Source organism: Mesorhizobium sp. M0854 (genome assembly GCF_040319815.1).
Classification (GTDB): domain Bacteria; phylum Pseudomonadota; class Alphaproteobacteria; order Rhizobiales; family Rhizobiaceae; genus Mesorhizobium.
The window spans coordinates 1-221,180 of record NZ_JAMYOL010000010.1 but is presented as its reverse complement, the minus strand read 5'-3'; the positions used below and the strand labels follow the sequence as shown (position 1 = coordinate 221,180).

Genomic DNA, 221,180 nt, shown 5'->3' with positions numbered 1-221,180 from the left:
CCCCCCCCCCCCCCCCCACCCCTCACCCCCCCCGCCGGCCGGGGCGGGGTGGGGGTGCCCCCCCGGCCCCCCCCCCCCCGCCTCCCCCCCCCCCCCCTCCCGCCCGGCCCTCGACAGCGGCGATACCACCAGCGCCATGCCGAGCCCCATCAATGCCATCAGCGGGAATACCCCGATCCAGAAATTGTGGATGCCCCAATAGGCCAGCAAGGCAAGTCCGGCAAAGGCAAGAGCCACAACCAGACTGCCGCTGGAGATCGGAAAGCGAGGCCCGATGCGGTCGGACCACTGGCCGACCGGTCCGGACAACACTGCGATCAATGCCGAAAGCGGCAAGAAGATGAAACCGACCTCGGCCGCGCTCAGCCCCCATCCGGCGATCATGAGCATCGGCAGATAGAACAGATTGGCCGACAGCGCAAAATAAAGGAAGAAGGTAGCCACATTGGCGCCCGCGAACGCGCCGATCCGAAACAACGACAGATCGATCATCGGCTCGCGCCGCCGGCGCTCGAAGACGATGAACACGACGAGCAAAACCGCACCGGCGGCAATACTCGGGCCGGACATCAGCCCCTCCCCGTCGCCACTGATCGAGGTCAGACCGTAAGCGAGAGCTCCGAACGCCAATATGGCGAGTGCAGCGCCGCCGAGATCGAGGCTGCGCTTTTCCACCGGCGCGTCGGCAGGGACCTTGGCCAGCAGAAGATAGACCGAGATAAGGCCGAGCGGCAGATTGATGGCGAAGATCGCCCGCCAGATGCCGTCGCCGAACGCCGACAGCACGAAGCCGCCCAGCACCGGGCCGAGCGCCGTCGTCAGTGCTGATGCTGCGGCCCAGATGCCGATCGCCCGGCCGCGTTCCTTTTTCGGATAGGCTTTGGCGATAATGGCCAGGCTGCCCGGCACCATGATGGCCGCTCCGACACCCTGGATAGCCCGAAACGCAATAAGCACCGCCGGGTTAGGCGCCAGCGCGCAGGCAAGCGAGGCGGCAATGAACAGGACGATGCCGGCGACGAAGGAGTGGCGCAGGCCGAAGCGATCGCCGGCGGCGCCGCCGACGAGAATGAGGGCTGAGAGTGTCAATGCGTAGGCATTGGAAATCCATTGTGCCTCGGCGAGGCTGGCGCCGAGGTCGACGCGGATCGCCGGCGTCGCAATGGCCAGGACCGACCCGTCGATGAAGCCGAGCGCAGAAGCCAGGATCGCGGCGATCAGCACGAACCGCCGCTGCGCCTGCGGACAGAACGTATCGGCGGGAAGTGAGCCGGTCAGGGGAACGGCGCCGGTACCGACTTTGGTTGGCGTGTGCATGCCGCCTTACCTAGATCGCCGGCGCGCCGGCGACAACCGGCCAGCAGACTGTTCTCGTTGAAACCAGGTCCAACCTGGCCACACAGGCAGGATCACGCCGCTCAGGGTGCAAACGGCAAGTGCCGTGCTAAGCTTCTCGCAGCGCTACAGACAAGGGGGAAATACCGTATGAAACGGCCGCTCGAACCCTCGGCGGAAGGACGCGGGCGCGTCGTCGGCATCACCGACGGCGTGTTCGCCATCGCGCTCACCCTGATCGTCCTCGAGATCAGGGTGCCGGCGCATGAAACGGTGCATTCCGAACGCGAGTTGATCACAGCGATCACAGCACTGGCGCCGCGCTTCCTGACCTATGCGCTCAGCTTCCTGACGCTGACCATCTTCTGGTTCGGCCAGCAGGCGCAACACGGGCTGATTGCAAAATCCGACCGGCGGCTTGCCACGCTGAACCTCTGCTTCCTCGGCTTCATCGCCTTGCTGCCGTTCTCGACCGACCTTCTCGCCGACTTCCTCGAATTCAGGACTGCGGTGCTCGCCTACTGGTTCAATCTTTTGATGCTCGGACTGACGCTGCTCGCCAGTTGGCGCTACGCGGACAAAAACGGATTTCTGGCCGAAGGTGTCGACGCGGAGACCACCCGAACGGTCTATCTGCGCATCATCAAGGCACAGATCCTGTGGGCCGTCGGCGCTGCACTTTGCCTGATCAGCCCGTTGCTCAGCGTCGGCTTCATCCTGGTGGTGCAGCTGATCTATGCCGCAGCGCCGCGCGCGCCACTGCTGCGCAAGGTCATCGGGTGAATGGAGCGACGCCTGTCCGCTTTAGGTGTGTTGAGATTCAGGTCAGGCCGAGCCGAAAATGGTGGCTTCCGAGAACCGGAGCGGAGCGTACTTTTGGGTACGTGAGCACCGGAAGCGGAGGAAGCCGCCGTTTGCAGGCCGGCATCACCTGAATATCAACATGCCCTACTCGACGAACTCCACCGTAACGCCGGGCGTCACGATCTTGGCAAGCTCGCGCGCGTCCCAATTGGTCAGCCGCACGCAGCCATGGCTTTCGGTCTTGCCGATCTTGGACGGATCCGGCGTGCCGTGGATGCCGTAGGTCGGCTTGTCCAGCGCAATCCAGACCGAGCCGACCGGGCCGTTCGGCCCCGGCGGGATGGTCAGGATCCTGTCGTTTTCACCCTGCTTGAAATTGATGTTCGGGTTGTAGGTGTAGTTCGGGTCCAATGCGACACGCGACACCGCATGCGTGCCGGACGGCGACGGCGTGTCGGACGAGCCGATAGTCGCCGGATAGGCTGCGACCAGCTTGCCCGCCGCATCATAGGCGCGGACCTGTTTATTGAACTTGTCGGCGATGATGCGCGCCACCGGCGTCGCCACCAGCCTGCCGAAATTGGCGACCTTGATGATGGTGCCCGGACGATTGAAATTGGCGTCCGGATTGAGCTTGTTCAGATAGGTTTCATCCATATGGAAGCGCTCGGCCAGCGCTTCGGGTACCGACGTGTAGCCCATCCGATCGAGCTGGGCCTTTTGGCTGTAGTCCTCCGGTATCGAGGCGACATAGGGACCGGCCGCATCCTCGGGCGTGATCGTGTAGGAGGCGAAGGCATCGCCACCGGATTGCGCCAGGGCGGCCTGGATACCGACCGCGTCGGTGGATTTCAGATTGCTGCCGGTGATTTCGTTATAGGCGGCAAGTGCCTTGTCGACATTCGAGCCGAAGCGTCCGTCGATGACGCCGGGCGAAGAACCGGCACGGTCGAGCAGCACCTGCAGTGCCGCCACGTCCTCGCGGGCGCCGAGCGCAAGCGACGGGTCGACCGCCGTCTTGCCGCCAGTGCTTGGCGGCGGGGCTGTGTCTGGCGGTAAGGCGACCTGCTCGTTCGGCACCGTCGGCTCGATCGGCTCGATCGAGGCCTCGTTGAGCGGCTGGCGCTCGATGGTGCGCGGCTTTACCGGCTGCGCTGCCTCCGGATAACCGTTGCCGTAGCCGTCATCCCGTGGCGCTTCGGGAAAGGCTTCCACCGAATTGTCGCCATAGGGGTCGTACTCGTCAGCCGGCGGTATGATGACCCTGCCCTCGTCTTCCATCTGCCTGCGGCGGAACCGCGCCGTGTCCTCAGGGTCGTCGAGATAATAGGGGTCGTCCTCGACCGGTCCGAGGTTGCGCAAGCGCTCGCGGCGCAAGGCACGGCGGTCGAGCCTGGTCTGCGGCGGCTGGATGGCGATAACCTTGCCGGTCTCCGCATCGACGATGACGCGGTTTCCCCTGGCGTCGTAATAGATGTCGAGATTGCCGTTCTGGGCAATCAGAACGCCGCCGCCATTGGCGGCACGAACCACCCGTGGCGCGGTATCCACTATTGGCGAGGCCATCGCATTCGACGCCAGCAGCCCGGCAGCAAGCGCTGAAAGGGTGAAGATGGTGCGCAACATGATGGCCAAATTCTCCGGTCCGTAATTGCCGCCGCCGGCATTGTCTCTTCAAAGCGCCGCACGTCTTTTTCGACGCGCAAAGGACGCTCTAACGCTTTAAATCTCCGCATCGTGCTTTGCGAAAATCAAAACTCGATTTCGGGCCGATGTGGTAGGCGAACCCCTTCGCCAGCAAATCAGTTGCCAACGATAAGGTTCCAATATGAACCGGGCATGAAGATGGCGGATTTCTGACCGATTAACCGGCAGCGAGTCCCAATTCCTTGCGCGCCTGCCTCGTCAGCTTCAGCACGACAAGACGGTGGCTTTCGCGCAGGTAATCCTTCAGCGCGCCATCATCCATGCTTTCGCCGGTCTGGCGCTGGATCCATTTCATGCCGCGTGAGGCAAGATAGGGCGCCGGCCGAAGGCCCGGCTGCTCCCTCAGCACGTCATAGGCGATGTCGGAGCATTTGAAGGTAACGAACGGCTCCTTGCCCTCACTCCAGCCGCCGATCGCGAAGACCTTGCCGCCGACCTTCCAGACATGGGCGCCGCCCCACTGCACGACGTGGGTCGTCGAAGGCAGCGAGGCGCAGAAGCTGTTGTAGTCGTCCAATGTCATCTGCGCCCCACCAAGTGTTAGACAATGAACCGAAGGCCGGCGTAACAAAAGGGTATGCCGGTTTTTCGGAAAGGATCATGGTCGAGATTGAAGATAGGAATTCCATCCCGATTCGATCGGGATGGAACAGGCTCTTGGCTTGAGCTCAGGCGGCTGCCTCGGTTGCCACGACCGCGGGCTTCGAGCGGAAGTTCAAGCGGTCGGAGCCGGCGGTGACCTTGACGGTTGAGCCGTCGAGGATCTCGCCGAGCAGGATCTTTTCCGCCAGGGGGTCCTGCAATTCCTTCTGCATCACCCGCTTCAGCGGTCGCGCGCCATAGGCCGGGTCGTAACCCTTGGCCGCCAGCCAGTCGATCGCCTCCTGATCGAGCGAAAGCGATATCTTGCGGTCAACAAGCAGGTTTTCCAGCCGCTTGAGCTGGATTTGGACGATCTGGCCCATATCCTGCCGGCGCAGCCGGTGGAACAGGATCACCTCGTCGATGCGGTTGAGGAATTCCGGCCGGAACGAAGCCCTGACGACATTCATCACCTCGTCGCGCACGACGTCGACATCTTGGTCCTCGCCGAGATTGACCAGATATTCGCCGCCGAGGTTCGACGTCATGATGATCAGCGTATTGCGGAAATCGACCGTGCGGCCCTGCCCGTCGGTCAGCCGGCCGTCGTCCAGCACCTGCAGCAGCACGTTGAAGACATCAGGATGCGCCTTCTCGATCTCGTCGAACAGCACGACCTGATAGGGCCGGCGCCGCACCGCTTCGGTCAGCGCGCCGCCTTCCTCATAGCCGACATAGCCGGGAGGCGCGCCGATCAGCCGGGCGACCGAGTGCTTCTCCATGAACTCCGACATGTCGATACGCACCATGGCGCTCTCGTCGTCGAACAGGAAGCTGGCCAGCGCCTTGGTCAATTCGGTCTTGCCGACGCCCGTCGGTCCGAGGAACATGAACGAGCCGAGCGGCCGGTTCGGGTCCTGCAGGCCGGCGCGCGCACGGCGCACGGCTTTCGACACTGCCTGCACCGCCTCGCCCTGGCCGACGACGCGCCTGCCGATCTCGTCTTCCATGCGCAACAGCTTGTCGCGCTCGCCTTCCAGCATCTTGTCGACCGGGATGCCCGTCCAGCGCGAGACGATATGGGCGACGTGATCGGGGCCAACCACTTCTTCGACCATGCCGGCCTTGCCATCCCTGGCTTCGGCCTGCTTCAGCTGCTTTTCGAGTTCCGGGATCTTGCCGTAAGCAAGTTCGCCGGCGCGCTGGAATTCACCCTGGCGCTGGGCGATGGCAAGTTCGTTGCGCGCCTCGTCGAGCTGTTTCTTGAGGTCGGCGGCAAGCCCGAGCTTCTGCTTCTCGGCCTGCCATTTCGAGGTCAGCTCGGTCGATTCCTCCTCGAGGTTCGAGAGTTCCTTCTCGAGCCGCGCGAGCCGGTCCTTCGAGGCATCGTCCTTCTCGACCTTCAGCGCCTCGCGCTCGATCTTGAGCTGCATGATGCGGCGGTCGATCTCGTCCAGCGCCTCGGGCTTCGAATCGACCTGCATGCGGAGCCGCGACGCGGCCTCGTCGACCAGGTCGATCGCCTTGTCCGGCAGGAAGCGGTCAGCGATGTAGCGGTTGGACAGGGTTGCGGCCGCGACCAGTGCCGAATCCGAGATGCGCACCTTGTGGTGCTGCTCGTATTTCTCTTTCAGGCCGCGCAGGATCGAGACAGTGTCTTCGACCGTCGGCTCATTGACGAAGACCGGCTGGAAGCGGCGGGCAAGGGCCGCATCCTTCTCGACATGCTTGCGGTATTCGTCGAGCGTGGTTGCGCCGACACAATGCAGTTCGCCGCGGGCGAGCGCCGGCTTCAGCAGATTCGACGCGTCCATGGCGCCATCCGCCTTGCCGGCACCGACAAGCGTGTGCATCTCGTCGATGAACAGAATGATGCCGCCGGCGGCAGACGTGACTTCGGAAAGCACCGCCTTCAGCCGCTCCTCGAACTCGCCGCGGTATTTGGCGCCGGCGATCAGCGACCCCATGTCGAGGGCCATCAGCTGCTTGTCCTTGAGCGATTCCGGCACATCGCCATTGACGATGCGCAGCGCCAGCCCTTCGGCGATCGCCGTCTTGCCGACGCCGGGTTCGCCGATCAGCACTGGGTTGTTCTTGGTGCGGCGCGACAGCACCTGGATGGTGCGGCGGATTTCGTCGTCGCGGCCGATGACCGGATCGAGCTTGCCCGCGCGGGCGTCCGCCGTCAGGTCGCGCGCGTATTTCTTCAGCGCGTCGTAGCCCTGCTCGGCGCTCGCCGAATCGGCAGTGCGACCTTTGCGTACGTCGTTGATGACCTGGTTCAGCGCCTGCGGCGTGACACCCGCCTTGGACAGGATGTCGGCGGTCTTGGCCGATTTTTCCATGGCCAGCGCCTGCAATAGCCGTTCGACGGTAACGAAGCTGTCACTGGCCTTCTTGGCCAGTTCCTCGGCGGTCGAAAACACCTTTGCCAGCGGCTGCGCCAGATAGAGCTGGCCATTGCCGCCCTCGACCTTGGGCATTGCCTCCAGTGCCGTTTCGACGCCGAGCTTGACGTCACGGACATTGCCGCCGGCGCGCTCGATCAGCGACGCAGCCAGGCCCTCGTCGTCATCGACAAGGACCTTGAGGATATGCTCGGGGGTGAATTGCTGGTGATTGCGGGAAAGCGCCATGGTTTGTGCGGACTGGATAAAGCCGCGCACGCGCTCGGAATATTTTTCAAGATTCATGCCTGTCTCCTTCCGTCACCGGCCCGCTTCGCGGCACCGGATCAGATTGCGGTGACGGACCCGCCCGTTCGAGCCGGATCCTGTTCACGCAAGATATGGGACGCAAACCACGGACCCTCAAGACGCCTCGACACTGGCGAATGCATAATATTCCGAGCGCGCAAAGCAAAAACGGCGGAGATTTCTCTCCGCCGCCTGGGGTAAAGGATGCGCTAAGATCGACTGAACGTTTTTCCGATCAATTCTCGACGTCTGCGATCACAGCTTGACCGCCGGGGCCTTCAGCCGGCGCTGCATCGACATTGCCAGCGTCGGTATTGCCAGTCTCGGCATTGCTTGTCTCGGCACTGCTTGTCTCGGCACTGCCAGTCTCGGCACTGTCAGGGCCGGCGTTGTCGTTGCCGCCATTTGCCTGTTCGACATCGAGGCGCGGGCGACGCGGACGCCTGGGGCGGCGGGCCGGGCTGTTTTCGGCCGCGGCTTCGTTGAGCTCGGCCTGGGCGGCGAGACCCGCCGGCGAAAGGTTGTCGAATTGCGGTGCGGGCTCGCTCACAAAGACCGGCCCAGCGGCCGGCACGGGCTCCGCCTGCGCCGGCGTCTCGTCGCGCCGTGGCTGTTCGGCGCGCTGGCCACCCTGCTCGCCGCGCGCGCCATACTCGCCGCGCTGGCCGTTCTGGCCGTAACCGCCATTGGGGCGACGGTCGCGGTGGCGTCCGCCATTGTTGTCGCGGCCGTCACGGTTGTCGCGGCCGCCCCGATTGTCGCGGCTGTTTTCCTGGTTCAGAGCCAGCTCGGCCGGCGTGCCATCGATGACCGGCTGCGGGCCGGCACCGTGATTGGCCGCCGAACCCGACGTCTCGTTGGCATTGTTGTTGCCGGCATTGTCGAACTCGTCGCGATCCTCGTCGCCGTCATCGTCGAAATCATCGCGATTCTGCTGCGCGTTCTGGATCGGCATCTGCGCCTGAGCGGCTGCGATGATGCGGTTATAGTGCTCTGCATGCTGGAGATAGTTTTCCGCCATCACCCGGTCGCCGGAGCTTTGCGCGTCACGGGCAAGGGTTGCGTACTTCTCGGCAATCTGCTGAGCCGATCCGCGGATCTTCACGTCCGGGCCGTTGCTCTCGTAGTTGCGCGTCAGGGGATTAGGCCCCTTACGGTTGTTGTTGTTATTGTTGTTGCCGCCGCCGCCATTGTTGTTGCGACCGCGCATGCGCCTGTTTTGCTGTTGTGGCCTCATTAGACTCTCTTCACTTTGAAATTTTCGAAAAACTCTTCACGAACGGAGGCGCTCATGCGGCCAGCCGTTTCGTTCCTTCACCGGCGTTCGCCCGCATCAATTGCGTTGGCGCCACGTGCCATCCTGTTCCGGTTACTTCACTTGCCGGACGATTCCCGCACGAAGCTTGGGCGTCGTTTGCGCAAGAAGGCAGCTATTTCCAAGGAAAACCGAATCGCTAAGAGCACTGCCTGCTTCGTCTCATCCGGTTAAGGCGACCCTAGCCGCATTCCCCGGTATTGCCAAGCGCTTTTTTCGCACTGCATCACGGCTTTCACCGTTCGAACACAAGAACTCTGTCGTTTCCGCCGAGATCACGAAACACCCCGACCGAACGGTACCCGGCCGCGGAGAATATCTCCGTAACCTGTTGGTGCTGCGTATGGCCGATCTCGACCGCAATCCTGCCTTGGACTTCCAAATACGCTGCCGCTCCCGCGGCGATCTTCCTGTAGGGGCTCAGACCGTCCACACCGCCATCGAGGGCCTGGCGTGGATCGAAACCGCGGACCTCGTCCTGCAGATTTCCAATGTCGTCTGAGGGTATATAGGGAGGGTTTGCGACAATTACATGGTACCGGCCAGAAACTTTTTCAAACCAGTCGGATTTGAGCGGCGTGAACCGGCCGGCGAGCCCCAATTCCCCGGCATTACGCATGGCTGTGGCCAGCGCCTCCTGCGAAATGTCAACGCCGGTGGCGGTCGCGGCCGGAACGGCGCTGAGCAGCGCCAGCGCGATGGCACCGGTACCGGTCCCTAGATCGAGGATGCGGCAGCAGCCCTCGCGTGCCGCCACTGCCTTGACGAAGGGCAGTATAGCCTCGACCAGCGTTTCGGTATCCGGCCGCGGCTCCAGCGTTTGCGGCGAAAGCGAAAGGCGCAAGCCGTAGAATTCGCGGTAGCCAAGGATTCGGTGTACCGGCTCGCCGGCGATGCGCCGCCGCAAGGCGGCTTCGATTACCGCCGTCACGTCCGTATCGACAGCGCGCCCGGGATCGGCGATGGCCTGCGTGCGACTGGTGCCGGAAAAATGCTCGACGATCAGCCTGGCATCGAGCGCCGGATCCGCGATCCCGGCTGCGGTGAGCCGGTTTCGCGCTTCCCGCAGCAGCGGCGCCAGCGTGGCGGGCAGGCTGTCAGCCATCGATGCCGATATCGGCGAGCAGCTTCGACTGGTGATCGGCGATCAGCGCGTCGATGATCTCGTCGAGTTCGCCCATCATCACCCGGTCGAGCTTATAGAGCGTCAGGTTGATACGATGATCGGTGACGCGACCCTGCGGAAAATTATAGGTGCGGATGCGTTCCGAGCGGTCGCCCGAGCCGACCTGCGACTTGCGCGATTCGGAACGTTCCTCGTCCGCCTTGCTGCGCTCGAGGTCGTAGAGCCTGGCGCGTAGGATCTGCATGGCCTTCGCCCGGTTCTGGTGCTGCGACTTTTCCGCCTGCACCACCATGATGCCGGTCGGCAGATGGGTGATGCGCACGGCCGAATCGGTGGTGTTGACGTGCTGGCCGCCGGAACCCGAGGCGCGCATCGTGTCGATACGGATGTCTTCGGCCCTGATGTCGATGTCGACCTCTTCGGCTTCCGGCAGCACCGCGACCGTCGCCGCCGAGGTATGAATGCGTCCGCCCGCCTCGGTCGTCGGCACGCGCTGCACCCTGTGCACGCCGGATTCGAACTTCAGATGGGCAAAGACGCCCTTGCCCGAAACGGTGGCGATGATTTCCTTGTAGCCGCCGACCTCACCCTCGCTGGCCGACACCGTCTCGAAACGCCAGCCATGCGCCGCGGCATAGCGCTCGTACATGCGAAACAGGTCGCCGGCGAAAAGCGCCGCCTCGTCGCCGCCGGTGCCGGCGCGGATCTCGAGGATGGCGTTCTTGTCGTCGGCGGCATCCTTGGGCAACAGCAGTATCTGGATGTCCTTCTGCAGCGCCTCGATGTGATGCTTGACCCCTGGCAGGTCGGCCTCGGCCAAGGCCCGCATCTCGGCGTCGGTGCCCTTGTCGGCGAGCATCGCCTCCAGATCGCCCTGTTCGCGCTCGGCGGCGCGCAGCGCCCTGATCTTTGCCACCATCTCCTGGATGTCGGCATATTCGGAGGCCATCCTGACATAGGCGTCCGGCGCTGGCCCGGCCGACATCTGCGCTTCGAGCATGTCGAAACGCTTGACGACTTGATCCATACGGTCGCGGGGCAGGTTGATCATGGCGAAGTCTATAGCGGTATAGAGCGGTCGTCGGCAAAGGCTTGCAGCAGCGCCCGCATCGGCAGGCCATGCGCCGGCGCCATCAGATTATCGTCGAAGAACGCTTCCAGTTCGCTGAGCGGCAGTTCCGTCAGCATCGCCTTGACCGGGCCGATCGATGCCGGAGACATCGAGATCGAGCGATAGCCAAGGCCGATCAGCGCCATCGCCGAGATCGGCTTGCCGGCAAGTTCGCCGCACAAGGTCACCGGCGTCTGGTTGCGCGCCCCGGCGTCGGCAATCTGCTTCAGGACGCGCAGGAACGGCGTCGAGAGCGGGTCGAAGCGGTCGGACAATTGGGTGTTGCCGCGATCCACCGCCATGACGAACTGGAACAGGTCGTTCGAGCCGACCGAGACGAAATCGACCGCCTTCATCAGTTCGTCGAGCTGGAACAGCAACGACGGCACCTCCAGCATCGCCCCAAGCTTCAGGCTGGTCGGCAAATGATGGGCAAAGCGCGACAGATGCCGCACCTCGCGATCGATGATCTCGCGCGCCTGCGCGATCTCGCCGAGTTCCGTCACCATTGGCAGCATCAGCTTCAGTTCGCGCCCGCCGCACGCCTTGAGCAGCGCGCGGATCTGGGTGCGCAGCAATCCAGGCCGGTCGAGCGTCAGGCGGATGGCCCGCCAGCCGAGCGCCGGATTTTCCTCCTGGATCGAGCCCTTGAAATAGGGCAGCACCTTGTCGCCGCCGATATCGATGGTGCGGAACGTCACCGGCTTGTCGCGCGCCGCCTCGAGCACGTCACGATAGAGCCGCTCCTGGGCTTCGGCGCGCGGAAAGGTCGAAGCGACCATGAATTGCAGCTCTGTGCGGAACAGGCCGATGCCGGCCGCACCCGCTTCGGCCAGTTGCGGCAGATCGACCGCCAGCCCGGCATTCATCAGAAGATCGACCTGGACACCGTCCTTGGTCACCGACGGCTTCTTGCGCAGTTCGCGGTAGACCTCCTGCCGCCGCGCCCTGAAGCGCACTTTCTCGGCATAGGCCGCCTCGAGGTCGGGCTGGGGGCGCAGATGGATAGCGCCTTCCTCGCCGTCGACGATGATGGCATCGCCGTTTTCCGCCATGGAAACGGCGCCCTTCATCTGGCCGGCGACCGGTATGCCCATGGCCCGCGCCACGATGACAACATGGCTGGTCGCGGCGCCGTCCTCCAGCACCAGCCCGCGCAGCTTGTCCCTGGGATAATCGAGCAGCTCCGCAGCACCCATCGAGCGGGCGACGATGATGGCGTCCTTGGGCAGCGAGGCCGCGACGTCCTCCGGTCCGCGCCCCATCAGCTGCCGCAGCAGCCGATTGGCGAGATCGTCGAAATCGCTCATCCGTTCGCGCAGATATGGATCGGTCATGTGCAGCATGCGGGCACGCATGTCGCTCTGCACCTTTTCGACCGCCGCTTCGGCGGTCAGGCCGTTGCGGATCGCCTCCTCGAGCCGGCGCACCCAGCCGCGGTCGTTGGCGAACATGCGATAGGCTTCGAGCACCTGGCGATGCTCGCCCTCGAAGGCGACGTCGCGGCGCTCCAGCATGTCGTCGATGGAGAGCCTGAGCGAGCCGAGCGACGCGTCGAGCCGCCTGACCTCTTCCTCGCTGTCCTCGTTGAAAAGATTGGTGACGACGATGCGCGGCTCGTGCAGCACCACATGGCCGAGACCGACGCCTTCGTTGAAGGATAGGCCGGTAAAGCTTACCGGGCGGCGCAGATCGAGCTCGAGGCCGGGCCTTGTCAGCCGCTCCAGATCACCGGTGGCGATCATCTCGGCGATCACCATCGCCGTTGTTTCCAGCGCCTCGACCTCGTCGTCGCGATAATGGCGCATGGTCTTGTTCTGCACGACTAGGACGCCGAGTGTCCGCCCTGCCCGCAGCACGGGCACGCCGAGGAAGGAATTGTATATCTCTTCCCCTGTCTCCGGCAGGTAGGCGAAGGCAGGATGCTCCTGCGCGTTGGAGAGGTTGAGCGGCCGCGCCGAGGCCGCGATCGTGCCGACCAGGCCTTGGCCCAGCCTGAGCTGCGCCAGGTGGACGGCGTTCGGGTTCAGGCCTTCGGTGGCGTAGAGTTCGAGCACCGAATCGGCGCGCAGCACATAGAGCGAGCAGACCTCGGCAACCATGTTGGAGGCGATATCGCGCACGATTCGGTCAAGCCGCTCCTGCGGCTCCAGCGGCTCTTGCATGAGCTCGCGGAGCCGTTTCAGCAAAACGCGCGGGCCACTGGCCGAATCACGCATCGCGGCTTCTTCCTCCAATAGCATTTCAACCGGTGCAGGTTGCCCTGCACAGCGGCACAAACGCAACAACTCAATTAGAGCGCCGTGCGTCCAATTGGACGCATAAAGGCCGCTCCAAGGCTTTCGATCCGGCCTTCCGAAAATTGCCGCCGATTTTCGGGCCGATGCAGCCTGCTACTGCTTATCCAGACCGTACACGGAATGCAAAGTGCGAACTGCTAGTTCCGTATAGGGACCGTCGATCAGGATCGAAATCTTGATTTCGGACGTCGTGATGGCGCGGATGTTAATCGCGCGGTCGGCAAGCGCCTTGAAGGCGGTAGCGGCGACGCCGGCATGGCTGCGCATGCCGATGCCGATGACCGAGACCTTCGACATGCCGGCTTCCGACTGCACCACGTCGTAGCCGATCGTCGCCTTCAGCCGCTCGAGCACGGCGAGCGCCTTGTCGACGTCGCCGGATGGCACGGTGAAGGTCATGTCAGTGAACTTGCCGTCCTCAGAGATATTCTGGACGATCATGTCGACATTGATGTTGGCCTCGGCCAGCGGCCCGAAAATGCCGGCGGCGACGCCCGGCCGATCGCCGACGCGGCGCAACGAAATCTGCGCCTCGTCCTTGGCGTAGGCAATTCCGGTGACGACCTGCTGTTCCACGATCTCTTCCTCGTCGCAAATAAGCGTTCCCGGCGGATTAAGCAAATCCCCCATTCCTGGTGCGTCGGGATCGTCGAAGGACGACCGCACGAAAGTACGCACCCTGTGCACCATGGCAAGCTCGACCGAGCGCACCTGCAGGACCTTGGCGCCGAGCGAGGCCATTTCGAGCATTTCCTCGAACGAAATCTTGGCCAGCCGCCGCGCCTTCGGCTCGATGCGCGGATCGGTCGTGTAGACCCCGTCGACATCGGTGTAGATATCGCAGCGGTCGGCCTTGACCGCTGCCGCGATGGCGACAGCGCTGGTATCGGAACCGCCGCGGCCGAGCGTTGCGATCCGGTTGTCCGGCCCGATGCCTTGGAAACCGGCGACCACCGCCACCTGGCCTTCGCCGAAGCGCTTGATCAGGAATCCGCCGTCGATATCGAGAATGCGCGCCGCGCCATGCGCGTTGTCGGTCTTGATCGGGATCTGCCAGCCTTGCCAGGAGCGGGCATGCACGCCGATATTCTGCAGCGCGATCGCCAGCAAGCCGGCAGTGACCTGCTCGCCGGACGCGACCACGGCGTCATATTCACGCGCATCGTGCATCGGCGAGGCCTCGCGCGTCCATTGCACGAGCTCGTTGGTCTTGCCGGACATCGCCGAGACCACGACGGCGACCTCATGGCCGGCGTCGACCTCGCGTTTGACATGACGCGCCACATTGCGGATGCGGGCGATGTCGGCGACGGAGGTTCCGCCGAATTTCATCACGATGCGCGCCATAGAAGCGAAATGCCTTTGACTGGATGCCGGACCGGAGGCCGAAAAGCGGAAAAATGCGCCAAGCTGTGGCCGGGCGCTCAATGCGCGGCCTCCTTAGCCAAATGATAGCGGTTTCGCAAGGCGGTGAGGATTCCGTCGCCTTGCCCCGTCCATCAACCAGATTTCAAGCCACGCTCTTGGTGAGTTTTGGCTTTTGCTGCTCGACACGGGCGAGACCCGCTCCGGCGATGACGCGGTCACGGCCCTCAGCCTTTGCCTGATACAAAGCGCGATCCGCGGCATTGACGATCTCCGCCCATGAGGCGCCGAGCTCCGGGAAGGCGGCGACCCCGAACGACGCGGTGATGGTGCCGAGCGTGCGGCCGCGGTGCGTGACGTGCAGCTGCTTGATCGCCTTTCGCAGAGCTTCGGCGCGATCGGCGCCATCGGCCAGTGACGTTCCAGGCATCATCAAGGCAAATTCCTCGCCGCCGTAGCGCGAAACCACGTCGCTTTCCCTGACATGGTCGACCAGCGTGGCGGCCACCTGCTTGAGGACGAGATCCCCCGCTTCGTGGCCGAACGTATCGTTGAACTGCTTGAAATGATCGACGTCGAGCATGATCAACGTCAGCGGCTGCTCGGCACGTTCCAGGCGCCTGAGCTCGCGGCTGCTGGTCTCCTCGAGGTAGCGGCGATTGTAGAGCCCGGTGTTGGGATCCCGGATCGACTGCTGCCGCAACGTCTCGCGCAGACGCAGATTGGCAAGCGCCAACGCCAGCGTATCGACGACGCCACGCAGTATCTGCTGCCGTTCGGCAAGCCACTCCGGCTTGTCAACGGCATTCGGCTCGCACAGATGCAGGATGCCAAGTGTCTCTCCCTGCGCTGCTAGAGGCATACAGACATAACCGCGGCCGCCATTTTCGGTGATGTGGTTGCAGCGCGGCGTCAGCATGCCTGGACCGGCGACGTGCTCCTGGCCGCGCCGCAGCGCCCAACAATCTTCCGGTCCGAACTGGCCGACGCTCGACCGGATGGTGCCCCAATGCGCCATCTCCTCCACCAGGTTGCGCGACGCACTGGTCAGATGAACGGTTCCGCTCAATCCGCCGAAGAAATCAGGCATGGCGGAGCCGACGACGGAAAATGCCTCGTGAAAAGTGACGCAGGCCTGAAGCAGTTCGCCGAGCTTGACCAGGCGGGTCGTGGCCTCCGATGTCTCTTTCAGTTCACGATTGAGCCTCGCCAGTTCTTCGGCACGATCGTGCACCGCCCGCTCGGCACTGCGCAGGTCGCTGATGTCGCTGAGCGTCAGCACGATGCCGCCATCGGCGCGGTTGAGCGGATTGCAGCTGACGACCACGGGCAAGGAGGTCCCATCCGGTTTTGCCAGCCTCACCTCATTCTGGTGGCGGCGGCCGGTGGTCATGGCCAGTTCGACCGGAGATGTTCCCGACGCGGGCTTGTCTCCCGACGGCCCCCGGATATCCAGGGCCGACTGCCAGTCCTGCCCCACGACCTTGTCGCTGCGCCGCCCGATGATCTCGGCTGCCGCCGGATTGACGGACACGACCTGACCCTTGCCGTCGATGACGGCGATGCCTTCGGCAACGGTCTGGACGATGTCTTCGATGTAGGCCTTCTGATCGACAAGTTGAGCGCGCGAGGCTTCGATTTCGGAGGCCATAGTGTCGAACCCTTGCGCCAACTGTCCGAACTCGTCATCGGAGGTGCGGCCGATACGGGCCCCGGCGTCGCCGCGCGCCAGCGATTCGATGCCGCGGTTGAGACCCGCAAGGCCTTTACTGAAGCCTCGCAACAACAGGAAGGCGGAGGCCGCCGCGATCAGCACGGCTGCCGCGGTACACAGGCCCACAAGCCACAGCATAGCGTTCGTGCGCTGCTGTGCGGCACGCAGCAGCGGCGTATACTCGAACAGGACGGCGCCGACGATCTTGCCGGGTGCATCCTCGATCGGCACCGCAACCAGGTCAATCGGATCGGCCACGTCGGCACTGGCCTCGACGAAGTTGCGCGGCACGCCGTCGTCAATCGTCCGGGCGATTTCATTGCCGGGATCGTAGTCGAACGTCGTGCCGATATTTTGCTCTTCTCCCGGAACGTCGGCGAAAATAACCTTGTTTTTGTCTACGATGACGATATCGCGTTTCGAGCGGCCGTGCTGCAAAGTCACGAATTCGCGGAGCGCATCGGGTCTCTCGAATAATGAACGCGGCGCGTCCGATGCCCTGAAGGCAATAGTTTCGGCCAACTGCCGTGCGACGCTTGTCGCCTCGGCCAGCGCCACGGATTTGGTCAGCGATATCTGCGAGACGATCGCAACGCCGCCGACCAGGCCGATCAAGGCCACGGCGCTGAACAATGTCGCGACTATCTGGGTTCTTATGCGCACCGGGCTGCCCCTACTCGGACAGCAATCTAAATGCCAAACACTGACCCAACGTTAAGAAACCGCCAATATCGTAAATTTGCCGTTAAGCCACACCGGCCAGCTGCACTCCCAACGCGGGCGGTTCAGCCCGTCCGCACGATGGCCTGCCACAGGCGCGGATAGTCGAGGACGAAACCGAGCGGCGAGACCTCCAGTGTCTCGTGGTAGCCGAACATCGGGGCGGCATAGGCGTAATGTGCAGCATCGACGCGCTGATAGGTTTGCTCGAGGCGAACGAGCCTGAGTTCGGGAAATGTCAGATAGGCTGCCGGCGCGGGCGTCGCCATACCGACATCGAGGGCAAAGCGGCGAAGCGCCAAAAGGTTTGTGGCGGGCGTGAAGCCGAGATCGACATCGATGAGACCGTCGACTTCCGCTTGATGCTCGCCGTTCAGCGTCCATTGGCGCTCGGTCAGCCGGTCGATCTTGTAATGCAGCTGTTGCGTGCCGAGAAGGCCGTCGGCGCGCGCCGATCGTGTATGCCAATCGGCGTCGCAGTCCGCCTCGTAGGCGATGCTGCACGGCTCGCCGTCCTGGACGAAAAGCGCGTGTCCCCTGAGGTTCCACCCGGAACTCGCTTCCGACAGAAGGCAAGCGTCGTGGCCTTCCTGGTCAAGCCGGCGCCAAAGAATGGAAGCAACCGCTCGCATCATTGCGCACTCCTCCGAACCCGATGTCTCTGCTTCGTCCGTCAAGCCTAGGCGTTTCCTTCCGGCACACCATCAACTGACACGTGCTGACACAAATGCACCGGCAAAAGGCGGCGCCGGAAGGCATCGCGCGCATCGCACCGCCGGCGGTGAATTTCGCGCCTTGACATTCGCAGCCTCGCGCCCGACTTCCTAGCGTCCGAGGAGACCACGCCATGCCAGAGCCCCGACGATCGACGATCGATGCCGGAGAGGTGGAACGCTTTTCCGCCCTTGCCGCCGAATGGTGGAACCCGAACGGCAAGTTCCGCCCGTTGCACAAGTTCAACCCGATCCGGCTTGCCTATATCCGCGACCAGGTGGCGGCCCGCTTCGGCCGCGATCCGCGTGCGGCACGGCCGTTCGAAGGCCTGCGCTTCCTTGACATCGGCTGCGGCGGCGGGCTTTTGTGCGAGCCGATGGCGCGGCTTGGCGCCGAAGTGGTCGGCGCCGATGCCTCCGCCACCAACATCGAAGTGGCCAAGCTGCATGCGGCGGAAGTCGGCGTGAGCGTGGATTATCGCGCCACGACCGCGGAAGACCTGGCCGATGCCGGCGAAAAATTCGACGTCATCCTCAACATGGAAGTGGTCGAGCATGTCGCCAATGTCGATCTGTTCCTGGCCAAATGCGGCGAGATGGTCAAGCCCGGCGGCATCATGTTCGTCGCCACCATCAACCGCACGCTGAAGGCCCTGGGCCTGGCCATCATCGGCGCCGAATATGTGCTGCGTTGGCTGCCACGCGGCACCCACCAGTTCGGCAAGCTGGTGCGCCCCGAGGAACTGGAAAAGGCGCTTGCCGGCGCCGGCCTGACCGTCATCGACCGCACCGGCGTCACCTACAACCCGCTCGCCGACCGCTGGCAGCGCTCGAAGGACATGGACGTCAACTACATGGTGCTGGCGGAGAAGGCATCCGTCTGAAGCTTACGCCTTCTGGCCCCTATGGCCTCTGGCTTTGCGCCTTGGTGGTGATGAACACGCCGGCGGTGATGATGACGGCACCGGCCCAGGTCAGCAGTTGATAGCGCTCGCCGAGGAAGAGGGTCCCGGCAAACAGCCCGACCGCCGCCGCGACATAGCCGATCTGGCTGAGATAGACCGGGCCGCCGACCGCTTGCAGGCGGAAGAAGAAGGCGAACATCGCCGAGGCTGATGCCACCTGTGCCGCTGCGACCAGCGGCACGCCGCCGAGCGAGCCGAATGCATTGCCGCCAAGCAGGACCAGAATGCCGGCAAACAGCATCAAGGCTGCTGCCAGGTGGCTGCCGACGGCGAGCTCGATCGGGCCGGTGCCTTCGGGCCAGTCGACGGTGCGGTAAATGTTGCCGGCGGCGAGGCTGACCGGGATCAGCAGGCCCATCGCAACCCAGAAAAATTCGGCCGGCTGGCCCGCTTCGCCGCGCGTCACCGCCACCATGACTGCGCCGACGAAACCGACGACTATGCCGACGATGCCCAGCATGGTCGGGCGCCTGACGCCGAGCAGCATCGAGAACACCAGCGTGACGACCGGCGACAGCGTGAACATGATGCCGCTGTAGCCGGCGCCCAGATGCGGAATCGCTGAGAACATCAGCAGATTGGGGATTGCATATGAGACGGCCGCGGTGACGAAGAAATAGCGCAGCCTGTGCGGCGTAAGCCGCATGCGCTTCCCGTTGAGCAGCAATGCGCACAAAAGCACGCCGCCGGCACCAAGCGAGATGACGAAGGCCCAGACCATGGCGGCCACGCCGGCCGCCGTCGCGATCTTGCCGAACGGCAGCGTCAGGCCGAGCAGTCCACCGGTGACAACCAGAAGGCCAAGCGCCGAGTCCCAGAGAAATTTCATCGCACCGTCCCGTCGCCCGTTCGCGGCACTTGGCCAATATCGCAAGCTGAGGTAAGATAAGGTAAAGATTCTTCACGTCAAGATACATAACGGTGAGAGACATGGATCGCGCAGCAAAAGCGATCGGGCAATGGAAGAAGGAACGGCCGGATCTCGATGTCTCGCCGATGGCCGTGCTCGGACGGTTGAACGAGGCCGCCTCGCTGATCGCACGAGAGCGGCTGGCGCCGCTGTTTGCAAGTTACGGGCTGCAATCCGGAGAATTCGATGTGCTGGCGACGCTGCGTCGTTCCGGGCCGCCATACGCGCTGACGCCGACGGCTCTCTACGAGGCGACGATGGTAACGTCGGGCGCGATGACCAATCGCCTCGATCGGCTCGAGAAATCCGGTCTGATCAAGCGCGGGCCGCACCCCGACGATCGCCGCGGCATTGTCGTGCAGCTGACCAAAAAGGGTCTGGCGTTGATTGACGAGGCGGTTACCGCTCACGTCGCCAACGAGCACCAGATACTTTCTGGGTTAGCACGCCCGGAGCAGATCATGCTCGCACGCCTGCTCGAAAAACTGATAGCGAGCCTAGGCTAACCCAGGGCGGCCAAGAGGGCCGGCCGAGAGGGTGGAAAGCTTAAATCCTGGTCGCCGAGCCTCGTTTGGGCCGGCGAACAGCTCTGATCTTGCCGCTGTTTCCGCCGCCACAGAAAAACTGGTCGCCGCCATCGGATTCGAGCCCCGACACGCCTGTTCCCGGCGGCATATCGAGCTTCTCAAGGACCTTTCCCGTTTCAGGATCGATCCGTCTGACATCGCTCTCCTCACCCTCCCAGGTGCCATGCCACAGCTCGCCGTCGACCCAGCTGACGCCGGTGACGACGCGGTTGGAAACGATGGTGCGAAGGATTGCCCCTGTCTCGGGATCGACCTGATGAATCTTTCGGCCCCGATGCTGCCCGACCCAGAGTGTTCCTTCGGCCCAGGCGAGCCCGGAATCACCGCCATTGCCGGGCGCCGGGATCGTCGCCAGCACCTGGCCATTCTTCGGATCGATCTTCTGGATGCGATCCTCGGCGATCTGATAGAGGTGCTGGCCGTCGAAGGCCGTTCCGGCGTGTGCCGCGACGTCGATCGAGCGCACCACTTTGCCGCTCGCCGGATCGAAGGCGTTCAATCTGTCGCCTGAGGCAAACCAGACATGCTCACCGTCGAAGGTAACGCCGTCCACGTGGTCGACACCCGGAAAGGGTCCATATTCTCGAAGGATTTCGGCTGCGGATCGTTCCATGATTCCATCCTAGTAGCCCGGCAGTGGGCCGGGGAGTAACAAGATTGTCGGGAAACCCGTCAGCGGCGGGGTCATCCAGCGACGCGCCCGTCCGCGGCCGAACGACTGCACCTTGCCGGCCTGGGCGAGCTGCTCGAGCGCTCGCTGCACGGTACGCGAACTGGCTCCAAGCGCAATCGCCAGGGCCGAACTCGACCAAGACTCGCCGTCGGCGAGGAAGGCGAGCACGGCGGCATGTTCTTCTTCGACGGGTGGCGCCAGCACGACGACCTCACCTGCGCGGCGCGGGGCCAGCCCAAAGCCCCGCTTCGTCGCGCTCACATCCGCCAAGCTCCGAAGCTCCGCGCGAAGCCGCCCGACTTCGACGCGCAATCGTGCGCGATGTGATTCGTCCGCGTCCTTTCCGCGGAAAGCGCGCGCAATGAGCGTCGCTCTTGCCACGTCCCTCGGCCAGGCTTCGGCCAGCGCGCGGGCCAGCGCGAACAGCACCGGGCGGGTCGCCAGCGAGACGACGGTGTCTGCGACCCGCACGACATTGCGGCATGCATCCACCACGAGCGCCCCCGACGCCAGGAGCGCTTCGACTTCATCGAGCAGGAGGGGCCGTTCCCCGCCACGCGCGACAAGGCGCGCGGCCGGCGTGTCCAGCACCAGCGATGCGCTCTCCACCTCCGCGATCAGCGCGGGGATGCCCGCCGCGCGCGCCGCCCGCGCCGCCAGCCCGAGCGCGGCGCGCGCAGGACCGGTCCGCAAGCGGCGGATGGCGATGCCGGCGACAGCCAGCTCGTGGGCGGCCCGCGATGCCGGCGGCAGCGGCGACGGATCGAAGCCGTCCAGCCTGCGCTCGGCTTCGTCGAGATGGCCGATCAGCAGCAGGCGCCGAACGTCGAGGTTGCGCGCATGCGCGGCGTTGACGCGGTCGCCATGCTTTTCGAGCGTCGCCCGTGCGGCGTCGAGTGCCTTGGCCGGCCAGGTAAGGTCGCGCGAGACGAGCGCGATCTCGGCCTCGGCGACGATACACCGCGCGCGGGCCACGGCCTCCCTTGGGCTGAATGCGCGCGCCGCCCTCTTGAGAAGAACCTTCGCCCGAACCAGGTCGCCAAGCTGCGCCATCGCGATACCGCGCAACGCCAGCGCCGGCGCATCGTCGCGCAGCGCAACCCGCTTCAAGGCGCCGAGCGGATCGCCCGTCGCAAGCGCATGCGCCGCGGCCGTGATCAGCGAGTCCATCGGAATCCCGTCACACTTGTCACTCCCATGGCTTCGATGCCCGGCGCTAAGTCCATCTCACCAACCAGTCGTATCGACAACGGCGACTGTAGCCAACCTGAGTTGCGGCGCGCCAACGCTCGAACACAACGATAAGCATTAGGAGAGACGCAATGAAGATCGAAGGTACAACCATCCTGGTGACTGGCGCCAATCGGGGCATCGGTCGGGCACTGGTCGAGGAAGCCCTGAGCAAAGGCGTAAAGCGCGTCTATGCCGCAACCCGCCAACCGATGGCTCATCCGGACCGGCGTGTGACGTCCCTGACCATGGATGTGACCAACGCTGCGCAGATCCGGGAGGCCGTCGAGAAGATCGATGCTCTCGATATCCTCATCAACAACGCCGGCGTATCGCCCATCGATGACCTCAGCGACCGTCGTGTGCTCGAACAACAGCTCGCCGTAAACCTCTTCGGCTCGTACGACGTTACCCAGGCTCTGCTGCCGTTGCTCGCCCGGTCGCGGGGAGCCATCGTCAACATTCTGTCGCTGGCCTCGATTGCCGCCGTGCCGTTCAGTCCGGCTTACTCCATCTCGAAGGCGGCCTCGTTCTCGCTGTCGCAGTCGTTGCGCACCCTTTTGGCCGGACGGGGTGTCAGCGTCCACAGGGTCCTTCCCGGCCCGGTGGACACGGACATGACCCGGGGCCTGGACATCGCGAAAGCCTCTCCGGAGTCTGTCGCGCGGGCGATCCTGGACGGAGTGGAGAACGGCGAAGAGGAAATCTTCCCCGATCCCATGTCGGAATCCCTGGCGGAGGGCTGGCGCAGCAGTGCAGTCAAGGCGCTTGAACGCCAGTTTGCAGCCTATGCGGAAGCAAGTCCGTCAAGTGAAGCAAGCCCGTCAGGCAGTGGGCATGAAAGAAGCAGCGAAACGATTGCCCGCGAGCCCCATCCTTGCTGCTCGGCCTGAAATTGCGGACGCTTGTGCAGGGGGCGGCGGCATGGTTCCTCGACGCAGCCGGTTGCCTGTCACCGACGACGGCGCCGACCTTCAGATCATGGCTCTGCCTGGCGGAGAGATGCCTCGCTATGTCTGGAGCGAGTTGACGGATCAGTTGCGGTCGTCGGGGAAGCTTGGAATAGGCATGAACTCGACGCCGTCTTCGGCGAGGCTCTTGGCCTCGTCCAGCGTCGCCTCGCCATAGATGCCGCGCGGATCGCTTTCGCCGAAATGGATCTTGCGCGCTTCCTCGGCAAATTTGTCGCCGACATAGTCGGCATTCTCGCGCACCTTGTCGGCCAGCGCCTTGAGCTGCGCCAGCGCCTGCTTCTGCGCCTCGCCCATGGCCAGCGCGATGCTTTCGCGCTTGCGCCCGGTGGAGACGGCAGGCGCCATCAGCGCCTTGTCGACGTTGTGCGAGCCGCAGGCCGGGCAATCGACGAAACCGTGCCTCTTCTGGGTGTCGAAATCGTCGTTGCTGCGGAACCAGGCCTCGAATTCGTGCTCGTGCTCGCAGATCAGGGAAAAGCGGATCAAGAGGCGGCACCCCTGAGCGGCATTGCCTCCGCCGAACCGGCGTTTACGGCAAAATCGCGTGCGTTTTTGAGATTCGGTATCTTCTTGCGCGCAGCGACTGACTGCGCCGGGTCGATCTCGGCGACGATCACCGCCGGCTCGTCATGCGCAGCTTCGGCGACGATGCGGCCCCAGGGATCGACGATCAGCGAATGGCCATAGGTTTCGCGGCCGTCCTCGTGCACGCCGCCTTGCGCGGCGGCAACCACATAGGCGCCGTTCTCGATGGCGCGCGCCCTGAGCAGCACATGCCAATGCGCTTCGCCGGTCTGGCGGGTGAAGGCGGCGGGCACCGAAAGCAGATCGGCGCCGGCCAGCGCCTCGGCACGGAACAGCTGCGGAAAGCGCAGATCGTAGCAGACGGCAAAGCCGAGCTTCGCGCCATTGACTTCGGCGACGACGGCCTCGGTGCCAGGCTCATAGGCGGCGGATTCGCGCCAGCTCTCGCCATTGTCGAGATCGACGTCGAACATGTGGATCTTGTCGTAGGTGGCAATCGTGGCGCCGTCCGGCCCGAACAGAAGGGCGCGGTTGGCAAGCTTGCCGTCGGCGCGCAGAATGGCGGTCGAGCCGATATGCAGGAAAATGCCGAGCTCCTTGGCCAGCCGCCGCGACGTCGAGACGACGATGTCCTTGTCCTCGGAGGTGAAGGAAGCGGCCCGTGCCTGGCTGTCGCGGATCAGCGCGCCGGTCATTTCCGGCGTCTGGATATAGGTCGCGCCAAGGCCTGCCGCCTCGCGCACCAGCCGTTCCAGATCGACCGCATTGCGCTCCGGGCTGGTTCCCGAACGCATCTGGATCGCCGCCGCCTTGAAACCACCCATCGTCATGTCCTTATCTGGCCGAGCCGTTGGCGAGCAATTTGTCCAGCCGTCCTTCCGCCTCCAATTCGTGGAGATCGTCAGAGCCGCCGACATGCGTGTCGCCGATGAATATCTGCGGAAAGGTGGAACGGCCGTGAGCGCGGGAAATCATCTCCTGGCGCAGCTCCGGCGAGAAGGAGGCGTCGTGCTCGGTGTAGGTCACACCCTTCCTGTCGAGCAGCCGCTTGGCCGCGGTGCAATAGCCGCACATCATCCTCGTGTAGATCGTCACATCGACCATCGGTCAGCAATCCTGCCTCGTTCCTAGGCTATATAGGCGCCGATTCGTCGGCCCGAAAGTCCCCCGGCAGCACACGCGCGAAGGTCAGAACGTCGACCGCGCCGGCACCGCCCTTCTTCAACGCCTTGGCGACCGCGCGGACGGTGGCGCCGGTGGTGTAGACATCGTCGATCAGCAGCACCCGGCGGCCGGCGATTTCGATCTCCGCCTCATCAGGCACTTTGAATGCGGCGCGAACATTTTCCTCGCGTTCCCGCCGCTCAAGCCCGACCTGCTGGCGCGTGAGTTTGACGCGCCTGATGGCTGATGGCGCGAAAGGCCGCTCTCCGAGTTGCGCCACCGCCCGCGCCAGTTCCGCCGACTGGTTGAACTGCCGCCTGAAGAAACGCCGCCAGTGCAGCGGCACCGGCACGACCACGTCGGCCTCGGCGATGAGCTCGGCACCGGCGCGAAGCATCCAGCGCGCCATCCACGGCGCCAGATCGGTGCGGTCCTGGTATTTCAGCCCTTGCACCATCTGGCGGGCAACGCCGGAATAGGCGACCGCCGCCCGCGCGCGCTCGAACGGCGGCGGGTCGGCTATCGCCTCCGCCGAAAGGAACCCTTCACCCATACTGTGGGTGAACGGCGTGCCCATCACCGGGCACCATGGCCGTTCCAGCAACCTGAGTTTCGGCCAGCAGGCGCCGCACAACACGCCGGGCTGCGAGACATGGCGGCGGCAGCCGGCACAGACCGGCGGGAACAAGAGGCGCGCTGGCCAGCCCACTGCCTTGCGGGCAATGCTCTTGATCGCAATACGCTTGATCTCTGGCATGGGATCGGCCACGTGGTTGGTCCTCCGCATCACTATATCAGAGAGCGAAGCACAAGGACCTGCCCATTGCAGCCTGTAATTGACACCTCGCTCTGGCTGGCGCGCAAGCGCCGGGCACTGACCCGTCCCATCGCCGGCGCGGATTTCCTCATGCGGCGGGCGGCCGAGGATCTTGCCGACCGGCTCGGCGCCGTCGAACGCAGGTTCGGCAAGGCGGCCTCATTGTTTTGCCAGACGCCGGCTGCAGCAGAGGTGCTCGCCGAAAGCGGCAAGGTGACGGAAAACGTGCGCGTCGAGGCCGACGCCGCTTTCCTGGGTGGCCAGCCAGGACTGTTGGCGCCGTTGGAAACCGTGCCATTCGAGCCGGAAAGCCTCGACCTCGCAGTCTCGCTGCTGTCGCTGCAGGCGATGAACGACATTCCCGGCATGCTGGTGCAGGTCCGCCGGGCGCTGAAGCCGGACGGGCTTTTCCTCGGCGCCTTCGCCGGCACAGGCACGCTCTCCGAACTGCGCGAAAGCCTGCTTGCCGCCGAGACCGAACTCTATGGCGGCGCCAGCCCGCGTGTGATCCCGTTCACCGACGTCCGCGACGCCGGCGCGCTGCTGCAGCGCGCCGGCCTGGCACTGCCGGTTGCCGACGTCGAGACGATCACGGTGCGCTACGATTCGCTATTTGGCCTGGTCGCCGACCTGCGCGCCATGGGCGAGACCAGCGCGCTTGTCGACCGCAGCAGGCGGCCGGGCACGCGAGCGCTGTTCGCGCGCGCCGCCGAAATCTATGCGGAGCGGTTTTCGGATGCCGATGGCCGCGTCAGGGCGAGTTTCTCGGTGGTCTGGATGTCAGGCTGGGCGCCCGATGCCTCTCAGCAAAAGCCGCTGAAGCCGGGCTCCGCAAAAATATCGCTGAAGACAATCCTGGAAAACCCCGGCGGCCCCTGAGCGCATCCTTGCGCAAAAGCTAAGCGTATCCCACGCAAAAGCTAAGCAGGTCACTGTGCAAAAGCGTTGGCAAGCTTGCTGCTGTTATCGCTGAACAACCACTGGATGGCGCCGGCAGCCTGGCCAATACCAGCGACAATGGCAAGCGACAGAACGGCGACGATCAAACCATATTCGATAGCCGTCGCACCCCTCTCGTCTTCTAAAAATCGTTGCAGCAACATTTTCATGGGCGCCTATCCCTCTTGCCCGAACCTAGCGCCGACCCGTTAAGAAAGGTTAATGCGACAGGCTTAACGCGCGGTGAACCAGCTGCATTCTAGGAAACAGCCGAATCCTGGAGATCTGTTGAGGGGTCAGCAGTCGCCGCTGCTTCTGCCATCGGCCCGTATAACGCAGACCGAACTGGGCAGCGGCTGCAGCACGCTCTTGCGTAGCGTATAGCTGTCGCGCTGGCCGATCGAGCCGGTGCTCATCGTATCAAGCCCGTCGCGGGCAAACTGCGAGCGGGTCCGGCTGTCGAGGTAGGGCGTCGCGATCAAGGCCAGAGCCACCGCGGCCGAGCCGAACAAGAGGGCGATGCGCAATATTCCCATGCCGGCATTGGCGGCGCCAGGAAGGCGGTCCGGCCAAGGCGAGTCCCAGTCCTTTTCAAGGCTCATGCAAATCGCTCCCCAGCGGTAGAATCGGCGTGACCGCCTAGCGTCAATTTTTCACGGTCAGATAAATCTTTCATTAACGCTGCTGCCGGCGCGTTGCGGCGCTGCCCGATTTACGGCAGGTCGGCCGCTACAGCAGATCGATGAGGAACTGGATCAGCGGGGCATCGGCCGACGGCATTGGAAAATCGCGCATCTGGCGCGGCCGCACCCATTTCAGCACCTGGCCTTCCTTCGGCTGGGCAATGCCGCGGAACCGACGGCAGACGAACAGCGGCATCAGCAGGTGAAAATCATCGTAGGAATGGCTGGCGAAGGTGAGTGGCGCCAGGCAAGGGATGTCGGTTTCGATGCCGATCTCCTCGTACAATTCGCGGATCAGGCATTGTTCCGGCGTCTCACCGGGCTCGACCTTGCCGCCCGGAAACTCCCACAGGCCGGCGAGTTGCTTGCCTTCGGGCCGCTGCGCCAAAAGCACGCGCCCGTCGGCATCGACCAGCGCGCAGGCCGCGACCAGGAGCAGGCGTTTGCCGATCGTATTCAAGCCGCTCATGCGCCGGGTGGCCGGCGATAGCGATAGCGATAGACTTCGTCGAATCCGAGCGAACGGTAGAGCGCCAGCGCCGGCGCGTTGTCCGCCTCGACCTGCAGCCAGGCTTCCCGCGCCCCGCGCAGCCGCGCCCATTTCAGCGCCGACCGGATGAGATGGCGGCCATGGCCCTGGTTGCGCACCGACCTGTCGGTGGCGATCTCGAACAGGCCGGCAAGGTCGCCGTCATGCACGCAGATCAACGTTGCCAGCGGTTCGCTGCCGGCCTCCAGCGCAAACAGCCCGGCCTCCGGCTGGATGGCGCCGATGATCTCCGACAGGCCCGGACGCAGCGACACATCCGAGCCGCTCACCTTGAGCGCCGCGCCGATGAAACGGCTGATGTCCTTCAACGGAATCTGGTCCATGGCATCGTCGAGCGCGGCGTCCGCCAGCGGCAGCCGCATGACCAGCGACTCCGCGAACGTACTCCAGCCTTCGCTGTCGAGGTACTTCGAAAGATCAGGCCCCGACAGCGGTGAGATGCGAAAGGTCAGCGGCCTGCCATAGGCGTCGAAGCGGCGGCTGGCGCGACCGATGCGCTCGGCAATGTGCTGGATGTCGCCCGGATCGAGCGGATTGACCGAGTTCAGCCGCTTGGCCGGGTGGCCGGCCGTCAGCCGCACCACCCAGGTGCCGTCATAATGGACGGCGGCCGCCGGCCAGGCGCGAAAGCCGGCCGCCTCATAGCGGCGCACGATCGCCAACACGCTTGCCGGATGTCTGGAATCCAACGCCATCAGCTCCGATAATCGCCGTTTATTGCGACATATTCCTTGGTGAGATCGCAGGTCCACACCGTCGCCTTGCCGCGGCCGATGCCGATATCGGCGCGGATGCGGATCTCGTCGCGCTTCATATACGCCGAAGTCGCCTCCTCGGAATAGGCGGCGTCGCGCTCGCCCTGATAGGCCAGGCGGTTGTCGCCGAACCAGATCGACAGAAGGTCGCGGTCGGCCGGTTCGCCGGCCTTGCCGACAGCCATGACGACGCGGCCCCAATTGGCGTCCTCGCCGGCGACTGCCGTCTTGACCAGCGGCGAATTGGCGATCGACAGCGCGATGCGCTTGGCCGAGCGGGCCGATTTGGCTCCGGTGACGGTGACCTCGACCTGCTTGCGGGCGCCCTCGCCGTCGCGCACCACCTGTAGTGCCAGCGATTTCAGCACCTTGCCGAGGGCACGGCGGAACGCGCCGAGGCGCGCATCCTTGGGGTCGGAAATTGCCGGCGCGCCGCGCCTGGCGGCAGCACCCGTGGCGAACATCAGCAGCGTGTCGCTGGTCGAGGTGTCGCTGTCGACGGTAACCGCGTTGAAGGTCTTGGCCGTGCCGCGCGACAGGAGGTCCTGCAGCACCGGTGCTGCGATCGGCGCATCGGTGGCGATGAAGGAAAGCATCGTCGCCATGTCGGGCGCGATCATCCCGGCGCCCTTGGCGATACCGTTGATGGTGACGTCGGCATCGCCGAGCTTGACCGTCGCGGTCGCCAGTTTGGGATAGGTGTCGGTAGTCATGATCGCCTTGGCGGCTTCGGTCCACAATTCCGGCTTGCCGTCCTTGACCAGCCCGGCCAGCAGATGGCTGAACTTGCCGGCGTCGAGCGGTTCGCCGATCACGCCGGTCGAGGCCAGGAACACCTCGCCCGCTGTGCAGCCGGCCGCCTTCGCCGCCACCTCGCCCGTGAGTGCCGTCGAGGCGCGGCCCTTCTGGCCGGTAAAGGCATTGGCATTGCCGGAATTGACCACCAGCACGCGTGCCTTGCCAGCCACGAGGTTCTGCCGGCAGAAATCGACCGGCGCCGAAGGGCATTTCGACCTGGTGAACACGCCGGCGACGGTGGTGCCGGCGTCGAACACCATGGCCAGCAAGTCGGTGCGGTTCTTGTATTTTATGCCGGCCTCGGCGGTGGCGATGCGCACGCCCTCGATCACCGGCATCTTGGGATATTTCTTCGGCGCGAGCGGCGAAACCTGTGTGGACATGGAAGACCCGGGCGGGAAAAATCGCGAAAGGAACGCCGGTTTGCCCGATAGCACGCGCTGGCGCAAGGCGTTTCACAGCCGTTACGGGTGCCGGAAGCCTGACACCGCCTCATGCAGCAAGCAGGCTGTTGCAAATTTGTTGGCGTCGCTGCGACCGATAGCGCTATGATCCTGCCCCATGGGCAGGCTTGTGGTCTTGGCACTGGCGTTTCTGGGCTTTCTGCTGCTGCGCGCCGATGCGCAGACGGCGCGGCGCGTGGCGCTTGTGGTCGGCAACGGCAGCTACGCCGAAGCCGGCACGCTGGCCAATCCCGTCAACGATGCGCTCGACATCGCCGACAAGCTGCGCGCCATCGGTTTCGAGGTGATCGAAGGCAACGATCTCGGCAAGCGCGAGCTCGAACGCAAGATCGGCGAATTCTCCGATGCGCTGCAGGGTGCCGGTGCCGGGCTGTTCTACTATGCCGGCCACGGCCTGCAGGTCGACGGGCGCAACTTCATCGTGCCGGTCGACGCCCGGCTGGACATGCCGGTCAAGCTGCAGCTCGAGGCGGTGCCGATCGACGAGGTTCTCGACATCATGGAGCAGCAGACCAAGGTCAGCCTGGTCTTCCTCGATGCCTGCCGCAACAACCCGTTTGCCCGAAGTCTCAGCCGCAGCGCCACGACGCGCTCGGCGACGGCTCTCGCCGGTCTTGCCCAGTTCGAGTCGACACGCGGCTCATTCATCGCCTTCTCGACTGCGCCCGGCGCCGTCGCAATGGACGGGACGGGACGCAACTCGCCGTTTGCGGCGGCACTTTTGCGGCATATGGCGGAACCCGGACAGAGCATCAACGACATGATGATTGCGGTGCGCCGCGACGTCGTTTCGGCAACGCGCGAGGCGCAGCGTCCCTGGGAGCAGGGGTCGCTGCTCGAGCGTTTCGAATTCGTTCCGGGCGGAGACACTGCCCAGCAACCGAAACCGGCCGTCAGCCCGGCTCCCGCGTCGCAGGTGGCTGCGCTCGAACGCTCCGTCGGCGACGAGGGTGCCATCGAAAAATTCTTGCGCGAAAACTATCTGGCGCCTGATGCCAGGAGAATGCGCGAAACCGTCAAGCGGCTCTACGGTTCGTCGGCCATCATCTACGGCACGCGCTACGACAGCGAGGCGATCGTCAAGGTCAAGACCGACTGGTTCGCGCAATGGGCATCGTGGTCGTTCGGTCTCGAGCCCGGCAGCCTTGAGGTGACGCCGCACGGCCAGGACCGTGCCGACGTAGTTTTCGCGATGCGCTACGACTACGTGCCGAAGGACAAATCGGTGCAGCGCCTGACCGGCAAGGCGCGGGTGACGCTGGAACTCGTGCTGGCCGATGGCGCGTGGCGCGTTGCGTCGGAAACGTCGCAAGCGCTGGAATGAACATCAGCGGACCGCTGGGTTGATGAACCCGCGAAACGCCCGCTGCACGCCCGGAATCAGTCCCCAGATCATGATCGAGACCATCAGCGGCGCGATGACCAGCGTACGCTGCCAGATTTGCCATTCCTGCGTCAGCGGAAAAACCACGTACAAAATGGCAGTGATCAGTGGATACACGCCGAGCAGCACCAGCAGGGCGAAGCGCAGGCGCGAAAAGCGGGTCACGGCGGTCGAGTTCATCAAACTCTCCTTATCGTTACGGAACGTTCCGTTACATATAAAACGGATCGTTCCGTTTCGTCAAGAGTTGTATATGATGGCTGGCGAAATCGCGGGTAAGGAAGAAGAGATGGGCGAAATCACCGATCCCGGGCGCAAGTCGGCTGGCGCACGGCGCAGCCCGGAAAGCGCCGATGCGATTCTCGATGCCGCCGAGGCGGTACTGGTCGAAGCTGGCTATTCCGGCTTCTCGATCGAGGCGGTGGCGCGCCGCGCACGCGCCGGAAAACCGACGATCTATCGCTGGTGGCCAAGCAAGGCCGCCTTGCTGCTCGACGTTTATCAACGGCAAAAGCCCGTCGACAATCCCGATACCGGGAACCTTGCGGAGGATCTCGTCGGCTTCCTGAAGAGCTTGTTCGCGCACTGGCGCGATACATCGTCGGGCAGCGTGTTCCGATCGCTGATTGCCGAGGCGCAGTCGGACGAAAAAGCCGCAGCCGCCCTCGCCGAATACGCAAGAGGGCGTCGCATCCATACCGGCCAGATGGTCGAACGCGCCAAGGCAAGGGGAGAGATAGCTGCTGGCGTCGATGCCACTGTCGTCGCCGACCTGATTGCCTCGTTCGCCTGGACGCATCTTCTGACGAACCGCCTGGGCGAGGACGAAGCGACGCTGCGCAGGGCGGTCGGCTATGTCTTGAAAGGTATAGTCGCTGTCGATGCCGACGACGCCACGCCGGTCCGGCGGCGGCGTTAACGCATCATCGCTCGCCCTACCAAATAGAAGCGACAGGGCGGCAGCGCGCCCTGTCGTAGCCCAATCTGGCCTATTTGGCGCTTTCCAGCGCGTCGACCGTCTTCTTCAGGTTCGCATCGGGGATGTCGACCTTGGCGTTGGCGCGCAGCGACTTGACCAGCGCGAAATACTTGTCGCGGATGACCGCCTGGCGCGCCTGGTCCTTGACCTGGTCGAAGGCCGGCGGCTGCTTGGTGCGCTTGTCCTCAACCTTGATGACATGCCAGCCGAACTGCGACTGCACCGGCTGGTCGGTATATTTGCCGACCGCCAGCGCAAACACCGCCTTGTCGAATTCCGGCACCATCTGGCCAGGTCCGAACCAGCCGAGATCGCCGCCGCTGGTCTTGCCGCTCGGATCGCTGGTGTGCTCGTTGGCAAGCTTCTGGAAGTCGGCGCCGCCGTCGAGCTGCTTGATGATGGCGTCTGCCTCTTCCTTCGTCTTCACGAGGATGTGACGGGCGTGCACCTCGTTGGTGGGCGGCGTGTTGGCGATTTCCTGGTCGTAGCGGGCGCGGACCTCGGCATCGGTAACCTTGTCGACGACGCCCTTCTCGACCATTTCGCCATGCAGCGCGCGCTGCTGCAGGAAGGCCATGCGGCGCTGGAAGTCGGGATCCTTGTCGAGGCCGGTGGTCACCGCCTGGGCCGCCATCACGCGGATTTCGATCGCCGCCGACAGCGCCGCGGCGCGGCGCTGCTCGGGCGGAAGCTGCGCGAACTGCTGTGACAGCTCGCCCTCGGCAAGCCCAAGGTCTGCCTCGGTCAGCGTCTGGCCGTTGATGGTGGCGACCACGGCGTTCGGATCGACCGGCTTGGCCGCCGGAGCGGGTGCTGCCGGCTGGGCAGGGGCGGCTTCCTGCGCCATCAGCGGCGACAGCGAGAGGGCCGACAGCCCGAATGCCAGACCAAGGCTGGCGAGCGACGCGCGGCGGAACAATACTGACATTACGATTATCTCCAAAGCGGGGTAGCTAGAGCGGAATGGCTTCCAGACCAGCAAGATTGTGGCGGAATTTGGCGCGGTCGACAGGGCGAGCGCGGCGTTGACATCGAATGAGCCCCCTCTTATCTGTCCAACGACTTTGCGTCCAGAACCGTTTTCCGGGCGCTTTTTGCGTTTGTCCGCGTTCACGCGGAGTTGATGGGGCCAGCCGGCGCCCGTCGCAATGACTTGGAATGCTATCGAAAGGGCCATTGGATGGTCAGTCTCGGCGGTCTCGCCCGTAAGGTTTTCGGCTCCTCCAACGATCGTCGGGTCAAATCGACCCGGCCGCGCGTCGAGGCGATCAATGCCATGGAAAACGAGATGCAGGCGCTTTCCGACGCCGAGCTTCAGGCCCGCACGGACAAGTTCCGCCAGGACATCGCCAACGGCGCCAGTCTCGACGACCTCCTGGTGCCGGCCTTCGCCACCGTGCGTGAGGCCGCCCGCCGCGTGCTCGGCATGCGGCCGTTCGACGTGCAGCTGATCGGCGGCATGGTGCTGCACAATGGCGGCATTGCCGAGATGCGCACCGGCGAAGGCAAGACGCTGGTGGCGACGCTGCCGGTCTACCTCAACGCGCTCGCCGGCAATGGCGTCCATGTCGTCACCGTCAACGACTATCTGGCCACGCGCGACTCCGAATGGATGGGCCGCGTCTACAAATTCCTCGGCCTTAAGGTCGGCGTCATCGTCCACGGCCTGTCCGACGAGGAGCGCCGCGTCGCCTACGCCGCCGATGTCACCTACGCCACCAACAACGAGCTCGGCTTCGACTATCTGCGCGACAACATGAAATACGAGCGCGCCCAGATGGTGCAGCGCGGTCACAGCTACGCCATCGTCGACGAGGTCGATTCCATCCTGGTCGACGAAGCGCGCACGCCGCTGATCATTTCCGGTCCGCTCGAGGACCGTTCGGAAATGTACAACACCATCGACACCTTCATCATCCAGCTGCAGCCGCAGGACTACGAGATCGACGAGAAGCAGAAGACCTCGATCTTCACCGAGGAAGGCACCGAGAAGCTGGAGAACATGCTGCGCGATGCGGGTCTGCTCAAGGGCGAGTCGCTCTACGACGTCGAGAACGTCGCCATCGTCCACCACGTCAACAACGCGCTGAAGGCGCACCGGCTGTTCCAGCGGGACAAGGACTATATCGTGCGTAACGGCGAGATCGTCATCATCGACGAGTTCACCGGCCGCATGATGCCCGGCCGCCGTTATTCGGAGGGCCTCCACCAGGCGCTCGAAGCCAAGGAGCATGTGGCGATCCAGCCGGAAAACCAGACGCTCGCCTCGGTCACCTTCCAGAACTATTTCCGCCTCTACAAGAAGCTCGCCGGCATGACCGGCACGGCGCTGACCGAGGCCGAGGAATTCGCCAACATCTACAATCTCGACGTCACCGAGATCCCGACCAACCTGCCGGTCATCCGCATTGACGAAGACGACGAGGTCTACCGGACGGTCGAGGAGAAATACAAGGCGATCGTCAAGGAGATCAAGGAAGCCCGCGCCAAGGGCCAGCCGACGCTGGTCGGCACGACTTCCATCGAGAAGTCCGAGCAGCTGGCCGAACGCCTGCGCAAGGAAGGTTTCAAGGATTTCGAGGTGCTGAACGCCCGCCACCACGAGCGCGAGGCGGCGATCGTCGCCCAGGCCGGCAAGCCCGGCGCCATCACCATCGCCACCAACATGGCCGGCCGCGGCACCGACATCCAGCTCGGCGGCAATGCCGACATGCGCATCGCCGAGGAGCTTGGCGACATGCCGGCCGGCCCCGAGCGCGAAGCCAGGGAAAAGGAAATCCGCGACGACATCGCCCGGCTGAAGGAAAAGGCGCTCGCCGCCGGCGGCCTCTATGTGCTGGCCACCGAACGCCATGAATCGCGCCGCATCGACAACCAGTTGCGCGGCCGCTCGGGCCGCCAGGGCGATCCCGGCCGGTCGAAATTCTTCCTGTCGCTGCAGGACGATTTGATGCGCATCTTCGGTTCCGAGCGCATGGACGGCATGCTGCAGAAGCTCGGCCTCAAGGAAGACGAGGCGATCATCCATCCGTGGATCAACAAGGCGCTGGAAAAGGCGCAGAAGAAGGTCGAGGCGCGCAACTTCGACATCCGCAAGAACCTCTTGAAATACGATGACGTCTCGAACGACCAGCGCAAGGTGGTGTTCGAGCAGCGCATCGAGCTGATGGACGGCGAGGGCCTGTCCGAGACCATCACAGAGATGCGCGAAGGCGTCATCGAGGAGATCGTCGCCAAGAACATTCCCGAAAACGCCTATGCCGAGCAGTGGAACGTCGCCGGCCTCAAGGCCGAGATCGCCGAATTCCTCAATCTCGATCTGCCGGTCGAGGACTGGGTCAAGGAAGAAGGCATCGCCGAGGACGACATCCGCGAGCGCGTCAGCCAGGCAGCCGAGGCCGCCGCCAAGGAACGCGCCGAGCGCTTCGGTCCCGACGTGATGACCTATGTCGAACGCTCCGTGGTGCTGCAGACGCTCGATCATCTGTGGCGCGAGCACATCGTCAATCTCGACCATCTGCGCTCGGTCGTCGGCTTCCGCGGCTATGCGCAGCGCGATCCGCTGCAGGAGTACAAGGGCGAAGCGTTCGAGCTGTTCCAGGCGATGCTGGGCAATCTGCGCCAGGCCGTCACCGCGCAATTGATGCGCGTCGAGCTGGTCCGCCAGGCGGCGGAAGCGCCGCCACCCGAAGCGCCCGACATGTTCGGCAGCCACATCGACGGCTTCACCGGCGAAGACGATTTCGAAGGCGGCGAGACGGCCGTCCTGGTCCGCCAGGAGACCAACGCCATCGTCGCCCCCGAAGACCGCGACCCGAAGAACCCGGCCACCTGGGGCAAGGTCGGCCGCAACGAGGCTTGCCCGTGCGGGTCAGGGAAAAAATACAAGCATTGTCATGGGGCGTTTGCGTAAGGCACTGCTTTCCTTCGCCCCGTTCACGGGGAGTAGGTGCCCGAAGGGCGGAGCCAGCGTTTGCGATTAGCCAATCTCCCCACCTGAGGGGGAGATGGCCGGCAGGCCAGAGGGGGGCGCGAAGGATCGCGACCCGAAGAAGACAGGCTCAAATCAACCCCGAATCGCGCGCCGCGGCCGTCGCCTCACCCCGCGAAACCGCGTCCAGCTTGCCCAGAACCGCCGAGACGTGGTGATCGACCGTCTTCGGCGAGATGGTCAGCTGCTCGGCGATCCGCTTGTTGGAGAAGCCGCGCTCGATCAGTTGCAGCACCTCCATCTGGCGCTGGGTCAGGCCGGCGCGATTGGCGCGCGTGGTTCGGCGCGGCCCCCTTGCAATGCCGTTGACGCCGTTGCGGCGCATGATATCGCGCAGGTGAACGGCGACCGCCCTGGCGCCGAGGCTTTCGAAAATCTCCAGCGCCAGGCGCTGCGCGGTCTCGTCGCCCTCTGCCAACGCCAGCCCGCGTTCGTAGGGCGCGTTCATCTCGGCCCATAGTTCTGCCGCCGCCTGCCAGTCGCCGGCGAGCAGCGGCCGGTAGGGCGCGGCCATGCCGATGGTGTCGCCTGGATCCATGTCCGGCGCCAGCTTCTGCCGCCACGTCGCCAGCTCGCCGAAACCCGCCCGCGTTGTCGACAAGCTCTCAGCCAGTGCGATCAGGCCGAGCGCCTCATCCTTGTCAGCCTGGCCGAGCCACGCCCGTTCGGCCATCAGCGCCGCATAGGGCGCCAGCCGCTGCAATTCCAATCCCTTGTCCAGGAACTGCGTCATTTCGGCAAAAAGCGGCTCGGCGGACGGGTCGCCGCGCCGTATCCGCAGCTTTGCCAGGGCCACCACGGCGGGATAGCGGACCAGCATCGTCGCCTGATCGTTGGCGATCACCTCGAGCGCCTCGCCGGCAGCCTCTTCCCATTGCCCCTGGCGCAGCAGCAACTGGGCCAGCACACCGCGCATATAGTCGCGCCAGGTGACGAGGTCGTTTTCGACGCAATAGTTGATGCCGCGATCGAGGAACGACCGCGCCCCAGCGAAGCCGAGCTGGTTCATCTCGCTGCAGGCGCTGTTGGTGAAGGCGCGCGCCGCATGTTCCTGAAAATTCTGCTCCAGCGCGATCTCCAGGCTGCGAGCAAGGTGCAGCCGTCCGTTTGCCAGATCCAGCCACTGCTCGGCGCTGCCGACATTGTTGAGCGCGTGGCAGACGATGTCGGGCCGGTTCAGTTGTTCGGCGAGCGCAATCGCCTTGTTGCTGAGCCGCAGCGTGTCGTCGAGCCTTTCGGCCAGCATCGCCAGTTGCGAGAGGTTGGAATAGGCCATGGCGAGCTCCGGCCCGGCCGGCGCGGTCTCCAGCAGCTGAACCGCCTGCTCGCCAAGGGCATCGGCAGCCATGCGGTCGCCAAGCAGGTAAGCAAAGCGCGACAGCCACCTGAGGCAATCCCCTTCCTTCGCTGTATTCCCCTGGGCCTGATGCAGCCGGCGCGCCTGGTCCTGCGCGGCGATGGCCTCGTCGATCTTGCCGATGAGGTGGCACTCGAAGGCATATTTCTCATGGAGCGCCGTGCGCTCCTCCACCGGCAGGCTGTCGGCCTGCCGCAACACGGCTTCATAGAAGCCGGCCGCATCGCGATGGGCGCCGACGCGGGAGGCCTCGCGCGCCGCAACCGGGGCCAGCTCGCGCACTGCCTGCAGATTGTGCGCCTCCACCGCGTGATGCACCAGGCGGCCGGTGGAAACCTCACTGTTTTCGAGCAGGGCGGCCAGGGCGCGCTGGTTGAACTGCCGCCGGTGGCTCGTCGTCAGCATCGCCTCGATGGCGCGGCGGGCGATCTCGTGCCGGAACGCATAGCCATCGCCCAGATCCTCCAGCAAGCCGTTGGCGACGCATTCGGCAAGCTGGCCGGCGCTGGCGACGCCGCACAGGCCCTGCAAGGCCCAGGCATCGGCCCGCCGTGGAAACACCGACACCGCGTCGAGCATCGCGCGGGCGCCGGCCGACAGGCGCTCGGCGCGCGCCAGAACCGCGTCGCGCACGCTTGCCGGCAGCGCCGTTTTTTCCTCGCATCCGCTGCACAACAGTTCGGTGACGAAAAAGGCGTTGCCCGCCGTCGCCCGGTAGATGGCGTCGCCATCACGCCCCGCCGCCTCGGCCAGCGACAGCACCGCCGACTCGCTGAGCAGCGGCACGTCGATGCGCGCGACGCTGCCTGCCGGTATCTCGCCGAGCGCGCGGCGCACCCGCATCTGTCCCTCGCTGCGATCGGTGCGCGCCGTCAGCAGCAGCAAGAGATGCCTGTTGGCGATGCGCCGGCCGAGAAAGCGGACGAAATCGAGCGTCGCATCATCGGCCCAGTGCAAGTCCTCGATCACCAGCAGGGTCGGCTGCGCCTTTGTCTCGAAGATGTCGAGTGCATCCGAAAACAGCGGCAGCCTCTGTCCTTGCCGATGATCGATCGCCTGCGGCAGCGCCCATTGCGCGTCCCGCGCCAGATCGTAAAGCGGCCCGAGCGGATCGGGTATCGACAGATCCTCGCAGGCGCTGCGGAATATGCGCGTGGCTTGCGCAGTCCGGTCGATGAAGGCCTCGACAAGCGCGGTCTTGCCGGCCCCGGCCTCGCCAGCAAGCACCGCGACGCAGCCACGGCCGCGCCCGGCATCGGCCAGCAGCCCGTCGAGTCGCTCCAGCTGTTTCTGCCGTTCCAGAAGCATCATTCGCTCACGCAGATCGAGTTCGCCGAAAAGGCGGACCCGCGATGTGACCCGCCAACATATCCCCCGCTCATAACGCTGCCAACATAGGGAATCGTCCCGCCAAAAATGGGGAAAGGCTCCGATGTGCGCTCTTGCCGGGCGTGATCAATGTCGAGCCGCGCTCAGACCGGGCGTGACCCACTGGAGAAAGGAAGGCTTCCATGCCTCGCTATCTGATTGAACGCACATTCCCGGACGGCCTCAATGTGCCGATGAACGAAGCCGGCGCCGACGCGCTGGGCGGTGTCGTCATGCGCAATGCCGAAAAGGGCGTCACCTGGCTGCAGTCCTACGTGTCGCCGGACAAGAAGCGCAGCTTCTGCATCTACGACGCGCCCTCGCCCGAGGCGATCCGCAGCACCGCCCAGAAGAATTCGCTGCCTGTCGACAAGATCACGGAGGTGCGGGTTCTTGACCCCTACTTTTACCGTTGATGGCAGGCAAACCCCAAGTGGCGGACAAAAGGATGAGTATCAAACTGCCATTCGCGGCAATTGCGACATGCCTGATGGCATGCCGGTCGGCGAACCGGCGCCTGTCGTGGGAAACCCCGGCGGTTCCCTGCCTGGCCGTCTATGGCGGATCGCGGCGGCGCTGCCTTCGCGTCTGCTGGGCAGGCGGCGCCGGCTGCCCCCGCAAGACGATTATCTGAGGCAGGACATCGGACTGCCCGAACGCGAGCAGCGGCGCGAATACTGGGAATATTATTGGTGGGACCATTAGGCCGCCGCGCCGTTTGGACGGGCTGAAACAAGCCGTGCAACCGGCCGCGTCATTGCGGCCGACATGAAAACAGGACGAGCGACCTGTTTCGCAAAATTCCAATGGACGCCGCAGCGTTGAGCAGACCCGATCGGTGCGCGTCCTCAAACAACCGGAGAGAACATGAACATCAATCTTTGCACCGGGCGTCTTGCCGCCCTGGCCATCCTGTCGATCGCCGCCACCGCGGCCCAGGCAAAGGACGGCAACCCGCTGGCCGACATGGTACGCGCCGCCAACAGCCGCTTCGAGAATGTGGCGGCGGCGGCCGCCGAAGGCTACGCGCCCATCCCCTGCGCCAGCGGCATCACCGGCGGCGCCATGGGCATCCATTACGTCAATCCCGGCTACCTCAAGGACGATGCTGTCGATGTCGCCAAGCCGGAAGCGGTGATGTACGAGCCGATGGCCGACGGCACGCTAAAACTGATCGCCGTCGAATACATCACCTCGAAAGGCCCGGCCTCGCTCGATGGACATCTGTTCAACTTCAACAGCGCCCCCAACCGCTATGGCCTCGGCCCGTTCTACGAGCTGCATGTCTGGGCCTGGAAGGGCAACCCGACCGGCGCGTTCGCGGACATGAACCGGAATGTTTCATGTGATGCGATGAAGGGGATGTAAGCGGGGCTCTTCCTTCTCCCCGTTCTACGGGGAGAAGGTGCCCGACGGGCGGATGAGGGGCAGCGCGGACGTCCGCGGTTGGCCAATCTCCCCACCTGAGGGGGAGATGGCCGGCAGGCCAGAGGGGGGCGCTGTCCCGCTGGCGTCTAAAGGATAGGTATCCCGATTGTGGTTGTCCTGAACTTTACCCGAAGTTCGCCGTCAGCCACGCTCACCAAAAACACCGACTTTGGTTCCTTGTAAGCGCCAAGCTTCTTGCATCTCTCGCATACATTGAGCAGCTTGCGCGCATCAGCCGATACTTCGACGCGCCACGGCGGTGACGAATGCACCAAAGAGCCCATGATCGGTGTTTCCACCATGATGCCGCCGGCAGCAGGCGAGAGGATCGTATCCTTCGGAATACTGCCCATTGCGCCAGCCGGAGCGCGGCGCATTTGCGGCAACTTCGCAACCGCCTGATAGAAGTCGAGGGCGCTGACTTCGACCGGTGGATGTGCAAGCGTTGGAGACTTGCTCATCGTCCCGCCTCCTTCATGGCCTCGGTGATTGCCACCGTGTCGACGCTCACGCGCGTCACCCGCATCAGCAGATCGATTACCCTCTCCTTGTAATCGGCGAAACGATAGGTATTGAACTTTTCGCGGATCGTCGGGTCCTTGGGTGTCTTTTCCTTGTACTGATCGAGTATCCAGTCGAGGCCTGAGCGATTGCCAAGCCGATAGTCCCACGCTTCCTTCGGAACGCCGGAGAGCTGTGTTTCGGTATCGAGCCTGATGATGCCGTTGTCGCGGTCGGCCCTAAGCATCGCCTTCGGCGCAACGCCCGTCGCCCGCACCTTCTCGTCCGGAGTATCCAGTCGTTCCAGCGGCCAAGGCTCGACGCTCTCATAGCCGATATGCAATTCCATCAGGCGCCTGCCCCATTCTGCCCATTTCCAAAAGTCGGGATAAAACGGAATGCGCGGGAACTCGCGCTTCAGATTTAACGCATATTTTTCGCGGTAGACAGGGTCGTGCAGCACGCCGTAGACGTAGTGAAAAATGTTTTCCTTGGTCAGGGCCAGAGCCGCTTTCCGCGAGCGGCCAATCTCCTCTCCGGGGGGAGAGATCGTACCGGATACATCCCGCCCTTCCTTATTACCATACGCCTTCTGGAACTCCTTCACCGCCCAGTCGGTAATGTTGTCAATTCGCTCGCCCGCGCCGGTGTAGCGGAATCTAGGTAAAAACTGGGCCGCATTCGGAAGAAAAAGATCTTTATTCGGAACTGTATTGCTTGCAAACACGCCGAAGTCGGCGCGATCTTCGAGGCTAACAGAGAAGCCGACGTTTTCTGACGCTTGGGTTGGGAAGAACTCAAAATTCTGGTACGGTCTGTGTGTGAAAACCGGAGCGAAATAGGTGCATTTGCGGACAAATGGACGGTAGGTTGATTGATAGATATTCCTCTTATCAAATATGAGGCGTGTGCCACGAGTTAGATGGTGTTCAAGCTCGGAGGTCCATTTTATCTCTCGTGAAACTAGGTCAGATGTCTTGCCTTTTCGATCAGAGGCTCGCCACGTTGCCACTTCGCGCTCGAACACCGTGATAAAATGGGTGGCCTTTTTGGTTAGCGCCACTTCATTGTTCGAGTATGCCCATTCGTCTCGATTGGTAACAATTCCGAGAGAATAAAGTCGAAAAATTGCTTTCTCCTGAGCCTTTGTCTTCGCCGCTTTAGACTTCTTGTCCGCGACCGGCATGAGAGAATCCCAGTCGTTCTCAGTCAGATTGATCCAGTTGGCGTTCTTGTCGGGCTCGATGCGTTGGTACGAAATCGCCGATGCCTTGCTGTTCGCAAGAAAGGTCAGCTTGTCCTCGGCTGTGTCGAACTCCGGGCGCCGCGTATAGAAAATCTTGCAGCCCTTCTGCTTGTGTCGCTTGATGAAGAACGAGATCGCCACGCCTGTCTGGATGCCGAAGACATTGTGCTTGGTCCCGGAAAGCTTCGGATTAGTGCGCACGTCGCCACCGAGATCGACCACATAAATCTCGTTGAACTCTTGCGCCACCGCCTTGCGGAATCCGTCGAACGTCCGGCTTTCGATGAAGCTTCGATTGGTGATGAAGGCCAATACACCGTCATCGGCCATGCGGTCCGACGCCCAGCGGAAGAACCGGGCATACATGTCATAGACCTTGGTCTTTTGCGCCGTCGAAAGCCTGATGTAACTCGACTTGATGAGCTGGTCGATCCGGGGATAGTCACGGTTCTTGTTGTTGTCGTTCTCATTGGCTTGGTTGGCATTGTACGGCGGATTGCCGATGATAACGGAAATCTTGCGCTTGTTCTGCCGCCTGACGCGCGCGACGTTTTCATCCGAAAGGCCGGCAAACATGTCGTGCTGATAGCCGGCCTTGATGCCGAGCCCACCCACATTGTCCAGTGTGTCAACGAAGCAGAGGTTTGGAAACTCGGCGAACTGTCCCGAGATCGCGGCATAGGTCGCCTCGATGTTCAAATTCGCCACGTAGTAAGGCAGGATCGCCACTTCGTTGGCGTGCAATTCGTTCTTGTACTTGTGCGCCAGCTTTCGCGGCTGGCCACGAAAATGCTCCAGGAGCTCACAGATGAAGGTGCCAGTGCCTGTCGCCGGGTCGAGAATCTCGACATGCTCATCAATGAGTTGCCTGCCGAAATGTTTCTGCGTCAGCCAGTCAGCGCCCTCGATCATGAATTTCACGATCTCGTTCGGCGTGTAGACGACACCCAGCCGGTCCGCCTTCTTCTTGTCGTAGACCTTGTAGAAATTCTCATAGATCAGCTTCAGGAACTGCTGCTTTTCCTGGTGGCTGGAGATCAGCGCCGCATTGGCGCGGATCGTCGCATAATAGGTCTCCAGACCCTTCAACGTCTCGCGCTTGATCTGGCCGGTGAAGAATTTCGCCTCCAGCGCATAAAGCTCTTTCGCGATGTTATTCTCGCGATGGAAGTCGCTGTTGTCGAAGACGTGGGCGAAGATCTCCTCGGTCAGGATATGCTGGATCAGCATTTCCCGTATGTCCGCCTCTCCGACAGACGGGTTGATCGTGTCCTTGGCGTGCTGCAGGAATTTGTCGGCAGCCGCGCGAAAATCCGGATTTTTCTCGTAGGCGGTGTCGATGCGTTCACGAAGTGCGGTCAACACCGCCGGAATGTCGTGCTTGAACTGTTCGACCGCCTTGCGGAAATCGCGGATTTCCTCGCGCTCATATTTGAAGAAAAGCGAGACGAGCTTGAGCAGGTTTTCGGTGTCCGTCATCGAGCAGCGAAAAACTTCCTGCCGATTCTGGATCAGGACCGCCGTGCCTGAATTCTCGAAAATGATGTTGTCCTGCGGATAGCCCTTGGCCAGTTTCTTGCGGATTTCCTCGTCGAGGTCGTCTGCCGTGTCCTTGGCTTCCCAATAGCCGAGCGGTACGCGCAAATCGTGTAAGATCGTTCCATCGGGACGGATGCGGTTCTTCTGCGGGGATAGAAATTCGTACTGACTGATGAAATGCAGGTTGTGCTGGCGAGCCCACGCCTGGAGCAAATCCTTGAAGGCTTCCGAGATGACCCCCTCGGTGATCGACCCGGAGAACTTCCGCAATCTGTCGATTTCGTTGAGATATTGCTGGATAAGCAGTTGCGACATGTTTCCCCCGGAGCGTCCGCATTAGAGCGGGTTTTGCGCTTGTGTGAAAGTGCATGAACGCCCACGTTGCCCCGTCATCTCAAGAACAGCGCAAATTTTCGAAAGCCTGCGCCGCCCCTCATCCGCCTGCCGGCACCTTCTCTCCGTATAGAGACGGGGCGAAGGAAAGCCCACCCAACCGTTTCTTAATGTGTCTCCGCTACACCCAACCCCTGTAAATTGGCGGAAAACGGAGAGTATTGGGTGCGCTTTTCCGCGGCGACGACAGCCGGGCGGTTCCTGCCGCAGCGCCTTGCGCTGCGCATCAGGCCGCTGCTTGGCCTGATCGATGCCGTGCTGTTCAGCGCCGGCGCGCGCGGCGAGGCCGGCCGCATGTCGCTGATCGCCTTTTCGGTCCGCATCGTCAGCGCCGTCATCGCCTTCGTCAGCCAGGTTTTGATGGCGCGCTGGATGGGGTCGTTCGAATACGGCATTTTCGTGCTCGTGTGGGTGACGATGGTCATCGTCGGCAATCTCGCCTGCCTCGGCTTCCACACCTCGATCATCCGCTTCATTCCCGAATATCGCGAGCGCGGCATGCTGGCCGAACTGCGCGGCATCGTGCGGGCCAGCCGGCTGTTCGTGCTGGTTGCCTCGACGCTGATCGCCGGCCTCGGCGCGCTCGGCGTCTGGCTGCTGTCGGCCTTTATCGAAGACTACTATGTCGTGCCGTTCATCCTCGGCATCATCTGCCTGCCGATGATTGCCATGTCCGACCTGCTGCAAGGGCTGGCGCGGGCCAATTCCTGGGCGCTGTTTGCGCTGTCGCCGACCTTTCTGGTGCGGCCGCTGCTGATCCTGGCGTTCATGGCGCTGATGCTGCTGGCGGGCTATGCGCCCGACGCCAAGACGGCGATCTTCGCCGCCATCGCCGCCACCTATGCCACCACGCTCGGCCAGCTTATCGGCGTGACGTCGCGCATCGACAAAAGAATCCCGGCCGGGCCGATGAAGCTGCATTTCGGCCAATGGTTCATCGTCTCGCTGCCGATCTTCCTGGTCGAGAGCTTCTTCTTCCTGCTCACCAATGCCGACGTGCTGATGGTCGGCGCCTATCTCGATCCCAACGACGTCGCCGTCTATTTCGCCACCGTCAAGACGCTGGCGCTGGTGCATTTCGTCTATTTCGCGGTCAAGGCCGGCGTCGCCCAGCGCTATGCGCAGTTCACCCATGGCGAGCCGCAAAAGCTCGCCGCCTTCGCCCGCGAAACCGTGTCGTGGACCTTCTGGCCGTCGCTGGCGATGGCGCTGCTGGTGCTGGCCCTGGGCGAGCCGATGCTGACCCTGTTCGGCCCGGAATTTTCCGCCGGCTATCCGCTGCTGTTCCTGCTGGTGCTCGGCGTCGTCGCGCGGGCCGCCGTCGGCCCTTGCGAAAGCCTGCTCACCATGAGCGGCAACCAGAATATCTGCGCCGCCGTCTACGCCATGACGCTGGCCTTCAACATCGCGCTTAGCGTCGTGCTGATCCCGCTCTTCGGTCTGTGGGGCGCGGCGATGGCCACCGTCTTCGCCATGATCTTCGAGGCCGGCGCGCTGTCCTTCACGGTCTGGCGCAAGCTCGGCATCGTCATGGTCATTTTCGTGCCCGCCAAAGGAGCCGCCTGATGGCTGCCGTCCCCTTGCTCGAGGAAACCAGCGGCGGCCCGGCTGGCGCCATGGTGTCCGGCCTTGCCGGGCTTGCCCGCGAAGCCGACCCCGCCCATGTCGAGATCCTCGCCAACAACCGGCCCGAGCGCAGGCTTGCCATCTATCCGGCCTCCGCCGGCTTCGACCTGGTCGAGGAGCTCGACTATCTCTGTACCCGCACGATCGAGTCCAACATCTTCTTCAATCCGCGCTTCCTGGCGCCGGCCATGCCGAGGCTCGAGGATCGCGAGGTGCGGCTGGCGGTCATCCGGGACGGCGACCAGTATCGCAACCGGCTGCGCCTGCTGGTGCCGTTCTCGGTCGAGCGGCCGATGGTGCCGCTCGGGGTTCCAGTCATGCGCACCTGGTCGAGCCCGTTCGGCCCGATCGGCACGCCCCTGGTCGACCGCGACGATCCGATCGGCGTCATCGAGGATTTCTTCGCGATGCTGTCGAGGCCTCATCTCAAGCTGCCGAAGGTCTTCGTCCTGCCCGACATAAGGCTGGATGGCCCGGTGGCGAGCCTGCTCGCCAGCGTCGCCGAAACGCGCGGCCTGACGCTGGTCACCACCGGCAAGGCCGAGCGCCCGGTGCTCGAAAGCGAGCTCGACGGCGAGGAATATCTGAAAGCTTCGCTGCGCGCCCACCATTATCGCGAGTTCCGCCGCCTGAAGCGCCGCCTCGCCGACCTCGGCCGGCTGGAGCATGTCGTGGCGCGCGGGCCGGACGAGATCCGCCCTGCCATCGAAAATTTCCTGACGCTGGAGGCTGCCGGCTGGAAAGGCCGCGAGCGCACCGCCATGGCCATCGACCGCTACCGCGCCGCCTTCGCCCGCGAAGCGGTGCACCGGCTGGCCGAGCAGGATCTCTGCCGCATCCATTCGCTGACGCTCGACGGCCGCACCATCGCCTGCCTGGTCGTCTTCGTCGAGGCCGGCGTCGCCTACACCTGGAAGACCGCCTATGACGAGACGCTCGCTGCCTATTCGCCGGGCACGCTGCTGATGATCGAGGTGACCAGGCAGCATCTCGACGATCCCAACATCATGATGACCGATTCCTGCGCGGTGCCCGACCATCCGGTGATGAGCCGGCTGTGGAGCGAACGCAAGCCGATGGGCACGCTGGTGATCGGGCTGACGCCGGATGCCGACCGCCCCGCCCGCCAGGCGGCATCGCAGCTTCACCTCTATCGCGAGACCCGCAACATGGCGCGCCTGCTGCGCAACCGGATGAGGAGCCTGTTGCGCCGGCGCTAGTGCATGGGGTCCAAAGTGGGACCCGGCCCGGCCGTCCGTCTCCGCACCGTCGGCTCTCTCGGGCCTAGGTCGTCAGGGTTAATTCTCCCGATCAGCGGAAAGGATTAGCATCGACGCAGTCCCAACCGGGATGAGGCGATCAATTACGGCCGCGCGTCCAGCATCACTGCCGCCTCGGTCCTGCACGGCCAGAAGAAAAAAATCCGGGAGGAATGCATGACGAAAACAACTCACCTCAGGCGTCTAGGGATCCTCACATTGGCAGGTCTCGTTGGTGCGTGTCTGAACGCCGCCACTCCTCGGGCGGCCGAACCCGACAAAGCCGAGATCGATGCCCTGCGTAAATCGCTGTCCAGGTATGAAGACTACAAGGTTGCCATTCGCGAGCTTTATCTATCGACGGTTGGATGCGTCTTCTACAGCGGCGAAAAGGTAGAGGGAGCGATGGACTACCCGAAGGGCGCGATGGGCATCCATTTCGTCAACGTCACGACTGTCGGCCCGACCGCGGATCCGACGCGCCCCAATGTGCTGATCTATGAGCCGGTCGGCGGCGAATTGCGCCTGGTCGGCGTGGAATGGCTCGTGCCCTTGACGCCGGACACCAAGGAGCCGCCGAAGCTTTTCGGCCAGACATTCATGGGGCCCATGGAGGGGCATTATCCGCTCATCCCGAAGGAGTTCCACCACTACGACCTTCACGCCTGGCTGTTCAAGGACAACCCGCTCGGAATGTTCAGCCCGACGAACCCGGACGTGAAATGCGACAACTATGCGTTCCCGATGCCGGAGCAGCCGACCAAGATGGTGCCGGGGCCGATGTGAGCGACCTCGTTACCGCCTGAGGCCGTCGGAGGGGCCGGCCGCGGCCTCAATAGCAGTTATCCCAGGAGGGCTCCTGGGATAACGCCAGCCGAGCTCGCTTGAGCGGCCGGATAATGGCCTATCCTAACTTTATCCGGCGGTTAGCCAGGACGCTCGTTGCTCTCGGTCGATTCCCGAAAGCCGTGTCATTGGACCTGGCCGCAGCCTCGCTCCGATCGCCGTCGCGAAGCCACATGACATCGCTCTGGCCGACGCTGTCGGCAGGACGTCACGAAGCGGACGCGGTGACTTTGGGGCGTCCGAACTCGACGTCCCAGCTGCGCTCCTGGGGTGCGGTTTCGCCACTCAGGCCGAGTTTGGGGAAAAGCAATTCAGCGACGTTGAACGCCTCTTCCAGATGCGGATAGCCGGACGCGATGATGGTTTCGATGCCGATCTCCTGATATTCGCGAATGCGCGCGGCAACATTGTCGGGATTGCCGACCAGGGCCGTCCCCGCACCTCCGCGCACCAGCCCCGGTCCCGCCCATAGATTCGGGCCGACGACCAGCCGGTCGCGGCGGCCCTGATGGAGCGCCGACATGCGCTTTTGGCCGACGGATTCCGAAATGTGGACAAATCCCTTCTGGGCTTCGGCGATCAGGTCGTCGGTGACGTGGCTGATCAGCCGGTCGGCCGCCGCCCACGCCTCATCCTCCGTTTCGCGTACGATAAGGTGAATGCGCAGGCCGAAGCGCATCGTGCGGCCTTTCGCTGCCGCGGCTTCCCTGACGCGGGCGATCTTTTCGGCAAGCTGGTCCACCGGTTCACCCCAGCTCAGATAGGTATCCACGTGCTTGGCGGCGATCGCGATGCCGGCATCCGAAGAGCCTCCGAACCAGAGTGGCGGATGCGGCCGCTGAACCGGCGGGAAGGAAATGTCGGTGCCGTGGGCGGAAAGATATTTGCCGTCGAAATCCGCCGGCTCACCCGAAAGGATTCGCCGCCAGATCGTCAGGAACTCGTCGGTCTGTGCATAGCGCTCGTCATGACTGAGCTTGTTGCCGTCGCCGGCGAGATCGGCCGGGTCGGCTCCAGTGACGACATTGAGCAGGACACGACCGCCGGAAATGCGGTCCAGAGTGGCTGCATGACGCGCAAACAGCGCCGGTGTACCGCTGCCCGGCCGAAGTGCCACGAGGAACTTCAGCCGTTCGGTGAGCGGGATCAGCCCGGCCGCCACGATCCAGGCGTCTTCACAACGCGTTCCTGTCGGCAGGAGCACGCCCTTGAAGCCAAGCCGGTCCGCAGCCTGGGCGATCTCCCTGAGATAGCCGAAGGTTGCCGGGCGGTGCCGCTCGTCCGTGCCGAGATACGGTCCATCGCCATGGGTCGGCAGATACCAGTAGAGGTCGAGCGGACGGGTGTTGCTGGACATCGGATTGTTTCCTTCAGCGATTGCGGAATGTCTACGCAAGCGTCAGATCTTGCCCTTCCAGGGGATGAGGCGATGCTCCAGCCAGCGCATGCCGCTGGTAAAGGCGAAGGCAAGGATGGCGATGACGATGAGGCCGACGAAGACGACGTCGGTGGCGAGAAAATTGGCCGCCGACATGATCATGTAGCCGAGGCCCGACTGGGCCGCGATCAGCTCGGCCGCTACCAGCGTGGACAATCCGGCGCCGATGGCAATCTTCAGGCCGGTCATGATTTCCGGCAACGCGGACGGCAGGATGATGCTGGTGAAAAGTTGCAGCCGGCTCGCACCGAGCGACAGCGCGGCATTGATGCGTTCGGCCGGCACCGACCGGACGCCGGCCTGTGCGGCAAAACAGATCGGGGCGAAGGTCGACAGCGACAGGAGCACGATCTTGGACGTTTCGCCGATGCCCAGCCAGATGATCAGCAGCGGCAGGTAGGCCAGAGGCGGCAGACCCCAGTAGAGATCGATCGGAACGCTGAAGATGCCCTTGACCCAGCGATTGAGTCCCATCAGCAGGCCGAGCGGAATGCCCAGGAAAATGCCGACACCGAGCGCCGCGGCGATGCGGCCGAGGCTGGCGAGTGTGTGCTCGAGGAGCGTACCGTTGGCATAGCCATCGGCCCAGACGGCGCTGAACTGGGTCAGTACCTCGGCGGGCGACGGCAGGAACAGCGGCGACGCCCAGCCGAAGCGCGTGGCCAAAAACCACAAGGCGATGAGCGACGCCAGGGTGACCAGGCTGATGCCGAGCGTGCTTGTCGAAGCGGACCGGCGCGTCTTGGGAGACGGCGCGCGTTGAGCTATCGAAGACGAAAAAGAGGTTCCGGAATTGGCGGCGAGCGTCATTGCAAGGTTCCTGTGCGGGCGCCTTCCGGCTGGTGGATGAGCGAGCGGATTTCCTGCCGCAGTTCGATGGAAACGCGGGTGGGACTGGATCGGCCCGATGTCGCCGCTCTCAGCGAAGTCGCGAACGAAGTCGGCGTCGAACCGGGCAACGATGCGGCCTGGTCGAGGCGACATCACAACGATGGTGGTGCCGAGCGTGAGGGCTTCCTCGATCGAATGGGTAATGAACAGGATCTGCTTGCCGGTCTTGGCCCAGACCGAGGCCAGAAGCTGCTGCATCGTCTCGCGCGTCAGGCTGTCGAGGGCGCCGAACGGCTCGTCCATCAGCAGGATCTTCGGATCGGTGGCCAGCGCCCGCGCGATGCCGACTCGCTGGCGCATGCCGCCGGACAGTTCATAGGGCGGCTTTTCGGCGAAATCGGCGAGCCCGACCAGTTCCAGCAGACGCCTCGATCGCTCATGGCGTTCACCGCGCCGCACGCCCCGGTATTTCAGGCCGAGAGCGACATTGTCCAGCACATTGGCCCAGGGCAGCAAGGTATCTTTCTGGAAGACGACGCCACGATCGCCGCCGGGCGCGACAATTTCTTTTCCGTCCAGTGTGATCGTGCCTTCGGTGAGCGGCAGGAAGCCGGCGATCGCGTTGAGCAATGTCGACTTGCCGCATCCGGAAGCACCAACCGCGACAACGATGGAATCTGGAGCGATATCGAGCGAGACGTGATCAAGCGCGTGTACGTCCTGGCCATCCGAGGCCGGAAAAGTCACGCTGGCATCGCGGATTCGAAGCATGGTGGGCCTCCAAGCAGTCTGGCTGGCGAGAATTCCGCCAGCCAGAACCTGAATGTCGTCAGGTGATTTCTAGTTGGAGGCCTTGGCAGCGTCTGCGTATTCCGGATCGGCGAACGCGGCGTAGCTGTCCTTGATGGCGGTGATCTTGTGCTGGTCCTTCAGGAAGCCCGCAGTGTCCTTGAGGATTTTCGCAACGGCGCTCTTCTCACCACCGCCCAGCCATTTGTCGGACACCTGCTCGTCGAGCGGCGGAACCACTGTTGTCTTCAACTGCTCCGAATTCTCGGCCGCCGTGCCGCCCTGCAATTTGGCGATCAGCTTGGCGCTCTCGGAGTCCGGTCCCCATGCGGCCGGGTTGCTCAGGTAGGCGGTGTTGTAGCCGTCGATCAGCCGGACATACTGGCCGAGGAAGTCGGGATTGGCCTTGGCGAAATCGCCGGTCACGACCAGCGCGCTGAAGGTCGGCGCTCCACGGTCGGCGACCTGGCCGGCTGTGAGCAGAACCTTGCCGTCCTTTTTGAGTTCAGAGAGTGCCGGATCCCAGACGAAGGCCCCGTCAATGTCGCCGCGCTTCCAGGCAGCGACGATTTCGGGCTGCGGAATGGCGATGACCTGGGTTTCCTTCTCCGAAATGCCTTCCTGCTTGAGGACGGCGAGAAGCTGGTAATGATCCGTCGATACCGGCGCGGCCGCGAGCTTCTTGCCCCGCAGGTCGGGTGGCGACTTGATATCGGGCCGCACCACCAGGGCTTCTCCGTCACGGGAGACCGAGGAGATGTAGAAGGCCTTCACGTCGATGCCCCTGCTGACGGCTGCGGCGAACGGACTCGATCCGACATCGCCGATCTGGACGTCGCCGGATGCGATGGCAGCAAAGATGTCAGCACCGGAATTGAAGCGGCGGTATTCGATGTTCCAGCCGGTTTTCTTGGCAAGATCGCCATTGGCAATGCCGAGATTGTAGGGATTGGCACCGGTCTGGTAGGCGATGACGACTTTCTTGTCGTCGGCATGCGCTGCAGCGGATGCGGCCGCTACGGCAAGCCCGACAAGGGCGGCGGAAATAAGTTTTCGCATGGAGCCTTAATCCTTTTGAACAGAGGGCAAACCCCTCGACTGCCCGCTCTATTCAAAGAGCGTTGGATTAAAGTCCACTGATATTATAGACTTAGATAGCAATGGAATTCTTAAAATCAGCTCGCGCTTAAAAAAGAATTCGGATTTAGACGGCACGCTGTCGCCCGCGGGATTATTCAGGCGCAAAATGCGGAGTGCTTACGGGCCGCGCCTTGGCAATATATCGCCCATCAGGCACTTGCCTTGGCACTTTATCCGTCAGCCCGAAGCCGCCCGGACCGGTTGGCTCTTCGGCTGGCGCGCTGAAAGCAGGGCAACGAATTGATCCACGGCCTGCCCGGCCCGCGCCAGAACCAGCGAATCTACGAGCTTGCCGTCGGCAAAGTCGCTGTCACTGCCATAGACGGCGCTCGGCACCGTCAGGGCGGAGTAAAAGCCAAACAGCGGGCGAAGCTGATGTTCGACTACCAGCGCGTGGCGCTGGCCACCACCCGTCGCGCCGATCAGGACCGGCCGGTCGACGAGCGCCAGTGGATCGATGAGGTCGAACAGATGCTTGAACAGGCCAGCATAGGAGCCGTTGTAGACCGGCGTCGTGACGATCAGCGCGTCGGCCTGTTCGACCGCGTTTACCACATTCAGCGCCTCCGGCGTCAATTCCCTTCGCGTAAACGCAGCACCCAGACCACGGCCGGCATCGACAAGATCGAGGAAATTTACTGTGACAGACAATCTTTCGCGCAGCGCCTCGCCGAGATGATGCGCCAGCGTCCGCGACTTCGACGGCCTGTGGGTGTTGCCCGAAAGCACGACGATGTTCTGGCGCAGCCGTTCGACGTGGAAATTCATGGGCTCTCTCATCTGTCCAAAGCAATTGGAAACGCGGGCGGGGCCGCCGGCCCCGCCATTTCGTCGGCGACCGTCAGGCGGCGCGCAGAGGCCGTGTCAGCGGGATCGGCGCGGCCGGCTCCGAACGCGGCACGCGGCCTTCGACCGGATGGCTCGGATCATTGAACCCATGCGTTGAGGCATGACCGGCAGTGACGAGGCGGTCGACAAAGGCCTCGTCCTCGGCGCTCAGCCTGAAGTCCAATGCCTTCGCATAGCTGTCCCACTGTTCCTCGGTACGCGGGCCGGCGATCGCCGCCGTGATCAGCCGGTTGTTCAACACCCAGGCCAGCGCGAAATCGGCGGCCGAGACGCCGCGTGACTTTGCGTGCGCCGCGATCTGCCTGGCGATCTCGATCGATTCCGGGCGCCACTCGGTCTCGGCGATGCGCTTGTCGCCACGGCCGGCCCGCGTGTCGGCGGCAGGCGCCTGGTTCGGCTCGTATTTGCCGGTCAGCACGCCGCGCGCCAGCGGGCTGTAGGAGACGACGCCAAGACCGTAATAGGCAGCCGCCGGCAGCTGTTCGGCCTCGGCGGTGCGGTTGACGATGTTATAGAGCGGCTGGCTGGCCACCGGCCGGTCGATGCCGAGTTCATCGGCCAGATGCGCGACTTCGGCGATGCGCCAGCCACGAAAGTTGGAGACGCCGAAATAGCGCAGCTTGCCCTGGCGGATCAGGTCGGCGATCGCCCGCACCGGCTCTTCCAGCGGCGCATCGAAGACGGCGCGGTGGAAGTAGAACAGGTCGATATAGTCTGTTCCCAGGCGCCGCAGGCTGTTCTCGACCGTCTGGATCACCCATTTGCGCGAATGGCCGCCGAGATTAGGCCCCTTGTCATGCGAGTTGACGAACTTGGTCGCCACGACCCAATGATCGCGCGTCGCCTTGATGCCGCGACCGACGACTTCCTCGGACTTGCCGTTGTGGTAGACGTCGGCGGTGTCGATGAAGTTGATGCCTTGCTCGCGCGCCTTGTCGATGATGCGATGCGCGACCGTCTCCTCGGTCGGCCCGCCGAACATCATCGTGCCCAGGCTGAGCGGCGAAACCTTCAGGGCGCTGCGGCCAAGATAGCGGTAGTCGGACATTTTTCTGCTCCGTTGAATTTCAGTTGATGGTTGGTTCGGCGTAGTGGCAGGCGACATGGTGTCCCGGCGCGATCGCCCGGAACGCCGGTTCCTGCGAACGGCACAGATCGGTCGCCAGCGGACAGCGGGTATGGAAACGGCAGCCGCTGGGGATGTTCTGCGGGCTTGGCAGATCGCCATGGATCGGCGCGGCCTGACGTCGGCGCGCCGGGTCCGGCACGGCATCCATCAGCGCGCGCGTGTAGGGATGCTTTGGCGAGGTCCACAGCGCCGCATTGTCGGCGCTTTCGACAATGCGTCCGAGATACATAACCAGCACCCGGTCGGCGAAATAGCGAACGACTGATAGATCGTGCGAAATGAAGAGATAGGACAGGCCGAGCTGACGTTTCATGTCGACCAGCAGGTTCAGAATCTGCGCCTGGATCGAAAGGTCGAGCGCCGACACCGGCTCGTCGCACACAACCAGTTCCGGATTGAGGATCAGCGCCCGGGCGATGCCGATGCGCTGGCGTTGCCCGCCGGAAAATTCATGCGGGTAGCGGCCAAGCGAATCCCTCGGCAGACCGACACGCTCGATGATGTCCTCGACGATGGTGCGCCGCTCGGCCGTGTTGCCGATGCCATGGACCTTCAGTGGTGCTGTCAGGATGTCGCCGATCGTGTGGCGCGGATTGAGCGATGCGAACGGATCCTGGAAGATCATCTGGATATTACGGCGCGCCGCCTTCAGCCGGCGCGTGTCGAGAACGGTGATGTCGGTGCCGTTGAACTCGATCCTGCCGCTAGTCGGGTCGACCAGCCGCATGATGGTCTTGCCTAGCGTCGATTTTCCGCAACCGCTTTCGCCGACGAGACCAACCGTCTCGCCGCGTCCGACTTCGAGGGATACGCCATCGACGGCGCGCAGCGTGCCGCCCTGGGCGTGGAAATGGGTGGAAAGGTCAGAGACCGAGAGCAGCGCCATGCGCAACCTCCGGAATGAAGCTGTAGGGGCAGGCGACTAGACGATCCTCGCTCACCTCGACGAGGTCGGGTACGAAATGGGCGCAGCTGTCGCGCGCCACCGCGCAGCGCGGGCGGAACGGGCAGCCCTTTTCGCCGGCGGCCGAGACGATACTGCCGGGAATCTCCGTCAGCCTGGCGTCGCGGTAGTGGAGATTGGTCTTCAGCCGCGGCGACGCCGCCAGCAGGCCGCGCGTATAGGGGTGAAGGGGTGTTCTGAACAGTGCGCCCGGCAGCGCCTGTTCAACCTTGCGGCCGGCATACATGACGACGACCTTGTCGGCCCATTGTGCGACGACGCCAAGATCGTGGGTGATGAGCATGACAGCCATCGACAGTTCGCGGCGCAGCGTATCGAGCAGGTCGAGCACCTGCGCCTGGATGGTCACGTCGAGCGCCGTCGTCGGTTCGTCGGCAATCAGCAGGCGCGGCCGGCAGGCGACGGCGATGGCAATCATGATGCGCTGGCGCATGCCGCCGGAAAGCTGGTGCGGATAGTCATCGATGCGCCGCTGCGGATCGGGAATGCGAACCAGATTGAGAAGCTCGATGGCACGGTTCCGCGCTGCCTTGCCGCGTATGCCTTCGTGCAGCGTCAGCACCTCGGTGATCTGCCGGCCGATGGTCAGCACCGGATTGAGCGACGTCATCGGCTCCTGGAAGATCATGGCGATCTCGCGTCCGCGCAGGCTCCGCATAGCCTTCTGGTCGAGACCGAGCAGATCCTTGCCGGCGAATTCGATCCTGCCATTGGGTATTTTCGCCGAGCGCGGCAGAAGCTGCATCAGGGCGAGCGCGGTCAGCGACTTGCCGGAGCCTGATTCACCAACGATCGCCAGCGTCTCGCCCTCACCGACCTCGAAGCTCAGCCGGCTGACCGGCTCGGTGGTCGGGAAGCGAACCGTCAGATTGTCGATCCTGAGCAAAGGAGCCGCCATCTCTATCGCTCCTGTGAGAAGCGCGGGTTGAGCGCGTCGTTGAGGCCGTCACCGATCAGGTTCAGCGCCAGCACGGTAAAGACGATCGCCAGTCCCGGAAGCGCTGTCAGATACCAAGCGGTGCGGATCAATTCCCTGCCCGCTCCGATCATCGAGCCCCAGCTGACGACGTTGGGATCGCCGAGGCCCATGAAGGACAGCGCCGATTCCATCAGGATCGCGGTCGCCACCATCACCGACGAGGTCACGATCAACGGCGGCAGCGCATTGGGCAGGATCTCGCGGAAGATAATGCGGGCATGGCCGTAGCCGAGGCTGCGGGCGGCCATGACGAAATCCTTCTCGCGGATGGCCCGGAATTCGGCGCGGGTCAACCGCGCCACCGTCGGCCAGGTGATGACGGCGATCGCCACTGTCACGACAGGCGCGGTCGGCTGCGCGATCGCCACCATGACGACCAGCAGCACGAAGCTCGGTATGGTCTGAAAGATCTCGATCAGGCGCACCAGCAGGTCGTCGATCCAGCCGCCGAAGTAGCCGGCGGCGGCGCCGACCAGGATGCCGAAGCTGAGGCCGAGCGCGGTCGCCACCAGGCCGACGAACAGCGAAATCCGTGCGCCATGCAGAATGCCCGAAAGCACATCGCGGCCCATGGAGTCCGTGCCCAGTGGGAAGGCTGGGTTCTGGCCCGGCCACAGGAAGGGCCGCGCCACCATCGATAGCGGATCGGCCGGATAGAGGACTGGTGCCAGCAGTGCGGCCAGCACGACCAGTGACAGGAACACAACGCCGAACATGGCGTTGGGATTGCGCAGGAAAACCTTCAGCGCACGCCCGCCAGCGGCTATCGGCACCGACGCTGCCGAAGCGGAGCGTGCGTCGGGCGCGTGGAGATTGCTCCAACTCTTTGCCTCGGGTTCAGGCGGTGCCGCGGGCCCGCGGGCATCGGCATGGAGACGGCGGGAACGGGCATCGCCCGCGGCGAAATCGGTGGAAGCCATCAGCGTACTCCGATGCGGGGATCGAGCCAGGCGTGCAGAAGATCGACGGTCGCGTTGGCGATGATCACCAGCAGCGACGACAACAGAAGGATGCCGAGCAGCACGGTGAAATCGCGGCCCATGACCGCTTCGAAGGCGAGACGCCCGAGGCCGGGCCAGGAATAGACAGTCTCGACAACCACGGCGCCGCCGAGCATGCCGCCGACATGCATGCCGGCCATGGTGGTAATGGGGATCAGCGCGTTGCGCAGGACATGGCGAATGGTGATGAAGGCCGGCGGCAGGCCCTTGGCTGCGGCGGTGCGCACGTAGTCCTGCGACTGGACCTCCAGCATCGCCGCTCGTGTCAGCCGCGCATAGATCGCCACGTAGAACAGCGCCAGCGACAGTGCCGGCAGGATCATGTAGCGCGCCCTGTCCCAGAGCCCGGCAAGGCCGGTCAGGTTGCTGCCGATGGTTCCCGAGCCGCCGCTCGGCAGCCAGCCGAGCTTGACCGAAAACAGCACGATCAGCATCAAGCCGATCCAGAAACCCGGGATTGAATAGAACAGCAGCGAAATAACGGAGAGCACACGATCCGGCAGGCGCCCGGCAAACACCGCCATCACCGATCCAAGGGCGAGGCCGAGCACAATGGCGACGGCCAGAGCCACCGCCATCAGCACCAGCGTGCCGGGCAGCCGCTGGCCGATCAGGTCGGCGACCGGCATGCCGTAGCGCGGCGAAAAGCCGAGGCTGAAATGCGCCAGATTGTAGAGATAGTTGAACAGCTGGACGAGAAGCGGATTGTCGAGCCCGAAGCGCTGGCGAAGCGCCGCCATCGTTTCGACAGTGGCCGAGCCAGCCTCGCCGGCCATGACATCGGCGGCATCGCCGGGCGCGAGCTGCAGCAGGAAGAAGTTCAGGATGACGATGCCCAGAACGGTCGGCACCGCCTGCATGGCGGTGCGCCGGAAGGTTCTGCCAATGCGCGTCAGGGTCGACATCGTTTTCGCTATCCCGGCTGTGGCTGACGATGCGGGTTTGCTGTTTCCCGGAAAGTTCCGTGCTTTTTAGTTGACAAGATTTATAGACATTGTCAAACCTGATTTAAGAAATTTTATCCTGCAAATGGCCTCATTGCAGAATATAATTTTATTTCATACTACAAACTTAGCTGTTTGAAGTATGAAATCTTAAGCGCGGGAGCAGGTCGGCCAAATCTTTTCGCAAACGAGCCCGCTCTTGGAACAACGGATTTTTAGCCTGGTGGCCGACGATCGGCCGATCGGGTCCGGCAGCAAAAAAGGACCAGGACGCTATGTCTCATTTCCTCAGTCCGAACCGCCGCAGGTTCCTCGGCATCTCGGCGGCCGCGCTCGGAGCGACCCTGTTGCCTGCATCGCGTAGCGCCTACGCCGCCGAGCCGAAACAGGGTGGAACGGCGACGCTGGTGCTCTCGGCTGAGCCGCCTGTGCTGACGACCATCGCCCACACGGCATTCAATTCGGTCTACGTCTCGGCAAAGACCACCGAGGGCCTGCTGACCTATGATTTCGATCTCACGCCGCGCCCATCCCTGGCCAGACAATGGTCAGTCAGTGACGATGGGCTGCAATACACCTTCAAGCTGCGCGAAGGCGTGAAGTGGCATGATGGCCAGCCGTTCACCGCCGCCGACGTCGCCTATTCGATCACCACGATCAGAGAGGTTCATCCGCGCGGCCGCAACACCTTCCTCAACCTTGTAGACATCCAGACGCCGGATCCGCTGACCGTAACGCTGGTTCTGTCGAGGCCGGCGCCTTACCTGATCACGGCCCTGGCTGCGGCCGAAACGCCAATCGTGCCGAAGCACCTCTATGACGGCACAAAGGCAGCCGAAAATCCGGTCAACGTCGCTCCGGTCGGCACCGGCCCGTTCGTCTTCAAAGAATGGGTGCGCGGCAGCCACATCGTCTACGAACGCAATCCTGATTACTGGGACGCGCCGCGCCCCTATCTCGACCGGCTGATTGTCCGCTTCATCCCGGACGCGTCGGCGCGCGCATTGGCGCTGGAGACAGGCGAGATCGATCTGGCGCCGGCAACGCCGATTCCGTACAGCGATTTGCAGCGTTTTGAGACGCTGCCGCATATCGGCTTCGAGAAGCAGGGCTACCAGTATTCCAACGGCATCAGCCGGGTCGAGTTCAACCTGGAGAAAGCCTATTTCCAGGATGTTCGCGTCCGCCGCGCCTTCGCCCATGTCATCGACCGCAACGTCATCCGCGAGACGATCAACTATGGCTATGGCGAAACCATTCCAGGCCCGATCAACCCCAATCTGAAGAAGTGGTTCGTCGCCGACCTGAAGACCTATCCGGTCGACACGGCCGCCGCCGATAAACTGCTCGATGAAGCAGGCTTGCCGCGCGACGCCAACGGTACCCGGCTCAAGCTTGTCCACGACTATGTCCCGAGCGGCGAAACCTACAAGCGCGGCGCCGATTACATCAAGCAGGCATTGGCCGCGGTCGGGATCGAGGTCACCGTGCGCAGCCAGGATTTCGCCACCTACACCAAGCGCATCTACACCGACCGCGACTTCGACTTCACCTTCAACGGCATGAGCAATCTGTTCGACCCGACGGTAGGCGTACAGCGCCTCTACTGGTCGAAAAATTTCAAACCCGGCGTGCCGTTCTCCAACGGTTCGAAATACAGCAATGCCAAGGTCGACGAACTTCTTGAAGCGGCCGCCGTCGAGGTCGACCACGAAAAGCGCTTCGAGCAATGGGCCGCGATCCAGCAGATCCTTGTCGAGGACCTGCCCGATATCGGCATCGTCAGCCAACCGGAAATCACCCTCTACAACAGGCGCATAGCCGGTCATACGGTGGGCGCCGAGGGCAATGCCGGCTCCCTCGCAACCGCCCATATCGTCGCCTGAGCCCTGACCCGTGCGCGGTCCTTCGCACGGGTTCCCTTCCTCCACCCGAGAAAGTTCGCCATGACGCTCGCCCACAAGCCTGGTTCCATCGTCGGCACGCCCTTCTTCAAGGCGCCGACCGACTATCCGGACAGCCCGCTGTCGAAAGCGCTTCAGCAGCCGGTGCTGCTCGGGCTATTCCTGCCGATCCAGGCCGGTGGCTGGACCAACTCGACCTTGCCGCGCTCGACCGACTGGCGCTTCGACTACAATCGCGACCTGACGTTGAAGGCCGAGGAGCTTGGCTTCGACCTCGTCTTCGCGCTCAGCCAGTGGTTGCCCAAGGGCGGTTATGGCGGTGTCTTCAACGGCCAGGCGCTGGACAGTTTCGTGTCCGTCGCGGCTATGGCCGCGATCACCAAGAAGATCATGCTGATCTCGACCATGCATGTTCTCTACGGCCCGTGGCATCCGCTGCATCTGGCGAAATTCGGCGCCACACTCGACCACATCTCCGGCGGCCGCTGGGGCATCAACGTCGTCACCGGCCATCGCGCCGTCGAACATGAAATGTTCGGCTGGAACCGTATCGAGCACGACCGCCGCTATGAACTCGCCGCCGAGTTCGTCGAAGTGCTGCAGCGACTGTGGCAGGACGACGAGAATTTCTCATTCTCCGGAGAATCGAGCTGGAAGCTCAATGGCGGCTTCGTCACGCCCAAGCCGAATTACGGCCGGCCGATCCTGGTCAACGCCACTGGCTCCGATGCCGGCATTTCCTTTGCCGGCCGCTATTCCGACATCGTCTTCGTCACCAGCCCGGCCGGCTCCGACATCGCCAGCGCGCTGGAAGCGCTGCCGGCGCATACGAAGAAGGTGAAGGACGCAGCCCTCGGCGTCGGCCGCACCGTGCGCACGCTGCTCAACCCGCTGGTCATCAGCAGGCCGACCGAGAAGGAGGCCTGGGCGGTCGCCGATGAGATCGTCGCCCATGCCGACAGCCGCACGCCGAAAGGCTTCCAGACCTTCAACAGCGATGCCCAGGCCTGGAAAGGACGCGAGGGCCGCGACGATCCCTACGCCAAGGTCGGCGGCAACATCTATCTCATCGGCACGCCCGAACAGATCGTCGACCAGTTCGTCAAGTTGAAGGACGCCGGCATTGACGGCCTGCAGCTGTCCTTCTTCGATTTCAAGCCTGACCTCGAATTCTTCGGCGAGAACATCCTGCCGCTGATGAAGCAGGCCGGCCTGCGCAACACCTAAGGAGCCATCATGACCGCGACTGCGATCTCCGAAATCTGGTACACACGCTGCCCGGTGCCGACGCCTGTCGGGCTCGCCGCACAGCTCGGGCTTCTCGACGAGACCTTTCGCAAGGAGGGGATTGAATTGAAGTCGATCATCGATTCGCCCAATCGCGACATCCGCCAGAGCCATTTCAACCACACGCTCGACTGGTCGTTCCGCCACGGCGGCAACGTGCCGCCGATCCGCGCGCGGTCCGAAGGGCGCAAGACGCGTCTCGTCGGCATCACCTGGACCGACGAATTCCAGGCAATCATCGCCCTGCCCGGTTCCGGCATCAGGACAATCCAGGACCTGAAAGGCCGTCGCTTCGGCATCGCCCGGCGCCCCGAGGGAATCGTCGACTTCATGCGAGCGACGGCGTTGAAGGGACTGGTCTCGGCGCTCTCGCTCGAGGGCCTTGGCTATGGCGACGTCGAGATCGTCGACATAGCGCTGGCCGACAGCGTGCTCGACAGCCAGGAAGGACCGTCGCTGTTCGGCCTCAAGCGCAAACAGGCCTATGGCGAGGAAGCCGCAGCCCTGATCCGCGGCGAGGTCGACGCCATCTATGTCAAGGGCACGGCCGGCATCAATGTCGCCAATCTGATCGGCGCCATCCAGGTCGTGGAATTCGGCTTCCACCCCGACCCGAACATCCGCATCAATTCCGGTTCGCCGCGCGTGCTGACCGTCGATGAACTGCTGGCGGAACAACGCCCCGATCTGGTCGCGCGACTGATCGAGACCATCCTGCGCGCCAGTGCCTGGGCCGAGGCGCATCCGGAAGAGACGCAGCGCTTTGTTGCCCGCGAAGCCGGGGCCACCGAGGAACAGGTGCTGGCCGCCAATGGCCCGGATGTCCATAAGCATCTCGGCCTCGGACTGCAGCCTGAGCTCGTCGCAGCGGTTTCCCACTACAAGAATTTCCTGCGCGACTGGGGCTTCCTCGCCGGCGATTTCGACGTCGAGCACTGGGTCGATCGCCGGCCGCTCGATCTGGTGAACATTCGGGCCGCCGCCTGAGAGAAAGCCAACGTCATGATGTCGACAATTGCCGAGTTTCCGCAACTCCTCGAGAAAGTGGCCGGCCTCGCCGACGACTTCGCGCTGACCGCCGCGCATCACGACGCGACCGGGGAATTCCCATTCGCCAATTTTGACCGGCTTCACCAGGCGGGGCTGCTAGGCCTGGTCACGGCGCGCGAACATGGCGGCTTCGGTGGCGGGCTGACGGAAGCACAGGCGGTGATCGCCGAGATTGGCCGTGGCGAGCCGTCGACGGCGCTGGTGCTGGCCATGCACTACAACAGCCAGTATGCGATGCGGAAATCCGGAAAATGGCCGCGCCATCTGGTTCAGCGGATTGTCGAGGCAGGCCGTCTTGGCCCTGCTTTGATCAACGCCGCCCAGGCCGAGCCGCGGATTGGCTCGCCCGCCCATGGCAAGCCGCCCGAAACCATTGCCCGGCGCGACGGCAATGTCTGGCGGATATCCGGCCACAAGAACTACGTCACCGGCATTCCTATTCTGAAATGGGTGAACTTGCTGGCGCTGACCGACGAGCCGCAGCCGCGCCTGGCTTCATTCCTGGTGCCGACCGTTGCGCCTGGATTGCGTGTCGAAAAGACATGGAACGCCGCCGGCATGCGGGCGACGGCCAGCGACGACATCATTCTGGATAATGTTGCGGTTCCTGCCGAAGACATCACCGAGGCGCAGCCGGCATCCGAGCCGCTGAGGCGCGAGGAAGGCGCGACGGCGTTCTTCTTTTCGCTGATCGGCGCTGTCTACCACGGTGCCGCCCGTGCTGCCCGTGACCGGCTTGTCTCCTTTGTCAGCACGCACGCGCCGGCAAGTCTTGGTGCGCCGCTGTCGACCGTGCCGCACATCCAGGCAGGGCTGGGCGACATAGAGGTTCGGCTTGCGAGCAGCGCGCGGCTGCTGCGTTCGCTCGCCGAAGATGTCGACGCCCGCCGGCCTGTGGGCACCGACGGCATGACGGTCAGGCATGTCGTCATCGACAATGCCGTTGCCGTCACCTCGCTGGCGCTGGAGCTTGCCGGCAATCCAGGCCTTAACAGAGATTTCCAGCTTGAGCGCCACCACCGTGATGCGCTGACCGCCCGTTCCCACGCACCGCAGAACCACATGATCCGCACGATCGCCGCCAAGGCGACGCTCAGCCGCCATACCGCCCGGCAGTTGGCCGAGACACCGGCTATTGCCGCTGGCAAGCCCAGGCTCGTGGCGGTCGGTTGAGCGCCATGACAACAGAACATGTCGAAGTCGCCATTATCGGCGGAGGCCCCGGCGGCCTGACACTGGCGCAAGGCCTGAAGAAGAACAGCATCAGTGTCGCGGTCTTCGAGAAGGACCGCGCCCGCACCGACTATGTCCAGGGTTTTCGTCTGCGCATCCGCCAGCGCGGCATCGATTCGCTGATCGCCAATTTACCGCCGGAACTCTACGACGCTTTTGTCGCCACGCTCGGCCAGGCGCCGGATCGCAACATCCTGCTCGACGAGAATTTCAACATCCTGGGGCGAGGATGCCTGGGCGGCGGCAACGCGCCGGGCGAGGCCGACGACACGCATATCGAAAAATCGGTAAGCCGTATCACGCTGCGCCAGGTGCTGTTGTCCGGCCTCGACGGCATCGTGCGCTACGGCAAGGTCTTCTCCCGCTACGACGAGCAGCCGGATGGTTCGGTCGTAGCGCATTTCGAGGATGGCTCGACAATCCATGCCGATGTGCTGGTCGGTGCCGACGGCGCCCGCTCGCGCGTGCGCCAGCAACTGGCGCCGCATGCCAGGAGCTTCGACACCGGCGTCAGGCGGCTGGCCGGCAAGATGACGCTGCATGCCGCAGCCCTTCACCAGATCTCGCCGCTGCTACTCGACTATAATGCCGGCGTCAGGCCAACCGAAGGTCATGGGCTTATGGTCACCAGCCACAGGGTCAATGTCGACGCCTTCCGAAAGCATGGACTGATCGGGCTGGACGACGCCACCCACAAGGATTTTTCCGGTTTCCATTTCAACAACACCACCAGCTATGTCTGGTGGAACACCGCCTATGAAAAGAACGAACTTGCCACGGACGACGCGCTGGCAAAGCTCTCCGGTTCAGAACTGATCGACCTGCTGATCTCGAAGATCGCCCACTGGAACCCGGAAATCCTCAACCTCATCCGCTACACCGACCCATCGACGGTGGCGCTGCTTCATGTCCACAGCTCCGAACCTGTCGATCCCTGGCCGACGAAACCGGTGACGCTGCTTGGCGATGCCATCCACGCCATGACCTATTTTCGCGCGCTTGGCGGCAACACCGCGATCTACGACGCCGGGCTGCTGGTGCCAGAGCTGGTGGCCGCCAAACGCGGCGACAAGCCGCTTCTCCAGGCGCTGTCGGAGTATGAGGCCAAGATGCTGGAACACGGCGCCAAAGCCGTGCGGTCTTCGCTGACGGCGATGCAGAAGAACGTGCTGGCGGGCCGTCGCCGCCAATCGGAAGCCGCCGAATAGTGGCCCCCGAAAAAATCGCCTGACAGTGCTCCTGCCCTACGCCGCTTCCACCAGGCTGGTCGACTGGAAGTCATACAAGAGGATCGCGATCTCGAAGCCGCGCCGCTGCAGCCAATGCGCCGTCGTCGCCGCGCGGACACCGAGCAGATCGTCGATCAGCACGACGCGGGCGCCGCGCACGGCGATGGTGCGATAGGCGACACCGAGCAACTGCCCGCCCTCAGACGCGATCGACCCCGGAATATGCGCTTCGGCGAACTCGTCGGGCGTGCGCACGTCAAGCAGGTAGGTCGTCCGCTTTTCGTCCTTCGCCCAGTTCGCGGCCGTGGCCGCATTGATGCGGGGAAAGCTGTCGCCTTCGGCAAGCTTTGCGATGTGCTCCCCGGCGAAACGCTTGGCATCCTCGCTTGCCGGACCATAGATTGCGGTCTTGCCGGTTTCGAGTGCAAGACCGGCCTCGCGCCATGCCCTGGTGCCGTCGTGCAGATAGGCGACCCGGTTGGGCACGCCGGCATCGATCAGTGTCTGCGCCCCGATGATGGCGCGCGGCAGGCCGGCGCAGGAGACGACAACCTGCGTCTCCGGTGACGGCACCAGGTCGGCGAAGCGCAGCACCAGCTCGGCGCCCGGCACGCTGATGGCGCCCGGCACATGGTCCTTTTCGAACTCCGCCACCGTGCGGCTGTCGAGCACCACCACGTCGGCGCCTCGGCCTCTGAGCACCGCGAGCTCTTCAACGCTGACGACCGGGGTTCCCTTCTCGTCGCGGATCGCCAGCGAAAAATCGACGCCCGGCGTATCGAAGGTCGGCAGGTCTTCAACGCCGCTTTGCGTCCATTCCGGAATTCCACCGTTCAGCGAAAACAGCTGGGTACGGCCATACCCCACCAGTCGTTCGACAAGTTGCTCGGCAACGCCGCTGCCGTCGTCCGCCAGCACGGTGCGCACCGATTTGCGCGGGATGAAGCGGTCGATCTCGGCCTCGACCTGAGCCGCGGGCAGGTTGGTGGCGAACAGCGGCGATGCGTTTCCGACAGTCGCGCTGTCGCGAATGTCTAGTACCGCCAGTTCTTCGCCATCCGCCAGCCATTGGCGAAACATTTTCGAATCGATCGTCCTGTCGCTCATGATGCTTTCCTCTCTTGCTGTTCAGCGGCGCCACGGATCGGACGCGCAAGGCCGAGGTTCTCGCGCAACGTCCCGCCTTCGTAAGCAGTCCGGAACAGACGCCGCCGCTGCAGCTCCGGAATGACGAGGTCGACAAAATCGGTGAGGCCCGTCGGCAGGATCGGCGGCATGACGTTGAAGCCGTCCGCCGCGCCACCGGCGAACCACTCCTCCATCATGTCGGCCACATCCTTTGGCGTGCCGACGATCTGGAAATGGCCGCGCGCGCCGGCAACGGCGAGATACAATTGGCGGATGGTCAGGTTCCGGCTCGCGGCCAATTCGGAAACGACTTTCAGGCGGCTCTTCACAGAATCGGAACTGCCGAGTTCGGGCAACGGCCCATCGAGTGGGTGGCTGGAAAGATCGATGCCGCCGAGCAGTCCGGAAACCAGGGCGACGCCGACCACCGGATCGACCAGCCGCTGGATCGCGTCGAACTTGTCCTCGGCTTCCGCGCGCGTCGGCGCGACGACCGGGAAGACGCCGGGCATGATCTTCAAAGAATCGGCAGAGCGACCAAAGGAGCCCAACCGGCCTTTCAGCTCGCTGTAAAAACCTCGGGCCGATTCGATGGTCGGATGGGCGGTGAAAACCACCTCCGCCGTCTGCGCCGCCAGCTGCTGGCCGGCATCGGAAGAGCCGGCCTGAACGATGACGGGATGGCCCTGCGGCGGGCGGGCGACGTTGAGCGGCCCTTTGACGCGGAAATGCCGGCCGACATGGTCCGGGGCGTGGATGCCGCGCCGGTCGATGGCGATTCCCGAAGCCTTGTCGGCGACGAAGGCATCGTCGTCCCAGCTGTCCCAAAGCTTCTGCGCGACAGCGACGAATTCCTCGGCGCGGGCGTAACGGTCGGCATGAACGGGATGCTGGTCGAGGCTGAAATTCGCCGCCGCCGGCGCATCGGCTGAGGTGACGACATTCCAGCCTGTCCTGCCGCCGCTGAGATGATCGATCGAAGCGAACAGCCGCGCCAAGTGGAACGGCTCCCAATAGGTGGTCGAGGCGGTCGCAACGAGCCCGATCCCTTGCGTGATGGTCGAGAGCGCCGACAAAAGCGTCAGCGGCTCGAAATGCACGACATGGCCGGTGCGCTCGAAGGTCTCGATCGGCTGCTCGCCATTGCGCGCGCTGAGGCTGTCGGCCAGAAACACCATGTCGAACAGGCCACGCTCGGCAGTGCGCGCGGCGTCCGCATAGTGCTGAAAGCTCAGGCCCGGATTGGCAGGCACATCGGGATGGCGCCAGGCAGCGACATGATGGCCCGGTCCGCGAACAAAGGCTCCAAGCCTTATCTTTCGATTTTCAGTCATCAGCGGTTCTCGGGCTGGTCGCAAAGGGCGTTCCTATCTAGCGCCTGCCAAACCCGCTGAGTGAAAGAATGCCTTTCGCCAGCTGGCAATTATTGTTTTTTGACATCGGGTTACGGGAAAGCACGATGATCGTTGTCGGGGCGATGGGCTGGAGCCACGACCACCGGCGTCGCAAAGGTTCTTGATGCTTCATACCCCTTCCTCCCCGCTACGCTCGATCCCTCGTTCAATCATCATCGTTGGCGGCGGCTTTGCCGGCGCGGTTACCGCGATCAAGCTGCTCGACCGTTCAACTGAGCCGCTGGCAATCACCATCATCGAGCGCCGGGCCGAGCTCGGTCGCGGCGTTGCCTATAGCACCGTCGATCCACAACACCTCGTCAACGGCGCGGCGCGCATCTTCTCGCTGCATCCGGACGATCCAGATCACCTCGTTCGCTGGCTTATGGCGAATGGGCCGGAGCACGGCTGGACACCGCCCGAGGATGTCCCGGACTCAAGCCCGCCGCGCTGGCTGTTCGGCAGCTATGTCCAGTCGGAACTGACGAGAGCGATCAGAGAAGCAGATCCGCGTTCTTCGCTGCGCCACATCAAGGCATCCGCCGTCGACATGCTGACGGGTCCGTCCGGGGTATGCGTCGGCACCAGCGATAGCCAGCAATTGCTGGCGGATGAGGCGGTACTGGCAACCGGGGTGTTCCAGAGCCAGCCGTCCACCACGGAAGCAGCCGTCGTCGGCGATCCCCGTTATGTCGCCAATCCCTGGGATTCGGCGGCGCTCGATCGGCTCGCCGGCAGCAAGGAACTGCTGCTGATCGGCTCCAGCCTCAGCATGGTCGACGTCGTCGCCAGCATGGAAGCGCGCGGCTTCAAGGGCGGTTATCGCGTCGTGTCGCGGCGCGGACAGATCGTCGAACCTCGGCGCAACGTGGAAGCGTGGCGCGATTTCCTCGCCGGGCGGCCGCTGCCGAAAACCACCAGGGCGCTTCTCGCACTGGTCAAGGCCGAACGCCGGGCCATCGAACCCACCGGCCTGGACTGGCAAGGGCTGCCGCTGACGATCCGGCCGTGGATCCTGGCCTTGTGGCAAGGCGCCACCGACAAGGAGCGCTTGAAGTTCGCACGCCATCTGCGCGCCTTCTGGGATGTCACCGCGCACCGCGCGGCGCCACCGAGCTTTGAGCGCGTGGCACTGGCGCGAAGCCAAGGCCGTTGGACGGGTCGAGCGGGACGGGTGCTGGCACTCCATCCGCAGGCAAACGGCATCATCGCTGAAATCCGCTGGCGTGATACCGGCGCGGTCGAACGGTTGCGCTTCGACGGCGTCGTCAACTGCCGCGGCCATCAGGAGCATGATTGGCGGCGGATCGCCGATCCATTCGTCCGCAGCCTGCTTGAGAACGGCATCGTCAGGCCCCATGCGACCGGCTTCGGCATCGACGCGACGCATGGCGGCCAAGTGATTGCCGGTAACGGCAAGACCCATGGCAATCTGTTCGCCATCGGCCATCCGCTGCGCGGCGTCGCCTGGGAATCGAGCTCGATCGGCGAACAACTGGCGCAGGCCATAGCCCTTGCCGGCCTTCTGGTCGGCGCCAGCCCAAGGCTGCGTGCTTTGGCCTGAAGTTACCAGCTTTGCGAAATGGAAGAAACGAAAACGGCCGCAGCTCTATGCGGCCCTTCTCTCATGATTGCCCGGCAGATTTAGGCGTTCGGGTCGAGATAGGCGTCGGCGAAATTCGCTGACAGGCCTTCGGCGCCAGGCGCGTAGTTCTTGACGGTTTTGCGGGCGATGATGATGGTCGGTGGCGCGATCAGATTGATGATCGGCAACTCGTCGGCGATGATCTCCTGGAACTTGAAGAAGAGCTGCTTGCGCTTGGCCTCGTCTAGCTCGACCGATGCGGCTTCCAGCAACCGGTCAACCTCCGGGTTCTCATAGTGCGCGCCGTTGGAGAACGGCAGCCCTTTCTTGATGTTCTTCGACCAGTAGAGCCGCTGTGCGCCGGCGCTCGGATCGAAGATGTTGCCGCAGGATTCCGTCGACAGGTCCCAAGTGCGGTCGGTGTAGATGGTTTTGACATAGGTGCCGAAGTCGAATTTTTCGATCTCGGCATCGATGCCGATCTTGGCCAATGCCTGCTTGAGGAAGTCGGCATAGCCCCACGGGTTGTAGGGATTGTTGGTGAGCCTGAGCTTGAAGCGTACGCCGTCAGCCCCACGCTTGAAACCGGCCTCGTCGAGCAGTTTTTCCGAGAGCGCCGTATCGAACGTCGCGGCCTTCACATCGGGATCGAAATACTTCTTGTTGACGACGCTGATCGGCGTCGGCGAGACTTGGCCATAGCCGTAAAACACGATTGCATTGATCGCGTCGAGGTCGATCGCGTGCGCGATTGCCTGACGGACCTTCTTCTCCTTCAGGATCGGGTTTTCGAGGTTGATGATCAGTTGGTGCAGCGGGCCGCTATAGGCGAAGACCGTGCTGTCGACGACGAATTGCGGCAGCGCCTTGAAACGCTCCAGGTCGGCGAAGGCCACCGGGTTCGGTCCGATGTCGACCTCGCCCGTTTCGAGCGCAGCAGCGCGCGCGCCCGGATCGGTGATGAAGCGGAAGATGATCCGGTCGAGATAGGGTTTAGGCGCATCCCAATAGGTCGGATTCTTTTCGACGAGGATGTGGCTGCCCTTTACCCATTCCTTCAGCACAAACGGCCCGCTGCCGATGATCTGCTCGAAGGACGGATCGTCGGCCGGCTTCAGCTTCTCGTAAATGTGTTTGGGCACGACAGGCGATTCCGTCGCGGCCAGCCCCGAGATCAGGGCGGCGGACGGCTTCGACAATTTGATCTTCACGATATACGGGTCCGACGTGTCGATGTCGGTGACGTTCTGGAAGGTGATGCGACCGCGCGGATGCGCTTCGCGCAGCCGGGAGATAGAAAAGGCGACGTCCTCGGAGGTCAAATCATGGCCATCGCTGAACTTCACCCCCTGGCGCAGCTTGAAGACGTATTCGAGCCCGTCGTCGCTGATCGACCATTCGGTGGCCAGTTGCGGTCGGGGATTGAGATCGTAGTCGTAGGCGAGCAGGCCGTCGAAAATCTTCGGACCGATGGTGGCCGGTCCGCCAGCGCTGGTGTTGATGGAAACGATCTGGTTAGGCTCGGGATAGTAGACGAAGTTGAGCGTGCCTCCGGCCACCGGCTTTGCGTCTTCTGCGAATGCCCCGGCGGGAAGTGCAGCACTCGCGCCGGCCAGCAGCAGGAACTGATTGAACAGGCGTCGGTTGATGGTCATGGTCGGTACTCCGAATTGGCGCGATTTATCTTTCATGGAGAAAAGTCGGGATCGTCGTTTTCACGCGCTGGTCCCAACCAGAGGGCTTGCAGAACGCTTAGGCGTTTGGCGCGAGCCATATCTGCGCGAAGCTGTTGTTGATCCCCTGAGCGCCGGGCGCAAAACCCCGGACCTTCTTGTTGGCGACGATCTGGGCGCCGGCGGCGACCAGATCGACCGACACCACGTCGTCATGGATGACGTGCTGGAATTTGTACCAGAGCTCGCGCCGCTTGGTCTCGTCGGGCTCGATTGCCGCGGATTCGAGGATCTGGTCGACCTCGGGGTTTGCGTAGTGGCTAGCGTTGGAGAAGACGAGGCCGATCTTGAAGTTCTTCGACCAGTAGGCGCGCTGGACGCCGAGCGTCGGATCGAAGGTGTTCGACAGCGACTCGACCACCAGGTCCCAGGCGCGGTCGGTGTAGACGGTCTTCAGGAACGTCGACAGGTCAAGCTTGAGGATCTCGGCATCGATGCCGACCGTCGCCAACGACTGCTTGATGAAATCGGCATAGGACGCCGGCAGGAACGCGTTGTAGGCAAGCCGGAGCTTGAAGCGCGTCCCATCGGCGCCACGCGGATAGCCGGCGTCGTCGAGCAGCCTCTCCGCCAGTTTGGTATCGGGTTCGCGCGCCTTGATGCTGGGGTCATACCATTTGGGCAGCGCCGTGCTGATCGGGCTCGGCGATACCTGCGCATAGCCGTAGAGCGCGATGTCGACCAGCTTCTGCACTCGATTGCGTGGGCGATGGCAAGGCGCACATCGCGCTTGGTCAGGATTTCGTTCTCGTAATTGAAGAACAATTGCTGCTGTGGGCCGGAATAGGCGTAGGTGTTGGTGTCGACGACCAGAGCGGGGTTTGCCTTCAGCCGTTCGATGTCGGCCAGCGGCACGGGATTGGCGCCGATATCGATCTCGCCGGTTTCAAGAGCCGCCGAACGCGCGGCCGGGTCGAGGATGACGTGCAGGACGATGCGGTCGAGGTAGGGCCGAGGCGCGTCCCAATAATCCGGATTGCGGTCGAAGATCAGATGGCTGCCGGGCACCCATTCCTTGAGAATGAAGGGACCGGTGCCGATCGTCTGTTCGAGCTTCGGCTGTTCCGCCGGCTTGAACGTTTCGTAGACGTGCTTCGGCACAATCGGTGATTCCGAGCTGCTCAGTGCCGTGATCAGATAGGGCGCCGGCTTTGAAAGCACGATGATGGCGGTGTGCGGATCGGGCGTCTCGACCGCGGTCACGTTTTGGTAGGTGATGCGGCCGCGCGGATGCGCCTCCTTCAGCCGGAAGATGGTGAAGGCAACGTCTTCCGACGTGAAGTCCTTGCCGTCATGCCATTTGACGCCCTCGCGCAGCTTGAAGGTGTAGCGCAGGCCGTCATCGCTGATCGACCACTCCGTCGCCAGCAGCGGTTTCGGGCTGAGGTCATAGGCGAAATCAAGCAGACCTTCATTCACCTTGGGACCGATCGCCTGGCCGGTGCCCGACGAGGTGTTGATGGCAATCAGCGACGTGGGGTCGGGATAGTAGGCCCAGTTGAGCGTGCCACCCTGAACCGGCGTTCCTTCGGCAGCGAAGGAAACCCCGGGCAATGCGAAGCTCGCACCGCCAAGCAACAGCAGCTGGTTGAAATGACGACGATTGACAGACATGGCCTTGAGCTCCGGAAAACGGCTACGATGGCATCCGGCGGCCGAACACACTCCGGCGCCTCGACGCGATGATCCCTGCCACGCCGCAAAACCGGAAGAATGATTTTCTATCGTCTGCCGAAAGCACTGCTTCGCACGACCGTTTCATTCCAGGATCTGGCAAAGCTGCTCGACGCCCAAATCAGCGCTCCGATCTTATTTCTACAAGAATTGTAGACATTACGATTTTTTAGATTTCCGTTCCCGCTGCCGCGACGCTGCGGCAAACGAAATTTTCCACCGGGCACTTTGGCGCAAAGCCCGCCCTCGTCGCGCCCGGCCTGAACGTGTTGAATGCGCTCCATGGTCGATCTCATTCGCGCAAAATCAAGGAAGCTGCGGCCGACGCTGGCGAGGCTTCCGCCGCTGACGTCGCTTCGAGCTTTTGTCGCAACCGCCCGCCACCTGAGCTTTACGCGGGCGGCCGAAGAACTCCATGTGACGCCTGCCGCCATCGGCCAGCAGATCCGCCTGCTCGAGGATCACCTCGGTCAACCGCTGTTCCATCGCAACCGTGGCGAGCTTCTGCTGACGTCGGCCGGCCAGGCGCTGATGCCCGGCCTCACCGAGGCTTTCGACGTCGTTGTCGAGTCGGTCGCGCGGATTTCCGGCGACGAGGAGGATGCGCCGATCAAAGTGTCGGTCGCGCCCTCCTTCGCCAGCAAATGGCTGATCCCGCGCCTCGACGCACTGCGCGACGCGGTACCCGGCCTAGAAGTGCTGGTCGACGCATCGACCAGGCTTGCCGATTTTGCCAGCGAAGACGTCGACTGCGTCATCCGCTACGGGTCGGGCGCCTATAGCGGCCTGCTGACGGAACGGCTGTTTTCGGAAGCGGTGCTGCCCGTCTGCAGCCCGGAATTTGCTCGCATGCACGGTCTCTATCGCGGGCCGGAGGGGCTGCGTGACGCACCGATCCTGCATGAGGACGGTCCGGAACGCGATCCAAGCTGCCCTGACTGGAAGGGCTGGCTGAGATCCAACGGCCTGTCCGGCCGCTTTGTCGAGGGCGGTATACGGCTTAGCCAATCGTCACTGGTGCTCGACGCAGCTGCTGCCGGCAAGGGCATCGGTCTCGGCAAATTCCGGCTGGCCGAGCCTGACCTCGCCGCGGGGCGTCTGGTCAGTCCATTCGGCTCACCGCAGCCGGTCGAGTTTTCCTATTATTTTGCGACGACGCCGCACAAGGCGAAGCTGGAGACGGTCGAGCGCTTTCATGGCTGGCTGAAGGCCGAGGCGCGCCAGCTCGGCGCTCTCGACGTCCCACCGCCGGCGGCGCTTCCGGCGCGCATCGCCATTATCGCGGCCGAATAGCCTCGCCGCGGTCTCGCGAGCAGGCGCGCGCCTATTTGAGCTTGAAGCCCAGCGCTTTGAGCACTTCGCCCAGGCGATCACGGCCTTTCAGCGCTGCTTTGCTGCCGATGCGGTTCGAAACCAACTCTGTCCAGTCCACCACAGGCATCGCCTGCTCCTGCTGGAATAATCGAAGCCTCTGGTTGTAGGCTGCAAGATCGTCCGGATCGGGCTCTGATCGATAGCGCTCGCGGTGCAGCACCGCAGCCTGCGGCAGTCTGGGCTTGATGTCAGTCGCAGCCAGGAGATCGGGATAGCCGACGGTCAGGCCGAACACCGCCACGGTTTCCGGCGGGAGGCCGAGTTCGCGCGCCACCTCCTGCGGATGATTGCGCATCGCGCCGATGTAGCAGGAGCCGAGCCCGAGCGCGTCGGTCGCCACCACGGCGTTCTGTGCGGCAAGTGCGGCGTCGATCACGGCCAGCAGAAAGCTCTCCTGATAATCGAGCCCCTCGCCCACCCGGCCGTTTGCCTCGGCAATGGCGCGCAGCCGCGACAGGTCGGCCAGCCAGACCAGCAGCAGCGGCGCCTGCTCGATATGGCGATTGATCGCCGCCAGTTCGGCAAGCCGCGCCTTGCGCGCCGGATCCTCGACTGCGATGACGCTCCACGCCTGGAGATTGGAAGAAGTCGGCGCCGACTGGGCGGCGGCGACGATCAGTTCCAGCGTCCCTTCGGGAAGAGGCTTGGCGAGATAATTGCGGACCGAGCGATGCGAAAGGATCGCCTCGAGGGCTTCGTTCCAGGTTCCGGTATGCGCGCTTTGCGGCGCTCGATAACGCCGCCGTAGCGCCGCTTCACCACGCAGGTCAGCGTCGGAAGGGCGGATGCTGAAGGCGGCCGGCTGTGACATCGTCTTCCCTACTGGCAATCTGGCTTATCCGGTGTTCTGACGACCCCAGGTCATTCAAGAAGCGCGGCTTAGGCCCCGTTGCGCAAAAGCGGAAGCAACTGATCGCCTTGCCGCTTGATCTCGGAAAGATACGGCGTGTCCGAGAGCACGAAATGCGTGATGCCCAGATCCCGGTATCTGCCGAGCGAGCGGGCGACGTCGGCGGCCGAGCCGACCAGCCAGGTGGTGCCAGCGCCGCCGCCGCCATATTTGCCCGGCGCAGTATAGAGATTGTCGTCCAGCACCTCGCCGCGCGCGTGCAGATCGAGCAGACGCTGCTGGCCCACCGCTACCGCCCGACCGTGATCGTTCCAGCCGGCTCCCTGGCCCTTGGCCATCTCGTCGACCTTCGCTTCTGCATCCGCCCAGGCCTGCCCAGCGGTGTCGCGGACCAGCGTGGTGACCCGCAACCCGAACTCCAGAGGCGGGAGGTCTCGGTCGAGTTCCCTGCTCAAGGCTTTGAGCCGCTCGATCCGCTCCCGGACGCCGTCGAGCGGCTCACCCCAAAAGAGCTGGACATCCGCCTCGCTGGCCGACACCCGCTCCGCCGCCTCCGACGCGCCGCCGAAGTAGAGCTTGGGATGGCGACGATCGCCACGGACATGGATGCGGGGCATCACGGTAGAGCCAGTGACCTGGAAGTGCTCGCCCGCAAAGGTCACGTTCTCTTCAGTCCAAAGTCTGCGAACCAGGCGCATGAACTCTCTGGTACGGGCATAGCGATGTATCTGGTCACCTTCGCTGTCGCCATAAGCAGCGAGGTTGTCCTTGCCTGACACTATGTTGATACGCACGCGACCGGCGGTCAGCTGGTCGAGCGTGGCTACGGCGGATGCGAAGTGCGCCGGCCGCCAGTACCCCGGGCGGATCGCGATGAGCGGCTCGAAGGAGGTGGTCCGCGCGGCGAGCGAGGCCGCGACAGTAAAAGTGTCGGGCCGACCCCAGCCGGTACCGATCAGCGCGCCCTTCCAGCCGTATTCCTCAAGCGCCTTCGCGTGGCTGGTCAGCGTCTCCAGGCTGTTGTGGTCCTCGACGGCCGGCTCGCCGCGGTGACCGGGATCGACCTGGTTCGGGATGTACCAAAGAAACTCGGTATCAGCGCTCATTGTCGGGCCTGTATTTTGGCCGGGCATGAGGTCAATGGCAGGACCTTCCCCTCCGTTGTATTTTGATGACCATTCAATGGGTGGCCTCATGCAGCGCTGGCGCCTTGTGCGGCTGCGGTGCAAAGCGGCTTTCGGGTCTGGCAAGCCCGAGATGGTCGCGCAGCGTGCGCCCCTCATAGTCGGTGCGGAACAGGCCGCGCCGGCGCAGGATCGGCACCACCGTATCGACAAAGACCTCCAGTCCGGTCGGCAGCACGTCCGGCATCAGGTTGAAGCCGTCGGCGGCGCCGGCGACAAACCATCTTTCGATATCGTCGGCGATCTGCTCGGGCGTGCCGACGATGGTGCGGTGGCCGGTGCTGCCGTTCAGCACCCGGATCAGCTGGCGAACGGTGAAATCGTTGCTGCGCGCGAGCGCGAGCGTGGCCTTGAAGAAGGTGTGGCCGCCATTGGGGGGCAGTTGAATCCCTTCTGGCAGCTTCTCGTCGAGCTTCAGCCGCTCGCGATCGATGCCGAGCACGCCGGACAGCCGGCCAAGGCTGTAGTCGAGCGGGATGCGGTCCCAGAGCTCTCCTTGCCGCCGCTCCGCTTCGGCCTCGGTGCTGCCGATGATGGTGGCTAGGCCGGCGAGGTTGAGCGGCACGCCGCCGGTGCGGCCATAGGCGACGGCACGCGCCTTAAGTTCCCGCGCATAGCCGAGCGCTTCCTCGAAAGACTGCGATGCGGAAAACACAGCTTCGGCGTGGCGGGCGGCGAGGTCCTTGCCGTCATCGGACCCGCCGGCCTGGACGACCACCGGATGCCCTTGCGGCGAACGCGGCACATTGTGCGGCCCGTGCACCGAGAAATGTGCGCCCTTGTGGTCGATGGCGTGAACCTTGGTGGCATCGACGAAGCGCCCGCTGGCGACATCACCGATGAAGGCATCGTCCTCCCAGCTGTCCCACAATGCCTTGACGATGTCAGCGAATTCCGCGGCCCGCTCGTAGCGCCGGCCATGATCGATGGCACCGTTGAGGCCGAAATTGCGGGCCGAGGCGGGATCGGCCGTGGTGACGATGTTCCAGCCGATGCGTCCGCCGCTGACATGGTCGAGCGTCGCGAAGCGCCTGGCGATATTGTAGGGCTCGTTGAAGCTGGTTGAAGCGGTGGCGATCAGGCCGATGCGCTCGGTTGCGGCGGCTACCGTCGCCAGCACGATGGTCGGCTCCAGCGACGTGATCGGACGATAGTCAATGCGGTCCGATATCGCCGCCTGGTCGGCAAGGAATACGGCGTCGAGCTTTGCGCGCTCTGCGATCTTCGCCACCTGCACATAGTGGTCAACGGTGAAGGCGGCATAGGGGTCGACGCCGTCCATCCGCCATGCCGCCGGCGAGAAGCCGGCATGCAGGATGTTGACGTTGAGATGGAGCTGCCGGCCGCTCATCGAAAGACGCCGGGCTCGGGATAAGCGCCGGTCAGATACCAGGTGCCGACGGTGCGGGTCTTGTATTCGGCAGGGTTGTGCAAGGTGTGAATGCGTGCGTTGCGCCAGAAGCGGTCGAAGCCGTATTTGCGCACTGCGGAGCGGGCACCCATGACCTCGAATATCTCGGTCGTGACTTCGAGCGCGACATCGCCTGCCAGCACATTGGCCGCGGCGACGGCAACCGCTGCCTCGCCGCGTTCTTGCTCGGTCAGCGCCTTGCCGCGCGCGATCGCATGATCGATCGCCGCCGCCGCGCGATCGGCCAGCGCCGTCGCCGCCCGCGTCTTGACCCACAGCTCGCCATACTGCCGCTTGATCCATGGATCGTCGATATGGCGCTCGACGCCGGAATACATCCACGGCCGCGAACTGTTGAGCGTATAATCTCGCGCCGCCAGCAGCGCGCCCTGGGCCGTGCCGACAAAGACATTGAGCAACACGCTCTGCTGCTGCAGCGGGCCGATGGTGCGGATTGGCAACGACGCGTCGACCCAACCGCGCACCAACTCGCTGTCGTGGATCCTGACGTCCTTGTAGGCGACCTTGCCGCTGCCGGTCTGCGTCTGGCCGATGCCGTCCCAGTCGTCGAGAACGGTGATGCCTTCACGGTCCGCGGGGATCGCTGCAAACTTCCTCTCGCCGCTGACCTCGTCTTCCCACGAGGTCGAAAGATAATCGGCAACATGCGAGCCGGAGGCAAAGGGTTTGAAACCATTGACGATCGTCCACTCGCCATCCTTGCGGCCGAACAGCGTTTTGGAAAAGCTGTTGCCGGTGTTGCCCCAGAACCAGTCGCCGGCAGCCGAACGCCGAAGCAGATCGGCTGAACGCGGCTCGTCCGAGTTGAGCCTGGCGGCGATCAATGCGCTGAAATGGTAGCCATAGATATGGCCGATCGAGCCGTCGACCTTGGCGAACTCGCGGCCGATCTTCAGCGCCGTCGAATAGGGTTCGCCGGCGCCGCCGAATTCCTTGGGAATGACGATGGTGAGCAGGCCGCTCTCCTTGAGCAGCCGTATCTGCTCGACGGGCCTGCCGCCAAGTTGGTCGCGCTCGACCGCGTCGCGGGCAAAGATCTCGCGCAGCTCGGCCGCCTTGGCGATCCATGGATTGGAGGTATCAGGATCGAAGGTCATGCTGTCACTCATGCAGATGCGGAAAGCCGTGGCGCTCGGCAAGCAGTGCAAGAATGCGCCTGGTGTCATCGGCGAAGACCTTGCCCTTGGCCGTCGGCAAGTCGGCGGGCGGATCGCTGCCGATGATCAGCACCGGCAGCGACTGGTGCCGTTCGCCGAGCGCGTCGATCACCTTGCCTCTCGGCCTCGAAAACGGCACGCGCTCAACGTCGAGTCTGGCGGCGAGATCGGGAAAGGCTGCGAGCAATCCCTCAACCTGGTTGCAATAGGGGCAGACGAACGTCTGGCCCGGCTGATTTGGGTCGGCGAAACCCGGCTGGATGAGAAAGAGCGTGTCGCGCGCCATTGCCGGCCTATTCCGCAGCTGCCGCGGCATGCCGCGAAAAACGGTTTGCCGGCCGCTTCAGGCCGAGATTGTCGCGCAAGGTGCTGCCCTCATACTCGTCGCGGAACAGGCCACGGCGGCGCAGTTCCGGCACCACCAGCTCGATGAAATCCTTCAGGCCGCCAGGCATGATCGGCGCCATGATGTTGAAGCCGTCGGCGCCGTAATTCTCGAACCGCTCTTCCATGGTGTCGGCGATCTGTTGCGGCGTGCCGACCACCTGCCAGTGGCCGCGGGCGCCGGCGATGCGCAGATAAAGCTGCCGGATCGTCAGGTTCTCGCGCCACGCCAGATCGATCACCAGCGCTTGCCGGCTCTTGCCGGCATTGGTCTCCGGCAAATCCGGCACCGGCCCGTCGAGCGGATAGGCGCTAAGGTCGAAGCCGCCGGCCAGCGCCGAGACCAGACCGAGGCCGACTTCCGGCTGGATGAGATCCTGCAACTGTTCGAACTTCTCCCGCGCCTCGGCTTCGGTGCGGCCGACGACCGGGAAAATGCCTGGCAGGACTTTCAGGTCACCCTCCGAGCGGCCATATTTGCCGAGCCTGCCCTTGACGTCGGCATAGAAGGCGGTGGCTTCGTCGAGCGTGATCTGCGCGGCGAAAATCGCTTCCGCGGTACGAGCCGCCAGCTCTTTGCCCGGACCCGACGCCCCGGCCTGGACCACGACCGGACGACCTTGCGGCGTTCGCGGCGTGTTCAGGGGACCACGCACCTTGAAGTGCTGGCCCTTGTGGTTCAGCACATGCAGTTTGTCCTTGTCGAAATAGCGCCCGCTTGCTCTGTCGCGCGGGAAGGCGTCATCCTCCCAGCTGTCCCACAGGCCGAGCACGACATCGGCGAATTCCTCGGCGCGGTCGTAGCGCTCGCCATGCTGGATATGCGTCTCGTGACCGAAATTGAACGCTGCCTCCGGATCGGAAGAGGTGACCAGATTCCAGCCTGCGCGCCCGCCGCTCAGATGGTCGAGCGACGCGAACTGGCGGGCCAGATTGTAGGGATCGGAAAAACTGGTCGACGCCGTGGCGATGAGGCCGATGTTCCTGGTCACAGCCGACAGTGCCGACAGCAGCGTGATCGGCTCGAACGGATAGACGCCGCTATGCGCCTTGCGGCTGGCGGCCTCGAGGTTGCTCAGCCGCGCCGCGACGCCATCGGCAAAGAAGATCGCGTCGAATTTGGCCGCTTCCGCCAGCCGGGCAAGTTCGACGTAGTCGCCGAGGCTGGTCCCCTCGCCTGCCGCTGGATGGCGCCAGGCCGCCACATGGTGACCGGTGAAGAGCAGAAACGCTCCCAGCTTGAGCTTGTCCTTGCGCCTGGCCATTTTTTTCGCCTCCTCAGCGGTACAGTCCGCCGGCCGGGAATTCCCCGGTCAGCAACCAGGTGCCGATCGTGCGCTTCTTGTATTCGGCCGGATTGTGCAGCGTGTGCGTGCGCACGTTGCGCCAGAACCTGTCGTAGCCGTTGGCCTTGGTGGCTGAGCGGGCGCCCATCACCTCGAAAACCTCGCTCGACGCGTCGAGGCCGACTTGTCCGGCGTAGACATTGGCGGTGGCGAGATCGATCGCCGTCTGCCCGCGCTGCTCCAGGGTCAACGCCTCGCCCTGGCCATAGGCGGCATCGAGGCTGCATGCTGCTATATCGGCCAGTTCGGCCGCGGCGAGCGTGCGGATATAGAGGTCGCCATATTTGCGTTGCACGAACGGATCGTCGGTATGTTTCTCATAGCCGGAATAGACCCAGGGGCGCGATTGCGAGACCGTATAGTCCCGGCCTTCGCTCAGCGCTCCTTGCGCGCTGCCGACGAACAGGTTGAGCAGGACTGCCTGCTGGAACAGTGACGTCAGCGTCTGGAACGGCGTCAGCGGCACCGCGGGCGAGCCAATCAGTTCGTCGTCGCCGACATGCACGTCCTTGAACGTCACTTTGCCGCTGCCGGTCTGCCGCTGGCCGACACCATCCCAGTCATCCTCGATGACGATGCCCTCACGGTCAGCCGGGATCGCTGCCGCTAGTCGATCCTGGCCGTCCTCCCAGGCAACCTGGATGTAGTCTGCGATGTGTGAACCGGAGGAGAACGGCCGAAAGCCGCTCAGGATCCAGCCCGTGCCGTTGCGCCTGGCCGTCGACGTCTTCGACATGGCGTTGCCGGAATTGCCCCAGACCCAGTTCTCCCTTGCAGAGCGTGTCAGCAGCCGGTCCCTCTGCGCCTGCGTGCCACGGAACAGCACGCCATTGAGCGGCAGATGATGGTATCCGTAGAGATGGGCGAGCGAGCCGTCGGTGCGGGCGAATTCGCGCACGACGCGAAGCACCGACAGCCAGGGTGCGCCCTTGCCGCCATAGCGCTTGGGAATCTGCGCCGACGGCAAACCACTTTCCTTCAGCAGGCGGATCTGTTCGACGGGCCGGCCGCCGGCCTTGTCGCGCGCCACGGCATCCCGATCGAAGATTTCGCGCAGTTCGACCGCCGTGGCGACGAACGGGTCGGAAAGGTCAGGGCTGAAGGTCATCGGCGTTTGTCCATGGAAATGCGTCTATTCCGCCGCGATGGTCTGCGCCGGCCGCGAGACGGAAGCGGCATAGGCGTCTTCGCCGAACTCGGCCGGATGGCTCCCGGTTATGCGGCTCTCATGGCTGTCGAGATCGGCGAGGAAGAGATCGCGGCTGATGCGCGCGACAACGGCCGGCACATCGCGCCTGATCGACGGCACATCGCCGATCGGCAGGCCGAAACTGACAAAGCCGCCGGGATTGAAGACATGGATATTCCTCAGGAATGGCGCCTCCCCCGGCGCCTTCTCGAGAAATTCATGGCCGAGGCCGAGATAAGGATGGGCGCCGAAAAATTCATCCAGCTCTGCTTCCGGCGGCGCGTACTGGTCGCGCCATAGCCGGATGGTGGCGGCGAAATCGGCGAACTCAGGCTTGCGCGTCGGGTCGGCGAAATAGCCGGTGCCGGCGACGACGAAGTCGAACGCAAACGTCTCGCCTGCGATATCGGTGACGACCTTGCCGTCTTCGACATCCGCATTTGTCCAGGGGGCACCGAGATGGAGATGAAAATTCTGGTGCCGCACCGCCCGCTCCACCGCATCGAGCGGCGGCGTTGAACCGGCCTCGCGGAAGCGCAATGCCTGGCGCCAGCGCACCGCATCGGGCAGCCGAGGATAATTGTCATAGGCGCCGGGATAGCCGCGCACGCGGTTGATCGGCACACTGGCAATGCTGTTGCGGCGGGCAAAGAGACGCACCGATTTCGCGCCGGCCTCAAGGGCAGCTCCGGCCGCATCGAATGCCGAAGCCGCCGACCCGACGACAGCCAATGCCTTGCCCTTGAGCGAGGCAAAATCGATTGCCGCCGAACTGTGTGCGACAAGGCCCCGCGGCAAGGCGGCAAGTACCGCCGGTATCACTGGACCGCCGCTGCCGCCAAAGCCATTGGCCAGAATGATCTTGCGCGCCGTTTCGACCGATGGCGTGCCGTCGGCTTCGAGGTGGAGGCGAAAAAGCCCGCCGGCCGGCTCGATGCGAATGAGACGCGTGCCGTAACGGATGCCGATACCGAGGAACGCGCGATACCATTTCAGGTAGTTCGCCCAATCCGTCCGTGCGATGCGGTCGAATCCGGCATAGGCTTCCGCACCGTGGCGGGCTTCGTACCAGGACTGAAAGCTCAAGCCCGGCAAGCCGAGTTCCGGCCCCGGCAAGCCCTTTGGCGTTCGCAGCCGGTTCATCCGTGCATGAGTGAACCAGATGCCGGCCTTGCTTTCATCCGGTGCCGCGTCGACGACAGTAACCTTGCCGATGCCGGCACGCCTCAACGCGAAGGCAAAGGTCGCCCCCGTCTGCCCACCGCCAACGATGAAGACATTGTGGTCGATGCCTTCCCGGTCCGGCACCCAGTTCTGCGGATCGGGGCCGATCAGCCGGAGCGTCTCCCGGGCGTGGTGATCTGGATCGGTCGGTAAGGCCATTTCGGTCCCGGCTGAAGTTGAGCCTCATCAAACTCCGCCTCGGTCGGCAAACAGTCCAGAAATGTTCGCTTTGATTGGCCGGTAGTTTTTTTCACTTGCATTGCAACGACGCGCTTTCACAGCCGACGAATGGGCGGCGCGTGTGGCCTCCCTGAAGCCGGGGCATCTTTTTGATATTGCAGCGGGCTCAAGCGCACTGGTCATTTTATTTCTTACGGCTCACGCGTAATGCGCCGACGCAGTCGGGCATTGGTGTCGAGCACATCAGCGGCGTCGCGTGGTCAGCGGGATCAAGCTTGATCTTGGTCGACCGACATGGGTGACGTCCGCCATCTGAAAGACGGCAGATCGCGGATACACCAGCAACGGTCCTCGCAGGATAGGACAGCGCAGCTACTCAACAGGCGTCCCAAGAGGCCCGTCGGCTACTCCATCGCAGGAACGAAACCAGAAGAGTAGCGGACCTTTCGTGTGCAGTTTTTGCACACGATCTCTCATAACATATTGATTTTATGTATTGATCTGTCCCATCCATCACCGGACATTGCGGAGTATCCTGGTAGAGGTGGGCGGCCGAGACGTTCGAACTCTGGCGCGACAGGTGAAATGACCGCCGTTCTCAAAGTTTGTTGGCCGATAGTTGGTGCGGGTGGTCGGGCTCGAACCGACACTCCTTTCGGAACTGGATTTTGAATCCAGCGCGTCTACCAGTTTCACCACACCCGCAAGGCGCTAACTCATTTACCTCTCAACGCTCTCATGCTGCACCTACGCAGAGGGTGGCAGTTCGAGAATTAAGCGGCCCTTAACTCCTAACCTATTGACCTCCAATCCTATTACCCTGCGGGCTGACGGTAGACGCATCCTGATTTTGAGTCGAGCGCGTCTACCAATTCCGCCATAGGGGCTCAGGCCGGGCGGCCTGGATGGGCGCGGACTATACGGTTGGAGGCCTGTTCGTCAACTGGCCAAATCCCAACATCTGGGCTCGCTCAAGCCTCAGCCTTTCGATTTCGTGAAGCAGCTGCCATTGTGCAGCGCGGAAAATCTTTCTAGAGAGGCGGCGCATGTCATTGAAGCGCACCTTGTCCGACGAGGTTGATGCGGGGCGCTTCCAAGTCTTGTTTGTACATGTCGTGATCCCAAGACCGCTTCTGGTTTGGGCGTGCATTAGGAGTGCCGATGCTTCGCGGACTTTACGACTGGACCTTGTCGCTGGCGGCGAGCAAATCCGCCGAATGGTGGCTGGCCTTCATCGCCTTCGTCGAGAGCTCGGTGTTCCTGGTGCCGGCCGACGTCCTCTATCTGCCGATGGCGCTGTCGCGGCCGGATCGCGCCTATCGTTACGCGCTGGTCGCCACCGTCGCCTCGGTGCTGGGCGGCATCGCCGGCTGGTTCATCGGCCATTATGCCTATGATGCGGTGGCGCGGCCGATCCTCGAATTTTATGGCAAATATGACGAGTTCGAGGCGATGCGCGTCTCATCGGGTGTCGGCTTCATCATCCTGATGCTGGTCACCTCCGGCCTCGCCCATCTGCCGCCGATCAAGGTTGTGACGATCCTGTCGGGCGTCATCGGTGTTCCTTTGCTGCTGTTCATCGTGCTGGCAATCGTGGCGCGCGGTGCTCGCTTCCTGTTTCTCGCGTGGCTCTTGCGCCGCTATGGCGAGCCGATCCGCCACTTCATCGAAAAGCGCCTCGGCCAGATTGCAGGCGCCGCCGCCGCCGCCCTGATTTTGCTCTATATCGTCGTCAAATACGCCGTCTGAACGGCATCGAACCGAATGGACTGAGCCCGATGACAGCGACCGTGAATACCGATACCGGACGCCAGCGGCTGCGCACCGCCCTGTTCCTCGCTGTCGCCATGGCCGCCACGGTCGGCTCGGCGCTGGCCTTCCAGTATCTCGGCGGCTACATCCCCTGCAAGCTCTGCCTCGAGCAGCGCACGCCTTACTACGTCGGCGTGCCCTTGATGCTGCTGGCGGTGCTTGCGTCGGCTCTTCAGGCGCCAGCCTGGGTAAGCCGTGGCCTGCTGGCCATTGGCGGCCTGCTGATGCTCTACGGCGTCTATCTCGGCGTTTATCACTCCGGCGTCGAATGGGCGTGGTGGCCAGGCCCGACCGATTGCACCGCAGCCGCCGGGCCGGTGGACACCGGCGGCAAGGGCGTGCTCGATGCGCTCGACAAATTCGTCCCGCCCTCCTGCGACAAGGCGGCGCTCCGCATCCTCGGCCTGTCGCTGGCCGGCTGGAATGCCATCGCCAGCTTTGTCCTGGCAGTCGTAGCCTTCCGCAGCGCCTTCGCCCGCGACTGATTTAGCGCGACACGAGATCATCCAAGAATTCGACAGGCTGAGTCGGGTGGAGTGATTGCCGAGAACCGAAGCGGAGCGGACATTGGTCCGTGAGCATCGGAAGCGCAGAAAATCGCTTCAGACGGCCAGCCTCCCGAATTATCGGATGATCTCACGGCTCGAGTTCGACATCCCAGTACAGATAATCCATCCAGCTTTCGTGTAGATGGTTGGGCGGGAACAGCCGGCCGTTATTATGCAAATCATGCACCGTCGGCTGATAGGGCTTCTGCAGCGGCCACATCTTGGCGTGGGCCGGCATCATGCCGCCCTTCCTCAGATTGCAGGGCGAGCAGGCAGCGACGACATTCTCCCAGGTCGTGGCGCCGCCGCGATGGCGAGGAATGACATGGTCGAACGTCAGATCGTCCGGCGTGCCGCAATATTGGCATTGGAAACGGTCACGCAGGAAGACGTTGAAACGGGTAAACGCCGGATGCCTCGACGGCTTGACGTAAGCCTTCAGGCTGACGACGCTCGGCAGCTTCATCGAAAAGGTCGGTGAAGAGACGGCGTGTTCGTATTCGGCGACGATGTTCACCCTCTCGAGGAACACCGCCTTGATGGCATCCTGCCAGGACCAGAGCGACAGGGGGTAATAGCTGAGCGGACGGTAATCCGCGTTCAGCACCAGCGCTGGAAGCCCATCCGGAGATACGGCAACCGTCACGTCGTTGACCTCCTTCACCCTAGAACCGGTCGACGCGGATACTGTAAGCCCGACATGACAGGGATGTGAAGCGGATTGTCGATCATGCCGGGTCTCAAAAACGCATGATTTCAATGCTTTTTTGCGGATTCAGGCCGGAGGCGCGGCATCCCTGCCCTTCAATTCGCGATAATAAGCCCAGAAAAGCCGCGATGCGACACCGCGCCACGGGCTCCATGATTCGGCAAGCCGGATCAGCATTTTCTCCGGCGGACGCGGGTCGATGCCTAGTGCATGGCCGACCGCGCTCTGCAGTGCAACGTCGCGCGCCGGAAAGATGTCCGGGTGTCCGGCGGCAAACAAAAGGTAGACTTCAGCCGTCCACGGGCCGATCCCCGGCACCCTGGTCATGGCCGCGATCGCCTCGCTTGCATCGAGCCGGCAGAGGTGATCGAGGTCGAGCCCGTCGGCCACCGCCCGGGCGACGGCAAGCAGGCCGCGCTGCTTGGGTCGCGACAGCCCGGCCTCGCGAAAGATCACCTCGTCGGCGGCAAGTATCGCCTGCGGCGTCAGCGGATCGAGCAGTCTCGTCAGCCGGCCGAAGATGGCGTCGGCGCTCGCGCGGGACACTTGTTGCGAAACGACGATGGAAGCAAGGCTCCTGAACCCCGGCTCCGATAGCCTGAGCGGCACCTCGCCGGCCATGCCGCGCACTCTTTCCAGGCGTGGGTCGAGTAAGCATAGCCTATCCAGCCCTTGCGCAATGTCGTCGAGACTGGCGATGCGTTGCATACTGCTTGTTCCAAAATCAAAAGTGCCGCACGCTTCGTCACGTGTCCCTCTGGACGCGCGACGCCACCGGCGCAAAGTAGCAATTGGCGAAAGCGCCACACAACCCGATTGCCGCCGGACAATGACACTGCTGACATTCCGCTTCGCGCCGAGCCCGAACGGCGAACTGCATCTCGGCCATGCCTATTCGGCGCTGCTCAATCAGAAATTGGCAAAGGCGACGGGCGGACGCCTGCTGCTGCGCATCGAGGATATCGACACGACGCGCTGCACGCCGGAATTCGAGGCAGGCATTTTTCGCGACCTGAAATGGCTGGGGCTTGGCTGGGAGGAACCGGTGCGCCGCCAGTCCGAACATTTTGCCGAATATCGGGCGATGCTCGAGCGGCTGATCAAGGAAGAACTTGTCTACCCGGCCTTCATGAGCAGAAGTGAGATCCGCGCCTTTATCGCCGACAGCGAGAAGCGTGGCCGCGACTGGCCGCGCGACCCGGACGGCGTGCCGCTCTATCCCGCCGCCGACAAGGCGTTGACGGCGAGCGAACGCAAGCGGCGCGCCGCCGAAAATGTGCCATTTGCCTGGCGGCTAGACGTCGATGCGGCAATAGCGCGCGCCGGCAAGGACCTGTCATGGGCCGAACACACGGACGAGACGCTCTCCGCGACGCGTCGTGTCGAAGCCCATCCGCAGGATTGGGGCGACGTGGTCGTGGCGCGCCGCGAAATCCCGACCAGTTATCACCTCGCCGTCACCATGGACGACGCGCTGCAGGGCGTCAGCCATGTCGTGCGCGGCCAGGATCTCTATTCCGCGACCAGCGTGCAGCGGCTGCTTCAGCAACTGCTTGGCCTGCCGCAGCCGGCCTATTTTCACCATCGCCTGATCCTCGGCCCGGACGGACGAAAACTGTCGAAGAGTCTTGGCGATACCGGCCTTGCCGCCCAGCGTAAGACGGGCGCATCGCCGGACGATGTGAGGCGGCTGGTCGGTCTCTAGCGGCGCCAAAGGCATTCCTTGAATGGAAATGAGCCTATGGATCAACGGTTTGGTTTTGCCTTCCGCTCGGAACGGCATTAGAGCAAGCGCGACAATCAGTCCTCACCGACGCGTGGCCTCCGGAAAAATGCACAGCCTCAAGCGGTTCATCCCCGCCTCTTTCGTCGTCCTGTGGGCGACCGGCTTCATCGGCGCGCGCTATGCCATGCCGTGGGCGGAGCCCTTTACCTTCCTGGCCGCGCGCTTTGTCCTGGCCGCAATCCTGCTTGTCGCTTTGATGGCCGCGCTTGGTTCGAGCCGTGCCACCCGCGACGAGGCGCTGCACGCGACCGGCGCCGGCATCCTGATGCATGGCGTCTATCTCGGCGGCGTGTTCTGGGCCATCCACCGGGGCATGCCCGCCGGGCTTTCAGCCCTGATCGTCGGCCTGCAGCCGCTGATCACGGCAGTGCTCGCCGGCAGGCTTCTCGGCGAGGCCATCCTGCCGCGCCACTGGGCCGGTCTCGGCCTCGGGCTGATCGGTGTGGTGATCGTGCTCTGGCCGAAGCTCGGCGCGCTCGGCGGCGGGGTGACGGCCGAGACGGTGGGCGCCTCACTTGTCTCGGTGCTCGGCATGAGCGCCGGCACGATCTGGCAGAAGCGCTTTGCTTCCGGCGGCGATCTGGTGGCTGCCACGTTCTGGCAATATGTCGGCGGCGCATCTGTAATGGCCTTGGCCTCGCTAGCCTTCGAGACGCGAACGGTCATCGTCAATGGCGAACTGATCTTCGCCATGGCCTGGCTCGTGCTGGTGCTGTCGATCGGCGCCATCTTCCTGTTGATGGTGATGATCCGCGACGGCGAAATGTCGAAGGTCGCCTCGCTGTTTTACCTCGTGCCGGCCGTCACCGCGGTCATCGCCTGGGCATTGTTCGGTGAGCACTTGAGCCCGCTCCAGATCGCCGGCATGGCGATCGCGACGCTCGGCGTCGGGCTGGCGACGGCTCAGCCGCCGACGCGGGCACGCGCCTCTAAATAGCGGCTGATCGCGGCGTTGAGCTCGCCACCGAGGATGAAGATCGCTGATACGATGTAGAGGAAGACGACGGCGATCATGATCGAGGCGAGGCCGGCATAGGTCGTCACATAGGACGAGAAATGATCGAGATAGGCGGCGAAGATGGTCGACCCGATGAGCCAGCCGACCAGCGTGAAGATGATGCCAGGCACGATCGAAACGAAGCGGCGCTTGCCGGCCGGCAACCAGAAATGCACGGCGAACAGGCCGCCGATGATGACGACCGAGGCGATGACGTACCGCCACAGCGTGATCGTGCCCATATAAGGTTTTATCCATTCGAAATGCGACTCGGCCAGCCGTGCCAGCAACGGCGCGAAGACCAGCAGCACGCTGATGGCCAAAAACCCGGCCGTCGCGATCAGCACGAAGATGATGCTCTGCACCCGCCGGTAGATGATGCCGCGCGTTTCCGAGACACGATAGGCCCGGTTGAGCGAGGTGCGCAGCGCCTCGATGCCGTTCGAGGCGAAATATCCGGCAAGCACGATACCGTAGGTCAACAGGTCACTGCGCCGGACGGTAAGCACGTTGAGCACCTCGCGCGCGATCGGTTTGGCGATCTGCTCGGGCCATGTGTCGAACACAAGGTGCACGGCGGTGTCGGCGAAAGCCTGCGCGCCGAAAAAACTCGCCAGCGTCGTAGCGAAGATCAGGAAAGGAAAAAGCGCCATCAGCGCGGTGATCGCCAGATGGCTGGCCATTGCCCAGCCGTCGTCGGTGTTGAAATGGCCGAGCGCGTCGTAGAGAACGCGTTTGAGGGCTACGATCTTCCGCAACAAGAACCGCGTTCCCTTCGATTGTCCCGACGCCGCGAATATGGGAAGGGTTTGCGGTAAATGACAACCCTAGGTCAAACCACCATTCCTCCCGGAGAAGAGTTGCGCACCATCATTGTCACAGGTGCCTCTTCCGGCATAGGCGCCTATTGCGCCCATGCTCTTAAGAGGGAAGGCTGGCGGGTGTTCGCAACGGCCCGAAAGCCCGAAGATATCGCCGCGCTCGAGGCCGACGGCATCGAGGCCTTTTATCTGGACTACACCGAGCCCGGATCGATCGAGGCGCTGGTGGCGTCGGTGCTGGAACGGACCGGCGGCCGGCTCGGTGCGCTCTTCAACAATGGCGCCTACGGACAACCCGGCGCCGTCGAGGACCTGCCGGTCGAGGCTTTACGGCAGCAGTTCGAGGCCAATGTCTTTGGCTGGCATGATCTCACTCGCCGCGTCGTACCGGTGATGCGCCGTCAGGGCCATGGTCGTCTCGTTCATTGCTCATCGATCCTCGGCCTCGCGCCGGTGCCTTTTCGCGGCGCCTACTCGGCATCGAAGCACGCTATCGAAGGGCTGATGCTGTCCCTCTATCAAGAACTCCGGGGTAGCGGCATCCATGTTTCGCTGATCGAGCCGGGGCCGGTGAAATCGAAGATCGCCAGCAACAGCCTCGCATGGTTCCTGGCGAATATCGATCACGAGAATTCCGTTCATCGCCTCGCCTATGCGGCGCAACTCAAACGGCTGCGGGCCGGCGGCAGCACATCGCGGCTGAAGCCCGGGGCGGAGGTGGTTTATGCCGCCTTGCACCATGCGCTTCTGTCGCGGCGCCCGCGCCCGCATTATGTGGTAACAGTGCCGGCCAGGATCGGTGTGATCCTTAAACGCATCCTGCCGGCTTCTGCACTCTACCGTCTGCTCGCCAATCGCGCCTGAACGCAATTCAACTGGAACACACCATGGCAACCGTCTTCAACATCCTCGCCGTTCTTGTCATGGTCGCAGTGGTGATCGTGCTGATCCGCGGCCTCATCAACATGATGCGCGGCGGCTCCAGCATGACCTCCAACAAGCTGATGCAGACGCGCGTGCTCTTGCAGTTCGTGGCCTTGGTGCTGATCATGCTGGCGGTGTATTTCACCCGTAAGTGACGCAGCACCAGCCGGGAGGTACCCCGTGGTCAAGCTCAACAAGATCTACACCCGCACTGGCGACGATGGCACCACCGGTCTCGGCTCCGGCGAGCGGCGGCTGAAATCCGACCTTCGCATCGACGCCTACGGCACGGTCGACGAGGCCAATGCCTGCATCGGCATGGCCCGCATTCATACCGCGGCAGTAAATCCGGCGATCGATGCGATGCTCGGCCGCATCCAGAACGACCTTTTCGACCTCGGCGCCGATCTGGCAGTCCCCAATAATGGCAAGCCGCTCGACTACGAGCCGTTGCGCATCATCGCCTCGCAGACCGACCGCGTCGAACAGGACATCGATCTCCTCAACAAGGACCTTGAGCCGCTCAAATCCTTCGTGCTCAACGGCGGTACGCCGGCAGCGGCTGCCCTTCACCTCGCCCGCACGGTGGCCCGCCGCGCCGAGCGCATCATGGTTGCGCTGTCGCAAGATCCAGACGAGCACGTCAACCGCGAGGCGATAAGATACATCAACCGTGTCTCGGACTTTCTGTTCGTCGCCGCACGCGCGGTCAATGACAACGGAAATGCCGACGTGCTATGGGTTCCCGGCAAGAACCGCTGAATCTGCCGGAACCGGGAGAGGCCTGATGTTTATCCCGCTTTATGACACCAACCGGCTGCGGCACATCAAGCTGCAATATGTGACGATCAGCCTGATCGCGCTCAACGTGCTGATCTACTTTGTCACCACATTGGGCGGCGAGGATTTCGCCAACGCCGCGGTGATGGGCCTCGGTTTCATCCCGTCGGTTGTGCATGACAGCGTCGAGCTCGCTCCGCAATTTGTCGTCATTCCGGAGAGCCTGAGCTATCTGACCTATTCCTTCCTGCACGCGGATATCTTCCACCTCTGCGGCAACATGCTGTTCCTGTGGGTGTTCGGCGACAATGTCGAGGATGCACTTGGCCATGTCCGCTACCTCGTCTTCTACCTGCTTTGCGCCATCGCCGGCGCTTTCCTCCAGGGTCTGGTTGCCTGGGATTCGCGGGTGCCGCTGATTGGCGCGTCGGGCGCTATCGCCGGTGTGGTCGCCGCCTATCTGATCCTTTATCCGCGGGTGAAGGTATGGGTGCTGGTCTTCGCGCGCATCCCGTTGCGCATTCCGGCCTTCATCCCGCTGATCCTGTGGATCCTTTTCCAGATCTTCATGTTCGCCCTGGGGGGCGAGGATCAGGTTTCCTGGGCCTGCCATATCGGCGGCATCATCGCTGGAGCCGTGCTGGTGCTTGTCTTGCGCAGCCGCGGCGTACCGCTACTCGCCGGCGCAGACGAGGAGCCGGCCGTGGTCGCCGGTCCGGCGCCCGTAGCCGTGGAGCCGGCGCCAAGCGACCCACAACCTGCGCAGCCGGCGCCGCGCTGGGGCCGGGGGACAGTTTCCGGTCCGGACTGAACCGATTTGAGTGCTTCGCAGAGGATCCGAGTGCGCCCCGGATATTGACGCGCGGGGTCGCCGCAACTACGGAAGCGCCACCCTACTGGCGTGGCGAAGACCAGAATTCCGTCCGGAATGTCGGCTTTCGACAACTAGGAAGAGGTGCACGCTGCTATAGCGCGCCCGACGAGCGTGAAGAGACTATCGTGAAAGAGGTGACAGGCAAATGAAGATCCTTGTGCCCGTGAAGCGGGTTGTGGATGCGAACGTCAAGGTCCGGGTGAAGGCGGACGGTTCGGCGGTGGAACTCGCCAACGTCAAGATGGCGATGAACCCGTTCGACGAGATCGCGGTCGAAGAGGCGATCCGGCTGAAGGAAGCTGGCAAGGCCGAAGAGATCATCGTCGTGTCGATCGGGCCGCAGCAGGCACAGGAGACCTTGCGCACGGCGCTCGCCATGGGCGCCGACCGCGCCATCCTGGTCAAGACCGACGAGCAGACTGAGCCGCTGGGCGTCGCCAAGGTGCTGAAGGGCGTCGTCGAGGCAGAACAGCCCGGCCTTGTCATTCTCGGCAAGCAGGCGATCGACGACGATTCCAACCAGACCGGCCAGATGCTGGCCGCACTTCTCGGCTGGGCGCAGGGCACCTTCGCCTCCAAGATCGTGCTCGACGGTGACAAGGCCACGGTGACGCGCGAGGTCGATGGCGGCCTGCAGACGCTGGAACTGAAGATGCCGGCGATCGTCACGGCCGATTTGCGGCTGAACCAGCCACGCTACGCGTCTCTGCCCAACATCATGAAGGCCAAGAAGAAGCCGCTCGACGAGAAGAGCCCTGCCGATTACGGCGCCGACGTCAAGCCGCGGCTTAAAGTGCTCAAGACCGAGGAGCCGGGCGGCCGCAAGGCGGGCGTCAAGGTCAAGAGCGTCGCCGAACTGGTAGACAAGCTGAAGAACGAAGCCGGCGTGCTCTAAGGAAATCCGATGAGGCCCGGCCTGCAAACGGCCGGTTTCTCCGCTTCCGGTGCTCACGTACTGAAGTACGCTCCGCTCCGGTTCTCGAAACCAACCGTTTTCGACTCGGCCTGACCGGATTTCAGGAGCCTCGAAGACGAAAGTCAGGAAAACATCATGGCTATTCTTCTGATTGCCGAACACGACAACGCTGCGCTTTCCGACCAGACCGCCAAGGCGCTTTCGGCGGCGCTGCAGATCGGTTCGGACGTGCATGTGCTGGTTGCCGGCAAAGGTGCCAAGCCGGCAGCGGACGCCGCCGCCAAGCTCAAGGGCGTCACCAAGGTGCTGCTCGCCGACGCCGACGAACTGACCGAGCGTCTCGCCGAACCGCTGGCGGCACTCGTCGTTTCGCTTGCTGAGCCATACGAGACGATCATCGCGCCGGCGACCTCGTCGGGCAAGAACGTCGCGCCCCGCGTGGCGGCGCTGCTCGATGTCGCCCAGATATCTGAAATCATCGAAGTCGTGTCGCCCGACACCTTCAAGCGCCCGATCTATGCCGGCAACGCCATCCAGACGGTGCAGTCCAGTGACGCCAAGAAGGTCATCACGGTGCGTACCGCTTCCTTCCAGGCAGCGCCCGAGGGCGGTTCCGCGTCGGTCGAGACGGTCCAGGCGGCGGCCAATCCCGGCCTGTCGAGCTTTGTCGAGAACAAGCTCTCCGAGACCGACCGTCCAGAGCTGACCTCGGCCAAGATCATCATCTCGGGCGGCCGTGCGCTGGGCTCCTCCGAGAAGTTCCAGGAGGTCATCCTGCCGGTCGCCGACAAGCTCGGTGCGGCGGTTGGCGCATCTCGCGCCGCCGTCGATGCCGGCTATGCGCCGAACGACTGGCAGGTCGGCCAGACCGGCAAGGTGGTAGCGCCCGACCTTTATATTGCCGTCGGCATCTCCGGTGCCATCCAGCACCTTGCCGGCATGAAGGATTCGAAGGTGATCGTTGCCATCAACAAGGACGAGGAAGCGCCGATCTTCCAGGTCGCCGACTACGGTCTCGTCGGCGATCTCTTCGTCATTCTGCCGGAACTGCAAAAGGCGCTTTGACGCCTTCTGCCAAAGCGTATTAAATTCTGAGGGGTGGGGTAGACGAAGTCGCCCCGCCCTTTTAGTTTGCACTGCACAAAAAACGGGCCGCAAAGGCCTCGACGGGATCGGGTAATGAGCAAGATCGAGACGATCGGCATCATCGGCGCGGGCCAGATGGGTGGCGGCATCGCCCATGTGTCGGCGCTGGCGGGCTATAAGGTGCTGGTTTACGATATTTCGCCCGACCGCATCGAAAAGGGCATCGCTACGATCAGCGGCAACATGGCCCGTCAGGTCGGCTCCGGCAAACTCGAGGAAAAGCTGCGCAATGAGGCGATGGCGCGCATTTCGGCGGCACCGGCCATGGCCGACCTTGCGGGCGCCGATCTGGTGATCGAAGCAGCGACCGAGGACGAGACGGTCAAGCGCAAGATCTATGCCCAGCTCTGCCCGCAGCTCAACCCCGAGGCCATCCTGGCGACGAACACGTCATCGATCTCGATCACACGGCTGGCTTCGCAGACCGACCGGCCGGAACGCTTCATCGGCATACATTTCATGAATCCGGTTCCGGTGATGAAGCTGGTCGAACTGGTGCGCGGCATCGCCACCGAGGACCAGACCTTCGAGGCGGCAAAAACCTATGTGAAGCAGCTCGACAAGACGATCACCGTCTCGGAGGATTTCCCGGCCTTCATCGTCAACCGCATCCTGCTGCCGATGATCAACGAGGCGATCTACACGCTCTATGAAGGTGTCGGCTCGGTCGACGCCATCGATACCGCCATGAAGCTCGGCGCCAACCATCCGATGGGGCCGCTGCAGCTTGCCGATTTCATCGGGCTCGATACCTGCCTGTCGATCATGCAGGTGCTGCATGACGGGCTGTCGGATTCGAAATACCGCCCCTGCCCGCTGCTGGTCAAATATGTCGAGGCCGGCTGGCTCGGCCGCAAGACCGGGCGCGGCTTCTACGACTATCGCGGCGAGCATCCCGTTCCGACACGCTGATCGCCTCGCTACCAGCGCACAAAAAATCGTCCGCCGAGCGCCCCGAGCACGGCAAGGATGGCGACCGCGATCGTATACCAGGTGCCGACGAAAAGCGGCGAATCGTCAAAGCAATGAGCCGCATAGAAGGTCGCCGCCAGCCCGCCGGCAAGCAGGCCCGCGGCCGCACCGGCAAGCACCGGCCTTGTCGGCGCGCCATGGCGCAGCACCGCGAGAAAGACGGCAAGCGGGCCGATCCCGATCAACGGAATGAAGGTCAGGCAGATGACCATGTTCGTGCCGACCAGGCGCGTGCCCCAGTCGGACGCAGGCACGGCGAAGAGTTCGAGAATCACAGCCACAATCACCAGCAGCGGCGCGGCGACCATCCAGCTCACCGCCCGGCCGGTCGATGCACCGGGCGTCGACAGCCCACGCACCAGGACAAAGGCGCTGGCGGCAAGAGCAATCGTGAAGACGAATTTGGACAGGAACCGCATCGTGTGCATGGCGATCGCAATGTCGGGGCGCGGGCCGATCGTCAGCCAGAAAACCGCGGCCGCGATCACGATGGCCGCGCCGGCGGCAAGCCACCAGGCGGTGCCTAGCGGCAGCGCCTTGCTGCGGGCATCGGCGTCAAGCGCCTTGATGAAATCTTCGGTCCTCATGTTATTCCCGCCCCGCCCTGAACCGTTTGGCAATGGCGGCAAGCCCGCGGTGCAGTGACACCCGCACAGCCGTCTCGCTGATGCCGAATTTGGCCGCGGTCTCACCGATTGACCGGCCTTCGACCGATACGGCCGAGACGACGGAACGCTGTGCCGGCGGCAGGCTGTCGAGCGCCCGGTTGACGTCGCGCTCGCTCACCGTCTCCGATTCCGGCTCGGCAAAGGTCTCGGCGATTTCGTCGATCTCGATCTCGATCCGCCGACCGCGCCGCCGGAACGCATCGATCAGCTTGAAGCGGGCTATTGCATAGACCCAAGGCAGCACCGGCGCATCATGGCGCCAGGTGTGTCGTTTCACATGAATGGCCAGCAAGGTTTCCTGCACGACATCCTCGGGATCCACCCCGCCCTGCACGATCTTGCGCCGGGCAAAGCCACGAACGAGCGCGGCGATCCGGTGCAGAAAGTCGGCATAGGCCCTTTCGTCTCCGGCGATCGCGGCCCGCAGCAGCCGTGAAAGCTCGGCTTCGTCGTTGCCGCTCACAAGAGTTCACTCCCCGATATTCGCGTCTCGGCGCTGATTTGTTACGGGGCCGGCGAAATAATGTCCAAGGCAAATTAGCTGAGCATCACGAGAGTTTGCTCCTTTTGAGCGATTGAGTGGGTCAGCAATGTTGACTGCACCAGTCAGGTATTGGTAGGTGCAGCGTGCCAAGCCAAAGACCATCGAAATCGAGGACGACGCCATGAAATATGCTCTTTCCGCCCTTGCCGGTGCGACAGCACTTGCAATCAGCCTGATCGCCGGCCCGGCAATAGCAGAGGACGAGGGCATCGTCGTTTACAACGCCCAGCACGAAAACCTGACCAAGGCCTGGGCGGAGGGATTCACCAAGGAAACCGGCATCAAGGTTACCGTCCGCAATGGCGGCGACAGCGATTTCTCCAATCAGATCGTTGCGGAAGGCACCGCTTCGCCCGCCGATGTATTCCTGACGGAGAATTCGCCGGCCATGGCATTGGTCGAGGCGGCCGGCCTGTTCGCACCGGTCGACACCGAGACGCTGGCCCAGGTTCCGCAGGAGTACCAGCCGGCGAGCGGCAAATGGGTCGGCGTTGCCGCGCGCAGCACCGTCTTTGCCTACAACAAGACCAAGCTGAGCGCCGACCAGCTGCCCAAATCGCTGCTCGATCTCGCCGATCCGAGCTGGAAGGGCCGCTGGGCCGCTTCGCCCTCCGGCGCCGATTTCCAGGCGATCGTCAGCGCGCTTCTGCAGCTCAAGGGTGAGGCGGCGACGGCCGAATGGCTGAAGGCGATGAAGGAGAATTTTACCGCCTATAAGGGCAACAGCACGGTGATGAAGGCGGTCAATGCCGGCGAGGTCGAAGGCGGCGTGATCTATCACTATTACTACTACGGCGATCAGGCCAAGACCGGCGAGAACAGCAAGAACGTCGAGTTGCACTATTTCAAGCATCAGGATCCCGGTGCTTTCGTCTCGATTTCCGGCGGCGGCGTGCTGGCCTCGAGCAAGCACCCGAAGGAAGCGCAGGCTTTCCTGAAATGGGTCACCGGCAATCGTGGCCAGGACGTGCTGAAAACAGGCGATTCGTTCGAATACGCAGTCGGCAAGGGCGCCGAGTCCAACCCGAAGCTGGTGCCGCTGGCCGATCTGCAGGCGCCGAAAGTCGACCCGACGACGCTGAACTCGAAAAAGGTGACCGACCTGATGACGGCGGCCGGCTTGCTTTAGCCGGCGTTCGTCCTAAAAGGGCAACCGACTGCGCTCCTGTGGGAATTCGCTTTCCACAGGAGCGCTCTGTTTTCAAGATGGCATTTGCCTATGACCACAAGCTACCCGCGAGATTATCCGCTGCCGATCGTTTCCGCCTCCGGGCGGAGCTGGCGCAACGTCTGATCTGATGCAATCCGCGATCGATCTCGCACGCCCAGGCTTGCCGGCCGACGCCACGGCCGTGCGGGCACGTCGTTGGTCGGTCTCATGGATTGCGTTGGCTGCCGTCTTTGTCTCGCTTTTCGCGCTGCTGCCGCTTGCCTTCATCGTCTGGGTGGCGGTGCAGACCGGCTGGGAAACGGTGGCGGCGCTGGTGTTCAGGCCGCGCGTCGGCGAACTTCTGGTCAACACCAGCCTGCTGGTGGTTCTGGCGGTGCCGATCTCGATCGTGCTGTCGGTCACGCTGGCCTGGCTGACCGAGCGCAGCGATCTGCCGGGTGCCCGCCTATGGTCCTGGCTGTCGGTGGCGCCGCTCGCCATTCCCGCCTTCGTCCACAGTTACGCCTGGATCACCATGGTGCCCAGACTGCACGGCCTGTGGGCCGGCGTGCTTGTGTCCGTCATCGCCTATTTCCCGTTCCTTTATCTGCCGGTGGCGGCGGCATTGCGACGGCTTGATCCCGCTCTCGAGGATGCAGCGGCAGCCCTTGGTCTCGGCCCGTGGCGTGTGTTCAGGCGTGTCGTGCTGCCGCAGCTCCGGCTCGCCATTTGCGGCGGCTCCCTGCTGGTCGGCCTGCATCTCCTGGCCGAATACGGGCTCTATGTCTTCATCCGCTTCGACACCTTCACCACCGCGATCGTCGACCAGTTCCAGTCGACCTTCAACGGTCCCGCCGCCAACATGCTGGCCGGCGTGCTGGTGACCTGCTGCCTTGTGCTGCTCGGGCTGGAGGTGCTGGTGCGCGGCGAGGAGCGCTATGCCCGCGTCGGTTCGGGTGCTGCGCGCCAGCAGCAGCGCACGAGCCTTGGGCGCGCCACCATTCCTTGCCTGCTGCTGCCTGCCATTACCACGCTGCTGGCGCTCGGCGTGCCGTTCGCCACTATCGGCCGCTGGCTCATGGCCGGCGGCGCCGATGTCTGGCGGCTCGACGAGATCGGCCTGGCGCTTGGCCAAACGCTGTTCCTGGCAATTGCCGGCGCGCTGCTCGCCACCGTCGCGGCAATGCCGATGGCGTGGATTTCGATCCGCGCGCCGGGGCGGCTGCAACGCGTCCTGGAGGGCTGCAACTATATCGTCGGCGCGTTGCCCGGCGTTGTCATCGCCCTGGCGCTGGTCACCATCGCCGTGCGTATCGCCATGCCGCTCTACCAGACCCTGTTCACCATCCTGGTCGCCTATGCGCTGATGTTCCTGCCGCGCGCCCTGATTAGCCTCAGGGCGTCGATCGCACAGGCGCCGGTCGAGCTCGAACGCGCCGCCTCCAGCCTCGGCCGGTCGCCGCTCAAGGCGCTGTGGTCGACGACCATCCGCCTGTCGGCGCCCGGCGCCGCAGCCGGCATGGCGTTGGTCGCTCTGGGTATCATGAACGAATTGACCGCAACCCAGATGCTGGCGCCCAACGGCACCCGCACGCTGGCCATGGCGTTCTGGTCCTATAGCGGCGAGATCGACTATGCGTCGGCGGCGCCTTACGCCCTGATCATGATGGCGATGTCGCTGCCTTTGACCTGGTTGCTCTACGTCCAGTCGAAGCGGATGGCCGGGCGATGAGCTTTCTCGAGCTGAGCGGCATCCACAAGCACTACGGGCCCGTCGCAGCACTTGCCGGCGTCGACCTCAGCGTGGCCAGCGGCAGCCGTACGGCAATCGTCGGGCCGTCCGGTTGCGGCAAGACCACCTTGCTGCGGCTGATCGCCGGCTTCGAGGCGCCGGACCAGGGCCGCATCGTGCTCGATGGCGAGGTGCTGGCCGATGGCGACACGGCCGTGCCGGCGCATCGCCGCGGCATCGGGCTGGTGGCGCAGGACGGCGCTCTATTCCCGCATCTGAGCATCGCCGCCAATATCGGCTTCGGCATGGGCCGTCACGAGGAAAAGCGCAGCGAGCGCATCGCCGAGCTCGCCTATGTCGTCGGGCTGGACAAAGGAATCCTGAAACGCCGTCCGCACGAACTCTCCGGTGGCCAGCAGCAGCGCGTCGCGCTCGCCCGCGCCATGGCCATGAAGCCGCGGCTGATGCTGCTCGACGAGCCGTTCTCGGCGCTCGACACGGGCCTGCGCGCCTCGATGCGCAAGGCCGTGGCCGAGCTCCTTGAAACCGCCGGCATCACCACCATCCTGGTCACCCACGACCAGGCCGAGGCGCTGTCATTCGCCAGCCAGGTCGCGGTGATGCGCGACGGCAAATTCTCGCAGGTCGGCACGCCGCGCGAGCTCTATTTCAAGCCGAAGGACAGGATGGTCGCCGAGTTCCTTGGCGACGCCATCGTCCTGCCGGCAAGGATCGCCGATGGCTTCGCCATCTCGCCGCTCGGCCGCATCGCTGTCGACAGCTCGGAGCGGCGCGACGTCGCCCGCATCATGCTGCGGCCGGAGCAGGTGTTGCTGAAACGCACATCGCGTGAAGGCATGTCCGGCACGCCGGACATGCTGTTCGGCGAGGTGACAGAATCGGAGTTCGCCGGCTCGATGTGCACCATCGCGGTGCGTCTGTTGAACAGCCCCGATCCGCCCGACGCCGCCGCTATCGGCAATACGCCGTTGATCCTGCGCAAGCCGGGCATGGACGCGCCGGCGATCGGCGAGATCGTCCGGCTGACCGTGTCGGGCAAGGCGCATGTGTTTGCCTGAACGGTTTTGCGCAAGGCCGACTTCAATCGACCCGTTTGCCCGCTTGATCGAACCAATGCAGCTTTTCGGACCTGGCCACGACGCGCAATTGGTCGCCTGGCTTGGCGCTGGCGCGGCCTGAGACGCGCACGACGATGCGGCTGCCGGCTGCCACGCAATGGAGAAAGCTTTCGGCACCGACCGGTTCGACCGCTTCCACTGTTGCCGGCAGCGCGAGCGCGCCGGCCGGCGCCTCTGCCGCGAAGGTGATGTCGGCGTCCTCCGGACGAAAGCCTAGCGTCACTGCCTTGCCCTGTCGAGGCGCCAAGCCAATCACAGTACCGTCCGCCAATACCGAGCTTGGGGAGGCCCCTGTGAGCGCTAGCAGATTCATTGGCGGTGCGCCTATGAACGAAGCGACGAAGGTCGAGGCCGGTTTCTCGTACACATCAAGCGGCGCGCCGGTCTGCTCGACCAGGCCGGCGTTCATGACGACGAGGATGTCGGCCAGCGTCATCGCCTCAAGCTGGTCGTGCGTGACATAAACCGAGGTGACGCCAAGCGAGCGCTGCAGATTCTTGATCTCGATGCGCATCTGCCCGCGCAATTTCGCATCGAGGTTGGACAGCGGTTCGTCGAACAGGAAGACCTTCGGGTTGCGCACGATGGCGCGACCCATGGCGACGCGCTGGCGCTGACCGCCGGAAAGCTCGCGCGGGCGCCGGTCGAGCAGCGCCGAAAGCTCCAGCACCTTGGCAGTCGAGCGTACCCTGCTGTCGATCTCGTCATTCGGCGTGCCGCGGTTGCGCAGGCCATAGGCCATGTTGTCATAGACCTTCATATGTGGGTAGAGCGCGTAGTTCTGGAACACCATGGCGATGTCGCGCTCGGTCGGGCCAATGGCGTTGACCACCTTGCCGTCAATGGCGACTGTACCGGCAGAAATCGTCTCCAGCCCGGCGATCATCCTCAGCAGCGTAGACTTGCCGCAGCCGGACGGGCCGACCAGCACGCAAAGCTCCTTGTCGGGAATGGCGATGGAAACGCCCTTCACGGCCTCGACGCCGCTGGGATAGATTTTCCTGACATCCTTCAGATCCACGGTCGCCATCGGCTTCTCACTTTTCGGATTCGACCAGACCGCGCACGAACCAGCGTTGCATCAGCACGACCACCAGGATCGGCGGCACGATGGCCAGCATTGCCGTGACCATCACGAGGTGCCATTGGGTGTCGGCATCGGCGAAGGAAACCATCTTTCTCAGCGCGATGACGATGGTGTTCATGTCGTTGCTGTTGGTGACGAGCAGCGGCCAAAGATACTGCGTCCAGCCATAGATGAAGAGGATCACGAACAGCGCGGCGATGTTTGTCCGCGACAGCGGCACCAGAATATCGAAAAAGAAGCGCCATGGCCCGGCACCGTCGACACGCGCCGCCTCGACCAATTCGCCCGGTATGGTCATGAAGAACTGGCGAAACAGCAGCGTTGCGGTGGCCGAGGCGATCAGCGGGACGATCAGGCCGGCATAGGTGTCGATCATGCCAAGATCGACCATCACCTTGTAGGTCGGCAGGATGCGCACCTCGACTGGAAGCATCAAGGTGATGAAGATCAGCCAGAAGAAGGTCATGCGCAGCGGAAAGCGAAAGAACACGATCGCGTAGGCCGACAGGATCGAGATGAAGATCTTTCCCACCGCAACGCCGAGCGCCATGATCGTGGTGTTGAGCAGCAGCCTGCCGACGCTGACCCCGCCGATACGACCGATGCCGCCGAATAGCGCCTCGCTGTAATTGTTCCATAGCTGGCCGCCGGGCAAGAGCGGCAGGGGCGGCCTGAGGATCGTTTGCAGCGTGTGCGTCGAGGCAACGAAGGTGTAGTAGATCGGAAAAGCCACGATCACTATGCCGAGGATGAGCACGGCATGGGCGATGAAGGTGCGGAGCGGGGACTGGCCGATCATCGCTGCCCTCAGCCGTAGTGGACTTTGCGTTCCACATAGCGGAACTGGATTGCTGTGAGCGCGATGACGATGGCCATCAGGATGACCGACTGCGCCGCCGAGTCGCCCAGGATCAGATTGACGAAGCCGTCATTGTAGACCTTGTAGACCAGCGTCTCTGTCGTCTTGCCCGGCCCGCCGCCGGTGACGGCATGAACGATGCCGAACGTGTCGAACAGGGCATAGACGGTGTTGACGACCAGCAGGAAAAAGGTTGTCGGCGCAAGCAGCGGGAAGACGATGGTCCAGAAGCGCTTGGTTTCGCCGGCGCCGTCCATGGCCGCCGCTTCGATCAGCGTTTTCGGCACCGCCTGCAGGCCGGCGACGAAGAACAGGAAGTTGTAGCTGATCTGCTTCCAGGCAGCAGCCGACACCAGCAGGATCATGGCGTGGGTGCCGTTGAGCAGCGGGTCCCATACGACGCCGAGGCTTCTCAGCAAATAGGCCAACGAGCCGATCGAGGGATTGAACAGGAAAAGCCAAAGCATGCCGGCAATCGCCGGCGCCACGGCGTAAGGCCATATCAACAGTGTGCGGTAAAGGCCTTTGCCGCGCACGGCCTTCTCGGCCATGACCGCGAGCAGCAGGGCCACAACCATGGCAACGATCGCGGTCGCAAGAGAGAACACTACTGTGACCTTGATCGAGTTGAGGTAGGCCGGATCGGCCAGCACCTTCCGGAAATTGGCAAACCAGACGAACCTGCTCTTCAGCCCGAACGGGTCTTGCCTGAGCATCGACTGGTACAGCGCCTGACCGGCCGGCCAGTAGAAGAAAACCAGGGTGATGGCGAGTTGTGGCGCCACCAGCAGGTAGGGCAGGATCTTGTTGGGAAAGACGACGCGTGGAGACAGGCTGATTTCCCTCGCTATCCAGGTATCGCCCGCGCGAGCTCGCGTGGGCGATATTCCAACCGACTAACTGAGATAATCCCGTCAGTTCTCCAGCGCTTCCTTGATCGCCGCGTTGCCGCGCGCAACCGCATTGTCGAGTGCCTGCTGGGCGGTTTGCTGGCCGGCCAGCATCTTCTCCAGCTCCTCGTTCTGGATATCACGCACCTGCGGCAGATTCGGCAGGCGCACGCCCTTCGAATTGTCGGTCGGCGACTTGCCGATCATCTGCAGGATGGGTGTCTCGCGGCCGGGGTTCTTGTCATAGAAGCCTGATTTCTTAGTCGCCTCGTATGCCGCAAGCGTCACTGGCAAATATCCCGACTTCTGGTGCAGATATTCCTGCACATCGGTCTTGGACAGATAGGCAAAGAAGGCCGCGACGCCCTTGTATTCCTCGTCCGACTTGTTGCCGAACACCCACAGGCTGGCACCGCCCGGCGTCGTGTTCTGCGGGGCACCCTTGGCGTCACTGTCGTAAGGAAGCTGGCCGATGCCATAGTTCATGCCGGACTTGACGATATCGCCGAGGCCGCCCGACGATTCGGTGAAGATGCCGCATTCGCCGGCGAGGAATATCTGCTTGGCTTCGGAGGTGCGCCCGCCATATTTGAATGTGCCGTCCTTGGCCAGGTCAGCGAGCGCCTGGAAGTGGTTGACGAAAATCGGCGCATTGATCTTGAGTTCGACATCACCGCCGGCCAGGCCATTCTGCTGGGTGGCCCAAGGCACGTCATTCCACGCCGCGAAATTCTCCAGGTGGATCCAGGTCAGCCAGGTCGAGGTATAGCCGCAAGGGGCGGCGCCGCTCGTCTTGATCTTCTTGGCAGCTTCCCACACCTCGTTCCACGTCTTGGGCGGATTGTTCACGTCGAGGCCTGCCTTCTGGAAGATGTCCTTGTTGTAATAGAGGATCGGCGAGGAAGAGTTGTAGGGGAACGATAGCATGGTGCCGTCCGGCTTCGAATAATAGCCGACGATGCCGGGCAGATACTGGCTCTTGTCGAAAGTCATCCCGGCGCCGGTCATCACATCGGCCACCGGCTTTATCGCACCCTCGGCCGCCATCATCACGCCGGTGCCGACGTCGAACACCTGGAGGATATCTGGCGCTTGCCCGGCACGAAAGGCAGCGATGCCGGCATTCAGCGTCTCCGGATAGGTGCCCTTGAACACCGGAACGAGCTCATAGTCGCTCTGGCTGGCGTTGAAATCCTTGGAGATCTTGGCGACGACCTCGGCGTTGGCGCCGGTCATGGCGTGCCACCAGCTGATCTGCGTGACGGCGAAGGCGGAGGTGGTGGAAAGCAGGGTCACGGTGGCGGCGATACCGGCCGCAAAGCCGAAGAACTTCATGTTTCATCTCCCGTTTGTCATTGGCGAAAGGGGCACTTCCGCAAAGCCAATATGTGGCGCTGATGACAATCGGACAACGGTTTTATTGCGGATCAATGAACATCATTCCTTCCTAAAGTGCACTCGCTACTGAAACCGGGCGCCAGAAATCACATCACCGTCTTTTCGGCGCAGCGGCGTCGGTTTTCCCCCGAAAAGACCCGCCTCATGGCCCACGGGTTAACCATTCGTTAAAATCTCCAAGAGCTAATCCGTCACACCTCCCCTGTTAATTTTGGCAGACCGAGTGAACCAGGATGCTGACGGTCTATAATTGTATTGTAAGTCAGCACGATCCGAGACTGGTTGCGCTTGCCGCACTCATCTGTGGAATTTCTTGCTTCTCGGCGGTTAATCTCCTTAAGCATGTCGGCCGATCGACCGAGCGAAACCGGCTTGTCTGGCTGATGATCGCCGCGGCCTCGACCGGGTTCGGCATATGGGCGACGCATTTCATCGCCATGACCGCGTTTACGCCGGGAATACCGAACGCATACAATCCGGGATTATCCGCCTTTTCGCTTGCCGCCGCCGTTATCATGACCGCGCTTGGGATGTGGGTCGCCACCTTGCGCCGCGGCATCGACCATTTCCTCGTCGGTGGCGCCATTCTGGGCGGCGCCATCGCGACGATGCACTACATCGGCATGGCAGCTTTCGAGGTCGAAGGCCGGGTCGTATGGAACCTGCTCCTTGTCGCGATATCGCTTCTGGCCGGCGTGACCCTCGCGGCACTGGCGCTCCTTGTCGTCTTGCGCCGTCCGTCAGCGCTCGCGACTTTCGGCGGCGCCGCGCTTTTGACGCTGGCGATTTGCAGCTTGCATTTCATCGCGATGGCCGCGGTGTCGATCATTCCGGATTCCTCGATTGAAATATCCGAACATTCCATCGAGCCCATTTCCCAGGCCTTTGCCGCAGCGGTCGCCAGCCTGATAATCCTTGTGCTATCGGGTGCCGCGCTGTGGATCGACCTGCGCTTTCGCCGCCAGAAGCTCGAGGCCGATCGCATGCACGATCTCGCCAATGCGGCGGTGGAAGGTCTGATCGTTTGCGATGGCACCCGCATTGTCAGCGCCAATGACAGTATGGCGAAGCTGACCGGAACAGCGACAGCCACCCTGAACACGATGCAATTCGGCGAGCTTTTCGACGGACAGAGCGCAGCCGATATGTCCGGCTTCGGCGAACAGGCGCAGGAAGCGAAGTTAAGGGGCAGCGACGGGGCGAGAATTCCTGTCGAGCTGATCGCCAGGAAAATCACCTACTGCGGCAGGCCTCATACGGTGCTTGCCGTTCGCGACATCCGTGAGCGCAAGAAGGCAGAACAAGAGATCCTCCGCCTCGCGCATTTCGATCCGCTTACCGGGCTTGCCAATCGGCGGAGCTTTTCTTCCCGGCTGGAAGCAGAATTCGCCTCGATGGATCGTGGCGGCAAGGATGGACATCTGGCGCTCCTGCTGCTTGACCTTGACCGGTTCAAGCAAGTCAACGACCTCTATGGCCACGGGGCCGGCGATGCTATGCTGCAGAAGCTGGCGCACTGCATTTCCGGCATCCCGCGCCACGGACAGATGCTCGCGCGTCTCGGCGGCGATGAATTTGCCATCATAGCTCCGAACCTCCCCGACCCCCTGGCCGCAGGCCGGATAGCCGAGGACTTGCTGGCGGCGATCCGGGAGGAAAACAGGGTTTCGGTCGGCTCCGGCCTCGTCTCGGCCAGCATCGGCATCGCCTTCTTTCCGCTGGATGCCGAAGACCAGGCCGGCCTGATCAGCCATGCCGACACGGCACTCCATCGCGCCAAAACCGAAGGCAGGGACACTTATCGGTTTTTCGAGATAGCCATGGGCACCGCGGCCCGCGACAAGCGCGTGATGGAGCATGAATTGCGCCAGGCGATCGCCCGCAAGGAGTTCCACCTCGTCTATCAGCCGCAGAAGGAGATCCGCGGCGGCAGGATGATCGGCTTCGAAGCCCTGGTCCGTTGGCAGCACCCTGAGCGGGGTGACATTTCTCCGACCGTTTTCATCCCCGTGGCCGAGGACAGTGGCGCTATCGCGCAGATCGGCGACTGGGTGCTGACGACGGCTTGTAACGATGCTGTTCGCTGGACAAACCCGCTGATGGTCGCCGTCAACGTCTCCGCCGTGCAACTTCACAATCCGAACTTCAGCCGCAAGGTGCACGACGCATTGACGAGATCCGGCCTGGCCCCCGGCAGGCTCGAACTGGAGATCACCGAAACGGCCCTGGTGAAGGACATGCCGCGCGCGCTGGCAACCTTGAGGCAGGTCAAGGCGCTTGGCGTGCATGTGGCGATGGACGATTTTGGCACCGGCTATTCTTCGCTGTCCAACCTCAGCGCCTTTCCCTTCGACAAGATCAAGATCGACGGGTCGTTCATCAAATCGGTCGACAAGAACGCCCAGTTCGCGGCGATCGTTCGCGCCGTGCTGGGGCTTGGACGCGGTCTCGGCTTACCGGTTCTGGCAGAAGGCATCGAGACGCCGGGTGAATTGCAGTTCCTGGACGCCGAGGCTTGCGAGATCGGGCAAGGCTACTACCTCGGCAAACCGGCTCCGATCGAGACATTCGGGGAACTGACGGGCGTGGCCGCTCCGGCAATCCGCACCGCCAGCCGACGCGGCGCAAGCATTGCCGTGCTCAAGCCGCGCCTGCGCACGGTCTGAGCCTATCCCGGCTGAAGCGCCGCCTCGACCAGACGCTTGGCATCCGGCCCCGACCATTCGGCCGGGCCATTCATATGGGCGATCAGGCAGCCTTGCCCATCGATCAGCATGGTGACCGGCAGACCGAGCGCCAGGCCGCGCGTCTTGACGTCGTTGAACAGCGCCATCGTGGCATCGCGATAGTAGCCGAGCGACTTGACGCCGGTGTCCTCCAGGAACTTCTTCGGTTTGGCATCGTCGCCGGCATCGACGTTGACGGCAACAACCTGAAACGCATCGCTGCCCATCTCCTTCTGCAGCGCATCGAGCGCCGGCATTTCGGCGCGGCAAGGTGCGCACCATGTCGCCCACAGATTGAGCAGCACCGTCTTGCCGGCATGATCGGCGATCGTCGTCGGCTTGCCGTCGGGGCCGTTGAAGGCAAGGCTTTTCAGCGATTGCGGCGGATCCGCCGGCAAAAGCGCGGCAACCTGGCCGGTGGCAGCGGCGGCGATCTTCTTGGCACGGTCGGTCTTGGCGGCGCAGGCGACGTCGTCCTTGCCGCCGCCGGCGGCCACTTGCGCGGGCGCCTTGTTGCCAGAACTGCTTTCCCTGACATATACCGCGACCGCGCCGGCCAGCACGCCCGCAACCAAAGCGGCGAGGATGAGACGCAAAGCCGGGAAAAATCTATTGCCGTCTGCCATTTTTGAAAAACTGCTCCGGAGCACGGGTTATAGCGATGAACGACAAGAAGGCCAGCAACCAGATGTGGGGCGGACGTTTTGCCTCGGGTCCGGCCGCAATCATGGAAGCGATCAACGCATCGATCTCGTTCGACCGCAAACTCTATGCGCAGGATATTCGCGGCTCGATCGCCCATAGCCAGATGCTGGCGCAAACGGGCATTATTTCGGCGGCCGATCAAGAAAAAATCGCTCACGGGCTGAACACGATCCTCGCAGAGATCGAGGCCGGCACATTCGAGTTCTCGACCAGGCTGGAAGACATCCACATGAATGTCGAGGCCCGTCTGGCCGATTTGATCGGCCCCGCCGCCGGCCGCCTGCATACCGCCCGCTCGCGCAACGACCAGGTGGCGGTCGACCTCAGGCTGTGGGTCAAGGACGAATGCTTTCGTGTCGCCGAGGCGCTGAAGGGCCTGATCACGGCGTTCCTGGATCGGGCCGAGGAGCATGCGGCAACGGTGATGCCGGGCTTCACCCACATGCAGGCGGCGCAGCCGGTGACCTTCGGCCACCACTGCATGGCCTATGTCGAGATGTTTGCGCGCGACCTGTCGCGTGTCCGCGACGCCATCGAGCGGATGGATGAAAGCCCGCTCGGCGCCGCCGCCCTTGCCGGCACCAGCTTTTCCATCGACCGGCACCAGACGGCGAAGGCGCTTGGCTTCCGCGAGCCGATGCGCAATTCGCTCGACAGTGTTTCGGACCGCGATTTCGCGCTGGAGTTCCTGGGCTTTGCGGCGATCTGCGCGACGCATCTGTCGCGGCTGGCCGAAGAGATCATCATCTGGTCGACGCCGCAATTCGGCTTCATCAGGCTGTCGGATAGTTTCTCGACGGGTTCGTCGATCATGCCGCAGAAGAAGAACCCGGACGCTGCCGAACTGGTGCGCGGCAAGACCGGCCGTGTCACCGGCCATCTCGTCGGTCTGCTGACGGTGATGAAGGGCATGCCGCTGACCTATGGCAAGGACATGCAGGAAGACAAGGAATCGGTCTTCGACGCGGCCGAGACGCTCGACCTGATGCTGGCGGCGATGACCGGCATGGTGCGCGATATGACGGTGAACACTGCCGCGATGAAGAAGGCGGCCGGCGCCGGCTATTCGACTGCGACCGACCTCGCCGACTGGCTGGTGCGCTCGCTCGGCCTGCCGTTCCGCGAGGCGCACCATATCACTGGCCGGGCGGTGGCGCTGGCCGAGGAGAAGAAGGTCGGGCTCGACAGGCTTTCGCTGGAGGATCTGCAGTCCATTCACCCCGGTATCAGCGCCGACGTGTTTTCGGTTCTTGCCGTGCAGAATTCTGTAAAGAGCCGCACGAGCTTCGGCGGCACCGCGCCGTCCGAGGTGCGCAAGCAGATCCGCTACTGGAAAAAGCGGCTCGCCAAGGCGTAAGACGCGGGGTGCAATGGCCGCAAAACTCGGCTAGAAGCGGCTGCGGGCAACAGTTTCGGACGGATGGCACGATGACCGGAAGCAGGATTTTGGTGACGCTGACGCTGCTGGCGGCAATGGCCACCGTTGCGGCCTGCGGCAGGAAGGCTGCGCTCGACACGCCGTACGCGGCAGCCGTGCAGGCCCGCAAGGACGCCGAGAAGGCCAAGCAACCTTTGCCGCCGGAGCCGGAAAAACCTGTCGAGGACAAGAAATTCATCCTCGACCCGCTGCTCTGATTTCGGACCAATCTCGTGAACCATTTCGACTACCGCGATGGCGCGCTGCATGCCGAGGACGTGGCGATATCAGACATCGCCGCCAGCGTCGGCACGCCGTTCTACTGTTATTCGACGGCGACGCTGACCAGGCATTTTCGCGTCTTCACCGAGGCCTTTGCCGGGCTCGATGCTCTCGTCTGCTATGCCATGAAGGCGAATTCCAACCAGGCCGTGCTGAGGGTGCTGGCAAGGCTCGGCGCCGGCGCCGACGTGGTCTCGGAGGGCGAATTGCGCCGCGCTTTGGCGGCCGGCATCCCGGCAAGCAAGATCCTGTTTTCGGGCGTCGGCAAGACCGCGCGCGAAATGGATTCTGCGCTCTCGGCCGGCATTCTCTGTTTCAACGTCGAATCCGAACCGGAGCTGGAGCTGCTGTCGGCCCGCGCCACCGCGCTGGGCAAGATCGCGCCGATCTCGCTGCGCATCAACCCGGATGTCGACGCCAGGACGCACAAGAAGATTTCGACTGGGAAGGCCGAGAACAAGTTCGGCATTCCGTGGCAGCATGCGCGGAAGGTCTATGCGCGCGCGGCTGAGCTGACGGGCATCAAGGTCACCGGCATAGACACCCATATCGGCAGCCAGATCACCGAATTGCAGCCCTTCGACGACGCCTTTGCGCTGCTGGTGGAGCTGGTCGGCGCCTTGCGCTCCGACGGTCATGCCATCGAGCACATCGATGTCGGCGGCGGCCTTGGCATTCCCTACCGCGTCGACAACAACCCGCCGCCTTTGCCCGATGCCTATGCCCGGATCGTCAGGAAACATGTTGCCAAACTTGGGCTGAAGGTAATGTTCGAGCCAGGCCGGCTGATCGTCGGGAATGCCGGCATCCTGGTGTCGGAAGTAATCTTCGTGAAGGAGGGCGACGCCAAGAACTTCCTCATCGTCGACGCCGCGATGAACGACCTGATCCGGCCGACGCTTTACGACGCTTTTCACGACATCAAGCCGGTGGCGCAGCAGCCGGCCGCTGCACCACGCATGAAGGTCGACGTCGTCGGCCCGGTTTGCGAGACCGGCGACTATCTCGGGCTCGACCGTGACCTGCCCCGGCTGAAATCCGGCGACCTGATCGCTGTCTCCACCGCCGGCGCCTATGGCGCCGTTCAGGCCGGCACCTACAATACCAGGCTGCTGGTACCGGAAGTGCTGGTCGACGGCGACCGCTTCCACGTTGTGCGTCCGCGCCAGACCTATGACGAGCTGATCGGACTGGACTCGGTGCCGGACTGGTTGGAGTAGAACTCTGCAGCTACAGCCGGTGCTGAATGAGCGCCCTGATTTCGGCGATTCTGTCCTCATTCCGGCGATAGAATATCCACTGCTTGATGCGCTTGCTGCGCAAAAGCCCTGCCTGGGTGAGCACGCGCATATGCTCGCTGAGCGTAGCCTGGGTGATCCCTAGCCTCTCCGCGATCAGCAGCGCGCAGACGCCGTCCTCGACCAGATCGCCGTCCGTCTGCGGCGGAAAATGCGCCCGCGGGTCCTTGAGCCAATCGAGGATCTGGAGCCTGCGCTCGTTGGCAATCGCTTTGAAAACGTCGACCTCTTGCATTTAGGCACTTTGCCAAGTTACTAAGTAATGTCAACTCTGGGAGTGAAAGCATGCTGCACGGCCACACGATCACACGCGAGCGCATTGCGGCGATAGAACCCCGCATCCGGCCCTTCGTGCGCCACACGCCGGTGCTGCGCGTCGACATGGCCGATTTCGGCCGCCCGCCTCTGCCCGTCGACCTGAAGCTTGAGTGCTTGCAGCATTCCGGCTCGTTCAAGGTACGTGGTGCGTTCACCAATCTCCTCGAACGGCCGGTTCCTGCGGCCGGCGTCGTCGCCGCGTCGGGCGGCAATCACGGCGCCGCCGTCGCCTATGCCGCCATGCGGCTCGGCCACAAGGCGACCATCTTTGTTCCCGAAGTGAGCCCGCAGGCCAAGCTGGACCGCATCCGCGGCTACGGCGCCGAGCTGATCGTCGGCGGCGCCCGTTATGCCGAGGCGCTGGCCGCCAGCGAGAGCTTCGCCGAAAAATCCGGCGCGCTGCAGATCCACGCCTTCAACCAGGAGGAGACGCTGGTCGGGCAAGGCACGCTCGGCCTCGAGATCGAGGCCGACCTGCCGAAGCTCGACACCCTGCTGGTCGCCGTCGGCGGCGGCGGGCTGATCGGCGGCATCGCTGCCTGGTTTTCCGGCCGCATCAGGATAATCGCGGTCGAGCCGGAGGGTGCGCCGACGCTTCATCGCGCCTTCGAGGCGGGCCGACCCGTCGACGCGCCGGCTGAGGGCATCGCCGCCGATTCGCTCGCGCCAAAGCGTGTCGGCGAAATGATGTATCCTATCGCCGAGGCATTCGTCGAGCGCTCGATCCTGGTCGGCGACGACGACATTATCGCCGCCCAGGCGGCGCTGTGGGACCGCGTGCGAATCATCTCCGAGCCGGGCGGCGCGGCCGCCTTCGCGGCGCTCCTGTCCGGCCGCTACGCACCGGCTGCAGGCGAGCGCGTTGCCGTACTGGTCTGCGGCGCAAACGCCAATCCGGCGAAATTCTGACAATATCCGGGGCATTATTGTTCACGTTTTGGGGAACCGCCTCGCCTTCGCCGTGTTTGTTGGTATCCTTAGGGCGATGTGCATCCGCTTGGACGCACGAAGTACGCGCTAAGATTTTAGGTCTTCGCATCGTGCTTCCCGAAAATCGACTTTTCGGGCCCATGCGATAGACTCGTGAGGCCTGGGCTATCCCGCCCGGCCAGGAAGGGCCGATGACACAACGACCCATTTTCACCAGCGATCGCAGTCTGGCCAGGCGCCTTGCCTTGAGCCGGCTGGGGACGCAGGTCTCGATAATCGTCGAACGCGGCTGGCCATTGCTGCTGCCACTGATCATCGTCGCCAGCCTGTTCCTCAGCATTTCGTGGCTCGGCCTGTTCCCATTTTTGCCCGATCTGGCGCGGATCGGTCTTATCACGGCATTCGGCGTCGCAGCGCTTGCCGCACTCTATCCACTGCGTTTCTTCCGCACGCCATCCAGGGCCGAGGTCGACCGCCGCATCGAGGCGGCCAACCGATTGCTGCACAGCCCGGTGCAGGTCCAGACCGATCGCCCGAGCGGCAAGGAAAGCATTTTTTCGCAAGCCCTGTGGCGCGAGCATCAGCGGCGGATGGCGGACCGGCTGGGCGAGCTTGGCGGCGACGTGCCGCGCACACGCGTGCCGGAACGCGACCCGTGGGCGCTGCGCGCCGTTGCCGCGCTTTTGTTGGTCACTGCCTTTGCCTTCTCCTTCGGGCCATCGGGCGGCAGGCTGAGCGACGGTTTTGTTGCCCGTGCCGCCCGCGACGTCGTGCCGCCGCGCATTGATGCCTGGGTGACGCCGCCGGCCTATACCGGCAGGCCGCCGGTATTCCTGAACGCCCCGGTCCTGGCCAACAACGCCACTCAAGCGCCGCCGACCTTCACGGTTCCGGAGGGCAGCGATGTGTCGTTGCGCGTCACCGGCGGTTCGGGCGAGGAAACGCTGAGCTACGCCGATATCGGCGGCAACACCCGCGCCATCGATCCGACCGGGCCGCAAGCCGCCAAGACTGAGGCAAGTCCGGCAACGCCTTCCACCGTGCGCCAGTTCAGCGGCAAGTTAACGGCCGACGGCACGCTGACGCTGCAGTCCAGCGACGGCGAGCTCGGCCGCTGGGCCTTCGCCATAATTCCCGACAAGCCGCCGCAGATCCGCTTTGTCGGCGAGCCGAAGCGCGCCGTCAACGGCGCCTTCGAACTCAACTACCAGATCGACGACGACTATGGCGCGGCCTCCGCCAAGGCGGTTTTCGCATTGGCCGATCCGCAAGTGCCCAACGCGCATCCGCTCTATGGCCCGCCGGAAATGCCGCTGACGTTGCCGCGCCGCGGCGGCAAGGCCAATGCCGCTAAGACGACGAAGGATCTGACCGACCATGTCTGGGCCGGTGGCAACGTCAAGCTGTCGCTTGTCGTCACCGACGGTGCCGGACACACGGCGACCAGCGAAACCAAGACGCTGGTTATGCCGGAGCGGCCATTCTCCAACCCGTTGGCGCGGGCTGTGGTCGAGCAGCGCCGCATGCTGGCGCTCGACGCCTATGCCAAGGACCGCGTGCTCGACCTGATGGATGCGATCACGCTCAGGCCCGAAGACACGTTCGACAACATGACGCACTATCTCGCCATCATGAGCGCCCGCACCCGGCTGAAGATGGCCGACAGCGACGACCAGTTGCGCGACGAGGTCGCTTACCTCTGGGAGATCGCGCTCGGTATCGAGGAAGGCAATCTTTCGGCGGCCGAGAAGCGGCTGCGTCAGGCGCAGCAGGCGCTGCAGGACGCGATCAAGAACGGCGCCAGCGACCAAGAGATCGAGAAGGCGATGAAGGAACTGCGCGAGGCGATGAACCAGTTCCTGCAGGAATTCGCGGCGCGGGCGCAGCAGAATCCGAATGCGCCACAGATGCAGCAGAACGGCCAGGAACTGCGCCAGAGCGACATCGACCGCATGATGGACCAGATCGAGAACCTGGCGAAATCCGGCAATCGCGACCAGGCGCAGCAATTGCTGTCGGAGCTGCAGGATATGATGAACAATCTGCAGGCAGGCCGCCAGCAACAGGGCGGTCAGCAGGACAGCGAGATGCGCCAGCAGATGGACAAGCTGGGCGAAATCATGCGGCGCCAGCAGGAGATGATGAACGACACTTTCCGCATGGACCAGATGCAGCGCGGCCAGCAACAGCGCGGGCAGAACCGCGACGAGCAGCTCGGCGAGAACAGTGAGCCAGGCCCGATGGGCGAAGAGGGCAAGCCCGGCCCAGGTGACGACCGCGATCCCCTCGGCCGGCCGAACCCGATGACGCCGCAGGAATTTGCTGACGCGCTGAAGCAATTGCAGGAAGGCCAGGGCAAGCTGCAGAGCGAGCTCGATCAATTGAGGAAGAGCCTCGAAGGCATGGGCCTCGACCCCAATGAGGGGTTTGGCGAGGCCGGCAAATCCATGGGCAATGCCGAACAGGCGCTCGGCGAGGGCGAAGGCGACCAGGCCGTCGGTCACCAGGGCCGCGCATTGGAAGCCTTGCGCAGGGGCGCCAAGGACATGATGAAGCAACTGCAGGCGATGCAAGGCGACCAGGGCGGCAACGGCCAGGGCGGACGCCAGCAGAATGCCGACCGTGACCCGCTCGGGCGGCCTCGCACCAGCGAGGGTCCCGACGACGGAAGTTCGGTGAGAGTGCCCGACGAGATCGACGTGCAGCGTGCCCGCCAGATCCTCGAAGCGATCCGCAAGCGGCTCGGCAACGCACTCAGCCCCGATATCGAGCGCAGCTATCTGGAGCGGTTGCTGGAGCTGAAGTAAGGCTGCCTGTATTCGGAAGATCGCCGCGCGCAGTCCGTGGTGGCCGCCAGCGCCGAGCTGAGTGGCATGCTTTAACGGTTGGTGAAAGCCTCGCGGATCGCCTCTTCCATGCCGTCGATTGCCTCGCCGGAAGCGTTCGCATTGCGCCGCAGCACCACGTTCGAGGAATCGATGTCGCCGAACCCGTCGGCGGCCGTAAGCTCGCGGCAGCCGGCCGGGATGTTGCTGCGCGAGATCGGCGCAATCGCCAATCCGGAGGTGACGGCGAGCCGCAGGCCGCCATTGGTATCGCTGGTGTAGGCGACACGATAAGCGAGACCGCGCTGTTCCAGCGACTTTATCGCGAAATCCTTGCACCAACCGGCACGGTTGTAGAGCGCGATCGGCACCGGCCGCTCCTCATGCATGTGATGCAGCTCCGACGTCACCCATACGGTTGGGTCATGCATCAGCACCTCACCGCCTGACAGATCCTGCCATTCGAACACCACCGCCAGATCGAGCTCGCCGGCGGCGAGCGCCGCGATCTGCGCACCGGAATGCGCGTAGCGGACGGTGATGTCGACCTGAGGATGGCGCTTGGCAAAGACGCCGAGTGCCCGCGACAGGATCGCGTGGCCATATTCCTCCGGGATACCGATGCGCACCGGCCCGCCAAGCGGCGCCGCGACCATCGATGCCGCCGTCTCGTCGAGCAGTGAAACGATACGCCTGGCGTTGGCGATGAGTTCGCCGCCGCGCTGCGTCAACGCTACACCGCGCGACCCGCGCTCGAACAGGCTGTCGCCGATCATGCCTTCGAGCCTCTTCATCTGCATCGAGACTGCCGACTGGGTGCGGCCGGCCCGCTCCGCCGCTTTGGTGAAATTGCCGGTGTCGGCGACCGCCACGAAGGTGCGCAACAGGTCGCTGTCGAGATTGGGTCGCATGTGCCCACCATAAGAAAATCTGATTGCTGGCATCATTCCAATTCGTTTGCAACATGTCAAACGGGGGACGATAGTCGCCTTACCCATTGGATATGCGGCCGCGAAATCGGCTGCGGACCAATCAAAAGTCCTCACTCGTACCCGCTGCCCGAAACGGTGGCGGGTTCTTTTTACCCGGATGCAGGCCTGCCTTCGGCCACGCACGCGGGAGACAGGAGCGCCTATGCAGAATCGGCTTGTGCTCGGCATCTTCAGCCTCTGTCTCGGCGTGCTGGTCTTTTCGCTGCAGGACCCGCTGGTCAAGGCGGTGTCGAGCCACTATCCGGTCACCGAGGTGATGGCGATCCGCTCGATCGTCGCCCTGCCGATCCTGGTTTTCCTTGTCCACGCCGATGTCGGATTGCAGGCGATCCTGTCGAAGCGGTTCGGCATGCTGACGATGCGCGCCTTCATCCAGTTCACCTCCTACACGGCCTACTATCTGGCAATCGCCGCCCTGCCGCTGGCTGACGCGGTGGCGCTCTATTTCATGGCGCCGCTGTTCATCATGGCGTTGGCCGGCCCCTATCTCGGCGAACGCGTGTCCTGGCAGGCGCTCGCCACCGTCCTGGTCGGCATGCTCGGCGTGCTGGTGATGGTGCGCCCGGGCGCCGGCTTGTTCGACTGGGCAGCGCTGCTGTCGCTAGGTTCGGCTCTGCTCTACGGTTTCTCGCAGCTGATGGCACGCAAGATCGGCGACACCGAATCCTCGACTGTCATGGCGTTCTATCAGAACGGCGCCTATCTGGTCGGCGCCGCCTTGGTGGCGGCATTGTTTTGGCTGGCAGGCATTGACCACGCCGTGCATCCGAGCCTCGAATTCCTCGTCCGGCCATGGGTCTGGCCGGCGACGCCGGATCTCCTCAAGATGGGGACATGCGGCTTCGTTGCCTCGGCCGGCATGATCCTGTTGTCGCAGGCCTACCGGCTGGCGCCCGCCAACAGCGTCGCCACCTTCGAATACACCGGTATCATCTGGTCGCCGCTATGGGGTTTTCTGTTCTTTGCCGAGGTGCCGCGACCAGCGACGGCGGCCGGCGCAGCCCTCATCATCGGCGCCGGGCTTTTTGCGCTCAATGCCGGCCGGCACCGGAGCGGCGTGCCAGCCAATACGGCGACCTGCGACCCTGCCTGAAGGCGGTCGGCCTTGGACTTAGGCGAAGCAGGCGAGCGCCTGTTCGACGCGGGCGCGGATTTCAGCCAGCGTGAACGGCTTTTGCACGACGTCGAGAATAATGCCGTCCAATTCGTCGGCGCGCTCGCGCTGGTCGGCATAGCCGGTCATCAGCATGATCTTCATCGCCGGGAACAGCGCCGCTGCCGCCTTGGCCATCTCGATGCCGTCCATCTCCGGCATGCGGATGTCGGACAGCACAAGGTCATAGCTCCCTTGCGCCGCCCGGATCAGAGAAAGGCCGTGTGCGCCGTCCGCGGCGACAGTGACATTATGCCCGGCGCGCTCGAGCGCGCGAGCGGCGAGAGTGCGGACGGATTCATCGTCCTCGACGATCAGGAGATTTGCCATGGGCAGGATATTTGGCGAGGAAAAGTTGATGTTTCCTGAAAGCCAGGAAGGCCATGAGGCCTTTTCAAAATTCGCTCCGCCGAGTCATATGACGTGGTTTTCGAGACCCGGAGCGGACGTTCGAGTCCGTGAGCACCGGAAGCGCAGAAAACCGCGTCAGATGACCGCCGGAGTAGAATTTTCAAAAGGCCTCAGGCGTCGCCCTTGACGATGCCGACGAACGGCAATTCGCGAAACGCGTGGGCGACGTCCATGCCATAACCGACGACGAAATAATCGGGGCAGTCAAAGCCGACATAGTCGGCGTTGAGCGTGGTCTGGCGGCGCATGCGCTTGTCGAGCAGCACGGCGATGGCACAGCTCCTTGCGCCGCGCGACAGCATGAGGTCGCGGGTGAAACTCAGCGTCTTGCCGGATTCCAGAATGTCATCGATCAAAAGCACATCGCGACCGGCGACCTCGTTGTCGATGTCGCGCAGCACCCTCACCTCACCGCTGGTCGTGCCGGCGCCATAGCTGGAGATGAAGATGAACTCGACCTCCGGCGACAGGCCGACATCGTGCATGGCACGGATAAGATCGGCGGCGAAGATGAACGATCCCTTCAGCACCGAGATTACCAGAAGGTCGTGGTAGTCGTGCCCGGCGATCTCCTTGGCAAGTTCCAGGTTCCGCCGCGCGATGGCGGACGCCGAAAACAGGACTTCGATTTCCTTGCCGCGCACAACTGGCATTGGCTGCCCTTCCAGAATGATCGCCTTTGTAGGCGAAGCCGACCGAAACGGTCTTCAACCCGTTTCTAGGCATGTCGTGCCGTCTGGCAAGGCCAAATCTTTCGCAGGGCACCCGCGAACGGTCGGATGTCCCACCGTCGCGAATCGTTTATCTGGTGACCTGTTGATTTTCTGGCGCCGCTCTAACGAACCAGCGCATGGCCGCCCGAAATCCAGAAGGCGGCAAAGACGGCACCGACGCCGACAATCCAGAAGATCGGCCCACCATGCACCCACAACGGCCGTTCGACGGCGGTTTCGGGCTTGCGCAACATGTCCATGCCTTCGATCGAAGGCATGGAAATCATGCGCGCAGGCGGCGGCGCAAAGTCTTGACGTGTAAAATGGCGGGGCAGCACCTCATAGTCGGCATCGATGACCTCGGCGGTCACGTCGCGCATGATGCGTTCCGGCTCGGCGGCCGGATCGGTCATGATTTCGCCGGAAACCGGGCGCGCGGTTCGATCCTCAGCCATCATGGCCCAACACTACCGCACCTGTTCGCTGTTCGTTTCTTTTGGGTAAACGGAAATGGTTAACGCTTCCCCACCGGAACCCCTGTGACTCGCTCGAAAAGCCCCCAAATTAACCGTCGGTTAACCATGCCGGCCGATGGTCTTTCCACAGAAAGGGCTGGCATCTTGCCGCCGAGAATTTCAGGTCGTCGAAAGTGATCCGCTTCGAAAATGTCGGCCTCCGCTATGGCATGGGTCCGGAGATTCTCCGCGACATCTCCTTGCACATTCCGGAGCGCTCCTTTCAGTTCCTGAGCGGACCTTCAGGCGCCGGCAAGACGACGTTGCTGCGGCTTTTGTTCATGTCGCTGAAGCCGACGCGCGGCCTGATCACCATTTTCGGCAAGGACCGCTCGCGCATCTCGCGCACCGAATTGCCGCATCTGAGACGTCGCATCGGCGTGGTGTTCCAGGATTTTCGCCTGCTCGACCATATGACCACCTACGAGAACGTGGCATTGCCGCTGCGCGTGCGCGGCCGCGAGGAGGCGACCTATCGCACCGACGTCACCGAGCTGCTGAAATGGGTCGGCCTCGGCGAGCGCATGCATGTGCTGCCACCGGTGCTGTCTGGCGGCGAGAAGCAGCGCGCCGCCATTGCCCGGGCGTTGATCGAGCAGCCCGAGATCCTGCTCGCCGACGAGCCGACCGGCAATGTCGACCCGCCGCTGGCGCGACGCTTGCTGCGGTTGTTCATCGAGCTCAACCGGCTGGGCACCGCCGTGGTGATCGCCACACACGACCTCGGCCTGATGGAACAGGTCGACGCACGGCGAATGATCCTGGCCGGCGGAAGGCTGGACATCTATGACTGAGCTCTCCGTCGAACATTTCGAGGGTCAGGACGCCGCGGCGGCAAAGCCCCGCGTCCAGCGCAAAATGGCGCCGATCGTGCCGGCGCAGAACATCGCCGGCCGGGCGCTGGTGCTGGTCATTGCCATCATGACGTTTCTGTCCTGTCTGACGTTTGGCGCAGTCACGCTGGTGCGTGACACCGCCTCCGTCTGGGAGAACCAGATCTCGCGCGAAGCGACCATCCAGATCAAGCCGGTCGACGGCCTCGACATGGAGGCCGCACTTGCGCTGGCCTCGCAGATCGCCGGCGAATTCCCTGGCGTGAAAAGCGCCAGGATCATCGATCGCGAAGCAACGGCCCGACTGCTCGAGCCTTGGCTAGGCTCGGGCCTGAACATCGATGAGCTGCCGGTGCCGCGCTTGATCATCATCACCATCGACGAGAATAGTCCGCCCGATTTCGCCGCACTGCGCGCGGCAATCACGCCGAAGCTGCCGAGCGCCTCGCTCGACGATCATCGCACCTGGGTCGACCGGCTGGTTGCCATGGCCCGCACCACGGTAACGATCGGTATCGCAGTGTTGGCGCTGATGCTGTCTGCGACGGTGCTGACCGTTGTATTCGCGACGCGCGGCGCCATGGCCGGCAATGGCCACATCATCGAGGTGCTGCATTTCGTCGGCGCCGAGGCGCGCTTCATCGCGCGCGAATTCCGCCGGCATTTTCTGGTCACCGGCATGAAGGGCGCCGCGGCAGGCGGCGCCGCAGCGATCCTGGTCTTCATCGTCTTCTCCTGGTGGTCGTCACACAACATGGCAACGCCGCAGGCCGACCAGGCGACCGCCCTGTTCGGCAATTTCGCCATCGGCTCGGCGGGTTATCTCGGGGTCGCTGTCATGGTGCTGGTGATCGGCGCGCTGACGGCGGCAACCTCCCATTTCACCGTGGTTGCTTATCTCAGCGACATCGACATTCGCCAGCCGGACGCCGGCTAAAGGAAAGATCGATCACGGATGAAAACGCATCGTCACGAAAATTGCATTTTTTTCCTACCAAAGGCCGTATTTCGGGATTAACCATTTCATGATGGACGTTCGGGACTCGACCGATACCGCTGGATGCATGCCAGTGCTGGTTGCGCGCCCGCCTGTATTCGCCGAGCCTGATGAATTTGCCAAGCCGGATCAGTTTGCCAAACATGGGCGGCTGCTGGCAGGCCGCTCCTTGCGCATCTCGGCTCTCCTTCTGCTCGCCTTTATGGCGCTGTTTGTCGCCGGCTTCGGCTGGTTCGCCAATACCGTCAGCCGCCTGACTACGCCCGCCAATCCGGCAAGGGCCGACGCTATCATCGTGCTGACCGGCGGCCAATCGCGCCTCGACGCTGCGATGGGCCTGCTTGCCTTAGGCAAGGGCGAGCGGCTGCTGATCAGCGGCGTCCATCCCTCCGCCAGCCGCCGCCAGCTTCAGGCCGCGACCGGCGGCGACAAGAGGCTGTTTTCCTGCTGCGTCGACATCGACCGCGCCGCGCTCGACACGATCGGCAATGCCGAGGAAAGTGCCAAATGGGTCGAGGACCATGCCTACGGCACCGTCATTCTCGTCACCAACAATTATCACATGCCGCGCAGCCTGCTGGAAATGGGCCGGCTGCTGCACGGCGCCAGGCTCGAACCCTATCCGGTGGTCAACACCAACCTCGAGAATGGCGGCTGGCTGACCAAGCCAGAAGCGCTGCGCGTGCTGTTCACCGAATATAACAAATACCTGCTGGCGCTGGCGCGCGGCATCATGCCGGTGAAGCAATCGCCCAACGGCGTCACGCTGGCCGACGCCGCGGGCGGAAACTGAACGGCACCGGCACTTTTATTCCCTAGCTCTTATTCCCTGGCTGCAGCATCTGATCGCAAGCGTGCGATCTCCTGTTCGAGCCGTTCGATGCGCTTGTCGCGTTCGCCCAGCGCCGCCGCCACGTCGGCCGCTTCGAAACGCTGCGGGATGTGCTGCGAGCAATTTGAATCCCAAGCCGAAACCGTAAACAGGATAACCTGCTCGGGTCGCGCCTTATAGTCTTGCGGCATCAGCTTTGCCGTCAGCTCGGCATCGCCCTCGACGACGCGCGCCCTGCCCCAGATCTTGATGCGCTGCCGGTGCGCATAATCGATCAGGAATAGGAAAGCCTGTGGGTTGTCGCTGAGGTTGCCCTGGGTGATGAACTGCCTGTTGCCGGAAAAATCGGCAAAGCCGATCGTCCGTTCGTCGAGCACCGTGAGGAAACCGGCAGGCCCGCCGCGATGCTGGATGTAAGGCTGCCCGTCCGCATTGGCGGTCGACAGAAAGACGCTGGTCTGCGCCTCGATGAAGGCGGCGAGATCGGGCGTGATTGCCGCCTGCCAGCCGCCACGCTCCTCGACACGGGCATAGGCCTGGCGCGAGCCCTTGCGCGCCTGAATCGCCTTCACCGTCGGGGTGAAAGCAACATCGCTGGTGTGAGCGTTCATGGAAGCCTCCTCAAGCGCCAAGCTGCGCTGTATTGCTAGTCAGGAAATAGGTCCTTCCATCTTCGAGATGCAGATGCCATATCTGCAATCTATCCTTCCGTTTTTCGGGAGGGCAAATTTTCGGGAGAGCTATGGATCGCCTCCAGTCCATGTCGCTTTTCGTTGCCGCGGCGGAGACAGGCAGCCTCTCGGCTGCCGGGCGCCGCTTCGGCATTCCGCTGACGACGGTCAGCCGCAAGGTTTCGGACCTGGAAAAGCACCTGAAGACACGGCTGTTGAACCGCTCGGCGCGGCAGCTGTCGCTGACCGATGCAGGCCACGCCTATCTCGCCGCCTGTCGTCGCATTCTCGATGAGGTCGGCGAGGCCGAGCGAATAGCCGCCGGCGAATACAGCGCCCCGACCGGCGAACTGATCGTCACTGCGCCGATCGTCTTCGGCCGCCTGCATGTGCTGCCGGTCGTCACCGGCTTCCTCTCCGTCTATCCTGAGGTAGGTGTGCGGCTGACACTCGCCGACCGGATAACCCAGTTGGTCGAAGAGCACATCGACCTCGCCATCCGCATCGGCGAGCTTGCCGATTCGAACCTGATCGCCACCCGCCTGGGTTCAATCCGCCGCGTCGCTTGCGCGAGCCCAGCCTATCTCGCCGAGCACGGCACACCGAAAACGCCGCAGGAGCTTGCAGCACACAGTGCCATCACCTTCGAAGGGCTCACCGCCGCAGCCTGGAGCTTCGCCACCGGCAAGACCGAATTCAGCGTGCCGATCCGCTCCAGGTTACGGGTCAACACGGCTGAGGCAGCGATCGATGCGGCGATTGCCGGCGTCGGCGTGACGAGGCTGCTTTCCTATCAGATTGCCGCCGCAGTCCGGTCGGGTACGCTGCGCCCGGTGCTGCAAGAGTTTGAGCCAGACCCATGGCCGGTGAGCCTCGTCCATGCCGGCCAGGGGCTACTGCCGGTGAAGCTGCGCGCATTCCTCGACTTCGCCGCCCCGCGCCTGAGACAGCGCCTGCTGCAGGCCGCGTGGGAAACGTGACGAAGACGGCCCTCGCAAGGCCGGGCCGATCGCCCGCCTCGCAGCGTTTCCTTTTTGCCGGCGCTTGGTGTAACGAACGCACACCTCCTCACCGGGCACTTGTTGTATGCTGTATTTCCGCTCGCTGGCGTTCAATCTCGCCTTTTACCTCAATCTGATCGTCCAGATGATCCTCTGGACCCCGTATTATTTCCTGTCGCCGCGCCATCGCGCCTGGTTCGTGCCGAAATTCTGGTCGCGCACCAGCATGTGGCTCTACGACAAGATCGCCGGCACCAGAAGTGAGATCACTGGCCAGGAAAACCTGCCTGACGGCTCCTTCATCCTGGCGCCGAAGCACCAGTCCTTCTGGGACACGATCGCTTTCCTGCCTTATCTCGACGATCCCGTTTACATATTGAAACGGGAGCTGACGTGGATCCCGTTCTTCGGCTGGTACATTTTGAAGATGCGGATGATTCCTGTCGACCGCGGCAGCCGCTCGAAGGCATTGAAAATGGTGATCGCCGCGACCAAACAGGAATTGGCGCGCAATCCGCGCCAGCTGATCATCTACCCCGAGGGCACCCGCCGGGCGCCGGGCGACGAACCGGTCTACAAATATGGCATCGTCGAACTTTATGCCCAGCTTGGCATTCCGGTGGTGCCGGTCGCCCACGTCGCCGGTCTCTATTGGCCGCGCCGCAAATTCCTGCGCTATCCCGGCACGATCAAGGCGCGCTTCCTGCCGCCGATCCCGCCCGGCCTCGGCAAGGACGAATTCATGCAACGGCTGATCGGCGAGACGGAAGCCGCCTGCGACCAGCTTCTCGTCGAGGCGGCACAGACGCCGAACCCGCCGCCGATGCCGCCGACGGCAATGAAACGGCTTGGTGAGCTCGATGCGAAACCTGAATTGAAAGGCTGAGACACCCGCCGCGCATGCCGGAAAGGCTCACGGCAAGGCAGCCAGGGCGGCTGTTGCAACCAGCGTCACGGCAAACACCAGATTGATGATCCGCGACGCCAGCGGTTTGCGCAGCAAATGTGCAAAAGCCGCGCCGGCGAGAAGCCACAAGAGATGAATGGCAGCAATCATCAAGGCGAGGACCGCCAGCTTGGCTGAAATAGCAAGACCGCCGGCGCCAGGAGACGCGCCGGCGAACACGGCGGCAATCGCCACATAGGCTTTCGGATTGGCAACGGCCAGAAGGAACCCGCCCAGGAAAGTGGGAGGTGCCGCCCCACCAATGCGTGCCGCCAGCGGCGGCGCCGTCGCTATCTTGAACGCCAGATAGAGGATGTAGGCTGCTGACGCGACCGCCAACAGCGCTGCGAGCTTCGGCAGCGCGGTGAGAACGGCCATGATGCCCGTCGCCACCACCAAAAGCACGAGAACCGTCCCGACAACGATTCCCGAGGCATAGCGCACCGAACCGCGCAGGCCGAACGCGGCGCCGATCGCGGTGACGCTTATCGTCGCCGGCCCCGGGCTGCCCATGACGATGGCCGACACCAACACAAGCGCCAGCAATCGCTGCCATAGCTGCTGATCGAGAAGACCCTGTCCGGCCATGCGGCGCTGCATCCTGTGACGAGGCAGGGACGGTAGGGCAAGGCAGCGGCGCCGGTCTTGAACGATCGTGCGCGGCTACGCGCTGGCCTTGTCGAGCTCGGCGATATCGTCCGGGCTGAGCTGCAACGACGCGGCACGCACCAGGCTGTCGAGCTGATCGAGCGTCGTCGCGCTGGCAATCGGAGCGGTGACGCCGGGCCGTGCCATGACCCAGGCAAGCGCCACTTCCGCTGGCTTGGCCGAATGTCTGGCCGACACCGCGTCGAGCGCTGAGAGAATGCGCATGCCGCGGGTGTTGAGATAGCCTTTCACACCGCCACCGCGCGGACTTTTGCCGAGGTCGGCCTCGCTGCGGAACTTGCCGCTCAGAAACCCCTTGGCGAGGCTGAAATAGGTGATGACGCCGATGTCCTCGGCCGCGCAGAGATCGCGCAGCGGACCATCGAAGGACGAGCGGTCGTAGAGGTTGTATTCCGGCTGCAGCACCTCGTAGCGCGGCAGGCCGCGCAGGCTTGCTACGTCAAGTGCGGCCCGCAACTGGGCGGCGTCGAGGTTGGAAGCGCCGGCATAACGGATTTTGCCCTTGTCGAGCAGTTTCTGGTAAGCGCCGAGCGTTTCCTCATAAGGGGTCGCCAGGTCGGGCCAGTGCGACAGATAGAGATCGACGCTATCGACCTGCAGCCTCTTCAGCGAAGCATCGATGGCCTTTTCGATATAGGCGGCGGACAGGTCCCTCTTGCCCTGTCCCATATCCGAACCGACCTTGGTGATGACGACAACCTTGTCGCGGTTACCACGGCTCTTCATCCATCGGCCGATGATGGTTTCGGATTCGCCGCCTTGGTGGCCGGCAATCCAGCGCGAATAGGAATCGGCCGTGTCGATGGCGTTGAAACCGGCGTCGACAAAGCGGTCGAGCAAGTCGAACGAGGTTTTCTCATCGGCGGTCCAGCCGAACACATTGCCGCCCATAACCAATGGCGCGATGGATAGGTCGGTGCGACCGAGACGACGTTTCTGCAAGGCTGATCTCCATGGTGATTCATGCTGGGGCGGATGGGAGCCGCCGATCGGGCTAACCTATGTCGCGCCGTGGCGACGTCAAACGCATAGCCTCTTTTCCAGTCCGCCGGCGCTTCACAAAGCCGCGACCCGCCGCGCCGTGTCCGGCCCCAAGGCGCTGGTCCCGGGCATCCAAACCAGCAGCCTCTGAAGAAACGATCTGGCAAGTTTGGCACATAGATTGTCAAATCTGCCAATTCAGACCTTTGCCGGCCGGCCATAGGTTCCGCCGCGCCGACGCAAGTCTCGGCACGGCCTGGCCGGGGCTCAGACTGTTGGCCTCGGATCGTTTGTTATGGAGACCGGCATGAAAGCAATTGTATTTGACGCCATCGGTTCGCCGCGCGACGTGCTCTATGTGGATGACCTGCCGATGCCACGGATCAGCGACGGCGAGGTGCTGGTCAGGATGGTCTCGGCCTCGATCAATCCGGGCGACTTCCTGTTTATCCAGAACCTCTATCCCGAACCGAAGAAGCCGCATTTTCCCCGGCAGATCGCCGGAAACCATGGCGCCGGCATCGTCGAAGCCGTTGGCGCGAACGTCGGGTTGGAACCGGGGATGCTTGTCGCGTTCAGCTATTATGGCAGCTGGGCCGAGTACGCCGCCATTCCCGCCGAATGGCTGATCCCGTTGCCTGCCGGCTATCCTGTCGAACGCGCCGGGCAGATGGTGAACCCCATTACCGCGTGGGATCTGCTGGTGGATTCCCGTGTGCGGCCTGGCCAATGGCTGGCTGTCACGGCCGGCTATTCGTCAATTTCGACAATGGTGATGCAGTTCGCCCAACGACGCGGCATCAACGTCATCGCTCTTGTGCGGCGCTCGCACCAAAGCTTCGATCTGAAGACGCTTGGCGCCGCCGCCACTCTTGACCTTTCGGAGTTGAAGACAAGTATCCGGGAAGCCGTGATGGATATCACCGGCGGCGCCGGATTGAACGGGATTATCGACAATGTCGGCGGACCTGTCAGCGGCGAATTGATCCGCACCCTGGCGCTCGGCGGGCAGATGGTGATCAATGGCGGAATGAGTGCCGAGCGCTTCGAACTGCACAATTTCGATGTCTTGCTGAGCGGCGTCGAAATCAGGGCGAATATCTATCGCTACTTCTTTTCGCCGCCTGCCGAAGCCGACCGGCCTGTCCTATGCGAGATTATCGACACCTTCGGCCAGCCCGGCTTCCACGTTCCTGTCGGCGGTCTCCACCCGCTGACCGAGTTCAAGCTTGCCGTGGCAAACAGTCTGGATCGCGCCGATCTTGGTAAACAGATTTTCAGGATGTAGCCCGCGTCACGGCACCGAAGCTACGTCGCGATCCGTCTCGTCACGTCTTCCAGCCAGTGGTCGCTTATACCCAGTGCTTCGAGGTGCTCCAGCGTGCTGAGCACGTAATCCTCATTCCTCCCCGATTGGCCGACGGCGCCGCGAACGACGGCCGCCGCCTCGGCCGGGTCGAGCGCACCGGCATATTGCTCATGGCTGCGGTCCACGACATAGGCGACGGCGTCGACCGTCTTGCCCCCATCCGTTTCACCCTTGTCGAGGCGAACGCTGAGCACACGTTCGAGATAGACGTTGGTGACCAGCTCGCGTTCGCGCAGATAGGTAATGACCTCGTTGCGCAGCTCGCCTGGAACCCGGAACGCCAGCCCGATGCAGGAGCCTCCGCGGTCGAGGCCGAGCACCAGGCCCGGCCGTTCGCGCGTGCCGCGATGCACGAAAGAATAGACGCAGAGCGAACGGCGGTAGCCATGCAGGCGGGCGCGCCGCGTCTCGACATGTGCGAATCCCGGTCGCCAGATCAGTGAGCCGTAGCCAAAAACCCAAAAATCGCCCATATCGCCAAGCCTGATTGTGACGACCACCTCACCGGTGGTGTTTCAGTCCGTCTACCTGTTGGTGGCGCAAGCGACAGCCCGCCCGTGCCACCCCGCGTTAACGAAAGCCGCAGCATGACGTCAAGTGACGAGCGCCCGCCGCCCAGCCAACGTCGCCGCCTGTTGTGGCTTGCCGCTTTCATCCTCGTGCTGTTCGGCATCTACAGCGCCGGCTGGTTCTACCTGGCGGACCTGGTCGAGAGCGCCACCAAAAAGGCGGTCGCCGATCTCGACGACAAAGGCATCAAGGCCGACTGCGCCAATCTCGCGGTCAGCGGCTATCCCTTCAGCTTCACCGTTTCCTGCGACAGCCTGGCTTACGAGGACGACAGCCGCAACGTCGCGGCATCGACAGGCAAGATCAACGCCGCCACGCAGATCACCCGGCTTCTGTCGCCTGCCGCCGAGCTCAGGGGGCCGCTCAGGACCTCTGTTCCCGGCATGACCCCGCTCTGGATCGACTGGGATGATCTGCGGGCCGACATGAAGCTGTCCTGGCCGCTGCCGAGGCGCCTCTCGCTGCAGGCAGAAGGCCTGTCCGGCCAGACCGATCCGGCAGACGACACCGATCCCGTCTCGCTGTTCAGCGCCGGAACCGCCACCGGACAATTGCGCCCAAACGGCCCGGACATCGACTATGCCGGCAATTTTACCGATCTTGAAATCGACGCGGCGGCCATCGGCGGGCGCGTCTTGCCGCCGCTCGACGGCAGCGGCGACGTGACGCTGAAGAACGGCCTGACACTGATCAAGGCAAATCCGACGAGCCTGCGCGGCCAGGCGGCCGAAATCCACGAGCTCGATCTGTCGTCCGGAACTGCGCGCATCACCGTTTCCGGACCGCTGTCGGTCGATGACGACGGTCTCATAAATGCCGACCTGACAATCAGGCTCAATGATCCAAAGGCCGTGGCGGCAATCCTCGCCACCGCCATCCCCGAGCAGAAGAAAGAGATCCAGACCGGCTTTGCCGGACTGGCGCTGCTCGGCAACCAGCCGTCGATGCCGCTGAAGATCGTCAGGGGCAAGGCCTCGCTCGGCTTCATCCCGCTCGGCAAGATCAAGCCGCTCGACTAGAGTAATTCCAGCAAAAGTGTGAAACGGTTTTCCGTCCGGAATTGCGCAAAACAAAGAGATAGAGCCGTTCGGCGTTTCTGTGAAACGATGAACCGCTCTAAGCCAGGCTGGCCTGCGATCGGCCTGCCGCGGCTTATCCCTTCGGCGGGTGTTCGACTGCCTGGCGGCCGAAATCCGGTACGTCGATATCCTGGCCGGCCTCGATGATCGAGCGGCGGACGGCGCGGGTGCGGGTGAACAGGTCGAACAGTTTTTCGCCGTCGCCCCAGCGGATCGCCCGCTGCAGCGAGGACAGATCCTCGGAAAACCGCGCCAGCATTTCGAGAATGGCGTCCTTGTTGTGCAGGCAGACGTCGCGCCACATGGTCGGGTCGGACGCCGCGAGACGGGTGAAGTCGCGAAAGCCGGAAGCCGAGTATTTGATGACCTCGGACTTGGTCACCGACTCCAGATCGTCGGCGGTACCGACGATGTTGTAAGCGATGATATGCGGCAGGTGCGAAACGATGGCCAGCGTCATGTCGTGATGCTGCGGGTCCATCGTGTCGATGTTAGAGCCGCAGCGGCGCCAGAATTCCGAGAGCTTTTCCAGTGCTGCGGGATCGGTACCGGACAGAGGCGTGAAAATGCACCAGCGGTTCTCGAACAGTTCGGCAAAACCGGCGTCCGGTCCCGATTTTTCGGTGCCGGCCAAAGGATGGCCGGGGATGAAGTGCACGCCATCAGGCACATGCGGCTGCATCTGCGCGATCACCGATGCCTTGGTCGAGCCGACATCGGTGAGGATGGCGCCCTTCTTCAGTGCCGGCGCGATCTCCGCGGCGACCGTGCCTGAAGAGCCGACCGGCACCGAAACGATAACCAGATCAGCATCGCGAACCGCCTCTTTCGCATCCGTCGCATAGGTGTCGCCAAGGCCGAGTTGGCTCGCCCGTGCCAGCGTCGCTTCGCTGCGCGTCGAAATCGCGATTTGGCCGGCGAGCCCCTCGCGGCGGATGACGCGGGCCAGCGACGAGCCGATCAGGCCGATGCCGACCAGCGCGATTTTTTCGAACATCGGTGATGTCATGGTGTTCTAGCTTTTCAGGAATGTCGCGAGTGCTGCGACAACGCCGCGATTGGCCTCTTCGGTGCCGATGCTCATGCGCAGCGCGTTGGGAAAACCGTACCCGGAAACGCGCCGCAATATGTAGCCGCGCGCACTGAGGTAGTCGTCGGCGGCCGCCGCCGAATGCTTTTTGTCCTCGGGAAAGTGGATGAGGATGAAATTGCCGACGCTCGGCGTCACCCGCAGCCCGAGCCCGCTTAATTGCTCGCTCAGCCAGGCCAGCCAGGTCTCGTTGTGCGCGACGCTGCGTTCGATATGGGCGCGGTCGTGGATCGCCGCGATGCCGGCCTCGATTGCCGTTGCATTGACGTTGAAAGGCCCGCGCACGCGGTTGATCGCGTCGATGACGTGCATTGGCGCATACATCCAGCCGATCCGCGCCCCGCCCAGGCCCAATTTGGAGAAAGTGCGGGTCATGACCACGTTTTCCGCGCTGCCCACCAACTCGACGCCGGCTTCATAATCGTTGCGCCGGACATATTCGGCGTAAGCTGCATCCAGCACCAGAAGCACGTTTCGCGGCAGGCCGGCATGCAGGCGGCGCACCTCCTGGAACGGCACGTAGGTGCCGGTTGGATTGTTTGGATTGGCAAGGAAGATGATCCGGGTAGCCGGCGTCACCGCGGCGAGGATCGCATCGATGTCGGCGCGTTCATCGGTCTCCTTGACCGTTACCGGGACGGCACCGGCCGACTGTATGTAGATCTTGTAGACCATGAAGCCGTGTTCGGTGATGATGGCTTCGTCGCCGGGTGCGAGGTAGGTCTGCGCCAGCAGGCCCAGAATCTCGTCGGAGCCGTTGGAGCAGACGATGTTCGCCGAGTTGAGCCCGTGCACCTCGGCGATCGCTTCCCTCAGGCGCCTGGCGCTGCCGTCGGGATAGACCGCGAGCTTGTCGGCGACCGCGCGCGCGGCCTCTATCGCCTTTGGCGAAGGGCCGAGCGGGTTCTCGTTCGCCGACAATTTATGGACCTTGGCGACACCTTCAGGCGCCGCGCTCTTGCCGGGCACATAGGCTTCGATGTCCATGATGCCGGCGCGGGGCTTTGGACGTGTCTGATCCGGTGTCTGGCTCATTTCATGAAATCCGTCGAGAGTGCCTCCGTCCGGAAGCCGCAGCGGAAATACAAGCCGTGGCCCGGAATGTCGAGGGGCGGCAATTCGGGATCAAGAACTTGCCGTTGACGAAGCCATGCGTCGGTCCTAGAAGAGCAGCAACAGTTCCGTGGTGATTTGGCCGGTCGGCTTGCAGCCACGTTAAACAACTTGCTAAAGGGCCGTTTGCATCTTGTAACCGGCTCTGCGAAGGCATGGCCGGTTTTTTGTTGCCCTGACTGGCTGTTGCCCGGACCGGTGGACAACTGAAGGCCGGGCAAGGAGATGTGATGGTCGCTTTGCGCGCTCGAAAAACCAACAACGAGGCCGACCAGCCGTCGAGCCCGGTGTTGCGTTTCGGCGCCGACAAGCCGCTCAAGCTCGACGCCGGCACGCTGCTGTCGCCGTTCCAGATCGCCTACCAGACCTATGGCACGCTCAACGACGCGCGCTCCAACGCCATCCTCGTCTGCCATGCGCTGACCGGCGACCAGCACGTCGCCAACACCAATCCGGTGACCGGCAAGCCGGGCTGGTGGGAAGTGCTGATCGGTCCCGGCAAGATCATCGATACCGACCGTTTCTTCGTCATCTCGTCAAACGTCATCGGCGGCTGTCTCGGCTCCACCGGCCCCGCCTCGACCAATCCCGCCACCGCCAAGCCCTACGGGCTCGACCTGCCGATCATCACCATCCGCGACATGGTGCGGGCGCAGCTGATGCTGGTCGAGCATTTCGGCATCGAACAGCTGTTCAGCGTGCTTGGCGGCTCGATGGGCGGCATGCAGGTGCTGCAATGGGCCTCCAGCTATCCGGAGCGCGTCTTCTCGGCGCTGCCGATCGCCACCGGTGCCCGCCATTCCTCGCAGAACATCGCTTTCCACGAGGTCGGCAGGCAGGCAGTGATGGCCGACCCGGACTGGCATGGCGGCAAATATTTCGAGCATGGCAAGCGGCCGGAAAAGGGGCTGGCGGTGGCGCGCATGGCCGCCCACATCACCTATCTGTCGGAAGCAGCGCTGCACCGCAAGTTCGGCCGCAACCTGCAGGACCGCGAAGCGCTTACCTTCGGTTTCGATGCCGACTTCCAGATCGAGAGCTATCTGCGCCATCAGGGCATGACCTTCGTCGATCGCTTCGATGCCAACTCCTATCTCTACATGACCCGGGCGATGGACTATTTCGATCTCGCCGCCGACCATGGCGGCCGGTTGGCCGATGCCTTCGCCGGCACCAAGACGCGCTTCTGCCTGGTTTCGTTCACCAGCGACTGGCTGTTCCCGACCGAAGAGAGCCGCTCGGTCGTGCACGCGCTGAACGCGGCCGGCGCTTCGGTCTCGTTCGTCGAGATCGAAACCGACCGCGGCCACGACGCATTTCTGCTCGACGAGCCCGAACTGTTCGCCGCCATCAAGGGCTTCATCGCCTCGGCCGCGCGGGCGAGAAGGCTCGGCGCATGACCCCGAAAAGTTGCAGACTTTTCGGATCAGGATCATGTGCCGAGCAAGAGCCGAAGGCATGAGCGTCAACCGCGCCCAGCGCGTCGACCTCGAAGTCGTCGCCGATCTCATCCCGCCGCAGTCGCGGGTGCTGGACGTCGGTTCCGGCGACGGCCTGCTGCTCGAATTGCTACAGGAGACCAAGAAGGTCGATGGCCGCGGGCTGGAACTGTCACAGCGCGGCGTCAACGAATGCGTGGCGCGCGGCCTGTCGGTTATTCAAGGCGATGCCGACAAGGATCTCCAATTCTATCCCGACAAGGGTTTCGACTTCGTCGTTCTGTCGCAGACCTTGCAGGCGACCCGCAATCCGAAGCTGGTGCTCGACGAACTGCTCCGGATCGGCAACCGCGCCATCGTCTCATTCCCGAATTTCGGCCACTGGCGGGTGCGCCTTTCGCTGCTCTTCAACGGCCGCATGCCGGTGACCAAGGACCTGCCCTATTCCTGGTACGACACGCCCAACATCCATTTCTGCACCATTCGCGACTTCGTCAATCTGTGCGACGAGCTTGGCGCGACGGTGGAAAAGGCAACCGCGCTCGACGCCAACGGCCAGCGGATCGGCTTCTCCATGCCTTGGTGGTTCTGGAACTTTTTCGGCCAGCAAGCGATATTCCTGCTGAAACGATAGGTTTGACAGGCAGAAGCAACGAACCTCAGACCTGCGCAAGAAACCATATTTTCAATTTTCAATCCAATGAAGTTGCCCGGCATTCTTTGTTGCTTTAACAGGTCTCAAACGGGTTGGTTTGGGGGAAGCAATGAAGACGTTAGTATTAGCAACAGCTTTGATGTCGGCCACTTTGATTTCCGGATGCACGACGTCGAAGACCGATTTCCAGAATGGACAAGTCGCGTTGAGCGGCAGCCCGGCGCTGAAACGGCAGGCGATCCAGCGGTGCATGACCAAATTCAAGATGCGGTTCGGCAAGGTTGAAAGGGCAAACCTCGCCGCGCTCATGAACGTCCCGGATGCCGGATTGGAACACACGTTCTGCACGCGATTGATGAACGGCTTCGCGAACGGGAGGATCAACTACTCGGATTACCTGGCTGCATTGTCGCATGGCGACATGTCCAACGCGATCAAGGTGCTGCAGGGGCGGTGAAGCTGCCGATGCAGACGCGATCCAAATTCGGTGCCGCCAGATAGATGGCGGCACCATAGACGCCGGTTGTACCCGATCATTCCCTCTATTCAAGCACGTCCGTGGCCTTGTGCGGGTGCTGGACGCCATCAACGAAGACCACGTCGGACCGGGAATTGCCGGTACGCAGCGGCAATATCTCCTGATAGGCGGGCGAGTCGTACCATGCACGTGCCTGCTGCCGGTTGGGAAACTCGATGACTATGAGATAGCCCGGCCAGGTGTTTTCAGCGACTTCCACCTCGCCTCCGTGCACCACGAAGCGGCCGCCAAACGGTTCCAGCGTGGCATCGATCTTGTGCAGGTACTCGACGATCTGCGGCCCCGGCGTGACCTGGCGCATATGGGCGACGGCGTAGGCGGTCATGGCGTATCTCCTTGTGGTCGAAGGCCGGACAACCGGCTTGATGGGAGCATTTTGCCGAGACGTAGTGCGCTGGTCGATTACCCCAGAGGTAATGACACTGAATACAAAAACCGACGCGCGGCTGCTGTCACCTGAAAGATATTTCCGCCTGGCACCGATGATTTCCACCCGCCTGCGCTGTCCTTATCGATGAGCGCGCCTGGATGGTCCGGCGGCCGGGAACGAGAGGTGATCCATGGGATCGTTGCAAAATCAGAATGTCGTCGTCGTCGGAGGCAGCCGTGGTGTCGGCCGCTCCATCGCGGAGGCCGCTCTCAAGGAGAAAGCGACAGTGCTGGCCGTCGCCCGCGGAAAACAGGCCCTGGCGCAATTTGCCTGGGAGGTCTCGGGCGTGAAGACGCTCGCGGCCGATGCTACGATGGACTCCGCCCCGGATAAGGTCTTCGCCGCGCTTGAGCCGGACGTACTGGTGATCTGCGCAGGTGCGCTGGCGCCTTCTGCGCCGGTGCATGAACAGAACTGGAAGGCGTTCTCGGCAAATTGGGACACGGACGTCAAGGCGTCGTTCCTGTTTTGCCGGGCCGCTCTGCGGCGTCCGCTCAAGCCGGGGACCCGGATCGTTCTGATCTCCAGCGGCGCGGCCTTGTCCGGCGGACCACCGAACGCCGGCGGCTATGCTGGCGCAAAACGCATGCAGATGTTCCTGGCCGGTCATAGCCAGAAGGAGGCCGACCGGCTTGGCCTCGGCCTGCGCTTCATGGCGCTCGCGCCGATGCGCATCATGCCGGAAACCGGCGTGGGCAAAGCCGGCGTCGACAGCATAGCGGCCTATATGGGCATCCAGCCGGCGGACTTCATCGCCGCCATGACCGACATGCAAACGCCGGCCGATGTCGGACGGGCGGTGGTCGCACTCGCCACCGGCCAGCCGCAAGGCAGTTCCTTCATGGTGAGCGGTAGCGGGCTTGCCCCGGCCGCCTGAGGGGCGCGTAATGCAACGCTCGCTCGTAACCGCAGAAGCCACATGACAAACGGTCAACCACCTCTGCAACCATCACGCCAGCCGATCCTCGATCGGCTGGCCTTCGAGAAGGTCACGGCCGCGCATCGCCGCGAGCTCAAGCTGCATTGTTATCGCATGATGGGTTCGCTGCACGAGGCCGACGACCTCGTCCAGGACACGTTGCTTCGCGCCTGGCGCGCAAGATCGGAGTTCGACGGGCGAGGTTCGGTTCGCGGTTGGCTCTACATGATCGCGACCAACGCTTGCCTCAACGCCATCAAGGCGAGGTCGAGGGCGCGTCGCATTCTCCGGGAACCCGGACGGCAGCCCTCGCACGGGGCGGCCATAGGCGGGCCGGTAGCCGACATCGCCTGGCTGGAGCCCTACCCCGACGCCGAGCTTCCAGACGTTGCCGGCAGCGAGCCAGGTCCGGAAGCCCGTTACGAGAGCCGCGAGGCCGTCCAGCTCGCCTTCGTCGCGGCGATCCAGGATCTGCCGCCCAGGCAGCGCGCCGCGCTGCTGCTTGCCGACGTCCTCGGATGGTCGGCTGTCGAGACGGCGCGTTTGCTGGGCGGATCGACGGCTTCGATCAACAGCGCGTTGCAGCGGGCCCGCGTAACGCTGGCGGCGCGCTATCCTCAGGGACGGCCGGCCAGCCGATCACGGCCCAGCCCCGAAGAAGGCCTGCTGCTCGAACGCTACATGCAGGCCTGGCAGGCCGCCAATCTCGACAGCTTGATCGAGCTGCTGCGTGAGGACGCCATCTATACCATGCCGCCTTGGCGTGAATGGTATCAAGGCCGCGAAGCGATCCGCGGTTTCTTCGAGACCGTCTGGCCTAAGTTTGGCGGCTTCCGCACGCTGGCCACCCGCGCCAATTCCCAGCCGGCGGTCGGGGTTTATTCCCGCAGCCACGACGGCCCTGAATGGCGGGCCCATTCCCTGCATGTGTTCGACGCAGCCGAGGGCGGGATCGCTTCCTTGACGATCTTCATAGGGCCGCTCGGGCCATCTCTGTTCCCGGCCTTCGGCCTGCCACCAGCCTAGCTTACCCCTGGGCCAGCCTTATCGGTCAAGTTCCGGGAAATATGGGTCCGAGAAAAACCTTCGGTCGCGCTCGCCTTGCAGGCAGTCGATCGGTGCGTCGATGCGGATCGTCCTCGGATCCACCTTGGGATACTCGGCGCTGCTGACCTCGAGGATCAGTTTGCGGCGAGTGGCGGTGGCGAATTCGGAAGCAGCATAGATCGGCAGCACGAACGAGCCCGGCCCGCCGGTAACGCATTCGGCATAATACCGGTCGAGATGGCTGAAGGTGGGTGACGGGCTGATCAGGATCGGCAGCCCGTTGATGACGATGCCCTTCGCCAGCGCCGCATCGCGTGCCGTTGTGACCGGCAAGCCGGTGTTGTTTGGGCCGTCCCCCGAGACGTCGATGACGCGGCGTTTGCCGGTGAAGGCCGTGCCGTTGAAAAGCTCGGCGCCGAAAGCCACAGCACCGGAAATCGAGGTGCCGCGAAAGCTCCTGAACGGGCGGGCCGCGATCTTGTCGGCGAAAGCGTTGGCGCTCTCCTTGCTGTCGACGACCTGCCAGGCAATGACCGCATCGTCGCGGATGGTGCCGGCCCATTCAAAATAGGCGATGGCGATGCGGCCGAAGGTGCCGGCGCGCACGGCGTTGATGAAGTCGGGGTGGCGCAGCGCCGCGACATAGCCGGCGCGCTGCAGAGCAAACTCCCTTTCATCCATCGACTGCGAGATGTCGACGGCCAGCACCAGCTCGACATCGACGGCAATTGCATTGGCCGGCGCGGCCGCAGGTGCCGCCGGGGTGCAGGCAAGGCAGGCGAGCAGGGCGAGAGCGTCAAGCATGGCCGATCGGAACGTTCCCATCTGAAACGATCGCGACAGTTTTTCGCCGCGATCGCGGCGAAATAAAGCTTGCCTTCTATTTCTTTCGGCCGGTCGAGGCGATCGCCGGGGGCGGTTCGATGGCACCTGCCCTGATACGGGCCGGCTTGAGTGGCGGTTGGCCGGCATCCTTGACGATGGTCAACGCCCGCCGGAAGAAGCGGCCATTGTGCTGGCCGCGGCCGATATTGAGGATCGCGGCGTCGGGAAGGCGCTTCTCCAGCATCGACAACACTTGTCTCAGCGTTGGGCCGTCGAACGCGTCCAGCGCCTCGTCGATGATCACCCATTTCGGCCGTCGCAAAGCCAGCCTGGCAAAGGCCAGCAGACGTTGCTCGTCGTCGCTGAGCTCACGCTCCCAGCGCGCCGAGCGATCGAGCGAGGACGACAGGCGTTGCAGCCCGACATCGGCCAGCACCTCCGAGATCTCGGCATCGCTCGCCTCCGCCGCGCCGTCTGAATGGTTGAGCACCTCGCGCAGCTTGCCGAGCGGGAAATAGGGGGTACGCGGAACAAAGATCGGCGCTTCTCCGGCCGGCATGCCGATCCGTCCGCTGCCCCATGGCCACAGACCGGCAATGGCCCGGAAGAACAGCGTCTTGCCGGCGCCCGGATCTCCGGTAATCATGACCCGGTCGCCGGCGCGGATTTCGACATGCGCCTCGGCAAGCTTGGTGCATCCCTCCGGCGAGGCGACCTCGAGTTTCTCGAAGCTCAGGCTGCCGTCCGGGTTTTCGCCGAACGAAATGCGCCTTTCCGTATGGTGCAGCGCGTCGGTGTCGGCAAGCGCGATGCGGAAGTCGGCGACCCGCATCAGCGTAGCGCGCCAATCGGCGATGCCGCCGATATTGTTGATGAACCAGCGCAGCGAGGAATGAACCTGGTTGAAAGCGCCGACTGCCATCATCAAGCCGCCAAAGCTGATATCGCCGGCGAAATAGACCGGTGAGGCGACCAGGATCGGCGCGACGACAGTGATCCAGCCATAGGTGTCGGTAACCCAGGAAAGATTGATCTGGGCGCTGTAGATGCGCCGCATGGCGCCCAGCACCATGCCGAGGTCGAATTCGAGCCGGCGCCTGGCATCGGACTCGCCATGCGCGAGCGCGATGGCATCGACATTCTCGTTGACGCGAACCACCGAGGAGCGCAGCTCCGCTTCACGCGTATAGCGATCGTTGTTGAAGCGGATCAACGGTCGCCCGACCAGCCAGCTCAACCAGGAGGCGGTGCCCGCATAAAGGATCGCCGCCCAGACCATATAGCCGGGTATGGCCAGCGAATGGCCGCCTATGTGGAAGACGAAGCCGGAAGACAGCGACCACAGGACCCCAACGAACGAGGCAAGCAGGATGCAGGACTGCAGCAGGCCGATGCCAAGACCGGTGGAAAGATCGGAGAGATGCCCGGCATCCTGCTGCAGGCGCTGGTCGGGATTGACGCCGATGGCGCCGGCATGGGTCAGCCGGAAGGCACGCGCCGGCCGCATCCATTCGTTGATCAGGTCGAGCGTCAGCGCCTCGCGCAGCTTCAGGCGGAGCATCTGGTCGAGCCAGGTCTGGCCGACATTGAGCACCACAAGCCCGCCGGCGATGCCGGCAAAGACCAGAAGCTGATGCAGGAAAGCCGGCATGTCGCGCCGCGCAAGCGCGTCGTAGAAAGGCTGGTTCCAGCGATTGAGCAGAACCTGCCCGATCGAGCTCGCCACGATGACGGCGACGATGCCGATCGCTGCCCAAAGCAATTGTTTTCGCACTGGCGAGCTGGTCAGTGCCAATTTGATTGTTGCCAGCTGCTCACGCAGGCTGCTGGCTTCGATCGACGTGGCAAGCTTCTGGGCGCTGGCCTCGACATCCGGAAGATCAGCCATGAGTGGATCCTTGCATTCGAAAGCGATGCTGAAACCCGGTCATAGAATCGACCGCGTATGCCTTCAATCGGGCAGCCAACCCGTCCGCGGCAGACAATGCATGTCGCGCAAAAGTGTGCAGCGGTTTTGCGATAACGACATGCATGAAACAACAACCTAAAGCGCGTCGTACGAGGCCGGTCTAATGCGACGCGCTTTTGGTGAGAAAAAGCCTGCGTCGGATCACGAACGCGTCATCCTGGCGGTGTCGGACGTTTGGCCCGCGACAGCCCGGCCAAGCGTCGGCGCGCCATGCGGCGAGAGAACCGGCACGAAGACGCGGCGGGACGCGCGCTGGGCAACCGGCACGCCTTGATAGAGCCGCTTCTGCGCCTCGACGACGATAACCCCGGAAAAGATCGGCCAGAAGCGCCGGCCGGCGCGTTCCAGCACATTATGGAACTGCATCATGAAACGTCGCGGCGACGGCGGGAAGAACAGCGCATCGGACCACGCCGCCGGCGTGAAATTCGCTTCGCGCAGCAATTCGGTCAGCTGGCCGCGCGAGAACGGCCGGCCATTGCCGAAAGGCGTATGCTCGAAGCGTGCCCAGACGCCGCGCCGGTTCGGCACGACGATGACGACACGGCCGGCCGGCGACAGCACCCGCCAGATCTCGTTCAGCGTCTCGCGTGGGTTCTCGACATGTTCGAGCGAATGGACGAGCAGCATGCGGTCGATGCAGGAATCGACCAGCGGCAGTTCCTCGTCGAAGACCAGGGCGGTCGCCGTCGGCCCGGTCGCCGGCCAGACCACCGCGCCCTGCGTTGCCGGCATGAAGGCAAAGACGCGCTCGGCATCGCTGCCGAAGCGCTCCAGCCACGGCAAGGTGTAGCCGAGGCCGACCAGCCGCTCGTTGGGCACGACGGCCCATATCGAGGACAGCGCCATGGTGATCGAGCGTTCGGCCAGGCGGCCGAGCGTGGTCGAATAAAACGAACGGAGATCGACAATGTCTGAATGCATGCGCGGAACGGTAGCTTCGAAGCAGTCCAAGTTCAACAAAGGCAGATGACATCGGCTGGCAGGCGCCCTATGTCTGCGGCAATAAAGGGAGAGATGCGATGCCGGTTGAGATCGAACAATTCATGTGCCGCAGCGACAATTTCGGCGTGCTGGTGCATGACCCGAAAAGCGGTCAGACGGCGCTCATCGATGCGCCCGAGGAGGCGCCCATCCTGGCGGCGATCAAGCGCACCGGCTGGACCCCGACGATGATCCTGACCACTCACCACCATCTCGACCACGTCGAGGCCAATCTGGCGCTGAAGGAGCGCTTCGAGCTGCGCATTGTCGGGCCGGAAGCCGAAAAGGCAAAGATTCCCGGCATCGACGAAACTGTCGAGCAAGGCTCGGTCGTCCATCTCGGCGACGAGCGGATCGAGGTCATCGCCACACCCGGCCATACCGCCGGCCATGTCACCTATCATCTGCCGGCGTCGAAAGTGGCTTTCGCCGCCGACACGCTGTTTGCGCTCGGCTGTGGGCGGCTGCTCGAATGCAAGCCGCCGGTGATGTACGAATCCCTGAAGAAGCTCGCGGCGCTGCCGGCCGAGACGGTTATCTATTGCGGCCATGAGTATACGCTGGCCAATGCCCGTTTCGCGCTCACCGTCGACCCGACCAATTCGGCGCTGAAAGAGCGCGCCGCCAAGGTCGAGGCGCTGCGCGCCGACGGCAAACCGACGCTGCCGACGACGATCGGCGAGGAACTGTCGACCAATCCGTTCCTGCGCTGGCACGATCCGGCGATCCGCAGGCATCTCGGCCTGGAGAAGGCCTCGGATGCCGAAGTGTTCGCCGAGATCCGCAAGCGCAAGGACAATTTCTGAGCGGCGCCAGGAGCTAGGGTCATGACCAGTTCCGCCGAAATCATCGCCCTGCTCGGCCTGAAGCCGCATCCGGAAGGCGGCTGGTATGCCGAGACCTTTCGCGACGGCGCGGAAGGCGCCCGCGGCCATTCGACGGCGATCTATTTCCTCCTGGAGAAGGACCAATTGTCGGCCTGGCACCGGGTCAGGGACGCGGCGGAGGTCTGGCACTTCTATGACGGCGCGCCGCTGGCGCTGTCGATACACCGAGAAGGCGGTCCCGTCATCGAGGAGATCCTCGGTACGGCACTTGCCGCGGGCGAGCGGCCGCAGATCGTCGTGCCGGCAGGCTGGTGGCAGTCGGCGCGCAGCCTCGGCGAATGGTCCCTGGTCGGCTGCACCGTGGCGCCGGGTTTCGATTTCGCCGCCTTCGAACTCGCCGAACCAGGCTGGCTGCCGGGCACGCCCTAGGCACCTTAGCCCAACAGGAAACCCAGCGTGACCGCCAACTGGCCGACGTAATACAGCACCCAGACTGCATGGCGCACCCAAATGCGGTGCGGCGAGATGGCGGGCAGCAGGAACTTTTCCGCAGCGAGCAGCCCGTCGGACAGCATGAGCAGGACGACGCCGACGACGACCCAGACGCTGTTCAGGGTGAGCGCCGCAATGCCCATGGCAAGCAGTGCCGCGGCATGGATGCCAATCGGCAAACGCAAGGCCGGGCCGATGCGGCGCCAGAGCGCGAAAACCATCGCCAGCGCCAACACGGCCATCGCCAGGGCGATAATTCCTCGCCACGGTTCGGCCGAGAGCAGCCCGAGGCCGCTGCCGGCGCGCAGGAACAGCACGACGTAAAGCACATGCGCGGCAAGAAAACTGGCCGTGCCGCCAAGAAATGCCTTCTCGCCGTCGCGCGACAGGAAGGCGTCGCCGATGGCACTGGCGCCCAGCGCGGCGACGAGCAGCCATGGGCCGCCCTGCTGCGCGACCAGCACCGCCAGCATCGCCACCGCCAATGTCCTTGCCGCCGACCGCGAAAGGCGCGGCGGCATGCCGAGGCTGAACGCGTAAATCACCGCCGCCGCCAGCGAAAACAGCAGCGTCGCATTGGCATTGGCATCGATGCCGCCGGAAAACGGCATCAAGCGTTTGCCTCGCTCGTAGCCCTCTTGCGCAGCAACAGCGATTTCGCCGCCAGTGCCGCGCCGCCGGTGATCAGCACGCAGGCGGCGAGGATGCGCCATGACGGCTCGGCGAAGCCGGCGGCGATCAGCACCAGGGTGGACAGCAGCGGCGCGGCATAGCTCGCCGCCCCCAGCACCTGGATGTTGCCGCGCTTGACGCCGATGTCCCAGGCATAGAACGCCGCCCCCACCGGCATCAGACCGAGGCCGAGCACGGCCAGCCACTGGCCGGCGCCGGCGGGCAGCACCGTCTGTTCAAGCAACAGATGGCAGATGAGCGAAAGGGCCGCGGTGGCGGCGCAGAACCAGGTGACGATGCTGGTCGGCACCGACGGGAAGCGTCGCGACAACAGCGAATAGGACGACCACAGCACCGCGCAGACGCCGGCCATCGCGTAGCCGAAGGCATAACGCGCGTCGAAGGCAAGCCCGCCGCCCTTGGTGACGATCAGGACCGTGCCGGCAAGGCCGAGCAGCGCGCCGGCGACGTGGTTCCAGGCCAGCCGCTCGCCCGGCATCAGCGCCGACCCCAGCACGATCAGCAGCGGCCACAGATAGGCGATCAGGCTGGCCTCGACGGCCGGCGCATTGCGCAGCGCGGTGAAATAGAAGAAGTGGTAGCCGAACAGGCCGGCAATGCCGATCGCCCAAACCTGGCGCGGTATCTTCGCGGCGCCATCGGCTGCCGGCATGAACAGCCGGGCAACCAGCCCGACGCAAGTGCCGATCGTAAAGGTGATTGCCGAAAGCAGGAACGGCGGCACGGCGCCCGAAGCATCCGTAAGCAGCGCCAGCAGCGCCCACATGGCGACCGCGGAGAAGCCGATCAGTGTTGCGCGCGCCATACCGGTCGCCCCCTGCCCATCGTTGGCGGCGCACCGTCACGCCTATTCGTTTGCTTCGAACCGCTCCGCGCTGATCGTCAACGGGCCGATTTGCGTGCTGACCGTGGCGCGGATCGGCGCATATACGCCGCTTTGGCCGACCGGTGCAAACGTCACCATGATGCGGCTACGTTTCTTCAGGTAGTTCAGCGCCTTGCGGTTCTTGCGATAACCGGCCACCGGCTCGAAGCCCAGCCTGCAGGTGACCGTATCGCCCTTGTAGCCGGCCACCGAGATCGACCCTTTGGACTCGTAGGTCAGTTTCAGATCGGCACGCATTTCGCCGTCATAGAGCTTCACCGTGCGCCCGCAGACCTGGTCGAGGCTGTCGGCATGGATGACGGTGGCGGCCATCGGATCGAGGACCGATACGAGATGGCTGCCGGCCAGCGGTATCCAATTCTCGGGATTGCGCTTCTTCGGCTCAGGCACGACCTTGGTCGAGGTGACGACGCCGTTGGCAAACTGGATGTCGATCATCGATGCCTTCTTGCCGGACGTGTAGTCGGCGTGGAACGCTTGCGGCTGCAACTGCTTGCCCGAAATCTTGCCCTTCGACGAGATCGTGCCCCGCGTATCGTCGAACAAAGTGGCGAGCCCGGCGGCGGAAACGCTGCCCTCGATCGAATAGGTGTCGCCCTCGTAATGGCTGGAGAATTTCGCCTTGGCCACGGAGAGGCCGAGGAACGACACCGAATACTCGCCCGTGAAGGATTGCGGCTCAGCGGCCGAAGCCGTTGTCGGCGGCGCGACGGCCAACAGCACGACCAGGGCATGGAGGAAAGAACGAGGCATGGGCGGGTCCTTGATTGTCGACCGGAGACGGGCAGCTCCGATCTGGCATGTCCCTGTGCGACCGCTTATAGGCTGAATTCCGGCCTTAATGTGAAGGCGGCGTCGGCAGGGACGCTGGGGCTGGTCGACGGCCAAAATAAAAAACCCGCCTCGGCGGGCGGGTCGTTGGAGCCAATTAGCACCATACCCAAATTAGTAGCATAGCTGCCGGCACAAAGCAAGAACAAAATGTGGCCACCTGGAAAATCGCGACAGGTTTGCGCAGCCCCTCATCGCCCTGCCGGGCACTTCTCCCGTATAGGGACGTGGAGAAGGTCGCCTTGCAAACGGTTTCGCCAATTTGCGGAGTTGCAGAAAGCGCCGAGCCTGCGGCCCAGCCCCTTCTCCCCGTCACTATACGGGGGAAGGTGCCGGCAGGCGGATGAGGGGCAGCGCCGGCATCGGTCACCTTTTGATTGATTCCCTTGGCACTAACCAACCCCAAGCTTGACGCCTCGGCGAAATGCAACTATGGAACGCCAACTTTTTCCATGAGGCCGCCTGACCGAAACCGCGCGCCACCCGGCGCGGGTCGAATGTTTGGCCAGGACCGAGAACCGAAGGTTAGAACCATGTCCCGCACCTGCGAACTCACTGCCAAGGCAGTCATGTCCGGCAACAATGTGAGCCACGCCAACAACAAGACCAAGCGTCGCTTCCTGCCCAATCTCGTCAATGTGACGCTGATCTCGGAAGCGCTGAACCAGAACGTGCGCCTGCGCATTTCGGCCAACGCATTGCGTTCGGTCGAGCATCGCGGCGGCCTCGACGCCTTCCTGGCCAAGGCCGATGCCAAGGAATTGTCGCAGCGCGCCCGCCTGTTGAAGAAGCAGATCGCCAAGAAGATCGCCGAGCAGCCGGCCGCCTGAGTTTTTTGGCGGCAGCCGCCTTCCAGGGCGTGGTCCGAACTCCGGATCGCGTTCCGCTGGTTCCATTACCCAGGATAAAAAAATGATTTTCCTCTCGCGGTACCTGCCCTTCGTGGCGGCCATGGCGCTCGTCGTCGTGGCCTCGAACATCCTCGTGCAGTTCCCGATGCAAGGTTCAATCGGCGGGCTGTCGCTGGCCGACATCCTGACCTGGGGCGCCTTCACCTATCCGTTCTCCTTCCTGGTCACCGATCTCGCCAACCGCCGCTATGGGCCGGCGGTGGCGCGCAGGATCGTCTTTGTCGGCTTCATGTCAGCGGTGATCTGCTCGATCGTCATCCCACCGCTGCTGTTTCGCCACGGCCTGATCGAATTCGAGACCGCCGCCGACCGGCTGGTGCGCATTGCCGCTGCCTCGGGCGCCGCCTTCCTCACCGCGCAGTTGCTCGACGTCACCGTGTTCAACCGGCTGCGCCGGCAGAGCTGGTGGCGCGCGCCGATCGTCGGCACGCTGGTCGGCTCCGTTTTCGATACGGTGGTGTTTTTCACCGTCGCCTTCGCGGCGGCGTTCGCCTTCGCCGGGCCCAACGACGGCTTTGCGCTGGAAACCGCGCCGCTGATGGGCGTGCTGCCGGTCGAGACGATGCGCTGGATTTCCTGGGCGCTCGGCGATCTCGGCGTCAAGCTGGTCATAGCGGTGGTGGCGCTGATCCCCTACCGGCTGCTTGCCGCCCGCTGGAGCCAGCCGGCACTGGCGGCATAGAAGCATGATCCCGAAAAGTGGGAACCGGTTTTCGGACAAGATCATGCTCAAAGACTATCGAGCATGATCCCCTGGCTTCAACTGGACTCGGCAAAAACGCCTGACGGCGGACAGGAACTCCGCCTGAAGCGGCGCGGCGGCGAATTCTCGATCATGCTTGGCGCCAACGAGCTGATGAACAGCCGGCTCAGCGGTTCCGAAGAGGCGCTGGCGAAACTGTCTTGCCAAAGGATTGCCGGCCGCCGGACCCCGAACATCCTGATCGGCGGCCTCGGCATGGGCTTTACCTTGCGCGCGGCGCTGGCCGAGCTCGGCGACGATGCGCAGGTCACCGTTGCCGAATTGGTGCCGGCGGTCGTGGCGTGGGCGCGCGGCCTGATGGCCGAAGTTTTCGACGGTTGCCTTGACGACCGGCGTGTCGGCATTCGCGAGGCCGATGTCGGTCAGCTCATCCGATCGCAAGCTTCGGCCTGGGACGCGATCCTGCTCGATGTCGACAACGGCCCCGAGGGCATCGTCTACAAGGCCAACGATGCGCTCTACAGCGCAGCCGGCCTGATCAGCGCGAGAGCAGCTCTCAAGCCCGGCGGTGTGCTGGCGGTCTGGTCGCAGGGCCCTGACGCAGGTTTCACCCGAAGGCTCAAGCAGGCCGGCTTCACGGTCGAGGAGGTCAAGGTGCGGGCTCACGGCAAGCGCGGCGCCCGGCACATCGTCTGGCTCGCGACCAAGGGGCAATAGGCCACCTCGCAATCCGGGCGGGCCTTGTGGTCGCCGCCCGCCACGCCGACGAACCTCTACTTCGCCTTCTGAAGCTCGGCGGCGAGCGCCTGCAGCAGCCCGCGTGTGCCCTCCTCGCGCCCTTGCGCTGAATCGACGCCATCGAAGAACGCACCCTGTTCGGTATAGGTCAGGCGGGTGCCCTCGCCGGAAGGTGCAAGCTCGACCGTGGTGAGCGACGCCGACAGCGGCTGCGCCCCGACCGCCATCCGGTATGAAAATACGATGCGCCGGTCAGGGACGATGTCCTGGAACTGCGCATCGAGCCTGATCTCCGGGCCGCCCTGGTAGCTGAACCGCGAAACCTCGCTGCCGCCGACACGGAAATCGAAGGTGAATTCGGCGATGGTGAAGCCGTCGCCTTCGACGCGCCAACGCCGCACCGTCGCCTTGTCGGCAAAGGCGAGGAAGACGCGTTCGCGCGATTGCGGGTAGGTCCGCTCGATCGTGAAGCTTGAATGGATGACGGACTGGTCGTTCACGGGGGCAATCTGGTTCATTTCTTTTCGTCCTTTTCCTGGTCGTGGGGTGTTGCGTCCGGTTGGTCAGTCTCCGCCAGGATCTGGCCGAGACGGTCGAGCTGGCGTTCGGCCGGTGTACGGCGCGCGGCGATCCAGTCGGCGAGCGGGGCTAGCCCGCCGGGCTCGATCCGGCAGGTGCGCACGCGTCCGACCTTCTCGCTGCGGATCAGCCCGCACGCTTCCAGCGCCTGGAGATGCTGGAGTACGGCAGCGAAGGTCATGCCGAACGGCTCCGCCAACTGGCTGACGGTGGCTGGCCCGCGGCTCAGCCTTTCCAGGATTGCCCGGCGCGTCGGCTCGGCAAGAGCCCGCAGGATGCTGTCGATCCCGGAATACTTAAGCATGGACTTGAGTATTTCGCCGATGACGCAAATTGTCAAGTCACGACTAAAGTATTTTTTCGGATGGTGAGAGCCGGCTGGAAAACCTGCGACGCGGGTCATTGCCAGGGGAAATTGCCTGCGCTGCAAAACGGCGCGGAAATGCCAGCGATGCTGTCGGCCAGCAGGCCTGTCGCGCGTCAATCCTCGTGCAGCACAAATTCCAGGTAAAGATTGCGCTGCAGGATCGAGTGGTTGTCATCGGACATCAGCGACACGATCAGCGCGCCATCGTCGCGGGTCCAGACGTCGAGCGCTTCCATGTTGTCGATCTGGTAGCCCATGTCGGCTTCGAGCAGCACCGGCCCGTCGGCGACGGCGCCCTTCTCGACGCTTTCGCCATAGATGCGCCGCAGCCGCATCTTGACGCCGCCGGCCATCGAAAAACTGCGCTCCAGAAGCAACAGGTCGCCGTCCGGCAGGAAGGCGCCGTCGGTGATGTCGAAATCGCCATTGCGCTTGACGGTGAAGACGCCCTTGTGCGGCCCTTCGATGATCGCGGCAAAGATGTTGCCGGCCTTGTCGAGGCTCTTTTCCGACACCACGACCAGTCCGCCCGCGTGCTGCCCGTTGGGGTTGGCGCGGGTGACGGTCTCAAAGCCGCGATTGCGGCGAAGTTCCCAGGCTGGAATCAGGAAGTCCAATTGCCTGAACGGCGCCTTCATGCCGTCCGGATCGATCTTGAACTCTGCGATACGGTGATCGCCCTCGAAACCGACCGTGGCAATGCCGTCCTTCACCGCGAGGCCTTCGGCATCGACCGCCCATTTCTCGTCGATCGGCTGACCGGCCGAATCGACCATCTGCTGCATGCGAAAATTCTGGATGCCGGAAGGCCGCTTCTCGGCATCGTGGACGAGGGTGCCGAAGAACCAGAAGCCGGTGTCGGCGACGCCGATGAAATCGCTGCCGGGCTCGAGGAACCGAAGTGCCGACAGCGCGCCGAAATCGCGCGTCGACGAGGTCATTTCGAGCCCGCCGATGAATTCGAGCGGCCCGAACTGTTTGTCCGGCCGGCCGATGTGGAATTCGCTGATCGGCCGTGCCGTGATTTCGGCCGGCTCGACCGAGGCCGGGCCGGCAGCGACAGCTGGCGCCAAACTGATGCCTAACAACGCAATGGCGGCCAAAAGCTTCTGCCAAAAGCCGCCGCGGGAAAAAATCATCCGGCGCGCCGCATGCCGCCGCGCCGCGTGTCGCGCACGGTTTCCTCGGCGAACAGCGAGGCCAGCTGCTCGGTCATGGCGCCGGCCAGTTCTTCGGCATCGACGATGGTGACGGCGCGGCGATAGTAGCGGGTGACGTCGTGGCCGATGCCGATGGCCAAAAGCTCGACCGGCGAGCGCGTCTCGATGAGTTCGATGATGGCCCGCAGATGCCGCTCGAGATAATTGCCGGGGTTGACCGACAGCGTCGAATCGTCGACCGGCGCGCCGTCGGAGATCATCATCAGGATCTTGCGCTGCTCCGGCCGCGCGATCAGCCGGTTGTGCGCCCACAGCAGCGCCTCGCCGTCGATGTTTTCCTTGAGCAGGCCCTCGCGCATCATCAGGCCGAGATTGCGGCGCGCCCGCCGCCACGGATGGTCGGCGGATTTGTATATGATGTGGCGCAGATCGTTGAGCCGGCCGGGGTTCGGCGGCTTGCCTTCCTTCAGCCATTTCTCGCGCGCCTGTCCGCCCTTCCAGGCGCGGGTGGTGAAGCCGAGGATTTCGACCGAGACGCCGCAGCGTTCCAGCGTGCGCGCCAGGATGTCGGCGCAGGTCGCGGCGACGGTGATCGGCCGGCCGCGCATCGAACCCGAATTGTCGAGCACCAGCGACACCACCGTGTCGCGGAATTTGGTATCACGCTCCTGTTTGAAGGACAGCGGCTGCATCGGGTCGATGACGACGCGCACCAGCCGTGCCGGATCGAGATAGCCTTCTTCGAGGTCGAAATCCCAGGAGCGGTTCTGCTGCGCCATCAGGCGGCGCTGCAGCCGGTTGGCCAGCCGCCCGACGACGCCGGAAAGGTTGGCGAGCTGCTTGTCGAGGAAGGCGCGCAGCCGGTCGAGCTCCTCCTCCTCGCACAGTTCCTCCGCACCTACGGTCTCGTCGAAGGCGGTCGTGAAGACCTTGTAGTCGATCTCTTTCGGCAGATTGGTGAAGGGATTGTCGTTGCGGCGCGCCTCGCCCGGCGTCTCCGCATCGGCGTCGTCATCGTCGGAGAGATCCTCGGCGGTGGCGTCGGAGGCTTCCGTCTCGGCCGATTGCTCGTCGTCCGACGATGCCTCGGTATCCTCGGATTGCGACTGCTCGGAGCCCGAATCGTCTTCGCCGCCCTCCTCGCTCTGCTCCTCGCCTTGCGGCTGGTTTTCGTCGTTGTCCTCGGAGTCTTCCGTCTCCTGGTCATCGCCGAGCTCCTCGGCCATTTCCATGGAGGCGAGCATCTCGCGCACGACGCGGGCGAACGCCTGCTGGTCATCGAGCTTTGCCGACAGCCCGTCGAGGTCGGCACTGGCTTTTTCCTCGACCCAGGGGCGCCAGAGATCGACCAGCCGTTCGCCGCTCTTCGGCACAGTGCGGCCGGTCAGCTTTTCGCGCACCATCAGCGCCAGCGCTTCCTCGATCGGCGCGTCGGCCTTGTCCTTGACGTCGACGAGGTTGGCCCTGGCGTATTTGTCCTCGAGCATCGAGCCGATATTGTCGGCGACGCCCTGCATGGCGCGGCTGCCGATCGCCTCCACCCGGGCCTGCTCTACCGCGTCATAGATGGCGCGGGCCTGTTTGCCTTCCGGGGCCAGCCTGGTGTGGATGCGCGCATCGTGGCAGGCGCGCTTCAGCGCCATGGAATCGCCGAGCCCGCGGGTGATGGCGATGTCCGCCTTCGATGCCTTCTTCGGCAGTTCCGGCAGCCGGGCGCGGCTGCCGGCCAGTGCCGGCCGATCCTTGGCGAAGCCGACCTCGAGATCCTTGTCGCCGGCGATGGCGCGCATGCAGACGGTAACCGCGCGCTTGAAGCTGTCGTTCTCAGCGCCGGTCTTGGATTTGTTTCGCGTATTGTCGCCCGGACCCGCCATCAGCTCTTCTGACCTGCCAGTTCATCAAGCGTGATGCGCTTCACCTGCTTTGCTGCGACTTCAGCATCTGGCACCGGCGTCAGTCCAACAAACCCACGTTCCTCAAGTGACACCCGGTAGAATCCATCGGCATGGAACGTGCCGAGGGATTTGCTAAATCCGTCGGGAAAGCCGAGCACCCTCTGGGATTTGTTTTCCCTTGAAACGATACCAAAGACCCCATGGATCGACATCGCCGCAAAACTGGCAGTTTCGCTGTCATGCTCACGGCAGGAAATCTTCAGCCCGATGATTTGATTCATCGACCTTTCTGCGAAACGCCATAGCGCGTCAAAATTCGCCGCCGTGACCTCGCCGACGATCTGCTGAAGTGTAGCTTCGTCGGCTATCGCCACACCTTTTGCCAACACCAAAGGCGCCGCTAGGACGAGGAACGCGCGCCGATCGAGCATGCCTTACCCCAGCACAACGTTGGCCGCGCTTTCCGGCAGATCTTCGCCGAAGGCGCGCTGATAGAACTCGGCCACCAGCGAGCGTTCCAGCTCGTCGCATTTGTTGAGGAAGGTCAGCCGGAACGCCATGCCGATATTGCCGAAGATTTCGGCATTCTCGGCCCAGGTGATAACCGTGCGCGGGCTCATAACCGTCGACAAATCGCCGTTGATGAAGGCCGAGCGCGTCATGTCGGCGACGCGCACCATCTTGTTGACGATCTCCTTGCCCTTGCCATCGCGGTAGTGCTTGGCCTTGGCCAGCACGATGTTCACTTCATTGTCGTGCGGCAGGTAATTCAGCGTGGTGACGATTGACCAGCGGTCCATCTGCGCCTGGTTGATCTGCTGGGTGCCGTGGTAGAGGCCGGTGGTGTCGCCCAGCCCAACCGTGTTGGCGGTCGAAAACAGCCGGAAGGCCGGGTGCGGGCGGATGACCCGGCTCTGGTCGAGCAGCGTCAGCCGGCCCGACGATTCCAGCACGCGCTGGATGACGAACATCACGTCCGGGCGGCCGGCATCGTACTCGTCGAAGCACAGCGCGACATTGTGCTGATAGGCCCAGGGCAGGATGCCGTCGCGGAATTCGGTGATCTGCAGCCCGTCCTTGACGACGATGGCGTCCTTGCCGACGAGGTCGATACGGCTGACATGGCTATCGAGATTGACACGCACGCAGGGCCAGTTGAGGCGGGCGGCGACCTGCTCGATATGCGTCGACTTGCCGGTGCCGTGATAGCCCGACACCATGACGCGGCGATTGTAGGCAAAGCCGGCGAGAATCGCCATGGTCGTGTTCTTGTCGAACAGGTAGTCCGGATCGATGTCGGGGACATGCTCGCTCGTCACCGCATAGGCCGGCACCACCATCTTGGAGTCGAAGCCGAATGTCTCCTTCACCGACACCGTGGTGTCGGGCAGGTTGGCGATGTCGCGATCGACCTTGTTCATCTCTATCAACGTCTCCACAAGCGAAACGCCGCGTTTCGCCGGCAATCGATTTTGTTCGGGGGCGGTCTTAGAGCCTTTTCCAACCTTATGAAAGTTGGAAAGCGACACGAACCGTATGGTCGCTCAGCACAAACCTGCCTGCTTGAGCACGCGATACGCCTGGAGCACATCGCGGAACCGGTCTTCCGAACCTCTGTCGCCGCCATTCGCATCCGGATGGTGGCGTTTCACAAGTTCCTTATAGCGCGCCTTGATATCCTTGCCAGTTGCCTTTGTATCAAGGCCAAGCGTTTCCAGTGCCTTGGCCTCAAGCGGCTTGGCCTTGCGCTCGCGTGCTTCGCGCGGGTCCTTCGGGCCTTTGAACAGGTCGAACGGATCGCGCATGCGATTGTAGTAGCCGGCGCGACCGGAGCGCGCCTGGGCAAAGTCCGGCGAGGAGCGGGTCGATGCGCCGTTGACGCCCATTTTCCAGGTCGGCCGGTGGCCGGTCATGGCTTCCTTCTGGAAGCGGGCGATCTCGGTGTCGGGAACGCCCGAGAAATAATTGAAGCCCTTGTTGTACTCGCGCACATGGTCGAAGCAGAACTGGAAATACTCGCCTTCCTTCATCCGTCCGACCGGGGCACGGTGGGTACCGGCCTCCTTGCAGCCATCCCACTGGCAGATCGGCGAACGCGACTTCAGCTCCGCGTCCTTCTCCGGGCGGATGCGAATCTTTTCGAAATATTTTGGGTACGGCTTCATCTCACCCATTTATGGGCTGTTCGCGCATGCGAAACAAGAATTGACATTTTCGCGATGATCGCCCTAACCGCTGAATCGCGGCATAAAACCGGCGAATTGCGAATTTTGTGCGATGACATAGATGTGGTGAAGGGAAGCGGCGATGTCCATACAGGCAACGATGGAAGACAAGCTGAAAAAGGCGTTTTCGCCGGAACGGCTGGCCGTCATCAACGAAAGCCATCTCCATGCCGGCCATCATCATGTGGATTCCGGCCATCACGCCACCTTCGACGGCGCCGGCGAGACGCATTTCCGCGTCCGCATCGTCGCGCCAGCCTTTGCCGGCATGAGCCGCGTCGAACGTCACCGCGCCGTCAACGATCTGCTGGCCGAGGAATTGAAATCCGGCGTGCATGCCCTAGCGATCGAGCCGGCGGCGCCCGGCGAAAAGACCCGCTGGTAAATTTCAGCCGAGGCTCGCCCTCAAGAAAGCCATCACCGCTGCGGTCAATGCATCGCCCTCGGTGCCGAAGTCGCGATTGATCGACATGTGCGAATAGGCGCTGCCGTCGAACAGTGTGACCCTGGTTCCGGTGGCGCGCAGACGCCCGGCGAAGGCCTGCGCGTCCGCCGCCCGGGCTTTCGCCCGCGAATGGGCGATGAAGGTCGGCGGGTGCTTGCGCCCTTCCACATAGGTGACAGGCGACAGCGCGCGCCACTGTGCCGGATCGGGAAAGGCGCGGGCATAGACCCCTGCCATGCCGCCGCTTCTGGCCAGCGCCTCCAGATCGTAGGCCCTGGTGTCGTCGAGAACCAGCGCCGCGACGCCGGGCAGGCCGCCGCGCAGCCCGGTCAATGCGACGAGATGGCAGCCGGCCGAATGGCCCATGGCGACGATCCGGTCCGGATCGCCGCCATGCCTGGCGATGTTGGCGCGGACGTAACGATAGGCCAGTTCGACATCTGCCGCCTGGGTGGCGACGTCGGCCTTGGGCAGCATCCGGTAGTCGATCGAGACGAAGCAGAAGCCATTGTCGAGCAGGAATTGCGGCTTGGCATTGACGTTGCCGCGGTTGCCGACTCGCCAGGCGCCGCCATGGACGAAAAAGACGACCGGCAGGCCGCTTGCGCCGTCGAGGGAATAAATGTCGAGCTTGGCCGGCCCATAGTGGAAGGTTTCGGGCGACGGCGAACGCAGCCGCAATGCCGCCGCAGCCTGTCCCGGCAGCAGCGCCGCCATCGACGCCAGAAGCAGGCTTCGCCGATCGATCTTCATCAACGCCTGACTGCCCACGGCTGCCACAAGGTGCGCACTGTCATTCTCCAAGCATCGCCGGCTTGATCCTCAGCCGCGCGATACGGTTCTTGTCGCGCTTCATGACGACGAAGCGCTTGCCGTGAAACGTAAAGGCCTGCTTTTCGTCCGGGATCGACTGCGCCTCGTGGATGACAAGGCCGGCGATGGTGGTGGCTTCCTCGTCCGGCAGGTTCCAGTCGAGCGCCCGATTAAGGTCGCGGATCGGCACCGTGCCGTCGACGACGACGGAGCCGTCGGCCTCCTGCTTGACGCCCTGGATGTCGATGTCGTGCTCGTCGGCGATCTCGCCGACGATCTCCTCGATGATGTCCTCCAGCGTCACCAGCCCTTCGACCTCGCCATATTCGTCGACGACGATGGCGAAATGCGCCTTGCGGCGCAGGAAGGCATTGAGCTGCTCCTGAAGCGTCGTGGTGTCGGGCACGAACCACGGTTTCGACGCGATCTTCATCACGTCGATCCTGGAAAAATCGTTGCCGACCTCGTTCAGCGCGCGCAGCAGATCCTTCGCGTGCAGCACGCCGACAATGTTGTCGAGCGAACCCTTCCACAACGGCATGCGGGTGTGCGGGCTCTGCAGGATCTCGCGAACCACCGCTTCGGGCGGGTCGTCGGCGTTGACCGAGCGCATATTGGTGCGGTGGACCATGACGTCCGACACTTCGAGCTCCTCGAGGTCGAACAGGCCGCCGATGCGGGCGCGGTCCTCGCGCACCACCTGGCCGTCGCGGCGGAAATCGTCGACGGCGCCGCGCAGTTCCTCGCGCGCAGAGCGCTGCGGCTCCATGCGTTGCAACTCGTAGCCGAAGGCGGCGAGCAGGCGCCGGCGCAAGACGAAGCCCAGCACGCCGAGGCCGGCGAGCACGGCAGCCGCGATCCAGCCGGCCTGGCTCATCCCGGCCGGCTTTCCTGCCGACCCGGATGGTTCTCCCGGAGGAACGCCAGCACTTCCGAGGCCGGCACATCCCTGGCGATGAAGGCCTGGCCGACGCCGCGCGTCAGGATGAAGGTCAGCGCGCCGCGCGACACCTTCTTGTCCTGGGTGATGAAGGAGAACAGCGTCTCGGCGTCGGGCAGTTCGCCTGGAATGTCGGCCATCCGCCAGGGCAGACCGACGGCGCGAAGATGCGCCTCGACACGCGCAGCGTCGTCGGGGCTCGCCAAATTGAGCCTTGACGAAAAGCGGTGCGCCAGCGCCATGCCGATGGCGACGCCCTCGCCATGCACGAGCCTTGCGCCGCCATAGCCGGTCGCCGCCTCCAGCGCATGACCGAAGGTGTGGCCGAGATTGAGCAACGCGCGGTCGCCGGTCTCGAACTCGTCGCGGGCAACGACGTCGGCCTTGGCACGACAGGCCTCGGCGATGGCCGCAGCCCGCTCCGGCCCGCCGGCAAACACTTGACGCCAGTTTTCTTCCAGCCAGGCGAAAAACTCGGGCCGGTCGATCAGCCCATATTTGGCCAGTTCGGCATAGCCGGCGCGAAACTCGCGGATCGGCAGCGTGTCGAGCACTTCGGTGTCGGCCAGCACCAGCTTCGGCTGGTGGAACACCCCGACCAGGTTCTTGCCGCGCTTGCTGTTGATGCCGGTCTTGCCGCCGACGGAGGAATCGACCTGCGCCAGCAGCGAGGTCGGAACCTGCACAAAGTTCATGCCGCGCCGCGCGATGCCGGCGGCGAAGCCGGCGAGGTCGCCGATGACGCCGCCGCCGAGCGCGATGACGACATCGCCGCGCTCCAGCTTGGCGGCCAGCACGCCGTCGACCACCTCTTCGAGATGCGCAAAGCTCTTGGTCTTTTCGCCTGGCGGCAGCGTGATGACGGCATGTTGGATGCCACCGCTTGCCAGGCCGGCCGCAAGCGCTGCGAGATGCGCGCTAGCGACGTTTTCGTCGGTGACGACCGCCGCCCGCGTCCCCGGCAGACGGCGCGAGATCTCGGCGCCGGCGCGTGACAGCAGGCCGGGACCGATCAAAATATCGTAGGCACGCTCGCCAAGCCCGACTTCGACAGAGACCGTTGCATCAGCGCTCACGACCGCACCTCGTCAATATCGGCAACGCCGAGATGGCCGCGCAGCGCGTCCACCACTTCGGCGGCAATGATCTCCTTGCGGTCGTCGCGGGTCGGCACGACGACGTCGGCCGCGGCATAAACCGGGTAGCGTTCCGCCATCAGCCGTTCCAGCACGGCGCGTGGATCGGCGCTTTTCAGCAGCGGCCGGTTCTGTTTCTTGGAAACGCGCTCCATCAACAGGTCGATCTCGGCTTTCAGCCAAACCGACACGCCATGGCTGGCGATCGCCTCGCGCGTCTGCGCGTTCATGAAGGCGCCGCCGCCGGTCGACAGCACCTGCGGCCCGTGCTCCAGCACACGCAGGATGACGCGCTGCTCCAGTGCCCGGAACTCCGCCTCGCCATAGCGCTCGAACAGGTCCGGGACGCTCATGCGCGAAACAGTTTCGATCTCCTGGTCGCTGTCGATGAAGGGCAGTGCCAGCATCGCCGCCACCTTGCGGCCGATCGCCGTCTTGCCGGCGCCCATCAGCCCGACAAAGACGATGGAACGGCCGCCTAGCCGGCCGAGCAGCGCGGCATGGCTCTCGCCCGGAGGATTTGCTGGTAGCGCGTTCATGCTTCTAGGGCCTCTTTGGCGGCGTATCGACATCAAAAGCCTGTTTGCGTCAAGCGCGGCGCAACCGGGACTATGGGCTTCACCCTTGAATTGGCCGGATTGGCGTCTCATAAGGGCACAGGGTTGGAAATGCAGAATAAGACGACGGGCGAAAATTAATGCCAACACTGTTTCGCTTTGTCGTGACGCTCGCGATTCTGGCCGGCATTGTCTATGGCGCGATGTTCGCCCTGGTCATGTTCGTCGAGCCGAGGAAGGCGGAAATGAGCGTGCGCATCCCTCCGGAAAAGCTCAATCCCAAAAAATGAACAGCGCCGCTAGCATCGAAGCCTTCCTGGAGATGATGAGCGCCGAGCGCGGCGCCGCCGAAAACACGCTTTCCTCCTATCGCCGCGACCTCGAAGACGCTTCCGCCGGGATCGGCGGTGGGCTTGCCGCTGCCACCAGCGCCGACATCCGTGCCTATCTCGACGACATCGCCGCGCGCGGCTTTGCCGCCACCTCGCAGGCGCGCAAATTGTCGGCGATCCGGCAGTTCTTCAAGTTTCTCTATGCCGAGGGCCTGCGCGGCGACGATCCGACCGGCACGCTGGACAGCCCGAGGAAGGGCCGGCCGCTGCCGAAGACGATGAGCGAAGCCGATACCGGCCGGCTGCTCGACCGCGCCGCGCAGGAGGCCTCCATGCATGGCGCCGACAGGCTGGCGGCGCTGCGCCTGCACGCGCTGGTCGAGGTGCTCTACGCCACCGGCTTGCGCGTTTCGGAGCTGGTCGGCCTTCCCGTGACGGTGGCGCAGCGCGACGACCGCTTCTTCATGGTCCGCGGCAAGGGCAACAAGGAGCGCATGGTGCCGCTGTCGGCCAAGGCGCGCACCGCGATGCGGACCTGGCTTGCCGCCCGGGCGGCGGTGCCGGCTCTTGCCGACAGCCCGTTCCTGTTTCCGGCCGCCGCCGACAGCGGCTATCTCTCGAGACAGGTCTTTGCCCGCGAGCTGAAAGCGCTTGCCGCACGGGCCGGCATTGCCGCGGCGAAGATATCGCCGCATGTGCTGCGACATGCTTTCGCCAGCCATCTCTTGCAGAACGGCGCCGATCTCAGGGCCGTGCAGCAGCTGCTCGGCCATGCCGATATTTCAACGACGCAGATCTACACGCATGTGCTGGAGGAGCGGCTGGTGCGTCTGGTCAACGATCATCATCCGCTTGCCGACTAGGCGTCATGTCGCTATGTGAGAACGACGCTCCACCGCGCCCAGCCTGCATTTTCGGGCTTGCGTCAGTCATTGCCTTCCGACTTGCCGGTTCGCCCAAGAATGTACAATTACCTCGATTTCGAAAAGCCTGTGCAGGATCTCGAAGGCAAGATCCTTGAGCTGAAGAAGCTTGCCGAGAACGGCGAGGCGGTCGACGTCGGCGATGAGATCGCACGTCTCGAGAAGCGCTCGCGCGATGCGCTGCGCGACGCCTACAAGGCGCTGACGCCATGGCAGAAGGTGCAGGTGGCGCGCCATCCGGACAGGCCGCATTGCATCGACTACATCAAGGGCCTGCTTACCGATTTCACGCCGCTTGCCGGCGACCGCAATTTCGGCGAGGACCAGGCGATCGTCGGCGGCTTCGCCCGCTTTCGCGGCGAGCCGGTGGCGATCATCGGCCAGGAGAAGGGTTCCGATACGGCAAGCCGGCTGAAGCATAATTTCGGCTCGGTGCGGCCGGAGGGCTACCGCAAGGCGGTGCGGCTGATGGAACTCGCCGACCGCTTCCAGATCCCGCTGCTGACGCTGGTCGACACGGCCGGCGCCTATCCCGGCGTCAACGCCGAGGAGCGCGGCCAGGCGGAAGCCATCGCCCGCTCGACCTCGGCCTGCCTTGGCCTGAAGGTGCCGTCGATCTCGGTGGTGATCGGCGAAGGCGGCTCGGGCGGCGCTATAGCGATCGCCACCGCCAACCGCGTCTACATGCTCGAACACGCCATCTATTCGGTGATCTCGCCGGAGGGCGCCGCCTCGATCCTGTGGCGCGATACCACGCGGTCCAAGGATGCTGCGACCAATATGAAGATCACGGCGCAGGACCTGCTGGAGCTGAAGATCATCGACGCCATCATCGCCGAGCCGCTCGGCGGTGCCCATCGCGCCCCCGAAACGGTGATCGCCGCCACCGGCGACCTCATCGCCAGGACGATGAAGGAATTCTCCGGCGCCAACACCGACTTCCGCGAGCATCGCCGCGAGAAATACCTGGCGATGGGCCGCAATCTGTAACCAACGCAGGCACGCGGCCTGAAATGTGGCGGCGTGAACCAGTTTCGCCACAAAAATGCCGCTGCATTCGGCTCAGTGAGCTTAACGCAAGGGGACGCGCCGCATGCTTGCGGTAAGGAATTTTCAAGGTTAACGGGCTTAAGGTCCGTCAGCGGTCGGTTTAGCAGCTGCGGCATCCGCGGCGCAGAGATGAAGACGATAGCCATATCCATGTTTGCCAAGCTTGCCCGCACCGGAGTTCTGATCGCTGCGATCGGCGTCGCCGGCTGCAATGACGCTTCGATGAAGGATTTTGCGCCGCAAGCCAACAAGCCGCTGCCGGACAAAGTCCTGGCCGAAATGAAAGCCAAGGGCATGGTCCGCACCTCCTCGGTGATGGCCCGCATCTTCAAGGAAGAAGGCAAGCTCGAAATCTGGAAGGCCAAGACCAACGGCCGCTACGACCTGGTCGCCAGCTACGACATCTGCAAATGGTCGGGCAAGCTCGGCCCGAAATTCACCGAAGGCGACCGCCAGGCGCCGGAAGGCTTTTACACGGTCCGCCCGGCACAGATGAACCCGCGGTCGAATTACCACCTGTCCTTCAATATCGGCTACCCGAACGCCTATGACCGCGCCAATGGCCGCACCGGTTCCAACCTGATGGTCCATGGCGCCTGCTCGTCGTCCGGCTGCTATTCGATGACCGACGCCCAGATCGAGCAGATCTACGCTTTCGGCCGCGACGCCTTCCAGGGCGGCCAGACCGAGTTTCAGATCCAGGCTTTTCCGTTCCGCATGACCGCCGCCAACATGGCGCGCTATCGCAACGACCCGAACTACGAATTCTGGAAGATGCTGAAGGTTGGCTACGACAATTTCGAGGTCACCAAGGTGCCGCCGAAAGTCGACGTCTGCGAGAAGCGCTACGTGTTCAACCAGGTTGCGGCCGATGGCTCGACCTTCAATCCGACCGGCCCTTGCCCTCCGACCACCCAGCCCGATTCGCTGAAGAGCGCCATCAACGCCTATCAAAGCACCTATGAGGCGGCCTTCAACGGCGCCATAAAGGCCAGCGTGCCGGCGCCCAAGCCAACCATCGCCGGGATCAAGGAAGCCAGCATCGTTTCCGACTGGTCGAAGCGGCGTGCCCGCGGCGAACGCGTTCCGATCGAGCCGCCCTCGCTCAACCCGGACGGCACGGTGGCCGAAACGGCGCGCATGGGCCGCATCGATTCGCCGGCGGGCCGCAAGATGGCAGCGCTCGACGCCGAAAAGGCTGCCAAGCAGAAGGCCGAGGAACAGCGGCTTGCCGCGATAGAAGCGGCGAAGGCAGCGAAAGCGGCAGCCAAGGCGCAAGCCCTGGCCGAGAAGGAAGCCGCCAAGGCGCAGGCATTGGCCGAAAAGGATGCTGCCAAGTCGGCGGCCGAAGCGCCTGTCGCGACCGCAACCGTCGCGCCATCCGCGGAGGCCGTTCCGGTCGCCGAAACGCAGGCTGCGGACGCCGAAAGCACGGCGACAAGGCTGAAGAAGAAACTGCTCGGCATGTTTGGCGGCTGAGGTTCATGCTTGAACAGGAAGATGGGGGCCAGGAAGACAGGCCCTCAACCAGCCCCGCCGCCGTCTACGACCTCAAAGGCTTGAACTGCCCGTTGCCCGTGCTCAAGGCAAAAAAGCGCCTGGCCGCAATGCAGCCGGGCAGCCGCCTGTGGCTCGAAACCACCGACCCGCTCGCCGTCATCGACATTCCCGCCTTCTGCGCCGAGAGCGGCCATCGGCTGATCGAAACGACGGCGATGGCAGGCGGCCACCGCTTCCTGGTCGAGCGCGGGATCGGCTGAGTCTCGACTTAGCTCGTTCTGGCGAAAGCGGCTGAGCGGGATAATCTCCCCCCTTGAGGGGGAGATGGCCGGCAGGCCAGAGGGGGTTGCCGCGCGTGAAGCGCCAACCTTTTCTTTCGTCCCACAAGGCGTCGCGCCAGCCGAGGCGACCCCCTCTGTCGCCTTCGGCGACATCTCCCCCTCAAAAGGGGGGAGATCACGATCCGGCAATAGCCAGCGGGTTGCTTTCCAGTGCTGCGCGATCCGGTGTGTCGATCGACGGCCGATTGGTGAAGGCGGCGAACAGCCGCCGGACATAGTCTTCGGGCATGTCGAGCGTGATCAGCACCAGCCTGGTGCCGCGCTGGCTGTCCGGCCAGGCCGGCAGTTGCACCGGCGGATGCAGGATCTTCTGCACGCCATGGATAACCAGCGGCCGCGACCGGTCTTCTGCAAGCTCGATGACGCCCTTCATCCGCAAAAGGCGCTCGCCATGCGCCGAGCGCAACAGATCGAGGAACATCTCGATTGCCGAAAACGGCACCGGCCCGTCATGAACCAGCGAATACGAACGCACACGGGAATCGTGCCTGTGGTCATGGTGATCATGGTCGGCATGGTCATGCTCGTCGTGATCATGCCCGTCGTGATCATGCCCGCCGTGGTCATGGTCGTGGCCGGCTTGTTCGCCCAGCCAACGCTGCACATCGACGGATTTGGTGGCCGGATTGTAGAGGCCGCTATCGAACAGGGTCGCGGTGCTTGCCTCGCCCGCGTCGAGCACCACGGCGCCCGGGTTGAGCTGCCTGAGCCGCGCCCGCAACGCCTCGACATCGCCTGCATCCGTGGTCAGGTCGGCCTTGCTGAGCACCATGCGATCGGCGACGGCCACCTGCTTCACCGCCTCGACATGCGCATCGAGCGTCGCATTGCCGTTCACGGCATCGACCAGGGTGATGACGCCGTCGAGCCGGAAGGCCTGGACCAGGGCGGGGTGTGCCATGATCGACTGCAGTACGGGGGCGGGATCGGCGAGCCCGGTGGTCTCGACGATGACGCGGGCAAGCCGGTCGATGCGGCCGGTCTGCAGCCGGTCGACGAGGTCAGCCAGCGTGTCGACCAGCTCGCCGCGCACCGTGCAGCAGAGACAGCCGTCGGAGAGCTGGATGATGCCGTCGGAGGCCTGCTCGACCAGGAGATGGTCGATCGCCACCTCGCCGAACTCGTTGATGATGACGGCGGTGTCGGCGAGCGCCGGATCCCGGAGCAGCCGGTTGAGCAGCGTCGTCTTGCCGGCACCGAGAAAGCCGGTGAGCACCGAAACGGGGATCGGGAAGCCGGCCATGCGGCTAGTTCAGCGCCTTGGCCGGCTGCTGGACCTGCGCGGCGGTGGCGGATCCGGCCACAACTGGCTCGGCGCCGGCCGGCGGCGCCCGGTCCGGCCGCCATGTCGGCAGCGGCACGTCGGCATATTCCTGCCCGGAGGCGTCGAGCATCGCCTTCGGCTTCGGCCCCGTGGCGCCGCCGAGGCCGACGGCGATCAGCGTCGGCACATGGTCGAGCTTTTCCTGATAGGGCGATTTCGGCACGTCCTTGCCCTTGTCGCCGACCGCGGGGGCGGCCTCCGACTGCTCCTCGACCGGCTTCTTCTTGCAGATTTCGTCATTCATGTCGTTGGCCGACATGGTGTCGCCATAGGCGGGCAGCGCCGCGACCGTCAGCCAGCTCGGCGCCGGGGTTGCAAAACCCTGGTCGAGCAGTTTTGCCGCCGCCTCGGCACGGGTAATGGCCGATTGCTCGCCGAGCACCACGGCGACCAGGGTGCGGCCGTTGCGGGTCGCCGAGCCGATCATGTTGAAACCGGACGAGCAGACGAAACCCGTCTTCATGCCGTCGGCACCCGGATAGCGGCCGATCAGCAGGTTGTAGTTGGAGATCGCCTTCTTGCCGACGGCAAGGCCTTCGATCGAGAACCAGGGGGCATATTGCGGAAATTCCTTGCGAATCGCCATCACCAGCAAAGCGAGATCGCGCGCCGTCGTATACTGGTCCGGCGAATAGAGCCCGTTCGGATTGACGAAATGGGACCCGCTCATGCCGAGCCTCTGCGCTTCGGCGTTCATGCGCTCGGCGAAAGCCGCTTGCGAACCGCCGATATTCTCGCCGACCGCCATGGCGATATCGTTGGCCGATTTGACCAGCATCATCTTCAGCGCATTGTCCAACCGCATCACCGAGCCCGGCTTGAAGCCCATCTTGCTCGGCGGCTCGCCGGCGGAATGTTTCGTTACCTTGATCGGCGAATCGAGCTGGACCTCGCCCGCGGCAATCGCCCGAAACGCCACATAGGCGGTCATCAGCTTGGTCAGCGACGCCGGGTACCAGCGCCTGAACGCCTCCTGGTGCTGCAGGATCTTGCCGCTGTTCAGGTCGAACAGGATTGTCGGATTGGCCAAGGCAGGCCCGGCCAGCGACGCAAGCACCACCGTGCCCGCCACCAACAGTCTGAGGAAATGCCTGTAGCGCATCATGAAAACCGAAATAGCCTCTTGCCGCAGTCGCACCTGGCTCCGTAAGATTTCGTTACACGATCGCCAGGATAATGGTCCGGCCCTCTGTTCCCGGACCACAGTCGCGGTGCTATTTACTCTATGTGACGTCAACATGGCAAAGTGCTGCCGATCACAATGTGGAAGCAGCAGCACAATGCAAAGCAGCGTGCATGGTTGCAAGGCAGCAGGCACAATTGCAAAGCAGCAGGCCAAGACCGCCTGCTCCAACAGCGAAATGGAACCATCATGCCGATCCTGAACCGAGCCGCCGAAATGCAGGACGAGGTGGCCGGCTGGCGCCGCCATTTGCACCAGACGCCGGAGCTGAATTTCGACGTCTTCAAGACCGCCGCTTTCGTCACCGAGAAGCTGAAGGCTTTCGGCTGCGACGATATCGTGACGGGTTTGGGCAAGACCGGCGTCGTCGGCATCATCCGCGGCCGCCACGGCGAAGGGTCGACCATCGGCCTGCGCGCCGACATGGATGCCCTGCCGCTCAACGAGATCACCGGCAAATCCTATGCCTCGACCGTCCCCGGCAAGATGCACGCCTGCGGCCATGACGGCCACACCGCTATGTTGTTGGGTGCCGCCAAATACCTCGCCGAAACGCGCAATTTCGCCGGCTCCGTCGCGGTCATCTTCCAGCCGGCCGAAGAAGGCGGCGGCGGCGGCAACGAGATGGTCAAGGACGGTATGATGGAGCGCTTCGGTATCTCCAAGGTTTTCGGCATGCACAACATGCCGGGCCTGCCGGTCGGCCAGTTCGCCATCAGGCCGGGCCCGATCATGGCGGCGACCGCCGAATTCACCATCACCGTCAAGGGCCGGGGCGGCCACGCGGCGATGCCGCACGGCACCATCGATCCGATCGTCATCACCAGCCAACTCGTCGGCGCATTGCAGACGATCGCCTCGCGCAGCACAGATCCGGTCGAGGCGGTGGTCGTCTCGGTGACGAAATTCCATGCCGGCGACGCCTATAACGTCATTCCCGAGACCGCCGAGATCGCCGGCACCGTACGCACGCTGAAGAAGGAAGTCGCCAAGAAGGCAGAGGAGCGCATCCGCGCACTTTGCCAAGGCCTGGGCGCTGCCTTCGGCGCGACAATCGAGGTTGATTACAATGCCAATTACCCCGTCACCTTCAACCATCCGGAAGAGACGGTCTTTGCCAGCGACATCGCGGCCGACGTCGCCGGCGACAGCCATGTGCACCGCGCCATCCAGCCGGTGATGGGCGGCGAGGATTTCTCCTACATGCTTGAAGCGCGGCCGGGCGCCTTCATCTTCATCGGCAACGGCGATACCGCCGGCCTGCACAACCCAGCCTACGACTTCAACGACGAGGTCATCCCGCACGGCATGAGCTATTGGGTGAAGCTGGCGGAAACAGCGCTGGCGGCGTAGCCATTCGGCATCGGCGGTGCGGCAACCGCCGCACCTCTGGGCGGCAAAACCGGGCAGGACATGTTCTGCTGGTCACTTCCGGCCGGACGACTTCCGGGCAAGGCCGAAGGCAATGCCCAGAGCAATACCTATACCGATGCCCGCAACAATGTTGTCCAACACGACGCCGATAGCCACGCCGATCACGACGCCGAGTGTGAGGTGTTTGGCATCCATTATGCCCGGTCATGTAGCGTGGAAGGGAAGAGCCGCAACCGCTACGGTCCGCTCTTCGGATCCTCGACCTCCAGCGCCTCCATGACCGGCGCCAGCTCATTGTCGTCGGCAGCCTGCGGCTCTTCGCCTGTCCTCGCCTTCTTCAGGGCTGCCTCGATCGCCTCCTGGATATTGCCGAGTTCGTCTTCGCGAACCTCGTGGCCATAGCCGGCAGCGTCGGCGTCCTGCTCGAATTGCTGCGCCAGAACGGCGACGCTCACCTCGCTCTCGGCCGGCAAATTGCCGACATTCTCCTGCAGCCACGTTTGAAAGAACTCTTTGGTGGCGCTCATGCGGTGTCTCCTTCGGGACACTAAAGCGCGCCGACGTCCCGAAAGTTCCGCTATCCCGACCTCTTTGGGGCCTGCTCCCACATTCGGCCAGGCGGCGTTGGCGCCGCCTGGCTCGGCTGCTTACTGGCTGACAGCAGTCGTCGGTTCGCACGACACGTTCGGGTTCATGTCCGCGAAGGCGCCGGTCGGGTTGCCCTTCCAGGCCCAGACATGCAGCTCGTAGAACGGGCCGAGGCCGTAGCGGTTGGGGGCGCTGTTGAAGTTGAACAGATGCCCATCGAGCGAGGCCGGGCCTTTCGAGGTGATGTATTCGACCGCGATCAGTTTTAGCGTGCCGTCGGCCATCGGCTCGTACATCACCGCTTCCGGCTTGGCGACATCGACCGCGTCGTCCTTGAGGTAGCCGGGATTGACATAGTGGATGCCCATGGCGCCGCCGGTGATGCCGCTGGCGCAGGGAATGGGCGCGTAGCCCTCGGCGGTCGCCGCCGCCACATTCTCGAAGCGGCTGTTGGCCGCGCGTACCTTGTCGGCCAGCGGATTGGGACCGGGCGCGGGCGCTGCCTGATGCGCCTGCGCCAGCGCGGTGCAGGCCGACAGCAGCGCCGCGGCAGCGAGGAACTTGTTGCGAAAGTTGATTGTCATAGTCATTCCATTCTTCTTGAAAAGCACAGCCCGGCCGGCCGCCGGAAGTAAGGAGGTCCGGCAGGTGGGCGCTGTGGCTGTTGTTGCTGGGAGATCCCTGTCCCGATGCGACGAATGCCGATCATCCCTTCGGCAGATAGGGGATGGTTCCGGCCAGATCGGAGTTGTCGATCAGCTGGAAACGGCTGTCGCTGCCGCCCTGACGGGCCGAAACGAACGGCGCGTAGGCAGGATCGTCGGTGAAGGCGCGCGCCGCGGCCTCGGTCGGGAACGCCATCAAGGCAATCAGCGTCGTGTCGAGCGGCTTGCCTTCGAGCGTCTTCACATTGCCGCTGCGCGACAGATATCTGCCGCCGTGCTTGTGAACGAGGTCGTGGACCGACGCGGCATAGGCCGGCATCCACTTCGGGTCCCTCACCTTGATGTCTGCGATAACGTAAGCGGTCATGGGTCATGTCTCCTGGTCGTGCACAGGGGTATCCCGTGCAGCGGCAGAGGGGTCGCATGGCAGGGCCGGCGCCAGCCAGTCCGCGATCTGTACTGGTGTGGCGAATCCGAAATTCGCATTCACTTTGGAGCAACGCAGCGAGCGAATTTCGGATTCAAAAGCCACACCAGCAAGTGCTTGGATTTCCAGTGTGGTTTTGGATTTGAAGTTCCTAATGCTGATGCCACCCAGAAAGCAGGAACTTCGAATCCACCGCACTGGGCCGGTACAGTTTCTGTACTCGCCGCGTCGCCGGGAAAGGCCTATGGTTCCGGCGGAGTTTGAGGGAAGGCAACATCGTGACCCAGTCTGGATACAAACAGTTCTGCCCGTTATCGATGGCCGCCGAGGTGCTGTGCACCCGCTGGACCATGGTTCTGCTTCGCGAATTGGTGGCGGGTTCGACCCGTTTCAACGATTTGCGCCGCGGCGTCCCCAAAATGTCGCCGACCCTTCTGTCGCAACGGCTCAAGGAGCTCGAACTGGCCGGGATCGTCGAGCGCAAGGAGGTGCGCGGCGAGAAAGGCATCTTCGAATACCGGATGACCGAGGCAGGCAGGGATCTGCGTTCCGTCGTCGAGGCGATGGGTTTTTGGGGCCAGAAATGGGTCGAGTCCCGGTTGTCGCTGAAGAACCTCGATCCGTCGCTGCTGATGTGGGACATGCGGCGCAATCTCAACGCGTCGCCGCTGCCCGACGGGCGCACGGTGATACAATTTCTGTATCAGGAGCTCCCCGCCTCCAAGCGGTCATGGTGGCTGATCGTCGAGAAGCACGGCGAGGTCGACCTCTGCTGGTACGATCCGGGCTTCGATGTCGATCTCTACGTCTCGACCGACCTGCACACCATGACCGAAATCTGGATGGGGCTGATCACCGTCGAGAAGGCCGGGCCGAAAGTCATCTTGACGGGCGACCAGGACATCGCGCGCAAAATGCAGACCTGGCTCGGCCTGAGCCCGTTCGCGGTCGAACCCAAGCGAGCGGCCTAGCTGCCTCTTGGCGAAACGTCCCGAAGCGGTTATGTGTCGGGCCGCGTGGTCCCGTAGCTCAGTAGGATAGAGCGGCAGATTCCTAATCTGTAGGTCACAGGTTCGATTCCTGTCGGGATCACCACGCTTTCAACTGGTTACCTGACGGTCGCGTCGGTGCTCGGCTGTGAACGCGTGCGAGGAAGTCGCGCACCAACGCAAGCGCCTCATCGAAATGGGTTTCCAGTAGCCAGTGGCCGGCGCCATCGAGGAGATGGAGCTCTGCTTGCGGCAAGTCGCGCTTGTAGGCGCGGGCCGATGCGGCCGGCATGTAGCCATCCTCGGGACCCCAGACGATCAGTGTCGGTGGTTGCCGTTCGCGCAGATAAGCCTGGTATTTCGGGAACCAGTTGAGGTTCGCCTCCAGCTTCTCCATCAGGCCGACCGCAAGCCGCCGACGGGGCGGCGTGTCCATCAGAGGCCAATGGAGTTTCCACAGATCCGGTGGCACGCGCTCGGCCACGGCCTCGCCAACCTCACCGATGAACTCGTGCCGGAAGCCCTCCTCGCTCACCGCTTCTTCCAGCGGGCGATGCTTGTCGGGCGTCTTGTCGTTCCAATACGCCTTGATGGCTGCGTATTTCGGGCCGAGCACGTCTTCGTAGATGTCGCCGTTTTGGATGATAAGCGCGGCAACGCGCTCCGGATAGGCGATGGCGTGGCGCAATCCGATCTGCGAGCCGTAATCGTGCAGCCAGAGCGCATAGTGAGACAGGCCGAGCGCGTCCGCGAAAGCCGCCAAAAACCCGGCATAGGTCTCGAAATCGTAGCCGAATGCAGCCATGTCGGGCGTAGCGCTGTAGCCGAAGCCAGGAAAATCCGGGGCGAACGTGTGCCAGCGATCAGCCAGTCCGGGCATCAGCCTTCGAAACTGATAGGACGAACAGGGATAGCCGTGCGGCAGCAGAAGCACGGGAGCGTCGGCCGGGCCTTCCTCGCGAAAGAAGACAGTAATTCCGTCAACTCTGATTTGGCGGTGTCGCAACTTTGCCTCCTCGATCGAAAGGCTCCGAAAATGACTGGTAACCCCCGCATCCCGTTGTGAGCGCCTGGATCCGAAACTCATGATCAGGTCGAGGGTTCCCGGTCGCGCCGGTGACAGCGGCCAAGGAACCTGCCGCCGATCAGATCGTTTCGCGGTATGTGGCTAAGGCCAATCGGAGCGGAGGCAGACATGCCGCATGCTCACAATCGCGGGACACCGAACACGGGCCGGCTCTGCCAGTTCGGGGCTTGGCGGGATGCTGCGTGACGATGCTGCGTGACGTCGACTATGTCCTGCAAAAACTCGACTGGATGCGCGCCGAAGGCATCTGGCCCAACGGCTTGCGTTATCTCTGGACCGATGCATTCGGGGTCGTGCTCTACGTCTCGCTTTGCACAGAAACTGGCGAAGAGCGCTGGCTGGGCGAAGCCGCGCGGCTGGTGGCCGATGTCGAGCGTGTGCTCGGCCGCCGGCGCGGACTGAGGATCGGCGAAGCGGCCGATCGCGACGGCCAGTATTTCCACTATCTGGCGATGTGGCTGTTCGCCCTGGCGCGTCTCGGCGATCTGAGGCCGGAATACCGCGAGCGCGGCATTGCGCTGGCGCGGGACATTCACCCGGCGTTTGTGGTCCCCGGCCGCGGCGTGATCTGGAAGATGCAGGAGGATCTGAGCAGCCCATATCTTGGCTATGGTCTCGGCAGCATGGATGCCTATGACGGCGACGTGGCGAAGCGGTTTGCCGAACTGGAAAAATGGGCGAGAAAGAACCTTCCGGTCGGCGACGTCGTGGGGCGCTGGTGCAATGAGGATTATGATACGGCCGACAGGATTCCATATGCCGGCGAGCCCGATCCAAAAATGGGCTCGAGCGCGACCCGGCGATCGTAATCATTGCCGCGATCATGCGCGGCGCCGACCCTCCCGCCACGAAGCCAGCAGCCGCATGACAAATTGGGGGGCAGATCACAAGGAGAAATCCCATGCATGCAAAACTCGTGACCGGAGCAATGCTGATCGCGATGTCGGCGCTGCTCCAACCGGCATCGGCGGCACCCGATTGGCAAACAATCGCTAAGGCGCTCGGCAAATCCGGAACCGAGACGCCTGATGGCGTCTACCGGGTCGGGCTGCCGCGAACGGACCTGAAGGTTTCGCTCGACGGCGTGGCCCTGAAACCCGGATTTGCGCTTGGAGGCTGGATTGCGTTCGAACCCATGGGAGATCAGGCAATGGTTATGGGCGACATCGTTCTGACGCAGGACGAGGTGAACCCGGTCATGAAGAAGCTTGAAGAAAGCGGGATCGAGATCACTGCGGTACACAACCACTTGCTGCGCGCGGAGCCGATGACACTCTACATGCACGTCTTCGGCCAGGGCGACCCGGTTACGCTCGCCACAGCGCTTCATGCCGGATTGGCGCTGAGCAAAACACCGATGGGAGGCGGCGCCCAGCCGCAAGCCGCACCACAGATCGAGTTCGACACGGCCGGTGTCGACCAAACCATCGGTTATAAGGGTAAGGCCAATGGCGCGGTCTACCAGTTCACGATCTCGCGCGCTGAGCCGGTCGAGGAAAATGGAATGGAAGTGCCGGCGGCCATGGGCTCGGCAATAGCGATTAACTTCCAATCGACAGGTGGCGGCAAGGCGGCGATCACGGGTGATTTTGTGCTGACAGCAAAGGAGGTCAATCCGGTTATCAAAGCCATGCTGGATAACGGCATCGAGATCACCGCGTTGCATAGCCACATGCTCGATGAGCAACCGCGGCTCTTCTTCATGCATTTCTGGGCGTACGACGATGCGCAGAAGCTGGCGAAAGGACTGCGCGCAGCCCTCGACAAGGTCGCCGTCAAAAAGAGCTAGATTGGGCGTCCGCGCGCGCGTCCAACGGCGGAGTTCGGCCGACTCGGAGCGATCGTCGGCCTTCTTCCCGCCGCCTCGGGAATGGTTCTCTGGCACGGCGTCTCTCCGCCACCAGCATTGCGCCTGAGATCACCTTTCCATCGCACACGAGACTCAAGGGGCGGGCCGGGCTTTTGCGAACTAACGCGTTCGGAACGATCAAAGGTCCGCTTCGTTCTGATCGGATGGACTGGATTAGACTAGGCCTCCTGGCGTTGGCGGGGTTCCTCACCTGGACACTGAACACCCTCTCGGCCGGAGGCGGAGGTCTATTGCTGATCCCCGCCGTGACTTTCATCACAGGGAGCGCGGCGGTTGCGCCGGTCATCACCTTGACCGAGCTCATCGGCAATCCCATCCGCGCCCTGGCCTTCCGGCGCGACATCGATTGGAGCCTGGTCCGTTGGTACCTGCCCGGCGCCATCGCCGGTGCCGCTGCGGGCTCCTGGCTCTTCGCCAACAGTCGGGCGGAATGGCTCCAGATACTCATAGGGATCTATCTGATCAGTGCAGTCTGGGAATTTCGCGGCGGCGCGCGCGAGCGGAGCTACCGAGCCCGCCGCTGGTGGTTCCTCCCGGCCGGCCTGATCGTCGCGCTGTTGTCGGCGCTGATGGGCACGGTGGGACCCGTCTTGAATTCGCTCTATCTGAACTACGGTTCGGAGAAGGAGACGTTGGTCGCCACGAAATCGGTGAACTCGTTTGTGACCGATGTCGTCAAGATCGCGGCATTCACCGGACTCGGCGCGCTCGGTGGTCAGGCGGTCATGTACGGCGCAGCCGCGGGTTTGGGCGCTGCGCTTGCCAATCTGCTGGCCAAGCGCTGGCTCGAACGCCTAAGTGGACGACAGTTCCGCGGCCTTGTGGTCGCGCTCATGGCTGTGAGTGGAGCGCTGATGATCTGGAACCAGCACAGCTTCGTTGTGCAGGCCTGGCGCGCGGCCACAGGAATGTCTTAACAATGTCGATGTTGGCTGGAGCGCTGCGCCGTAGCTTGGTTGACCGGTCGCGCGATGCGCAGAAGCTGGCAAAAGGCCTGCGCGCAGCCCTCGACAAGGTCGCCGTCAAAAAGAGCTAGCGCTTCCCGTCCGCGCGCATCATACAGGGCTCTTCGAACCAGCCGACCTAACCAGCTCAGCTTCGAGAAGCTTCGTGAGATTAGATCGCGCTCAGGGTCACGGCGGCAAGAACCAGATAGCGGCCGACCTTGGCGGCAGTGACCAGCAAAAGGAAAACCCGAAAAGGCTCGCGCGCAGGACGCCCGCGACGACGGTTAGCGGATCACCGACAACCGGCAGCCAACTCAGCAGGAGCGACCACTTTCCATAGCGGCGATACCACACTTGCGCGCGGTCCAGTTGCGCTTGGTTCATCGGAAACCACCGTTGGCTCCGGAAGCGCTCGATGCCTCGCCCGAGCAGCCAGTTGATCACCGATCCAAGTACGTTGCCGACGCTCGCGACGGCGATGATTGGCCAGGGCGAATAATCCGCAAGCAGCAGCCCTACCAGCACTGCTTCCGATTGCATCGGCAGGATCGTAGCGGCGAGTAAGGCCGCAAGGAACAGACCAGCATAGGCCGCGAGGTCGGTCATTTAACCGCATATCCGCCAGTCGACCTAATGATGGTGACTTTCGGGTTCGACCATCTTGAACGACAGCACCTGTTCGCGCTGCCAGATCGTCGGCCTGGCGATCGATGGTCAGCCGCGTCCGCTCGCCGGCCGGTGTGTCGACGATTTCCAACGTCCCCGCAGCCAGACCGCAGGCGACCTTAAAGGGCTCCGGCGCAGCGTCAGTTGCGATACCGGTCCGTGGCCAGCGCAGCGCATCATAATTCTGCTGTTCCTTCAGCCTGCAAAGTCTCCGCGAGAATCGTGAGGGTCGCGCCGGTGAAAGCGGCCAAGGAACCTGCCGCCGATCAGATCGTTTCGGGTATCTGGCTAAGGCCAACCGGAGCGGAGGCAGATATGCCGCATGCCCGCAATCGCATGGAACCGAACATCGGCGAAGTCTGCCGTGGAGTCGGGGCTTGGCGCAATGCTGCGTGACGTCGATTATGTCCTGCAAAAACTCGACTGGATGCGCGCCGAAGGCATCTGGCCCAACGGCTTGCGATATCTGTGGACCGATGCATTCGGGGTCGTGCTCTACGTCTCGCTTTACATGGAAACTGGCGAAGAGCGCTGGCTGGACGAGGCCGAGCGGCTGGTGGCCGATGTCGAGCGTGTGCTCGGCCGCCGGCGCGGACTGAGGATCGGCGAAGCGGCCGATCGCGACGGCCAGTATTTCCACTATCTGGCGATGTGGCTGTTCGCCCTGGCGCGTCTCGGCGATCTGAGGCCGGAATACCGCGAGCGCGGCATTGCGCTGGCGCGGGACATTCACCCGGCGTTTGTGGTCCCCGGCCGCGGCGTGATCTGGAAGATGCAGGAGGATTTGAGCGGTCCTTACCCCGGCTACGGCCTCGGCAGCATGGATGCCTATGACGGCTACGTCTCTTACCGAATGCTCGACGAAGAGGAACTGGCGCCCGAGATCGCGCAGGTGCGTGCCCTGATGGAGCGCGATTGGCGCACGCTCGACGTCGAGCAGGACCTAGGCCTCGGCATGATGCTGTGGCTCGCCCATTTCTCTCCCGACGAGCCGTGGGCCGAGGCCCAGACGAGGCGTTCGCTGCGAACCCTGGAAACGATGTGGGTCGACCCGCCCGGTTATTTCAGCCGCGCGCCATGGCTGCGCGATACCAAGTTCGCCTTCACCAACTACGGCGTTTCGCTCGGCCTGCAGGCCGCCGGTATCTGGCCGGGGCGTGTCGATAGGCTGAACGCCTTCTTCGAGGACTGGCGGTCCGGCGACGAATACGACCGCGAGGCGATCACCTGGGTGATGGCCTGCACCTCGCACCTTCCCGGCGCTTTTCTGACCCGGGGTGGCGAGACAATGATTGAAAGCGACCAAGCTCGGGAACGTTCCTCCGCCGGCGCGGTTGTCGATGGAAGTGCATGGAGACGCAACGGGCGCGGTTGAAATGGCCATTCTCTTGGGAAAACCGGGAAGCTGTTGGGTGGCGGCAGCCGCCTCCACGAACTATCCCCAGCTCGAAGGTTCGATCCGTGCGGACGCCGTTGTCGTGGGTGCTGGAATTGTCGGGCTGACGACGGCGCTTCAGCTTTGCGAGGCGGGCCGGTCGGTGGTCGTCCTCGAAGGCCTGCGCACAGGCGGCCAGGTGACCGGCCGCTCGACGGCCAAGATCACCACGCAGCATGCGCTGATCTATCGTCATCTCATCGACAGCGTTGGCCGGGACCTGGCGCAGACCTATGCCGATGCGAATTCCGCCGGCGCGCGCCAAATCCGCGATTGGGTTAACAACTGCGCCAATCGCCTGCGATTTCGAGAGCAAGGACGCCTATACCTACACCTGCAGTGAAAGCCGCTGCGCGGAGATTGCGGCCGAGGCGGAGGCCGCGCGCCAGGTCGGGCTGGAGGCCGAGATCCTCGACCGCGCGCCGCTGCCTTTCGAAACGGCCGCCGCGCTACGGTTCCCCGACCAGGCGCAGTTCAATCCGGCGATGTATCTGGTTGGCCTGGCGGAAGCGGTGACGGCCCGTGGCGGTCGGATCTTCGAAAACAGCCGCGCCACCTCGATCGACGAGGCAAGCCGCTGGCGCGTCGTCACCGATGGCGGCGCCGTTGATGCCGGGCACGTCGTCGTCGCCACCAACATGACGGTGAAGAGCCCCGTCGGCATGGCGAACCGGACGCAACCGCGCTGCCACACCGCCATGGCCTTTCGGATCGACGGTCCCCTCCCTGTCGACGGCATGTTCATCGGCATCGACGACCCGACGCGTTCCATCCGCACGGGCCGTGATGCCGAAGGGCCACTGCTGGTCACGCTCGGCCCCAAGTTCAACACCGGCTGGGACGGCGACGTGGCCAAGCGGTTTGTCGAACTGGAAAACTGGGCAAGAAAGAACCTTCCGGTCGGCGACGTCGCCTGGCGCTGGTGCAATGAGGACTATGATACGGCCGACAGGATCCCATATGCCGGCGAACCCGATCCCGCCAAGGCCGCCGGCTTCCACATTGCCACGGGCTTCAACGCCTGGGGCATCACCAACGGGACGGCCGTGGGCGAGATGATCGCCGACCTGATCTGCGGCCGCCCGAGCCCATGGCAAAAACTCTACGATCCGGCCCGGCCCTATCCTGAGGACTTCCACAAGAACGGCCGCAGTCAATCGATCGTCTCGAGCACCCACGACATTGCGCCTGGTATGGGCGGCGTGATCGTCAGGGGAGACGAAAAGATTGCGGCGTGGAGAGACACCGAAGGCGCACTCCAGGCGGTTTCGGCGATTTGCACCCACAAGGGCTGCACCGTAACCTGGAACAATGCGGACCACACCTGGGATTGTCCCTGCCACGGCTCGATCTTCGCCGCCGACGGTTCGGTCATCCACGGCCCTGCCCGAAAACCGCTTGCCCAGATTACATTGTGAAGGCGGCGACCGACACGGCCCGCGTCACGCCGGCCGTTCGTAGGTTCCGACCAACTCCGTCTCCTCCAATGCGTGTTTCTGGGCTTGCTTCCAGACCTGATGCACGCCCGCCTGTCCTGGTACGCTGAGGCTCGGCACATCGAGCGCGGCCAGCAGGAAGTGGTAATGGTGGACGCCGTGCCCTGCAGGCGGCTGCGGACCATCGTAATACGCATTGCCGAAATCGTTGGTGCCTTGCCTGAGTGCCGACGGGCCGGGCTTGCCGTCTTCGGCCTCGGCTAGTCCCCCGGCATCCGGCGGGATGTTGAACACCGCCCAGTGCCCGAAAATCCCGCTTGGTGCATCGGGATCCCGCACGACAAGAACAAGGCTCTTGGTACCATCCGGGACACCGGACCACTTCAGTGGCGGCGAGACGTTCTGGCCGTCACGCGTATACCTTTCGGGAATTTTTCCGCCTGCCGGGAACGCCGGGCTGATAAGGGTGAGTGGCATTGCTGTTTCTCCAGGGAGAATTGCGACCGAGAAGCCCGCGCCGGCGCCGTTCACGCCGCTTGCTGAGCTTCGGCGACGCGTCTTATCTCGCCCGGCAGGGATTCCCAGACCTTGTGCATCTGTCCTTCTCCGACGTGATGGGCGAGCACCTTGGACACGACCCTGAATGCATCCTTGGAATCGACCGGACGGGTAAATTCCAGCTCCGCCTTGATCTTGGCCAGAAACTCGTCGAGCGACCGCATCTTCTCGGGAGCTTTGGAAGGCTGATATTGGTCATAGAAGGCGCCGCGCACCAGGATCGGCAGCTGCGAGCCGAGGTGGGCTGCCAGATCCGGCTGCATACGGTCGCGCAGGGCGTGCAGCACCGCTCCGAGAACGTGCCAGGCGACCTGCCGATCCGGTCCAATCTCGTCCATGATCTCGTCGAGCCAGATGTTCGTGGTCTGCAGTGTCTTGTCGAATACGTCGAGTCCGGTGGCATTCATCGAAATCCTCCTTCCGTTCAAATCCGACTAGGTGATGTGACCAAACAGCCGTACCTGCCCGTTGTTCCCCCATGCGCATGTCCTGATGCGCATTTATTGTCGGAGGTCCCGTCTGTTGTCGGAGGTCCCGTCATGAGGGAATTCGGGCCGGCTTTTTTGCCGCTGTTTTTCGACCACCTTTCTTGGCCGGCACCGGAACATCCCCATGGGTGGACGAGTTTTGTTTGCCGTCGCCGATCACATGGCGACGAGTGATGCAGACACAAAAAACAGGAGAAGAACCATGGCACATCACGATTTGGCGCCCCGGACGCCATCGCGCAGCCTCTACCCATCCGCGCGCGACCCGCTCACGTCATTCCACCGGCAGATTGACCGCCTGTTCGACGACTTCTTCGCGCCGATGGCCGAAGCGACTACGGCCGGCGATCTTTGGCCGAGCGTCGACGTACATGAAACAGACCAAGCCTATAAGGTCACCGCCGAATTGCCGGGGCTCGAGCAGAAGGACGTTGAGCTCAAGCTGCGCGAAAACACCCTCTTTATTACGGGCGAGAAGCGTTCGGAGCACAAGGAAGGCGAAGGCGGCCGCACCTACAGCGAACGCAGTTATGGCCGGTTTCAGCGGACCATCCCGCTGGAAGCGGAGATCGATGCCGACAAGGTGCAGGCCACTTTCAGAAACGGCATTTTGGCTGTCGAGCTTCCGAAGAACCCCGCTGCAAAGGACAAGACACGCCGCATAGAAGTGAAAGCGCGATAGTTGCCAAACTGAAGGCTGCCTGAGCAGGCGGCGTTCAGCCCAGATGGAGAAGAACGGCGAGCACGGCGGCAACCGCCCAGCGAGCGTCTAGCGCCGGGGATCGTCCGTTGCCTCGGAAACGCCTTCGAGCGCGATTTTGGCGGCTTCCTTATCGGTCCGCCCGAGGTCGGCCAGGGCGATGACGCCGACGAGGCGCTTGTCGTGATTGATCACCGGAAGACGACGCACCTGATGCTTGGCCATGATCTTTGCCGCATCGGTGATATCGGCGTCATCGAAGCACCAATAGACATGCTCGGACATGACCTCGCGAACGGTCGTGTTGCCGGCTGAGCGCTCCTCGGCGACGCCGCGCATCACGATGTCGCGGTCCGTCACCATGCCGACCAGCCTGTCATTCCCGCCGACCGGAAGGGCGCCGAGATTGTCGGCACGCATTTTCCGGGCGGCATCCCTGATTGTCGTGTTCGGGCCGACCAGTTCGGTCCGACGGCTCATGATCTCCTGAACTTGCATGGGATATTCCTTTCCCTGATTGCTGAGGCAACAAGTCGCCAGACGGCCCTGTTGCCACGCATCGCTAGATTGCCAGCTGGCCGGATGAGGCATGTACGGATCACTATCTTCGATCTTCCCGATCCGCGCTGAGGCGCGTGCCGGTGCCGGCACCTCGCGATCGAAACTATTCTTGGAACGTCCAGGCAGCGAGCGAGTTCCAAAATGGTACCGGTGCCGCAGCCATCCCACGGAATGTGGACGCAGGCTGGTGAAAAAACATCCACCGGGAAAACAGATGCACGCGGATTGAAGGTCATGGCTATCATCTTTTCAGATCGCCGCGAGGCCGGGCGGCAACTCGCCGGGGAACTCGTTCGCTTTGCCGGCCGCGACGATGTGATCGTATTGGCGCTGCCCCGAGGCGGCGTGCCGGTCGGCTACGAGGTCGCGCAGGCACTCAAGGCACCGCTCGACGTCTTCGTCGTGCGCAAGCTCGGCGTCCCCGGCCACGAGGAACTGGCCATGGGGGCGATCGCGCCCTCAGGCGTACGTGTCCTGAACGACGAAATCGTCAACGGTCTCGCGATCCCGCCACATGTCATCGACGCGGTCGCTGCAAGGGAGGAAAAAGAGCTTCTGCGCCGCGAGCACCTCTATAGGGACGGGCGACCCCCACCGCAGTTGAATGGACGAACCATTATCCTCGTGGATGACGGGCTTGCGACCGGATCGACCATGCGGGCCGGGATCAAGGCGCTGCGAAAAAACCACGCCGCCCATATTGTCGCGGCCGTTCCCGTCGGTAGCCCCGACACTTGCGACGCGATGCGGGCGGACGCCGACGAGGTCGTTTGCGCGACGACACCAGAGCCGTTGCTGGGTGTCGGGCGCTGGTACGTGGATTTCTCGCAGACGAGCGATGAAGAGGTCCGCGCGCTCCTCGCCAGGTCCGGGCCCAAGCCCGCCGCTTCCGAAGAGGAATTGGCTGGGCGCGCGGGCGCGGGTCCGGCGCCTGGCACCAGATCGACATAGCGGAGATGGATATGGACCGGGATAGCGAGCACGTCGTGCATGTTCCCGCGGGACCTGTCACGCTTGAGGGCAATCTTTCGTTGCCCTCGGATGCTCGTGGCCTTGTGCTCTTTGCCCATGGCAGCGGAAGCAGCCGCCACAGCCCGCGCAACCGCTACGTGGCAGGAAGGCTGAACGAGGCGAACCTCGCCGCCTTCCTCATCGACCTGTTAACGGCCGAAGAGGAGCGGATCGACCAGGTCACGGCCGAGTTGCGCTTCAATATCGGACTGCTCGCCGACCGGCTGGTCGGCGTCACGGATTGGCTCGGCGCCTCGCCGGAAACATCGGGGTTGCGTCTTGGCTATTTCGGCGCGAGCACGGGCGCCGGTGCCGCCCTGGTGGCGGCGGCCGAGCGGCCCGACCAGGCCGCGGCCGTGGTTTCGCGTGGTGGCCGGCCCGATCTTGCAGCGCACGCCCTGCCGCGCGTCCGGGCGCCGACCTTGCTCGTCGTCGGAGGCGCGGACAAGCAGGTGATCGCGCTCAACCGCTCGGCGCTGGCGGCGCTCCACTGCGAGAAGGAGCTCGCCATCGTCCCTGGCGCGACGCACCTGTTCGAGGAACCCGGCGCCCTGGACGAAGTCGCGGGCCTGGCGAGCCGATGGTTCTTGCGCCATCTGATTTCGGACAGATCGGCGTCGACGTCCTGACAGCTGGGGCTTGGATCACCAGTCCCGGGATCATTTGCGTCCTCAACGCGTTATGATCCTCATAAGACCGCGCGCAGCTGCAACCCGAATGGCTGTCGCAACCCGTATGAGGGAGAAAGACAATGCCGGACAAGAAAACCATCGAGAAGGCCCGAAAGGACAAGCGCGAGGGCAAATCGCCGAGCACACAGGCCGGCGAGTTCGTGCACGAGGAGATCGATAAAATCCGCCGCGGCGAGCACGGCGCGCGCTCGACGCAGCAGGCCATCGCCATCGGGCTTTCCGAGGCAAGACGCGCAGGCGTAGACCTGCCCCCGCCCAAAAAGGGCAAGGTGAAGGAGAGCACGCGCAAAAGCGCCGAATACGCCTATGAGGCCGGCCAGGGTGAACGCACGCCGAAACGCCGCCCGCGGGTGTCGAAAGCCGTCTCCAAGGTGCTCGAGCACGAGCCGAGGAGTACGGCGTCGCACGAGGCGCTGGCGCAGCAGGCCAAGCGTGCGGCCTCGCGCCGGACGGCTGAGGAGCGCTCGGCCGCTGCCAAGAAGGCCGCCGAGACGAAAGGCGCCAGCGGAAGGAAGGCGGCGGCGCAGAAGGCCGCCAGAACGCGCGCGCACCACGCATAGTTCAAAGACGGCAGTTCGCCTCCTGGAAATCCGATATGGCCCAAGCGACCGGTATCGAGATCTGCCCCGGCAGCGCGGGACAACGCCGCTGCCCAAGGCGAACCTGCATCCGCGGGACAACATCGACTTCGAAATCACCGCTGACGAAACGGTGGCGCTGAACGAGCAATACGCGTCACTCGCGACGCTGCCTGACGCGTGACACCAACCGGAGGTACACGGCGGCAAGGGCAGCGGGAGACCGGTCAGGAAAGCGCAGCCTGTTTCTTGAGCATGATGCGTATCGCCCATAACGCGGAGAACTCTGATCATGACCTCAGCTGCCAGCACGACAATGCCGCGAGACACCACTCAGACGAGACATATCGCTTTGCTCGGCGCGCCCTCTAATCTTGGGCTGATGCCGCAGGAGGGTGAGCCGGAGCCCGGCGTGTGGACGGCGCCGGAGACACTTCAATCGCTTGGTCTCGCCGACCGTTTAGGCGCCGGTCCGTTGCGCTCGGTTCGGGCTCCGCCTTATCGGCCTGAGGTGGATCCTGCGACGGGCGTGCGCAATGCCCAGGCCCTGCGCCAGTATTCCAAGACGCTTGCCGAAGCGGTCGACGAGGAGCTGAACTCGGGAGGGTTCCTGCTCATGCTCGGCGGCGATTGCAGTGTGTTGCTTGGCCCTGCGCTCGCGCTGCGGCGTCGTGGCCGCTACGGCCTTATCTTCTTCGATGGGCACACCGATTTCAAATTGCCGGATACCTCGCCGTCAAAGGGAGCCGCGGGCATGGATTTGGCCTTCGTGACCGGCCATGGCCCGATGCTCCTGACCGATTTCGGCGAGCACACTCCTTTGGTCCGTGAGGCCGACGTAGTCGCGTTTGGCTATCGCGATGTGCAGGACCCCGCGACTTACACGTCCAAGGCCGTCTTCGACACCGATGTTCACCGGATGGATTTGGCTGACGTGCGGCGGCGCGGCATCGCCGATGCGGCACCCATAGCGCTTGACGCGGTCGCAGGGCAGGACGTCGAGGGTGTATTCGTTCGCTTCGATGTCGACGTGCTGGACAGCGAGATCATGTCGGCTGTCGATACGCCGGAGGCCGGCGGTGTCTTGCCCGACGAAGCTGTCGAAGCCCTTCGCACATGGTGCAACGATCCACGCGTGATTGGGATGGAGGTGACGATCTATGATCCCGACCGCGATCCGGATCGTCGCTGCGGCAAGCTGCTGATCGACATTCTGGTCGCTTCCCTTCGCGGCCGGTAGACCAATGGGAGTCCTGCACTTGTGCACGAACGCAATCCGCCGGCACGAATGGCCGTCGGTCTGACGGATCGCCGCGCGCACCCATTCTGTGGTGCTACCTCATCGGGAACCGTTCTCAACGAACATGGTTCGGAGTGTGCGACCGAAGCATTCGGCTTCTTCTACCCGGCTATCGCCAAGGAGATTCGCCATGACCGGCAAAACCCGTCCCACCGTCCTGATCACAGGCAGCAGCGGGTTTCTGGGCCAGGCCATCGCTCGCGGCTTGATGGAGCGCTACGACATCATCGGCCTTGATGTTGCCAGACGATCCTTGCCCAGCGTCGAGACGATCGAGATCGACCTTACCTCGGACGCGAGCGTGGCGAAGGCACTGGCCGAGGTACGCGAGCGGAGCGGCGGCCGCATTGCCTCGGTGATCCATCTCGCGGCTTATTACGACACGACCGGCGAGGATAATCCGAAATACGGCGCGGTGACCGTCGAGGGAACGCGCCGGCTGCTGAACGCGCTGAGGGGGTTCGAGACGGAGCAGTTCGTGTTTTCGAGCACGCTGCTGGTGCATGCGCCGAGCCCGGCAAAGGGCGCCAGGATCGACGAGCGATCGCCGATCGATCCGGCCTGGGCCTATCCGAGATCGAAGGCCGAGACCGAGACGCTGATCCAGAAGGAGCACGGCGACATCAAGGTTGCGATCCTGCGACTGGCGGGTGTCTATGACGAGGATTGTCACGCGGCCTTCATCGCCCAGCAGATCGCCCGCATTTTCGAGCGCATGCCGACCGCCTATCTTTTCACCGGCGACATCACCACCGGCCAGCCCTACCTGCATCTGGACGATCTCGTCGACGCCGTGGTGCGCACTGTCGACCGGCGCAGCCCGCTTCCCGACGAGACCGTACTGCTGATCGGCGAAGAAGAGACGCCGTCTTACGACGAGATGCAGAAGCAGATCGGGCAGCTCCTGCATGGCGAAACCTGGCGGACCCTGTCCCTGCCGAAAGAGGTGACGAAGCTCGGTGCCTGGATGCAGGAGAAGCTTCTCGACCAGGAGTCCGACATCAAGCCATGGATGATCGAGAACGCCGACGATCACTACGAGATCGACATCTCCCGCGCCAGGCGCCTGCTTGGTTGGAACCCGCGGCACAGCCTGACCGCTACCTTGCCGGAAATGATCCGGCGGCTGAAGGCGGATCCTACCGACTGGTACAAGAAGAACAAGCTTGAACCGTCGGCGGCCGCCGCTTCCGCGCCCGAGCTCGACCAGGCCGCCGAACGGCTGCAGCGCCCGCTCGAGCGCTCGGACGACGAGGTCGAGGCGGAAACCGAACGCCACCGGGCCGCAACGCTGTGGGCGCCGCTGACCAACGTTGCGATCGGGCTGTGGCTCGTGGCGTCGCCGTTCACGCTCGGCCTGTTCGATCCCGCTTCAGCACCGATTCCGCCGGCGCTCGGACATGAGATCGCCTCGCCGGAGACGCGCGACGGCAGGCTCGGCATCAGTGAGATTGTATCCGGCCTCGCCATCCTGTCGCTGGCGCTCGTCGGCATGCACCGGCGCTGGCACGGGCTGCAATGGATCACCGCCTCGATCGGGGTTTGGGTAATGTTCGCGCCGCTGCTGTTCTGGACCACCAGCGCCGGAGCCTACGCGACCGACACGTTGGCCGGCATGCTGATCGTCGCGTTCGCGGTGATGATCCCGCCGACGCCGGGTATCAGCCGGCGTGCCCTTGCCGCCGATGACGACCGCCCGCTCGGCTGGAGCTATTCGCCCTCCCTCTTCACCCAGCGCATTCCCATAATCGGCCTCGCCTTTGTCGGCCTGTTCGTCTCGCGCTATCTCGCTGCCTATCAGCTAGGGCACATCGACAGTCTTTGGGATCCGTTCTTCGGCCCGGGCGAAACGCCGGCCGGCAATGGCAGCGAGGCGGTGGTCACCTCCTGGGTCTCCAAGGGTTTTCCGATCGCCGATGCCGGGCTGGGCGCCTTTGCCTATGCGCTGGATATCCTCGCGGGCGCGATCGGCGATCGCCGCCGCTGGCGCACCATGCCGTGGATGGTGCTTTTGTTCGGCTTGCTGGTCGTTCCGCTCGGTGTGGTCAGCGTCGGCTTCATCATCATCCAGCCACCGCTCATCGGAGCGCTGTGCACGCTCTGCATCGTCCAGGCTGCCGTCACCGTCGTCCTCATCCCTTATTCGGTCGACGAGGTGCTGGCGAGCTGCCAGTATCTTTGGCATGCGAAACAAGCGGGAGAGCCGTTCTGGCGCACATTCTGGTGCGGAGGTCCGGCACTTTCGGAGGACCAGACGCCGACGCCGGATCTCGACCGGCCGCTATCGGCAGTGGCGCGGGACTTCGTCACTGGCGGTGTGAATTTCCCCCGGACCCTTGTCGCCAGCACACTCGCCGGCGCCCTGCTGATGATCACGCCGCTTGTCTTCGGCACCAGCCCGCCGCTCTACTTCAGCGACCATGTCACCGGCTGCCTGGTCATCATGATCGCCGTTACGGCGATGGCCGAGGTGGCGCGCGCCGTCCGCTTTGTGAACATAGCGCTTGGAGCCTGGATCGCCCTCTCTCCCTTCATCCTTGCCGACGGCGCGGCGGCGAGCCTCGCCAATCTGGCGATCGGAACCCTGCTGGTCGGGCTCAGCCTGCCGCGCGGCACGCGCAGCGCTGCGCATTATGGCGGCTGGGACCGGGCCATCGTCTGAGGATGTTCGGCGGCGCAGGACGGTCGGCCAGGTGGCTGCAAAGATTGATCCGCATCAACCTGTCGAACACATCGAGCGGGAAGTCGGCGAAAGGCGCAAAGGCGGCCGTACCCTTCCAACTTGAATTTTCCGCGTATCTGCATTTCATAAGTCGGCAAATAAATTAGGGAGGAATTTCAACATGATAAAAGGGCAATTCTCTGCGCCGGCATCCTCGCCGCCGGTATGTGGGCCGCGTCGTCATCGGCGTCCGCCGAAAGCCTGACCATGTCTTGCGGCGTTGACGAGGTCTGGTGCCAGCAGACGGCGCGGGCGTTCGAGGAGAAGACCGGCATCACGTCAATATGACCCGCAAGAGCGCTGGCGAAATCTATGCGCAATTGCGCGCCGAGGCCGCCAACCCAAAGGGAGACATCTGGTGGGGCGGAGCCGGCGATCCGCATCTGCAGGCAGCCGAGGAGGGCCTGACAGTGGAATACAAATCGCCGCTGCTCATGCGGACCGGTTCTGATCAAAGCTTGAAGGATTGCACGCAGAGCTGGCGGACCTGGGCGAACACGCCGCTGCCGGCGCAAATCACCAGCGCGCCGTTTTCCAGCACCGTCTTTGGGTCGGGCTTGACTATAGTGCCGCCGGCTTCTTCCACCAGCAGCATGCCTGCCAGGCAGTCCCAGGCGTTCATATGCTCTTCGACATAGCCGAGCAGCCTGCCGGCGGCCGCATAGGCGAGCATCAACGCGCCGGATGCGTTACGGAAAAACACGCTGCCCTTTGAAAACAGCAAGCCGATGAGCGTTGCGACGTTCTGAATTTCGGCGCGGTTGGAAAAGCCGGTGCCCAACGAGCCGTCGGTCAGGCTGGTGGCCGCGCTTGCCCTGATCGGCTTGCCGTTGAGAAAAGCGCCGCCGCCCTTGCGGCAATGGAACGTTTCGCCGGTAGAGGGCTCGTGGATGACACCCACGACAGTGTCGCCGTCCTTGGCGCAGGCGATGACCACACACCAGGCCGGAATGCCCCGCACGAAATTCGCGGTGCCGTCGATCGGATCTATCACCCAGACATGCCCGCTCGATCCGGTGACCGAGGCATGCTCCTCGCCGACAATTCCATCGGTCGGGTAAGCGGCTTTCATTGCCGCACGGATGAACAGCTCGACCTCGCGGTCAGCCTGCGAGACCATGTCCTGATGACCTTTGCTCTCGATGGCGAGGCTGTCGAGGTCGCGAAAATACTTCAGGCCGAGCGCGCCGGCACGCCGCGCGAGATCGATGGCGAACTGTTCGCGCGTTGCTGTGTCGGGTGTCATGAGATCCTTGGGATGGCGAATGTGATCTGAGGAAAATACCCCAGCCAAAGAAGCTTAGCGGTGAAGCTAAGAGCGTGCAAATGACGAGCCCTGCCTTTTGCGGGGCAGCCCCGAGGCCGACCGGTCTTCCATGCGCCCGACAGCGACAGTCGCGCTCATACGGGTCCGGGTCATGTCGCCTTCGATATAGATGATCTGGCCGGTCATGAAGCTCGACGCGTCGGAAACCAGGAAGATCGCGGCACCGCCCAGTTCATCGACCTCGCCCACCTTGCCAGCGGCCGACCAATGCCACGGCTGAGATTGCCGGCGATAAACGCCTATCCCCGCCAGACATCTTCGCGGCGCAGATCGTCCATCGCGCGCGAAATGCCTTCGCGCAGGATCGACACCATATCGTCGATCTACTGGCGCTTGATGATTAATGGCGGCGACATCACGCACATGTTGATCAGTAGCCGGACCAACAGGCCGAGCTCGTGGCAATGCGCGTCGATGCCGGTCGGCACCTCGATCCGCCTCGCTTATGACCCTGAGGCTCTGCTGGCGATAACCTGAATAATTTTTTGCGCAGCAGTGCGACCGGCGACGATCGCGCCCTCGACATAGCCCGGAAATGACGGCGACAGCTCCGACGAGGCAAAATGCACCGGCGGGGCGCCCGCCCGGATAATGCATTCGGCATCCGTTGCCGCCGCATCGACGATCGAATCGCTGTAACCGCCGCCGCTCCAGTGATCCTCGGTCCAGTCGCGATAGCTGAGATCGGCGACGCCGGCCGCCTCGATACCGAGCGCATCTTGCAGCTTTGATGTCACCGTTGCGCGTAGCGCCGCGCTGTCCATATCCCGCCAGCGCTGCGCCAGCGGCCCGCCGATGAAGACGACAAGTGCTGCATGATCCTCGTCCTTGCTGGCATCGCAGGCAAAAAGTCCGTGCGGCTCCCGCCACATCACCATGCCGCTCAAGCCCCTGTCGCGCCAGAAAGCCTTGGGATAGCGCACAAGCATTTTGATAACTGCGCCGCTTTCCCAGACGCCGAGGGCTCTCTCCAGCGCAGCCGGCAGCGGTGGCACGAAATCGACTCTCGAGGCCATCATCGGCGGTAGCGCGACCAGTACCGCTCGTGCCTCGGTCACGCCGGCAGGCGAAACGACGCGAACCCCTCCCGGGCCGTGCTCAATAGCCTCGACGGCTGTATTCAGCCGCAGTCGATCGCCGAGATCCCGCGCAAGATCATCTGCCAGCGAATGCATGGTTTCGCCCACGAAATACTGCAGCTCCGACACCTCGTTGGTGATGCGGCGATCATTGTCGATCAAGTACCACAGCGGCAGCCTTTCCATTGCCAGGCACCACAGGCCCTCGATCATCGACCGAAAGGCGGCCTTGGCATCGTCGGGATCGTTCTGGCGATCGAGCCATGCCGCGACTGTCAAGCCGGCGATGGCCGGGTCGGTCGGTGCGATCGCGTTCATCCGCTCGCGCATTCGCATCGCGGTGCCGTAAGTGCGCCCGGCTTGCGCCTCGCTCATTCGCGGCTGCGTGACGAATTCGCCTGCGACATGGGTCTCGACCAATGTCTTGCCGCGCGCTCGCACCAGCGCCATTAATTCCGGCATGTCTTCGCACAAGAACTGGCCGCCGCTGTCGATCCGCTCGCCGAGCCCGTTCTGCACGGCTTCGACGCGGCCGCCGACACGGTCGCGGGCTTCGAGCAGCACGACATCGATGCCGGCGTGGTTCAATTCACGCGCGGCCGACAGGCCGGTGAAGCCGGCGCCGACGATGGCCACATCGGCTCGTTCGATCTTGAACTTCATTGGCCGGCCTTGATCTTCTCGAATGTCAGGCGCCGGATCATTGTCTTCATTGCTGGTCCATCCTCTTTTTGATGGTTCATGCCGGCCTGGCACCGCGGGCTGCTGAGTTCGGATAGTGCTTGGGGAATGCCGCAGACAGGAACTCGTTCGCGGCCTGCAGCGCCGTCTCGCGTGTGGCGTCCTCGGTGCCCATCATCAAATGCAGCCACAGACCATCCAGCATGGCGCTGAGCGCCAGCGCCATGACTTGCGGCTCATAGGCATAGAAGCCGCTCTGCTTGAGCGCCGCGCAAAGATCGATGAATATGTTCTGGTAGACGGCATCACGTGCGCTGCTCAGCGCCTGATATTTCGGTCGCGATTTGGCCTCGCCCCAGAAGGCACACCAAGCAGCCAGCTTGCGCTTGTTGCAGATCGAGCGGTTGAAATCGGCTGCCACCAATGCCTGCAGCTGGCGGGCGGGATCATCGCCGGCCCTTTGCAAGGCGCTGCGCCAATGCGCCGAATACTCGTCATGCATGTATTGCAAAGTGGCGACGAGCAGCTTCTCCTTGCTCTCGAAATGGAAATTGACGATGCCGCGCGACAGGCCGGCGCCGTCGGCGACGTCGGCCATAGTCGTTTCCGAATAGCCGCGCTTGGCCAATGAATCGATAGTCGCTTCGATCAGTTGAACCTGCCTTGTCTCTTTCGACGCTTTGCGGCCGCGCTTTTCGGAATCGCTTTTTCGCGCCGGTTCGAGGAGGGCTTCGCGCGCCTCTGTTGTCTTCATCGGGGTGATGGTCTCCAGCATCGCCGGCTAGCCGACCGGCATCGGCCGCGAAGATCAGTGGGACGGTGTTTGCCACTGTCAAGCACCTTCTGCATGGCTGCCCATATTCGAATGTTCTCGTCGAGATTGCATCCTTGGAGAAAACGTCGTCGAAGGCACCGTCGGCGAAGGGCAGCAGTCCCGGCGATGCAAACCAGATCAGCGCCGCCGAGCCCGCCTGCAGCGGACCTTGGCTCGAGATCCACGCCAGGCGCGAGCTGCAATATCAAAAGCTGCTGAAGCGTGCCAAACTGGTGCCGCGGCTGGTCGTCAGGCTCGGCCGCCGCACTGCCAATCCGCCTGCGGATTTCTAAATATGGCCGACGACACCGACAGTCCCAAACTCGCCGCCGAAGCCGCCGAACAGTGGCAGCTGATCAACACACCGCTCGGCGAAAAATGGTCGGGCCGCACCCGCTATGCTGCGGCCATGTTCTTCTACAAACGCGGTGAGATGAGCGCTGAAACGCTGGAGGCCTACCGTATTTGTGCCAGGCTGGATTCGACCGATCCGCTGCCGATCATCCGCGACCGCGGCATTGGCCAGGACTGGCTTAAACGCATGGGTTTCGAATAGTCGGCCTCCAAATCGCATTCCGGTCAAGCCGGCATCACCCGCTTAGCCGATGGTCTTTTCCAGCATGCCGAGCCAGTTGCGATAGGCGATCTTCTCGATCAGCGCGCGCCCGAAGCCGCGAGCCGCGAAAGCGTCGAGCAATCTTGGCAGGCCGGCAACGTCGCCTATCACGGCCGGGATCATGGCGCCGTCGAAATCCGAGCCCAGGCCGACGCCGTCTTCGCCCAGCGCCTGCAGCAGCGAATCGACATGGCGCACCATGATGTCGAGACTGGTGTCGGCGTTCATCCTGCCGTCCTCACGCAGGAACCCGGTGGCGAAATTCAGCCCGACCATGCCGCCGGAGTCGCGGATCGCGCCGAGCTGCCATTCGGTGAGGTTGCGCGAATGGCCGCAGATCGCGTGCACGTTGGAATGGGTCGCGACCAGCGGTGCGTCGCTGATCTCGACGACGTCGCGGAAACCTTTTTCGTTGAGATGCGAAAGATCGATCATGATCTTCAGCTGGTTGCAGGCTTTCACCAGCGCCTTGCCGGCATCGGTCAGCCCCGGCCCTGTATCGGGCGACGACGGGAAACGGAACGGCACGCCGTGGCCGAAGGCATTGGGACGGCTCCAGACGATACCGAGCGAGCGCAGGCCGGCTGCGTGGAGGACATCGAGCAGGGTGAGCTCAGGGTCGATCGCCTCGACCCCTTCGATGTGGAAGACCGCCGCGATCGAGCCTTGCGCCATCGCCTTCCTCACATCGCCGGCGCTGCGGCAGACAGTGAGCGCCGAAGCCCGCTCCAGCCTGAACAGGATCGAGGCCATCGCTATGGTGGAGTTGAGCGCATCGGCGCGCGGAACCTCGGGCGGCAAGGGCTCGCTGTCGCTCGGCGCCAGCGGCACCGCGCCGCGCTTGGATTTCTCGACAGGCGGCGGGAAGATCGCGAACATGCCGCCGGCAAATCCGCCTTTCTTCGCGCGCGGCAGGTCGATATGGCCACTCGGCGTCCCCTCGACGAACAGCTTTTCGAGGTCCGCATCCTTCGACTGGTAGAGCCTGAGCAGCGTGTCGTTGTGGCCGTCGAAGACGGGAACGAGATCGGATTCGGTCATGGAGGGCCATTCGGTTGAAGTGGTCGGGCCGCGGAGGGCGAGCCGGTTGTTGCCAATACTTAGGCAAGGCGAGCGCTCTGCGCAAATCCCGCATGTTTGCCTTATGTTTGTACGCCGCCAATGGTCGAAGCGGCACGCGGTAAAGCCGCGCACCCTTTCTCCTGTCATTCATCGAGGGGCTGTCTCTCTTACCGCTTCAGCACGTCCGCCCATTCCGGATGGCGGCGGAACTGAGCATTGGCGAACGGGCAAAGCGGGATGATCGTCTTGCCCGCCGCACGTGCATCCTCGACGGCACGGGTGACGAGGCGAAGTCCCGCGCCCTGGCCGCGAAATGCATCCGGCACTTCGGTATGGTCGATGATGATCTGGTGCTCGCCGACCTTGGTGAAGGTCATCTCCGCCTCGGCGCCGCTCGGCCCACGCAGGAAGTAGCGGCCCTTCGAGCCGCGGTCCTCCAGCTCGATCTCTGGCAATAGGTCAGACATGGCTTGCGGTCCTTTCATCCGGCGCTACGGCGAACAACTGCCGCGCCGCCTCGATCTCGCTCGGCCGCACCTCATGGCCGCCGTCATGCCACTCGACTGTGACATCGGCACCATCGGCGCGCAAATAGGCTTCGAGCCGCGCCGTCAAATCAGGCGGACAGATCGGGTCTCGCCTGCCGGCGGTGACCAGGATGCGGCTGCCGTCAAGGCTGCCCTTGACCTCCGGCTCGAACGGGATCAGCGGATGCATCAGCACCGTTGCGTCGAACAGCGACGGTTCGGCAAACAGCACCGAGGCCAGGATGTTGGCGCCGTTGGAATAACCGAGGCCTAGCACCGAAGATGGCTTTGCCGCCTCGACATGTGCCTTGACGAAGCCGGCCATCTTGTCCGTCGCTCGCGTGAGATCGCCCATGTCGTAAACGCCCTCGCCGGTACGGCGAAAGAAGCGTGCGGCGCCTTGTTCCGAGACATCGCCGCGCGGGCCGACGATCGTCGCTTGCGGCGCAAGATCGCGCCCAAGCGACAGAAGCTGATCCTCGTCGCCGCCAGTGCCATGGAAGACGAAGAGCAACGGTCCGTCCAGCGAACCGGGCAGCACCTTGTGAATATACGAATCCTTGCTCATAACCCTGCCCTCAGTCTTCCAGTTTCTGCAGATGCTGCTCGAGATAGGGCCGCAAATGCTGGTGTTGCGACGGCAGTTTCAGCGCCTCGCCGAGATGGGCGGTATCCTCGTCGCGGTCGAAGCCCGGCTCGTTGGTGGCGACTTCGAACAGCACGCCCCCCGGTGTGCGGAAGTAGATCGCCCAGAAATAATCGCGGTCGATCACCGGCGTCACCTGATAACCTGTATCGAGGAGTGCCTTGCGCACTTCGAGCTGCTTGGCGCGGTTCTCGACGGCGAAAGCAACATGGTGGACCGAGCCGGCGCCGAGATTGGCGAAGCCGGCCCCTGGCAGCGATTCGATATCGACGACGTCGGCGCCGTTGCCGTTCTTCACCGCCAGCCGCCTGATGTTGCCGGACTTGTCGACCTCCTCATAACCCATGAATTTCAGCAGCTCTTCGGTGGCGCCGCCATCTTTCAGCCTGAGCGACACCGAGTGAAAGCCGCGGATCGCCACGTCGGTGGGAATGCCACCCTTGGCCCATGGCGCACGGTTGTCCGCTCTGTCTTCGACCAGCGCAAACCCGTCGCCGTCGGGACCGGCGAACGCAAGACGCTTCTCGCCGAACGTCTCCTCATGGGACAGCCCGGTGACACCTTGCTCGGCAAACCGTTTCTCCCAATAGCCGAGCGTGCCCTCGGGCACCGAGTAAGCGGTGTTGCCGACTTCGCCGACTCCATGGCGGCCCTTGCCGATGTTCGGGAACGGGAAGTAGGTCATCACCGAGCCGGGTGTGCCGACCTCGTCGCCGTAATAGAGGTGGTAGACGTCGGGTGCGTCGAAATTGACGGTTTTCTTGACCCGCCGCAGGCCGAGCGTCCCGGTGAAGAATTCATTGTTCTGGCGCGCATCGCTGGCCATCGAGGTGACGTGATGCAGGCCCTTGACCTGGTCGAGCATGTCTGTTGCTCCTTCCCTTGTGCTGGTGCGGCCCTTGCCGCTGTCCACGCAAATATGAGCATCCGCCTCCTGGCCGCAAAGGCGGCAAACACAGAATGGACTGTGCTGTTAAAGTGAACGACGAAGCAGGTTTTGTTCACCATTCGGCAAACTGGACCGGCTTGCATACTCGCCGAAATTGCGCTCCATGAGCGACGCATGTAGCCAGCGTGAGGATACAGCGGTTGAGTGGAAAACGCCCCAACATTCTCCTGATCACCTGCGACCAATGGCGGGGCGACTGCCTGTCAGCTGCTGGGCACAAGGTGGTAAGGACGCCGAATGCCGACGCGCTGGCTGCCGAGGGCGTTTTGTTCCAGAAGCACTATGGCGGCGCCGCACCTTGCTCACCGGCACGCGCCTGCCTCTACACCGGCCTTTACCAGATGAACAATCGTGTCTGCCGCAACGGCACACCGCTCGACGCCCGGCACGGCAATATAGCGCTCTGGGCCCGCGCCCTCGGCTATGATCCGACGCTGTTCGGCTATACCGACACGGCGCGCGACCCGCGCACGCTGGCGCCTGGCGACCCGCAGCTGAAAAGCTATGAAGGCGTGCTGTCCGGCTTCACCGTGCGCCAGCTTCTGCCTGAGCACCAGAAGCCCTGGCTGTCATGGCTCAAGGCGCGCGGCGTCGATGCCGGCGCCGGCTCCCCCGACATTCATCGCCCGGCGCGCGAAATCCTGGAAAACGACGGCGCGATCAGCAACGGTCCGCCAATCTATTCGAAGGACGAGACGCCGGCGGCCTTCCTGGCCGGCGAATTCATCCGCTGGCTCGGCGAGCAGGAGCGCGATGCGCCGTGGTTCGCGCATCTTTCCTTCATCAGCCCCCACCCGCCCTTCATCGTGCCGGCGCCTTACAACGCCATGTACGATCCGGCCATCGGTCCAGCTTTTGACCGCGCGGAAAGCTGGCAGGCCGAAGCAGCAAGCCACCCTTATCTCGCCTATGAACTTAACCGGCAGGAACGGTCGAAATTCCGTCCCGGCTCGGAGGGCAAGGTGCGCGACTGGGGCGACGACAATTTTCGCCGCATCCGGGCGCTCTATTACGGCATGATCTCGGAGGTCGACGCGCAGCTTGGCCGCGTCTGGCAAGCGGTCAAGGCGGCCGATGCATGGGACGACACCGTCATCGTGCTGACCTCCGACCACGCCGAGATGATGGGCGACCATTTCATGCTGGGCAAGGGCGGCTTCTTCGACTGCAGCTTCCATATTCCGCTGATCATTCGCGATCCGCGCCGCCGCAAGGCTGCCGGCAGCAGTGTCGACCGCTTCACCGAGGCGGTCGATTTGGCACCGACCTTGGTCGAGCTCACTGGGCTCGAGCTCACTGGCGGCGAAGTCCTGCCGCATCTCGACGGCCGCTCGCTGGCGCCTTTCCTGGACGCAACGGAGCCGGACAATTGGCGCGATGCGGCGCATTGGGAGTTCGATTTCCGCTCGATTGCGGATGGTGATTCAGAACGCTATTTCGGCATCGGTCCGCGTCAGTGCAATCTCGCCGTCATCCGCACGCAAAAGTTCAAATATGTGAATTTCGGCGGCGGCCTGCCGCCCTTGCTCTTCGACCTGGAAAAAGATGCCGGCGAGCTGACCAACGTCGCTGACGACCCAGCCTATCTGCCGGTGCGATTGGAATTTGCCGAGAAGTTGCTCGCCTGGCGGGCCGAGCATCTCGACCAATCTCTGGCGCTCGCCGAATTGACGGACAATGGCGTTGCCGGCCATGTCGCGGGCTTCCCCTCGAGATAAGCAAAGCCCGCGCCGTTGCCGGCGCGGGCTTCTCTGTCGGCCTGTGAGCAGCTTAGCGCATGATCATGCGCTGTTTGTCGCGATTTTGCGCATAGCTGGCCTTGTCGTAGGGGGCCTGCGCCTCAAGCTGCTCCTTGGTGAAGTTCGTGTAGAGATAGCGCTTGCCGTTCTTGTCGGTCATGAATTTCAGGTTGTCCATGCCGACCGCCACCTCCTTCTCGCCGACGCCAAGGAAGCCGCCAACGTCGATGATGACTGCGTCGACCTTCTTGTCGCTGCCCAGCACGATATCGCCGATCTCGCCGACGTTGACATCGTTGGCGCCGTAGACGGTTGTTCCAACCAGATCCTCGGCCCGGATTTCGCCCATCGGCATTTCGGTTAGCGTCGACTTGTCGATCGACCCGGTCTTGGTCTGGTCGGCCGTGGAATTAGCCGGAGGCGCCGCTGCCGGAGCGTTTTGAGCCGTCTTGCCGGCTTGGTCAGCGTTGTTGGTCGTTGCGGTGTTGTCGTTCGGCGCAGTGTTGCTGGCCATCACGGTAGGCGTGACGGTAGCAGGCGCATTGGCATCGTTCGACGCAGTGGTTGCCGGGGCCGGATCATAGGCCTTGCGGTTGAAGTCTGGCTGCGCCTGCAGCTCTTCCTTGGTCGTTTGCGCGACCAGCCAGCGATCGCCGTTCCTCTCGGCCCACTGCGCCTTGTCGAAGTCATAGGCGACGTTCTTTTCGCCGATGCCGAGGAAGCCGCCGACACCGATGATCAGCGATTGCGCCTTGGCTTCCTTGTTGATGACGATGTCGTTCACGTCACCGATGTTTTGGGCGTCGTCGCCGGTGCCGTTATAGACGGTCTCGCCGATGATATTGGTGGCGAGATTGCCTTCGGCGCGCTTCACTGGCTCAGCCGGCGCGGCAGGCGCCGGGGTTGTATTTTGCGCGCTGGTGGAAGGGGCGGCAGGCGCCGCATTATCCGCCGAAGCTGGTGGCGGAGTCGGATCGTAAGGCCTCCGGTCGAAATCCGGCTGAGCCGTCAACTCATCCTTCGTCGTTTGCGCTATCAGCCAACGGTCGCCATTTCTTTCGGCCCATTGCATCTTCTTGTAGTCGAAAACGACGTTCTTGGTTCCTATGCCAAGAAAACCGCCAACGCCGATGACGACGGATTTTACCTCGCCGCGCTCGTCGAAGACGACATCGGTGATCTTGCCGATATTCTCTGCATTGTCGCCGGTGCCGTTATAGACCGACTCGCCGATGATATTGGTGACAAGGCTGCCCTCGGCGCGTTGCACCGGAGCGGCTGGAGCGGAATTCTCTACGGCGGGTGGTTGCGCCGGCGCCGGGGTCGTCGCCGACTGCGCAAATGCACCCGTCGCAATCAATGTTGCGACTGCTGTCGTGGTTAAAAGGGTGCGGATCATCTTAGTGTCTCCTCGTCGGTGATTTCGTGCACGCCGTGCCCGCCTGGCGTCACTGCGGGCGCAGCGTCTTCTGCATGTTCACAACGTTGTGACCACACTGTTGTTCCGAAAAAAGCCGTGGTGCACCCGGTGCGATGTCAATGGTTCTCGGATTCGCCGCGTTGGTCGAAAGGAACATTTTCTCAGCCGCCCCGTTCCACTCCCGGCTGGGGCTCCGTCCCGGCCCGGTAGGTGCTGGAAAATGGAACGGCCATGCGGTTTGCAGCGGTGCTGAACAAGGACGGGGGCACCCTGCGCACCATCGATCTTGAGGCCTTCGCCAGTCGGATGCGCAGCACACTTGAGACTGCCGGCCACTCGATTGATATCGAAATCGTCGCCGGCAAGGATATCGTTGCCACGCTGGACGGCGTAGCTTCCAGGCACGGCATCGACGTCGTGCTGGCTGGCGGCGGCGACGGCACCATTTCGGCCGCGGCAGCCCGTTTGATGAATGGGGAGAAGGCGCTGGCAATTCTGCCGGCTGGCACAATGAACCTTTTTGCGCGCGGCCTCGGTATCCCGCAGACCCTCGATGCGGCACTGAAATCGTTTGCCGACGGCGAGGTGATGGCGATTGACATTGCAACAGCCAACGGCCGGCCCTTCGTGCATCAATTCTCGATCGGCATGCACGCCAGGATGGTGCAACTGCGCCAGAAGATGGAATTCGGCTCGCGGTTGGGGAAGATGCGCGCCTCGGTGCGAGCCGCTTGGGCGACGATCAACAATCCACCGGCGATGAACGTAACGCTGATGATCGGCGAGGCCGAGATCAGAACCCGGATCACCGGTATCGGCATCACCAACAATATGTTTGGCGAGGGCCACCTGCCCTATGCCGATAATCCGGCAGGCGGCGTGCTGGGCATCTATGTCACCGTGGCGCGGCGGCGCGGCGAATTGATCAGGTTCCTCTTTGACGTCGCCCGTGGGAAATGGCGCGGCAACGAGCATGTCGAAATCCATCAGGCAAACCGCGCCGTTTTGAAAATCCATTCGACTAACAGGAAAGTTCAGGCCGTCATGGACGGCGAACTGGTAAAGCTCGATCGCGAGACGACCGTCGAAATCCATCCGCGCGCGTTGAATGTTCTCGTCCCGGCGCGCGCTGTCGAGGCAAAGGTTGCCTGACGTGGGATGCGTGATGTGGGGTTGCGTGATGCAAACTGGCGCGAGCGATGGAGAGAACCTAGCCGCTGGGCGTGTTGCCCTGTTCGGTCTTCGGCGTCTCGATCATCCAGCCGTAGATTTCGGCGACGCCCCAGGCGATAAAAGCCAGCAACAGCGCGGCGATCAGGATACGAAGGACATGCCGACCCCGCCGCCCTTGACGGGCTTTGTTTTCAGGAATGGTTTTTGGCATTGTCTGGCTCCATATTTGGCGCCGGCAGGCGTAACTCGAGGGGCGTTGGCTGGTAACGGTCCCCCGCCGCGAAAGTTCCGGCACTGCAAGGCGGCAGACGGGCCGGTTGGCCTGACCAATCAGCGGAGCCGGCCTCCGGGGGCATAGTGGACGACAATAGCCAGAACACGCCGGGCCTGCCGGCCGATATTCGCCGTGTGGTGGGCGCCGCGGACCGTCTTGCCGTGCTGCACGGCCTCGACACGCTGGACGGGGCTGCCGACCCTGATTTCGATCGTATCGGCGGTCTTGCCGCTTCGGCTATGCAAACGTCTGTCGCACTGATCACGCTGGTCGATGCCGAGCGGCAGTGGTTCAAGTCCTGTATCGGCCTCGACGAGACCGAAATCGCAACCGAGACATCGTTCTGCGCCTATACCATCGCAGCCGGCGACGTGCCGATGGTGGTGGCCGACGCGGCGGCGGATCCGCGGTTCAAAGCCAATCCGCTGGTCACCGGCGAGCATCATATCCGCTTTTACGCAGGCGTGCCCATCGTAGTCGACGGCGCGCTGATCGGCACGCTGTGCGTGCTCGACCGGAAGCCGCACGCACGTCCTTCCTCTGTCCAGCTCGACCAGCTGTCGGCGCTAGCCGGCCTCGCCGCGAGCCTGTTCACGCTGAAGGATGCAACCCGCAGTGCGGCGATTGCCAAGGCAGCACTGGTTCGAGAGGAAAAGCGGCGCGCTATCGCGCTCGACGCGGCTTCGCTTGCCAGCTGGGCATGGGATATCCGCAGCGATATGATCGACTGCGATGTCCTGCTGTCCGAATTGTTCAACCTGCCGAAGTCGAACAGGCTGAGGGCGCGCGACATCCTGACCGCCATCGACCCGCGCGACGTTCACCAGACCGAAACACGCTTTCGCGACGCGCTGACCGGCAGTGACGATTATTTTGGCGAATACCGTGTCAAAGGCCTCGATCCGCCGCGATGGATCGCAACACGCGGCCGCGTCATAGAACGCGACGGCGATGGCAAGCCGACGCTGATCTTCGGCGTCAACTACGACATTACCGAACGCAAGCTTGGCGACGAACGTCAACGACTGTTGCTGCGCGAGCTCAATCACCGCGTCAAGAACACTTTGGCAACCGTACAGGCGCTGGCGACGCAGACCGTTCGCCATGCCCGCCAGCCAAGCGAATTCCTCGAAGCCTTCAGCGCCAGGCTGCAGGCACTGGGCGTTGCGCACAGCCTGCTGTCGGACCGCGAGTGGCGCGGCATCGGCATCCGCGAGCTGGTGGAGATCGAGCTAAAGCCGTTCCAAGCCGCCGGACAATCGCGCATGGCGATCTCCGGCGCCGATGTCCTGCTCTCACCCGACCAGGCAGTCGGGCTCGGGCTGATCCTGCATGAACTGGCAAGCAATGCACTGCAATACGGGTCGCTCTCGGTTTCCTCCGGAAAGGTCGATCTCGATTGGAGGGTACAAGGCAGGAAGGGCGCACGCCGTCTGTTGCTGGCCTGGCGCGAAAGCGGCGGCCCGCGGGTTGCGCCGCCCGAACGCCATGGCTTCGGCTCGATCCTGATCCGCCGCAGCCTGGCCAAGGTCATTTCCAGCGAGGTGATCCATGAATTCCGGCCGGACGGCGTGGTCGCGGAAATATCGATTCCGCTCGAAGATTTGTGATTTTGCGACCGGCGCCAGAATCGTTTGCCCCGAACTATCCCCTCCGAACTATTCGCGTTTGCCGGTATCCGGATCATCGGAGCCGCGCTTCACGTTCTCGCGGTAGATGGCGTAGGCAGCGAGTGCTATCGCCGGACCGAGAATCGCGCTCAGTCCGGCCTTTCCCGGGCCATCTTTGCCCTTGAGCAGCGCCGCCAGCACGGCGAGTGCCGCAGTGATCCCGATAGCCTTCATGTCAGCGTTGCGTCGCTTCGCCCGGCGCCTGGCGCGCGAGCCGGCCGACATCCGGTAGACGAGCAGGATGAGACCGGCGATTGCGAGAAAGCCGATCCCGAAGCTCAGGGAAGCTGCCATCGGCCCATAGCGGGCCGCCGTCCAGATATAGGCCGCCCCGACCAGGAAGCCGAGGCCGCACAGCGCTACGACCGCTGCGACCGAATAGACAATTGCAGCCACACGCGCGCGTTGCACCGCCGCAATGGTTTCGCCCGAGGCGAGGCCCGAGATCAGCGATGCAAGCATTCCCATGCGTGCAGAACTAGCGGCGCGCGAGAAGCGCGAAGAGGAACCCGACGCCGGCGGCGATCGCCAGCGACGTCACCGGCTTCTCGCGCATATGCGCTATCATCTGCGCCTCGATGTCCCTGGCGTTGCTGCGCAGGCTGTCGAAGGCTGCCTCGCCCTGGGTTCGCAACTGCTCGACGCTTTCGGCGGCGGCTCGCCGCGCTGCCCCGTAGCCATGTTCGCCAGTTTTGGCCAACAGCTTGGTAAGTTGGTCGATGTCGGCCTTCAGTTGTGCGATGTCGGCCTCAATATCGGAATTCGTGCGGGCTTCGTTCGCGGCCTTTCCTGCGGCAGTCGCCATTGCTTCACTCTCCATGCTTTTGCTCGGTCGAAACGCCCGACAGACCCCAAGGTTCCGGCACGAACCTCTTCTAACCCTATCTCCGGCAGCGCGCGTTGCAAATGGCTTGCATGGGCCGAGGCCGACGCATCCGCGCCAGCGCGTCTTTTTTAAATGACAGCATGCCAAATAACGATCATGACTTCCCCCGTTTCACGATCGAGACGAATTTAAGGAGATATTGCTGCGTGCGCGCATCACTTGACGGTTTGCGGATTCTTATCCTGGAAGATGAGTTCCTGATTGCCATGGATATCGAGCAGCTTTGCCGCGACTACGGCGCGCTCAATGTGGTCATCGCCCGTGATCTGACTGAGATCGAACAGCAAGACGTTGCCGCGCAGTTCGATGTGGCCATCGTCGACCTCATGCTGAGCGGCGTTTCGACGCTCCAATTTGCTTCGCGGCTGCGTGAAGCGGGCATCCCGTTCGTCTTTGCCTCGGGCTATTCGGATACGGACGAGATCAAGAAATCCTTTCCCGGCGTCAGACTGGTCACCAAGCCCTATTCGGGAGACGATCTCGTCGAGGCAGTGGCGGCGGCCTGCAGGCGAACGCATCTCTGCTGAGGCGCGGAGCGGTTCGAACACGCCGCGCTTCACGCAGCCGTCGACCCGGTTACCTGAGCCGAAATTGCGTCCGGGCCATACTCGTCTTCACCGGAGATCTTCAGAATTTCCTGCAGCCGTGTGCGGGCGCGGCTGACGCGGCTCTTGATCGTTCCGACGGCGCAGCCGCAGATCTCGGCCGCTTCCTCGTAGGAGAAGCCCGACGCGCCGATGAGGATAATGGCTTCGCGCTGGTCTTCTGGCAGCAATTCGAGCGCGCCGCGAAAGTCCTCGAGGTCAAGTTGGCCGTGCTGGGCCGGGTGAACGGCAAGCCTGGCCGTCATGACGCCATCGCTGTCCTGCACCTCGCGGCCGCGCTTGCGCATCTGCGAATAGAATTCGTTGCGCAAGATCGTGAACAGCCATGCCTTCAGATTGGTGCCGGGCTGGAAGCTTTCATGCTTGTCCCATGCCTTGACCAATGTTTCCTGCACCAGGTCGTCGGCCTTGTCGGCGTTTTGCGTCAGCGACACGGCAAAAGCCCGCAGGCTCGGGATCGAGCCGAGCAAGTCGGTCTTGAAGCCCTGGGAGACGGCCGCCATGCCTCAGTCCTTCTTTTGTACAGGTTCGGCTTTTTCCAACTGGCTGAGCAGTTGGGCGAAGCGATCCGGCACATTGTCGGAGACCAGCTCGTCGTAGTATTGTTTGAGTTTGCGGCCGATTTCCGAGTTCGGCCCAAGCGGGTCGCGGGAAGCAGCCCGGCGCCCGTTGCCAACGCCACCCATGGTAGCTTTCGTCATGTTCTTCATTTCGCCCTTTTGTCCCAGCCTTAAGCCGCCCTTCAACACATAACGCAAGACAAGCGGCAGCCTCGTCTGGTTGCCCAACCCGCCCCTAAACGCCAGCCCATATATTTAGTTCCGCATGATCGGAACTTTTTCGCAGAACCCGCGTTTTCAACTCTGGGCTTGCGAACCGTTTTTTAGCTGTAACATGCAATCACGTCATATGAGGGAGACGTCCAATATGAGCCTATCAGCAACCATCGCTCCGCACCTGCCGTTCCTGCGTCGCTTCTCGCGCGCAGTATCCGGATCGCAGGAGAGCGGCGACGCGCTGGTCGCCGCAATGCTCGAGGCCATCATTGCCGATGTCGACATCTTTCCGAACGCATCGAACGACCGCATCGCGCTCTACAAGGTCTTTGCCAAGCTCTTCACCTCAGTGGCCATTCGCGTTCCGCAGGAGCATGCCCAGTCGGCATGGGAACAGCGTGCCGCGGCCAATCTGAATGCAATTGCGCCTCGCCCCCGCCAAGCCTTTCTGCTGGTGGCGGTCGAAGGCTTCAGCGAAGACGAGGCGGCGGAGATTCTCGACGTCGACGAACAGGAATTCTCCGAACTCCTCGCGCAGGCGAGCAACGAGATCTCCCGTCAGGTGGCAACCGACGTGCTGATCATCGAGGATGAGCCGCTGATCGCCATGGACATCGAGGAAATGGTCGAAAGCCTCGGCCACCGCGTCGTCGGAACGGCGCGCACCCACGCCGAGGCGGTGGCGATGTTCGGCAAGGCGCGGCCAAAGATGGTGCTTGCCGATATCCAGCTTGCCGACGGAAGTTCGGGCATAGCGGCCGTGAATGAGATCCTGTCGTCGACCTCGGTACCGGTGATCTTCATCACCGCCTTTCCCGAGCGCCTGCTCACCGGCGAGCGGCCGGAACCGGCATTCCTGGTTACCAAGCCGTTCAATCCGGACATGGTCAAGGCTCTTATCAGCCAGGCCCTGTTCTTTGACCGGCACGCGAAAGCCGCGGCATGAAACAGCGGGCGGCCGAACTGCGGCCGCCGAGACAGCCGCTCCCCAGGATCAGAGGGGAGTGACGCCGGCTCAATTCACTGGCAACCAACTGGGGCAACCAACTGGACCTTTCCACACACCGCGGCAATTCGGGCCCTGAAGATTTTCAGCATCGTCTTTTTCGGAAAATGGTGGAACAAACGGAGGCGAATCACGTTTTCACCGCAGCATTGGAAGGAGATCGATCATGCTTTACTGGGCGCTCGTATTTCTCGTCGTGGCGATCATCGCCGGTGCGCTTGGTTTCGGCGGCATCGCTGGCACCTCGGCCGGCATAGCGCAGATATTGTTCTTCATCTTTCTCGCCTTCCTGATCATATCGCTTATTGCCGGCCTGATCAGACGAGCGTGAATGCCAAGCGGCCATTCAAGCGAACACTGGAAGCCGCACCCCTCAAACGGTTTCCAGCCACCGCCGGGCAGTGTCCTCCAACGGGATGCCGCTCGGCGGACCGCTTTTTAAGGTTTGATACGAACCTCCTCCTTTTGGAACCCATTTTTCCGCGAACCGTTCAGCCCGACATGGGTTGAGCAAATTGACCGATGCGTTCCAGAGTCGGAAAAATGAAAGACCGCGGCCAGAGTGATGAGATCATCGCTTTGCATCCCGCCGAAAGCGGGATGCAGCTTGGTCGGGCCCTTCTCCATGCACTGCACAATGCCGGGATTTCCGTCCTGTACCAGGATCGCGAGATGAAGACGGTGTGGGCGCGCAACATGCGCGCGCCCTGGACTTCCGATGCCTCCGACAACAACGGCATCTTGCCGCCGGCGCAGGCAGAGCGTATCGGCGCCGCCAAGCACGACGTCATCGTCTCCGGCAATCCTCAACATCTTGAGCTCAGCGTGCCGGCCGATGACGGCGCCCGCTGGTTTCAGGTGTGGATAGACGCCGACCGCAGCGAGACCGGCGCGGTGCAGGGCGTCGTGACCACCATGGTCGAAACAACCGAGCAGAAACGCCGGGAGCAGACGTTGAAGGCGCTGCTGCGCGAAGTCAGTCATCGCTCCAAGAACCTTTTGGCCATCATCCAGAGCATCGCCACCCAGACGGGCCGTTATTCCGGCAGCATTGACGATTTCCTGACGCGCTTCCGGGGCCGATTGCAGTCGCTGGCCTCCTCGCAGGATTTGGTTACGTCATCCAACTGGCGAGGAGCGGCGCTGCGCGAGCTGGTTTCCGGTCAGGTCGGCAGGTACGGCGCGGATCCCTTGCACAGCCTACGTTTCCGCGGCGCAAATCCATATCTCAACCCCAATGCCGCCTTGCACATCGGCTTGGCCATGCATGAGCTCGCCGTCAATTCGGTCAGCTATGGCGCACTGTCGCGCAGCGACGGTTTCGTCGAGGTGACGGCCGATCTGACGGCAGCTTCCGCTGGCGAGCCTGCGCTGTCGCTGACATGGGCCGAAGTGATCGGAGCCAACGACAATCAGCGCAGTGAGAAGCGTTTTGGCAGCGTCGCGCTCGAACGCGTCGTGCCCACTTCATTGAATGGAACGGCGACCCTTGAGATCACCGGGAACCGCCTCGAATACCGCCTTGTCGTTCCTCACGGTAATTTCGAGACGGATTAACGAGCGGCGGTCGCCGCGCGAAGGCTTGCTGCGCATCGCCATCTTTAACCGACTGTTCACCATAAAGTCCGATCCTGTGCGAACGTGCCGATCCGCCGGATTGAGTTTGGCACAAAGTGAAGGGAATGGGCGTTGACGGCTGCAGACGTGAACAGACTGGAACAGGCCGCTCGCGTCTCGATGGGCGGTTTTCAGGATCCCGACGCGCCCGCAACGCCCGCGCCTCGTGCTTCGCCCCTGCGCTTCGCCGCCGTCGCGCTTATGGCCGCGATCGTCCTGACCGCCGCGTCCCAACTGATCTGAATCGAACTCGCCTCTGCTTGATCGCTTTGAAACCACTGCCCGAGTGCTCGGCCGTGCCCGTTCGCGGTCGCTGACCTGCAGGGCCAGGCCCAACATGTCGGCGCCAGATGCCTTGCCGTCGATCCGGCGCTCGAGAACGACCATGACAGGATCGTCTGGAACGTGCGCCCCAACGGCACGCTCGATGCGTCCTTGGAGATTTCCGGGTTCGTGGTAGCATCAAACGGCGCACGCCCCGAAAAAGACTATCTTAATCAACAATGAAATCGTGCGGGCAAAGGCCGTACTTTCATGCTAAATGGCGGCTGGAGCTTATTAAAGTGAGGACAAAAGTGAGGATGACTCCATGCGGAAGATGATTATTGCCATGGTTGCCGTGGTTGCGGTCAGCGGCTGCACCACCACGGAAGAGAACGTGGGAATCGGCACTGTGGGCGGCGCGCTCATTGGTGGCGCTGTCGGCGGCGGCAAGGGCGCTTTGATCGGCGCCGGCGCTGGTGCGATTGGCGGTCTGCTCGTTCGCCGGCTGCAAAATGGCTACTGCCAATACAGAGATCGTCACGGCCGGATTTACACAGCTCGCTGCAACTAGTTTCGAGCTCCAGGCGAACAGCAAACGCGGAGGCAGGCCACCTGTCTCCGCGTTTGCCCTTTAAAGCGCTGTTGCGACGCGGCCCACGAGACGGGGCTTCAGGCCGGCAGCGGAACCCTGATTTCCACGTTCAAGCCATCTTCGCGAAAATCGCGCCTGATTGTGCCACGCAATTCGCGCGTGACGTTGAGATCGATCAGTCTGGTGCCAAAACCGCTCTTTGCCGGTCTCTCAAGCTTCTTCTGACCGGCCTCGCGCCAGTTGAGAGCCAATGTCCGGGTGCCGCTACGGGCTTCGAGCGACCAGTCGACCTTCAGCGCACCGACTGAATTGCCGGCTTCGCCATGCTTCAGCGCATTCGTCGCCAGTTCGTGAAAGACGAGGCCGAGTGCCTGCGTCGTCTTTTCATCGAGAAGAATCTGTGGTCCCGACAGCAGCCCTTCAGGAAGCTCGCTGCCGAACACCTGGCCTAGCTCGATGCGCAGCAGGTCGCCGAGATCGGCTTTCTGCCAGCGTGAGCGCGTCAGCATGTCCTGGGAAGCCGCCATCGCCTGCAGCCGGGCCGAGAAAGAAGCCGAGAATTCCTGGACGTCGGTGGTGTGCGATGCTGTCTGGCGCGCGATTGCCAGCACCCGCGTGATCGAGTTCTTGATGCGATGCTTCATCTCCTGCAGCATCAGGTCTTTTTCCAGCAGGCTCTTTTCGGTCGTTTCGTGAAGCAGCGAGACCGCCTCATAGGCCCGCTCCTGATAGCGGGCCACCAGCGCGATGGCGCCCGCAAGCAGCAGTCCGAACAATCCGAGCATCACCGGGATGGCGCGCGAGGAAGGTTGCGAGAAAGCACTTGTCGGCCTGAACAGGACGACCCACGGCCGGCCGGCGACGGTGACCTTGCGGGTGACCAGCAGCCTGTCGCCGAGGCTCGAAACAGGCGGCGTTTCCGATTGGAACAGCAGGTTGTCGCTGTCCACCGTGCCGTCATAGATCTCGGTGTTGACCGGCAGCAATGGTGCCCGGCTGAGCGCAGCCTGGAACAGATCACGGGCGCGGAAGGCCGCATAAAGGAAGCCGGCAGTCGAGGATCTCGTCGCGTTCACGGCGTCCGGCGCGGTTTCGACATTGAGCCGGACGAAGACGAGGAACCCGGTAAAGGTCTGCGCGGCACCCGTATCCTTGCCGAACTGCACGAGCCCGCTGGCGTGCTGCTGGTCGTCGGCCATCGCCTTTTCGATCGCCTCGCGCCGCGCCGGCCCGGTGAACATGTCGTAGCCGATGCTGGATTTGTTGGACGGATCCAGCGGTTCGAACAGCACGATGGGCGTACGCCACGGTAAGTTCGTGTCGGGATAGATCGGATGGCTTGCGCCGTGATCGTGCAGGATGTCGCGCTCGACCGCCGCCTCGTTGCCAGTTTTCGCCAGGCGGAGGAAACCGATGCCGCGCAGGCCGGCGAAATTATTGTCGACGTCGAGCGCGTTGAAGAAAGCCTTGAACTCGCCCTGCGAGATACCGCCATTGCGTGCGTCGAACAGCGCCCGGGTCGAACGCAGCAGCGACAGGTCCAGGTCGATGCGGCTTTCGATCCGGTTAAGCGCGTCGTCTGCCGTCGCCTCGAATTTAATGCGGGCCGCCTCCTGGGTGGCAAAATAGGCAAAACCCGCCATCGTCAGGCTGATCAGCGCGACGGCGATAAAAGCGACGGTCGGAAAAAGCTTCTTCAATTGCTGATACGTCCCGTGGACGGTTCGGCATCTTTATGGGCAAGTCCTGACGCCAACACAATGGCGAGGCCAAAGCATGGTGACGGCTGGCACATTTTGGCGGCTTGTGATTAGCTGGCTAATTCTCGTTCATGCGGCGATCTTCAGCGCGCCCGGCCCCGGAATGGCGCCGGGTGGGCACTTGCCGAGGATGATCATGCCGAGCACCTCGTCCTGGGTGACGTCGGTTGTGCGCGCCGTTCCGACAACCCGACCGTTCTTCATGACGCAGACACGGTCGGCAAGCTCGAACATGTCGTGAATATCATGGCTGATCAGGAAGATGCCGATGCCGTCGGCCTTGAGCTGCCTGACCAGTTCGCCGACCTGCGCCGTCTCTTGCGGCCCGAGTGCCGCCGTCGGCTCGTCCATGATCAGGATGCGAGCATTGAACAGGATGGCGCGGGCGATCGCCACCGACTGCCGCTGGCCGCCCGAAAGCTTTACCACCGGCTCCTTGAAGCGTTGGAAACGCGGATTGAGCCTGCCCATCACTTTGCGCGCCTCGGCCTCCATGGCGACGTCGTCGAGCGTTCCCCAGCCGGTCATCAGCTCGCGGCCGAGAAACAGGTTGGCGGCCGCATCGACATTGTCGGCCAGCGCCAGCGTCTGGTAGATCGTCTCGATGCCGTACTTCTTGGCGTCGCGGGGATTGGAGATCGAAGCCTCCTCGCCGTTGACGAAAATCTGGCCCGCATCGCGCTTGTAGGCGCCGGACAGGATTTTTATCAACGTCGATTTGCCGGCACCGTTGTGACCGAGCAAAGCCATCACCTCGCCCGGGAAAAGGTCGACAGAGGCATCGTCGACGGCGCGAATGCCGCCGAAAGCGATGGAGATGTTGCGCATGTCGATCAGCGGCGTGCCCGTGGGAGCGGTTTTGTCTGCCATGATCGTTCCTCCTCCCTAAACGCGTTTGCGATAGACGGTATCGAGCCACACCGCGAGCACCAGCACGGCGCCGACAACGATGCTCTGCAGCGGTGAATCGATGCCGAGCAGCACCATGCCGGACTGCAGCGACTGCATCAAAAGCGCGCCGAGCATGGCGCCGAGCACTGTGCCGGAGCCGCCGGCGAGCGACGTGCCGCCGATCACCGCCGCCGCGATGACCAGCAGCTCGTCCAACGTGCCCAGCGCATTGGTCGACGAGTTCTGCCTGGCTGACGAGATCGCCGCGGCGATCGTCGCCAGCACGCCCATGATCATGAACACCTTCATGGTCACCCAGCGCGTGTTGATACCGGCAAGGTTGGCTGCTTCCGGATTGCCGCCGATGGCGAAGACATAGCGGCCGAAACGGGTACGCTTGGCGATGAAGGTCATGATCAGCCCTACGGCTACAGCCATCAGCACGGGTATGGCGATGCCATGGGCGATGAACAGCCCGCCTTCGGGAACCGTTATATTGTTGGCCGCCGCATATCTGTTCACGATGCCGACCGGCCAAGGATAGGAATTGGCAAGCCATATGGCGCCCATGATGACAGCGCAGGTGAGGACACCGAGGAACGTCTCGGCCCAGATCGGGCGCAACGGAAAGCGGAACCGCTTGCGCTGCACCCGCCCGTTGAGCAGCATGAACACAACCGCCAGGCACGCGACAATTCCGACGATCCAGCTCCATCGCGCACCGATCGAACCCGCCGGCCCGCCCCCCATCAGCTGGAAAGTGGCATCAAGCGGCGCAATCGTCTGACCGCTGGCGACCCACCATGCGGCACCCCGCCAGACCAGAAGGCCGCCCAGCGTCACGATGAAGGCCGGCACCTCGAGATAAGCGATGATGTATCCCTGGAACGCTCCGATCAGAAGGCCAAGCGCCAGGCCGATGGCCAGTGCCAGGATCCAGATCCAGGGATTGCCTAATTGCAGACCGATCATTCGCACCAGGAAATGCACCTGCGCAAAGCCCATGACCACGCCGATCAGACCTTCGGCGGAACCGACCGACAGGTCGATATTGCGCATGACGATAACCAGCACCATTCCGGCGGCCATTATGGCCACGGCGGAAGTCTGCACCGACAGGTTCCAGAGATTGCGTGGCGTCAGGAAGGTCCGGCTGTCGAAGTCGAACGGATTGACGCCGAGCCGTACGCTGGAAATGACATGCAGGCCGACCCAGATGACCAGCAGCGCGCCGACCATGCCGAGCATGCGCGTGTCGAGTTCGGTTGCCTTGAGAAATCGGGCAACGATGCCGAGCTCGGATTCCCGTGCCCGGTCTGCCGTGTTGTCGACCGGCGTGTTGGACGTCGTGTCGGTCATGATGTTTCTCCCGCCGGGTTGCCGTCTGCCGCGGATGCCGGAAGCAGCCTAGAAGTTATCCGCCGGAAGCGGAAAAACAACTCTTGTTGAAAAACGCCGCGGCGAGCGGCCGCGGCGTTCGGACTTCTCGGAAACGTCGGCTCAGTTGCAGACTGCAACAGTGCCAGCCGTCACGCCGGCGCAGACCTCTTCTTTCTTGATCCAGCCGGCGTCGATGACGACGTTGAGGTTGTCCTTGGTGATGGCGACCGGGGTCAGGAACAGCGACTTGACGGTATTGCCGCCGGGCGTGGTGAAATCCTTCACGCCGGCAATGTCGGTCATCTGCTTGCCGTCGGCCAGTTGCGAGGCGATCTCGGCGGCATTCTTGCCGAGCTCGCGCGCATCCTTCCACACCGACACGGTCTGTGTGCCGAGCGCGATGCGGTTCAGCGCGGCGTGGTCGCCGTCCTGGCCCGAAACCGGAACCGATCCGGCCAGCCCTTGCGCTGTCAGCGCGGCGACGACGCCGCCGGCAGTGCCATCATTGGCCGCGACCACGGCATCGACCTTGTTGTCGTTGGCGGTCAGGAACTGTTCCATGTTCTTCTGAGCGTTGGCCGGCAGCCAGCCGTCGGTATAGGCCTCGCCGACATTCTTGATCTTGCCGCTGTCTATTGCCGCCTTCAGCACCTCCATCGAACCGGCAAACAGGAAATCGGCATTCGGATCGGAACCCGAACCCTTGATGAAGACATAGTTGCCTTCCGGCTTCACCTTGAAGACTTCCCGGGCCTGCATGCGGCCGACTTCCTTGTTGTCGAAGGTCAGGTAAAAGACGTCCTTGTTCTCGATCAGCCGGTCGTAGCCGACAACCGGAATACCTTCGTCCAGTGCCTTTTGCACGGCCGGCCCGATGGCCGAGGCGTCCTGCGCCAGGATGATCAGTGCGTTGGCGCCCTGCGAGATCAGGCTCTCGACGTCGGTGAGCTGCTTGCCGGGGTTGGACTGTGCGTCGGCGGAAATATACTTGTCGCCTGCGGCCTCGATGGCCGCCTTCATTGCGGCCTCGTCGGTCTTCCAGCGCTCTTCCTGGAAGTTCGACCAGGAAACGCCGATGACCTTGTCTTTAGCCTGCGCCACTGACGCCAGCGCCAGCGTCATGGCGACACCCGCCAGAATGGCGGTCGTGAATTTCTTCATCATATCCTCCCTGCGCCGCGTACGGCGTGACCAATTGGCTCAAAGACCAGCTTAGAAGCTCTAATTTTTTCGAGCCTCGAAAAAATACTGACCCGATCTCCGGCTGCTGTCAACATCGATTCTGATGGATTTTGATGACTCTGCGAGTTTTTTCGAGCGTCGGAATAAACGATGACAGCGCCACCTGCATCTGACACTATTTGCCTCATCCGACACTATTTGTCGGACATTAACCGACGGCTTCCGGTTCATGAGCGGCCGCGGCAACCGGGAGGAAAGCAAAACAATGTCGGTCGGAATCCGCCATGACGATTTGCGCCGGCGCAACCGGGCGATGGTGATCTCGGCGGTGCGCCGGGCCGGCCAGCCATCGCGTACTGAGATCGCAGCTACCACCGGCCTCAGTCATTCGACCATATCGGCGATTTCTTCCGACCTGATACGGGAAGGCATCCTCGCCGAGAGCAAGCCAAGTGAGCCCGTTTCGTTGAAACGCGGTCGTCCGCAAGTCGGCCTCGCCCTCAACCCGGAAGCGGCGGCGGTGCTGACCGTGGTGTTGTCGCTGAATTTCCTTTCGGCCGCCATTATCGACTATACGGGACAGGTGGTCGCCGAGGAACAGCGCCGGCTGGACACGCTGACTATGCCGCGCGACGAGCTGATCCGTGAATGCATGGCCATCGTCCGGCGCCGGCTGCAGGATCCAGATCTTGACGTCCGCAGTGTCGCCCGCATCGCCCTGGCGATTCAGGGCATTACCGACTCCCCTGCACGCGCCATGCTGTGGTCGCCGATCACGCCGCAGACCGACATCGCCTTTGCCGACATGCTGGAGGACGAATTCGGCATCCCGGCAACGGTGGAGAACGACTGCAACATGATGGCGGTGGCTTTGCGCTGGCGCAATCCGGATCGCTATCGCGATGACTTCATCGCCATCCTGCTTTCGCATGGCATCGGCATGGGGCTGGTGCTGAAGGGCGAACTGTTCACCGGGACGCATTCCTCGGGCGGCGAATTTGGCCACATGATCCATCGTCCGGGCGGCGCGCTCTGCCGTTGCGGGCGGCGCGGCTGCATCGAGGCGTATGCCGGCAACTACGCCATCTGGCGCAACGCCAGGCAGATGAGCGAAGACAGCGAACCGGTCGCCGACGTCAGCGACGCCGACATGCGCGCACTGGCGGCCCGGGCGCGCGAGAAAGATGGGCCGGAACGCGAGGCCTACCGCAAGGCCGGCGAAGCGCTGGGTTTCGGTCTCGGCTCGCTGTTCGCGCTGATCGATCCGGCACCGGTCGCGATGGTCGGCGCCAGTGCCGCCGCCTTCGATCTGATCGAGCCGGCCTTGCGGAAGGCAATCGCCCAGACCGCCGGCGGCCAGCATTCAGGCTCGATCTCCTTCGATACAGAGCCGAACGAATTGCCTCTGATCCGCGAAGGCTGCGCGATGCGGGCGTTAAGCTTCGTCGACCAGGAGATTTTCGCGCCGGGCGCGCAAATGAGGCCCAGCGTCAGAAAGAACGTAGCCTGACCAGGCGGGTCAATCTTCCCTGATCGCATAGCCGGCGCCGCGGATGGTGCGGATGACATCCGGCATCCGGCCGTTGTTGACGGCTTTGCGCAGCCGCCCGACATGCACGTCGACGGTGCGTTCGTCGATGTAGATTGTCTCCCCCCAGACATTATCGAGTAACTGGCTGCGCGAGAAGACACGGCCCGGATGCCGCATCATGAACTCGAGCAGCCGGAATTCGGTCGGCCCGAGCCTGATTTCGCTCTTCTTGCGATAGACCCTGTGCGATTCGCGATCGAGCACGATGTCGCCGACCTTCAGCACGCTGGACAGCACTTCCGGCTTGGCGCGCCGCAGCAGCGCCTTGACCCTGGCCATGAATTCCGGTGTCGAAAACGGCTTGACCAGATAGTCGTCGGCGCCGGTCGAAAGACCGCGCACCCGGTCGCTCTCCTCGCCGCGCGCGGTCAGCATGATGATCGGCAGCCGCTCGGTTTCGGGGCGCACCCGCAACCGACGACAGAGCTCGATGCCGGAAACCGCTGGTATCATCCAGTCGAGCACCAAAAGGTCGGGCACATTCTCCTGCAAACGGATCTCGGCTTCGTCGCCGCGTGTCACCACCTCGACCTGGTAGCCTTCGGATTCGAGATTGTAGCGGAGCAGCACACCCAACGGCTCCTCGTCCTCCACCACCATTATGCGTGGTGCGATCATCGGCTGGGCACCCCCATCATGTCACCGGTGCGGACATTGTCGTTTCGTCCTGCTTCGGACGATTGACCGGCAATTGCTCGCCGGTCAGCACATAATACGCATTTTCGGCGATGTTGGTGACATGGTCGCCGATCCGCTCCAGATTCTTGGCGCAGAACAGCAGGTGCGTGCAAGCGGTGATGTTGCGCGGATCTTCCATCATGTAGGTCAACAGCTCGCGGAACACGGACGTGTATTTAACGTCGATGCGCTCGTCGGCGGCACGAAGCTTGGCCAACGCGGCCGCATCGCCTGCAGCATATTCCTCGATGACACCCTGCACCTGGATGAGAACCAGCTGCGCCATCGCGTCGATGGAATGCGACAGGTCCCGCGGCGTGGCGCTGAGGCCGACCGCACTCACGCGCTTGGCGATATTCTTGGCAAGGTCGCCGATGCGTTCGAGGTCGCCCGCCATGCGGATCGCTCCGACCACATGGCGAAGATCGTGGGCCATCGGCTGGCGTTTGGCGATCAGGGTGATGGCGCGGTCGTCCAGTTCGCGTTGACGCGCATCCATGATGGCGTCGTCGGAAACGACGCGTTGCGCCAGCACGTTGTCGGAATTCAACAGCGCCTTGGTCGCCCCGCCGACCATCGAACCGGCGAGGTCGGCCATGTCGCGGATCAGCTTGCTGATCTGCTCGAGATCCTCGTCGAAAGAAGCGACTGTGTGTTCGCCCATGGTCCTGTCCTCATATGCATGATCGGAACGGCTCAGCCGAAGCGGCCAGTGATGTAGTCCTGCGTGCGCTTCTCGCGGGGCGACGTGAATATCTTCTCGGTCCGGTCGAACTCGACCAGTTCACCCAGATACATGAACGCCGTCTGGCGCGACACGCGCGCCGCCTGCTGCATGTTGTGGGTGACGATGACGATCGTGTAGTCGGCTTGCAATTCGTCGATCAGTTCCTCGATCTTGGCAGTCGACAGCGGGTCGAGCGCCGAAGCCGGTTCGTCGAGCAGAATGACTTCCGGCTTCACCGCCACGGTGCGGGCGATACAGAGCCGCTGCTGCTGGCCGCCGGACAGGCTCAAGCCGCTGGCGTTGAGCTTGTCCTTGACCTCGCTCCACAGCGCGGCGCGCTTCAACGCCTGTTCGACGCGGCCGTCCATCTCGGACTTGCCGAGGTTCTCGTAGAGCCTGACGCCGAAGGCGATGTTCTCGTAGATCGACATCGGGAACGGCGTCGGCTTCTGGAACACCATGCCGATCTTGGTCCTGAGGAGGTTGAGATCCTGCGACCGGTCGAGAATGTTCTTGCCGTCGAGCAGCACCTGGCCCTCGGCCGTCTGTTTTGGGTAGAGCTCATAGATGCGGTTGAACACACGCAGCAGCGTCGATTTCCCGCAGCCCGAAGGGCCGATGAAGGCCGTGACGCTGCGCTCGGGCAGCGACAGGCTGATGTCCTTCAGCGCCTTGCTCTGGCCGTAGTAGAAGTTGAGGTTCTTGACCTCGATCTTCGTCTTCTCGGCGACCGTTTCGGCCATCGTCATGTCTGGGGACAACATCTGTGTCATCTGTCCTCTCTGCGTCCGGTAAGGCTGCGGGCGAGGATGCTCAAGCCCAGAACCGTCAGGGTGATTATGAGTGCGCCGGTCCACGCCAGTTGCTGCCATTCCTCGTAAGGGCTGAGAGCGAACTGGAAGATGGTCACCGGCAGGCTGGCCATCGGCGCGTTGATATTGCTGCTCCAGAACTGGTTGTTGAGCGCGGTGAAGAGCAGCGGCGCCGTCTCGCCGGAAATGCGTGCTATCGCCAGCAATATGCCGGTGACGATGCCGGACAATGCGGCGCGGTAGGCGACCGAACGGATCACCACCCAGCGCGGCGCGCCGATCGCGGCACCGGCTTCACGCAACGCGTTCGGCACCAGGTTGAGCATGTCTTCAGTGGTGCGCACGACCACCGGAATGACCAGGATGGCAAGCGCAACGGCGCCGGCAATGGCCGAGAAATGTCCCATTGGCCGCACCATCAGCTCATAGACAAACAAGCCTATGATGATCGACGGCGCCGACAACAGGATGTCGTTGATGAAGCGGACGACGGTGGTGATGCGCGAAAAGCGTCCATACTCGGCCATGTAGGTTCCCGCCAGCACGCCGATCGGCGTGCCGACGACAACGGCGATGATCGTCATCAGCAGGCTGCCCGTGATGGCATTGAGCAAGCCGCCGGCCTCGCCCGGTGGTGGCGTCATCTCGGTGAAGACCGCGAGCGAAAGCCCGGCTGTGCCCTTATAGACCAACGCGCCGAGAATGAGCGCCAGCCAGGCAAGCCCGATGCCGGCGGCGACGACGCAAAGCGCCATCATCACCGAATTCCTGGCTTTGCGGCGGCTGTGGAGCGATGAGGATGTCGACATCGGTCAGGCTCCCGTACGGGCGTCGATCCGCATCAGCATATAGCGGGCGGCGGCGAGGATCAGGAAGGTGATGACGAAGAGGATCAGGCCGAGCGAAACCAGCGAGGAGGTGTAGAGGTCGCCGTCGGCCTCGGTGAATTCATTGGCGATGGTCGCCGAGATCGTCGTGCCCGGCGCGAACAGGGAGGCACTGATGCGATGTGCGTTGCCGATGACGAAAGTCACCGCCATGGTTTCGCCGAGTGCCCGGCCGAGGCCAAGCATGACGCCGCCCATGATACCGATGCGGGTATAGGGAATGACCACGCGCCGGGTCACTTCCCAGGTCGTGCAACCGATGCCATAGGCCGATTCCTTCAGCACCGCCGGCACCGTATCGAAGACGTCCTTGGTGATCGAGGTGATGAAGGGCAGCACCATGATGGCGAGGATCAGCGCCGAGGTCAGAAGGCCGATGCCGTAAGGAGGGCCGGCGAAAAGGCTGGATAGTCCCGGCACGCCGTGGAAGATGTTGATGATGAAGGGCTGTATCGTCGTCTGCAGGAACGGCGCGAACACGAACAGGCCCCAGATGCCGTAGATGATCGAAGGAATGCCGGCCAACAGCTCGACCGCTATGCCGATAGGACGCCTGAGCGGGCGCGGGCAGAGCTCGGTGAGAAAGATTGCAATGCCGATGCCGATCGGAACCGCGATCAGGATGGCAATGGCCGCCGTCACCAGCGTGCCGTAGATCGGCGCCAGTGCGCCAAATTTTTCCGTAACGGGATTCCAGCTCTCAGTCGTCAGGAAAGAAAAACCGAACGACGACAGCGCCTGCCATGAGCCGGCAAACAGCGAGATGGCGACACCGCCGAGGATGACCAGCACAAGGATTGCGGAAGCGCGGGTGAGTCCGCGAAATATGGCATCTGTGAGTGCGAAGCGCCGCACCGTAGCTTCCCTGGCCCGGGCAGACGATGGCATGGCATCGGAAGCGATGGTCATTGGGTCCTCGCGATTAAAGGTAACAGGGAGGGCGCCGTCGACGCCCTCCCTGGAGGAGATTACATGGCCGAGTAGAGCGGCTTGCCGTCGTCGCCGACGACTTCCTTGGCCCACATGGCCTTGACGCTCTCAACCACCTTGTCGGGCATCGGAACGTAGTCCAGCTCGCCGGCCATCTCGTCGCCCTTGTCGTATGCCCAGGCGAAGAATTTGAGCGCTTCGCCGGTGGTCGCGGCATCATCCGGCTTCTTGTAGAGCAGGATCCACGTTGCCGCCGTCATCGGCCAGGACTCGGCGCCCGGCTCGTTGGCGAGGATGACGCCATAGCCCGGCTGCGAGCTCCAGTCGGCATTGGCCGCTGCCGCCGAGAACCCCGCCGCGGTGGGCTCGACCTTCTTGCCGTCCTTGTTGATCATATCGGTGTGGGTGAGCTTGTTCTGCTTGGCGTAGGCATATTCGACATAACCGATCGCGCCGCCGGTCTGGGAGACGTTGTTGGCAACGCCCTCATTGCCCTTGGCGCCGATGCCGACCGGCCATTCCACGGCCTTGTCGACGCCGACCTTTTCTTTCCAGACCGCGCTGACGTCGCCGAGGTAATAGGTGAAGTTGAACGTCGTGCCCGAACCATCGGAACGGTGAACGACCGCGATCGCCTGCGAAGGCAGCTTGACGTCGGGATTGAGCTTCTTGATCGCTTCGTCATCCCAGCTCGTGATCTTGCCGAGGAAGATGTCGGCCAGCGTCGGGCCGTCGAGAACCAACTCGCCCGGCTTGATGCCTTCGAGATTGACGACGGGAACGATGCCGCCCATCACCATCGGGAACTGAGCCAGTCCGGTCGCTTCAAGCTCGTCGCCCTTGAGCGGCGCATCCGAAGCGCCGAAGGTAACGGTCTTGGCCTTGATCTGCTTGATGCCGCCGCCGGAACCGATCGACTGGTAGTTAAGGCCAACGCCGGTGTCTTTCTTGTAGGTGTCGGCCCACTTCGCATAGATCGGGTAGGGGAAGGTGGCGCCGGCGCCGGAGATGTCCGCGGCGAGCGCGGCGGACAGGGTGAGGGTGGTCGTCGCCGCAGCCATTGCAATCGCAACGGCCGCCGAGCGGATGAAATGTCTCATGTGGCCTGCTCCTGTTCGGAATATGGTCTCTCGGCGCCATTCCTCCGGCGCCCGCTGAGGCCAATAGCCCCCGATTATTACAGTCGCATGACAGTTTCATGTCGCTCCGGTAACGACGTCCAGCCGGGTTAAGAAGGAGCGGCCGCGGGCTTTTGTCGGCATGGGCCGCGGTTTGCCGCTGGAATCAGCAGCTTGCGTGAATTCCGGCCGGCATCGTCTGCTCGGCGATCGCAGCCACCGGCTTTAAAAGAAAAAAGCCGGACGGGAGCGCGTTGCATGCAGCCAGAACGTGTCATGGCCGCGCCATCGCCGAAACAGGTCCGTTGGGGTAAATCTGACCCTGTTTCTTGCCGGCGGTCGCTGCTCCCGCCCGTAACTGGAGGAGCGGAACTTCGAATATCCCATTGTCGCCACTGAGCGCGGCTTTGGTATGGTGCGATCGCACCATGGCCTTACGCTGGAAGCGTTGACGAATCGCAAGGTTCTAACTCGCGCTGGACCTCCATCCGCGCCCGACCCGGCGCTCGATCTTCGAGCAACGCCTTCCACTGGAAGTGCGACGACTTCTACTTCACGGTATCTACTCCCTTCGCCCTATTCCGCCGGTTGTCGGTTAGGCCGAAGCAGCGTTATAAGCTTGCAGGGGTATTGCTGATGTCTCGACGGATTCTGCCTGTCTTCCTGTGCCTGGCGCTGCCTCTGGGAAGCGGCTGCGCGCGCAGCTATGACGGCACCGTCATCATTCCCAAGCCGCTCGATGTTCGCCGTTTCTGGGACAGGCCTTCGCCGCAGGCGCAAGCCGAACAGTCGCAACTGGAGACCGACGTCTTTCCAGTGGCGCCGCAAACGCCGAAAAGGCCGGCGGTGCGCAGGAGCGCGGCTTCCGTTGCAACGCCTCGGAGGAGGGTCACCAACAACCCGCCCATGCTGTCGCCGGAGTCGACGAAGCCGCTAACTTGCAAGAATGTCAGCGAGCCCGGTAAACGGGCCCGCATGGTCTGCGAATAACCAGCCGACGTCGGTCGATGCGCACGGCTCCAGGCCTTGAAGCGGCTATCCGGCCAGCCGTCTCGGAACATCGCCCGCCCTGGTCAGTCCGCCGGGAAAAAGGCCGGCCCGACCACTCTCACCGGCCGCGCGCCGATCGCTTTCTCGATCGACTGATGCTGGGCAGTCCCTGGCACCTCGAAAACCGACGTTTTTGCCCCTGCGAGAGCCGCACCGGCAGTTTCGATCCCGGATTCAGGAATTTCCGCGACGACGCCAAGATCCGGCTTTGCGGTCGGCAACGGAATGATGGCGTTGCTCATGTTGGCCGGTGTCACGGTTCGTGCCCTGAGTTCGGCAACGCGCTGGTAATAGCGCTTGACGTCACAGGCCTTGAAGTTCGCGTCGTCGCGGTACCGGAACGCGGCAGGTAGCTCCACATAGGGTTTTCCCGACTCGAGCGCGACCATCTCCTCGGTCTCGCGAGTGGCGTCGCTCAGCGTATAGAGGTCGACGCCGGCATCGTCGCAGATGTAGCGACACTGATCGACCGTTTCCTTCAGATCGTCGCTCTTGGCGAACTGCGATTTTGGCGCGGGGAAGAAATATCCGTCCGACAAGCGAACGCAAAACAGCATCCGATTGCCGCCAATTGTTGTGCCTGCGGACTGGGCCCTGGGTGCCGGGCGTTGCTGCGCCGGCTGTTTCTTGGCAGCGGGGGCGGCGCAGCCCAGCGCGACAAACCTGGCCTTCAGTCCGGACGTGTCCCTGCTCGAATTCGATAGTCTGGCGATCTGCCGTTGCACCTCCGCCTTGCTGCTGACCAGGTCGGCGCAGGGATTGAAGAAGAAGCCGGCGGTTTTCGCTGCGCATCTGCGTTGTCTCTCAAGCTTTTGAATCGCGGCGAGTTGCCGGCGCAGTTGGGCAAGCTCGGGGCTGGTCCCGCCGCTGCGCCCCGCCGAAAGCAATTGGCTCCTGATGGCACCGCAGCTATCCGCGTAGGAGAAGGATGTGCCGAGCGCAACGGCTATTGCCGACACCAGCATCAGAATCGTGAGGGGCCAGAAGCGTGTCATTGGAACGACCATTATCCTTGTTGCACCGAGAACAGGATTTCTTTGTCGACTATGGATAAGTACTAGCTAAATCAGTTTTTCCTAATTAAAGTAGATCAAACCGCCACCAGAGACTTTAGCTCTAGTGTATTAGATCTACTCGTGTAAATTCAATATTACATTTTTATTTCAAGATTGAGACGAACCGGCAGCAACGCCGGCGGACGCCCGCCACGGCGAAGTTTGATGCGCGCGGCGGGTTCGGCATCGCGATCAATCCGGCGTTACCGGCCGGCCGTCGCTGAAACCTTAGCCCTGGGATCGGCGTTGAGCGGCCAAAGGAGGAGACCGCAAATGTCGATCCACTTCACTGTCGCGGACCTGACTAGGAATCTGTTCCATTCACTTTGGTTGGACCATGAACGCGCACCGAGGCCACTCGACCACGAGCAGAGGCTTTTGCTGGAGTGCTATCTCGCCGGCCAGATACCGGAATCGGCTTGGAGCGACTATGTCTTCGAGGTGCCGGAACTGGCGCGACATGTCGAGGCGAGACGAAGGCGCCACTAAAGCGCATCGCGGTCGACCGGGCGTCATGCGACGCGCTTAGGTTCTTGTCTAATGCATGTCGTTGTCGCAAAACCGCTGCACGCTTTTGCGCGACATGCATTAGGTCCCGAAAAGTGGAATCCGGTTGTCGGAAAAGATCAAGGCGAAGCCTTCACTCGCGGTGCAGCCTGTTCTTGTTTGGGCGAGTTGAATTGCAGAGTGAACACCTTGCCCGGGATGCCTTCAGCCAGCGCCGGTGAAAAGCTCAACGGCAGGCAATGGTCCACGGCCGCGACCGCCGCGTCGACAAAAGCTTGGCGCGTCTTCTCCTCGCCGGCGACGCGGATGGCGGTCGGCTTGGGCCGGCCGATCAGCGTGCCATCGCGCCTGAAGCTGAAGCTCAGGGTGACGGTGGAATTCCCGGCATTCGCCGGAGGGGTCCAGCACGCCTGGATGGCAGCCCCGACCTCGGGCATGGTGTTGAGCGTCGCTGCATTCGATTGACCGGCTGCACCCGCCAGCATGGCGCCTGCAATCACCATCATTCCAGCAATGCTTTTCATGACAGGGCCTCTGTCCTTGAACCGCCATCGAGGACGGGACTACTTCGATGGTAGGGCCCACATCGGCGATGGCAAGATGCCGGCAACGCGCTTCATCAGCCATTCAGGCGTCGTGAAGCGCCGTCAGCCGCAAACTTCGGCAGGGCTGCAATAAGCAAAGGCCGGCGAGCAGCCGACCTTTGCTTTCCATCCGCGCCAGCACATCCGTGGTCGCAAGCTGGAGGTGGATACCAGTAGAAAGGGTTTCGGTTAACGAAACCTTAAGCTCCCCACATCGTGCAAACAGGGGAGAGTAAGAAAGAATTACCTCAGATCACTACCGGCTCCCGCAGAACGTGCGGACGATCGCCGGCCTGCACGTGCCTCAGGCGTTGGCCTGCGACCGCACATAGGCGATATAGCCGCGCACGTCGCCGGCCGGCTCGGCATAGGCCTTGCCGAGCTTCTTCTCGATCGCCGCCATATAGTCTTTTGCCCATTGGGGCAGCGCGTAGTCGATGACGGCGAGGAACTCGAGCGTCGCCGCCAGGCGGATGTCGGCGATCGACGGGTTCTTGCCGCCGATGAACGGCTTGCCGTTCCTGAAGAAGCTGTGAAACACCTCCAGCGGCTCGGCTATCGCTTCTATAGCGGCCTTCTGGGCTTCCGACTTCTTGTCGGGGTGGGCGTCGCTGTGGCCGACCTCGCCGGCATATTGCGGGAAATTCAGCACAGGATATGTGGCGCGCGCCACATAGGGGTAGAGCGTCCCGATCAGGTAGAACATGGCACTGTCGATCATTGCCCGCTTGGCCGGCGCCTTGGGATATAGTTTCTCCAGCCCGTGCTTGTTGGCGAGGTACTGCATAATGGCGCAGCTTTCCCACAAGACACCTCTCGGCAGGCCCTTGTCCTCGATCATCGGCGTAAGATGGGCCGGGTTTCGCGCCATGTATTCGGGCGAGCGCGTGAGACCCCATACGTCGGTCTCGGAATGATCGAGCCCGGCGGCGCGTGCAAACACTCGAACGCTCATATTGTTGACGCTGGGCTTCAGCATGCTAAGCGAGAGCGCGGGCTTTTTCGCCGGTTTCGCCTTGGCCTTCGGCGCCAGCTTCTTGGCGGAGACCTTGGCCGCCGGCTTTGCCACTTTCGCCGCTGACTTGGCGGCGGCTTTGGCCGCCGGCTTCGCTCCTGGCCTGGCTGCCTTGGCCGCGGGCTTCGTGGCACTCTTGGTTGCTGTCTTCGCCATTGTATCCTCCCTTTGTTCGGCGTGTCGTCAGTATGGATTTTTCGGTGCGCGATCCTCCGACAACGTCGTGCGCGAGCGCTCGACAAGCGCCTGGATCGCATCGGCAAGGTGCGCTTCGGCGATGTTGTAGTCGCCGCGCGCGACGCGGATCTTGTGCGCCTGCATCAGCACGTCGGCATGGGTGAAGCCCGCCGGCGGTTCGAAACGGTAGGAGGCGAGTTCGATCAGCAGGCCGAGCGGATCCTCGAAATAGATCGAGTCCATGAAGCCGCGATCCTTGACGCCGCTGTGCTTGATGGCGCGCTCGTCGAGCCGGGCAACCGCCTGCAGAAAGGTGACGCGCGACACCGCGAAAGCGATATGATGGACGCAGCCCGTGTCGGTCGGCGTGCGCCGCTTGACCGGCGTGCGGCTTTCGTCGGTGAAGACGGTGATCAGCCGGCCGTCGCCCGGATCGAAATAGAGATGGCTTTCGCTTGCCTTATCGAGATTGGGCTGCTCGAAGATGAAAGGCATGCCAAGCACGCCTTCCCAGAAATCGATCGAGGTCTGGCGCCCGGCCCCGACCAGCGTGATGTGATGAACGCCCTGCGATTGCAATTTCTGCATCTGACTCCTCCCGGCCACGCCGTCTTGCCGCCGAACGGAAGTCCCGCTTGGATCGGCGCCCGGCATGTGACCGCGCCCGGCCTCGCTCGCCTGCGCTCCGCATTCCGCATCCTGCAGGAGTGCGGCCGGAGCTTTGATGAACGGATGCTAATTCAATCCGAGGCGTTGCGCCAGAAGCGCTGAGTTTCAAGAACTCCACGCAGGCGCCAAGAGCGGCACCGGGATCGCGGACGCCCTTCGCCGAGCTCGCTGAAACGACCCGTCGCCGGCAGCTGTAGTGGTGCGGCGGCCCGCAGGTCGCTGGGTTTCCCGAGCGCCGGTTTGGCGACGGCAGGTCAAAGGGGCCCTCGTTGACGCATGCCGCGCCTGGTTCGGATTACGGGCATCCGCGGCCCTTAGACGAAAATCACATATTCTTCATCGGCACGTCGGGATCGACATGTCCCCCATCGGCAGTGATCTTCAGCCTTGAGAGGTAGTGCTCCCATCCCCTTCGGTGGCTGTCACGCTCCTTTGCGTTCGGCAGTCCGCTGTGCGTGAAGCGGATCAGTGTCCCCGCATCCCTCGCGATCAGGTCGATCTCGACATGACTGGAGCCGGGCGGCACGGTCTCGTTGTCTTCCCAGCCAAAACTGTAGGCAAGACGGTGGACCGGGATCACCTCGGTGAACTCACCGCGCGCCATATGGCGACCACCGACATTGACGAGGAACAGACCGCCCGGCGTTGCATCCAAATTCGCTTCGGTCCCGATCCATCGCACAATCTGGTCCGGATCCGTCAAAAGCGCGAACACGGTCGCTTGTGGCGCCGCGACCTCAATCTCTGTGTAAACCGATTCCGCCATCGCTCACTCCAGGTCACATCCGCAGCGAATACCTGCATGATTGAAGCGAATGTGGGGAGTTGCAAGAAGATGTTCGAGGCGTAAGCATAAGCCGGTGCCGAGTGACCTTCTACCCATGCTTCTCGCAAAGTCGCTTTCATTCCTTCTGGACGACGCCGCGCATATTGGCGACGGTGGGCGACTTCTATTGCAGCTCTCAACGCATTTGATTGAAGACGGCTTGCCGATCATCGCCGGCGCGCTGGCGCAGGATGCTCCCGACCCGATTATCTCACGCCGCATCTGGCTCTGGCGAGCGCCTAGGGGTGAAGTGGTCGAGGCTTTGGGGATAGGCGCCGACCGCCAGAATGCCGATCCCCGGCTCGTGCTGCGGGAGTGGCTTGGCACGACGCGGGCGATCGTGTTCGACGAGCGAGCGGGCGGTGTCGCACCGACTTTGGTGTGGGCGTTCGATCATACTCCGGATGAGGCGCAGTCAGAGCTGCTGCGGCAAATCTCCCGGTTTGCTGCGGCTCCGATGACCGCACTCGCAGAACGGTCCGCGAAACGCGCATTGCTCGAGGCATATTTGGGAAAGCGCAGTGCAGCACATGTGCTCAACGGTCATTCTCGTCGAGTAAAGGGAGAGACGATACGGGCTGCGCTTCTGTGCGCGGACCTTCGAGGTTTCACCGATCTATCCGAGGTTCATGATGCAGACGAGATCGTATTGGTACTTGATGCCTGGTTCGATTGCGTCGCCGGCGCGGTGCACGCATTTGGTGGTGAGGTTCTCAAGTTTATAGGTGATGGCGTCCTCGCGATTTTCCCGATTGGCGAGCGCGATGCAAATGCCGCATGTGACGCGGCGGTACGCGCCGTGAAGGCCACGCGCGCCGGGATAGATCATCTCAACCAAACTCGGCGCCGCAATGGCGGCCCTGAGCTCGGATATGGCATTGGCCTGCATGTCGGCGAGATACTCTGGGGGAATATCGGCACTGCCGGCAGGTTGGACTTCACCGCGATCGGCAAGGCTGTAAATCTTGTCAGCCGCATCGAGGGGCTGTGCAAGCCGTTGGGACGGACGGTGCTCGCGTCGACAGTGTTCGAGGCAGAAACTACCGAGCGGATGATCGCCATGGGCAGTCATCCGCTCGGAGGAATAGCAGGCGCGCAAACACTTTTCGGCTTGCCGGAATAGATCGAATGGTTGAGCCCGCCGTGGATGTGTCGTTCGCAGCATATCTTGGTATCGTGCGAAGCCATGACTGAGAGAAATTCGAACGGCAAAGAAGCTACGATACTGCAACTGGAGTATGGCGCGTTTAGAGCCCAGCCATGCGCGTCGCGCGCAGCTTTCGCTGGCCGGTGCTAAGGGCCTTCCCGGCATCCACCCTTGAGGGAGAGGCGCCTTCGCCGAGCTCGCCAAAACGATCCGCCGCCGGCAGCTGTAGCTCAGGTCGGCTCCAGGCAGTGCCGACCAGCGTGATGGACGCCTTGCGATTGTAGTTTCTGTATCTGGCTCCTCCCCGCGTGGCATCGACTGCCCTGTTCAGCGCGACGTTCTGCGCGCCGCTAACGCTGTGCCTCAAGACCCACGATGCAATGCTAATGCAATCGGCTCCGCTGCGCGATAGTGTGCTGAAGGTTCTGCAAAAAGTTTTGGAGAGAGAACGGGGCTTGCTCTGAGGGGCGAGCGGCCATGGCACGGTGGTGA

The 221,180-nt window shown here is 63.2% G+C and carries 220 protein-coding genes, 2 tRNA genes, 6 pseudogenes and 1 riboswitch; of the genes and pseudogenes, 96 read left to right on the top strand and 132 right to left on the bottom strand.

The genetic code is table 11. The annotated features are described in order from the left end of the window. Nucleotides 1–1,317: MFS transporter (locus NKH99_RS18170; protein ID WP_353014873.1), on the bottom strand; the 1,317-nt coding region annotated here is incomplete at its 3' end. Nucleotides 1,318–1,485: 168 nt separating this feature from the next. On the opposite strand from NKH99_RS18170, the gene NKH99_RS18165 reads away from it, so the two are divergent. After that, entirely contained in the window at nt 1,486–2,118 is a 633-nt protein-coding gene (locus tag NKH99_RS18165) for a TMEM175 family protein (protein ID WP_353014872.1), read from the top strand. A 165-nt stretch (nt 2,119–2,283) separates the two neighbouring features. Here NKH99_RS18165 and NKH99_RS18160 read toward each other — a convergent pair whose 3' ends face one another. From NKH99_RS18160 to NKH99_RS18115, 10 genes are all read right to left on the bottom strand, one after another. Next, nucleotides 2,284–3,765 (bottom strand): L,D-transpeptidase family protein, encoded by a 1,482-nt coding sequence (locus tag NKH99_RS18160; RefSeq protein WP_353014871.1) that lies wholly within the window; start codon nt 3,763–3,765, stop codon nt 2,284–2,286. Nucleotides 3,766–4,003: 238 nt separating this feature from the next. Beyond that, nucleotides 4,004–4,369, bottom strand: a complete 366-nt coding sequence (locus NKH99_RS18155; RefSeq protein WP_352503223.1) for an MmcQ/YjbR family DNA-binding protein — start codon at nt 4,367–4,369, stop codon at nt 4,004–4,006. Nucleotides 4,370–4,514: 145 nt separating this feature from the next. After that, the gene (clpB, locus tag NKH99_RS18150; protein ID WP_352831724.1) at nt 4,515–7,121 is read right to left on the bottom strand and encodes an ATP-dependent chaperone ClpB; all 2,607 of its coding nucleotides are present in this window, start codon (nt 7,119–7,121) and stop codon (nt 4,515–4,517) included. A gap of 238 nt (nt 7,122–7,359) precedes the next feature. Beyond that, entirely contained in the window at nt 7,360–8,334 is a 975-nt protein-coding gene (locus NKH99_RS18145) for a DUF4167 domain-containing protein (RefSeq protein ID WP_352831722.1), read from the bottom strand. Between the two features lie 340 nt (nt 8,335–8,674). After that, nucleotides 8,675–9,544 carry a peptide chain release factor N(5)-glutamine methyltransferase gene (gene prmC, locus NKH99_RS18140; RefSeq protein ID WP_352471313.1) on the bottom strand — a complete coding sequence of 290 codons (870 nt, stop codon included), beginning with the start codon at nt 9,542–9,544 and terminating at the stop codon, nt 8,675–8,677. Then, on the bottom strand, nt 9,537–10,616 hold the full coding sequence (prfA, locus tag NKH99_RS18135; protein WP_353014868.1) for a peptide chain release factor 1: 1,080 nt from the start codon (nt 10,614–10,616) through the stop codon (nt 9,537–9,539). The genes prmC and prfA overlap by 8 nt, the downstream gene beginning before the upstream one ends. 8 nt (nt 10,617–10,624) lie before the next feature. After that, nucleotides 10,625–12,895: a phosphoenolpyruvate--protein phosphotransferase gene (ptsP, locus tag NKH99_RS18130; protein ID WP_352471315.1), complete on the bottom strand. Its 2,271-nt coding sequence runs from the start codon at nt 12,893–12,895 to the stop codon at nt 10,625–10,627. Between the two features lie 174 nt (nt 12,896–13,069). After that, on the bottom strand, nt 13,070–14,323 hold the full coding sequence (locus NKH99_RS18125; RefSeq protein WP_352471486.1) for an aspartate kinase: 1,254 nt from the start codon (nt 14,321–14,323) through the stop codon (nt 13,070–13,072). Nucleotides 14,324–14,486: 163 nt separating this feature from the next. Then, nucleotides 14,487–16,718, bottom strand: a complete 2,232-nt coding sequence (locus NKH99_RS18120; RefSeq protein ID WP_353014867.1) for a sensor domain-containing diguanylate cyclase — start codon at nt 16,716–16,718, stop codon at nt 14,487–14,489. A gap of 122 nt (nt 16,719–16,840) precedes the next feature. Further along, nucleotides 16,841–17,410 carry a putative glycolipid-binding domain-containing protein gene (locus tag NKH99_RS18115; protein ID WP_353014866.1) on the bottom strand — a complete coding sequence of 190 codons (570 nt, stop codon included), beginning with the start codon at nt 17,408–17,410 and terminating at the stop codon, nt 16,841–16,843. A 212-nt stretch (nt 17,411–17,622) separates the two neighbouring features. Here NKH99_RS18115 and ubiG point away from each other — a divergent pair, with 212 nt between their 5' ends. Next, a complete protein-coding gene (gene ubiG, locus NKH99_RS18110) occupies nt 17,623–18,372 on the top strand; it encodes a bifunctional 2-polyprenyl-6-hydroxyphenol methylase/3-demethylubiquinol 3-O-methyltransferase UbiG (RefSeq protein ID WP_023675148.1) in 750 nt (249 codons plus the stop codon). 19 nt (nt 18,373–18,391) lie between these two features. On the opposite strand, the gene NKH99_RS18105 is transcribed toward ubiG, so the two are convergent. Further along, nucleotides 18,392–19,282, bottom strand: coding sequence for a DMT family transporter (locus NKH99_RS18105; protein ID WP_352503215.1), 891 nt, complete (start codon nt 19,280–19,282; stop codon nt 18,392–18,394). A 101-nt stretch (nt 19,283–19,383) separates the two neighbouring features. On the opposite strand from NKH99_RS18105, the gene NKH99_RS18100 reads away from it, so the two are divergent. Beyond that, nucleotides 19,384–19,869: a MarR family winged helix-turn-helix transcriptional regulator gene (locus tag NKH99_RS18100; RefSeq protein WP_352453076.1), complete on the top strand. Its 486-nt coding sequence runs from the start codon at nt 19,384–19,386 to the stop codon at nt 19,867–19,869. A 40-nt stretch (nt 19,870–19,909) separates the two neighbouring features. On the opposite strand, the gene NKH99_RS18095 is transcribed toward NKH99_RS18100, so the two are convergent. Then, on the bottom strand, nt 19,910–20,563 hold the full coding sequence (locus NKH99_RS18095; RefSeq protein ID WP_352471321.1) for a Vgb family protein: 654 nt from the start codon (nt 20,561–20,563) through the stop codon (nt 19,910–19,912). Nucleotides 20,564–20,572: 9 nt separating this feature from the next. Continuing rightward, the gene (locus NKH99_RS18090) at nt 20,573–21,793 is read right to left on the bottom strand and encodes a helix-turn-helix domain-containing protein (RefSeq protein WP_353014865.1); all 1,221 of its coding nucleotides are present in this window, start codon (nt 21,791–21,793) and stop codon (nt 20,573–20,575) included. Nucleotides 21,794–21,945: 152 nt separating this feature from the next. On the opposite strand from NKH99_RS18090, the gene NKH99_RS18085 reads away from it, so the two are divergent. Beyond that, entirely contained in the window at nt 21,946–22,746 is an 801-nt protein-coding gene (locus NKH99_RS18085) for an SDR family NAD(P)-dependent oxidoreductase (protein ID WP_352491810.1), read from the top strand. A 141-nt stretch (nt 22,747–22,887) separates the two neighbouring features. Here NKH99_RS18085 and NKH99_RS18080 read toward each other — a convergent pair whose 3' ends face one another. From NKH99_RS18080 to NKH99_RS18065, 4 genes are read right to left on the bottom strand one after another with little or no spacing between them, the layout of a single operon-like run. Then, nucleotides 22,888–23,313 (bottom strand): DUF1178 family protein, encoded by a 426-nt coding sequence (locus NKH99_RS18080; RefSeq protein ID WP_352491811.1) that lies wholly within the window; start codon nt 23,311–23,313, stop codon nt 22,888–22,890. Beyond that, complete coding sequence (locus NKH99_RS18075; protein WP_352491812.1) at nt 23,310–24,176, bottom strand: carbon-nitrogen hydrolase family protein; 867 nt, start codon at nt 24,174–24,176, stop codon at nt 23,310–23,312. Before NKH99_RS18075 ends, NKH99_RS18080 begins: the two co-directional genes overlap by 4 nt. 10 nt (nt 24,177–24,186) lie before the next feature. Further along, nucleotides 24,187–24,456 carry a glutaredoxin 3 gene (grxC, locus tag NKH99_RS18070; RefSeq protein ID WP_352491813.1) on the bottom strand — a complete coding sequence of 90 codons (270 nt, stop codon included), beginning with the start codon at nt 24,454–24,456 and terminating at the stop codon, nt 24,187–24,189. 28 nt (nt 24,457–24,484) lie between these two features. Further along, nucleotides 24,485–25,285 carry a ComF family protein gene (locus NKH99_RS18065; protein ID WP_352491814.1) on the bottom strand — a complete coding sequence of 267 codons (801 nt, stop codon included), beginning with the start codon at nt 25,283–25,285 and terminating at the stop codon, nt 24,485–24,487. Nucleotides 25,286–25,339: 54 nt separating this feature from the next. Between NKH99_RS18065 and NKH99_RS18060 the strand changes: the two genes are divergently transcribed. Further along, nucleotides 25,340–26,212, top strand: coding sequence for a methyltransferase domain-containing protein (locus tag NKH99_RS18060; protein WP_352453067.1), 873 nt, complete (start codon nt 25,340–25,342; stop codon nt 26,210–26,212). Between the two features lie 50 nt (nt 26,213–26,262). On the opposite strand, the gene NKH99_RS18055 is transcribed toward NKH99_RS18060, so the two are convergent. From NKH99_RS18055 to argJ, 5 genes are all read right to left on the bottom strand, one after another. Next, nucleotides 26,263–26,442 carry a Flp family type IVb pilin gene (locus NKH99_RS18055; RefSeq protein ID WP_023677981.1) on the bottom strand — a complete coding sequence of 60 codons (180 nt, stop codon included), beginning with the start codon at nt 26,440–26,442 and terminating at the stop codon, nt 26,263–26,265. A 126-nt stretch (nt 26,443–26,568) separates the two neighbouring features. Continuing rightward, on the bottom strand, nt 26,569–26,874 hold the full coding sequence (locus NKH99_RS18050) for a hypothetical protein (RefSeq protein WP_023677980.1): 306 nt from the start codon (nt 26,872–26,874) through the stop codon (nt 26,569–26,571). A gap of 127 nt (nt 26,875–27,001) precedes the next feature. After that, complete coding sequence (locus NKH99_RS18045; protein ID WP_353014863.1) at nt 27,002–27,424, bottom strand: (deoxy)nucleoside triphosphate pyrophosphohydrolase; 423 nt, start codon at nt 27,422–27,424, stop codon at nt 27,002–27,004. Then, the gene (locus NKH99_RS18040; RefSeq protein WP_353014862.1) at nt 27,421–28,200 is read right to left on the bottom strand and encodes a GNAT family N-acetyltransferase; all 780 of its coding nucleotides are present in this window, start codon (nt 28,198–28,200) and stop codon (nt 27,421–27,423) included. Before NKH99_RS18040 ends, NKH99_RS18045 begins: the two co-directional genes overlap by 4 nt. Beyond that, nucleotides 28,200–29,441, bottom strand: a complete 1,242-nt coding sequence (gene argJ, locus NKH99_RS18035) for a bifunctional glutamate N-acetyltransferase/amino-acid acetyltransferase ArgJ (RefSeq protein ID WP_353014861.1) — start codon at nt 29,439–29,441, stop codon at nt 28,200–28,202. The genes NKH99_RS18040 and argJ overlap by 1 nt, the downstream gene beginning before the upstream one ends. 178 nt (nt 29,442–29,619) lie before the next feature. Here argJ and NKH99_RS18030 point away from each other — a divergent pair, with 178 nt between their 5' ends. Further along, nucleotides 29,620–30,846, top strand: coding sequence for a caspase family protein (locus tag NKH99_RS18030; protein WP_352745481.1), 1,227 nt, complete (start codon nt 29,620–29,622; stop codon nt 30,844–30,846). Nucleotides 30,847–30,849: 3 nt separating this feature from the next. On the opposite strand, the gene NKH99_RS18025 is transcribed toward NKH99_RS18030, so the two are convergent. Beyond that, nucleotides 30,850–31,086, bottom strand: coding sequence for a putative antibiotic biosynthesis monooxygenase (locus NKH99_RS18025; RefSeq protein WP_352471336.1), 237 nt, complete (start codon nt 31,084–31,086; stop codon nt 30,850–30,852). Nucleotides 31,087–31,195: 109 nt separating this feature from the next. Between NKH99_RS18025 and NKH99_RS18020 the strand changes: the two genes are divergently transcribed. Beyond that, nucleotides 31,196–31,825, top strand: coding sequence for a TetR/AcrR family transcriptional regulator (locus tag NKH99_RS18020; protein WP_353014878.1), 630 nt, complete (start codon nt 31,196–31,198; stop codon nt 31,823–31,825). A gap of 70 nt (nt 31,826–31,895) precedes the next feature. Here the strand turns inward: NKH99_RS18020 and NKH99_RS18015 are convergent, their stop codons facing one another. Next, nucleotides 31,896–32,813, bottom strand: coding sequence for a peptidylprolyl isomerase (locus NKH99_RS18015; protein WP_352456658.1), 918 nt, complete (start codon nt 32,811–32,813; stop codon nt 31,896–31,898). A 252-nt stretch (nt 32,814–33,065) separates the two neighbouring features. On the opposite strand from NKH99_RS18015, the gene secA reads away from it, so the two are divergent. Then, a complete protein-coding gene (gene secA, locus NKH99_RS18010; protein ID WP_352453061.1) occupies nt 33,066–35,798 on the top strand; it encodes a preprotein translocase subunit SecA in 2,733 nt (910 codons plus the stop codon). Nucleotides 35,799–35,946: 148 nt separating this feature from the next. Here secA and NKH99_RS18005 read toward each other — a convergent pair whose 3' ends face one another. Next, nucleotides 35,947–38,544 carry a helix-turn-helix transcriptional regulator gene (locus NKH99_RS18005; protein WP_353014860.1) on the bottom strand — a complete coding sequence of 866 codons (2,598 nt, stop codon included), beginning with the start codon at nt 38,542–38,544 and terminating at the stop codon, nt 35,947–35,949. 200 nt (nt 38,545–38,744) lie between these two features. Between NKH99_RS18005 and NKH99_RS18000 the strand changes: the two genes are divergently transcribed. The 3 genes from NKH99_RS18000 (at nt 38,745) to NKH99_RS17990 (ending at nt 39,969) form a co-directional block, all read left to right on the top strand. Continuing rightward, the gene (locus NKH99_RS18000) at nt 38,745–39,017 is read left to right on the top strand and encodes a DUF4242 domain-containing protein (protein WP_023677971.1); all 273 of its coding nucleotides are present in this window, start codon (nt 38,745–38,747) and stop codon (nt 39,015–39,017) included. 67 nt (nt 39,018–39,084) lie between these two features. Continuing rightward, the gene (locus NKH99_RS17995) at nt 39,085–39,306 is read left to right on the top strand and encodes a hypothetical protein (RefSeq protein WP_352816608.1); all 222 of its coding nucleotides are present in this window, start codon (nt 39,085–39,087) and stop codon (nt 39,304–39,306) included. A 162-nt stretch (nt 39,307–39,468) separates the two neighbouring features. Further along, complete coding sequence (locus NKH99_RS17990; RefSeq protein ID WP_353014859.1) at nt 39,469–39,969, top strand: hypothetical protein; 501 nt, start codon at nt 39,469–39,471, stop codon at nt 39,967–39,969. Nucleotides 39,970–40,115: 146 nt separating this feature from the next. On the opposite strand, the gene NKH99_RS17985 is transcribed toward NKH99_RS17990, so the two are convergent. Continuing rightward, a complete protein-coding gene (locus tag NKH99_RS17985; protein ID WP_353014858.1) occupies nt 40,116–40,490 on the bottom strand; it encodes a hypothetical protein in 375 nt (124 codons plus the stop codon). Beyond that, on the bottom strand, nt 40,487–43,141 hold the full coding sequence (locus NKH99_RS17980) for a type ISP restriction/modification enzyme (RefSeq protein WP_353014857.1): 2,655 nt from the start codon (nt 43,139–43,141) through the stop codon (nt 40,487–40,489). Before NKH99_RS17980 ends, NKH99_RS17985 begins: the two co-directional genes overlap by 4 nt. 12 nt (nt 43,142–43,153) lie before the next feature. Between NKH99_RS17980 and NKH99_RS17975 the strand changes: the two genes are divergently transcribed. From NKH99_RS17975 to NKH99_RS17960, 4 genes are all read left to right on the top strand, one after another. Continuing rightward, nucleotides 43,154–43,306, top strand: coding sequence for a hypothetical protein (locus NKH99_RS17975; protein WP_353014855.1), 153 nt, complete (start codon nt 43,154–43,156; stop codon nt 43,304–43,306). Between the two features lie 567 nt (nt 43,307–43,873). Then, nucleotides 43,874–45,274 (top strand): lipopolysaccharide biosynthesis protein, encoded by a 1,401-nt coding sequence (locus tag NKH99_RS17970; RefSeq protein ID WP_353014854.1) that lies wholly within the window; start codon nt 43,874–43,876, stop codon nt 45,272–45,274. Then, nucleotides 45,274–46,554 carry a GNAT family N-acetyltransferase gene (locus NKH99_RS17965; RefSeq protein WP_353014853.1) on the top strand — a complete coding sequence of 427 codons (1,281 nt, stop codon included), beginning with the start codon at nt 45,274–45,276 and terminating at the stop codon, nt 46,552–46,554. Before NKH99_RS17970 ends, NKH99_RS17965 begins: the two co-directional genes overlap by 1 nt. 216 nt (nt 46,555–46,770) lie before the next feature. Continuing rightward, nucleotides 46,771–47,379, top strand: coding sequence for a hypothetical protein (locus NKH99_RS17960; protein ID WP_352616929.1), 609 nt, complete (start codon nt 46,771–46,773; stop codon nt 47,377–47,379). Between the two features lie 268 nt (nt 47,380–47,647). Here the strand turns inward: NKH99_RS17960 and ssuD are convergent, their stop codons facing one another. From ssuD to NKH99_RS17910, 10 genes and pseudogenes are all read right to left on the bottom strand, one after another. Next, nucleotides 47,648–48,796 (bottom strand): FMNH2-dependent alkanesulfonate monooxygenase, encoded by a 1,149-nt coding sequence (ssuD, locus tag NKH99_RS17955; protein ID WP_353014852.1) that lies wholly within the window; start codon nt 48,794–48,796, stop codon nt 47,648–47,650. 42 nt (nt 48,797–48,838) lie between these two features. Next, nucleotides 48,839–49,687, bottom strand: a complete 849-nt coding sequence (locus NKH99_RS17950; RefSeq protein WP_352542466.1) for an ABC transporter permease subunit — start codon at nt 49,685–49,687, stop codon at nt 48,839–48,841. After that, nucleotides 49,684–50,479: pseudogene (locus tag NKH99_RS17945) on the bottom strand (taurine ABC transporter ATP-binding protein). Before NKH99_RS17945 ends, NKH99_RS17950 begins: the two are co-directional and overlap by 4 nt. A gap of 69 nt (nt 50,480–50,548) precedes the next feature. Continuing rightward, complete coding sequence (tauA, locus tag NKH99_RS17940; RefSeq protein WP_353014851.1) at nt 50,549–51,556, bottom strand: taurine ABC transporter substrate-binding protein; 1,008 nt, start codon at nt 51,554–51,556, stop codon at nt 50,549–50,551. Between the two features lie 258 nt (nt 51,557–51,814). Further along, nucleotides 51,815–52,405, bottom strand: coding sequence for an FMN reductase (gene msuE, locus NKH99_RS17935; RefSeq protein WP_352471353.1), 591 nt, complete (start codon nt 52,403–52,405; stop codon nt 51,815–51,817). Nucleotides 52,406–52,478: 73 nt separating this feature from the next. Next, entirely contained in the window at nt 52,479–53,534 is a 1,056-nt protein-coding gene (locus NKH99_RS17930; RefSeq protein ID WP_352623097.1) for an aldo/keto reductase, read from the bottom strand. A gap of 19 nt (nt 53,535–53,553) precedes the next feature. Beyond that, nucleotides 53,554–54,501: an ABC transporter ATP-binding protein gene (locus NKH99_RS17925; RefSeq protein ID WP_352471355.1), complete on the bottom strand. Its 948-nt coding sequence runs from the start codon at nt 54,499–54,501 to the stop codon at nt 53,554–53,556. Next, nucleotides 54,479–55,477: an ABC transporter ATP-binding protein gene (locus NKH99_RS17920; protein WP_353014849.1), complete on the bottom strand. Its 999-nt coding sequence runs from the start codon at nt 55,475–55,477 to the stop codon at nt 54,479–54,481. The genes NKH99_RS17925 and NKH99_RS17920 overlap by 23 nt, the downstream gene beginning before the upstream one ends. A 2-nt stretch (nt 55,478–55,479) precedes the next feature. After that, on the bottom strand, nt 55,480–56,478 hold the full coding sequence (locus NKH99_RS17915) for an ABC transporter permease (RefSeq protein WP_352683030.1): 999 nt from the start codon (nt 56,476–56,478) through the stop codon (nt 55,480–55,482). After that, entirely contained in the window at nt 56,478–57,464 is a 987-nt protein-coding gene (locus tag NKH99_RS17910) for an ABC transporter permease (protein ID WP_352769907.1), read from the bottom strand. Before NKH99_RS17910 ends, NKH99_RS17915 begins: the two co-directional genes overlap by 1 nt. A 314-nt stretch (nt 57,465–57,778) precedes the next feature. Here NKH99_RS17910 and NKH99_RS17905 point away from each other — a divergent pair, with 314 nt between their 5' ends. Genes NKH99_RS17905 through NKH99_RS17885 form a run of 5 tightly spaced genes read left to right on the top strand, consistent with a single transcriptional unit; the run spans nt 57,779 to nt 64,185 of the window. Further along, entirely contained in the window at nt 57,779–59,389 is a 1,611-nt protein-coding gene (locus NKH99_RS17905) for an ABC transporter substrate-binding protein (RefSeq protein WP_352979331.1), read from the top strand. Between the two features lie 60 nt (nt 59,390–59,449). Then, nucleotides 59,450–60,634: an LLM class flavin-dependent oxidoreductase gene (locus NKH99_RS17900; RefSeq protein WP_352471360.1), complete on the top strand. Its 1,185-nt coding sequence runs from the start codon at nt 59,450–59,452 to the stop codon at nt 60,632–60,634. Nucleotides 60,635–60,643: 9 nt separating this feature from the next. Beyond that, nucleotides 60,644–61,681 carry an ABC transporter substrate-binding protein gene (locus NKH99_RS17895; protein ID WP_352616954.1) on the top strand — a complete coding sequence of 346 codons (1,038 nt, stop codon included), beginning with the start codon at nt 60,644–60,646 and terminating at the stop codon, nt 61,679–61,681. Nucleotides 61,682–61,699: 18 nt separating this feature from the next. After that, a complete protein-coding gene (locus NKH99_RS17890) occupies nt 61,700–62,917 on the top strand; it encodes an acyl-CoA dehydrogenase family protein (RefSeq protein WP_353014876.1) in 1,218 nt (405 codons plus the stop codon). Nucleotides 62,918–62,922: 5 nt separating this feature from the next. Then, the gene (locus NKH99_RS17885; protein ID WP_353014848.1) at nt 62,923–64,185 is read left to right on the top strand and encodes an FAD-dependent oxidoreductase; all 1,263 of its coding nucleotides are present in this window, start codon (nt 62,923–62,925) and stop codon (nt 64,183–64,185) included. A gap of 36 nt (nt 64,186–64,221) precedes the next feature. Here the strand turns inward: NKH99_RS17885 and NKH99_RS17880 are convergent, their stop codons facing one another. Both NKH99_RS17880 and NKH99_RS17875 read right to left on the bottom strand, forming a co-directional pair. Next, nucleotides 64,222–65,313 (bottom strand): rhodanese-like domain-containing protein, encoded by a 1,092-nt coding sequence (locus NKH99_RS17880; protein WP_353014847.1) that lies wholly within the window; start codon nt 65,311–65,313, stop codon nt 64,222–64,224. Continuing rightward, nucleotides 65,310–66,668: an LLM class flavin-dependent oxidoreductase gene (locus tag NKH99_RS17875; protein ID WP_353014844.1), complete on the bottom strand. Its 1,359-nt coding sequence runs from the start codon at nt 66,666–66,668 to the stop codon at nt 65,310–65,312. Before NKH99_RS17875 ends, NKH99_RS17880 begins: the two co-directional genes overlap by 4 nt. Before the next feature lie 184 nt (nt 66,669–66,852). On the opposite strand from NKH99_RS17875, the gene NKH99_RS17870 reads away from it, so the two are divergent. Then, nucleotides 66,853–68,292 (top strand): FAD/NAD(P)-binding protein, encoded by a 1,440-nt coding sequence (locus NKH99_RS17870; protein WP_353014843.1) that lies wholly within the window; start codon nt 66,853–66,855, stop codon nt 68,290–68,292. 80 nt (nt 68,293–68,372) lie between these two features. On the opposite strand, the gene NKH99_RS17865 is transcribed toward NKH99_RS17870, so the two are convergent. Both NKH99_RS17865 and NKH99_RS17860 read right to left on the bottom strand, forming a co-directional pair. After that, the gene (locus NKH99_RS17865) at nt 68,373–69,968 is read right to left on the bottom strand and encodes an ABC transporter substrate-binding protein (protein WP_353014842.1); all 1,596 of its coding nucleotides are present in this window, start codon (nt 69,966–69,968) and stop codon (nt 68,373–68,375) included. Between the two features lie 97 nt (nt 69,969–70,065). After that, nucleotides 70,066–71,660, bottom strand: a pseudogene (locus NKH99_RS17860) (ABC transporter substrate-binding protein). Nucleotides 71,661–72,002: 342 nt separating this feature from the next. Here NKH99_RS17860 and gcvA point away from each other — a divergent pair. Continuing rightward, nucleotides 72,003–73,013 (top strand): transcriptional regulator GcvA, encoded by a 1,011-nt coding sequence (gene gcvA, locus NKH99_RS17855; protein WP_352471368.1) that lies wholly within the window; start codon nt 72,003–72,005, stop codon nt 73,011–73,013. 31 nt (nt 73,014–73,044) lie between these two features. Here the strand turns inward: gcvA and NKH99_RS17850 are convergent, their stop codons facing one another. From NKH99_RS17850 to NKH99_RS17810, 9 genes are all read right to left on the bottom strand, one after another. Next, nucleotides 73,045–73,905 carry an NADPH-dependent oxidoreductase gene (locus NKH99_RS17850; RefSeq protein WP_352768032.1) on the bottom strand — a complete coding sequence of 287 codons (861 nt, stop codon included), beginning with the start codon at nt 73,903–73,905 and terminating at the stop codon, nt 73,045–73,047. A 68-nt stretch (nt 73,906–73,973) separates the two neighbouring features. Beyond that, nucleotides 73,974–75,050 (bottom strand): LLM class flavin-dependent oxidoreductase, encoded by a 1,077-nt coding sequence (locus NKH99_RS17845; protein ID WP_352768035.1) that lies wholly within the window; start codon nt 75,048–75,050, stop codon nt 73,974–73,976. Between the two features lie 73 nt (nt 75,051–75,123). Then, nucleotides 75,124–76,479, bottom strand: a complete 1,356-nt coding sequence (locus NKH99_RS17840; protein ID WP_353014840.1) for an LLM class flavin-dependent oxidoreductase — start codon at nt 76,477–76,479, stop codon at nt 75,124–75,126. After that, on the bottom strand, nt 76,476–77,669 hold the full coding sequence (locus NKH99_RS17835; RefSeq protein WP_353014839.1) for an acyl-CoA dehydrogenase family protein: 1,194 nt from the start codon (nt 77,667–77,669) through the stop codon (nt 76,476–76,478). Before NKH99_RS17835 ends, NKH99_RS17840 begins: the two co-directional genes overlap by 4 nt. Beyond that, the gene (locus tag NKH99_RS17830; protein ID WP_352769936.1) at nt 77,662–78,003 is read right to left on the bottom strand and encodes a DUF3088 domain-containing protein; all 342 of its coding nucleotides are present in this window, start codon (nt 78,001–78,003) and stop codon (nt 77,662–77,664) included. The genes NKH99_RS17835 and NKH99_RS17830 overlap by 8 nt, the downstream gene beginning before the upstream one ends. A 7-nt stretch (nt 78,004–78,010) precedes the next feature. Further along, nucleotides 78,011–79,366 (bottom strand): LLM class flavin-dependent oxidoreductase, encoded by a 1,356-nt coding sequence (locus tag NKH99_RS17825; protein ID WP_353014838.1) that lies wholly within the window; start codon nt 79,364–79,366, stop codon nt 78,011–78,013. A gap of 13 nt (nt 79,367–79,379) precedes the next feature. Beyond that, nucleotides 79,380–80,555, bottom strand: coding sequence for an acyl-CoA dehydrogenase family protein (locus NKH99_RS17820; RefSeq protein WP_352540175.1), 1,176 nt, complete (start codon nt 80,553–80,555; stop codon nt 79,380–79,382). A 24-nt stretch (nt 80,556–80,579) separates the two neighbouring features. Further along, a complete protein-coding gene (locus tag NKH99_RS17815; protein ID WP_353014836.1) occupies nt 80,580–82,019 on the bottom strand; it encodes an NAD(P)-binding domain-containing protein in 1,440 nt (479 codons plus the stop codon). A gap of 641 nt (nt 82,020–82,660) precedes the next feature. Beyond that, nucleotides 82,661–82,745: transfer RNA gene (locus NKH99_RS17810), tRNA-Leu, on the bottom strand. A gap of 456 nt (nt 82,746–83,201) precedes the next feature. Between NKH99_RS17810 and NKH99_RS17805 the strand changes: the two genes are divergently transcribed. Further along, nucleotides 83,202–83,789, top strand: coding sequence for a YqaA family protein (locus tag NKH99_RS17805; protein WP_023677958.1), 588 nt, complete (start codon nt 83,202–83,204; stop codon nt 83,787–83,789). A 29-nt stretch (nt 83,790–83,818) separates the two neighbouring features. Beyond that, nucleotides 83,819–84,337: a disulfide bond formation protein B gene (locus NKH99_RS17800; RefSeq protein WP_352769943.1), complete on the top strand. Its 519-nt coding sequence runs from the start codon at nt 83,819–83,821 to the stop codon at nt 84,335–84,337. A 151-nt stretch (nt 84,338–84,488) separates the two neighbouring features. Here NKH99_RS17800 and NKH99_RS17795 read toward each other — a convergent pair whose 3' ends face one another. Both NKH99_RS17795 and NKH99_RS17790 read right to left on the bottom strand, forming a co-directional pair. After that, a complete protein-coding gene (locus tag NKH99_RS17795; RefSeq protein ID WP_023677956.1) occupies nt 84,489–85,046 on the bottom strand; it encodes an HNH endonuclease in 558 nt (185 codons plus the stop codon). Nucleotides 85,047–85,175: 129 nt separating this feature from the next. Then, the gene (locus NKH99_RS17790; RefSeq protein ID WP_352471385.1) at nt 85,176–85,817 is read right to left on the bottom strand and encodes a DNA-3-methyladenine glycosylase family protein; all 642 of its coding nucleotides are present in this window, start codon (nt 85,815–85,817) and stop codon (nt 85,176–85,178) included. 121 nt (nt 85,818–85,938) lie between these two features. Here NKH99_RS17790 and gluQRS point away from each other — a divergent pair, with 121 nt between their 5' ends. Beyond that, nucleotides 85,939–86,814 (top strand): tRNA glutamyl-Q(34) synthetase GluQRS, encoded by an 876-nt coding sequence (gene gluQRS / locus NKH99_RS17785; protein WP_353014835.1) that lies wholly within the window; start codon nt 85,939–85,941, stop codon nt 86,812–86,814. A gap of 127 nt (nt 86,815–86,941) precedes the next feature. Beyond that, the gene (locus NKH99_RS17780) at nt 86,942–87,832 is read left to right on the top strand and encodes a DMT family transporter (protein ID WP_352816656.1); all 891 of its coding nucleotides are present in this window, start codon (nt 86,942–86,944) and stop codon (nt 87,830–87,832) included. Here the strand turns inward: NKH99_RS17780 and NKH99_RS17775 are convergent. After that, nucleotides 87,799–88,653, bottom strand: a complete 855-nt coding sequence (locus tag NKH99_RS17775) for a YihY/virulence factor BrkB family protein (protein ID WP_292656768.1) — start codon at nt 88,651–88,653, stop codon at nt 87,799–87,801. The genes NKH99_RS17780 and NKH99_RS17775 overlap by 34 nt on opposite strands. Nucleotides 88,654–88,710: 57 nt before the next feature. On the opposite strand from NKH99_RS17775, the gene NKH99_RS17770 reads away from it, so the two are divergent. The 7 genes from NKH99_RS17770 to NKH99_RS17740 all read left to right on the top strand — a co-directional run bounded on the left by NKH99_RS17770 (nt 88,711) and on the right by NKH99_RS17740 (nt 94,265). Continuing rightward, nucleotides 88,711–89,577: an SDR family oxidoreductase gene (locus NKH99_RS17770; protein ID WP_352471390.1), complete on the top strand. Its 867-nt coding sequence runs from the start codon at nt 88,711–88,713 to the stop codon at nt 89,575–89,577. Nucleotides 89,578–89,600: 23 nt separating this feature from the next. Continuing rightward, a complete protein-coding gene (locus tag NKH99_RS17765; RefSeq protein WP_023677950.1) occupies nt 89,601–89,792 on the top strand; it encodes a twin transmembrane helix small protein in 192 nt (63 codons plus the stop codon). A 25-nt stretch (nt 89,793–89,817) separates the two neighbouring features. Further along, entirely contained in the window at nt 89,818–90,399 is a 582-nt protein-coding gene (locus NKH99_RS17760) for a cob(I)yrinic acid a,c-diamide adenosyltransferase (RefSeq protein WP_352615986.1), read from the top strand. A gap of 25 nt (nt 90,400–90,424) precedes the next feature. Then, on the top strand, nt 90,425–91,228 hold the full coding sequence (locus tag NKH99_RS17755) for a rhomboid family intramembrane serine protease (RefSeq protein WP_353014834.1): 804 nt from the start codon (nt 90,425–90,427) through the stop codon (nt 91,226–91,228). Between the two features lie 208 nt (nt 91,229–91,436). After that, nucleotides 91,437–92,186, top strand: a complete 750-nt coding sequence (locus NKH99_RS17750; RefSeq protein ID WP_352615988.1) for an electron transfer flavoprotein subunit beta/FixA family protein — start codon at nt 91,437–91,439, stop codon at nt 92,184–92,186. A 156-nt stretch (nt 92,187–92,342) separates the two neighbouring features. After that, nucleotides 92,343–93,272 carry an electron transfer flavoprotein subunit alpha/FixB family protein gene (locus NKH99_RS17745; RefSeq protein WP_352831673.1) on the top strand — a complete coding sequence of 310 codons (930 nt, stop codon included), beginning with the start codon at nt 92,343–92,345 and terminating at the stop codon, nt 93,270–93,272. Nucleotides 93,273–93,386: 114 nt separating this feature from the next. Continuing rightward, complete coding sequence (locus tag NKH99_RS17740; RefSeq protein WP_023677945.1) at nt 93,387–94,265, top strand: 3-hydroxybutyryl-CoA dehydrogenase; 879 nt, start codon at nt 93,387–93,389, stop codon at nt 94,263–94,265. A gap of 8 nt (nt 94,266–94,273) precedes the next feature. Here NKH99_RS17740 and NKH99_RS17735 read toward each other — a convergent pair whose 3' ends face one another. Beyond that, on the bottom strand, nt 94,274–94,912 hold the full coding sequence (locus NKH99_RS17735) for an NrsF family protein (RefSeq protein WP_352831671.1): 639 nt from the start codon (nt 94,910–94,912) through the stop codon (nt 94,274–94,276). 1 nt (nt 94,913) lies between these two features. Continuing rightward, entirely contained in the window at nt 94,914–95,456 is a 543-nt protein-coding gene (locus tag NKH99_RS17730) for a sigma-70 family RNA polymerase sigma factor (RefSeq protein WP_353014833.1), read from the bottom strand. A gap of 202 nt (nt 95,457–95,658) precedes the next feature. Between NKH99_RS17730 and NKH99_RS17725 the strand changes: the two genes are divergently transcribed. The 3 genes from NKH99_RS17725 (at nt 95,659) to NKH99_RS17715 (ending at nt 99,498) form a co-directional block, all read left to right on the top strand. Further along, nucleotides 95,659–96,666: an iron ABC transporter substrate-binding protein gene (locus NKH99_RS17725; RefSeq protein WP_352831736.1), complete on the top strand. Its 1,008-nt coding sequence runs from the start codon at nt 95,659–95,661 to the stop codon at nt 96,664–96,666. Between the two features lie 169 nt (nt 96,667–96,835). After that, nucleotides 96,836–98,419, top strand: a complete 1,584-nt coding sequence (locus NKH99_RS17720) for an ABC transporter permease (RefSeq protein ID WP_353014832.1) — start codon at nt 96,836–96,838, stop codon at nt 98,417–98,419. Then, nucleotides 98,416–99,498 (top strand): ABC transporter ATP-binding protein, encoded by a 1,083-nt coding sequence (locus tag NKH99_RS17715; RefSeq protein ID WP_023677939.1) that lies wholly within the window; start codon nt 98,416–98,418, stop codon nt 99,496–99,498. The genes NKH99_RS17720 and NKH99_RS17715 overlap by 4 nt, the downstream gene beginning before the upstream one ends. Before the next feature lie 22 nt (nt 99,499–99,520). Here the strand turns inward: NKH99_RS17715 and ugpC are convergent, their stop codons facing one another. The 4 genes from ugpC to ugpB form a co-directional block, all read right to left on the bottom strand. After that, entirely contained in the window at nt 99,521–100,588 is a 1,068-nt protein-coding gene (ugpC, locus tag NKH99_RS17710; protein WP_352452447.1) for a sn-glycerol-3-phosphate ABC transporter ATP-binding protein UgpC, read from the bottom strand. Nucleotides 100,589–100,595: 7 nt separating this feature from the next. Next, entirely contained in the window at nt 100,596–101,444 is an 849-nt protein-coding gene (gene ugpE, locus NKH99_RS17705; protein ID WP_352616000.1) for a sn-glycerol-3-phosphate ABC transporter permease UgpE, read from the bottom strand. 8 nt (nt 101,445–101,452) lie between these two features. Further along, the gene (gene ugpA / locus NKH99_RS17700; protein WP_352683133.1) at nt 101,453–102,337 is read right to left on the bottom strand and encodes a sn-glycerol-3-phosphate ABC transporter permease UgpA; all 885 of its coding nucleotides are present in this window, start codon (nt 102,335–102,337) and stop codon (nt 101,453–101,455) included. 81 nt (nt 102,338–102,418) lie between these two features. Further along, on the bottom strand, nt 102,419–103,729 hold the full coding sequence (ugpB, locus tag NKH99_RS17695; RefSeq protein WP_352471403.1) for a sn-glycerol-3-phosphate ABC transporter substrate-binding protein UgpB: 1,311 nt from the start codon (nt 103,727–103,729) through the stop codon (nt 102,419–102,421). A 296-nt stretch (nt 103,730–104,025) separates the two neighbouring features. Between ugpB and NKH99_RS17690 the strand changes: the two genes are divergently transcribed. After that, nucleotides 104,026–106,458, top strand: coding sequence for a bifunctional diguanylate cyclase/phosphodiesterase (locus NKH99_RS17690; protein WP_352816670.1), 2,433 nt, complete (start codon nt 104,026–104,028; stop codon nt 106,456–106,458). Nucleotides 106,459–106,460: 2 nt separating this feature from the next. On the opposite strand, the gene tlpA is transcribed toward NKH99_RS17690, so the two are convergent. Next, a complete protein-coding gene (gene tlpA, locus NKH99_RS17685; protein WP_023677933.1) occupies nt 106,461–107,144 on the bottom strand; it encodes a thiol:disulfide interchange protein TlpA in 684 nt (227 codons plus the stop codon). Nucleotides 107,145–107,179: 35 nt separating this feature from the next. Here tlpA and argH point away from each other — a divergent pair, with 35 nt between their 5' ends. The 3 genes from argH to lysA all read left to right on the top strand — a co-directional run bounded on the left by argH (nt 107,180) and on the right by lysA (nt 110,142). Then, entirely contained in the window at nt 107,180–108,580 is a 1,401-nt protein-coding gene (gene argH / locus NKH99_RS17680; protein ID WP_352471406.1) for an argininosuccinate lyase, read from the top strand. A gap of 71 nt (nt 108,581–108,651) precedes the next feature. Then, nucleotides 108,652–108,858 (top strand): hypothetical protein, encoded by a 207-nt coding sequence (locus tag NKH99_RS17675; protein ID WP_023677931.1) that lies wholly within the window; start codon nt 108,652–108,654, stop codon nt 108,856–108,858. A gap of 15 nt (nt 108,859–108,873) precedes the next feature. Further along, entirely contained in the window at nt 108,874–110,142 is a 1,269-nt protein-coding gene (gene lysA / locus NKH99_RS17670) for a diaminopimelate decarboxylase (RefSeq protein WP_352471408.1), read from the top strand. Between the two features lie 10 nt (nt 110,143–110,152). Here the strand turns inward: lysA and NKH99_RS17665 are convergent, their stop codons facing one another. Continuing rightward, nucleotides 110,153–110,455, bottom strand: coding sequence for an ArsR/SmtB family transcription factor (locus NKH99_RS17665; protein WP_352489424.1), 303 nt, complete (start codon nt 110,453–110,455; stop codon nt 110,153–110,155). Between the two features lie 50 nt (nt 110,456–110,505). On the opposite strand from NKH99_RS17665, the gene NKH99_RS17660 reads away from it, so the two are divergent. Next, on the top strand, nt 110,506–111,447 hold the full coding sequence (locus NKH99_RS17660; protein WP_352502689.1) for a threonine/serine dehydratase: 942 nt from the start codon (nt 110,506–110,508) through the stop codon (nt 111,445–111,447). A 212-nt stretch (nt 111,448–111,659) separates the two neighbouring features. Further along, the gene (locus NKH99_RS17655) at nt 111,660–114,275 is read left to right on the top strand and encodes a TIGR02302 family protein (RefSeq protein WP_353014829.1); all 2,616 of its coding nucleotides are present in this window, start codon (nt 111,660–111,662) and stop codon (nt 114,273–114,275) included. A gap of 71 nt (nt 114,276–114,346) precedes the next feature. Here the strand turns inward: NKH99_RS17655 and NKH99_RS17650 are convergent, their stop codons facing one another. Beyond that, complete coding sequence (locus tag NKH99_RS17650; protein WP_352471415.1) at nt 114,347–115,204, bottom strand: LysR substrate-binding domain-containing protein; 858 nt, start codon at nt 115,202–115,204, stop codon at nt 114,347–114,349. Between the two features lie 223 nt (nt 115,205–115,427). Between NKH99_RS17650 and NKH99_RS17645 the strand changes: the two genes are divergently transcribed. Beyond that, entirely contained in the window at nt 115,428–116,378 is a 951-nt protein-coding gene (locus NKH99_RS17645) for a DMT family transporter (protein ID WP_353014828.1), read from the top strand. Between the two features lie 18 nt (nt 116,379–116,396). Here the strand turns inward: NKH99_RS17645 and NKH99_RS17640 are convergent, their stop codons facing one another. The 3 genes from NKH99_RS17640 to NKH99_RS17630 form a co-directional block, all read right to left on the bottom strand. After that, complete coding sequence (locus NKH99_RS17640; protein ID WP_352540192.1) at nt 116,397–116,768, bottom strand: response regulator; 372 nt, start codon at nt 116,766–116,768, stop codon at nt 116,397–116,399. Between the two features lie 191 nt (nt 116,769–116,959). Further along, nucleotides 116,960–117,502 carry a hypoxanthine phosphoribosyltransferase gene (gene hpt / locus NKH99_RS17635; RefSeq protein WP_352616025.1) on the bottom strand — a complete coding sequence of 181 codons (543 nt, stop codon included), beginning with the start codon at nt 117,500–117,502 and terminating at the stop codon, nt 116,960–116,962. A 182-nt stretch (nt 117,503–117,684) separates the two neighbouring features. Then, a complete protein-coding gene (locus NKH99_RS17630; RefSeq protein ID WP_352683073.1) occupies nt 117,685–117,975 on the bottom strand; it encodes a hypothetical protein in 291 nt (96 codons plus the stop codon). Nucleotides 117,976–118,211: 236 nt separating this feature from the next. Here NKH99_RS17630 and ftsE point away from each other — a divergent pair, with 236 nt between their 5' ends. The 3 genes from ftsE to NKH99_RS17615 all read left to right on the top strand — a co-directional run bounded on the left by ftsE (nt 118,212) and on the right by NKH99_RS17615 (nt 120,700). Continuing rightward, entirely contained in the window at nt 118,212–118,871 is a 660-nt protein-coding gene (gene ftsE / locus NKH99_RS17625; RefSeq protein WP_023677923.1) for a cell division ATP-binding protein FtsE, read from the top strand. Then, nucleotides 118,864–119,847: a cell division protein FtsX gene (locus tag NKH99_RS17620; protein ID WP_352616030.1), complete on the top strand. Its 984-nt coding sequence runs from the start codon at nt 118,864–118,866 to the stop codon at nt 119,845–119,847. Before ftsE ends, NKH99_RS17620 begins: the two co-directional genes overlap by 8 nt. Nucleotides 119,848–120,109: 262 nt before the next feature. Further along, on the top strand, nt 120,110–120,700 hold the full coding sequence (locus NKH99_RS17615; protein WP_502898855.1) for a YdcF family protein: 591 nt from the start codon (nt 120,110–120,112) through the stop codon (nt 120,698–120,700). A 29-nt stretch (nt 120,701–120,729) separates the two neighbouring features. On the opposite strand, the gene NKH99_RS17610 is transcribed toward NKH99_RS17615, so the two are convergent. Further along, nucleotides 120,730–121,350, bottom strand: a complete 621-nt coding sequence (locus NKH99_RS17610) for a pyridoxamine 5'-phosphate oxidase family protein (protein WP_352540196.1) — start codon at nt 121,348–121,350, stop codon at nt 120,730–120,732. A 131-nt stretch (nt 121,351–121,481) separates the two neighbouring features. On the opposite strand from NKH99_RS17610, the gene NKH99_RS17605 reads away from it, so the two are divergent. Then, nucleotides 121,482–122,390 (top strand): LysR family transcriptional regulator, encoded by a 909-nt coding sequence (locus NKH99_RS17605; protein ID WP_352768090.1) that lies wholly within the window; start codon nt 121,482–121,484, stop codon nt 122,388–122,390. 106 nt (nt 122,391–122,496) lie between these two features. Then, the gene (locus NKH99_RS17600; protein WP_352616036.1) at nt 122,497–123,297 is read left to right on the top strand and encodes a lysophospholipid acyltransferase family protein; all 801 of its coding nucleotides are present in this window, start codon (nt 122,497–122,499) and stop codon (nt 123,295–123,297) included. Nucleotides 123,298–123,324: 27 nt separating this feature from the next. On the opposite strand, the gene NKH99_RS17595 is transcribed toward NKH99_RS17600, so the two are convergent. Beyond that, nucleotides 123,325–123,957, bottom strand: coding sequence for a LysE family translocator (locus tag NKH99_RS17595; protein ID WP_353014827.1), 633 nt, complete (start codon nt 123,955–123,957; stop codon nt 123,325–123,327). A gap of 63 nt (nt 123,958–124,020) precedes the next feature. After that, on the bottom strand, nt 124,021–124,968 hold the full coding sequence (locus NKH99_RS17590; protein WP_353014826.1) for an aldo/keto reductase: 948 nt from the start codon (nt 124,966–124,968) through the stop codon (nt 124,021–124,023). Between the two features lie 346 nt (nt 124,969–125,314). Here NKH99_RS17590 and NKH99_RS17585 point away from each other — a divergent pair, with 346 nt between their 5' ends. Next, entirely contained in the window at nt 125,315–126,295 is a 981-nt protein-coding gene (locus tag NKH99_RS17585) for a quinone oxidoreductase family protein (protein WP_353014825.1), read from the top strand. A 20-nt stretch (nt 126,296–126,315) separates the two neighbouring features. On the opposite strand, the gene NKH99_RS17580 is transcribed toward NKH99_RS17585, so the two are convergent. Next, nucleotides 126,316–126,849, bottom strand: a complete 534-nt coding sequence (locus NKH99_RS17580) for a gamma-glutamylcyclotransferase (RefSeq protein ID WP_352616048.1) — start codon at nt 126,847–126,849, stop codon at nt 126,316–126,318. Between the two features lie 114 nt (nt 126,850–126,963). On the opposite strand from NKH99_RS17580, the gene NKH99_RS17575 reads away from it, so the two are divergent. Next, nucleotides 126,964–127,965: a DUF2125 domain-containing protein gene (locus NKH99_RS17575; RefSeq protein WP_352502688.1), complete on the top strand. Its 1,002-nt coding sequence runs from the start codon at nt 126,964–126,966 to the stop codon at nt 127,963–127,965. 133 nt (nt 127,966–128,098) lie between these two features. Here the strand turns inward: NKH99_RS17575 and NKH99_RS17570 are convergent, their stop codons facing one another. Both NKH99_RS17570 and hisC read right to left on the bottom strand, forming a co-directional pair. Continuing rightward, nucleotides 128,099–129,034 carry a prephenate/arogenate dehydrogenase family protein gene (locus tag NKH99_RS17570; RefSeq protein WP_353014824.1) on the bottom strand — a complete coding sequence of 312 codons (936 nt, stop codon included), beginning with the start codon at nt 129,032–129,034 and terminating at the stop codon, nt 128,099–128,101. A gap of 6 nt (nt 129,035–129,040) precedes the next feature. Further along, the gene (hisC, locus tag NKH99_RS17565; RefSeq protein ID WP_353014823.1) at nt 129,041–130,150 is read right to left on the bottom strand and encodes a histidinol-phosphate transaminase; all 1,110 of its coding nucleotides are present in this window, start codon (nt 130,148–130,150) and stop codon (nt 129,041–129,043) included. 138 nt (nt 130,151–130,288) lie between these two features. Beyond that, nucleotides 130,289–130,366: riboswitch (SAM riboswitch) on the top strand. 92 nt (nt 130,367–130,458) lie between these two features. Between hisC and metX the strand changes: the two genes are divergently transcribed. Next, nucleotides 130,459–131,628, top strand: a complete 1,170-nt coding sequence (gene metX / locus NKH99_RS17560) for a homoserine O-acetyltransferase MetX (RefSeq protein ID WP_353014821.1) — start codon at nt 130,459–130,461, stop codon at nt 131,626–131,628. A gap of 58 nt (nt 131,629–131,686) precedes the next feature. Then, a complete protein-coding gene (metW, locus tag NKH99_RS17555) occupies nt 131,687–132,301 on the top strand; it encodes a methionine biosynthesis protein MetW (protein ID WP_352540336.1) in 615 nt (204 codons plus the stop codon). 51 nt (nt 132,302–132,352) lie between these two features. Here metW and NKH99_RS17550 read toward each other — a convergent pair whose 3' ends face one another. After that, entirely contained in the window at nt 132,353–132,574 is a 222-nt protein-coding gene (locus tag NKH99_RS17550) for a hypothetical protein (protein WP_352616055.1), read from the bottom strand. Here NKH99_RS17550 and NKH99_RS17545 point away from each other — a divergent pair. Further along, nucleotides 132,573–132,779, top strand: coding sequence for a hypothetical protein (locus tag NKH99_RS17545; protein WP_352483502.1), 207 nt, complete (start codon nt 132,573–132,575; stop codon nt 132,777–132,779). The genes NKH99_RS17550 and NKH99_RS17545 overlap by 2 nt on opposite strands. 85 nt (nt 132,780–132,864) lie before the next feature. On the opposite strand, the gene NKH99_RS17540 is transcribed toward NKH99_RS17545, so the two are convergent. Further along, complete coding sequence (locus NKH99_RS17540) at nt 132,865–133,185, bottom strand: DUF1330 domain-containing protein (protein ID WP_353014819.1); 321 nt, start codon at nt 133,183–133,185, stop codon at nt 132,865–132,867. 235 nt (nt 133,186–133,420) lie between these two features. On the opposite strand from NKH99_RS17540, the gene NKH99_RS17535 reads away from it, so the two are divergent. Both NKH99_RS17535 and NKH99_RS17530 read left to right on the top strand, forming a co-directional pair. Further along, nucleotides 133,421–134,167 (top strand): SDR family NAD(P)-dependent oxidoreductase, encoded by a 747-nt coding sequence (locus NKH99_RS17535; RefSeq protein WP_353014817.1) that lies wholly within the window; start codon nt 133,421–133,423, stop codon nt 134,165–134,167. 42 nt (nt 134,168–134,209) lie between these two features. Then, nucleotides 134,210–135,235 (top strand): RNA polymerase subunit sigma-70, encoded by a 1,026-nt coding sequence (locus tag NKH99_RS17530; RefSeq protein ID WP_353014815.1) that lies wholly within the window; start codon nt 134,210–134,212, stop codon nt 135,233–135,235. A gap of 18 nt (nt 135,236–135,253) precedes the next feature. Here NKH99_RS17530 and NKH99_RS17525 read toward each other — a convergent pair whose 3' ends face one another. The 3 genes from NKH99_RS17525 to NKH99_RS17515 form a co-directional block, all read right to left on the bottom strand. After that, nucleotides 135,254–136,060, bottom strand: a complete 807-nt coding sequence (locus NKH99_RS17525) for a DUF1194 domain-containing protein (RefSeq protein ID WP_353014814.1) — start codon at nt 136,058–136,060, stop codon at nt 135,254–135,256. A gap of 76 nt (nt 136,061–136,136) precedes the next feature. Then, nucleotides 136,137–137,969 (bottom strand): ABC transporter ATP-binding protein/permease, encoded by a 1,833-nt coding sequence (locus NKH99_RS17520; RefSeq protein ID WP_353014813.1) that lies wholly within the window; start codon nt 137,967–137,969, stop codon nt 136,137–136,139. A 222-nt stretch (nt 137,970–138,191) separates the two neighbouring features. Continuing rightward, nucleotides 138,192–138,974 (bottom strand): class I SAM-dependent methyltransferase, encoded by a 783-nt coding sequence (locus NKH99_RS17515; RefSeq protein ID WP_352710063.1) that lies wholly within the window; start codon nt 138,972–138,974, stop codon nt 138,192–138,194. A 98-nt stretch (nt 138,975–139,072) separates the two neighbouring features. On the opposite strand from NKH99_RS17515, the gene gloB reads away from it, so the two are divergent. After that, complete coding sequence (gene gloB, locus NKH99_RS17510; protein ID WP_353014812.1) at nt 139,073–139,840, top strand: hydroxyacylglutathione hydrolase; 768 nt, start codon at nt 139,073–139,075, stop codon at nt 139,838–139,840. Nucleotides 139,841–139,861: 21 nt separating this feature from the next. Then, nucleotides 139,862–140,290, top strand: a complete 429-nt coding sequence (locus NKH99_RS17505; RefSeq protein ID WP_353014811.1) for a cupin domain-containing protein — start codon at nt 139,862–139,864, stop codon at nt 140,288–140,290. Nucleotides 140,291–140,295: 5 nt separating this feature from the next. On the opposite strand, the gene NKH99_RS17500 is transcribed toward NKH99_RS17505, so the two are convergent. The 3 genes from NKH99_RS17500 to NKH99_RS17490 are packed head-to-tail and all read right to left on the bottom strand — an operon-like array spanning nt 140,296 to nt 142,685. Beyond that, a complete protein-coding gene (locus NKH99_RS17500; RefSeq protein ID WP_352743744.1) occupies nt 140,296–140,964 on the bottom strand; it encodes a lysoplasmalogenase family protein in 669 nt (222 codons plus the stop codon). Further along, complete coding sequence (gene yddG / locus NKH99_RS17495; RefSeq protein WP_353014810.1) at nt 140,964–141,851, bottom strand: aromatic amino acid exporter YddG; 888 nt, start codon at nt 141,849–141,851, stop codon at nt 140,964–140,966. The genes NKH99_RS17500 and yddG overlap by 1 nt, the downstream gene beginning before the upstream one ends. 42 nt (nt 141,852–141,893) lie before the next feature. After that, the gene (locus NKH99_RS17490) at nt 141,894–142,685 is read right to left on the bottom strand and encodes a DUF3108 domain-containing protein (RefSeq protein ID WP_352831633.1); all 792 of its coding nucleotides are present in this window, start codon (nt 142,683–142,685) and stop codon (nt 141,894–141,896) included. Between the two features lie 611 nt (nt 142,686–143,296). Between NKH99_RS17490 and rpmB the strand changes: the two genes are divergently transcribed. From rpmB to NKH99_RS17475, 3 genes are all read left to right on the top strand, one after another. Continuing rightward, complete coding sequence (gene rpmB / locus NKH99_RS17485) at nt 143,297–143,593, top strand: 50S ribosomal protein L28 (protein ID WP_352505075.1); 297 nt, start codon at nt 143,297–143,299, stop codon at nt 143,591–143,593. Nucleotides 143,594–143,675: 82 nt separating this feature from the next. Next, the gene (locus tag NKH99_RS17480) at nt 143,676–144,356 is read left to right on the top strand and encodes a queuosine precursor transporter (protein WP_353014808.1); all 681 of its coding nucleotides are present in this window, start codon (nt 143,676–143,678) and stop codon (nt 144,354–144,356) included. 63 nt (nt 144,357–144,419) lie between these two features. Continuing rightward, a complete protein-coding gene (locus tag NKH99_RS17475; protein ID WP_353014807.1) occupies nt 144,420–145,094 on the top strand; it encodes a spermidine synthase in 675 nt (224 codons plus the stop codon). A 56-nt stretch (nt 145,095–145,150) separates the two neighbouring features. Here NKH99_RS17475 and NKH99_RS17470 read toward each other — a convergent pair whose 3' ends face one another. The 7 genes from NKH99_RS17470 to NKH99_RS17440 form a co-directional block, all read right to left on the bottom strand. Beyond that, the gene (locus NKH99_RS17470; protein WP_352505072.1) at nt 145,151–145,633 is read right to left on the bottom strand and encodes an SRPBCC family protein; all 483 of its coding nucleotides are present in this window, start codon (nt 145,631–145,633) and stop codon (nt 145,151–145,153) included. Beyond that, nucleotides 145,630–145,998 carry an ArsR/SmtB family transcription factor gene (locus NKH99_RS17465; protein WP_352768456.1) on the bottom strand — a complete coding sequence of 123 codons (369 nt, stop codon included), beginning with the start codon at nt 145,996–145,998 and terminating at the stop codon, nt 145,630–145,632. The genes NKH99_RS17470 and NKH99_RS17465 overlap by 4 nt, the downstream gene beginning before the upstream one ends. Before the next feature lie 176 nt (nt 145,999–146,174). After that, complete coding sequence (locus NKH99_RS17460; RefSeq protein WP_353014806.1) at nt 146,175–147,200, bottom strand: esterase-like activity of phytase family protein; 1,026 nt, start codon at nt 147,198–147,200, stop codon at nt 146,175–146,177. Next, nucleotides 147,197–149,095, bottom strand: coding sequence for a cobaltochelatase subunit CobT (gene cobT, locus NKH99_RS17455; protein WP_352451202.1), 1,899 nt, complete (start codon nt 149,093–149,095; stop codon nt 147,197–147,199). The genes NKH99_RS17460 and cobT overlap by 4 nt, the downstream gene beginning before the upstream one ends. Next, the gene (locus NKH99_RS17450) at nt 149,095–149,547 is read right to left on the bottom strand and encodes a hypothetical protein (RefSeq protein WP_353014805.1); all 453 of its coding nucleotides are present in this window, start codon (nt 149,545–149,547) and stop codon (nt 149,095–149,097) included. The genes cobT and NKH99_RS17450 overlap by 1 nt, the downstream gene beginning before the upstream one ends. Before the next feature lie 3 nt (nt 149,548–149,550). Next, nucleotides 149,551–150,537 carry a cobaltochelatase subunit CobS gene (gene cobS, locus NKH99_RS17445; RefSeq protein WP_352451201.1) on the bottom strand — a complete coding sequence of 329 codons (987 nt, stop codon included), beginning with the start codon at nt 150,535–150,537 and terminating at the stop codon, nt 149,551–149,553. Between the two features lie 123 nt (nt 150,538–150,660). Next, the gene (locus tag NKH99_RS17440; protein WP_036238769.1) at nt 150,661–151,290 is read right to left on the bottom strand and encodes a J domain-containing protein; all 630 of its coding nucleotides are present in this window, start codon (nt 151,288–151,290) and stop codon (nt 150,661–150,663) included. Between the two features lie 133 nt (nt 151,291–151,423). Between NKH99_RS17440 and NKH99_RS17435 the strand changes: the two genes are divergently transcribed. Next, nucleotides 151,424–151,726 carry a BolA family protein gene (locus NKH99_RS17435; protein ID WP_352770023.1) on the top strand — a complete coding sequence of 101 codons (303 nt, stop codon included), beginning with the start codon at nt 151,424–151,426 and terminating at the stop codon, nt 151,724–151,726. A gap of 3 nt (nt 151,727–151,729) precedes the next feature. Here NKH99_RS17435 and NKH99_RS17430 read toward each other — a convergent pair whose 3' ends face one another. Genes NKH99_RS17430 through NKH99_RS17415 form a run of 4 tightly spaced genes read right to left on the bottom strand, consistent with a single transcriptional unit; the run spans nt 151,730 to nt 155,214 of the window. Then, complete coding sequence (locus NKH99_RS17430; RefSeq protein ID WP_353014804.1) at nt 151,730–152,539, bottom strand: alpha/beta hydrolase; 810 nt, start codon at nt 152,537–152,539, stop codon at nt 151,730–151,732. Nucleotides 152,540–152,579: 40 nt separating this feature from the next. Further along, complete coding sequence (locus tag NKH99_RS17425; RefSeq protein ID WP_352471453.1) at nt 152,580–153,476, bottom strand: HlyC/CorC family transporter; 897 nt, start codon at nt 153,474–153,476, stop codon at nt 152,580–152,582. Next, nucleotides 153,473–154,615 carry a 3-dehydroquinate synthase gene (aroB, locus tag NKH99_RS17420; protein ID WP_353014803.1) on the bottom strand — a complete coding sequence of 381 codons (1,143 nt, stop codon included), beginning with the start codon at nt 154,613–154,615 and terminating at the stop codon, nt 153,473–153,475. The genes NKH99_RS17425 and aroB overlap by 4 nt, the downstream gene beginning before the upstream one ends. After that, a complete protein-coding gene (locus tag NKH99_RS17415; RefSeq protein ID WP_352457618.1) occupies nt 154,612–155,214 on the bottom strand; it encodes a shikimate kinase in 603 nt (200 codons plus the stop codon). Before NKH99_RS17415 ends, aroB begins: the two co-directional genes overlap by 4 nt. 158 nt (nt 155,215–155,372) lie before the next feature. Here NKH99_RS17415 and NKH99_RS17410 point away from each other — a divergent pair, with 158 nt between their 5' ends. The 5 genes from NKH99_RS17410 (at nt 155,373) to NKH99_RS17390 (ending at nt 159,297) form a co-directional block, all read left to right on the top strand. Then, on the top strand, nt 155,373–155,522 hold the full coding sequence (locus tag NKH99_RS17410) for a hypothetical protein (protein ID WP_023677884.1): 150 nt from the start codon (nt 155,373–155,375) through the stop codon (nt 155,520–155,522). After that, nucleotides 155,519–156,427, top strand: coding sequence for a site-specific tyrosine recombinase XerD (locus tag NKH99_RS17405; protein ID WP_353014802.1), 909 nt, complete (start codon nt 155,519–155,521; stop codon nt 156,425–156,427). The genes NKH99_RS17410 and NKH99_RS17405 overlap by 4 nt, the downstream gene beginning before the upstream one ends. Before the next feature lie 99 nt (nt 156,428–156,526). Further along, nucleotides 156,527–157,477 carry an acetyl-CoA carboxylase carboxyltransferase subunit alpha gene (locus tag NKH99_RS17400; RefSeq protein ID WP_352471457.1) on the top strand — a complete coding sequence of 317 codons (951 nt, stop codon included), beginning with the start codon at nt 156,527–156,529 and terminating at the stop codon, nt 157,475–157,477. 210 nt (nt 157,478–157,687) lie between these two features. Then, complete coding sequence (locus tag NKH99_RS17395) at nt 157,688–159,016, top strand: L,D-transpeptidase family protein (RefSeq protein ID WP_352616130.1); 1,329 nt, start codon at nt 157,688–157,690, stop codon at nt 159,014–159,016. Nucleotides 159,017–159,021: 5 nt separating this feature from the next. After that, nucleotides 159,022–159,297 (top strand): sulfurtransferase TusA family protein, encoded by a 276-nt coding sequence (locus tag NKH99_RS17390; RefSeq protein ID WP_352683120.1) that lies wholly within the window; start codon nt 159,022–159,024, stop codon nt 159,295–159,297. Nucleotides 159,298–159,493: 196 nt separating this feature from the next. On the opposite strand, the gene NKH99_RS17385 is transcribed toward NKH99_RS17390, so the two are convergent. Then, a complete protein-coding gene (locus NKH99_RS17385; RefSeq protein ID WP_352471459.1) occupies nt 159,494–160,621 on the bottom strand; it encodes a CobW family GTP-binding protein in 1,128 nt (375 codons plus the stop codon). A 4-nt stretch (nt 160,622–160,625) separates the two neighbouring features. Beyond that, entirely contained in the window at nt 160,626–161,804 is a 1,179-nt protein-coding gene (locus NKH99_RS17380) for a D-alanyl-D-alanine carboxypeptidase family protein (protein ID WP_353014874.1), read from the bottom strand. Between the two features lie 270 nt (nt 161,805–162,074). Between NKH99_RS17380 and NKH99_RS17375 the strand changes: the two genes are divergently transcribed. Next, the gene (locus tag NKH99_RS17375; protein WP_352451192.1) at nt 162,075–163,238 is read left to right on the top strand and encodes a M20 aminoacylase family protein; all 1,164 of its coding nucleotides are present in this window, start codon (nt 162,075–162,077) and stop codon (nt 163,236–163,238) included. Nucleotides 163,239–163,310: 72 nt separating this feature from the next. Here NKH99_RS17375 and NKH99_RS17370 read toward each other — a convergent pair whose 3' ends face one another. The 4 genes from NKH99_RS17370 to NKH99_RS17355 all read right to left on the bottom strand — a co-directional run bounded on the left by NKH99_RS17370 (nt 163,311) and on the right by NKH99_RS17355 (nt 164,879). Further along, nucleotides 163,311–163,454, bottom strand: a complete 144-nt coding sequence (locus tag NKH99_RS17370) for a glycine zipper domain-containing protein (protein WP_198023575.1) — start codon at nt 163,452–163,454, stop codon at nt 163,311–163,313. Nucleotides 163,455–163,495: 41 nt separating this feature from the next. Beyond that, on the bottom strand, nt 163,496–163,786 hold the full coding sequence (locus tag NKH99_RS17365; protein ID WP_352471460.1) for a hypothetical protein: 291 nt from the start codon (nt 163,784–163,786) through the stop codon (nt 163,496–163,498). Between the two features lie 120 nt (nt 163,787–163,906). Continuing rightward, nucleotides 163,907–164,437, bottom strand: coding sequence for a hypothetical protein (locus NKH99_RS17360; RefSeq protein WP_352471461.1), 531 nt, complete (start codon nt 164,435–164,437; stop codon nt 163,907–163,909). A 115-nt stretch (nt 164,438–164,552) separates the two neighbouring features. Further along, complete coding sequence (locus tag NKH99_RS17355) at nt 164,553–164,879, bottom strand: DUF1330 domain-containing protein (RefSeq protein WP_023677873.1); 327 nt, start codon at nt 164,877–164,879, stop codon at nt 164,553–164,555. 338 nt (nt 164,880–165,217) lie between these two features. Here NKH99_RS17355 and NKH99_RS17350 point away from each other — a divergent pair, with 338 nt between their 5' ends. Together NKH99_RS17350 and NKH99_RS17345 are read left to right on the top strand one after the other, a co-directional pair. Beyond that, nucleotides 165,218–165,910, top strand: coding sequence for a winged helix-turn-helix transcriptional regulator (locus NKH99_RS17350; protein WP_352457625.1), 693 nt, complete (start codon nt 165,218–165,220; stop codon nt 165,908–165,910). 47 nt (nt 165,911–165,957) lie between these two features. Next, nucleotides 165,958–166,034, top strand: a tRNA-Arg gene (locus NKH99_RS17345). On the opposite strand, the gene NKH99_RS17340 is transcribed toward NKH99_RS17345, so the two are convergent. Continuing rightward, on the bottom strand, nt 166,029–166,934 hold the full coding sequence (locus NKH99_RS17340) for an alpha/beta fold hydrolase (protein ID WP_352471462.1): 906 nt from the start codon (nt 166,932–166,934) through the stop codon (nt 166,029–166,031). The two genes, NKH99_RS17345 and NKH99_RS17340, sit on opposite strands and share 6 nt — an antisense overlap. Nucleotides 166,935–167,197: 263 nt before the next feature. Here NKH99_RS17340 and NKH99_RS17335 point away from each other — a divergent pair, with 263 nt between their 5' ends. The 3 genes from NKH99_RS17335 to NKH99_RS17325 all read left to right on the top strand — a co-directional run bounded on the left by NKH99_RS17335 (nt 167,198) and on the right by NKH99_RS17325 (nt 169,802). Continuing rightward, nucleotides 167,198–167,824: a hypothetical protein gene (locus NKH99_RS17335; protein WP_353014801.1), complete on the top strand. Its 627-nt coding sequence runs from the start codon at nt 167,198–167,200 to the stop codon at nt 167,822–167,824. A gap of 92 nt (nt 167,825–167,916) precedes the next feature. Next, complete coding sequence (locus tag NKH99_RS17330; RefSeq protein ID WP_352471465.1) at nt 167,917–168,804, top strand: DUF1259 domain-containing protein; 888 nt, start codon at nt 167,917–167,919, stop codon at nt 168,802–168,804. Between the two features lie 224 nt (nt 168,805–169,028). Continuing rightward, on the top strand, nt 169,029–169,802 hold the full coding sequence (locus NKH99_RS17325; protein WP_353014800.1) for a sulfite exporter TauE/SafE family protein: 774 nt from the start codon (nt 169,029–169,031) through the stop codon (nt 169,800–169,802). A gap of 199 nt (nt 169,803–170,001) precedes the next feature. Here the strand turns inward: NKH99_RS17325 and NKH99_RS17320 are convergent. Then, nucleotides 170,002–170,438, bottom strand: a pseudogene (locus NKH99_RS17320) (YqaA family protein). A 445-nt stretch (nt 170,439–170,883) separates the two neighbouring features. On the opposite strand from NKH99_RS17320, the gene NKH99_RS17315 reads away from it, so the two are divergent. Both NKH99_RS17315 and NKH99_RS17310 read left to right on the top strand, forming a co-directional pair. After that, entirely contained in the window at nt 170,884–171,873 is a 990-nt protein-coding gene (locus tag NKH99_RS17315; RefSeq protein WP_353014799.1) for a hypothetical protein, read from the top strand. Between the two features lies 1 nt (nt 171,874). Next, nucleotides 171,875–173,351 (top strand): annotated as a pseudogene (locus NKH99_RS17310) (FAD-dependent oxidoreductase). A 24-nt stretch (nt 173,352–173,375) separates the two neighbouring features. Here the strand turns inward: NKH99_RS17310 and NKH99_RS17305 are convergent. Continuing rightward, entirely contained in the window at nt 173,376–173,846 is a 471-nt protein-coding gene (locus NKH99_RS17305) for a YbhB/YbcL family Raf kinase inhibitor-like protein (protein ID WP_353014798.1), read from the bottom strand. Nucleotides 173,847–173,896: 50 nt separating this feature from the next. Continuing rightward, the gene (locus NKH99_RS17300) at nt 173,897–174,334 is read right to left on the bottom strand and encodes a DUF2267 domain-containing protein (RefSeq protein ID WP_023677864.1); all 438 of its coding nucleotides are present in this window, start codon (nt 174,332–174,334) and stop codon (nt 173,897–173,899) included. 283 nt (nt 174,335–174,617) lie between these two features. Here NKH99_RS17300 and NKH99_RS17295 point away from each other — a divergent pair, with 283 nt between their 5' ends. After that, nucleotides 174,618–175,097, top strand: coding sequence for an Hsp20/alpha crystallin family protein (locus NKH99_RS17295; RefSeq protein ID WP_352471471.1), 480 nt, complete (start codon nt 174,618–174,620; stop codon nt 175,095–175,097). An 87-nt stretch (nt 175,098–175,184) separates the two neighbouring features. Here NKH99_RS17295 and NKH99_RS17290 read toward each other — a convergent pair whose 3' ends face one another. Further along, on the bottom strand, nt 175,185–175,595 hold the full coding sequence (locus NKH99_RS17290; protein ID WP_353014797.1) for a CBS domain-containing protein: 411 nt from the start codon (nt 175,593–175,595) through the stop codon (nt 175,185–175,187). A 315-nt stretch (nt 175,596–175,910) separates the two neighbouring features. Between NKH99_RS17290 and NKH99_RS17285 the strand changes: the two genes are divergently transcribed. The 6 genes and pseudogenes from NKH99_RS17285 to NKH99_RS17260 all read left to right on the top strand — a co-directional run. Next, on the top strand, nt 175,911–176,627 hold the full coding sequence (locus NKH99_RS17285) for a phosphoribosyltransferase (RefSeq protein WP_352471473.1): 717 nt from the start codon (nt 175,911–175,913) through the stop codon (nt 176,625–176,627). An 11-nt stretch (nt 176,628–176,638) separates the two neighbouring features. Next, a complete protein-coding gene (locus tag NKH99_RS17280; protein WP_352471474.1) occupies nt 176,639–177,316 on the top strand; it encodes a dienelactone hydrolase family protein in 678 nt (225 codons plus the stop codon). Between the two features lie 122 nt (nt 177,317–177,438). Next, nucleotides 177,439–177,939, top strand: a complete 501-nt coding sequence (locus NKH99_RS17275; protein ID WP_352451168.1) for a DUF6496 domain-containing protein — start codon at nt 177,439–177,441, stop codon at nt 177,937–177,939. A gap of 370 nt (nt 177,940–178,309) precedes the next feature. Further along, the gene (locus tag NKH99_RS17270; protein ID WP_353014796.1) at nt 178,310–179,197 is read left to right on the top strand and encodes an arginase family protein; all 888 of its coding nucleotides are present in this window, start codon (nt 178,310–178,312) and stop codon (nt 179,195–179,197) included. A gap of 190 nt (nt 179,198–179,387) precedes the next feature. Next, a complete protein-coding gene (locus tag NKH99_RS17265; RefSeq protein ID WP_353014795.1) occupies nt 179,388–181,919 on the top strand; it encodes an NAD-dependent epimerase/dehydratase family protein in 2,532 nt (843 codons plus the stop codon). A gap of 225 nt (nt 181,920–182,144) precedes the next feature. Beyond that, nucleotides 182,145–182,410, top strand: a pseudogene (locus NKH99_RS17260) (substrate-binding domain-containing protein); the annotation flags it as partial. A gap of 20 nt (nt 182,411–182,430) precedes the next feature. On the opposite strand, the gene NKH99_RS17255 reads toward NKH99_RS17260, so the two are convergent. The 5 genes and pseudogenes from NKH99_RS17255 to betI all read right to left on the bottom strand — a co-directional run bounded on the left by NKH99_RS17255 (nt 182,431) and on the right by betI (nt 185,841). After that, nucleotides 182,431–183,225: an inositol monophosphatase family protein gene (locus tag NKH99_RS17255; protein WP_353014793.1), complete on the bottom strand. Its 795-nt coding sequence runs from the start codon at nt 183,223–183,225 to the stop codon at nt 182,431–182,433. A gap of 66 nt (nt 183,226–183,291) precedes the next feature. After that, entirely contained in the window at nt 183,292–183,495 is a 204-nt protein-coding gene (locus tag NKH99_RS17250) for an SDR family oxidoreductase (RefSeq protein WP_352471478.1), read from the bottom strand. Nucleotides 183,496–183,545: 50 nt separating this feature from the next. After that, nucleotides 183,546–183,737: pseudogene (locus tag NKH99_RS17245) on the bottom strand (aspartate aminotransferase family protein); the annotation flags it as partial. Nucleotides 183,738–183,749: 12 nt separating this feature from the next. Beyond that, nucleotides 183,750–185,048: a flavin monoamine oxidase family protein gene (locus NKH99_RS17240; protein WP_353014792.1), complete on the bottom strand. Its 1,299-nt coding sequence runs from the start codon at nt 185,046–185,048 to the stop codon at nt 183,750–183,752. Between the two features lie 76 nt (nt 185,049–185,124). Continuing rightward, nucleotides 185,125–185,841: a transcriptional regulator BetI gene (gene betI / locus NKH99_RS17235; protein ID WP_502895733.1), complete on the bottom strand. Its 717-nt coding sequence runs from the start codon at nt 185,839–185,841 to the stop codon at nt 185,125–185,127. A 113-nt stretch (nt 185,842–185,954) separates the two neighbouring features. Here betI and NKH99_RS17230 point away from each other — a divergent pair, with 113 nt between their 5' ends. Both NKH99_RS17230 and NKH99_RS17225 read left to right on the top strand, forming a co-directional pair. Then, the gene (locus NKH99_RS17230) at nt 185,955–186,173 is read left to right on the top strand and encodes a hypothetical protein (RefSeq protein ID WP_352451221.1); all 219 of its coding nucleotides are present in this window, start codon (nt 185,955–185,957) and stop codon (nt 186,171–186,173) included. A gap of 2 nt (nt 186,174–186,175) precedes the next feature. Next, nucleotides 186,176–186,436, top strand: a complete 261-nt coding sequence (locus NKH99_RS17225) for a hypothetical protein (RefSeq protein WP_352814978.1) — start codon at nt 186,176–186,178, stop codon at nt 186,434–186,436. A gap of 42 nt (nt 186,437–186,478) precedes the next feature. Here the strand turns inward: NKH99_RS17225 and NKH99_RS17220 are convergent, their stop codons facing one another. The 4 genes from NKH99_RS17220 to NKH99_RS17205 all read right to left on the bottom strand — a co-directional run bounded on the left by NKH99_RS17220 (nt 186,479) and on the right by NKH99_RS17205 (nt 189,596). After that, nucleotides 186,479–187,537: a dipeptidase gene (locus NKH99_RS17220; protein WP_353014791.1), complete on the bottom strand. Its 1,059-nt coding sequence runs from the start codon at nt 187,535–187,537 to the stop codon at nt 186,479–186,481. A 188-nt stretch (nt 187,538–187,725) separates the two neighbouring features. After that, on the bottom strand, nt 187,726–188,025 hold the full coding sequence (locus NKH99_RS17215; protein ID WP_352451160.1) for a GNAT family N-acetyltransferase: 300 nt from the start codon (nt 188,023–188,025) through the stop codon (nt 187,726–187,728). Next, nucleotides 188,018–188,653: an alpha/beta hydrolase gene (locus NKH99_RS17210; protein ID WP_353014790.1), complete on the bottom strand. Its 636-nt coding sequence runs from the start codon at nt 188,651–188,653 to the stop codon at nt 188,018–188,020. The genes NKH99_RS17215 and NKH99_RS17210 overlap by 8 nt, the downstream gene beginning before the upstream one ends. Before the next feature lie 10 nt (nt 188,654–188,663). After that, entirely contained in the window at nt 188,664–189,596 is a 933-nt protein-coding gene (locus NKH99_RS17205) for a VOC family protein (RefSeq protein ID WP_352451158.1), read from the bottom strand. A 224-nt stretch (nt 189,597–189,820) separates the two neighbouring features. Here NKH99_RS17205 and NKH99_RS17200 point away from each other — a divergent pair, with 224 nt between their 5' ends. Continuing rightward, nucleotides 189,821–191,398: an alkaline phosphatase family protein gene (locus NKH99_RS17200; protein WP_353014789.1), complete on the top strand. Its 1,578-nt coding sequence runs from the start codon at nt 189,821–189,823 to the stop codon at nt 191,396–191,398. A gap of 52 nt (nt 191,399–191,450) precedes the next feature. Here the strand turns inward: NKH99_RS17200 and NKH99_RS17195 are convergent, their stop codons facing one another. After that, nucleotides 191,451–192,818, bottom strand: a complete 1,368-nt coding sequence (locus NKH99_RS17195; RefSeq protein WP_352540232.1) for a PRC-barrel domain-containing protein — start codon at nt 192,816–192,818, stop codon at nt 191,451–191,453. A 252-nt stretch (nt 192,819–193,070) separates the two neighbouring features. On the opposite strand from NKH99_RS17195, the gene NKH99_RS17190 reads away from it, so the two are divergent. Continuing rightward, on the top strand, nt 193,071–193,991 hold the full coding sequence (locus NKH99_RS17190; RefSeq protein WP_353014788.1) for a diacylglycerol/lipid kinase family protein: 921 nt from the start codon (nt 193,071–193,073) through the stop codon (nt 193,989–193,991). 58 nt (nt 193,992–194,049) lie between these two features. On the opposite strand, the gene NKH99_RS17185 is transcribed toward NKH99_RS17190, so the two are convergent. Next, a complete protein-coding gene (locus tag NKH99_RS17185; RefSeq protein WP_292659198.1) occupies nt 194,050–194,223 on the bottom strand; it encodes a hypothetical protein in 174 nt (57 codons plus the stop codon). Nucleotides 194,224–194,369: 146 nt separating this feature from the next. On the opposite strand from NKH99_RS17185, the gene NKH99_RS17180 reads away from it, so the two are divergent. Further along, on the top strand, nt 194,370–195,896 hold the full coding sequence (locus tag NKH99_RS17180) for a sensor histidine kinase (RefSeq protein WP_352613535.1): 1,527 nt from the start codon (nt 194,370–194,372) through the stop codon (nt 195,894–195,896). A gap of 48 nt (nt 195,897–195,944) precedes the next feature. Here the strand turns inward: NKH99_RS17180 and NKH99_RS17175 are convergent, their stop codons facing one another. Together NKH99_RS17175 and NKH99_RS17170 are read right to left on the bottom strand one after the other, a co-directional pair. Then, entirely contained in the window at nt 195,945–196,424 is a 480-nt protein-coding gene (locus NKH99_RS17175) for a hypothetical protein (RefSeq protein WP_353014787.1), read from the bottom strand. Between the two features lie 10 nt (nt 196,425–196,434). Then, complete coding sequence (locus NKH99_RS17170) at nt 196,435–196,761, bottom strand: ElaB/YgaM/YqjD family protein (RefSeq protein ID WP_023678546.1); 327 nt, start codon at nt 196,759–196,761, stop codon at nt 196,435–196,437. Nucleotides 196,762–196,871: 110 nt separating this feature from the next. On the opposite strand from NKH99_RS17170, the gene NKH99_RS17165 reads away from it, so the two are divergent. Next, nucleotides 196,872–197,369: a response regulator gene (locus NKH99_RS17165; protein ID WP_353014786.1), complete on the top strand. Its 498-nt coding sequence runs from the start codon at nt 196,872–196,874 to the stop codon at nt 197,367–197,369. A gap of 29 nt (nt 197,370–197,398) precedes the next feature. On the opposite strand, the gene NKH99_RS17160 is transcribed toward NKH99_RS17165, so the two are convergent. Together NKH99_RS17160 and NKH99_RS17155 are read right to left on the bottom strand one after the other, a co-directional pair. Continuing rightward, nucleotides 197,399–197,950 (bottom strand): sigma-70 family RNA polymerase sigma factor, encoded by a 552-nt coding sequence (locus tag NKH99_RS17160; protein WP_023678544.1) that lies wholly within the window; start codon nt 197,948–197,950, stop codon nt 197,399–197,401. Between the two features lie 3 nt (nt 197,951–197,953). Continuing rightward, a complete protein-coding gene (locus NKH99_RS17155) occupies nt 197,954–198,157 on the bottom strand; it encodes a NepR family anti-sigma factor (protein WP_023678543.1) in 204 nt (67 codons plus the stop codon). Between the two features lie 217 nt (nt 198,158–198,374). Between NKH99_RS17155 and NKH99_RS17150 the strand changes: the two genes are divergently transcribed. The 5 genes from NKH99_RS17150 to NKH99_RS17130 all read left to right on the top strand — a co-directional run bounded on the left by NKH99_RS17150 (nt 198,375) and on the right by NKH99_RS17130 (nt 201,681). Beyond that, nucleotides 198,375–199,169 carry a response regulator gene (locus NKH99_RS17150; RefSeq protein ID WP_352471123.1) on the top strand — a complete coding sequence of 265 codons (795 nt, stop codon included), beginning with the start codon at nt 198,375–198,377 and terminating at the stop codon, nt 199,167–199,169. 226 nt (nt 199,170–199,395) lie between these two features. Then, complete coding sequence (locus NKH99_RS17145) at nt 199,396–199,560, top strand: DUF1328 domain-containing protein (protein WP_023678541.1); 165 nt, start codon at nt 199,396–199,398, stop codon at nt 199,558–199,560. 191 nt (nt 199,561–199,751) lie between these two features. Then, complete coding sequence (locus NKH99_RS17140; protein WP_352451150.1) at nt 199,752–200,786, top strand: sensor histidine kinase; 1,035 nt, start codon at nt 199,752–199,754, stop codon at nt 200,784–200,786. A gap of 132 nt (nt 200,787–200,918) precedes the next feature. Then, the gene (locus NKH99_RS17135; protein WP_352685923.1) at nt 200,919–201,089 is read left to right on the top strand and encodes a hypothetical protein; all 171 of its coding nucleotides are present in this window, start codon (nt 200,919–200,921) and stop codon (nt 201,087–201,089) included. A 346-nt stretch (nt 201,090–201,435) separates the two neighbouring features. Next, nucleotides 201,436–201,681, top strand: coding sequence for a YMGG-like glycine zipper-containing protein (locus NKH99_RS17130; protein ID WP_006328050.1), 246 nt, complete (start codon nt 201,436–201,438; stop codon nt 201,679–201,681). A 98-nt stretch (nt 201,682–201,779) separates the two neighbouring features. Here NKH99_RS17130 and NKH99_RS17125 read toward each other — a convergent pair whose 3' ends face one another. From NKH99_RS17125 to xylF, 4 genes are all read right to left on the bottom strand, one after another. Next, nucleotides 201,780–203,402 carry a CHASE domain-containing protein gene (locus tag NKH99_RS17125; protein WP_353014785.1) on the bottom strand — a complete coding sequence of 541 codons (1,623 nt, stop codon included), beginning with the start codon at nt 203,400–203,402 and terminating at the stop codon, nt 201,780–201,782. A 129-nt stretch (nt 203,403–203,531) separates the two neighbouring features. After that, nucleotides 203,532–204,332 (bottom strand): ATP-binding cassette domain-containing protein, encoded by an 801-nt coding sequence (locus tag NKH99_RS17120; protein WP_353014784.1) that lies wholly within the window; start codon nt 204,330–204,332, stop codon nt 203,532–203,534. Between the two features lie 15 nt (nt 204,333–204,347). Beyond that, complete coding sequence (locus NKH99_RS17115; protein WP_353014782.1) at nt 204,348–205,712, bottom strand: sugar ABC transporter permease; 1,365 nt, start codon at nt 205,710–205,712, stop codon at nt 204,348–204,350. Nucleotides 205,713–205,853: 141 nt separating this feature from the next. Further along, nucleotides 205,854–206,894 carry a D-xylose ABC transporter substrate-binding protein gene (xylF, locus tag NKH99_RS17110; protein WP_352685929.1) on the bottom strand — a complete coding sequence of 347 codons (1,041 nt, stop codon included), beginning with the start codon at nt 206,892–206,894 and terminating at the stop codon, nt 205,854–205,856. Nucleotides 206,895–207,180: 286 nt separating this feature from the next. On the opposite strand from xylF, the gene NKH99_RS17105 reads away from it, so the two are divergent. After that, on the top strand, nt 207,181–208,425 hold the full coding sequence (locus tag NKH99_RS17105) for an ROK family protein (RefSeq protein ID WP_352685931.1): 1,245 nt from the start codon (nt 207,181–207,183) through the stop codon (nt 208,423–208,425). Between the two features lie 9 nt (nt 208,426–208,434). Here the strand turns inward: NKH99_RS17105 and phoB are convergent, their stop codons facing one another. The 6 genes from phoB to pstS are packed head-to-tail and all read right to left on the bottom strand — an operon-like array spanning nt 208,435 to nt 213,640. Further along, nucleotides 208,435–209,124 (bottom strand): phosphate regulon transcriptional regulator PhoB, encoded by a 690-nt coding sequence (gene phoB, locus NKH99_RS17100; RefSeq protein ID WP_031212149.1) that lies wholly within the window; start codon nt 209,122–209,124, stop codon nt 208,435–208,437. A 16-nt stretch (nt 209,125–209,140) separates the two neighbouring features. Beyond that, nucleotides 209,141–209,848 (bottom strand): phosphate signaling complex protein PhoU, encoded by a 708-nt coding sequence (phoU, locus tag NKH99_RS17095; RefSeq protein ID WP_023678534.1) that lies wholly within the window; start codon nt 209,846–209,848, stop codon nt 209,141–209,143. A gap of 32 nt (nt 209,849–209,880) precedes the next feature. Next, complete coding sequence (pstB, locus tag NKH99_RS17090; protein ID WP_352451144.1) at nt 209,881–210,684, bottom strand: phosphate ABC transporter ATP-binding protein PstB; 804 nt, start codon at nt 210,682–210,684, stop codon at nt 209,881–209,883. After that, nucleotides 210,681–211,532, bottom strand: coding sequence for a phosphate ABC transporter permease PstA (gene pstA / locus NKH99_RS17085; RefSeq protein WP_352613520.1), 852 nt, complete (start codon nt 211,530–211,532; stop codon nt 210,681–210,683). Before pstA ends, pstB begins: the two co-directional genes overlap by 4 nt. Nucleotides 211,533–211,535: 3 nt before the next feature. After that, the gene (pstC, locus tag NKH99_RS17080; protein WP_353014781.1) at nt 211,536–212,519 is read right to left on the bottom strand and encodes a phosphate ABC transporter permease subunit PstC; all 984 of its coding nucleotides are present in this window, start codon (nt 212,517–212,519) and stop codon (nt 211,536–211,538) included. Between the two features lie 59 nt (nt 212,520–212,578). Then, the gene (pstS, locus tag NKH99_RS17075; protein WP_352685935.1) at nt 212,579–213,640 is read right to left on the bottom strand and encodes a phosphate ABC transporter substrate-binding protein PstS; all 1,062 of its coding nucleotides are present in this window, start codon (nt 213,638–213,640) and stop codon (nt 212,579–212,581) included. 654 nt (nt 213,641–214,294) lie between these two features. On the opposite strand from pstS, the gene NKH99_RS17070 reads away from it, so the two are divergent. Continuing rightward, complete coding sequence (locus NKH99_RS17070; protein ID WP_352540241.1) at nt 214,295–214,648, top strand: hypothetical protein; 354 nt, start codon at nt 214,295–214,297, stop codon at nt 214,646–214,648. An 83-nt stretch (nt 214,649–214,731) separates the two neighbouring features. On the opposite strand, the gene NKH99_RS17065 is transcribed toward NKH99_RS17070, so the two are convergent. Beyond that, complete coding sequence (locus tag NKH99_RS17065; protein WP_353014780.1) at nt 214,732–215,703, bottom strand: DUF2865 domain-containing protein; 972 nt, start codon at nt 215,701–215,703, stop codon at nt 214,732–214,734. Nucleotides 215,704–216,036: 333 nt separating this feature from the next. Here NKH99_RS17065 and NKH99_RS17060 point away from each other — a divergent pair, with 333 nt between their 5' ends. Next, entirely contained in the window at nt 216,037–216,252 is a 216-nt protein-coding gene (locus NKH99_RS17060) for a hypothetical protein (RefSeq protein ID WP_352768213.1), read from the top strand. Nucleotides 216,253–216,389: 137 nt separating this feature from the next. On the opposite strand, the gene tolA is transcribed toward NKH99_RS17060, so the two are convergent. The 4 genes from tolA to NKH99_RS17040 all read right to left on the bottom strand — a co-directional run bounded on the left by tolA (nt 216,390) and on the right by NKH99_RS17040 (nt 219,481). Beyond that, nucleotides 216,390–216,794, bottom strand: a complete 405-nt coding sequence (gene tolA / locus NKH99_RS17055) for a cell envelope integrity protein TolA (RefSeq protein ID WP_352471136.1) — start codon at nt 216,792–216,794, stop codon at nt 216,390–216,392. Between the two features lie 364 nt (nt 216,795–217,158). After that, complete coding sequence (locus NKH99_RS17050; protein ID WP_352771909.1) at nt 217,159–218,025, bottom strand: glutathione S-transferase family protein; 867 nt, start codon at nt 218,023–218,025, stop codon at nt 217,159–217,161. A gap of 27 nt (nt 218,026–218,052) precedes the next feature. Continuing rightward, nucleotides 218,053–218,634 carry a VOC family protein gene (locus tag NKH99_RS17045; protein WP_353014778.1) on the bottom strand — a complete coding sequence of 194 codons (582 nt, stop codon included), beginning with the start codon at nt 218,632–218,634 and terminating at the stop codon, nt 218,053–218,055. A 406-nt stretch (nt 218,635–219,040) separates the two neighbouring features. Beyond that, nucleotides 219,041–219,481 carry an SRPBCC family protein gene (locus NKH99_RS17040; RefSeq protein WP_008873905.1) on the bottom strand — a complete coding sequence of 147 codons (441 nt, stop codon included), beginning with the start codon at nt 219,479–219,481 and terminating at the stop codon, nt 219,041–219,043. A 115-nt stretch (nt 219,482–219,596) separates the two neighbouring features. Here NKH99_RS17040 and NKH99_RS17035 point away from each other — a divergent pair, with 115 nt between their 5' ends. Next, nucleotides 219,597–220,664, top strand: a complete 1,068-nt coding sequence (locus NKH99_RS17035; RefSeq protein WP_353014777.1) for an adenylate/guanylate cyclase domain-containing protein — start codon at nt 219,597–219,599, stop codon at nt 220,662–220,664. Nucleotides 220,665–221,180 lie beyond the last annotated feature (516 nt).

What these genes read in the sequence shown, in the direction of transcription:
- NKH99_RS18165 (WP_353014872.1), top strand. Translation starts at nt 1,486, where the DNA reads ATGAAACGGCCGCTCGAACCCTCGGCGGAAGGACGCGGGCGCGTCGTC.
- NKH99_RS18160 (WP_353014871.1), bottom strand. Translation starts at nt 3,765, where the DNA reads ATGTTGCGCACCATCTTCACCCTTTCAGCGCTTGCTGCCGGGCTGCTG.
- NKH99_RS18155 (WP_352503223.1), bottom strand. Translation starts at nt 4,369, where the DNA reads ATGACATTGGACGACTACAACAGCTTCTGCGCCTCGCTGCCTTCGACG.
- clpB (WP_352831724.1), bottom strand. Translation starts at nt 7,121, where the DNA reads ATGAATCTTGAAAAATATTCCGAGCGCGTGCGCGGCTTTATCCAGTCC.
- NKH99_RS18145 (WP_352831722.1), bottom strand. Translation starts at nt 8,334, where the DNA reads ATGCGCGGTCGCAACAACAATGGCGGCGGCGGCAACAACAATAACAAC.
- prmC (WP_352471313.1), bottom strand. Translation starts at nt 9,544, where the DNA reads ATGGCTGACAGCCTGCCCGCCACGCTGGCGCCGCTGCTGCGGGAAGCG.
- prfA (WP_353014868.1), bottom strand. Translation starts at nt 10,616, where the DNA reads ATGATCAACCTGCCCCGCGACCGTATGGATCAAGTCGTCAAGCGTTTC.
- ptsP (WP_352471315.1), bottom strand. Translation starts at nt 12,895, where the DNA reads ATGCGTGATTCGGCCAGTGGCCCGCGCGTTTTGCTGAAACGGCTCCGC.
- NKH99_RS18125 (WP_352471486.1), bottom strand. Translation starts at nt 14,323, where the DNA reads ATGGCGCGCATCGTGATGAAATTCGGCGGAACCTCCGTCGCCGACATC.
- NKH99_RS18115 (WP_353014866.1), bottom strand. Translation starts at nt 17,410, where the DNA reads ATGATGCGAGCGGTTGCTTCCATTCTTTGGCGCCGGCTTGACCAGGAA.
- ubiG (WP_023675148.1), top strand. Translation starts at nt 17,623, where the DNA reads ATGCCAGAGCCCCGACGATCGACGATCGATGCCGGAGAGGTGGAACGC.
- NKH99_RS18105 (WP_352503215.1), bottom strand. Translation starts at nt 19,282, where the DNA reads ATGAAATTTCTCTGGGACTCGGCGCTTGGCCTTCTGGTTGTCACCGGT.
- NKH99_RS18100 (WP_352453076.1), top strand. Translation starts at nt 19,384, where the DNA reads ATGGATCGCGCAGCAAAAGCGATCGGGCAATGGAAGAAGGAACGGCCG.
- NKH99_RS18095 (WP_352471321.1), bottom strand. Translation starts at nt 20,563, where the DNA reads ATGGAACGATCCGCAGCCGAAATCCTTCGAGAATATGGACCCTTTCCG.
- NKH99_RS18090 (WP_353014865.1), bottom strand. Translation starts at nt 21,793, where the DNA reads ATGGACTCGCTGATCACGGCCGCGGCGCATGCGCTTGCGACGGGCGAT.
- NKH99_RS18085 (WP_352491810.1), top strand. Translation starts at nt 21,946, where the DNA reads ATGAAGATCGAAGGTACAACCATCCTGGTGACTGGCGCCAATCGGGGC.
- NKH99_RS18075 (WP_352491812.1), bottom strand. Translation starts at nt 24,176, where the DNA reads ATGGGTGGTTTCAAGGCGGCGGCGATCCAGATGCGTTCGGGAACCAGC.
- grxC (WP_352491813.1), bottom strand. Translation starts at nt 24,456, where the DNA reads ATGGTCGATGTGACGATCTACACGAGGATGATGTGCGGCTATTGCACC.
- NKH99_RS18055 (WP_023677981.1), bottom strand. Translation starts at nt 26,442, where the DNA reads ATGAAAATGTTGCTGCAACGATTTTTAGAAGACGAGAGGGGTGCGACG.
- NKH99_RS18050 (WP_023677980.1), bottom strand. Translation starts at nt 26,874, where the DNA reads ATGAGCCTTGAAAAGGACTGGGACTCGCCTTGGCCGGACCGCCTTCCT.
- NKH99_RS18045 (WP_353014863.1), bottom strand. Translation starts at nt 27,424, where the DNA reads ATGAGCGGCTTGAATACGATCGGCAAACGCCTGCTCCTGGTCGCGGCC.
- NKH99_RS18040 (WP_353014862.1), bottom strand. Translation starts at nt 28,200, where the DNA reads ATGGCGTTGGATTCCAGACATCCGGCAAGCGTGTTGGCGATCGTGCGC.
- argJ (WP_353014861.1), bottom strand. Translation starts at nt 29,441, where the DNA reads ATGTCCACACAGGTTTCGCCGCTCGCGCCGAAGAAATATCCCAAGATG.
- NKH99_RS18030 (WP_352745481.1), top strand. Translation starts at nt 29,620, where the DNA reads ATGGGCAGGCTTGTGGTCTTGGCACTGGCGTTTCTGGGCTTTCTGCTG.
- NKH99_RS18025 (WP_352471336.1), bottom strand. Translation starts at nt 31,086, where the DNA reads ATGAACTCGACCGCCGTGACCCGCTTTTCGCGCCTGCGCTTCGCCCTG.
- NKH99_RS18020 (WP_353014878.1), top strand. Translation starts at nt 31,196, where the DNA reads ATGGGCGAAATCACCGATCCCGGGCGCAAGTCGGCTGGCGCACGGCGC.
- NKH99_RS18015 (WP_352456658.1), bottom strand. Translation starts at nt 32,813, where the DNA reads ATGTCAGTATTGTTCCGCCGCGCGTCGCTCGCCAGCCTTGGTCTGGCA.
- secA (WP_352453061.1), top strand. Translation starts at nt 33,066, where the DNA reads ATGGTCAGTCTCGGCGGTCTCGCCCGTAAGGTTTTCGGCTCCTCCAAC.
- NKH99_RS18005 (WP_353014860.1), bottom strand. Translation starts at nt 38,544, where the DNA reads ATGATGCTTCTGGAACGGCAGAAACAGCTGGAGCGACTCGACGGGCTG.
- NKH99_RS18000 (WP_023677971.1), top strand. Translation starts at nt 38,745, where the DNA reads ATGCCTCGCTATCTGATTGAACGCACATTCCCGGACGGCCTCAATGTG.
- NKH99_RS17995 (WP_352816608.1), top strand. Translation starts at nt 39,085, where the DNA reads ATGCCTGATGGCATGCCGGTCGGCGAACCGGCGCCTGTCGTGGGAAAC.
- NKH99_RS17990 (WP_353014859.1), top strand. Translation starts at nt 39,469, where the DNA reads ATGAACATCAATCTTTGCACCGGGCGTCTTGCCGCCCTGGCCATCCTG.
- NKH99_RS17985 (WP_353014858.1), bottom strand. Translation starts at nt 40,490, where the DNA reads ATGAGCAAGTCTCCAACGCTTGCACATCCACCGGTCGAAGTCAGCGCC.
- NKH99_RS17965 (WP_353014853.1), top strand. Translation starts at nt 45,274, where the DNA reads ATGGCTGCCGTCCCCTTGCTCGAGGAAACCAGCGGCGGCCCGGCTGGC.
- NKH99_RS17960 (WP_352616929.1), top strand. Translation starts at nt 46,771, where the DNA reads ATGACGAAAACAACTCACCTCAGGCGTCTAGGGATCCTCACATTGGCA.
- ssuD (WP_353014852.1), bottom strand. Translation starts at nt 48,796, where the DNA reads ATGTCCAGCAACACCCGTCCGCTCGACCTCTACTGGTATCTGCCGACC.
- NKH99_RS17950 (WP_352542466.1), bottom strand. Translation starts at nt 49,687, where the DNA reads ATGACGCTCGCCGCCAATTCCGGAACCTCTTTTTCGTCTTCGATAGCT.
- tauA (WP_353014851.1), bottom strand. Translation starts at nt 51,556, where the DNA reads ATGCGAAAACTTATTTCCGCCGCCCTTGTCGGGCTTGCCGTAGCGGCC.
- msuE (WP_352471353.1), bottom strand. Translation starts at nt 52,405, where the DNA reads ATGAATTTCCACGTCGAACGGCTGCGCCAGAACATCGTCGTGCTTTCG.
- NKH99_RS17930 (WP_352623097.1), bottom strand. Translation starts at nt 53,534, where the DNA reads ATGTCCGACTACCGCTATCTTGGCCGCAGCGCCCTGAAGGTTTCGCCG.
- NKH99_RS17925 (WP_352471355.1), bottom strand. Translation starts at nt 54,501, where the DNA reads ATGGCGCTGCTCTCGGTCTCTGACCTTTCCACCCATTTCCACGCCCAG.
- NKH99_RS17920 (WP_353014849.1), bottom strand. Translation starts at nt 55,477, where the DNA reads ATGGCGGCTCCTTTGCTCAGGATCGACAATCTGACGGTTCGCTTCCCG.
- NKH99_RS17915 (WP_352683030.1), bottom strand. Translation starts at nt 56,478, where the DNA reads ATGGCTTCCACCGATTTCGCCGCGGGCGATGCCCGTTCCCGCCGTCTC.
- NKH99_RS17910 (WP_352769907.1), bottom strand. Translation starts at nt 57,464, where the DNA reads ATGTCGACCCTGACGCGCATTGGCAGAACCTTCCGGCGCACCGCCATG.
- NKH99_RS17905 (WP_352979331.1), top strand. Translation starts at nt 57,779, where the DNA reads ATGTCTCATTTCCTCAGTCCGAACCGCCGCAGGTTCCTCGGCATCTCG.
- NKH99_RS17900 (WP_352471360.1), top strand. Translation starts at nt 59,450, where the DNA reads ATGACGCTCGCCCACAAGCCTGGTTCCATCGTCGGCACGCCCTTCTTC.
- NKH99_RS17895 (WP_352616954.1), top strand. Translation starts at nt 60,644, where the DNA reads ATGACCGCGACTGCGATCTCCGAAATCTGGTACACACGCTGCCCGGTG.
- NKH99_RS17890 (WP_353014876.1), top strand. Translation starts at nt 61,700, where the DNA reads ATGTCGACAATTGCCGAGTTTCCGCAACTCCTCGAGAAAGTGGCCGGC.
- NKH99_RS17885 (WP_353014848.1), top strand. Translation starts at nt 62,923, where the DNA reads ATGACAACAGAACATGTCGAAGTCGCCATTATCGGCGGAGGCCCCGGC.
- NKH99_RS17880 (WP_353014847.1), bottom strand. Translation starts at nt 65,313, where the DNA reads ATGAGCGACAGGACGATCGATTCGAAAATGTTTCGCCAATGGCTGGCG.
- NKH99_RS17875 (WP_353014844.1), bottom strand. Translation starts at nt 66,668, where the DNA reads ATGACTGAAAATCGAAAGATAAGGCTTGGAGCCTTTGTTCGCGGACCG.
- NKH99_RS17870 (WP_353014843.1), top strand. Translation starts at nt 66,853, where the DNA reads ATGCTTCATACCCCTTCCTCCCCGCTACGCTCGATCCCTCGTTCAATC.
- NKH99_RS17865 (WP_353014842.1), bottom strand. Translation starts at nt 69,968, where the DNA reads ATGACCATCAACCGACGCCTGTTCAATCAGTTCCTGCTGCTGGCCGGC.
- gcvA (WP_352471368.1), top strand. Translation starts at nt 72,003, where the DNA reads ATGGTCGATCTCATTCGCGCAAAATCAAGGAAGCTGCGGCCGACGCTG.
- NKH99_RS17850 (WP_352768032.1), bottom strand. Translation starts at nt 73,905, where the DNA reads ATGTCACAGCCGGCCGCCTTCAGCATCCGCCCTTCCGACGCTGACCTG.
- NKH99_RS17845 (WP_352768035.1), bottom strand. Translation starts at nt 75,050, where the DNA reads ATGAGCGCTGATACCGAGTTTCTTTGGTACATCCCGAACCAGGTCGAT.
- NKH99_RS17840 (WP_353014840.1), bottom strand. Translation starts at nt 76,479, where the DNA reads ATGAGCGGCCGGCAGCTCCATCTCAACGTCAACATCCTGCATGCCGGC.
- NKH99_RS17835 (WP_353014839.1), bottom strand. Translation starts at nt 77,669, where the DNA reads ATGAGTGACAGCATGACCTTCGATCCTGATACCTCCAATCCATGGATC.
- NKH99_RS17830 (WP_352769936.1), bottom strand. Translation starts at nt 78,003, where the DNA reads ATGGCGCGCGACACGCTCTTTCTCATCCAGCCGGGTTTCGCCGACCCA.
- NKH99_RS17825 (WP_353014838.1), bottom strand. Translation starts at nt 79,366, where the DNA reads ATGGCCAGGCGCAAGGACAAGCTCAAGCTGGGAGCGTTTCTGCTCTTC.
- NKH99_RS17820 (WP_352540175.1), bottom strand. Translation starts at nt 80,555, where the DNA reads ATGACCTTCAGCCCTGACCTTTCCGACCCGTTCGTCGCCACGGCGGTC.
- NKH99_RS17815 (WP_353014836.1), bottom strand. Translation starts at nt 82,019, where the DNA reads ATGGCCTTACCGACCGATCCAGATCACCACGCCCGGGAGACGCTCCGG.
- NKH99_RS17805 (WP_023677958.1), top strand. Translation starts at nt 83,202, where the DNA reads ATGCTTCGCGGACTTTACGACTGGACCTTGTCGCTGGCGGCGAGCAAA.
- NKH99_RS17800 (WP_352769943.1), top strand. Translation starts at nt 83,819, where the DNA reads ATGACAGCGACCGTGAATACCGATACCGGACGCCAGCGGCTGCGCACC.
- NKH99_RS17790 (WP_352471385.1), bottom strand. Translation starts at nt 85,817, where the DNA reads ATGCAACGCATCGCCAGTCTCGACGACATTGCGCAAGGGCTGGATAGG.
- gluQRS (WP_353014835.1), top strand. Translation starts at nt 85,939, where the DNA reads ATGACACTGCTGACATTCCGCTTCGCGCCGAGCCCGAACGGCGAACTG.
- NKH99_RS17780 (WP_352816656.1), top strand. Translation starts at nt 86,942, where the DNA reads ATGCACAGCCTCAAGCGGTTCATCCCCGCCTCTTTCGTCGTCCTGTGG.
- NKH99_RS17770 (WP_352471390.1), top strand. Translation starts at nt 88,711, where the DNA reads ATGACAACCCTAGGTCAAACCACCATTCCTCCCGGAGAAGAGTTGCGC.
- NKH99_RS17765 (WP_023677950.1), top strand. Translation starts at nt 89,601, where the DNA reads ATGGCAACCGTCTTCAACATCCTCGCCGTTCTTGTCATGGTCGCAGTG.
- NKH99_RS17755 (WP_353014834.1), top strand. Translation starts at nt 90,425, where the DNA reads ATGTTTATCCCGCTTTATGACACCAACCGGCTGCGGCACATCAAGCTG.
- NKH99_RS17750 (WP_352615988.1), top strand. Translation starts at nt 91,437, where the DNA reads ATGAAGATCCTTGTGCCCGTGAAGCGGGTTGTGGATGCGAACGTCAAG.
- NKH99_RS17745 (WP_352831673.1), top strand. Translation starts at nt 92,343, where the DNA reads ATGGCTATTCTTCTGATTGCCGAACACGACAACGCTGCGCTTTCCGAC.
- NKH99_RS17740 (WP_023677945.1), top strand. Translation starts at nt 93,387, where the DNA reads ATGAGCAAGATCGAGACGATCGGCATCATCGGCGCGGGCCAGATGGGT.
- NKH99_RS17735 (WP_352831671.1), bottom strand. Translation starts at nt 94,912, where the DNA reads ATGAGGACCGAAGATTTCATCAAGGCGCTTGACGCCGATGCCCGCAGC.
- NKH99_RS17725 (WP_352831736.1), top strand. Translation starts at nt 95,659, where the DNA reads ATGAAATATGCTCTTTCCGCCCTTGCCGGTGCGACAGCACTTGCAATC.
- NKH99_RS17720 (WP_353014832.1), top strand. Translation starts at nt 96,836, where the DNA reads ATGCAATCCGCGATCGATCTCGCACGCCCAGGCTTGCCGGCCGACGCC.
- NKH99_RS17715 (WP_023677939.1), top strand. Translation starts at nt 98,416, where the DNA reads ATGAGCTTTCTCGAGCTGAGCGGCATCCACAAGCACTACGGGCCCGTC.
- ugpC (WP_352452447.1), bottom strand. Translation starts at nt 100,588, where the DNA reads ATGGCGACCGTGGATCTGAAGGATGTCAGGAAAATCTATCCCAGCGGC.
- ugpE (WP_352616000.1), bottom strand. Translation starts at nt 101,444, where the DNA reads ATGATCGGCCAGTCCCCGCTCCGCACCTTCATCGCCCATGCCGTGCTC.
- ugpB (WP_352471403.1), bottom strand. Translation starts at nt 103,729, where the DNA reads ATGAAGTTCTTCGGCTTTGCGGCCGGTATCGCCGCCACCGTGACCCTG.
- NKH99_RS17690 (WP_352816670.1), top strand. Translation starts at nt 104,026, where the DNA reads ATGCTGACGGTCTATAATTGTATTGTAAGTCAGCACGATCCGAGACTG.
- tlpA (WP_023677933.1), bottom strand. Translation starts at nt 107,144, where the DNA reads ATGGCAGACGGCAATAGATTTTTCCCGGCTTTGCGTCTCATCCTCGCC.
- argH (WP_352471406.1), top strand. Translation starts at nt 107,180, where the DNA reads ATGAACGACAAGAAGGCCAGCAACCAGATGTGGGGCGGACGTTTTGCC.
- NKH99_RS17675 (WP_023677931.1), top strand. Translation starts at nt 108,652, where the DNA reads ATGACCGGAAGCAGGATTTTGGTGACGCTGACGCTGCTGGCGGCAATG.
- NKH99_RS17665 (WP_352489424.1), bottom strand. Translation starts at nt 110,455, where the DNA reads ATGCAAGAGGTCGACGTTTTCAAAGCGATTGCCAACGAGCGCAGGCTC.
- NKH99_RS17660 (WP_352502689.1), top strand. Translation starts at nt 110,506, where the DNA reads ATGCTGCACGGCCACACGATCACACGCGAGCGCATTGCGGCGATAGAA.
- NKH99_RS17655 (WP_353014829.1), top strand. Translation starts at nt 111,660, where the DNA reads ATGACACAACGACCCATTTTCACCAGCGATCGCAGTCTGGCCAGGCGC.
- NKH99_RS17650 (WP_352471415.1), bottom strand. Translation starts at nt 115,204, where the DNA reads ATGCGACCCAATCTCGACAGCGACCTGTTGCGCACCTTCGTGGCGGTC.
- NKH99_RS17645 (WP_353014828.1), top strand. Translation starts at nt 115,428, where the DNA reads ATGCAGAATCGGCTTGTGCTCGGCATCTTCAGCCTCTGTCTCGGCGTG.
- NKH99_RS17640 (WP_352540192.1), bottom strand. Translation starts at nt 116,768, where the DNA reads ATGGCAAATCTCCTGATCGTCGAGGACGATGAATCCGTCCGCACTCTC.
- hpt (WP_352616025.1), bottom strand. Translation starts at nt 117,502, where the DNA reads ATGCCAGTTGTGCGCGGCAAGGAAATCGAAGTCCTGTTTTCGGCGTCC.
- NKH99_RS17630 (WP_352683073.1), bottom strand. Translation starts at nt 117,975, where the DNA reads ATGACCGATCCGGCCGCCGAGCCGGAACGCATCATGCGCGACGTGACC.
- NKH99_RS17620 (WP_352616030.1), top strand. Translation starts at nt 118,864, where the DNA reads ATGACTGAGCTCTCCGTCGAACATTTCGAGGGTCAGGACGCCGCGGCG.
- NKH99_RS17615 (WP_502898855.1), top strand. Translation starts at nt 120,110, where the DNA reads ATGGCGCTGTTTGTCGCCGGCTTCGGCTGGTTCGCCAATACCGTCAGC.
- NKH99_RS17610 (WP_352540196.1), bottom strand. Translation starts at nt 121,350, where the DNA reads ATGAACGCTCACACCAGCGATGTTGCTTTCACCCCGACGGTGAAGGCG.
- NKH99_RS17605 (WP_352768090.1), top strand. Translation starts at nt 121,482, where the DNA reads ATGGATCGCCTCCAGTCCATGTCGCTTTTCGTTGCCGCGGCGGAGACA.
- NKH99_RS17600 (WP_352616036.1), top strand. Translation starts at nt 122,497, where the DNA reads ATGCTGTATTTCCGCTCGCTGGCGTTCAATCTCGCCTTTTACCTCAAT.
- NKH99_RS17595 (WP_353014827.1), bottom strand. Translation starts at nt 123,957, where the DNA reads ATGCAGCGCCGCATGGCCGGACAGGGTCTTCTCGATCAGCAGCTATGG.
- NKH99_RS17585 (WP_353014825.1), top strand. Translation starts at nt 125,315, where the DNA reads ATGAAAGCAATTGTATTTGACGCCATCGGTTCGCCGCGCGACGTGCTC.
- NKH99_RS17580 (WP_352616048.1), bottom strand. Translation starts at nt 126,849, where the DNA reads ATGGGCGATTTTTGGGTTTTTGGCTACGGCTCACTGATCTGGCGACCG.
- NKH99_RS17575 (WP_352502688.1), top strand. Translation starts at nt 126,964, where the DNA reads ATGACGTCAAGTGACGAGCGCCCGCCGCCCAGCCAACGTCGCCGCCTG.
- NKH99_RS17570 (WP_353014824.1), bottom strand. Translation starts at nt 129,034, where the DNA reads ATGACATCACCGATGTTCGAAAAAATCGCGCTGGTCGGCATCGGCCTG.
- hisC (WP_353014823.1), bottom strand. Translation starts at nt 130,150, where the DNA reads ATGAGCCAGACACCGGATCAGACACGTCCAAAGCCCCGCGCCGGCATC.
- metX (WP_353014821.1), top strand. Translation starts at nt 130,459, where the DNA reads ATGGTCGCTTTGCGCGCTCGAAAAACCAACAACGAGGCCGACCAGCCG.
- metW (WP_352540336.1), top strand. Translation starts at nt 131,687, where the DNA reads ATGAGCGTCAACCGCGCCCAGCGCGTCGACCTCGAAGTCGTCGCCGAT.
- NKH99_RS17545 (WP_352483502.1), top strand. Translation starts at nt 132,573, where the DNA reads ATGACCAAATTCAAGATGCGGTTCGGCAAGGTTGAAAGGGCAAACCTC.
- NKH99_RS17550 (WP_352616055.1), bottom strand. Translation starts at nt 132,574, where the DNA reads ATGCACCGCTGGATCGCCTGCCGTTTCAGCGCCGGGCTGCCGCTCAAC.
- NKH99_RS17540 (WP_353014819.1), bottom strand. Translation starts at nt 133,185, where the DNA reads ATGACCGCCTACGCCGTCGCCCATATGCGCCAGGTCACGCCGGGGCCG.
- NKH99_RS17535 (WP_353014817.1), top strand. Translation starts at nt 133,421, where the DNA reads ATGGGATCGTTGCAAAATCAGAATGTCGTCGTCGTCGGAGGCAGCCGT.
- NKH99_RS17530 (WP_353014815.1), top strand. Translation starts at nt 134,210, where the DNA reads ATGACAAACGGTCAACCACCTCTGCAACCATCACGCCAGCCGATCCTC.
- NKH99_RS17525 (WP_353014814.1), bottom strand. Translation starts at nt 136,060, where the DNA reads ATGCTTGACGCTCTCGCCCTGCTCGCCTGCCTTGCCTGCACCCCGGCG.
- NKH99_RS17520 (WP_353014813.1), bottom strand. Translation starts at nt 137,969, where the DNA reads ATGGCTGATCTTCCGGATGTCGAGGCCAGCGCCCAGAAGCTTGCCACG.
- NKH99_RS17515 (WP_352710063.1), bottom strand. Translation starts at nt 138,974, where the DNA reads ATGCATTCAGACATTGTCGATCTCCGTTCGTTTTATTCGACCACGCTC.
- gloB (WP_353014812.1), top strand. Translation starts at nt 139,073, where the DNA reads ATGCCGGTTGAGATCGAACAATTCATGTGCCGCAGCGACAATTTCGGC.
- NKH99_RS17505 (WP_353014811.1), top strand. Translation starts at nt 139,862, where the DNA reads ATGACCAGTTCCGCCGAAATCATCGCCCTGCTCGGCCTGAAGCCGCAT.
- NKH99_RS17500 (WP_352743744.1), bottom strand. Translation starts at nt 140,964, where the DNA reads ATGCCGTTTTCCGGCGGCATCGATGCCAATGCCAATGCGACGCTGCTG.
- yddG (WP_353014810.1), bottom strand. Translation starts at nt 141,851, where the DNA reads ATGGCGCGCGCAACACTGATCGGCTTCTCCGCGGTCGCCATGTGGGCG.
- NKH99_RS17490 (WP_352831633.1), bottom strand. Translation starts at nt 142,685, where the DNA reads ATGCCTCGTTCTTTCCTCCATGCCCTGGTCGTGCTGTTGGCCGTCGCG.
- rpmB (WP_352505075.1), top strand. Translation starts at nt 143,297, where the DNA reads ATGTCCCGCACCTGCGAACTCACTGCCAAGGCAGTCATGTCCGGCAAC.
- NKH99_RS17480 (WP_353014808.1), top strand. Translation starts at nt 143,676, where the DNA reads ATGATTTTCCTCTCGCGGTACCTGCCCTTCGTGGCGGCCATGGCGCTC.
- NKH99_RS17475 (WP_353014807.1), top strand. Translation starts at nt 144,420, where the DNA reads ATGATCCCCTGGCTTCAACTGGACTCGGCAAAAACGCCTGACGGCGGA.
- NKH99_RS17470 (WP_352505072.1), bottom strand. Translation starts at nt 145,633, where the DNA reads ATGAACCAGATTGCCCCCGTGAACGACCAGTCCGTCATCCATTCAAGC.
- NKH99_RS17465 (WP_352768456.1), bottom strand. Translation starts at nt 145,998, where the DNA reads ATGCTTAAGTATTCCGGGATCGACAGCATCCTGCGGGCTCTTGCCGAG.
- NKH99_RS17460 (WP_353014806.1), bottom strand. Translation starts at nt 147,200, where the DNA reads ATGATTTTTTCCCGCGGCGGCTTTTGGCAGAAGCTTTTGGCCGCCATT.
- cobT (WP_352451202.1), bottom strand. Translation starts at nt 149,095, where the DNA reads ATGGCGGGTCCGGGCGACAATACGCGAAACAAATCCAAGACCGGCGCT.
- NKH99_RS17450 (WP_353014805.1), bottom strand. Translation starts at nt 149,547, where the DNA reads ATGCTCGATCGGCGCGCGTTCCTCGTCCTAGCGGCGCCTTTGGTGTTG.
- cobS (WP_352451201.1), bottom strand. Translation starts at nt 150,537, where the DNA reads ATGAACAAGGTCGATCGCGACATCGCCAACCTGCCCGACACCACGGTG.
- NKH99_RS17440 (WP_036238769.1), bottom strand. Translation starts at nt 151,290, where the DNA reads ATGGGTGAGATGAAGCCGTACCCAAAATATTTCGAAAAGATTCGCATC.
- NKH99_RS17435 (WP_352770023.1), top strand. Translation starts at nt 151,424, where the DNA reads ATGTCCATACAGGCAACGATGGAAGACAAGCTGAAAAAGGCGTTTTCG.
- NKH99_RS17430 (WP_353014804.1), bottom strand. Translation starts at nt 152,539, where the DNA reads ATGAAGATCGATCGGCGAAGCCTGCTTCTGGCGTCGATGGCGGCGCTG.
- NKH99_RS17425 (WP_352471453.1), bottom strand. Translation starts at nt 153,476, where the DNA reads ATGAGCCAGGCCGGCTGGATCGCGGCTGCCGTGCTCGCCGGCCTCGGC.
- NKH99_RS17415 (WP_352457618.1), bottom strand. Translation starts at nt 155,214, where the DNA reads ATGAACGCGCTACCAGCAAATCCTCCGGGCGAGAGCCATGCCGCGCTG.
- NKH99_RS17410 (WP_023677884.1), top strand. Translation starts at nt 155,373, where the DNA reads ATGCCAACACTGTTTCGCTTTGTCGTGACGCTCGCGATTCTGGCCGGC.
- NKH99_RS17405 (WP_353014802.1), top strand. Translation starts at nt 155,519, where the DNA reads ATGAACAGCGCCGCTAGCATCGAAGCCTTCCTGGAGATGATGAGCGCC.
- NKH99_RS17400 (WP_352471457.1), top strand. Translation starts at nt 156,527, where the DNA reads ATGTACAATTACCTCGATTTCGAAAAGCCTGTGCAGGATCTCGAAGGC.
- NKH99_RS17395 (WP_352616130.1), top strand. Translation starts at nt 157,688, where the DNA reads ATGTTTGCCAAGCTTGCCCGCACCGGAGTTCTGATCGCTGCGATCGGC.
- NKH99_RS17390 (WP_352683120.1), top strand. Translation starts at nt 159,022, where the DNA reads ATGCTTGAACAGGAAGATGGGGGCCAGGAAGACAGGCCCTCAACCAGC.
- NKH99_RS17385 (WP_352471459.1), bottom strand. Translation starts at nt 160,621, where the DNA reads ATGGCCGGCTTCCCGATCCCCGTTTCGGTGCTCACCGGCTTTCTCGGT.
- NKH99_RS17380 (WP_353014874.1), bottom strand. Translation starts at nt 161,804, where the DNA reads ATGCGCTACAGGCATTTCCTCAGACTGTTGGTGGCGGGCACGGTGGTG.
- NKH99_RS17375 (WP_352451192.1), top strand. Translation starts at nt 162,075, where the DNA reads ATGCCGATCCTGAACCGAGCCGCCGAAATGCAGGACGAGGTGGCCGGC.
- NKH99_RS17370 (WP_198023575.1), bottom strand. Translation starts at nt 163,454, where the DNA reads ATGGATGCCAAACACCTCACACTCGGCGTCGTGATCGGCGTGGCTATC.
- NKH99_RS17365 (WP_352471460.1), bottom strand. Translation starts at nt 163,786, where the DNA reads ATGAGCGCCACCAAAGAGTTCTTTCAAACGTGGCTGCAGGAGAATGTC.
- NKH99_RS17360 (WP_352471461.1), bottom strand. Translation starts at nt 164,437, where the DNA reads ATGACTATGACAATCAACTTTCGCAACAAGTTCCTCGCTGCCGCGGCG.
- NKH99_RS17355 (WP_023677873.1), bottom strand. Translation starts at nt 164,879, where the DNA reads ATGACCGCTTACGTTATCGCAGACATCAAGGTGAGGGACCCGAAGTGG.
- NKH99_RS17330 (WP_352471465.1), top strand. Translation starts at nt 167,917, where the DNA reads ATGCATGCAAAACTCGTGACCGGAGCAATGCTGATCGCGATGTCGGCG.
- NKH99_RS17325 (WP_353014800.1), top strand. Translation starts at nt 169,029, where the DNA reads ATGGACTGGATTAGACTAGGCCTCCTGGCGTTGGCGGGGTTCCTCACC.
- NKH99_RS17315 (WP_353014799.1), top strand. Translation starts at nt 170,884, where the DNA reads ATGCTGCGTGACGTCGATTATGTCCTGCAAAAACTCGACTGGATGCGC.
- NKH99_RS17305 (WP_353014798.1), bottom strand. Translation starts at nt 173,846, where the DNA reads ATGCCACTCACCCTTATCAGCCCGGCGTTCCCGGCAGGCGGAAAAATT.
- NKH99_RS17300 (WP_023677864.1), bottom strand. Translation starts at nt 174,334, where the DNA reads ATGAATGCCACCGGACTCGACGTATTCGACAAGACACTGCAGACCACG.
- NKH99_RS17295 (WP_352471471.1), top strand. Translation starts at nt 174,618, where the DNA reads ATGGCACATCACGATTTGGCGCCCCGGACGCCATCGCGCAGCCTCTAC.
- NKH99_RS17290 (WP_353014797.1), bottom strand. Translation starts at nt 175,595, where the DNA reads ATGAGCCGTCGGACCGAACTGGTCGGCCCGAACACGACAATCAGGGAT.
- NKH99_RS17285 (WP_352471473.1), top strand. Translation starts at nt 175,911, where the DNA reads ATGGCTATCATCTTTTCAGATCGCCGCGAGGCCGGGCGGCAACTCGCC.
- NKH99_RS17280 (WP_352471474.1), top strand. Translation starts at nt 176,639, where the DNA reads ATGGACCGGGATAGCGAGCACGTCGTGCATGTTCCCGCGGGACCTGTC.
- NKH99_RS17275 (WP_352451168.1), top strand. Translation starts at nt 177,439, where the DNA reads ATGCCGGACAAGAAAACCATCGAGAAGGCCCGAAAGGACAAGCGCGAG.
- NKH99_RS17265 (WP_353014795.1), top strand. Translation starts at nt 179,388, where the DNA reads ATGACCGGCAAAACCCGTCCCACCGTCCTGATCACAGGCAGCAGCGGG.
- NKH99_RS17255 (WP_353014793.1), bottom strand. Translation starts at nt 183,225, where the DNA reads ATGACACCCGACACAGCAACGCGCGAACAGTTCGCCATCGATCTCGCG.
- NKH99_RS17240 (WP_353014792.1), bottom strand. Translation starts at nt 185,048, where the DNA reads ATGAAGTTCAAGATCGAACGAGCCGATGTGGCCATCGTCGGCGCCGGC.
- betI (WP_502895733.1), bottom strand. Translation starts at nt 185,841, where the DNA reads ATGCTGGAGACCATCACCCCGATGAAGACAACAGAGGCGCGCGAAGCC.
- NKH99_RS17225 (WP_352814978.1), top strand. Translation starts at nt 186,176, where the DNA reads ATGGCCGACGACACCGACAGTCCCAAACTCGCCGCCGAAGCCGCCGAA.
- NKH99_RS17220 (WP_353014791.1), bottom strand. Translation starts at nt 187,537, where the DNA reads ATGACCGAATCCGATCTCGTTCCCGTCTTCGACGGCCACAACGACACG.
- NKH99_RS17215 (WP_352451160.1), bottom strand. Translation starts at nt 188,025, where the DNA reads ATGTCTGACCTATTGCCAGAGATCGAGCTGGAGGACCGCGGCTCGAAG.
- NKH99_RS17210 (WP_353014790.1), bottom strand. Translation starts at nt 188,653, where the DNA reads ATGAGCAAGGATTCGTATATTCACAAGGTGCTGCCCGGTTCGCTGGAC.
- NKH99_RS17205 (WP_352451158.1), bottom strand. Translation starts at nt 189,596, where the DNA reads ATGCTCGACCAGGTCAAGGGCCTGCATCACGTCACCTCGATGGCCAGC.
- NKH99_RS17195 (WP_352540232.1), bottom strand. Translation starts at nt 192,818, where the DNA reads ATGATCCGCACCCTTTTAACCACGACAGCAGTCGCAACATTGATTGCG.
- NKH99_RS17190 (WP_353014788.1), top strand. Translation starts at nt 193,071, where the DNA reads ATGCGGTTTGCAGCGGTGCTGAACAAGGACGGGGGCACCCTGCGCACC.
- NKH99_RS17185 (WP_292659198.1), bottom strand. Translation starts at nt 194,223, where the DNA reads ATGCCAAAAACCATTCCTGAAAACAAAGCCCGTCAAGGGCGGCGGGGT.
- NKH99_RS17175 (WP_353014787.1), bottom strand. Translation starts at nt 196,424, where the DNA reads ATGGGAATGCTTGCATCGCTGATCTCGGGCCTCGCCTCGGGCGAAACC.
- NKH99_RS17170 (WP_023678546.1), bottom strand. Translation starts at nt 196,761, where the DNA reads ATGGCGACTGCCGCAGGAAAGGCCGCGAACGAAGCCCGCACGAATTCC.
- NKH99_RS17165 (WP_353014786.1), top strand. Translation starts at nt 196,872, where the DNA reads ATGGGCCGAGGCCGACGCATCCGCGCCAGCGCGTCTTTTTTAAATGAC.
- NKH99_RS17160 (WP_023678544.1), bottom strand. Translation starts at nt 197,950, where the DNA reads ATGGCGGCCGTCTCCCAGGGCTTCAAGACCGACTTGCTCGGCTCGATC.
- NKH99_RS17155 (WP_023678543.1), bottom strand. Translation starts at nt 198,157, where the DNA reads ATGAAGAACATGACGAAAGCTACCATGGGTGGCGTTGGCAACGGGCGC.
- NKH99_RS17150 (WP_352471123.1), top strand. Translation starts at nt 198,375, where the DNA reads ATGAGCCTATCAGCAACCATCGCTCCGCACCTGCCGTTCCTGCGTCGC.
- NKH99_RS17145 (WP_023678541.1), top strand. Translation starts at nt 199,396, where the DNA reads ATGCTTTACTGGGCGCTCGTATTTCTCGTCGTGGCGATCATCGCCGGT.
- NKH99_RS17140 (WP_352451150.1), top strand. Translation starts at nt 199,752, where the DNA reads ATGCGTTCCAGAGTCGGAAAAATGAAAGACCGCGGCCAGAGTGATGAG.
- NKH99_RS17130 (WP_006328050.1), top strand. Translation starts at nt 201,436, where the DNA reads ATGCGGAAGATGATTATTGCCATGGTTGCCGTGGTTGCGGTCAGCGGC.
- NKH99_RS17120 (WP_353014784.1), bottom strand. Translation starts at nt 204,332, where the DNA reads ATGGCAGACAAAACCGCTCCCACGGGCACGCCGCTGATCGACATGCGC.
- NKH99_RS17115 (WP_353014782.1), bottom strand. Translation starts at nt 205,712, where the DNA reads ATGACCGACACGACGTCCAACACGCCGGTCGACAACACGGCAGACCGG.
- xylF (WP_352685929.1), bottom strand. Translation starts at nt 206,894, where the DNA reads ATGAAGAAATTCACGACCGCCATTCTGGCGGGTGTCGCCATGACGCTG.
- NKH99_RS17105 (WP_352685931.1), top strand. Translation starts at nt 207,181, where the DNA reads ATGTCGGTCGGAATCCGCCATGACGATTTGCGCCGGCGCAACCGGGCG.
- phoB (WP_031212149.1), bottom strand. Translation starts at nt 209,124, where the DNA reads ATGATCGCACCACGCATAATGGTGGTGGAGGACGAGGAGCCGTTGGGT.
- phoU (WP_023678534.1), bottom strand. Translation starts at nt 209,848, where the DNA reads ATGGGCGAACACACAGTCGCTTCTTTCGACGAGGATCTCGAGCAGATC.
- pstB (WP_352451144.1), bottom strand. Translation starts at nt 210,684, where the DNA reads ATGACACAGATGTTGTCCCCAGACATGACGATGGCCGAAACGGTCGCC.
- pstA (WP_352613520.1), bottom strand. Translation starts at nt 211,532, where the DNA reads ATGTCGACATCCTCATCGCTCCACAGCCGCCGCAAAGCCAGGAATTCG.
- pstC (WP_353014781.1), bottom strand. Translation starts at nt 212,519, where the DNA reads ATGACCATCGCTTCCGATGCCATGCCATCGTCTGCCCGGGCCAGGGAA.
- pstS (WP_352685935.1), bottom strand. Translation starts at nt 213,640, where the DNA reads ATGAGACATTTCATCCGCTCGGCGGCCGTTGCGATTGCAATGGCTGCG.
- NKH99_RS17070 (WP_352540241.1), top strand. Translation starts at nt 214,295, where the DNA reads ATGTCTCGACGGATTCTGCCTGTCTTCCTGTGCCTGGCGCTGCCTCTG.
- NKH99_RS17065 (WP_353014780.1), bottom strand. Translation starts at nt 215,703, where the DNA reads ATGACACGCTTCTGGCCCCTCACGATTCTGATGCTGGTGTCGGCAATA.
- NKH99_RS17060 (WP_352768213.1), top strand. Translation starts at nt 216,037, where the DNA reads ATGTCGATCCACTTCACTGTCGCGGACCTGACTAGGAATCTGTTCCAT.
- tolA (WP_352471136.1), bottom strand. Translation starts at nt 216,794, where the DNA reads ATGAAAAGCATTGCTGGAATGATGGTGATTGCAGGCGCCATGCTGGCG.
- NKH99_RS17050 (WP_352771909.1), bottom strand. Translation starts at nt 218,025, where the DNA reads ATGGCGAAGACAGCAACCAAGAGTGCCACGAAGCCCGCGGCCAAGGCA.
- NKH99_RS17045 (WP_353014778.1), bottom strand. Translation starts at nt 218,634, where the DNA reads ATGCAGAAATTGCAATCGCAGGGCGTTCATCACATCACGCTGGTCGGG.
- NKH99_RS17040 (WP_008873905.1), bottom strand. Translation starts at nt 219,481, where the DNA reads ATGGCGGAATCGGTTTACACAGAGATTGAGGTCGCGGCGCCACAAGCG.
- NKH99_RS17035 (WP_353014777.1), top strand. Translation starts at nt 219,597, where the DNA reads ATGCTTCTCGCAAAGTCGCTTTCATTCCTTCTGGACGACGCCGCGCAT.